The following is a 230,686-nucleotide window of genomic DNA, read 5'->3' as shown; positions in this document are numbered from 1 at the left end:
GAGCAATATCGTCTACGCAATGCTTCATTTACGACGTGCGACCCAGGTGCCAATAGCTGGCAACTCGTTAGTAGCGATATAAAGCTGAATCAAGCAGAAGGGTTTGGTACCGCACGGCACGCACGTTTAGAAGTAAAAGACGTGCCGATTTTTTACTGGCCTTGGCTACGTTTCCCCATTGATGACCGCCGTCATACAGGATTGCTGTCACCTTCTATTAGCTTTTCCAATGAGGGGTTTGACTATGCGCAGCCCTTTTACTGGAACATAGCGCCAAATCATGATGCCACCATTACACCGCGCTGGATGTCTGACCGTGGGCTGCTGCTCAATGGTGAGTACCGCTATCTGCTTGAAGAGAGTAGAGGGACGATAGAAGGCGGATATATCAATAGTGATGACGGCAGTGAAAATGGTGATAACCGCTTTGAAGGTAATGATCGCTGGTATATTGATGCACAGCATGCAGGAACGCTGACGCCACGTAGTGATTACCAATTGCGCTATGGTGCCGCCAGTGATGGTCGCTATTTCGATGATTTTGGTGGTGAGTTTGGCAATAGTGAACGCGTTAGTATGGAGCGGCTGGCTCAGGTAGATTACCGCGGTGAGCGTTGGCAGTTAGATGCCCGTGCCCAGGGTTTTCAGCGGTTGGAAGACCCGCTGAGTGATTCCGATAAGCCATTTTATCGCCTACCAAGTTTGACAGCGAACTCTGACTGGCAATTAGGCGGCGGTCTCTATACGCAATGGCGCTCTAACGCGACCTATTTCTGGCGTGATGTAGACGAGCGACAGGTGCCTGAGCGCGAGGCCGCCATCGGCACGCGCCTGCATCTCACGCCGGCTATCGGTTGGCGTTTTGAGCAACCTTGGGGCTATATCGAGCCGCGTACCGAATTATGGCATACCGCTTATGAGTTGGATTATGGCGATCGCGTCACTGATCGTGGCACGTCTCCCAGCCGCAGTGCGGCGGTCACATCGATAGATAGTGGCCTGGTGTTTGAGCGTGAATTAGAGCTGCGCGGACGAGACTATCGCCAAACCCTTGAGCCACGTTTGAACTACGCATACGTCCCACGTACTAACCAAACACAACTGCCTGATTTTGACAGCCGCGAGCGAGCGTTCTCGTGGGATCAGCTATGGTCTCCTTATCGTTTCTCAGGCGCAGATCGTTTAGGTGATCTCAATCGCGTGTCGCTTGGCGTACAATCTCGCTTTATTGAAGACGCCACTGGGCAGGATCGGTTAACGCTTGGGGTTGGGCAAAGTGTTTATTTATCTGAGCGCCGCATCGATAGTGAAGGCGACCCAGACACATTGCCTGCTCGTCCAGAGGATGATCCAAGTGTGAATCCGCTTAGCCGCTATCAAGCCACTCGCGATCGCTCTCCGTTGGTGACGCGGCTTGATTGGCAGATAAATGATCGGTGGAGTGCGGGTTATGAATGGTTATACGACGACCAGCGTGAACAGACCGAACGCTCTAGCGTTGATGCGCGTTATCGCCATCCCGCTGGCCACGTAGTGAACCTTGGTTACCGTTGGGAGATCGAAGGTTTCGATCCAGGCGTCGTACCCGGCGATGACGGCTTTAGAGATTACAGCCGAGAAGAGTGGGATCTGTCACTTGCTTGGAAAGCCAGCCCGAGGATTGATTTGATTGGTCGCTATCTGCACGATCAAACTAATGACCGCGCGCTTGAACGGCTGGCAGGCGTTCAATGGAACGACTGCTGCTACGGCTTACAGCTAGTATGGCGTGAGTGGGTAGACGATAACGACACCGCCCGCGTGGGTGATGACTTTAATGATCGCGGGCTATTTTTACGCTTTGTATTCCGTGGTCTTGGTGGCGTTGGTCAAGAGGCTGACGGCTACTTTGAACAGGCCATTCCTGGCTACCGTCCAACGCCGCTGTAACGATTTTGTTAAATGGCGACTGACTGAAAGAGATTCTTTATGACTACCAGAATGACCCTGCTGACCGATGGCTTGAAAAATCGGGCAAAACTGCTTTCTGCGGGCGGTATGATGGCGCTCTGTCTTGGAACGAGTGCTGCGCTTGTGCCGCTATCGGTTTACGCACAAAATTTCGAATCAACCCAGCGGCAAATGTTGGATAGTGTTGTGGCTGTCGTTAATGACGGCGTCATCATGCGCAGTGAGCTTGATGACCGCATTGCCCAGGTAGAGCAGCAGGCGCAAACCCAGGACGGTAACTTACCGCCTCGTAGCCAACTGGCTCAGCAGGTACTAGAGCGCATGGTGATGGATGAAATCCAACTACAAATGGCTCGCCAAGCCAACCTTAGCGTGGACGACACGGAGCTAAATCGCCAGTTGCGCTCCATTGCTGAGTCTAACGGCATGACGCTAGAACAGTTTGCCGATGCCGTAGAGGCGGATGGCATGACCTTGGGTGACGTACGTGAAGAAATACGCCGCGAAATGTTGATGCGCCAAGTACAGCAGCGCCAAATTAGTCAACGTGTCACCGTGACTGATCGTGACGTTGAACGCTTCTTGAGCCAGCAACCATCTCAGCAGGGGCAAGCGTTCATTGAAGAAGTACGTGCCCGCCACGTGTTGGTAGAGTTAACGCCAACGCGCAATGAAGATCAGGCTCGTGCCCGCGCTGAGCAGGCTCGCCAGCGTTTACAGCAGGGGGCAGACTTTGCGTCCGTCGCTCGTGAGTTTAGCGACGACCGTGGCAGTGCCATGAATGGCGGCGAGCTTGGTTGGGTGCGTCCAGGACAAACGGTGCCAGCCTTCGAAGAAGCGATGGGGTCGTTGAGTACTAACCAGCTATCTGAGCCAGTGCGCTCCCAGTTTGGCTACCACGTCATTGAAGTGCTAGAGCGTCGCCGTCAGGATGTTACGGATGAAAGTCGCCGTGAGCAGGTTCGTCAGGCCATTTTCCAGCGTCGTGCTAACGAAGAGCTACAGACGTGGCAGCGTGAAATGCGTGAACAGGCTTTTGTCGATATTCGCCTTTAATGAGCCAATCTAATGAGCAATAGTGCGCCACTGCTGATAACTACCGGAGAGCCAGCGGGCATCGGGCCAGAAATCACGCTGATGCTGGCCGCCAATGGCCAATTGAATAATACGGTGGCTATTGGCGATACGCAGTTGCTAAAACAGCGTGCATCGCTGCTGGGGCTTCATCTTGATGTGATAGAAGCAGCCCCTGGAAGCGGGGTTACTTCCTCGCCAGGGCATTTGGTTGTGTGGCCCGCGGCACTTCGCGAACCAGCACTCCCAGGCGTGCTCAATCCTGCTAATGCAGGCTATGTGCTAGAGACGTTGCAAATCGCTGTAGACGCCTGTCAGCAGGGGCATGCAGCGGCCATGGTCACTGCACCGCTGCATAAAGGGGTGATTATCGAAGGCGGCTTTGCTGGCTTCACTGGCCACACCGAATGGCTGCGCGATGCCTGTGGGGTTGATGAGGTCGTGATGTTGTTGGCTACCGACCAGGCGCTGCATGCCCAGTCGAGCCGTTGGCAGGGTAACAGTGACCTACGCGTCGCACTTGTTACCACACACCTACCGCTGCGTGACGTGGCGGATGCGGTTACCTACGACAAAATTACCCGTATTAGCCGTTTGCTTGCGACTGATCTGAAAAACCAGTTTGGGATTGCCGCTCCGCGCATTGCAGTGTGTGGGCTAAACCCTCATGCAGGAGAAGATGGCCATTTAGGGCGCGAAGAACTCGATGTTATTATCCCCGCGCTGAAAGCGCTGCGCGCTGAAGGCCTTGATGTTCAAGGCCCGTTGCCAGCGGATACGCTTTTCACCCCACGCCATTTAGCGGGCGTTGATGCGGTGCTGGCGATGTATCATGACCAGGGGCTGGCAGTGTTAAAATACGCAGGCTTCGGTCAGGCGGCGAATATTACACTTGGCTTGCCGCTGGTGCGTACTTCGGTAGATCACGGTACCGCGCTCAGTTTAGCCGGTCGCGGCACTGCCGACCCCAATAGCTTAGGCGTTGCCCTAGCGCTAGCAAAGCGACTTTCCGCGCAGCGCGCCAATGGCTTAAATGCTTTATGAATCAACCCTCCAAGGAACACTGTTAGATGTCTCAAGTGCCTCAGCAGCACCGCGCTCGTAAACGCTTTGGTCAAAACTTTCTGCGTGACCTCGGCATCATTTCGCGTATTGTCCGTGCCATTGGGCCTCGCGAAAGCGACCGACTCGTCGAAATTGGCCCTGGGCAAGGCGCGCTCACTGCTCCGTTGCTAGAGGCGGCAGGAAAGCTTGAAGTCATTGAATTAGACCGTGACCTTATTCCGGGCTTAAGGGTGCAGTTTTTTAACTACCCTGACTTTGTTATACATGAGGGTGACGCGCTAAAGTTTGATTTCGCCGCGCTAAAAGGGGATGGCCCTGCGCTGCGAGTCGTCGGTAACCTGCCTTACAACATCTCGACGCCGTTGATAGTGCACCTGTTAACCATGGGCAATGCGATTGCCGATATGCACTTTATGCTGCAAAAAGAGGTTGTTGAGCGTTTGGCCGCTGAGCCAGGTAGCACTGATTGGGGGCGCCTGTCGGTGATGGCGCAATATTACTGCCACGTGGATCAGCTGTTTGTCGTACCGCCGGAAGCCTTTGTTCCCAGGCCGAAAGTTGACTCCGCCATTGTTAGGCTAACGCCTCACGAAAGCTTGCCCCAAACAGCAGATGACCCAGCGCTGCTGTTTGAATTGGTCAAGCTGGCGTTTGGTCAGAGACGCAAAACACTGCGCAATAACCTGAAAGGCAGGGTAAGCGCAGAAACATTAGAAGCACTAGGCATTGACCCTGCACGGCGCCCTCAAACCTTGACGGTTGCAGAGTACGTCACTATCGCCAACCAAGTGGCTACTGACGAAGCGCTTGGTGGTAATGGGAGTTCTGACGCGTGAGTGCCCTAGCCATTGAGGTTAGCGTCGCGCCTGAGTACCGTGCAGCCGAGTCAGATGACCGTGAGTCGCGCTTCGTGTTTAGTTACACCGTGACGGTACATAACCAAAGCCCTCATAGCGTGCAGCTTATGGCGCGCTACTGGAAAATTACCCAAGGTAACGGTGATAGCCAAGAGGTGCGTGGCAAAGGGGTGGTGGGCCAGCAGCCGTTAATTGGCCCGGGGCAGCGTTTTCGCTACACCAGTCGAGCCATTCTGCAGACGCCGGTAGGCGTTATGGAAGGCGCTTACACGCTGCTTAACACCTACACCCAACGAGCTTTTGAAGTGCCCATTGCGCCTTTCAGGCTAGCGGTGCCGCGTCAGCTTCACTGACCATTCTCTAAAAGGGGGAGCGATGAGCACCTATGCCATTGGTGATCTGCACGGCTGTCATGCCGAGTTTGTCAGTTTGCTAGAAAAGCTAAGCTTCAATGCAGCAAACGATACACTCTGGCTGGTTGGTGATTTGGTCAATCGTGGCCCTGGCTCGCTGGCTTGCTTGCAGGAAGTGCAGGCGTTAGGCAGCGCCGCTCGATGCGTGCTGGGTAATCACGATTTTCATTTGTTGGTGGTGGCTCGTGGCGGCGGCAAACTGAAAAAAAACGACACTCTAAGCGATATTCTTGCAGCACCACAGCGCGAACAGGTGCTGGATTGGCTGCAAAGCCAGCCATTGGCAGTTTATGAAAACAATGCGCTGATGACCCATGCCGGTGTGTTACCAACGTGGTGCGCCGAGCAAGCGGTATCGTTTAGCCAAGAAGTGCAGACGGCCTTGCTTAGTGAGCGTTCGGGTGATTTTTTAACGCAGCTATTTGGTAATCAACCTGACAAGTTCCATGATGATCTAGAAGGGATTGATCGTTTGCGCTGTTTCGTCAATATATTTACCCGCATGCGCTTTATCGACGCTAACGGTCGGCTAGATTTTGCTGCTAAAGAAGGCTTGGAAAGTGCGCCTGACGGGTTCACCCCTTGGTTTCAATACCCAAGAGCCGATGCGCTTCAACTGTTATTCGGGCACTGGGCTGCATTAGAGGGCCAAACCCCGAACGCCAAGATAAAGGTTGAAGCGCTGGATACTGGTTGCGTGTGGGGTGGGTCGTTAACCGCTCTCAATATGGAATCGGGTGAGCGCATCAGCGTACCTAGCCGTCAGCCTAGACATTAAAATACGAGACATTAAAACACGAGACATTGAAAAAAGGGCGGTAGCCGTGTTTCAGGTGGATGCGAAAACCAAAGGACTCGATGTTTATCGTGTTGGCGGGGCAGTGCGCGATGCGCTGTTAGGCTGGCCGGTAGTGGATAATGATTGGGTCGTCGTCGGTGCCACGCCAGAAGTCATGCAACAGCGGGGCTTTAAACCAGTGGGGCGCGATTTTCCAGTATTCCTGCATCCTGATACCGCCGAAGAGTATGCGCTAGCGCGCACTGAGAGAAAATCTGGCCACGGTTATGGTGGCTTTGAAGTACACGCAAGTCCTGATGTGACCTTAGAAGAAGACCTTTCAAGACGTGATTTAACCATCAATGCGATTGCGCAGCGCTTTGATGGTGCGTTGACCGATCCCTTTAACGGACAGCGAGATATTGAGCAGCGGCTATTACGCCATGTGTCCCCGGCATTTAGTGAAGATCCCCTACGGGTGCTTCGCACTGCACGCTTTCTTGCCCGTTATGCGCACTTAGGGTTTGCCATTGCGCCTGAAACCCTCGAACTAATGCGAGATGTAAGCCGCAGTGGTGAGCTTAGCCACCTTGCTGCGGAGCGAGTGTGGGTCGAAACCGAAAAAGCGTTGGGTGAACCAAATCCTGACCGTTACTTCACCGCCTTAAAAGATTGCGAGGCGCTGGCTGCTTGGTGGCCTGAGCTAACCGATGACGTTGTGCTGGCAAACGCACTTGAGGTGATGGCGCTTGAGACGGTTGCACAGGTAGCTATCGACAGCTCACTTCCTCTGGCTCACTGGCGCTACGCGTTGTTGGTGTCGGTATTGAATGATGCTCAGCGTGATGCGCTGGCAATTAGATTGCGATTGCCTAATGCGGTGACGCAGCTGGCGCGCCATGTGGCGTTGAGTAGGGATATATTGGCCGAGCCATTAAGTGACGAACGCGTTCTGCACTGGCTGGAGCGTTTGGACGGTTGGCGTAAGCCCGCGCAGGTTAATGCACAGTTACAACTCATTAAGCGTTTAGCAGAGAATACGCTCGAACCGCTGAATCGGGCGTGGCAGGCTGCACAAAGCGTTGACCCTCAAGTGCTATTGCAAGCGGGTTATCGCGGTGCAGCTTTAGGTAAGGCGCTACGTGAGCACCGCCAACAGGCAGTAGCAAGTGCGCTGATGGATACGCACTAAGGGCTGGTTATAGGCTTTGTTCAGCGAGCGGACACCGCCTTTGGCACAGAGTCTGCCTGGGAAATCCAGCGCCCACGCCAATGAAAGTCGATGGCCCATAAGCGTTGACTACCCAATTCAAAGCGCTGCCATAGCGCAGCGTAAGACAAGCCATAGATAGGGTGATACTGATCGGGTAGCAGTTCGGCCAGCGGTTGTAGAACGAAGGCATTGTGCGTGATTTCCCCTCGGGGCAGGGCAACACCGTCAATAGTGCCGCAAATACCGCCCACTGTGAGCAGGTCAATATCCAGTGCTCGAGGACTACACTTAAGCATATCGGGAGTGCGGCCATGGGCAATTTCGAGTTGCTTAGACCACGCCTGCAGCTCACCCACCGACCAATCGCTATCAAAGGCAACCACAAGGTTGTAAAAGTTGCGATTATCGCTAAACCCTACCGGCTCGCTTTCAAATATGCGCGATATTTGAAGGGGGCCAAACGTGTCTTCAAGCGCATCTAGGCACAGGCGGATATGAGTGTCCGGATCGATATTGCTGCCTAAGCTGAGAGTAACCAAGCTCATGGAAGCGTGCCGCGGATGATTTCAAGACCGACGCTAGCGGCTTGTGGAACGGCACCCGGTTTGCGTACGGTAAGGCGCAGCCAGATAATGGAAAACTCCTGCTGTAAGCACTCAGCCAGGCGCTCGGCAAATGTCTCGACGAGGGCAAATTGGTGCTCGTCGGCAAAGCGCTGAATTCGCTGGCAAATGGCTGCATAATCAAGCGTCAGGCTCAAATCATCTGCAGCGGCGGCGGGACGAATATCCGTTGCGAGCGATAAGTCCAAGCTCAAAGACTGAACAATAGTGCGCTCCCAGTCGTACACACCGATGACGGTATCTACTGCCAGCGCTTCGATCAAAATGCGATCCACAGCTATTCCTCTAGCGTCAACAAGCGGGGGATTGTACTTGAGGATAGCGCGAAACGACAGCTAGGTACGATCTAACGCTGGGAAGGAGCCAAGATGGTGGGCGGAGTGATATGGATGGTGGTGGGCTACTTAAGCGGAAGCTGGTTAGCGGCGCTTAGCGTATGCCGGCTAGCAGGTGTTCCTGATCCGCGATATTGCGGTTCGTGTAACCCTGGGTTTTCGAATGTGCTACGTCTTTACGGGCCGCGCTTAGCTGTCGCCACGCTTTTACTAGATGCCTTAAAAGGGGCACCTGCAGTGCTGGCAGCCAAATTGTTAGGGCTGCCTGTTTGGTTGCAAGGGGCGGTTGGATTTGCTGTTCTGCTAGGTCACAGCTATCCACTATGGCATAGGTTTCGCGGTGGTAAATCGGTTGCCAGTGCGTTTGGCGTGCTGTTGATATTGGTACCCAGCGTGGCACTGCTTAGTGCGGTGTGCTGGATGCTGCTGGCTTGGCGGCTACGCATGGCAGCGGCAGCGTCGCTTGTTAGTGCATTCGTCGCACCGCTGGCTTGTGCGTGGCTAGCACCTGACTATGTTGTGGTCGTGAGTGGGTTCAGCCTACTGGTGCTTGCTCGCCATGGGTTAAATATTCGCCGCCTGCGCCGCGGAGAAGAGCCTCATCTACGCGGCTAGGCAGGGGCTAGAGGTGTAGGAGCTAGCGGTGTTAAGTAGGCGTTAAGGTGTCCAACGGCCAGCGCGGCGTAGCCTTCATAATGCCGTTGTCATCATGCTCACCCGCTGCCAGTCGTTGGGCGCCCACATAAGCGATCATCGCGCCATTGTCGGTGCAAAAGCGCCCGCGAGGGTAATAAGATCGCGCGTTGCGCTTCTCTGTTTCAACCGCGAGGCGTTCGCGCAGGCGTTGATTAGCGCTAACGCCACCTGCCACCACTAAGCGCTTCAATCCGGTTTGATCCAGTGCGCGGCGACATTTGATAACCAGGGTGTCCACTACGGCTTCTTCAAATGCCCTCGCCACATCAGCCTTGGCCTGGGTGTCTAGCTCGCCAGCAGCTTCTAATTGGCGAATAGCGGTCAGCGTGTGGGTTTTCAAGCCGGAGAAACTGAAGTCCAGGCCAGGGCGGTCGGTCATTGGCCGTGGAAAGCGGAAGCGTTTTGGATTGCCCTGTTCAGCAAGCTTAGCAACGTGAGGGCCACCGGGGTAGGGGAGCCCGAGCATTTTGGCCGCTTTGTCAAAGGCCTCACCCGCTGCATCATCAACGGATTCCCCGAGTAACTGGTAGTGTCCTAGGGCCTGTACTTCGACAAGTTGAGTGTGTCCGCCAGAGACCAATAAGGCGACGAAAGGGAAGTCAGGGGCGTCATCTTCCAGCATAGGGGCTAACAGGTGGCCTTCCATGTGGTGTACGCCAAGCACGGGGATGTTCAACGCACGTGCCATACCATGCGCTGTGCTGGCACCCACCATGAGTGCGCCGACTAACCCTGGGCCAGCAGTGTAGGCAATGCCGTCTAGGTCGCTACGCGTCAGCTTGGCGTCGTGCAATACTTGCTCGATCAGTGGCAATAGTTTGCGCGTATGGTCGCGAGAAGCGAGTTCAGGCACCACGCCGCCATACTCGGCATGCATGGCAATTTGACTATACAGCGCGTCGGCGAGCAGGCCGCGGCCTCCAGTGTGCGAAGTATCATAAATCGCGACGCCCGTTTCATCGCAAGACGTTTCAATGCCTAGTACGCGCATGGCTGAAGAACTCGTTGTAAGTTAAAAAGTTGCAGGTTAGAAACCAGTGCTGCTAATCAGTCGCCTAGTTTAGCATTCTCATGCTTAAGGCGCGTAAGCATTTGCAAAGATCGCCAACCACGACTAGACTACTGTGCGCTGTAAAACTGGGTCGTACACTGTATTCTAAGAGTGTACGTACTATCCGAACTCAAGACTCCTTAAGGTAGGTGAGTGCTTAATGCCTTCTGTAAAAGTACGTGATAACGAGCCGTTTGACGTCGCCCTGCGTCGCTTCAAGCGTTCTTGCGAAAAAGCCGGTGTTCTTTCTGAAGTACGCCGCCGCGAGCACTATGAGAAGCCGACTGCTGAGCGTAAACGCAAAGCGGCAGCAGCCGTAAAACGCCACGCCAAGAAAATTCAGCGTGAGCAAAAGCGTTTCGAACGGCTCTATTGATCCGTACCCGAGGGGGCCGGAGCAGTTAGCTGGCCATCTCAAGAGGGATGTCAAGCGGCCGCCACTAGGTGGCCGTTTGTTTTTGTTTTGATTTATCGCTGTCTATGGTGATTTGGTAATAAGCCCGATGACCCTAGGCAAGTGAGTTAGCGCTTTGCGCGAGGATGCCCGCAGTTCATGGCAGGCCAAATTCCACAACGTTTTATCGATGACCTGTTAGGCCGCGTTGATGTGGTCGAGGTGGTTGGTGAGCGTGTGCAGCTTAAAAAGGCCGGGCGTAACTATTCTGGGCTATGTCCTTTCCATCAAGAGAAAACCCCATCGTTTACGGTCAGCGCTGATAAACAGTTTTATCACTGCTTTGGGTGTGGTGCCCACGGTAATGCGCTACGCTTTCTAATGGAATACGACAAACTACCCTTTCCCGATGCGGTTGAGCAGTTGGCTAGTCGTTTAGGGCTGGATGTTCCTCGTGAGGGTGCCGATGATCCGCGCGCCCAGCAGCGCGAAAAAAAGCGCAAAGAGGGCGTTAATCTTCTTGAACTTGCTGCCAGTTTTTATCGAGAACGGCTAAAAATGCAGGAAGGGCAGGGAGCGCAGCGTTATCTGCAAGGGCGCGGATTATCTCCAGATGTTGTCAGTACTTATGGTATTGGCTATGCGCCTGGTGGGTGGGAAGCCCTAAAGCAGCACTTGAGTGCGCGGGGTATTGGTGAGCCTGTACAAGTAGAGTATGGCTTGCTTATTCACCGTGAAGACACCGGGCGAACGTATGACCGCTTTCGTGATCGAGTGATGTTTCCCATTCGGGATTTAAGGGGGCGTACCATCGCGTTTGGCGGTCGGGTAATGGGCGATGAGCAGCCTAAGTATCTGAACTCGCCTGAAACGCCTGTCTTTCACAAGGGACGTGAGCTGTATGGGTTGTATGAGGCTCGCCAAGCGTCAAGCAAGCTTGAGCAGCTCGTCATCGTTGAAGGTTACATGGATGTCGTGGCGCTGGCGCAGTACGGTATCAACAACGCTGTCGCAACCTTAGGGACGGCTACAACAGAAGACCATCTAAGCCGACTATTTCGTTTAGTTAGCCGTGTGGTGTTTTGCTTTGACGGTGACCGTGCAGGACGTCAAGCGGCCAGCCGTGCGTTGGAAACCGCCTTGCCGCAGATGATTGACGGTCGTGAAGCGCGCTTCCTGTTTCTGCCGGAAGGTGACGACCCGGATACGCTAGTACGCCGTGAAGGTAGCGACGCATTTCAAGATCGCGTTACCTGTGCGATGCCGCTATCTGAGTTTCTTTTTGAGCAGGCAGCGCAGGGGCGAGACTTGAATACCGTGGAAGGGCGAGAGCGGTTTGCAAGTCAGGTGCTTGAGGCATTGAACAAAGTGCCTGAAGGCATGCTCAAATCGTTACTGTTGGAGGCGTTAGCTAAGCGCAGTGGGTTGGCACAATCGCAACTGAAAACGCTACTTGAGAAACGCGCGGCCGCCAGTGCGCAAAAAGAGGCACAGAAAGCGCCTTCGCAGGAAGCCGTGCACTGGGAGCCGCTTGAGTCGCCCGACATGATGCCGTTTGAGCATCATGAGGAGCAGCTGGTCGGCGCAAAGCCTGCTGGTAAAAAGGCACAAAAGGGGCGCGCTCAGTCGCCTCGCCCGCAAGTGCTCTCAACCGTTGCGCGTATTGTGCAGCTACTGTTGCATGAGCCTGGTTTAGTGACGTCGCTGCCGGATTCCCTGGATTGGTTGCCGGAGAGTGAAGAAGCACCGTTATGCCGTGACTTGATTGAGTTACTACGTGCCGGGCGTTATCGCAGCCCGCAAGTGGTGTTGGCGCACTTTCAGGGGAGCCATGAAGGTCAGGTCTTGGCTGAGTTGGCGTCACGGGAGTTGCTGATTCCCAAGGGAACCCGAGAGACTGAGCTGACAGGGTTGGTTGAACATCTAATAGAGGTTCAGCGCAAGCGATCGCCTCAGGAAGAGTACCAGGCGTTGCTGGATTTAGAGCGTTCTGGGCAAAAGCTGGATAAAGCGCAGCGGCAGCGTTTGGCAAGCTTAATGATGGAGCTTGTTCAACGACATTAAGCCGGCTTTACGGCGTTTGTCTTTGAATGAGTAGAGTTTGGAATGAGTAGAGTTTGAGGCGCTAGGGTTGAATTTCCCTAACGTTGGCACCAAATAAAGGGTCAGTCGCCAGGCGCTGGCCTAACCGAACAACCTAACACACCTGAATGACCGCGCAAATACGTTTCGCTGGAAAAATTCCTGCTATTTACGCTATACTGTTCGGCTTGTTGAGTTTAATCGATTCAGCGCCCCAGGTGTTTCATTCTTCTTCGTCGAGATAGGGTTTCTATGGCTGGAAATGCGCAGCAGCAGTCACGTCTGAAGGAGTTGATCGCGCGCGGCAAGGAACAGGGCTACCTGACCTATGCCGAGGTCAACGACCATCTACCCGAGGATATCGCCGACCCGGATCAAGTGGAAGACATCATTGGCATGATCAACGACATGGGTATCAGTGTCGTTGAAGAAGCGCCAGATGAAGACACTTTGATGATGTCGGATCACTCCACGGACGAGTCCGCTGCGGAAGAGGCCGTCGCGGCACTCGCCGCCGTGGAAAGCGACGTCGGTCGCACTACCGACCCTGTGCGCATGTACATGCGCGAAATGGGTACGGTTGAACTTCTAACCCGCGAAGGTGAGATCGAAATCGCCAAGCGGATAGAAGAGGGCACGCGGGAAGTGATGTCAGCGCTGGCGTATTTGCCTGGCGCTGTTGCTTCTATCCTGGATGCCTACGATGCCACGCAGGATGAAGAAGCGCCTGGTCGCTTGTCTGATCTGTTCTCTGGCTTTATCGACCCCGACGAGGGGATTCCAGGCGTTGCAGAAGCCGAAGTGCCCGAGCCTGAGCCGGAAGCCGAGTTGAGCGATGATGATGATCTCGACAGCGACGGTGACGACGAAGATGACGACAGCACGGCCAGCGAAGGCGGCCCTGATCCGGAAGAAGCGAAAGCTCGTTTCGAACAAATCCGTGAGCAGAATGCCGCTGTTGAAGCTGCGTTGGCGAAATATGGTCGTGGTAGCGCGGAGCTTAAAAGTGAGCAGTCGCGTTTAGCCGAGCTGTTTTCGCCTATTAAGCTGGTGCCGAAGCATTTTGAGCGTCTGGTCGGCCAAGTACGTATTAGTGTTGAGCAGGTGCGTGCCCAAGAAAAAGCGGTTATGCAGCTGTGCGTGAAGAAAGCTAAAGTACCGCGCAAAACCTTCATTAAGTCGTTCCCTGGGTACGAGTCTAATCCAAAATGGTTAGACACCTTCCAGGAGGCGCAGCCCAAGTATGCTGACCGTCTTGAGCCACTGCGCGCCGATATTGCTCGTTCGCAGCGCAAAATTGCCTTTGAGGAAGACATGGTGCAGCTCACCGTGGCCGACCTCAAGGAAGTTAACCGCAAGCTCTCTATTGGCGAGGCGAAAGCACGTCGTGCTAAGAAAGAGATGGTTGAGGCTAACCTGCGTTTGGTAATTTCGATTGCGAAGAAATACACCAACCGTGGCCTGCAGTTCCTGGATCTAATCCAAGAAGGCAACATTGGCTTGATGAAAGCGGTTGATAAGTTCGAATATCGCCGTGGTTACAAGTTCTCGACCTATGCCACATGGTGGATTCGTCAGGCGATTACGCGTTCTATCGCTGACCAGGCACGCACCATCCGTATTCCGGTGCACATGATTGAGACGATCAATAAGCTCAATCGTGTTTCTCGTCAGATGTTGCAGGAAATGGGCCGCGAGCCAACGCCGGAAGAGCTGGGCGAACGCCTGGAAATGCCGGAAGACAAAGTACGCAAAGTGCTAAAAATTGCCAAAGAGCCGATCTCTATGGAGACGCCGATTGGTGATGACGACGATTCGCACTTAGGTGACTTTATCGAAGACGGCACTATGCTGTTGCCGATTGATATGGCCACCGGCGAAGGCTTGATCGAAGCAACGCGTAACGTCCTTGGCGGCTTAACCGCACGTGAAGCGAAAGTGCTGCGCATGCGTTTCGGTATCGATATGAATACCGACCACACGCTAGAAGAAGTGGGTAAGCAGTTTGACGTTACTCGCGAGCGGATTCGTCAGATCGAAGCTAAGGCGCTGCGCAAGCTACGCCATCCGAGTCGCTCTGAGCCGCTGCGCTCATTCCTCGACGAGTGATCAGTTAGTTCTCGTACTTGGTAAGTAGTGGCTAGTGAGTAGTAAATAGAAAGTGGTGAACTGATAGTCGTCACCATGAACAAAAAGCCCGCCATTCTATGAACGGCGGGCTTTTTGCGTTATGCCATAAGCGTTATATGATGATATGGCTTAAAGCGTGTAATGCGTGGCTGATCCTGGGCCGACAGGAAAGCCAAAAACAAATACCCAAATAAAGAACAGCAGGCTCCAGCCAATCAGCATAAATAGCGTGTAGGGCAGCATAATCGCTACCAACGTACCAATGCCCATATCTTTACGATAGCGAGTTGCTACGGCAAGAATTAAACCAAAGTAGCTCATCATGGGGGTAATTAAGTTAGTAACCGAATCGCCGATTCGATACGCCGCCTGAATTACTTCAGGGGCATAGCCCATTAGCATCAGCATCGGTACAAAGATGGGAGCTGTTACTGCCCACTGTGCAGAGGCGCTGCCTAGTGATAGGTTGACGAACGCACACATAATAATAAACAGCGCGAACAGACCAGGGCCGCGTAGCCCCAAAGACTGCAGCAGATCGGCACCGGCAACGGCTGTGACAGTGCCAAAGTTACTCCAGTTAAACAGCGCTACAAACTGTGCCGCAAAAAAGACCAGAACGATATAAAGGCCGAGGCTACTCATACTTTTCGCCATAGCATCGACAATATCGCGATCGTTTTGCATGGTGCCTGCCAGGCGGCCATAGACAAACCCCAATACGGTGAAGGACACCGCGACAATTACCACAATGCCACGCAAAAAGGGCGAGCCGCTAATTAGCCCTGTTTCGGGGTTACGCAATATGCCGCTTTCGGGCACAACCATGACCGCGACCAGAGCGGCTAATGCTAATGTCGCAAGTCCAGTCCCTTTTAAGGCGCGCTTCTCTGAGTCGGATAGCCCTTCCATGCGCTGGTTTTCAATGCCGCTATCAGCATAGGCAGAATCGAATTTACCTAGCTTGGGTTCTACGATTCGCTCAGTAACAAAGCCACCAATAAGCGTGACAAAAAACGTACTGGCGAACATAAAGAACCAGTTAGCTTCTGCGCCCACAATGTAAGCGGGGTCAAGAAGACGCGCTGCTTCCTGGGTGATGCCCGATAGTAGCGGGTCAACAGTACCAATCAGTAAGTTAGCGCTGTAGCCTCCAGAAACACCGCAGAACGCAGCCGCTAGGCCCGCCAATGGATGACGCCCTAATGAGTGGAAAATCATGGCCGCTAAAGGAATTAATACGACATAGCCAAGCTCGGCTGCCATGTTCGACATGATGCCGGCAAACACCACTGCATAGGTGACAATGCGCGGCGAGCGATTGAGAACCAGCGCGCGCATGCTGGCTGAGAGCAGTCCTGAGTGTTCAGCAACGCCGACACCTAACATGGCCACCAGTACCGTCCCCAGTGGTGCAAAGCTAGTGAAGTTGGTCACCATTTCAGTGACTAAACGGCGCAGACCTTCGGCATTGAGCAGTGAATTAACCGCTATCCATTCACCTTCGTTAGCAGGGCGAGGGTCAGCAACAGATACCCCTAATGCACCGGCGATGCCGCTGGCGACTACTACCAGAACACATAAAATAGCGAAGAGAGTAACAGGATGTGGGAGTAGATTACCCAGCCACTCAACGCTATCAAGAAAACGAGTAAATGCACCTCGCTTTAGGGTTTCTTGGCGATTTTGTGAGTTTGTCATAAGGTTTTTGTCGTCAGTAGGTTGTTTTTCAGCAAAAAATGCCCATGAGTCTGGGGGACGACACTACGTTGAAGCCATCGGGGTCGCAAATGGCTTTATGTATAGCGAGATGTAAAAAATGAATGCCGCCTGCGCAAGGTGTAAGGCGGCGATAAAAAAGGGCTGCTAACGGGAGATGAGAGGACTAGCGTGCGACTTGTCGCGCTTTGTAAATACGCCGAGCAATCAGCAGAAGCTCAATCATGGCAAATAGAATCAGGCTGTAGCCTAAAAGCTCGATGGCTTCCTCAGCGACATCTTTAAATTCGCGAATATAGTTATCCTGCATGACGGCTCGCCAGAAGTCTTGGCGACCATAAAGGCGGGAGAAAATATAGGTAACGAGCACACCGCCAGTGAAAAGTCCAAACGCGAACGTATTGCTATAATGTGAAAATTCTTCAATAAATCGACGACGCTGGACGACTACCCAGGCAAGGCTAGGGATGACAATTAACGATACCAGCACTTTCCAAGAGTTGTCTGCGACGTAGTAATCTAAAAAGTAATCCTGTTCGCGTACCAGCGACGCAGCCACAAACGCCAGCAATAGAAGCGTAACAGTAGGCCATACCTTGAGTACTTGGCGCACGTAGATGAGTAAGCCACAACAGCTAGCCAGTACCAGGGTTTGAGTGAACTCTGTAAAGCCTAATTCGGTATAGCGCACATCGGGTAGGTAGAGAGCTTCAAAATATCCGCCTTGGGCGATACCAGCGACAAAAAACATATAAAGTGTTGCGCGCAGAAGCGTATATCCAAAACTGAGTGGCCACTGCGGTGGGGAAGATGGCATACCAACATCCTTATCAGAGAGATGACGTTGTAAGAGAGGGGCTTAAAAACATGCATAGAAGAATGTTCATTATATCGACACACTTCTATGCTCGCACGTCGAACTTAATGTGAGCTGCTCGACTAATGGTGGATTAAGGCTGCAAAGTAACTAGTTATTAGGTAATCAACAATTACCGCTGAAGGGCAGACAACACAATGGCAATAAGCGTTTTTGATCTCTTTAGAATTGGGATTGGCCCATCAAGCTCTCATACGGTTGGGCCGATGCGTGCGGCGCGCGATTTTAGTCAAGCGGTTATCTCACCCTCGCTGACGCGCATTGTGGCTAGGCTCCACGGTTCGTTAGCTTCTACTGGCATCGGGCATGGTACTGATAGTGCGGTCATCATGGGCTTGATGGGCGAAACGCCAGAGTCAATCGATCCTGACACCATTAATGAGCGGCTACATGCGCTGGATGAAGGCGCTTTAATAACGCTGCCCAATGGGCAAGCGCTATCGTTTGATCGCAGTCAGGATATTGAATGGGACGACCATTGTCTGCCATTTCACCCCAACGCTATGGTGTTGACGGCTTATCAGTACGATACGGTTATTGCGACAAATACTTACTATTCCCTTGGTGGTGGCTTTTATGTCGATCAAGCCTGCGCCGATCAGGGTGGGTTAGACGAAGACAAAACCGCGCTACCTTACCCATTTGAAACGGCTAATGAGTTGTTAGCGCTTTGCCAAACAAATGGTTTGCGTATCAGTGAGCTCATGTTTGAAAACGAAAAAGCATGGCGCAGTGAAGAGGTGATTCGCACAGAGCTGCTGACGATTTGGCAAGCCATGCGCAGCAGCATTGAAAATGGCTTAAAAGCGACGGGACACTTACCCGGTGGATTAAATGTTCGGCGACGCGCCCATGGCTTGCACCAACAGCTGCTTTCACCACCGCAGAATCAACGCTTAATTGTATCGAGCTTTACTGTGATGGATTGGGTCAATTTGTTTGCACTGGCAGTGAATGAAGAGAACGCCGCCGGTAAACGGATGGTCACTGCACCGACGAACGGTGCTGCCGGTATTGTGCCTGCTGTGCTGGCGTACTATTTGAAATTTGAGCCAGATGCCTGTGACGACGATATAGTGGCTTTTTTGTTGGCAGCGGGCGCGATGGGCATATTGTGTAAAAAGAACGCGTCCATTTCCGGCGCGGAAGTCGGCTGCCAGGGAGAAGTCGGCTCTGCTTGTGCGATGGCCGCAGCGGGGCTTGCAGAAGTGCTGGGTGGCTCGCCAAAACAGGTAGAGAACGCTGCTGAGATTGGTCTAGAGCATAATCTTGGCCTTACTTGCGACCCTGTGGCGGGGTTGGTTCAAGTGCCGTGTATTGAGCGAAATGCCATTGCCTCGGTGAAGGCGATCAATGCTGCGCGTATGGCGATGCATGGTGATGGTGAGCATTTTGTATCGTTGGATAAAGTGATTCGCACCATGCGTGACACTGGTCGAGATATGCAAGATAAATACAAAGAGACGTCAAAAGGTGGTTTGGCTGTTAACGCCATCGAGTGTTAGTGAGTAGGGCCGGGTGGCAGCGCTGCATCAATATTGGCCACCAAGTAATCGACGAGCTGACGGATTTTAGGTGATAGGTGGCGGTGACGAGGGTATACCGCCCATACCGCCGTATCGTTGTGTTGGAAAGGTTCCAGAACGGATACCAGTTCGCCACTGGCAAGATAGGGGGCTACGTAGTAATCCGGTAGTTGAGCAAGCCCCAGCCCTTTAAGCGCGGCATCAAGCAGCGCGGGGCCGGAATTGCCGCTCCAGCAGCCTTCCACTTTAACTTCGCGGCGCTGCCCGTTGACTTCAAACAACCAGTTTGAACGTGAACCCATCAGACAACGGTGTTGGCTAAGTTCCGACAGCGTATGTGGCCTGGGAGCTTGACGGAAGTAAGACCGGGAGCCCACGACATACTCCTGCCGTTCGCATAGCCGCCGAGCAATCAAGCTAGAGTCTTTGAGTACCCCCATACGAATGGCAATATCGTAGCCTTCTTCAATAATTTCTACGGGGCGATTAGTGAAGTGCATATGTACTTCAAGCTGCGGGTGCAGACACTGAAAGTCATTCACCAGTGGCGCGACATAGCGCTCGCCGAACGTCGTCGCTGAGGTCAGCTTCAGCAGCCCACGTGGATTTGCCTGAAGCTCGCTGATCGCTTGCTCTGCATCGCGCAGGCCATCAAAAAGATGGCGGCAGTGCTCAACGTAGATTGCCCCAGCATCGGTTAAACGAATTTGCCGTGTTGTGCGGTACAAAAGCTGAACACCCAACTGATTTTCCAGCTGGCTCACCAAGCGGCTAATATGCGATGTCGATACCTTTAAATGGCGTGCGGCCGCTGAGAATGTTCCCAGTCTTACCACCTCGACGAATGCCTCAATACGGTCCCAGCGTTGCACGAACTATCCTTAATTAATTTTTGATTGTTGCTCAGTGGCAATAATCTTGTGAGTGTATCCCGCTTTATCCCACTCGCCTAGCTGGCCTACACTGCAGTCATTAAATCTGATTCGATTAAAACGAGTCCGATAAAACAGTCTTCAGTCTTATGTGACCGTTAAGGAGATGCATAGATGAAATCACGTGCCGCCGTAGCACTCGAAGCGGGTAAGCCGCTTGAATTAGTTGAGATCGATGTGGAAGGTCCAAAAGAGGGCGAGGTGCTGGTGAAGATGGCAGCGACTAGCGTATGCCATACCGATGCTTATACCCTTTCTGGCGCTGACCCAGAAGGTAATTTCCCAGCGGTATTGGGCCACGAAGGTGCTGGTGTGGTGCAAGAAGTTGGCGAGGGTGTGACCAGTGTTAAGCCGGGTGACCATGTTATTCCGCTGTACACCGCCGAGTGCGGCAAATGTAAATTCTGCCTATCTGGTAAAACAAACCTGTGTGGCAGCGTGCGCGCTACTCAAGGTAAAGGTGTGATGCCTGATGGCACCTCGCGCTTTTCACTAGATGGCAAAATGCTGCATCACTACATGGGCACTTCGACTTTCAGCGAGTACACCGTGCTGCCGGAGGTATCGCTTGCGGTGGTCTCCAAAGAAGCGCCGATGGATAAAATTTGCCTGTTGGGCTGTGGCGTTACTACCGGTATCGGTGCGGTACTGAATACGGCAAAAGTAGAGCCAGGCTCCACCATCGCCGTTTTTGGTTTGGGCGCGATTGGTTTGGCGGTCATCCAAGGGGCGGTAATGGCAAAAGCCTCGAAGATTATTGCTATCGATGTGAACCCCGATAAATTTGCATTGGCCAAGCAGTTTGGCGCGACTGACTTCGTTAATCCGAAAGACTACAGCGACCCGATTCAGCAGGTAATCGTCGATATGACCGACGGTGGTGTTGATTACTCCTTTGAGTGTATCGGCAATGTTAACGTGATGCGTTCGGCCCTTGAGTGCTGCCATAAAGGCTGGGGGGAGTCGATTGTCATCGGTGTCGCGGGTGCGGGCGAAGAGATCTCCACGCGTCCTTTCCAACTGGTCACTGGGCGGGTTTGGAAAGGCTCTGCATTTGGCGGTGTCAAAGGACGCAGTGAGTTACCGGGTTACGTCGAGCGCTATATGAATGGTGAGCTGAATATCGACGACTTTATTACCCACGACATGCCGTTTGAGCAAATTAATGAAGCCTTCGAATTGCTCCATGCAGGTAAGAGCATTCGTACCGTGCTGCATTACTGAGTATCATTGGTAATAGGGTAAATGAGCGCGGTAGGGGAAACCCTCCGCGTTTTCATCTTTTTAAGGAGCCGGCCCATGAGCATGAGTGAAACTTTAGAACTAGTGTCTGCCAATCGCAGTTTTGGTGGCTGGCACAAGCGCTACCGCCACTACTCCCGGGCGCTGGATTGCGACATGGTGTTCGCGGTTTACCTGCCTCCTCAAGCAGAGAGCGAGCGCGTGCCGCTGCTTTGGTGGTTGTCAGGTCTAACCTGTAACGATGAAAACTTTATGCAGAAAGCGGGCGCGCACCGTATTGCTGCTGAGCTAGGGGTGGCGATTGTTTGCCCCGATACCAGCCCACGCGGCACCGATCTGCCCGGTGAGCATGAAAGTTACGATCTAGGATCGGGTGCAGGTTTTTATGTGAACGCCACTCAAGCCCCCTGGAAATCGAATTACCGCATGTATGATTACGTGATTGAAGAGCTGCCTTCGGTGGTGCGTCAGCACTTCCCAGTGAACGGGCGTGAGTCGATCAGTGGTCACTCCATGGGCGGTCACGGCGCGTTAATCCTGGCATTGCGTCACCCCGGCCGATTCCGTTCGGTTTCCGCTTTTGCGCCTATTGTTAACCCCATGAACTGTCCTTGGGGGCAAAATGCGTTTACCAGCTATTTGGGCGACGACCAGTCGCGTTGGCGCCAGTACGATGCCTGCGAGCTGGTCGCTAATGGTGCCTCTCGTCAACGACTGTTCATTGACCAGGGTGAAGCTGATCAGTTTCTGGAAGAGCAATTAATGCCCGAGCGTTTAGAGGCCGTGTGTGAAGCGCATGATCATCCGCTAACACTGCGCCGCCAGCCAGGCTACGATCATAGCTACTTCTTTATCGCCTCGTTCATCGAGGAGCATTTGCGCTATCATGCAGAACACCTCATGAAGCGCTAAGGATATCGAAATGCTTAATCGCGCGTTGCGCCGTTTTCTTGGTTTGATATGGCGTCTTATTTGGCGTGGCGCGCTGGCTTTTATTGTTCTCTCAATTGCGCTGGTTTTACTATTCCGTTTTGTGCCACCTCCTGGCTCAATGGTGATGGTAGAGCGCAAAATACAAAGCTGGGTAAACAGCGAACCTATCGATATACAACGCCAATGGAGAAGCTGGGACAATCTATCCAGCAATGCCAAGTTGGCGGTGATCGCTGCTGAAGACCAGCGCTTTCCTCAGCATCGTGGTTTTGATTTAGTTGAGTTGAAGCGTGCCCTGAAGGCCAGTCTCGATGGCGAACGATTGCGGGGTGCCAGCACGCTCAGTCAGCAAACAGCTAAGAATGTTTTTTTATGGAGCGGCCGTAGCTGGGCCCGTAAGGGGCTAGAAGTATGGTTTACGTTGCTGATCGAAATGCTGTGGAGCAAGCAACGCATACTGGAAGTGTATTTAAACGTCGCTGAGTGGGATACGGGAGTATTTGGGCTAGAAGCGGCGGCGGGGCACTATTTTGGCGCTTCTGGCAGTGCATTGACCGAACGGCAAGCAAGCCTGCTAGCGGCTATTCTTCCTAGCCCGCGTACCCGCAGCGCGTCACGGCCAGACGCTCAGGTAGAGCGCCGCAGCCAGTGGATTCTTCAGCAAATGCGTAATCTAGGCGGTGTCCGTTACTTGGAGCGCTTGTAGCGCTTTAAGCTTCTCCTTTGTTGCTAGGTTTACGTACCACCATGACCACCCCAGCAATGGCAATGACCATGCCAGCCAGTCCGAGCAGGGGCAGGCGCTCGTCGAACAGCCACCACGCTTGTAGCGCAGTGACCGGAGGCACCAGATAAAACAGACTGGCAACGCGGGAGGCTTCCCCTTTTTTAATCAACGCCATTAATAGCAAGATGGCGGCGATAGACAGAATAAGTACTAGCCAACCAAGAGTGAGCACAAACGTTAAGCTCCATTCGACCTGGCGGGTTTCAAACAGCAGTGCACCAATGCCCAATAGCATGCCAGCCGCTATGTATTGAATTACCGCCCCGGAAAGAAGTGGCATGCTGGTGCAGTAGCGTTTCTGATAAAGCGTCCCCAATGAAATTCCCACCAACGCAGCCATCACGCTAACCAAGGCGCCAAGGCCAAAGCCAGCAAAAAGTGAGGTGCCGAACTCTAGCTTGCTGCCCAATACCAGACAGATGCCCACAAGGCCAAGCAGTAGCCCTAGCCATTGGCGGGTGGTTAGGCGCTCACCCAACAACGGGCCGGCACAGGCTGCTGTTAATAGTGGTTGAAGGCCAACCAATAACGCTGCCAGCCCGGCAGGCATGCCCAAATAAATACCGTAAAAAACTCCACCTAAATAAGTGCCGTGTACCAAAAGTCCTGAAACGCCTATATGCAGCCAGAGTACTGGCGAAGAAGGCCAGGCAATGCGCATTAACCACGTCAGTGGAATAAGCAGCATCAGGGTGAGCACGAAACGAATAAACAAAAACGTGAAAGGTTCTGCGTAGGGCAGGCCAAATTTTGCGCCAATGAATCCCGTGCTCCAGAGTAAAACAAATAATCCAGGCATAGCGGCAAGGCCTAAAGAAACCGTATTTATATTTTTTAAGTAACTAATATTATTGGTCATAATTCCTCGGTGTGAGAATTCACTGCATGCTTGTCTGTTACGTTGCGTTCTTTCTGTTACTAACTTTTACATAAAAAGTTGAACCTGTTCCTGAACAACGCGTCACACGGTGCACATTCATAACGCATCAATGAGGTTTCTTTCTATGCAACGTATGACTGCTCTGTTCTCTGCTGCTCTTCTCGCTACTGGTCTTCTGGCTGGCACCGCTCACGCGCAGCAAACTCAGGACCCTGCTCAGGATCCGATGGCTACCCAGCAAGCGCCCGCTCAGGATTTTTCTGATCAGCAGTTACAACAGTTTGCCGATGCTTCTCAAGAAATCGCCGTGATCTCTCAAGAGTACACACAGCGTCTGCAGGAAGCAGAAGATGAGTCCACTCAACAGGAAGTTCGCGCTGAAGCCAACGACCGTATGATTGAAGTCGTTGAAGATAGCGGTCTAGATGTTGATACCTTTAACGCCATTGGTCAGTCAATCCAGCAAGACCCTGAAATGATGCAGCGTGTTCAGGAAATGGCTAACCAGTCGTAACTCTGTTTATGACAATTCTGGTTTAAAGTTATGGTGATAGGTTCTATGGTAGTTCTCCTTGAGCTAGACACCTATGTAGCATAACTCGTTTGATCCAATGCAAACCCAGCGTTCTACGCTGGGTTTTTTGCTTTTGTTCACTCTCATTTGTGACTGGAGGGTTTACGGTACACGCTATCCAAGACAAACTTCATCTATTGATGATGCTGCCGCGCCAAGTGCAGGAGATCGCATGGATGTTGAACTGTTAGAAATACGTCAGCATATGGGGCAGTTTCCCCCGTTTGATGGCTTATCGGATGTATTGCTAGACGCCATTGCCGAGCAGGTTCAAGTACGCTACTACAAAACTGGGAGCGATATATTAAAGTTTGACGATATACTCACGGAATTGTGCTATATCCGTAGCGGAGCCGTTGAGGTATATCGTCGTCAAGGTGAGCTTTATAACCGCTTGGGCGAAGGGGATATCTTTGGGCATTTTAGCCTGCTGAGAAACCATAAAGTTCGGTTACCCGCTAAAGCGATCGAAGATACGCTAATCTACTTTATACCCAACGTCGTCTTTCAGCGACTTTGTGAAGAAGACGATGATTTTGCTGACTTTGTTGAGCTCGAACGCCCTCGTTTAGAAACTGCAGCAGAGCAGCAGAAGAAATCTAACGATATGATGGTTACGCGGATACGCAAATTGGTAACGCGTTATCCCGTCATGGTTGAGTCCACTACTACCGTCCAGCAAGCCGCTAAGCAAGTGAACGATGCTCAAGCGTCGGCGGTGCTGGTAATTAATGAAGGCAGTGATAATCCGCGTTACAGCTTTCAGGACAGCGAAGGCAAAACGTGGCAAATGTGCGGTATTCTGACGGATAGTGACTTCCGTACCCGCATTGTAGCTGAAGGGCTGTCAGCGCAAACGGCCATTGGCGAGGTTGTTTCCGAACGGTTAATTACCATTCAGTCGGATGCGTCGGTTTACGAAGCCATGCTGACGATGCTGCGTAACAATGTTCACCACTTACCGGTGCTCTACCGACAGCGTCCGGTTGGGGTTGTTCACCTCTCCGATATTATTCGTTACGAGACGCAAAGTGGGCTGTACCTAGTAAGCAATATTTTCAACCAGTCCAGCGCCCAAGGGTTAGCAAAACTTGCTCCAGATGTGCGCGCTGCTTTTGTAAGAATGGTGCAAGAAGGTGCTAATTCGCAGATGGTGGGGAGTGCCCTGTCGACCATTGGGCGTAGTTTTACGCGGCGACTGCTAGAGCTTGCCGAAGAAGCGCTGGGGCCACCGCCGGTGCCTTACTGTTTTATGGTTAACGGCTCCATGGCGAGGAATGAGCAAAGTATCGTCACCGATCAGGATAATGCACTGATCTTGTCAGACGACTTTAACCCCGACGAACACGACGACTACTTTCACGCGTTAGCGGCCTTTGTAAGCGATGGCTTAGACGCCTGCGGTTATACCTACTGTAAAGGCGATGTGATGGCGACTAACCGCCAGTGGCGTCAGCCGTTGCATGTTTGGAAGCGTTATTTCCAAGACTGGATGGCGAACCCAACCCCTGAACGACTACTCCATAGTTCGATTTTCTTCGATTTAGACAGCATTTACGGCGAAGACCATTTTGTTGAAGCGCTTCAGGATTTGATTGCCCAAACGGCGCCCCAGTCGCCACTGTTTTTGGCGGCCATGGCCCGTAATGCGCTGAATCGAACACCGCCGCTTGGGTTCTTCCGTACGTTTGTGATGGAAAAGGATGGCAAACATAACAACTCAATCAACCTAAAACGGCGTGGTACCGCCCCGATGGTTGACCTTATTCGGGTACATGCGTTGGCCTGTGGGTCTAAAGCGCAAAACTCGTTCCAGCGCTTAAATGATATAAGCAATACCCAACTGCTGGCGACGGGTGTAAGCGATAAGCTCAGTTACGCATTTGAGTTTTTATGTATGTCGCGGATTCGCCATCAAGTGATAGATCTGCAAGAAGACCGTTTCCCCGATAATAATATCGAACCGGAGAATGTTGAGGATAGCGAGCGCCACACGCTTAAAGATGCTTTCCAAGTACTCAACAACGCGCAAAAATTCTTGAAGTTCCGCTATCCCGTTCCCGCTCAGCGGCAGGGGCGATAAGATGCATGGAATCCGGCCCCGCCAAAAAGTAGTTCAAGCTAACTGGATAGGCTATATGGCTGAGCGAGCCGAAAAGGCTCATGATAGTGCGCTTAGACAATTCTTTGCAACGCCGCTACCCAGCCCGGATACACCTATCGCGCAAGTGCCGATGGTAGCGTTAGATATGGAAACAACGGGATTGGACGAGCGGCGTCACGCGATTGTCAGCATTGGGGTAGTGCCTTTCACACTGGATCGCATTCCGCTTGCTCAGCGTCGCTACTGGGTAGTGAAGCCCTCGCGACCCTTAGATGAGGCGTCCATTGCTTACCATCACATCACGCATTCTGAAATCGCCACTGCGCCTGACTTTGATGCCGTGTTGGATGAGCTATTAGCTGTGCTGGCAGGGCGGCTTGTGGTGGTGCATTTTCGCAACATCGAACGCCCGTTTCTTGATGCTGCCGTAAAAGCACGACGGGGAGAAGGGGTGATGTTCCCGATGATCGATACGATGTCGCTTGAAGCGCGCATGCATCGACAAACGTTATGGGCACGGTTTCGCCGTTGGTTAGGGCGTCCGCCTGTTTCGATTCGTTTAAATGCCAGTCGTGAACGCTATGGCCTGCCTGTCTATCAAGGGCATCACGCGCTGGTCGATGCACTGGCGACAGCAGAACTGTTGCAAGCGCAGATCAGTCATCACTACACGCCTGAGACGCAGTTGAAAGATATTTGGGTTTGAGCAGCGCAGCGTTACTTAACGCAAACGGGCAGCCAAATGGCTGCCCGTTTGTGGTTTAGTGCAAGTGCATTTAGTTTAATGGTTAGTGATTCACATCATACCGCTTTGGGTTCGCTCATCAGACCTTTGATAATGGCATAACATGCCACTAGCAAGATGATGGTGAACGGGAAACCGGTAGAAACCGCCATAGTTTGCAGTGCGGTCAGACCACCGCCAAGCAGCAACGCAATTGCGATAGCCCCTTCGATAATTGCCCAGAACACGCGCTGAGGCTTCGGTGCATCCACCTTGCCGCCTGCAGTAATGGAGTCGATAACCAGTGAGCCAGAGTCAGAAGAGGTCACAAAGAAAATAATGACCAGTAGAATCGCAATAAACGAGGTGATTTGTGACAGTGGTAACTGCTCAAGCATGATAAACAGCTGTAAATCCACGCCTGCGTCGCGCACAGCTTCAATGCCTTGGTTAACGTACTGATCAATGGCGGTGCCGCCAAAGGTAGTCATCCAGAGTACCGATACAATAGAAGGTACCAACAATACTGAAATTAGAAATTCGCGAACAGTGCGGCCACGTGAAACCCGTGCGATAAACATACCAACGTACGGAGACCAGGAGATCCACCAAGCCCAGTAGAAGGCAGTCCAGCCTTGGCTAAAGTTCGCGTCTTCACGGCCAAACGGATTCGACAGTGCTGGCAGATGAACAACATAATTAAGAAGGTTTTCAAAGAAACCTGTCGCGATAAGCAGTGTTGGGCCAACGGCAATAACGAAGAAAAGCAGCAAAGCCGCCATGGCGATGTTGATTTTTGAAAGCAACTGAACGCCTTTATCGACACCGGCCAGAATTGAACCAATGGCGATAATAGTGATGCCTATGATGAGTAGAATCATCGTGATATCGCTTTCTGGCGCGCCAAACAAGTAGCTTAGCCCTGCGGCTGCTTGGGTTGCACCTAAGCCCAGCGAAGTTGCCAAACCAAAAAGCGTGGCAAATACCGCCAAAATGTCGATTAGATGCCCTGGCCAGCCCCAGACGCGCTCACCCAGTATGGGGTAGAACACCGAGCGCATAGACAGTGGTAGCCCTTTGTTAAACGAAAACAAGGCAAGTGACAGCGCTACTACGGCGTAAATCGCCCAGGGATGTAGGCCCCAGTGAAAGATAGTGGCTGCCATACCTAGCGCCGCTGCGCCAGCAGCATCACCCTCAGCGCCTGCTAATGGTGCCCAGCTTCCACCATCAAAGGATGTACCAAAGTGGGTCAGCGGCTCGTTAACACCAAAGAACATCAAGCCAATGCCCATGCCTGCGGCAAATAGCATTGAAAACCAACCCACATAGGTAAAGTCGGGCTTTGCATCAGCGCCGCCAATGCGGATTTTACCTAGTGGGGAGATAATTAACCCAAGACACAGAATAACGAAAATATTGGCGGCAAATATAAAGAACCACGCCAAATTACCGGTCAAGAAACTAAAAATAGCGTCATAAACCGGTGCAATAGTGTCTTGTAGGGCGAGTGTTAAAACGACAAACAGTAGAACCACAATCGACGAAATGGTGAAAACCTTGCCGTGTAGGTCGAGGTTAACGCCCATGGTGCTGGTGGTTATATTGTCTTGACCAATAACGTAATCGGTATCGATCAGGTTTGCCGGCCCCTCCGGGGCAGGAATGCCTTCCGAGACAGGCTCTTCAGGTGGTCGATTTTGCGGCTTTTTATCCACAAATTTGCTCCCATCATTATTAAAAGTGCGTGCTGTTAAGCGCGAGTTGTCAACGGATTGCTTCTACAACGCAAGAGCGCGTTTATTGGGCCACTCGAATCAGGAAAACGGAGACGTCTGTGTGGGTGGCTACTTTGCTGCCATGGGACGGCATAATAATGTCCAGGTGGCGGGGTAAATGTGTTGCCATTACCACCAAATCAGCCCCCGTTTCCTCCACTGCATCGACAAGCTGCTTATCCACATTAGCAACGGGATCCGTCGAGCTGTAAACCCTAATACTTACCGGTTGACCGTGCACTTTATGCCGCTCGTGGGCAAAAGCTTCAAGTTTTTGCTCGTACTCTTGGGGAGTGCGGGCAACGCTTGTAGGTGTATTAGCGGTAACGCCAACGTAGATGATATGAGCATCATATCGCTTAGCAAGGTCTGCCACTACGCTTAAGGCAGGCTCCAGTAGCTCTAGATGAGCAAGATCGACTGGCACCATAATGTTCTTAAACACAGTACGCTCCTCATATAGCTCCATTTAGCATGGGTTTACCGTACTAATTAAAGCTATATCGTTTTTTTGAAAACAGTGGGTTGCAACAAATGAGCTGAAGCGAAGTGCGGCTTCAGCTCATTAATCATTCTACTAATAAACTGTATTTAGCCAAGACAATATTAGTTGCTTAGCCACTGTTCGACGACATCTTGATTATCTTCAACCCATTGCTTGGCATTTTCGTAGGGGTCGCTGCCATCTTCCTGATTCATCAGCATGACCTCACCCATCTGCTCGGGCGTCCACTCAAAAGAGTCAAGGATGGCGTAGGCTTCCGGCAAGTCATCTTTTAGACCTTGGCGTACCACGGTGTGAATCTGCTCAGCACCGCCATAAACATTTTCCGGATCTTCAAGGTATTTCAGATCGAAGCGGGCAAACATCCAGTGTGGCGTCCAGCCAGTTACCACAACATCTTCTTCATTGTTAATCGCGCTTGAAAGCGCTGCGGTCATGGTGGCACCGCTACCGCTACGCAGGCGCAGCCCGAGGTCATAGGTATCCACGACCTCTTCAGTAAGAGCCATCAGGCCCGCACCGGGGTCAATACCGATGATCTCGCCGTTAAAGCTGTCGGCGTTGTCGTTTAGGTCGGCAATAGAATCAACATCTGTGTAAGCCGGTACTACCAATCCCAGCTTGGTGCCATCCAAGTTCATGCCGAGATCTTCAATATTGTCACCTACACGCTCCATGTAGTCTGCGTGAGTCGTGGGTAGCCAAGCGGCGACGATGGCATCGGCGTCGCCAGTGGAAAGCGCCTGGAACATAGCGGCGGCAGAAAGCGACGTTAGTTCAACATCGAAACCCGCTTGCTCTAATACAGCAGCGACGACGTTGGTAGATGCTACTTCAGACGACCACTCAACATAGGCAAGGTTGATAGTGCCCTGATCTTGGGCGTGGGCCAGACTTCCGGCGGTCACACCTGCACCGGTAATGAGGGCTAATGAGGCGAGGCGGATGCGGTGATTCAACGTACGACTTTTCATTCACTTGCTCCTTGGGAAAATAGTCCTGGCGTCTATCAATATAGTGGTTAAGCGCCACAACTGTAGTAAGCATGCTTTCCAACGTTGCTTAACTAAAAATTTATAGGCGCGCTATCAGCATGCACATCCAAAAAGAGTGCATCAAGAAGATCAGTCAACGCAGCACGATGGTGGCCGCGCGATCTTCCTTGATTCACTGTGAGCGGCGCGTTTTCCGTAGTGATTGAGTTAAACGGTCAAGTAACATGGCTAGAATGACCACGGCGATACCAGCTTCAAAGCCATCACCGGGGCGTAGCCGCTGAATAGCACGCCACACTTCGCTACCTAGGCCATCTGCACCAATCATGGCGGCGATAACCACCATCGAAAGTGCCAGCATAATGGTCTGGTTAATACCCGCCATCACTGTGGGTAGCGAGAGCGGAAGCTGAACCTTGAAAAGTTTTTGGCTGCGCGTTGCGCCATAGGCATCGGCGGCTTCAATAAGCTCAACCGGCACCTGGCGGATACCTAACGTTGTGAAGCGAATCGCAGGCGGCATCGAGAAAATTACCGTTGCAAAAATGGCGGATACAGAACCAATGCCGAAAAACGGAATTGCTGGTATCAGGTAAACAAAGGCGGGCATGGTCTGCATAAAGTCCAATATCGGCATGATCAATCGGTACAGTCGATTAGATAATGCTGCCGCAATGCCGACAGGCAATGCGATAATCACGGCAACCAGGGTGGCGAAGACCACCAGCGTGAGCGTCTCAATCATTGGGTTCCAGAGACCCAAGTTCCAAATTAAGGCTAGCCCGGCTACTGAACCAATCGCTAAGCGAGCACCCGCTAGCCTCCAGCAGAGTAGGGTGATTAACCCAAGTAGCGCCCATTCAGGTAGCCACATCAAGCTATCGTTCAAAACATCAATGCCGGTTTGAGTAAAACGGGAAATTGCCCGAGTGACGGCTGAATATTCGCTGGTCAACCAGGTCAGGCCACTTTCGATCCAATCGCCAAGGGGGATGCTTGGAATATCCATTACTGTTCTCCTGCTCGTGCTAATTCATCCAGTACCGCGCCCTTCACAACGACACCTAGCAACCGCTGCTGCTCGTCAATGACGGCGATGGGAAAGCTTTTATCGCTAAACATAGCGAACAGGTTTTGCAGGGGTTCTTCAGGGGGGACTTTGCGGAAGTCTTGAGTCAGGTGATCAATAATAGTATCTGACTTGGCATCAATCGCCTTGCTCGCCGACTCGGCCTCTAGCAGGCCGATTAGGCGGCGGTCACGATCAGTGACATAAATTGAATCAATACTGTGGTCACGCATACGATGTAGTGCAGTGCGTGGGCCGTCGCTTTCGCGGGCGGTAGAGCGCACGGGGCGCATGGCGCTCTCGGCGGTTAATACACGCGAACGATCGACACCTTCGATAAAGCGGCGCACATAGTCATCAGCAGGTTGGGTTAATATTTCTTCCGGTGTACCAATCTGTACGACTTCGCCATCTTTAAGCAGCACGATGCGATCACCAATATTGAGCGCTTCATCTAAATCATGGGTGATGAAGACGGTTGTTTTCTGCATTTTAGATTGCAGTTGCAACAGCTCTTGCTGCATATCCTTGCGGATTAAAGGATCCAGCGCTGAAAAGGCTTCATCCATTAATAGCACGGTGGAGTCATTCGCCAGGGCGCGGGCTAGGCCGACACGCTGTTGCATACCACCGGAAAGCTGATTCGGATAAGCCTCTTCCCAGCCATCTAGCCCCACTTGGGTTAGCGCGTTTTGGGCAATTTGCTTACGCTCAGCTTTATCGACACCGCGGATTTCAAGCCCGAACTCGGCGTTTTGGCGTACAGTGCGGTGTGGGAATAGCGCAAAATTTTGAAAAACCATAGAAAAATGGCGGCGGCGACACTCCAACAGCGCCTTTTCGCTTAACGTGGGAATATTCTCGCCATCAATGATTATTTCGCCTTCGGTGGTATCAATCAGGCGGTTCAAACACCGAATTAACGTTGACTTGCCAGAACCAGAAAGCCCCATAATGACGAGCAGTTCGCCTTCATAGACATCGAATGAGATGTTTGAAAGGCCTAACGTTTGGCCAGTTTTCTCAAGAATTTCAGGGCGTTTTAAACCCTGGTCACGAAGCTCAAGGGCTTTTTTCGGCTGCTTGCCAAATACCTTGCTTAAGCCGCGAACCTGAATTTTGACAGGGCGTGTCTCGTCCATCAGCGATGCCTTTTGCGTGAATGAGCAGCCTTGTGTCGTTGCTCAGCTAGCTTTCCGATGCCAAATGGCTTTCCCTGCAAACAGCGACACAAAACGGTTCATAATTAGAATTTAAGTTTTAGCTTGGTTATTTATTAATATTTATTATACATAAGTGGGTAGGGTGTGTCACAACGCCTCCTGCGCTAAGCGTCAAAAGGTGTCACATGTGTCAGTTTTAACCCGCAGTAACAATTTTCTGGGCATAGAATTAATCTGGTGTTTTTTTATAAATTTTTGATTTTTGTAGATAAATTTATATTTTTCGGTTTTTGGTATGAGCTATGCAGTGAATTAGGTAGTTAATCGATATTTTGGTTAGAAGGGAGGTAAGCCTAATGGATAAACCAGTTAATCAAGTTACCAAACGCCCCCGTGTGCTTACATTGTGCATGTTAGCAGCTACCGTTAGCACATTAGCTCTTGCTGGTTGTGGTAACGGTGATGAGCCAATGCCGCCTGCCGAACAGCCAGAAACGATGGAACAAGATGCGACTTCCTCTACTGGACAGGCAACTACCGCAAGCGATGCTACCGCATCGGATATTACTTCTGACCCCATGATGAACGATGAGCCTGCAGTGGCTGATGACTCTGACATGGGCGATCCCGGGCTAAGCGATGATGCCGCCGCATCACAAGAACCTATGCCAGGTGAAGAGCCTATGCCAGATGAAGAGGCTAGCAACCCAGAAGATCCTGAAGAAAACCCAGGATTTGGTGAAGGTACTGACCCGATGCCAGGTGCTGATGAGAATGATGATGCGATGAATAGCGGCCAGTAATCGTTAACGCTCCCTACGATGATAAGCCGACCCAGCTGTCTGTTCCCTGCGGCTGCTCCACACGGTTTATCATCCTTTTCCCCCCGCGCCCGCGGGGGTTTTTTATGTGATCCGTGAACCCTCTTTGATAAGAAAATTCCCCACACGTACGCCATTTTGGCAAGGTAGTGCATAGCTTGTCGTCACATAGACGAATAGTCGGTTACACCGGTGAGTGGCCGACTATTTGCGTTAATTTATTCCTCGTTATCCTCTAAACGACGATAAAGCGTTCGTCGAGCAATACCCAGCACTTCAGCCGTACGCCGTTTATTGCCGCCGGTGGCCTCTAACACTTTACGTATGTAGCGCTTTTCTACTTCTTCCAGGCTGGGCCAGCGGGTAGGTGCAGGTGCTGGAACCTGAGTGCCAGGTAACACTTCACCAGTAAGTGTCGGCGTTATTTCCGAGCCGTTATGTTGGCTAGCCTGTTCGCGTAAACGCTCTGGCAAATCTTGGTGTTGCAATATGCCTTCTTCGCTCAGTGTTACGGCTCGCATAATGGCGTTTTCCAGCTCGCGTACGTTGCCGGGGTAGGTGTAGTTCAACAGGCTATTTAGCGCTTCGGGCTCGATTTGTTCAATCTGCTTACTTTGCGCTTCGGCGTGTTTGTCGATTAATGCAAATACAAGATGCTCTATATCGGTGCCACGCTCACGCAGTGGAGGAATGCGCAGAGAGAACGTCTCAAGGCGATAGAACAAGTCACTGCGAAAGTTCTCTTGTTCGATCTCTTTTTCAAGATTGCGATGGGTCGCGGCAATGATGCGGACATCTACCGGCTCCTCACGCTCGCCGCCAACGGGTCGTACCGTCTTTTCTTGCAGCGCACGCAGCAGTTTGGCTTGGAGATTAACCGGCATTTCGCCAATCTCATCCAAAAACAGGCTACCGCCTTGAGCGCTATGAAACAGACCGCGGCGCGCTTCGTTAGCCCCGGTGAATGCCCCTTTTACATGACCAAAAAACTCACTTTCCATTAGATCGGCAGGAATGCTGGCACAGTTTACAGGCACAAAGGGTGCTTCGTGACGTTTGCTTTCTTGGTGGATAGCGCGAGCCAATAGCTCTTTACCGGTACCGCTTTCGCCCAGAATCAAAATAGGCGCATCGCTTTTAGCCAGCCGAGATGCATCATGAAACAGAGACTGCATTCCTGAGCTTTTTCCGACAATACCGTGAAACTGGCTCAACTCAGTATCGTGGGAGAGAGACAAACGCTGGCGCTCTAAGACGCGAAAGACTGCCTCGCGAATGGCATCTAAATCCAATGGTTTAGTTAAAAAGTCATCGGCTCCCAGCTTTAGCGCCTCGACGGCTTGGTCAATGGTGCCAAAGGCAGTGATGACAATAATGCCCAGCTCGCTGCCGCTTTGACGCAGTTGCTGAAGTAACTGAATGCCGGTCATTCCAGGAAGACGTACATCCGTAATCATCATTGCCACAGCTGTATGGCTTAGTAGCGCCAAGGCGTCTTCGGCACTGGGAACGCCTAGCGTGTCATAGCCCGCGTCGTTGAGCTCTTCTTCTAATAACTCACGTATAGCGGCGTCATCTTCCACTACCAATAAAGGTAAAAGGTGTTCCTGATGGGTCACAAACGTTTTCCTCAAGCGGATGCGGTTTCACTAAGGGGGAGCGTAATCTCGAATCCAGCGCCGCCAAGGCCGCTATCAAATACGCCAATCGTCCCGCCGTGGTCGTTAATAATGCGATGCACCATGGAGAGCCCTAAGCCACTGCCTTGGCCCACCGGTTTGGTCGTAAAGAAAGGATCAAATACTTGCTGATGATGCGACGCTGGAATGCCAGGCCCGTCATCTTCCACCCAGAGTGTTAGCTCTTCACTATATTGCTTGGCACTAAGGCGTATACAGCTAACATCTGGTGCTTGCGCTGCGTTGCGTAATAGATTGGTGAGTACCTGCACAATTTGCTGCCCATTGACCAATAAATGGGGGGTAGGGGAGGGAAGATCAATATCCAAGTGAATATTTCGTGGCTCCAGCTCCTCTTCCACTAACTCACTGGCACTCAGAATAAGCTGATCCAACGCTTGTGTGTCTTTCTCTACGTTATGTTGTCTGCCTAGTTCCATTAATTGGCGGACAATTTGAACAATTCTTTCGACTTCGCCTCGGATACGGCCTAATCGTGCACGTTCGTCATCGCCAATGGTGTCCCTGCGGGCTAAGCGCTGGGCTTGGCCATTGATGACGGTTAATGGCGCGCCAATTTCATGGGCGACACCGGCCGCCAAAACGCCTAACTCGGCCAGCTTTTTAGATTTGCGCAGGCGCTTTTCTAGTTCGATTTCGCGCTGCCGACGAGCATCAATATCGCGATCTTTTTCTGCCATGGCATCTAGCATGCCGTTCAAGCCTGATGCTAAGCGACGATATTCCGTCGGGCCATCGACCGTAGCCCGTTGGCTGCGGTCGCCATCTTCCACAAGTAACATCACGTGCAAAAGACGATTGAGCGGTCGTTCTATATAGTGCCTAAAGCCCCACCAGATGCTAAAAACAATACCGGCCGCTCCGATTACAAACACTAAAACCGCCACAATGCTGATAAAGCCCGTATAGTTTTCGATGCCGGTATTAAGTCGATTTACCTGCAGAACACCTCGTACCGTACCATCTTGCGCCCGCAGCGGAATCAATGCTGAGTAGTACGTCCAGCCTTCCTGTTGGCGGTAATTGCTATACAGGTCATCTTGTTCGATAACCTGCTGAATTTCATCCGGCGTAAACAGGTCTTTGCCCAACCCCAGCCCATAAACTTCCCGGCCTTGGGTGTCGAACACATAAGCACCATAGATACGATGGAATGAAAAAGCGGATTGCAGTGCTTCTTCTAGCGGGGTGTCGCTATCGCGAGTGACGGCGTAACTCAGTGATGTGCCCAGTGCACGGGTGATAATCTCAACTTCGGTTTGCAGCTTGGAACGCACGTTATCTTCTAGCGACTTGATAGCCACTAGGCTAAAAACCACTAGAATGACAAACAGTGGCACGATGACCGTCAAAATAATTAAATTACGTAGTCGCATCAGGCATCCGTGATGAATACTGGCTGTTCAGCAGTGGACAGCATTGGCAGCGTACATAGATAGTGTAAATAAATAGACAGTATCAATAGGCAGTATAAAGAGTAGCGGTTCAGATAACGTTAGTGTGGGTTAATTAACCACCTGCAAACGGTAAAGGCTGCCCTGATCGCCATCGGTTAGCAAATAAATGGCGTCGTTAGGGCCTTGGCGCACATCGCGAATGCGGCCAATGTGGCCGTCAAGAATAACCTCTTCATCCACCACGTTGCCGTTTTCCAATTGCAGACGCAGCAATGTTTCGCTGGCTAAACCACCGGCTAATAGCTGCCCCTGCCAGTTTCCAAACGCGCTGCTGGTGACTTCGGTAAGGCCCGAAGGCGCAAATCGACCTTCAAAGCGGTAAACCGAGTCGACCATGCCGGGCTTCGATTCGACTCCAATCGGCTCATTAGTCCGATAATCATTTCCCAGGCTAACCTCTGGCCAGCCATAATTACTGCCTGCTTTGATGTGATTAAGCTCATCGCCTGTGCGCGGGCCATGTTCGGTCGCCCAGGGTTCACCATTGCTAAGTACCGTCAACCCTTGAATGTTGCGATTGCCCGTGGAGTAAATTTCATCCAAGGTGCTATCAGCGCCCACGAAAGGGTTATCGTCAGGAACACCGCCCGTATCCGTTAGGTGCAGCGTTGACCCCGCGTGGTCGTCGCTTGCCTGGGCACGGGATGGGTTAACGCCGCGGTCACCAATACTCATTAATAGTGTGCCGTCTGCTAGCCACGCCAAACGCGAGCCGTAATGACGGCCGGGTGAAGAAGCGCGGTCCTGTTCAAAAAGGTGCTCGACCTCACCGAGTGAATCCCCTTGCCACTTAACCCGTGACAGTGCTGAGCGACTGTTATTGCCGTCTGGTTTGCTCCAGGTGAAATAAATCCAGTCATGTTCACCGTCACCAAAGGAAGGGTGCAAGGTGATATCGAGAAGCCCACCTTGCCCCTGGTGGCTGACCGTGGGCATTCCTTCGAGCGTTTGCTGGTTACCTTCTTGATCTACCAGGGTGAGTTGACCACGGCGTTCGCTGACTAAAAAACGCCCGTCAGGCAAAAAAGCCACTGCCCAGGGGCTGTTCAACCCACTCGCCACACGTTCAAGTGACAAGGTCATTTGATCGGTTTCGATCGCGTCGTAAACCATTTCTGCTTGGGCATTGCTAACAGTGCCCGCCAACATTAACCCGCCAATAGCTGTTAGAAACCAACGATGAGAAGGCGTCGTTAACACTGCTTGGCGTGCTTGTGACTGAGGTTGGCGCATCATGGTCACTCCTGTCGTCGGGGCCTTCGATGATCATGTTCCATGCCTAGCAGTGACTGCTTAAAGCGAGCGGGGTTCCCTGTGCTGCTATATATCCGGCGGGCTAAATCAGACGGGCTATAGCAAAAACGCTACATCAGAAATGCCAGCAGTATCGGTAAATACACCAGGGCAAGCAGCGTAGAGCAAAAAACGAGGCTGGCAACATACGCCGGTTCGCGCTGGGCACGCTGGGCGAACAAGTAGTTAAACACTGCCACAGGCATGCACATTTGTAGCACCAGAATGCTTTGCGCCAGTGGGGGAAGGCCAACCCAACCCGCAATTAGCCACGCTGCCCCAGCGGCAAGGGGAATACGTACTAGGCTAAAACCGATGCCGGAACGCAGGCTTTTTACCTGGATGCTGGCTAGGGAAACACCGAGCGTGATCAACATAAGCGGTACGGTGAAACCAGACATTAAGTCGACCGTATTGGCTAGCCAAGGGGGCAGTGATGTGTCGGTTAACAGCAGCGCCATTGAGATTAAAATGGCATAGACGGTGGGCGTTTTCAGCAGCGTTTTAGTCGGGCTTCCGTTGCTATTGAGAACGGCCCCTAAGGTGAACTGAAAGAGCGAGACCGTCACCATCACCGTAATACCGTAGGCAAACCCTGCGCTGCCAAAGGCATACAGAACGACGGGTAGTCCCATATTGCCGGTGTTGGGATACATCATCGGGGCAAGTAATACGCGCCAACTGCGGCGCAACAGTTTGGCGACCACAAAGCTAGCCGCGCCCATGGTGAGTATCACGATGGCCGTGGCAAACATCATCTGCCCGAAGCTATTGGCATCAATATTAGCCCCAGATAGTGAGGCAAGCACCAGTGCGGGGGTACCGATGTTAAACACCAAACGAGTAATGAAATCGACGGGGTAGGGATGCCCTAAGCGTACCCATAAATATCCTAGCCCAGCACCGGCGAGTACCGGAGCCATCACGGCAAAAAGTTCGGCGAGCATTACCATTCCTTGACGATGATTAGCGACTCATTGTCGTTAATTAGGCCGCTAACTGGCAAGGTGAATTGGTTATTCAGCGTTAGTGGTGGAGTGATTGGATTGCCAAGCAGCCGGAACTTGCTCGCGTAAAAACTCGAGCAGTGCGTTAACCCGACGCGAATGGTGGCCGTAAGCGTACAACATGGTGATGGGCAGTGGGGCAGGTTCCCAGTCGGGCAAGCAACTGACTAAATCACCAGGATGATGCTGCTCGCGTTTTTCAACCACCCAGTGGGGCAGCAGCCCGATGCCTTGGCCATAAGCAATGGCATCAATTTGAAGCACCGTTAGATCGACGCGCAGCCGCGAGCGGGGCGCATTAAACAGAAAGTCGTCGTGATGAGCATGGTGGAACAGCAGGCCGCTAGAAGCGCTATCGAGTAAATCAATCCACGCGTGTGATTCTAGCTCGCTTGGGTGCTGAGGGTAGCCAGCGTTGGCAAGATAGCTGGGGTTGGCATAAAGGCCGCGAGTCAAGTGCCCTAAGCGCTCCTGGTTGAGACCGCATTCGTGCGTTGCCCCTAGCCAGATGTGCACACTGTTACTGTGCATTTTAGTGGGCGGAGATTCTCGAGTGTGGAGGGTTAATTCCACCTTGGGATAGCGGGTTAAAAACGCATCAACGACGCCTGCCATCCAACCTCGTGCTAATGCCCCGTGAACTTCCAGTGTTACTTTTCCGCTGATTTCCTCACGCAGTTCTGCCAGCGCTTCTTGGCTATGTGCCGCCATCGCTAGCAGTTCTGTGCAGTAGTTATGAAACAGCAGACCCGCTTCCGTAGGAATCAGCCGATTGGCTTGCCGCCTGAGCAGCGGCTGACCCAATCTTGCTTCTAACTGGCTAATACGGCGGCTCAGTGTCGATTTAGCAAGTCCTAGCTTTTGTGCGCTGCGCGTTAGGCTACCGGTAGTCATCACATCGGCAAAGGCGGCGAGTTCATCAAAATCGTACATGGTCGGGCCATTAGGCAACAGTTGAAGCGCTATTGTGCCATTTAATGATGTTAATGAAAATAATTGGCATTTGTGTTCCGGATGACTGAACGTACTGTGCGACCTCTTTGTGTAAGAATTATGCAAAAATACGAATGTTAATGATTCGTATTTGATTGCAAGTGCTCTTTCACATTAAAGGAACCCTGCTATGTCTTCTCGTTTGCGTCGCACGCTATTGGCCGGTGCCATCTCTTCATTGGCCAGTAGTGCCGTGTTGGCACAAGAAACACCTCGGCTAGATGATGTTGTGGTTACCGCATCGGGGTTTGAACAGCAAATTTCCAGTGCGCCTGCTTCTATTAGTGTTATTTCTCGGGAAGAGCTTGAGCGTGGACACTATCAAAATGTCACCGATGCGCTGCGCGACGTGCCGGGTGTGATTGTTACCGGTGGCGGCGCAGGTGACCGTGGCAATGATATTTCAATTCGTGGCATGCCCTCCCAGTACACCTTGATTTTGGTGGATGGACGTCCGCAAAATTCTCGGGAATCACGCCCGAATGGTAGCGCTGGGTTCGAACAGGACTGGCTACCGCCACTCCAAGCGATTGAGCGCATTGAGGTGGTGCGTGGGCCAATGTCGACACTTTACGGTTCAGACGCTATCGGTGGGGTGATCAACGTAATTACCCGCAAGGTGGCTGATGAGTGGCACGGCAATGTACAGCTCGACACGGTGCTACAAGAGAACAGCAATTCTGGAGACAGCCGCCAAGCGAATTTCTACCTAAGCGGGCCGTTAGTGGGTGACCGATTAGGTCTGCAACTTTATGGGCGTGCCTCAGAACGGGATGAAGATGATATTTTGAACGGCTACGAAGAGAAAAGCCTGCAAAGCCTAACCGCACGGCTGAACTTCGCGGCCAACGATAATCATGACTTCACCGCCGAAGCCGGCGTTACCGAACAGGATCGCCACTCGCGGATGGGGCGTTCTGGCGCTGCTGAGGGTTGCAAAGGTGGTTGCACCGACAGTATCGGCGAATACACCAACACCCACGTTGCCGTTACCCATAGTGGCCGCTTTGACTGGGGTACCAGCGAGACCTTTGTACAGCGTGAGCGTAGCGACAACAAATCCCGCGATATCGAAATTACCAATACTACCGCTAAAACCAGCGCGGTGATCCCGCTAGGCATGCACATAGTGACTGTTGGCGCGAGCTACGAAGAGGAGTCGCTGAGCGATACTACCACCAACCGAATATCTGACCGGACCGAAATCGAAAATAGCCAGCGGGCGCTGTTTGTAGAAGATGAGTGGATGCTGACCGACACCTGGGCGTTGACCGGTGGCTTACGCGTCGATGACGACGATAACTTCGGCAGCCACGTCAGTCCGCGCCTTTACAGCGTTTGGAATGTGACACCTGACTGGACCCTTAAAGGGGGCGTTTCAACCGGTTATCGCTCGCCAAGCCTGCGTGAAATCACTCCCGATTGGGGGCAGGTCAGTCGCGGTGGCAATATTTACGGTAACCCGGACCTTAAACCTGAAACGTCGCTTAACAAAGAGATTGCACTGCTCTACGCCAATGATGCAGGCCTGAGCGGCAGTTTGACGCTGTTCCACAATGACTTTGACGATAAAATTACGCGTATTGCTTGCCCTGTTGATATCTGTACCGATGGCCGTAACGACTATGGCAGCGACCCTACTTATCGCGTCAACGTGGATGAGGCGATTACGCAAGGGGTAGAAGCCAGCCTAGCAGCGCCGTTGACAGATGCAGTGTCGTTAACGGCTAGCTATACCTTCACTGACTCCGAACAGAAAAGTGGTCAATATGCTGGCGAGCCTTTGACGCAGCTACCGCGCCATCAGGTCTCAGCTACGCTTGACTGGCAGGTCAACTCGCGACTCAGCCAGTGGACAAAAGTGAGCTACCGTGGCGAGGAGAGCCAGCCCACTACCGGCCCCTCCAGCCGCTCGGTGGTGGCACCTTCCTACACCTTTGTTGATGCAGGAATGGGTTACAAGCTCAACGATAGCACCACGGTGAACGCAGGTATCTACAACCTATTTGATGAGCGCATTACTTACGAAGAGTACGGCTACGTGGACGATGGTCGCCGTGTTTGGTTGGGACTGAATGTCGCGTTCTAGTGCCTGTTAGTACCTGTTTGCTATTAAACGTTGCGGCCACCTGATTAGGTGGCCGCGCTTTTAAGTGAACCACGTATTTATTTACGGATATTTATTTACGAATGTTGGGCTTGGGTAGGCTGCGTATTGCGTTTGCTAAGCTGCAGCACGCTTATCATCAAGGCTGGCAGGAAGGTCACCGTGACGATGGAAGCTCCCAGCAAGCCAAATAAGACGATCGCTCCCACGCCACGATAGAGCTCGGTGCCTTCACCGGGCAAAAATACCAATGGCGAAAGCCCGCATAGGGTTGTCAGCGTGGTAATCGCAATTGGACGCAGGCGGGTTTGTACCGCTTGAGACACTGCTTCCTGAACGGATAGCTGCTTATCGTGTAATCGCCGCCGAGCCTGGTCGACCACCAGGATGGGGTTATTAACCACGGTTCCCATTAAGATCAAAAAGCCCAGCATCGTAATCATATCGAAGGGCTGACTTAGTGGAGCGATGCCAATAAGTGGCAGTAGGCTGCCCACTGCATTCATGGCTGCCAGACCCATAATGCCACCCACCACGCCCAAAGGAATGGAGGTAAGGATCAGCAGCGGGTAGCCCCAGTGAGAGAAAATTGCTACCAGTAGCAAATAGACAATCACAATGGCAATCAAGAAGTTGCCCATTAGCGCGTCTCGCGTGGCATTTAACTGATCACTAGCCCCAGAAATCGAAATATCCACCGCCGATGGTAGTCCCCCTTCACGGCGTAGACGCTCCAACATTCTCTCGGCCTGCTCAACCCCTGCTTCCAGGGCAATGCTGGGTGGTGGGATGACATTGAGGGTCACCGTGCGGCTACTATCGACCCGGCGAATAACGCTGGTGTCCATAGTTTCATCAATGCTGGCGACGGCAGAGAGCGGCAGTGTCGCGCCGCTGGGGGTATGCAGCAGAAGGTTGGGTAGCTGGTCCAGAGGTAGCGACAGCTGGGGGCCATAAAGATAAATATCGATCTTCTCGTCATCGAGAAAGAAGTCATCCACATAGGCACCTTCGGTGAGTGCGGCGACTGAAAAGCCGACATCTTCTGCCGCTAAGCCAAGTGCTGACGCCTGCGCCCAATCTGGGCGAATTTGAATCAGCGGCTGATCCAACGACAGCGAAGAGGGTTGGCTCTGAATGCGCGGATTGCCAAACTCATTGCGGGCTTCTCGGTAGAGGTTATTGGCGGCTTCATAAACGGTCGCCAAATCCGGGCCGGCGATATCCAGGTTGATACTCCGCGTGCCGCCATCGTTACTGGAAATGATCGAGCCTTTCGAGGCAAATGCGCGCATTCCTGGAAAGCGCTCGTAGTAGCTGGTAAGTGCGTCCATTAACGCTTCGATATCACCAGGGTCAGCTGCTTCCGCGACGATAAACAGCCGCGTAGGGGCAACCCGCATGTTCATATAAGCCAGCGGCGGCACCTCGGTGTCGCCCGCTAAAAAAGCCGCTGGGTCAGCGTCTACATGGGGTAAAAAGTAATCCTCTACTTGCGCGGCGATTCCCGCCATCTCCTGCAGGCTATAGCCAGGCGGTGGGCTCATCACTGCAAAGGTTTTAGGTTCCTCGCCTTCGGGCAAGTACTCGGCAGGCGGAGTGAGTACAACGATAGTCCAGCCGCTGATCACTACTGTAGTGACTAGAATCACTCCGCGCCGAAAAGGAGTGGCGATCAATCGATCAAGCCGCTCCCCAGCCCACGAAGGGCGTGAGGCCGCGGGGCTATCCTCATGCTCGTTGCGCATCGAAAAATTAAAGCGCGAACAGAGTGACGGCACTAGGGTAACTGCCACCAGCATTGAGGCAAAAATAGCGGCGGAAACGGCAATGGCCACGTCAGAGTACAGTTGCCCAGCTTCCTCTTCTATAAACAGAATAGGCAGGAAAACCAAGATGGTGGTGGTCGTCGATGCCAGCGTCGCGGGCCATACTTCCTGCACGCCGCGTAGCGCCGATTCAATGCGGTCGAGTCCTAAACGACGGTATCGCTCAATATTTTCCAACACCACAATGCTGTTATCGACGCTCATGCCAATGGCAAAGGCAATGCCTGCCATGGAAATTACGTTAATCGTGCGTCCCGTGAGCATCAGCCCTAAAAAAGCCGCAATGGTGCAGAAGGGGATGCCAATAACGCCAATAAAGGTGGCGCGAGCGGAGCGCAAAAACAGGTACATCACCAACGTTGCAAAGGCCGCCCCAAGTAGCAGATTACTCCATACATTACTGACCGAGGCCTCCACGTAGCGCACATCATCGGCAGTCAGCACCATTTCCATACCCGCCGGGCGCAGAATGCTGTCGTTAATGGCCGCTATTTCTTCTTCAATGGCGTATTTGATATCGATGACGTTGGCACCGCTTTCCCGCCGAAGGTCCATACCAATGCCCGGCTGGCCGTTATAAAACGAGAGCTGGCTTAAGCGCGACTGCCCCTGGCGGACCTCGGCAACGTCGGTAAGCCGCACGATGCTATCGCCCTGGCGAGCGACAACCAACTCCGCCAAGGCTTCAGCATCATCAAAGCGGCCCAGCGTGCGTATCAAATAGCGGCGTTTACCGGCTTCTAATTCGCCACCGGAGATATCCCGGTTACGCTGGGTGATGGCGTCGCGTAACTCGGTAAGTGAAACCCCGCGCTGGGCTAGCGCGCCAGGGTCGACCAAAATTTGTAGCTGCCGCTGAGCGCCGCCATTGACGCCGACTTCCGACACGCCTTTAACGCTTTCCATGCGAGGCCGCACACGGTCGTCGATAAAGTCGCTCATCAGTTGGATATCTAACGCCTTAGGGTTGCCGGGTAGCGTACCCACGTGAAAGCGCAAAAACGCGTCTGTCGAAAAGGCGGCAGAAACAATCCGTGGCTGGTCCACATTGGTGGGATATGACGATACTTGGCTGAGCGCGTTATTGACTTGAATTAGCGCTGCGGTCATATCCACGCTAAACGGGAATTCAAGTTCAATTTCAGCGCTGCCACTTTCGGCGATGGCCGTCATGCGGGTAAGGTTCGGCACATTGCGCAAGTACTGCTCTTGCTCAATGAGGATCTCTTTTTCGATATCCTGAGGCGTTGCTCCCGCCCAGCGCGTCTCGACCGTAATTGTGCGGGCTTCAATGTCGGGAATCATCTGAACGGGGATGCGTAGCGTGGCGGCAATGCCCAGCAGCAGGAAGATTAGCGCGATAACAGTGACCAGCGTTTGTTGGCGCAGTAGGGCTGCAAACATTACTCGCTCCCCGCCGCGACAGCCTCAACGCTGACACCTTCGACCAGCGATTCATTACCCCGAATGACCACCAGCTCATCACCAGAGAGGCCCTCGATAATTTCCACACGGTCGGCAAAGTTAATACCCAACTGCACGCGTTGCTCAGTAACCTGATACGTGTTGTTTTCGTTAGGTGTGGCGACCCACACGGTGACTCGCCCGTCTGGGTAGCGGCTTAACGCATCGCGGGGAACCGTCAGCCCATCGCTGCCGGTCGACGCCCGCAGCACGGCATCCACTGCATTACCTGGGTATAGTGAAGCTGCATCGGGAACATGGGCGCGTAATAGAAATGTGCGAGCACTGGGGTCACTGATCGGCACCATGGTGGCGATAGTGGTCTCGTAGGTTTGTTGGCCCACGCGCAGGCTGATCAACGCTTCGTCTTGAACGGCGGCATAAAAGGCTTCGGGCACCTGAAAATCAGCGCGCAGCTCATCAAGGTTAACGAGGCGCGCAACGCTATCTCCTGGCGTGACCCACTCACCGAGATTGACGCTGCGAGCGCTGACGACACCATCAAAAGGGGCGTTAATTGCATGGCGAGCCAGTAGGGCGTTTAAACGTGCTTGCTCCGCCGTTAAACGCGAGCGTGCGGCGCGGGCCACGTTAACGGCACTACGACGAGCGCTCGCTTCAGTCGCTGCGATGTTACGCCCCACGCCCACCGATTCCGCTTCTCGCAGTAGTCGTTCTGCTTCCGCTAGTGCGGCCTGGGCCTCCTGTTCTGCAGCAACCGCCGCTGCTACGTCAAAACGAGCCAGATCGTCATCCAGCGCGATTAGCGTGTCTCCCTTGGCGACGTGGTCGCCAGGATTAACCGCTACCTGAGTAATAAGCCCTGCTACTGATGCTGAGAGGAGGGCATCTTCCAGGGAGTTTACGGTGCCGACCAGGTTTGTTTCGGTATAAATTGGCTCGCGGTTTACGGGCGCCAGCTCAACCCTGGGGGCTGATTGCGCGAAGGAAGCGCTAGAGAGCATTAGGCCGCAGAGCAACAGTAGAACCAAGGCAAGATAGCGGACGAGCGGGTGCGCGGTCATGACAGACAGTTCCCTAATAAACATCGAATTCGCTGTTAAGCGGGCGTAAAAAAGCCCTGGCGCATGGCCAGGGCAGTAAGTCAGCATTGAAACAGTAAATAGAACCTTTTAGCTAGTAGCGTTTAGAACTCGTAGCGTGCAGAGAGCCACAGTCGACGTCCCTCTTCGCTATTGGCATACACATTGCCAAAGCTAGTGCCGTCACCATAAGCGCGGTAATCGACGAAGTCTTTATCGAACAAGTTGTAGATGGTGGCACTCACGTTAAATTGCTCGGTAAATGCGTAGCTGCCGCCTAAGTGGAACAGTGAATAGGCTTTGAAGTCACCTAGGTCATCGAAAGAGGGCGCGCCCCTAACGCTTTCACGGTTACGGTAACGTTCGCTGCGGTACTCGGCGGAAAGCCACGTGTCCAACTGAGGCGTGGCTTGCCAGCGCAGCGTGGCATTGAATGCATGCTCCGGGGTATCGGTCAGCGGTTCGCCACGGTTGTTACCGCTCTTCTGTTCGCTATCGGTGTAAGTGTAGTTGGCCGATAAGCGCCAATCTGGCGTGAACTGATAGCTGGTAGAAAGCTCGACACCCTGGGTAACGGCTTCATCGATATTGACGTCTTGGCTATAGACACCGTCGGGTACGAGCGGGTTGTTCTCAACAACAATGTCGTTGCCGCTGGCTATTTTGTCGTCAAACTCGTTATAGAACAGCGTGGCGCTAGCGGTGAAACCTGCCAGGCTATCGTAATGTGCACTAATTTCACTGCTGGTGCTGGTTTCCGGCTCAAGGTTCGGGTTGCCGATAGTGAGTATGGTGCCCTGGCCCGTAACGCCATTGATACCCGCATGCAGGTCATTCAGCGAGGGCGTTTTGTAGCCTCGGCTGACGCCGCCTTTCAGTGTCCAGTTTGGCGTCGTGTTCCACACCAAATAGCTACGTGGGCTGAACTGGCTGCCAAAGGCATCATGATGATCGTAGCGGCCGCCAAGCGTTAGCGCCAAATCGTCACGTAGCATCCACTCATCTTCTGCAAAGAGTGACCACGTAGTTTGCTCAAAAGTCTCATTTGCTAACCCATCATCGAGCTTAGCATCCCACCACTGCAAGCCCACTGTGGTCATGTGGTCGCCTAGCGGCATGACATATTTGCTGTCTAATACTGTATTAGTGGTTTCTAGCTCGCGAGGGGCTCCGCCCACGATGCCAGGGAAGCCGTCATAGGCAACGCCATTTTCACCAGGAATCGTACGGCCTTTAGTTTCTGTGGTGTTGCGCATCAAACTGGATTCGAGCGTGCCTGATGCAAAGCGCCCAGTGTGACCAATAGCAACCTGCTGACGCTCAAAACGCAACTCGTCGGCGTAGCCATTGGCGGCGCCAGGATCTGGCGCGCAGCTACGGGTGCGGCCATCTAAAGTACCAAGCTGGCATTCGTCATTGTTATAACGCTGTCGATTAACTTCACCATCCACCCAAAGGTCGTGATCGGCATTGGGTGTCCAGGTTAACTTGCCGCCCAGGTTATAGGTATCGCCTTCAACGGGGCTGGGGCCGCGCTGGCTAACGTCAATGGGGTTGCCGTTGCCGTCAGTGTAAGTAAGCTCTGATGCGTCCCGCTCGTATAAGCGACCACGCACCTGAATGCCTAGCGTGTCTTGAATAAGCGGGCCACTGGTGTACAGGTTGATTTCGCGGCGATCACCGAAATCACGATCTTCATTAAATGTGTTTTCAACGCCTACGGAACCAACCCACTCGCGGTCTACTCGGCGAGTGATGATGTTGATTACCCCGCCCATGGCGTCAGAGCCATATAGCGTCGACATTGGGCCACGAATGACTTCGATACGTTCAATACTGGAGACAGGCGGGAAGAAGCTAGTAGACGTTTCGCCAAACCCGTTAGGCGTGACGCTGCCAGCCGCGTTCTGCCGACGGCCGTCAATAAGAATCAATGTATAGTCGCTAGGCATCCCACGAATGCTGATATTGCGGCCACCGGTTTTACCGACAGCCCCACCAACATCAACACCTTCTACATCACGTAACGCATCAGCCACGCTGGTAATGCGCTTGCGCTCCAGTTCCTCACGAGAAACAACGGAAATACTGGCAGGGGCATCCACCAGTGCCTGCTCAAAACCACTTGCAGATACAACGATATTGTCTAGTTGTTCTGATTCTTGAGCTAAGGCCGCAGTGGCGGTGACGCTAAGAGCGACGGCGCTGGCTAACGCGGTGCGAGTGAAGCGTGGCATGGTGATCCCCTGAGATGAAACTTATTTGCTAATGAAAACTGTTATCAATCGAGGTGGTGATTCTAAGAAGAAAAGTTCCCATATGCGAGTTTGTTTCATCGAACATTGTGTTGCTTAATATCGAACAATGCTATGAACAAAATACACCTCTATTAAGGTTGTTAGGCGGCTAATTAAGCGGGTGTTGCAGTAACTGGAACGTTCGATTCGTTGGAATAATGATGCAAGTGCTTTTGAGAATCGTTATTATCATTGCCACAGACACTCAGGAGCGTTACTTATGGGTTACTCATCGCTGCGCAACGGACTTGTAGGTATTGTGGTAGGCGGGTTATTGGTAGGTGGATCGTTGGCAAGCGTTGCTCAGGCGCGCACGCTGGATACCGCTTACGGAGACGTTGAAGTTAGCGATGCGCCAGAGCGTATTGTCACCCTGTATGAAGGTGCTTTAGATGCCGCCTTAGCTGCCGGCGTGACCCCCGTTGGCGCGGTCACTACCCGCGGTGGTGATAACGTTGCTGAGTACGTGGAAGCCCACCTAAATGGCGAGCGTCCTGAGATTGTCGGCGTTGCACGTGAAATCAATATTGAAGCGGTTCTGGCCCAACAGCCCGATTTAATTCTGGCCGCTGCTCAGCTATCGGAAGAGCAGTACCAGTTGCTATCGCGCATCGCGCCTACTGTGGTGCCACATGCTCAACCATTAGCGTTTGATAATTGGAAAGCGGAAGCTCGGCTTTATGGACAGGCGCTTAACCGTGAAGCGGAAATTGACGATGCGATTGCGACCGTCGATCAGCGTATTAGCGAATTGGCCGCTGCGATTGATGATGCGAACGCAGGTGGCACTGCTGTGCTGGCTCGCTGGATGCCTAATGGCCCAATGGTGATGTCCAAAGAGCTGATCGCCACTGGCCTATTGGCGGAAGTGGGGGTAGAGGTTCAGGATGCGGGTCTGGTTGCTGAAGGTCACCCCCATAGCGATATACTCAGTCTTGAAAATCTTTCCCAAGTGGACGGCGATTGGCTGTTCCTGGCTACGCTTAACGCCGATGGCCAAGCGGCGTTAGATGCCGCCAAGCAAAGCTCCGCCTTCACACGTTTGGACGTAGTTAAACAAGATCAGGTCGTGCCGGTGAATGGCCAACTGTGGAGCAGTGCCAACGGCCCGCTGGCCGCCCAAGCCATTCTGGACGATATTGAGAACGCATTGTTGCCGTGAAAGATGCCGTGACATCACTATCTAGCGCAATGGGCAGCGCCAGTCGGCGCTATGCCCCCCGTACATGGATGCTTATTCTGCTCACCGCCCTTGTGGCGGTGAGCGTCGTTAGTTTACTGATTGGGGCAGGTGAGGTTGGGCCACGCCGAGTGCTGGGATTGCTGCAGGGCGCCAGCGACAGCGAAGCGCAGTTTATCGTCTGGGAGCTCCGCGCTCCGCGTACCTTAATTGGCATTGTGGTGGGAATTGCATTGGGCGTTGCCGGGGCGCTGCTACAAGCCATTTCCCGCAACCCGCTCGCCGAGCCGGGGCTGCTGGGGGTAAGCGCAGGAGCGGCCTTTGCGGTAGCACTGGCACTGGTGCTAGGAGCTAGCGCTGCCACGCTACGCATTTCGGTTGCCCAGTTAGGAGCACTGATCGGCTGTGTGTGTGTCCTCAGCGTGGCGCGTTTTCGCGGAGTGGGAAATGACCCCGTGCGTTTAGTGTTGGCGGGGGCGGCATTTTCTGGACTGTTAGGCTCGCTCACCTCATTAATGCTGCTGTACGACCAGCGCGCTGCTGATGAGATTCGTTTTTGGGTGGTAGGCAGCCTTGCAGGAAGACGGCTGGATGATCTTGTGGCGGTGCTGCCGAGTTTACTAGTTGCTGCCATCGCGGTGGTTATCATGGCGCGGCCACTGGCAGCGCTGGCGCTAGGCGAGCGAGCGGCGAGTGGCTTGGGGCATCATCCCACGCTGATCCGCTGGGTAGCCGTAGGTTGCGTGGCACTGCTGGTTGGCGCGGCAACTGCGATTGCCGGGCCGATCGCCTTTGTAGGGCTGGTGGTGCCATTTGTAGCGCGTGCGTTTGCAGGGCCCGATATTCGCCGCACGCTGTGGTTTTGCCTGCCGATAGGCCCATTGATTGTGCTTATGGCGGATATTATCTCGCGTGTTGCCGTGGCACCTTCCGAGCTGCCCTTGGGTGTACTCACCGCGCTATGTGGCGCGCCGGTATTGATTGCAGTGGTGCGTGCTAAACGGTTACCCATGCTGTAACGCTTTTTTTTAACACCCTGCCGCCCGGGCGTCTTGGTGTCATCTTGGTGATGTGTTGATATGAAAGTAATGGCGAATCATCCGCCTTTAACGGATGTTGTCACTCCCAGCCATGTTTTAAACAATGTTCCAATCCATGCCGCAGAGCATGCCGATAGCGTGCCAGCGCCGGAAGGCTACTGGCATATCGCGCTACCCCGTTGGGGCTATAGTTTCCTGCTCGAAAAGCGCGCGCTAGCCGTCAATATTGGTTTGTTGATTGCGTTGCTGGCATCTTGCCTGCTCTATCTAAGCTTAGGTAGCGTTCCGCTGGCGCCCAGTGCGGTTATTCCTGCCGTATTAGGTAAGGGCGACATGATGACGGCCTTTATGGTTCAGGAGCTGCGTTTGCCTCGTTTGGCCGCTGCTTGTTTTACCGGAGCGGCGTTCGCACTTTCAGGTATTTTGATGCAAACCCTGGCACGCAATCGCTTAGCCACGCCCGGCATTATCGGTATTGATAATGGCGCAACGGCGTTTGCGGTGGCCTCTATTGTAGGCATGAGCGTGTCTATTGCGCCGCCCGCGATGGCTCTGGCTGGGGCAACGACCGCCGCCGTGCTGACCTTTGGCCTCGCGGCAGGCAGTGGCACTCAGGGTTATCGGTTTATTGTCGCGGGTATTGGCGTGGGAGCGGTGTTTGGTGCTGTCACTCAATTAATGCTGGCGCGGGTAGCGATTGACACCGCCAATGCCGCCTACCCATGGACAGTAGGATCACTCAATGCCCGCCCCGGCGGCGCAGTACAACTGTTGGGAATTGGCTTGGCATTGGGGATTATTGCCGCCTTGGCGTTGGCGCGCTCACTGACACTACTGCGCTTTAAAGATGCCACCGCCAGCGGCCTAGGACTCCGTGTAAAAGCCCGCAGGCTACAGATCCTGATGCTTTCCGTTGTGCTTACCGCCTTTGCGGTTGCTGTGGCGGGGCCTGTGGGCATGGTCGCTCTGATTGGCCCAGAGATTGCCCGCTCACTCTCCAGCGCTCGACATGTGCCGATTCTGGCCGCCACCTTAGCCGGTGCTTTAGTGATGCTGTTGGCCGACCTTGCCGGGCGCACCCTCTTGGCGCCGATTGAAATTCCCGTTGGCATTGTCACCGCGGTGGTTGGCGGGCCCTGGCTGCTATGGATATTAATGCGCCCACAACGGAGCCGCCCATGAACAACTCATCTCTTTCACCAGAACTTGTTTCACCAGAGCAAGTTTCACCAGGACAAGTATCAGCAACGCCTGTTTCACCAACGCTGGCCACCGATGCGTTGTGCATGAGCTATGGCCAACGCCGAGTGATTGAAAACCTGGGCATTAGCCTGCCAAGCGGGCAGGTCACCGCCATTGTTGGCCCTAACGGCTGTGGTAAATCAACGCTACTTTCCGGCCTTGCTCGTTTGCACAAACCAGATAGCGGTGCGGTACTGCTGGATAGCCAGGATATTCAACGCCTGCCCGCGCGTCAGTTAGCTACTCAGCTAGCGTTGCTGCCCCAAGAGGCGGTGGCTCCAGAAGGCTTAACCGTCACTGAATTGATTCGCTTTGGCCGCCAGCCCCACCAAGGCTGGTTACGTCAATGGTCGGCGGAAGACCAGCGCGTGGTGCAGTACGCGCTCGACGCTGCTGGTTTGGAAGACCTCGCCGACCGGCCGTTAGAAGCGCTTTCCGGCGGCCAACGCCAGCGTGCCTGGATCGCTATGACCATTGCTCAGCAAACGCCGCTTCTGCTTTTAGATGAACCCACCTCTGCGCTAGACTTAGGCCATCAGATTGAAGTGTTTGAGTTAGTGCGCCACTTGGCTTGCCATGGCCGCACGGTGGTGATGGTATTGCATGACCTCGCCAGTGCTTGTCGTTATTCAGACAACCTGATTGCGATGCGCGATGGCCAGATTATTGCTCAGGGAGCGCCCGTTGAGGTGGTGACGCCCGAGCTAGTGCGCGAGCTTTACCAGGTAGACTGTACGCTGCTGCTTGATCCGGATACCGGCAGCCCCTTGCTGGCTAACGTGCGTCGCGTGGCTCAGCCAGCATAAGTGCCACTCAGTAACTTCAGCCCATAGTTCTCGTTCTCTACATTCTCTCTATAACTTCCAAAAGGAACCGATGTGGCTTCTTCACCACCTCGCGCTCAAGCGACGTCTTCAAACCAAAGCTTTCAAGCGCTCGTGCGACTGCTGCGCTATGCCAAAGGTTATCGGCGGCGGATTGCCGCGGCCACCGCCTGTTCCATTATTAATAAACTATTTGATATCGCTCCGGAAATTCTGATCGGTGTGGCGATTGATGTGGTGGTGAATCAGGAAAACAGCTTTGTCGCGCGGCTGGGGTTTGAAACGCCTCATCAACAAATCACCATTTTGGCGGTGCTGACGTTCTTTATCTGGGCAGGGGAGTCGCTGTTCGAGTACCTGTTCCAAATTCTCTGGCGCAACCTTGCCCAGCGGCTACAGGCGGATATGCGCCAGGACACCTACGAGCACGCCCAGCGCTTGGATATGGCGTTTTTCGAATCTAAAAGCTCCGGCCAGCTCGTCGCCACCATGAATGACGACGTGAACCAGCTGGAGCGCTTCCTGGACGGCGGAGCCAACGCGCTGATTCAAGTTGGTGTGACGGTAATAGCGGTAGGCGCCGTGTTCTTTGTACTGTCACCGTTGATTGCGCTACTGGCGTTCACGCCGATTCCGCTGATTATCTGGGGCGCCTTCTTCTTCCAACGCAAAGCCGGGCCGCTGTATAGCGATGTGCGTGAAAAGGTGGGTGATCTTGCCAGCCGCCTTTCCAACAACCTAAGTGGCATTGCCACCATCAAAAGCTTTACCAGTGAAGCACGGGAAGCCGAGCGCCTCCGTGATGCCAGCGAAGCCTATTTGGAAGCCAACCGCCGGGCGATAAAGGTCAGCTCCGCGTTTATACCCGTCATCCGTATGGCAATTCTGGCGGGCTTTCTCGCCACCTTTACCGTCGGCGGCATGATGGCGCTGAACGGCAGTCTGAATGTAGGTGCTTATGGCGTCCTGGTTTTCCTTACCCAGCGCTTGCTGTGGCCGCTCACTGGCCTTGCCCAAGTGATCGACCTGTTCGAGCGCGCGATGGCCAGCACCAAGCGGATTCTCGACCTGCTGGAAGTGCCGATTACGGTTAAAGATGAAAGTGTGACGCCTCTCGCTGCGCCTGTGAAAGGCGAGGTGCGGTTCGAAGCAGTGAGCTTCCACTACGCCTCTAGCCAAGTAGGGGTGAGTGGCGTTGATCTCCACGTGCCTGCAGGCAATACCTTAGCGCTGGTAGGCGCTACCGGTTCCGGTAAATCGACTCTGATCAAATTGCTGCTGCGCTTTTACGACCCAGTCAGCGGCCGCGTACTGGTCGACGGTCAGCCGATCACAGAGGTCAGCATGCACTCGCTGCGCCAAGCGATAGGCTTGGTGAGTCAGGATGTGTACCTGTTTGAAGGCAGCATTCGCGACAATATTGCTTACGGCAAACCCGATGCCTCGGAGGCCGCGATTATTGACGCCGCGAAAACCGCCGAAGCCTGGAGTTTTATTGAAACGCTGCCCCAAGGGTTGGAAACCCCGGTTGGTGAGCGAGGAGTATTACTCTCTGGCGGCCAACGTCAGCGGCTTTCGCTGGCCAGGGCGCTGCTTAAAGATCCGCCAATTCTGGTGCTGGATGAAGCCACTAGCGCGGTGGATAACGAAACTGAAGCTGCCATTCAACGTTCACTAAAGCGCATCGCCCATGGCCGCACGGTGATTATGATTGCCCACCGGCTTTCGACCATTGTGCATGCCGATGAAATCGTGGTGATTGAAAAAGGACGCGTTGCTGAACGCGGTAACCACTCAAGCTTGTTGGTGGCTGATGGCCACTATGCTGCCCAGTGGCGAGTACAAACCGGCGCCGCCCAGGCAGGAGATGTGGAAACACTCAGCCACTGAACGCGCCTTACGGCGCGTTAGCGGTTCACCAGCAGGGCATTCAAGGTGACCGGTACATGCTCGTCAATCTCCTGATAGCCCAGCAACGACAGCACGGTTCGCACCGTGCTGTTGGCCATCAGCGCGCGGCCATCCATCGCCATCGGTTCAGCATGGGTAACGCGCACCTCGTTCAGTCCTTCGCGGGTAAAGCGCAGCGGCACCGACTCTTCCTGATTAATCAGGTCGGTTTGTACCCGAAAGGTAAGCGTTTCTACCATGGATTCACCAATATCCAAGCCATCTAACCGCTCTGGCGGCATTTGCGCGACCAGTGTGACTAGCGTGGTATTGGCCAGCAAGCCCACCCAAGGCGGCAAATCACCAAAGCGAGTCAGCAAATCCGTTTGGCTCAAACGCAACGGCAGGCGCAGGGTGCCATCGGCAGAGATATCACCCTGCAAATTATTCACCTGATGGTGATGGGTTTGCGGGGCATTGCCATCTAATTGAGTAATAGACGCCTGCACCTGCGACTGACCAGGATCTAGCTGCCAATCCGCATGAACCGGCACCGCCAACAATAGCGGGATAAGAGCAATCAAAGCTTTCACAGCACGTCTCCGCATTAGGAACTCACTACCAGACCCCACGCTTTTCAATAAGTGCCCCTAAAAAATTGCTGCTATCACCACAAGATAGCACCGTAAGGGGTAGCCTCGCCCGAACACATTCGCTATTATATGCACGCTTTACGGGCCTATAGCTCAGTTGGTTAGAGCAGGGGACTCATAATCCCTTGGTCGTAGGTTCAAGTCCTACTGGGCCCACCATTTCTATCTTGTTCCCTTTATAGCTTTTTCTCAAACATCGCAGGCCTTGCCGTCTAGCGATTTCTTTGCCGTGCCTATTTTTTACTACCTCCAAATCTCTTCTCTTCAGCAAGCCTTCACTTTCAATCTTCCATTCTCAGGCTTGCGTCGTTGCCGTTATTGTTCATGCGAATAAAAATCCGTATCATTCGCTTTATTATAACGATACTTCTCCTCATGCCTGTGAGACCTTCCTATGCTCCCTACGTCCATGTCGTTTTCTGTTGCGCCGCTGACTGCGGCGGTTCGCCGCTCGTTGGTGGTGTCGCTGGGTGGAATGCTTAGCGTTGCGCCTTTGGCGGCGCTTGCTCAAGAGGAGAGAGTTGCTAACGATCCTGTCGTGGTAACCGCAACTGCCTTGAAAGTGGATACGCCGCTGGTGGAAACGCCGCGCCCTGTATCCAGCGTTGATCGTGAGGAGTTGGAAGCCCGCAATGTCCAGCAATTAGATGAAACTTTCCGTTATCGTGCAGGCGTGCTTTCGGGGCATTTCGGCAGTGATAACAACACTGATTGGTTCAAGGTGCGTGGGTTTGATCAGTCCACTTACCAAGATGGCCTGCGGATCTATCGCGAGGGGTTTTACCAGTGGCTGCCGGAGCCATTTGGCTTGGAGCGGGTGGATGTCTTCAAAGGTCCATCCTCTATTCTTTACGGCGAAGCGCCTCCTGGGGGCTTGATTAATGCGGTCAGCAAGCGCCCAACAGAAACGCCTCAGGGTGAGGTGAATGTACAGTTTGGCAATCGCGATCACCGCCAAGTAGGCATTGATACCAGTGGCCCGGTAGGCGAGAGTGACAATGTTCGTTACCGTTTGGTCGGCCTTTATAAAGAGCGTGATGGTGATTTGAACGCGACTAATAACGAGCGTTACTACTTTGCGCCGAGTTTGGCGGTGGATGTTAGCGACGATACAACGGTTACTTTTTTGGCCAGTGTGCAGAAAGATGACGGTGTTCCGGTCAACTCCTTCAAGCTGCCCTATGGTACGGTGCAAGACACCCCCTTTGGCCGTGTCGACCCCCAAACTAACCTGAGTGAGCCGGGTTACGATAAGGATAACCGTACCCAGTGGGCGTTAGGCTATGAACTACGCCACCACCTTAATGATACGTGGCGCTTCGAGCAGGATTTACGCTACAGCGAGCTGGATTTAGAGCTGCGCAGTACGTACGCCTTCTTCATGGCTGATGAACGTCAAGCGGCACGCGGGCATGTATATCGCGATGGCACCATTGATAGTTTGACGGTTGATAACCGTATGGTGGGCACTTGGTACACCGATCGTACAGAAAATACTCTGCTGCTGGGGGCGGATTATCAGAACCTTGGGGTGAGTGGCCAAGAAGCTGATCCGTTTCCCTTCGGCGATCCTATCGATATCTTCAACCCCACCTACGGCAACTTTACGCCCGTAGGGGCGGATGATTTGTTAACCCGAGAAATTGATAAAGAGCAAACCGGCTTGTACGCCCAAAACCAGCTGCGTATTGATGACCGTTGGGTGCTTTTGGGTGGGGTTCGCTATGACCAGGCGGATACCGAAAACAGGAATGTTACCGCGGGAACAACGCAACGCTCAGACGATGACCAAGTATCCTGGTCCGGTGGTGCGATGTATTTGGGGGAAAACGGTGTTAACCCCTATATCAGTTATACCGAATCTTTTGACCCGTTAGGTCGAGTGGACAGCGAGGGTGATCTTTACGAGCCCCGCGAAGGTCGCCAGTGGGAAGCTGGGGTAAAAGTCGCGCCCTTTGGCTGGGACGGCTATGTCACGGCCGCAGTATTTGACCTGCAAGAGAGCAATACGCTGATCAACTCGCCGAGCGGCTTCCAGGTGCAAGAAGGTGAGCGGACCTCTCAGGGCTTTGAGTTGGAAGGGGTTGGTTACCTAACGGATGACTTAAAAGTGACGGCGGCTTATACCTATACCGATTCACGCCTTGAAGATGATCAGCGGGCGCCCTTGATCCCACGCCACCAGGCGTCAACGTGGTTGGACTATGCATTTACCGGCGGTGCATTGAATGGCGTTACCTTAGGTGGAGGTGTGCGTTATGTGGGGAGCACGATAGACACCAGTGTGGCAGATAATACTGCCGTGGGTAGCTACACGCTGGTCGATGCGATGGTGAGCTATGAGTTTGCTGATGGTTGGCAGGCTCAATTAAACGTCAATAACCTCACCGATAAAGAGTACGTGGCGAGCTGTGAATATTGGTGCTATTACGGTGAGTCTCGCAGTGTCATTGGCAGCTTGAGATACCGCTGGTAACGCGTGGTTTTCCACCACTGCTCCGTTAGCTGTGTGGTGTCAGTACTCGGGCATACAGCGCACAATCTTCGCTATAGCAAGTGCAAGACGCTTCGATCAGGCCGGGGCGGTCTATGATGATGATTTCACCACGGTGGTAACGAATTAGGCCGCGTGTTTGCAGGGCAATTGCCGCCAACGTAATCCCTGCTCGTCGAACGCCTAGCATCATGGCCAAGAACTCGTGGGTTAGCTGCAATCTATCTGATTTGGCGCGGTCTTGGGTCATTAGCAGCCAGCGGGCAAGGCGTTCCTCAATCCGGTGAAAATGGATGCAGGCCGCTGAGTTTGCTAGCTGATTAATGACGACGTAAAGGTAGCGTTTTAGCCGCAGATGCAGTACCGGGCACTCTAGCAAGAGCCGTTGAAAGCTAGCAGTGTTGATACGCAGCGCTACCCCGGCTCCCTGAACAACTGCGAGCAGTGGCGCTTCTTCGATACCGAGCATCAGTGAGAGGCCAAGCATGCCTTCACGTCCTGCCATCGCCACTTCGAGGCGGCTATCCCCATGGAGAATGACGATCTGTGAAATGAAACTGTTGATGGGGAAGTAGGCGTGGGTGACTGTATCGGTGGGATGGTAAAGTTCTTCGCCAAACGTAAGCGACACAGTCTCGCTACTGGCCATCAAAGCGTCTTGCTCAGCAGTAGGCAGATCAGCAAGAAGGTGATTGGCATCGGCAGCGTGAAAAATAGACGTCATGTGCCTCTCCGGTTGAAAGAACCTGGCAAACGGCACAATGAAGGTCGCGATCATTTTGATGTCGGCTGCAGACGCACCATCTTTTTTTAATGGTACCTCCACACATTAACATTGGGTGAATCAAGCGTCGGCACGCTAGCGTACATAGCGCGTTAGTACTTTTGGCATTATGTTAGTGGTTTCGCTTATGTTGCTCACATAACGTTATGGTGGTTGAGCAGTCGATCATACTCGCGTTTGACCACTGAGTAGCACTCGCAGACCCGTGCTTCCAGCCCAGGGCGGTCGATTACTTTAATGCGCCCTCGGTTGTAAGAAATCAATCCAGCCTTTTGAAGTTTACCCGCTGACTCGGTGACCCCCTCGCGACGCACGCCTAACATATTGGCAATTAATTCCTGGGTCATCACCAGTTCATTTCCCGGCAGCCGATCAAGGCTGAGCAGTAGCCAGCGGCATAGCTGTTGGTCGACGCTGTGGTGACGGTTGCATACCGCTGTCTGCGCCATCTGGGTCAGTAAGGCTTGGGTATAGCGAAGCAGCAGTCTCTGCATGGCACCGGCGCGGTAGAATTCGTTTTTGAGCAGCTGTCCCTTAAGGCGGTAAGCATGTCCTGCGCTCTGTACGATCGCTCGGCTGGGGGTGGTTTCACCTCCCATAAAGAGCGAGACGCCTACAATTCCCTCGTAGCCGACTATAGCGATCTCCGTCGAGGCGCCGTTCTCCATCACGCATAGCAGCGAGACGATGGAATCCAGCGGGAAGTAGACATGGCTCATTTGCCGACCGGATTCACTAAGTGATTGACCCAATGTCAATGTCACTTTTTCAAGGTGAGGCAACAGATGCGCGAGATCATCTCTGGGAAGTAGGTTTAGCAACGCATTTTGTTTAAAATCATGCGGTTCAAGCATTTAATATCCTCATTATCCCTGACTTATAAGCAGCTTTTTTAGCCGCCGCTATTACAAGGGAGCCATTGTGGATCTATGTCTCCTGCTGATAGATATGCTTCTTTCAAGTATAGAGTGCCTTGAGGCCGTCTCTGTACGCTATCGCACATAGGACTGATTTGTGGGCTTGTGTGTCGCGAATTCTAATTAAAATAACTTGCTGCTTGTGTTCGCCAGCGCACAGTGAGTCATTAAGCGACCGTCTAATGTCACTATCAGTGAGGCAAGGGATATGCCTGAACAGGATGTTGCACTGTGCGCTGCAAGGAATGCAGCGCCGACCTTACCCTTGGGCAAGGCTACACATGGATAAAAACGTCATGCTGTACGGTGGTCATCAAAACAATAACGCCCAGACGGCAGAAAATGATGCCGAGCAAGGTGCCGACGAGCGATTGCGGAGTGTCGAGAATGCCCTGCAAGTAGAAAGGGGGTGGGCTAAAGCAACACTAAATTCAATCGGTGATGCCGTTTTGACGACCGATTTGAGCGCCAGGGTTACCTATCTGAACCGCGTTGCTGAAGCATTGACCGGTTGGACGAGTGCAGAGGCGCTTGGTAAACCAATTGATCAGGTCTTGAAGCTCGTGCATATCCAAACTTTCGAGCCCGCGCCTAACCCAGCGCTAAGAGCAATAGACGAAAATCGCACGGTAGGGTTGGCACTGGACTGCGTGCTGATTCGCCAGAATGGTAGTCAACTAGAGATAGAAGATTCGGCGGCTCCTATTCATGATAGCCATGGTGTTACGGTAGGGGCGGTGATTGTATTTCATGATGCCAAGCACTCTTTAACGCGCGCTGAGCAACTAGCCTATCAGGCCCACTATGATGCGCTAACCAAGCTGCCTAATCGTTTTCTATTTGCAGAACAATTTGCTCGCGCTATCCGTCTTGCAAAACGGCACGACCATTATGTCGCACTGTTATATTTAGATATCGATAACTTTAAGTTCATCAATGATTCACTTGGCCATACTGTTGGCGACAGTTTATTGCAGTTCGTCGCTAACTGTCTCAGTGAATGTGTACGCGCTACAGACTCCGTGTCCCGACAGGGTGGAGATGAGTTTATAGTACTGCTTAGTGAAATTGAAAAACTGAGTGATGCTGCCAGAGTGGCAGAAAAAATCCTTCGGGCATTAGCGACGCCATGCTGTATTGGTCACTATAAACTAAGCATTAGTGTCAGTATCGGGATCAGCCTCTATCCCGATCATGGGGCAAATGAACATAGTTTGCTCGAGAATGCCGACACCGCGATGTACCGTGCAAAGAAAAGCGGTCGAAATCAATACCAAGTATTTAGTCACGATATGAGAAACAACAGTGGACAGTACAATTATAAAGAACGTTGAACTCGTTTAGCTATCCATTCTATTAGAATTCACTAGACTCAAGCGTTACGCTCACGCTTATGTGACGTTGTGTGCCTGGGAGCTGGTTATGACACGATTTTATCGCCGTTTTAGTTTGATGTTGCCGCTTGCGTTTCCCGCTTTGCTGATTAGCTCAATGGTTTATGCGGATACTCCGCAAGCGAGTGCCTCGGTATTAAGTGCTGAAGCTTCTGACCCGAACCGCTTAGGCTGGATGCAGGGCTTCCCACCTGCGCCGGAGCAGTTGATTGGCCAGCCAGACTCCAACTACTTTAGTTTCCCCAAAATGCGCTGGACGGTGTGCCACTTTCGCGAGCTGTTGCCTACTAAGCAGGTCAGCCGTGGGTTAGGCGCACCTGCTCCTTTGCCCTATGCATTAGATGATGCGATAAACGATGTCACCTTCACTCCGATTGACGCTAGTGAGCCTATGTCGTGGCAGGCGTCACTAAATGAAAACTACACCGATGGTCTGCTGATTCTTCACCAAGGCCAGGTGGTGTATAAGACTTACTCAGGCTGTTTGGATGAAACGGGCCAGCACGGCGCGATGTCGGTGACTAAATCAATGACCGGCTTGCTAGGTGAAATTCTGGTGGCTGAAGGCGTGCTGGATGAGCAAGCGCTGGTGGGTGATATTTTACCGGAACTTGCCGACAGTGCTTTTGGTAATGCCACGGTTAAACAGCTGCTTGAAATGACCACAGGCCTTGCTTTCAGCGAAGATTACAGTGACCCCAACGCTGAGATCTGGGCCTACAATGCAGCGGCAAGCCCGCTTCCCAAACCAGACGATTACACTGGGCCGCGTACCTATTATGAGTATCTCGCAACGGTACAACCGGAAGGGGAGCATGGGCAGGTCTTTGGCTATAAAACGATTAATACCGATGCACTTGGCTGGGTGATCGCGCGCACGACGGGTGAATCGGTGGCATCACTGTTGTCATCGCGTCTTTGGCAGCGGTTAGGCATGGAGCAGGATGCTTACTTTACCGTGGACTCCATTGGTACGCCGTTCGCAGGGGGCGGTTTGAGCGCTGGCCTTCGGGATATGGCCAGGGTCGGCCAGTTGGTGCTCAATGAAGGCGTAATGAATGGTGAGCGGCTATTTCCCGCAGCAGCCGTTGAGCGCATACGACAAGGCGGCGACAGGCAAGCGTTTGCCGCCGCGGGATACCGTTATTTACCGGGCGGCAGTTACCGTGGCATGTGGTGGTCTCTGCATAACGAGCATGGTGCCTTTGCTGCAAGAGGCGTGCATGGACAAACCATTTATATTGACCCCACCGCTGAAATGGTCATTGTGCGCTTTGCATCGCACCCGGTGGCAGGAAATGCGGCTAATGACCCGACTTCACTTCCCGCCTATCAGGCGGTTGCAGAGTATTTGATGGAAAAAGCGGCTATGACACCTGAGTAATATGCCAAACAGTACTTTCCATGGGTCCTTTCTCAAGGTCGGCGCAGGTGTCAATTCGCATGATGGTGGTGGCTTGGCAGCGCACGCTGAGTTGGCCTTGAGTGTTGCCCCGTTGCCACTGCCAGCGTATCAGGCGTTCTTGCTCACTGCCGCTATCGTCCAGCAGCGCTAGCTGGGGTTGGTGTTGATCCGTGCTTAGTTGTGTACTTAGGTGAGTCAGGGCGGCTAATTCTGCATACTGTTGGGCGGGGGTGAGTTGTGAGCTGCACTGGCGGCCACCCAGATGGCTGCTTTCCCAGACCTCAAACGGTAGCTGGTGGTCAGCAACCGTTTGAGCCAGCGCCTTATAGGTTTGGTAGCCGTACTTGGCGCAGCATTTGTCTTTTGTGCCGTGGGTGCAGCAGAGCAGTAGGTCTTTTTCTAGCGGGGCTGTTCCCACTCTGCCAAGCTGTTGCCTGTTTGCAGAGCGCTTAAAAAGTCTTCTAAGTGATGGCGGGCGATTAGAAAGCGCCGCCGCTCTGGCATCAGAAATACTTGGTGCTGATGTTTATCCATTCCCAGTTACCGAATCAGGTTAATACGTAGGCCGCTATCGGCAATGTCATCTAGTGTCTGTTTCAGCGTGTCGTTCATGTCGCTGGCATGGCGCAATTTGCGCAGCCACTTTGCGCGCGGCCAACTGATTAATAGATTGAGTTCGGCATGGGCAGCGCTCCCAGCTAATGGGTCATTCTGTTCACGGCTGAGGTCGGCGCAGAAAGTGTGCTTCATAGGGCGATATGTTTAAGAGTGCGTGTTCAAGGGCGTATATATTCATGATCGATCAAAGAGTTTTAATCAATTGTGTGCTTTTAATGCCATGCTTTTAACCCCATGTTTTTAACACTATAGTGGTTTCGATTTTAATCTTTTATGTATTGTTCTTTGTGGTGCAGCATATTTTTTTGCACTATTTTGGGATGTCCTTTTAGCCGGAGTAGATGTTTAGTTGAAATCAACAGAGTTGGAGGTGAAAAATTATTTCCCTTGACCGTATCGAGCAAAGGCTATAAAGAATAAAATTCCTTTTAATCGTATAGAGGGGAAATAAATTGCTTATTGATCGGTTTGATTTAAAAATTCTTGAACAGCTTCAGCGCGATGATAGTCTTTCTATTGCACAGCTTGCAGAAGGGGTTGGTCTCTCTGTTACGCCGTGTTGGCGGCGAATACAAAAGCTGGAAAAAGACGGAATTATAGAAAAAAGAATTGCCGTACTGAACCCTGAGAAATTGGATCTTAGTCTTACTGTGTTTGTGATGGTTAAAACAGATAAACACAACCAAGCTTGGCTTGATACATTTCAGGAAACGGTTAAAAACTTTCCTGAGATCGTAGAAGTTAATCGCCTTGCAGGTGAATACGACTACTTACTCAAGGTCATTACGCGTAATAACCAATCTTATGATGCCTTTTATAAAAGGCTGATTGCGAAAATAGAGCTCAGTAATGTCACATCGTGCTTCTCAATGGAACAAGTCAAGAAAACCACCGAGCTCCCCCTCGGCGATCTCTCGTGAGTGGATGGAGCGCCTACAGAGAGGGGTCATTGGAGAAGGGCGCTTGATCCCCGGCCCATTTGGAGACTGCCCCTTGCTCTATGCCGATTACACGGCATCGGGAAGGGCGTTGGATATCGTCGAGCGGGCAATGCAGGAGGAGGTGTTGCCTCTGTATGCCAATACGCATACAGAAACCTCTTACACCGGTAAAATGACCACGCGGCTACGGGAAGCTGCTCGCCAAGCAGTGGCGGAGTCTGTAGGTGCTGATGACGAATATGCGGTCATTTTTGCTGGTGCTGGTGCAACCGCGGCGATAGATCGTTGCTGTCGCATTCTTGAGTTGACCCATGGGCAAGTGGCTGCGAAGGCCGCTAAGCCGGTTGTTTTCGTTGGCCCCTATGAGCATCACTCCAATGATCTGGTATGGCGCGAGTGCGATGTTGATCTGGTACGTACTCCTCTGGATAGCGATGGTCTTGTTGATCTGGAGGTGCTTGAGCAGCAATTGCGGGCACATGCCGATCGCGACTTTAAAGTCGTGGCGTTTTCGGCAGCTTCCAATGTCACGGGTATTCTGTCGCCCGTGACCCAGATAGCCAAATTAGCGCACCAATATGGTGGCTTGGCTGTGTTCGACTATGCGGCAAGTGGGCCCTATGTCGCGATCAATATGGCAGGCAGCGGCCAAGGCGATCATCTGGATGCCGTCTTCCTTTCTCCTCATAAATTTGTCGGTGGGCCTGGGAGTTCCGGCGTGCTGGTGATTCGCAAAGCGGTGTGCCGCAATGCGAAGCCATCCATTGCCGGTGGCGGCACGGTATCCTATGTAACTGCCTCCCATCATCGCTATGTTCAGAGTGTCGAGCGTCGGGAGGAAGCGGGTACGCCTAATATTTTGGGCGATATTCGCGCAGGGTTAGCGTTTCGGATCAAAGCAAAAGTTGGCACTGAGGCCATTGAGTTGCGCGAGAAAGAGTTGGTGGCCATGGCGGTGGCACGCTGGCAAAAAATAGCCAACCTAAACCTGCTTGGCTCACTTAATGCGCCCAGGCTGGCCATCTTCTCGTTCAATGTCACTGCTGGAGAAAGGGCGATACACCATAACCTCGTGGTTGCCATGTTGAATGACCTATTCGGTATTCAGGCTAGAGGTGGCTGTTCCTGCGCGGGCCCCTATGGTCATGAACTGCTTTCCATTGATAGTGATACGGCTGCAGCGCATGAAGCGTTAGTCCAAAAAGGTAGAAGCATATATCGCCCAGGTTGGGTAAGGCTCGGATTTAACTTCTTTTTTAGCAATGAGTCGGCTAACTATGTAATATCAGCGGTCGAGTTTATTGCGCGTTATGCCCCAGTATTAATGAAACTTTACTCTGTGGATGAACATAGTGGTGTTTGGGTTGCCCAGCGCCCTGATGCGTCAGCTCAATCCGAAGAGTCAGTAACGCCATGCCTATTGGATACGCTTTTCACTAAGGATGCATCTGTTGGAACAGCTGACGAGGCCACAGTACTTGATTGCTTTGCCAGAGCGCTTGAATTGGTTGAACTGGCGAAAGCCTTGCCTTTACCCGCTAATCGCCATGCTGAAGATGTACCCGTTCGTTGGTTCTGGTGGCCCCATGAAGCCGAACAGGCCATGCAGACACAAGCCGAGATGATGCCATGACCCTCACTCCCTCTTTGGCCGGTGCCGGCCTTGAAGCCTTGAATGTACGCGTGAAGCACGACCTCGCCTGTCTGAACCTGCCACCTGCTAATTGGGTTCCCCCATTAGAGAGAGAGGATGGGCGGCACGTTTACGATGTCGTAATTGTGGGCGGTGGGCAGTGCGGTTTGGTGGCGGCTTTCGCGCTATTGTCGGGAGGTATCGCCAATATCCGCATTTTTGATCGCAACCCGGCGGGTAAAGAAGGGCCCTGGATGAACTATGCCCGCATGGAGACACTGCGTTCGCCGAAAACATTACCAGGACCCAGCTATGGGTTTGCCTCACTGACCTTCCGGGCTTGGTATGAGGCGCAGTTTGGCACCGAGGCCTGGGAAATTCTTGACAAGATTCCACGGCCTACCTGGATGGAATACCTTTGCTGGTACCGTGAGGTTCTCAACCTGCCGGTCGAAAATAGTGTCAAGGTTGAGCATGTGAAGCCCGAGGGAGAGCTACTCAGTCTTGAGCTTTCTGGCCCAGGCGCGACGGCTGAACGTGTTCTAACACGTAAACTGATTATGGCGACTGGCCGTGAAGGTACCGGTGCCCCCAAGATTCCCGATTTCGTTGCTGGTTTGCCGGCGTCTAGCTGGGCGCACACGGCGGACGATATCGATTTTACTGCCCTTAAAGGGAAGCGTGTGGTCGTGGTGGGGGTAGGCGCCTCGGCGATTGATAATGCTGCTGAGGCGCTGGAGCATGGCGCCAGCGAGGTTCGCTTCCTGATTCGCCGTCAGCAGATGCCGACAATCAACAAAATGATGGGTATTGGCTCCTATGGCTTTACTCATGGCTACGCAACACTGCCGGATGAGTGGCGCTGGCGCATTATGCACTACTCTTTTATCACCCAGACGCCGCCTCCTCGTGGCTCGACGTTGCGCGTCAGCCGCCATGAGAATGCTTATTTTCACTTTGGTTGTGGCATTGAAAATATTCGAGTTGAAGGGTCGGAAGTGGTGATCACGACCCAGCAGGGCAAACAGGTTCGCTGCGACTTTCTGATTCTGGGAACTGGGTTTGAAGTTGACCCACTGGCTCGTACCGAGCTGGCAGGGTATGCCGATCGTATTCTGCTGTGGCGTGATCGATATCAGCCACCCACCGAGCTTCAGCACGAAGAGCTGGGCAATTTTCCTTACGTAGATCGCGACTTTGCCTTCCAGGAGCGAGAGCCAGGAGCGGCCCCCTGGCTGCGTAATATCCACTGCTTCAACTATGGTGCCTCTATTAGTTTAGGCAAAGTCAGCGGTGACATTCCTGGGATCAGCGAAGGAGCTAGCTGGCTGGCAGGCGCAATTGCAGCAGGCTTTTATCGAGAAGACATTGAGCGCCACTGGCAGCTACTCGAACACTACGACTCTCCGGAACTACTGGGGGATGAGTGGGAGCCTTCCCCATTGCCTTGAATGCGTAGCGCTAACGTCGTCTTTGTATTGCAATGTTAAGGAACCGAAATGTCACATGTACTTGAAACAGCCGCTGGCGTGCCCAGCAGCGGCCCGCTGGCCGAAGCCCTGACCATGCGCGGCAAATTGATGGAGCTGACACAAGCATCCTATGAAGCAGCGCTGCTACCCAATGATGCCGGGAACCTGCCTGCCAGCTTAAGAGCGGCGTTGGCATGTCGTATGGCGAGAATTTGCCAGCAAGCAGGGCTGACACAGCACTATGCTGATTTGCTTGCCGGGTATGGCGATGATGCGGATCCTTACCAACTAGCCCTTCCGGGACAAATGCCGCCAGCAGATGAGCAGCGTTTGGTTGCGATGGTGGATTACGTTGACTTAGTCACCGAACGGCCGCGAGATGCCAGCGAAGCAACAATCGGTTCGCTACGTGCCGCAGGCATTGATGAAGCAGATATTGTCCGCTTAGCCGGGCTGGTTGCTTTCGTTAACTACCAGCTACGCGTTGCTGCTGTGCTGAGTGTGATGGGGAAAAGCCAATGAGTCGTGTCATTCACAAGTTCACCACCCGGGTACCCACGTGGCGTCCCCATATCACCCCGATTGATTTTGATCAGGCGACGCCTGATCAACGGGAAGCGCTGAAAGAAACGCCTTCCAACACCAAAATTTCCGACTATGTATTGGTGTTGGCGCATGATCCTGAGCCGCTGCGTATTCGCACGTCTCTATTTAACGGCATCATGTATGACAAGGGTGGTTTATCCCGTGAAGAGCGGGAACTGGGAGCGGTGGCAGCATCGGTCGTCAACCGCTGTATCTACTGCGCGGCTGTGCATGCTCAGCGTTATAACAACCTGACGCGTGATGAGCGGGTGATGCAGGAGATCTTCTTCAATGGCGAAAAGGCGGATATCGATGCACGTCAACGTGCCATCCTTAAGTTCGGCATGCGGCTCTCTGAGTGTCCTCCCCAAGTAACCGAAGATGATATTGCCAGCCTACGTGAAGCGGGGCTGGATGATCAGGAAATTTTGGATCTTACCCTCTCAACCACTCTATTTGGCTGGGCAAACCGGCTTATGCATACCCTTGGTGAACCTGTATCGGGAGCATAGCTTAAACAAGCCCCCGCTTTTTAAAACGTTGGCACATCCCTGGCGAGTATCTATCGGCAGCTAGCACCCATAGACAGCTAGTAAACATATAAGAGGAACGTCCCCATGACAAAACGTACGTTTTCGCGCTTGGCTCTGGCAGCCGCAACTTCCATGCTTTTTATTTCCCCTGCTATGGCAGAAACCTTGCGCTTGGGCACGGTAGTAAGTGCTCCTCACCCATGGATTGATGCTGCTGAAGCGTTTAAAGCCGAAGTAGCAGAAGCGACCGATGGGCGTATCGATGTACAGATTTTCCCAGGTGGCCAATTAGGTAATGACCAGACAATGGTCGATGAGATTCGTATCGGTACTACCGATATGATCATTGGCGGTGTGATGAATATTTCGCCGTATACCCCTGAGTTTGAAATTTTCAGTCTTAATTATCTGTTTGAAGATATGGATAAATTCCGGGCTGCCACCTCTCCAGACTCGCCCGTGTTTGACTACTTCGCCAACGCTATGCAGGAGTCAGGCGTAGGCTTGAAGTTGTTGAGTCTGACAGGAGGGGGAACGCGCAATTTAAGTACCAATACCGGACCTGTCACCCAGCCCTCTGATCTGCAAGGTATCAAGATGCGTGTGACTGGTTCCCGCCTGGATGCTGATATGTGGCAATCAGTCGGTGCGTTGACGACATCGCTACCATGGACAGAAATCTACACTGGCCTGCAAACCGGCGTAGTGGGGGCCTTCGAGAGCACCATCAGTGGTTATTACTCAAGCCGCCTTTATGAAGTAGCTCCTTATCATGCCAAAACCGAACACCAGGTGATGATGAGTCATATTTCCATCAGTGAGAACCGCTTTAACCGCTTCTCGGAAGAGGATCAGGCCATCATTCTCAATGCGGCCCAGAATGCGGGTGAGTTCGGCACTGAAAAAGGAGTGGAGTACGATGCGGAGTTTATTCAGGAATTCGAGGAGCTAGGTGTAACGGTGACTGAAGTCGACAAGCAGGCCTTCATTGATGCGGTCGTTCCTCTGCATGACGAGTTTGCTGAGGAACGTGGTTTGACTGAGCTGCTTGACACGATTCGCAACCTGTAAACCGCGATCCATCAGCGCTTTGGCGTGCTGCTGTGCGTCTCATCTGCAAGCAGTGCGCCAATGTAAGGGTAGAAAAATGCGGAAAATAAACGATCTGTTGGAGAAACTCCTGACATTTATCGCAGGCTCGCTGTTTGCAGCCTTTATCCTAACGGTGCTCTATCAGGTGGTGGCACGTAACTACCTGAAAATATCAGTATCGTGGACCGATGAAGTCGCTATGGCTTGTTTCATTTGGGCGGTCTTTATTGGCGCGGCCATTGCACTGCGTAAGCGTAGGCACTATGTGGTGGACGTGTTCCCTCCAAGCTTTGTTATTACTCAGCGCGTATTACGCTTATTCGGTAGCCTCGCCTGTCTGCCCGTGATCTATGTACTGATTGTGCACGGTAATGTACTGGTGGATATGGGCTGGAACCGACGTTCGGTAGCTTTAGGTACGCCCATGGCCTATGTGTTCGCCGCGATCCCCGTAGCAGGTATCTCCATGTTGCTATTTTCTATTGAGACTATTCGCGATGATATCGCTAAGCTGCGTGCTGGTAGAGATGCGGCCAGTGGTGGAGAGGCCCCCGAATCATGAGTCCATTGATTACCTTGATTGGCAGTTTTCTGATTCTTATCGGCCTAAGTGTCCCTATCGCTTTTGCTATTGGTTTGGCTTCCATATTGACGATCATGCAATTGGGGCTGCCTTTAACCTCGGTCGTTAATCAGATGTTTGCCAGCATTAACTCATTCCCGTTACTGGCCGTGCCTTTCTTCCTATTGTTAGGGCGCCTGATGAACGACGGGGGCATCACCGACCGCCTGCTGCGCTTTGCGGATAGCACCGTTGGGCATGTTCGCGGCGGTCTGGGCCACATCAATGTCATGGTATCCATGATGTTCGCCAGCCTTTCGGGGTCTGCAGCTGCAGATACTGCCAGCGTGGGGGCGGTGCTCATTCCTGCGATGAAGAAGTCGGGCTATCCCGCGCCGTTTGCTGTGGCATTGACGGCAGCATCGTCTGTGCTGGGAGGGATCATTCCGCCCTCGATTCTCATGGTAATTTACGGTGCCTTTGGCAATGTATCAGTGGGTGCTCTGTTTATGGGGGGCATTCTGCCAGGGATACTCGTCGGTTTGATGCAGATGGGATATGTGTATTACATCGCGAGAAAGCACGATATTAAAGCAACGGGTAAGTTCTCTTTCCGCCAAATGGGGCGTACAGCGATCACCGCTGCTCCACCTATGGTGCTGCCGCTAGTGGTGCTAGGTGGCATAACCCTAGGCGTATTCACTGCTACGGAAGCGGCTTCGGTAGCGGTCCTGGTGGGGGTGTTGTTAGCCTTTGTTTTTTATCGAGCGATACGTTTTAGGCAGCTTCCCGGCATTTTGTCAGACTCGGTTGTGGCCTTTTCGTTACCGATGTTTGCTGTCGCTTCCGCAGGCATTATGGGGTGGCTGATTTCGTACTTGGGGATCGCTCAGGAGGTCGCTAACTTTATCCTCACCGTAACGCAATCGCGGGTGGGCATCATGCTGTTGGTGATGCTGTTCATGTTAGTGATTGGAACCGTTCTCAGCCCGGTGACGGCAGTTATTATCTTCCTCCCCATTATTCAGGGGCTGTGTATCGCGGCTGATATCAACCAGGTCCACATGGCGCTGGTAGTGGTTTTATCGCTCACCTTAGGGTTGATTACGCCTCCCTATGGTATTTGTCTGCTTATCGCAACACAGATTGGCGAAGTTTCCATGCCGCGTGCTTTTATGGCAGTAATACCGCTAATAGTGCTCATTATGTCGATCATTATCGCCATGATACTACTGCCAAGCGTCTTTCTGTATTTACCGCAATTAGTGTTTCCAAAAGCGTTTTAGCAAGGTGGGGTAGCGTTATATTAGCGCTACCCCCACCTCTACGATGCCAAATACTGCCACCCCAGCAGCGACCGGCCAGCCCAAAGAGCGGAGCCGCGACCATACCCACAATGTGACGGCAAGACCGATAGCAGTGGCAATCCATGAAACGGCACTCGGGCTCACTGGCACGATAGAAACACCGAGCACAGCGGCGATCATCAGCGGGCCGAGAATACTTAGCCACTGGGGCATATTGTTAATGCCTGTCTCACTGTTTATACGGCGCTGCATCCATAGAAAGGGCACCACACGCATCAGCAGAGTACCTATCGCGGATATCATCACCGCTAACCACAACGCGCTACTCATTACTTCCTCTCCTTTTTTCAAACTTCACCAGATAGAAGCACAGCGCGCCACAGGCAGCCGCCAATGGGATGGCCACATTGCCCCATCCAGTCAGCGTTAAACACAGTGCGGCAATGATGGTGAGTCCCATTGCTACTGCCCAGCGTTTATCGGTAAAACGCGGAGCCACCATGGTGAGAAATAGTGCAGGCAGCGCGAAGGGCATAATTTCACCCAACAACGGCCAGCGGGCGGTAAATGTTTCGCCAGCGGTAGCCCCCACGGCAGTGCCCACTGCCCATGCTCCCCACGCCAGTAACGATGCACCTACAAACCAGCTAAAGCGCTTCGCGTCAGGCAACTGAGGAAGCCTGGTTAATGCCAGAGCAAATACCTGGTCGGTTAGGCCGTGCATTAGCCATGGCCAGTGGCGGCTGCGCGGCAGCAGCTCGGCTAGGTTAGGGCCGTACACTACATGGCGCACATTAATCAGTAATGTCATTGCTACCACCAACCACAGCGGAGCGCCGGTGGCGATCATGCCCACAAACAAAAACTGCGAAGCACCCGCGTAAATCAGCGCTGATATAGCTGTGGCTTCCCATGTGCTAAAGCCTGCTTGGCTAGCCACTAAACCAAATGATAGCGCCACCGGTATGTAACCACCCAATAGCGGAATCGCTTCCCGCACGCCTTGCAGCGCGCTACGCCACGGCGAGTGGCTGACAACTTGGTTCATGTTGCATCCCCCTGTTCGCCGTAAGTAATAGTGAGTAGCATGGTGGCCTCTTGGTCTTGGGTGCGGTAAAAGTGAGGCTTATCAGCGCTAAAGGTGATGCTTTCGCCAGGGGTTAGCGCAGTAACCGTCCCTTCAGGGCCGGCTTCGAGCCAGCCGCTGATCAGGGTCAGCGTTTCTTGAGTGCCCAGGGTGTGAGCTTCGGCGTGGCGCAGGGTATGGGGAGCGCAGCGCATCCAATAGGCATCTACCTGAGGCAAGCCTTTTCCCTGGTCAATTAACTGAACTTGCACGCCATCTTCACCTAAAGGTACAGAGATAGGCGCGACCAGGGTGCCGAAGGGGACATTAAGCTGCACTGCTAACCGCCAGATGGTATCCAAGGTGGGGTTGCCATTACCTTGTTCCAGACGGCACAGATTAGATTTGGCAATGCCAGCGGCATTGGCTAGATAGGAGAGTGACCAGCCCCGCGCTTGGCGAAGGGATTGCAAATGCTGGCCTAGGGTACTTAGTGAGTGCTTATCCATTCTATTATCTCGCTGTTCCTTTTATAGAATGTTCTATATAAGGAACAGCGAGAAGTCAAACAAATTGCGTTATATCGTGTGGTCAGAGCCGGACGGTTGACGGGCTCGGCAGGCGGCAGCAGTGAACAGCACATCCGTTGAGGAATTCAGCGCGGTTTCGGTCGCGTCTTGTACCACGCTGATGACAAAGCCAATCGCTACTGCCTGCATGGCAACTTCTGTTGGAATGCCAAACAGGTTGGCAGCCATCGGAATGAGCATCAGCGAACCACCGGCTACGCCTGAAACACCGCAGGCAGCCAGTGCAGATACCACGCACAGTAGTAGGGCAGTGGGGAAGTCGACGGTAATGCCTAGCGTATGGGTGGTCGCCAAGGTAATCACCGTTATGGTGATAGCTGCACCACACATGTTGATCGTCGCGCCGAGCGGAATAGAAATAGCGTAGGTGTCGGCATCCAGCTTTAAACGGCGGCACAGCTCTAAATTTACGGGGATATTCGCCGCTGAGCTGCGGGTAAAGAAGGCGGTGATGGCACTGCCGCGCAGGCAGGTGAACACCAGTGGGTAAGGGTTCTTACGGGTAGTGAGATAAACGAGCAGCGGATTGCTAACCAGAGCAACAAACAGCATACAGCCAACGATGACACCTAGCAGTTGAGCGTAGTTGAGCAATGCTTCTACCCCTGACTCTGCCAAGGTTCCCGCGACTAAGCCAAAGATGCCAATCGGCGCTAAGCGAATTACCAGCGTGACAATGCGGGTGACAGCAGTGGATAAATCGCTTAACGCTTGGCGGGTGGTGTCGCTGGCTTGGCGTAGCATTAAACCAAGGCCAATGGCCCATGCCAGAATAGCGATAAAGTTCGCTTCCATTAGCGCACTTACCGGGTTAGCCACCGCATTTAATAACAGGTCCCTTAGAACGCTAAAAATATCCCCAGGAGGATTGCCGTCAATTTGCCCCGCATTCAATGAAAGTTCGGTAGGGAACAGAAAGCTTGCCGCCACTGCAATTAGCGCAGCGATTAATGTGCCTACCACATACAGTATGAGCACGGGGCGAATGTGAGTTGGTTGACCTTTCTTGTGTGCAGCGATGGCCGCGGTAACCAGCACAAAGACTAAAATAGGGGCCACTGCTTGCAGAGCGGCAATAAATAGCTGGCCAAGCAGTGCCACATTGCCTGCAATGTCTGGTGTGAAAAGGGCGATGAATATCCCGGCAACAATGCCTATTAAAATCTGCGGGATAAGGCCCAGCCGGAAAAGTGGCTGAAACACGGTGTAGACGGTGGCGATCATTGCGCGACTCTCAGGTAGTAGAAGGGGAAACGTTGTGGCGATAGGCCGTGGACGTGCCTGAAAGGGGCAGCATTCTACCAGCTGTGAGTATCTCGCGGGCAGTTGTATGAAAAACTTGGGGAGGGCGCCCAATTAGATAAGTAACTGACGATATAATGTGCTGATCGCTATGTTTTGATCTTGGCGATACCTACGTTGCAACCTATCGCTCCTCTTAAAAGAGAAAAGAACAGGAAACTTATCAATGCGCATTAAAGTGTTATTCGCTGCACTGCTGATACTGTGTAGCTCTTCGCTTGCAATGGCTGCCGACTACTACATCGATATCACTAATCGTACGGGCTATATCTTGTATTACATGTATATAAGCCCAACAGATTCGAAAAGCTGGGAAGAGGATGTGCTCGGCAATGATGTTCTGATGGATGGTGATACTCAGCGGGTGGCGATTACGGGGTATGACAGTCCTATCTTCGATATTCGTTTGGTCGATGAAGACGACGACAGCTACACCTTCTGGAAGGTAGATGTATCTACCCGGGATCTTGTGGTTACGCTAGATGATTTAGACTGATAAAAAACTCCCAACGGTTTGCCTCCCCTAACAGCGCCCTTGCTGATGATTCTTCGGGATAGAGGCAAGCCGTTTTGTTGAGCACTCCGTGTTATCAGCGTTTAACGCCACATAACATTGTCATGATGCAGGGGCACATCGCCGGATAACTATCTCTAGTTGATGATGCTGACTATCTAGGGGCACTCGAATGGGCATGCCAACCTCCGTTTCTGCTAAGCAAACGTCATCCAGTGTTGCAGTGAGGGCTTGGCTTAGGAGGGGTTGGCTTAAGAGATTCTGACTTAACGTCGCTGGAGAAGCTTGCGCGTTGATCACCTTGATATGATAGTGCGATTGGGCAAGGGTAATGTCAGCAGTAAAATGCGGCCAGCTCGCTGGCAGGCAGGGATAAATGACCAGCCAGCTAGCTTCCCGGCGAATGCCTAAAATACCCTCCATGCCGGCTTGATACATCCAACCGGCGGCGCCGGTATACCATGTCCAACCTCCTCGTCCCACATGGGGCGCCACAGAATACACATCAGCAGCGACCACATAAGGCTCAACGCGATATCGGATAGCCGCTTCCGTGGTGGTGGCATGGTTGATGGGGTTAAGCAGTGTAAACAGCTGATATGCCTTGTCACCTTCACCCAGTTGGGTAAAGGCCAAAATTGCCCACATTGAAGCATGACTATACTGCCCGCCATTTTCGCGCATTCCAGGTGGATAGCCGCTTATATAGCCGGGATCCTGCTTCGGGTGATTAAAGGGAGGCCAAAAGAGCAGCGCTAACTGCGGGTCATGCAGAATAAGTTCGCGCTCCAGCGAGTGCATTGCGAGCGTCGACCGCTGAGGGTCGCTGGCGCCGGAAAGCACCGCCCATGATTGGGCGATGGAATCAATCTGGCATGCATCGCTTTGTTTGCTGCCTAGCCAGCTGCCGTTGTCGTAGGTCGCCCGGCGATACCACTGGCCATCCCAAGCGCTGTTTTCAATTGCTATGCGTAGCGCCTGAGCATGTTCATACCAACGAGCGGCGCGTTGAGGATCATCTGAGTGGCAGGCTTGGGCCTCGCGCTGCTCGGCAATTGGCGCAAAGTGATGAAGTGTTTTAAGCAGCAACCAGCCTAGCCATACACTTTCTCCCTTGCCCCCAGCACCCACGCGGTTCATACCGTCATTCCAATCCCCGCCGCCTATCAGCGGCAAACCATGTTCACCCAGTTGCGAAAGGGTAATATCCAGTCCGCGTGCGCAGTGTTCAAACAGTGGGGCGGTTTCCAGCGAGGTGGTTGGCTGGAAAAAGTGTTCGTGCTCATGCGATGACAACTGCGCGCCGTCTAAAAAGCTCACCGGCTCATCAAGCACTGCTATGTCCTGGGTTGTTGCGAGATAACGCGCGCAGGCGTAAGCCAACCAAACCCGGTCGTCAGAGATGCGCGTGCGCACGCCTTGTCCGGAATGTGGCAACCACCAGTGCTGTACATCGCCTTCAGGGAATTGACGTGAAGCTGCTCGCAGTAAATGTTGGCGCGTTGTAGCGGCGTTGCTAAACGTCAATGCCATGCAATCTTGCAACTGATCGCGGAAGCCATAGGCGCCGCTGGCTTGGTAAAACGCTGAGCGAGCCGTTAAACGACAGGCGATGGTCTGATACAGCAACCAGCCGTTTAGCATGATGTCCATCGCCCGATCAGGTGTTTTGACCTGGATGGCATTGAGCTGCGTGTTCCAATGGTCATGAATGTTGGCAAGCTCTGCATCAATGTCAGCATCACGAAAACGGGTAATCAGCCTCGTAACGTCGTCATTGGAGCCACCCTGACCAAGCAATACGATAATGTCGGCTGTTTCTCCTGGGGCTAGCGTCACGGGACGCTGAAGAGCGGCGCAGGGGTCTAGTCCCGCGCCTAACGTACCGGAAAGTGGCGTTTTACAGCGTAACCCAGCCGGTTCGGCCAGGTTTTTGCCATAACCGATAAACTCGCTGCGATTGCCAGTCCATTGCGTAGGTGGCTCGCCAATATCGAGAAAAGCCACTTGGCCTGGGAAGTCGGCATTCCATGGATTGGTAACTAACAACGCACCGCTTTCTGGTGCTTGCGACGTAATCAGGAAGGGAGCTGATGCGCTGCGCGACGTGCCCAAAACCCACTCTGCATAAGCGGTCACAGAGAGCTTGCGTGTCCGGTTTGAATGATTAGTCAGTCTCAGCCGTGAGATGCGCAACGGGGCATCCAGGGGCACAAAGTGCAACAGTTCTAAGCTGAGCTCGTCATTCTGATGTTCAAATTGGCTATAGCCAAAGCCATGACGCGCAACGTAGCGGCCTGAGTCACGTATCGGGCTTGCCGTTGCGGTATAAAGCTCGAACGTCTCTTCATCTCGGACGTAAACAGCATCTCCGCTTGGGTCAATGACGGGGTCATTACTCCAGGGTGTCAGCTGGTTTTCTCGGCTGCTGTCTGCCCATAGATAGCCAGCGCCCTCTGCCGATACTTGAAAGCCGAACTGTTGATTGGCAATGACATTAATCCATGGCGCAGGCGTTGAGCTGCCCGCTTCTAGGATGGTGACATACTCTCGCCCTTGCTTTGCAAATCCGCCCCAACCATTAAAAAGCTCGAGTGTAGGCCGCTTAAGCTGGTGAGGAGTATGAGCCTTATCTATCAACGGTTTGGGGAGGGCGCGTTTAGTAGTGGCAAGCGGAGGTTTGGCGGTGCTCTGACCAGACAACATAACCGACAGCTGATCGGCAATTGATCCTCGGTGCGCTATCAGCACCACGCGAGCAATTGATAGCAGCTGAGAGCGTGACTGGGCGCTTGCTAAGTCGGCGCGTAAGGCATAAACCGTTCCCTGGGCATAGCCATTGTGAAGCCGGGGTCTTGCTTGGCTGCTGAGAATCGTGGCTTCAATGGCTTGCTGTAGATCTTGAATATAAGAGGAGGCACGCTCATTGATGATGACGATATCGACTTCGAGACGTTTCATGCGCCAATACTCATGGGCGCGAAGTAATTGATGCAATTGTGGCAAATCGTCAGTGGATTCAATCCGCAGCAATACGATGGGTAAATCACCGGAGATCCCGTGTTGCCATAGCAGTGACTGTTGAGCTGCGCCGCTTTGAATCGTTTTCTGGGGTGCCCTAAAGCGTGCGTCGGGATAGAGCAGTGGGGCAGCTAAGCGCTGAAAGTCGGCGGCCTCCTCTGGCTGAGTACCCAAATGGCGTAGCTGCACTTGCGCTTGAGTCCAGGCGAGCATTTTTGCTCGCTCAAAGGCGCTAACATCATGATGCTTATCAATGAGATCCATCAGCGCCTCGCGTGAGCCGGCAACAACCGTCCAGTAAGCGATGCGGGCGGCTTTTCCTGGCATGATCCGCAGGCAGTAGCGCGATGCAAAAATAGGGTCAATGACACTGCCTACCGTGCCTGATAAATGCTGGCCTTCAGCAAGTGCCCTCGCTGTGGAAATACGGTTACCCCGGCCGATAAATTGCTCGCGGTCGGTCTCATATTGGAAGTCTCCCACAGTATCGCCTTCCACTACGGCGAAGTGAGCTGCCCACACTTGCGCTTCGCTGGGGTCCCGCCGCCGACGGGTGGCGATTAGCGCATTGAATGCTGGAAGGTATTCAGTAACCACGAACATTTTGGCAAAGCTAGGATGGGCGTTGTCGGTACTCGGCGTGGTGAGTACTAATTCTGCATAAGCCGTAACATCAATGTCGCAGGTTTGGCGTCCATTGTTGGTCAGTGTTAGCAAACGTACTTCGCTGTCATCTTCCCCAGACACCAGGATGTCTAAGTGACTGGCAATAGATTCGTGCCGATGGTCATAGCGAGCATAATCTTCAGCAAATAACACGTGATTGTCGTCGTTATTCGTGCCGGTATGTGATTCCAGTGATTGTCCTGTTGCACTCCAAACGCTTGGACGTCGCGTATCGCGGAGAAAAATAACGCTTCCCCAGTGATCGCGTGTGGTATCTGGTTGCCAGCGAGTGATGGCAAGGTTGTGCCATCGGCTGTAGCCGCCACCTGTTGCGGTCAACATGACAGAGTAGTTGCCGTTTGAGAGCAGGTGAGTCACCGGAGGTCCGTTGACGCCGGTTGATAGCCGGCGCACGGTTTGTGCTTCGTTGATGGTTTGGCTAGCGGTTGATTTCACCTCTTCGGCACGGGGGTAAGCAATAGCCACATCCCGTGGAATCCGCTCTTGAAGCAATAGCTCGCTCGCCTGAATCATCGGTTCGCGGTGGAAGCGTTGTCGCATCTGCCCACGATGGAGCGTATTAGCGATGGCGACGATGGTCATGCCCTGGTGGTGCGCCATATAGCTACGCACAATCACCAGCTTGGCGCCTTTGGGGAGCCGTGAGCGGGTCAGATCTAGCGCTTCGTAGTAGCCATAGCGTCCTAGCGCGCCCATTTCTGCAAGGCGGCGATAATTTTTGAAGGCCCCCTCCGGGTCGATCATTGCCGCCAACCCCGTTGCGTACGGCGCGACCACTAAATCGGCCGATAGACCACGCTTCAGCCCTAATCCAGGCACCCCAAAATTGGAATATTGATAAGTATGCTCTATGTCCCGTGCGTTATACCCCGACTCAGAAATACCCCAAGGAGCTGAAAACTGGGCGGCGTATGTTTCCTGGCGCTTAACTATCAGACGGTTAGTTTGCTCCAAGAGACTGCCAGCGGGAGCGCGCATTATCAGCGACGGCATCAGGTATTCAAACATGGAGCCTGACCAGGAGATCATTGCCGCACCCTCTTTTAAAGGGGTGGCAGCGCGCCCAAGTCGGAACCAGTGACGAGTGGCTACATCGCCTTTGGCAATGGCAAACAGGCTGGCCAGCCGTGCCTCTGAAGCCAGCAGATCATAACAACTGATGTCCAGGCTGGCGTCGTCTAGCGAGAAGCCAATCGACAGTAACTGCCGTTCTGGGTTGAGAAGAAACGCAAAATCCATGCTGAGGGCAAGCCGTCGCGCTTTACTGGCCAGTTGCTGGAGCCGCTTTACATGTGTGCCGTTGGCGATTGTGTTGTTTGTGTGGTCACCGCTATGCTGTGTAGCCGTTTTGTGCAGTGCTGCCACCCAAAAAAGCACATCTTTATCATCGTCACTAGCGAGATGCTCATTGAAAAGGTCGCCAGCGATACTAAGTGCTTTTTTGGTTTGCTTGGTCAGGGCTTCCAAGTCTAATGGCGATGTTTTATTTGCGCTTACGAGAGTGGCGACTTTCTCAAGCTGATCAGTGAGCGGTTTGGTGGGCGAAGGTGTTTCTGCTGCTTGGGAGGAGCGCTTAAGCTCTTCACATTTAAGTGCTTCGAACGCCAATGCCAATGTATCAGCTATTGCTTGGCGAGGGTCAGGTGAAAACGTTGTGTCCTGCCAGGTTTCCAAGGCGTTAGCGAGAGTAATGAGGTGACCAGCAAGGTTGCCGCTATCGACAGTAGACACATACCTGGGGTTTAGCGGGCGGAGATCATCGATTGCATACCAGTTAAAGAAGTGACCACGATAGCGGGGCAGGGTATGCATGACAGCAAGCGTTGTTTCTATACGGCTTAGCGCGTTGGGGTTACCGATCCAACCAAAATCACGCGCCGCCAGTATCGACAGCAGGTATAGACCCATATTGGTTGGTGACGTTCGCTGGGCGATAACCGGCCGAGGCTCTTCCTGAAAATTGTCCGGCGGCAGTAAATTGGTCGATGTAGTTACAAAGGTTTCAAAGTAGCGCCAGGTTCTACGCGCAATAAGCCGAAGCTCAAGGGCGGTTTCTTCTGCTATGAGAGGTTGGGTCGTAATACTAGCCGTACTGCTTAGCCAAGTTGCCAGCGCAGGTGCTGCTATCCATAGTAGTGCGATCGGCAAGACCACTAGCCAAACACTACTGTTAAACCATAACGCACTGAAGGCAATGGCTACGCCAAGTAACGTGCCGGGTGCCATATGCCGATAAAATCCCCAAACGGTCAGGTGCGGGCATTTCATCGTCTGGGCCGACGATGTCCACTCTAGTAAATGGCGGCGAGTTATAAAAATGCGTATCAGAGTGCTAACAATGGCATCTAGCATCCGCCACGCTTGGTCGGGGAGAAACATCAGTTGCAGCAAAATTTGTTTCGATCCCAGCGTCAGTTCATCCCACCATTGTTGGAAGTGGTAGCGAAGGTTGACGCCTGCGCGCAGCGGAGCGAACGACGTTATTAACGACAGTAAGACCGGTATGCTAAAGATCATAATGACCATTAAGCTGCTGACAACGGCCATCATGACAGGCAGTTGCCAGCTCACTGCAAGGCAGGCTAATAGTAGCGGGGGGAGCAGCGACCGGCGTAGATTGCCGAGTATTTTCAAGCGCCCTGAAGGCGGTAATGAAGCTGTTAATAGCCAAGGGAGTAACTGCCAATCGCCTCGCACCCAGCGATGTTGGCGTTTGGCCACCACATCATAACGGTCTGGAAAGTCTTCTATGACTTCAATATCTGATGCCAGTCCTGCACGGGCAAAAATGCCCTCAAACATATCGTGGCTTAGCAGGCTGTTTTCAGCGATACGGCCCTCTAGTGATGCTTCAAAGGCATCAATATTATAAATACCTTTCCCTGCAAACGAGCCATCACCCACTAGGTCTTGATAAAGATCTGAAATGGCGGCGGCATAAGGGTCAATTCCGCCTGGAGAAGAGCACAGCTGTTGATAAATAGAGCCTCTTTCGCCTGTAGGCATCGATTGAGTGACGCGCGGTTGCAAAATTGCATAGCCTTCGACTACCCGCCGTTGCTGCGGATCAAATCTAGGGTGGTTTAACGGGTGAGCTATTTTGCCAACCAGTTTGCTGGCGGCTCCTCTTGGCAGGCGTGTATCGGCGTCCAGCGTGAGAATATAGTGCACATTTCTTGGTAGGGAAGGTGGGTCCCTGAAGGTCGTATCGGTTGCGCCACGTAACAGTTTATTGAGCTCATGAAGCTTGCCCCGTTTGCGCTCCCATCCCATCCAGCATTGTTCACCTGCGTTGTAGACGCGGTTGCGGTGCAGTAAAAAGAAGCGCTTTTCATGGCTAGCAGGACAGTAGCGTTTGTTTAATTCCTCAATGCGTTTTTCACAAATGCTTAACAGTGCCTCATCGGTGGCTAGTTCTGCCTGCTGGGCATCAACACCATCCGTTAACAGTGCATAGCTAATAGCACCGCCATCACTACCCAGATGGTGCACCTCAAGCCGATCAAGCTGTTCTTTTAAGTCGGCTTCATTGGTCAATAGCGTTGGCATTGCCATCAGCGTACGAAGAGAGGGGGGAACGCCTTTGGAGAGGTCTAGGCTAGGCAGTGGCTGAGCGCCGATATTATAAATAACGAAACGATTGACGATAGACGTAGCGATCTCAATCGTGGGTAGTACGCCCAGGGCTGCCAATAACCATAACCAAAGCGACGACACCTCGCCTGAATGCATTGATAGCAGCAACCACCCGGCCAATATCACCAAAGCGACTGACGTCGCTGTCAGCATTATGACGTAGCCATTGATGCCATTTTTCAACAGCAGCTGGCGAAATCGCCGCTTCAATGGCGGGCGATAGTTAAGGCGTTCTTCTAACGTATGCCTACCCGCTGCTACTAAAAAATAACCGGGGTCTTCGACTCGTGCTGCCTCATGGACATCATCGGTAAGTGGCAGCGCTTCTCTTGATAGCGTTAACGTATGATCAACGACTTCCAACTCGCTATAGGCTGAGCCACGGGCGAGCTCTTCCACTGCAATGCGATACTGATTACGTGTTGAAAAATCGTACTGCGCAAAGCGGCTATGTTCGCGTAATTTTACGTCTACCAAGCTGACACTTTCGAAAAGCTCAGCCCAATCGGTGCTGGAGATAAAACGCATACTGGTAATGATATTTCGCACAGTAACGTTCGCTGCACCTTGGCGCTGTTGGGTACTTTGCACCACATCATCAATAGATTCGCCCTGGCGATTAAGCTGCTCGAAAAGCCAGCAGGCAAGTGCATTGGTATGGGGGTTAACGCCGCGTAAACGTTTGGCTAATTGAGCTATAAAGGGCGCCGACAGTGGTGTTTTCTGAGACGTAAAAGAAGGGAATTGATGATCAACTGAACCCTCATCCATTGAACAGTTATCTGTCGAGACGCTATTAGCCGATTCGTTGTTTATCGAGTCGTTGTAAGTTGAATAATGGTTGGAGGAGTCGTTTCTCTTTGGCGAGCCATTTTCAGTAGCAATCCATTTAGCCGCAAGTGTATCCGCGGCATCGCGTGCCGTTTGTTCAGTAATGATTTGATCGGCAAGTCGACGTAAATTTTCAACTAATACAATGCGAAGCGTTATCGCGACCGCCCATAACTCTCCAATTGTTAGTGGCTGTATGCGTTGATAAGCTTTAATAAATGTACGTAAGTTAGCGAGTTCTATATTGCTATCGGTATGTGCAATAAAAGCCCATGTAATACCAAATACGCGTGGATAGCCCGCAAAAGGTCCTTCTGCAAGCTTTGGTAACTGTCGGTAATAACCCGGCGGAAGGTCGCCGCGTATTTCACGAATTTGTGCTTCGATAAGATGATAATTATCAAGTAACCAAGCGGCAGCGGGAACGACATCTCGACCTTCTGCCAGCGTGACAGCGCAAGCGCGGTAAGCGGCAAGTAATACGCGTGCATTATCGTTTAGGCGGTGCGTTAACGACGCCACTTTAGGTGGGCTTGCTGTCACAACCTGCGCCAGCGCTAAACTACCTGCGTGCTGTTCAAGCCGTTCTGCACTAAACAACTCTTCACGTACTGGCGCAGAGGAGCTCCACAATGCCATAGAAGCTTTGTGTTGGCGCACACGACGAAATAAAGGCGTCTGAAAAAAAAGAGTCACGGGTTACATCCTGATGAATGTGTACAGCACAGCTCTTAAAACAATGCTTTTCTATCAGGACGATGTGCTTAACGTTCGCTGCTGTCGGTTCGATAACGCACATTGCGTGCATAACCGTTATAGGGCGATCTTAAATGCTAGCGTAGGGTCCAATAGCCTCCCCATAGCCGCGTGGCAGTCGTGATTAGGCAAGCGACTGCGAATAGCCCCGCTAAGCATGGAAAATAGTGAGGAAATAAGCAAAAGAGCACTAACGCGATAACGGTTTCTGTGCCTTCGGTTAATCCCTCTAAATAGTAAAATGCCTTTTGTGGAAAGTTTGGTCGTTCAACATTGCGTGCTTTCGCCGCAATAGCAAAGGCTAAAAACGATGTTCCTGTGCCGATAAATGCGAATAGCAGTACCGCGGCTGCCAGCGCATTTTGCCCAGGGTTAGCCAGCGCGAACCCCAGTACGACCGCGGCATAAAAGACAAAATCCAACCCGATATCAATAAACCCACCCGCATCGCTTTGCTGGCTGCTTAGCCGGGCAAGTGCGCCATCCAGCCCATCACCAAGGCGGTTCAATAAAATCGCCATTAGTGCCAAAACATAATATTCAAAGGCTAATAGCGGTAGCGCGCTCATACCCACTAAAAAAGCCACTAAGGTAACTTGGTCAGGGGTAACCTGCCGATTGCTGAGATACCGAGCCATACTGGCAAGTGGCCGATGGGTCAACGGCATAGTAAAACGGTCGAGCACGTGAGTACCTCCTTAGAAAAAGACTCAAACCTACCGTGATAAAAGTGCAGTGTCACATCAGGGTAAGGAGCGCTAAAAGCTACAACTAAAGTTGTTAGACTTTGGTTGTAGTTTTCGTCAATTCGCTGGACTAATACCTGGCTGCAGTGAATAAAGGGCACCAAAAAACCAGCTAGGCTGGTTTAAATACGCCATAGGGGGTTGCTGAGAGAAGCTCCCTTTCGATCACCTGACTGCGAACGGTACTTTGATAATGCGCAGAACTGCCACCATGACACTCTGGGAGTCGCTTTGGCACTCCCATGACCAAGTCAAAAACCTACTTATGTGTGCGTTGCCAACCTCCGGCGCTGGACGCTCATCCTCTACTACGTCAGGTGAGCAACAACACTCGGGTAGCAGACCGCCAAAGCCACCTGCCTATACGACAGCTCAAAAGGTTGGGCTAGTGCTAGGGCCGATGCTGTTTGCCTTCGTGCTGCTGTTTTTCCACCCGGCGGAGCTTAGCTTAGAAGGCCGCATGGTACTTGCCACCACGCTTTGGGTAGCCGTGTGGTGGATTACCGAAGCCATACCTATTCCTGTTACGTCACTTTTGCCCATTGTATTGCTGCCGATCACTGGGGCGCTTGAGAGCAGTGCGGTTACGGCAGCATACGGCAATCCTATTATCTTCCTTTTCCTCGGCGGTTTTATGATTGCCCTGGCGATGGAGAAGTGGGATCTGCATAAGCGTATTGCCCTCACCATTATTTCGGTATTGGGCACCAGCATTAACAGTATTGTGTTCGGCTTTATGGCGGCCACTGGCTTTTTGTCGATGTGGGTATCCAACACGGCATCGGTCATGATGATGCTGCCTATTGGCACCGCGATTGTGTATCAGGTAACCCAGGAGCTTAATAAGAGCGAGGGTGATCATAGCGAAGACATCGATAAATTCAGTAAAGCGCTAATTTTTGGCGTTGGTTACGGCGGCACTATCGGCGGTTTGGGTACCCTGATTGGTACACCTCCCAATATCATTCTGGCAGCGATTGTGAATGAGCTGTTTGGTGTTGAGATTACCTTTGCCAGTTGGATGATGTTTGCTTTCCCAGTCGTTGTGGTGCTGCTGTTTATTGGTTGGCTAATGCTGACACGCTTTATTTACCCGATTAAATTCAGCAACCTTCCGGGTGGCAAAGCGCTCATTGCTAAGGAAAAGGCCGCGCTGGGTAAGATCACCTTCGAAGAGAAAGCCGTGCTGGTTGTTTTCCTGTTAGCGGCATTTTTCTGGATTACCCGTTCTTTCCTGTGGCAGGGTCAAATACTCACCATTCCAGGTATTAACGACACGATGATTGCCATTGTGGCGGCGATTGCGCTGTTCTTAATTCCTTCGCCAAACAAAGGCGGTTGCCTGCTGGGGTGGGATATTGCCAAAGACGTACCCTGGGGCATTCTGCTGCTATTTGGCGGTGGCTTGGCAATTGCTGCTGGCTTTGGCTCCTCTGGATTAGCCGCCTGGATTGGTGGCCAGATGAGCGTGCTGGAAGGCGTTAACTTCTTGCTGGTGATCTTGTTAGCCGCTGGCATGGTGTTGTTCTTGACTGAAATCACTTCCAATACAGCAACGGCCACGATGATTCTTCCGGTGCTTGCCTCGCTGGCGCTGGCGTTGGATATCCATCCGTTCGTGCTAATGGTACCTGCGGCCATGGCAGCTAACTGCGCTTTTATGCTGCCGGTGGGTACACCTCCCAACGCGATTATTTTTGCGACCGGAAAAATCAAAATTATCGAAATGGTACGCAATGGGTTCTGGCTGAATATTTTCGCGCTACTGCTGATCGTCGCGGCGGTTTATTTCTTATTGCCTCTTATGTGGGGGATTGACTTAACCACCTATCCGGATGCGTTCCGCGACTAACAGCCAGTCACTACTGTTGCTTCAGCCCCGCCATGTGCGGGGCTTTTTGTAGAGAGCTTTGGTAAAAAGCTTTTTGTGCTGCGTGACGGACAGTTTGGAATGCAGATTGCTATGATGGGGCATATTTTTTGCGTTGAGCCTGCCATGCGACTACTTCATACCGCCGATTGGCACTTAGGGCGGCTGTTTCACAACCTCTCCCTGCTGGAAGACCAGCGCCATGTATTGAACCAGCTACTGGATATTATCGACCGCGATGCGGTGGATGCTGTGCTGGTTGCAGGCGATATCTACGACCGTTCGGTGCCGCCATCCGCCGCCGTCACGCTGTTAGATGAGGTGCTTGGTGAGCTGTGTGAAAAGCGTGGCCTACCGGTGATTATGATTTCCGGCAACCACGACGGCGCTGAACGACTCGGCTTCGGGGCGCGCCACCTGCGCCAAGCAGGGCTGCATATTCTGTCTGATCTATCTGCCTGCGATCACCCGGTGACCCTGTCGATTAATGGGGAAGAACTGGATGTGTTCGGTATTCCCTACGCTGACCCAGAGTATGTACGCAGCCAGTTTTCGGTGGATGTCCGCGATTTCGACAGCGCCCACCGTTTCTTAATCGACCGTATCAACACCCAGCGCCGAGCGGGTCGACCTACTGTGCTTATGAGCCACTGCTTTGTGGATGGCGGCAGTGCCAGCGATTCAGAGCGACCGTTAACCTTGGGAGGCGCGGAAAGCGTTGCTTGGGAGCCGATGCAGTCGTTTGACTATGTCGCCTTAGGCCATCTTCATGGGCCGCAGTATCGCGGCGGTGAACATATTCGCTATAGTGGCTCGCTGCTTAAATACAGCTTCTCAGAGGCTAACCAGCGCAAAGGCGTCACGCTGGTGGATATTGGCCCCGAGGGCGTGAGCCAGATTGAGCACCGCCCGCTGACGCCGCGCCGAGAGGTACGTGTGCTGGAGGGCGAGCTGGCCGAGCTGCTAGCACAAGGCAGAACCGATACCCAAGCCGATGACTATTTGTTAGTGCGTATGACCGACCGCCACGCGATTCTTGACCCCATGGGCAAGCTACGCGAGGTCTACCCCAACGTGCTGCATTTAGAAAAGCCCGGCATGCTGGAAGCCCAAGGGCGGCAGCAGTTAGATCGCGAGCGGCTGCAGTTTAGCGCGTTGGATATGTTTAGTGATTTCTTTACCCAAACCAGCGGGGACACCATGAGTGATGAGCAGGCCAGCGCCATGCGCGAGCTCATCACCGCCCTAAGCCGTGAGCAGGAGAGCCAGTCATGACGCCGTTAACGCTCACTATGCAGGCGTTTGGCCCCTTTGCAGGCAGCGAAACGATCGACTTTACTGCGCTGGGCAATAGCCCATTGTTTCTGATTAACGGCCCCACGGGCGCAGGGAAAAGCTCGATATTAGATGCCATCTGTTTTGCGCTTTACGGCCAGACCACCGGTAATGACCGCGATGCCGGCCAAATGCGCTGCGACCAAGCTGCTGCTACCTTGTTGACCGAGGTGAGCTTGGATTTTCGCCTGCGCGATAGTGCTTACCGAGTGCGCCGAGTGCCCCAGCAAGAGCGCCCTAAGGCCACTGGTGAAGGCACAACCACACAAAGCGCTGAAGCCCAGCTGTGGCGGCTTACCCCGGAAGGTGATGAGGATGAATGTTTGGTGGCGCGTAAGGTCACCGATGCCAACAGCCAGCTGCACGCGTTAATAGGTCTGGATGCTAATCAATTTCGCCAAGTAATGGTGCTCCCCCAGGGGAAGTTTCGTGAACTGTTGTTAGCGGAATCGAAAGACCGCGAGAAGATTTTTTCCCAGCTATTTCAAACCCAGATTTTTCAGCGCATTGAAGAGCGCCTGCGTACCCAGGCGAATCAAATAGAACGAGCGGTGAATGATCACCGCCAGCATATCAGCGGCATTTTGGCCGGGGGCGAGCTGGAAAGCGAAGCGGCATTGGCGCAAGAAGTAGAGGCGCTAACCCCGCAAGTAGGGCAAGCGCGTCAGCGTTTTGAAACCGCTCAGCAGCAGCGCCGTAGTGCTGAACAGCGACGAGATGAAGCCCAAGCGTTACAGCGCCAATTTGAAGCGCGGGACAGCCTCGCTGCAGAGAAAGCACGCCACCTTGAGCAGCAGGCGCAAATAATGGCCTTTCAGAGCCGCTTGACCCAAAGCGACCACGCTCAAGCGCTACGACCTTACAGTGCTGCGTTAGTCCAAGCCCAGCAGGCACTCACTACCGCCCAAGCAGAGCAGCGACAGGCTGATGCCGCGCTGACTACCCAGCGAACGAATACTGAACAAGCCAAGCGTACCTTTGAAGCGGCACGCCAGCGCCAGACCGAACTACCTGCACTGCGCGAGCGCCATCGTCAGTTGGGCGAGTTTATCCACAAAAGTCAGCAGTTAAGTGAGCTTGAAGCGCGCTGGCAAGCGGCACAAACCGCTTGGCAGCAAGCCGATGGCATACTTAAGCGTGATGAAGCTCAATTAGACGGTATTCGTCAGCAAGGTGAAGCGCTAAGCGTTACTCTTGAGCAGCTGCAAACGGAAAGTCAGCAGTTGGCCAGCGCCCCTGCAGAGCTGAGCCGCCATGAGAGCCTGCTAGCTCAGCGGCAGGAGTTGGAGGCGCTGATGCGGCAGGGGCGTGAACTTGTCGTTCAACAACAGCAGGCAACGGCGGCACTTCAAGGTCGGCGCAGCGAAGCAGAACAGGCGAAGCGCCACGCAACTGAGCAAGAGATGCGCTGGCACCAAGGGCAGGCCGCACTGTTAGCGCTCACTCTGCAAGAAGACGCGCCTTGCCCGGTGTGTGGCAGCCTTGAACACCCATCCCCAGCGGTTCAGCATGCTGATCTAGTTACCCAAGCGCAGGTAGAAGAAGCCCGCTCGACTGAGGAACAGGCTCGCCACGCCTTACAAACCGCCGAGCATCAGGAGCAACAGTTAGCGCAGCAGTTTAGCTATAACACTGAGCAGGCGCAGCGCCTTCGTCACCTGCTTGGTGAGTGGGCCAGCCAACCGCCGTTTGAGCTGCAACAGGCCTGCGAACAATTGCGCCGCCAAGTCGCGCGTCGGCAACATGTTGAGGGTGAGATTAATCGGCAAAACGCTGCCCGTGACGAGCGTCGCCGTGACTGGGGCACGCTGGACAAACAGCTCAAAGCCCAACGGCCTGCGGTTGAAAAGGCCAAAGAGGAGGCGTTACGGCTAGAGAGCCAGCGCGATCAATTAAGCCAATCACTGCCAGAAGATGCCCGTAACCCGTTGGCCATGCGCCAAACGCTCACTGAACTTGATAACCAAATTGCTGAGCTTGAACAGGCCTGGGAGCGTGCACAGCAGGTGCTTTCGACGAGCGAAACTCAGCAGGCGCGGGCAGAGGAGCAACTGCGCGGTGCAAACCAGCAGCTGGCGCGTAGCCAGCAAGCGCTTGAACAGGCTCAGGCTGAGTGGCAAACGGCGCTACAAGCCAGTTCATTTGAAAGTGAAGCTGCTTATCAGGCGGCTCAGCTAGAGGATAACCAACGGCAAGACCTGGCTCGCCAAGTAGAGGCCTATCAACGCCGGTTGGCTGAGCTTGACGGCGCGCTACACAATTACCACGCTCAACTGGCCGAAAAAACACCGCCAGATCTCGCCGCACTCACCAAATTCACTGAAGCTGCCCAAGCGGAGGAGCATACCCAACTCGAAGCGTGGCGAACACTAGATGGGCGGTTAAATACGTTGCAGGGTATTCGCCAGAAACTTGCCGCCGCCCGTGCGGCCCAGGCCGAGCTTGAAGCCCAGTATCGGGTGTGGGGGACATTAAGCGAAGTGGCTAACGGGCGCACCGGTAATCGCATTAGCTTGCAGCGGTTTGTGCTAGGAGTGCTGTTGGACGACGTACTGATCCAAGCATCTGAACGGCTGGTGCGTATGAGCCGCGGGCGCTACCAGTTGGTGCGACGCGAAGACCCATCCAAGGGCAACAAAGCCTCGGGATTGGAATTGGACGTGGCCGATACCTACACCGGCAAAAGTCGCTCGGTAGCGACGCTTTCCGGCGGCGAGTCGTTTATGGCGGCGTTGGCGTTGGCACTAGGGCTTTCTGACGTGGTGCAGGCCTACGCAGGCGGGATTCAGTTGGATACGCTATTTATTGATGAGGGCTTTGGTAGCCTTGATCAGGATGCATTAGACCAAGCGATTGCTATGCTCAGTGAGTTACAAATGGGCGGGCGAATGATCGGGATTATCTCTCATGTCAGCGAACTCAAAGAGCAAATGCCTGTCCGTGTTGAAGTGCGTGCCAGCCGACTTGGTAGCTCGGTGGAAGTGAAGGGCGCGCTTCTTTAATGCCTGGGGTGGCGTTAATTCATGCTGCGTTCATACAGCATGTTTTATAACGGAAGTGAATCGTCTAGCGAGCCCTAGAGATACTATCCACTTAGATACTATCCACGTAGGAGTGCAAGGATGAACGCAAGCAAGATTTTACAACAGTTGATGAAGCAGGCCGGCGGTAGCAGAAGTAGTGGAAACAGTAGTGGAAACAGCGGTGGAAACAGCGGTGGAAACAGCGGAAGCGGTATCGATGTTAAAGGCGTTATTAATGGGCTATCGCGCCAGCTAGGCGGTGGCAGCAGTAGCGCAGGCCAGGGATCGCGGCAAGGGGGCGGCTCTAGCGGTTTTGATATTAAGAGCCTGTTAGGTGGTGGCGCAATGGGCATGCTTATTGGCTCTAAGCGTGGTCGTAGCATGGGCGGTAAAGCGCTCAAGTACGGCGCAATTGCTGGTGTGGGCATGCTGGCCTGGAAAGCATGGCAAAGCTCTCAGGAAGGGAAAAATGCGGCTAACTCGTCTAATGCTGCTCAAAATGCATCCGAGGGCGAACGGGTAGAAGTGCTTAGCGGTGAGTATCAAGAGCGGCGCAGCCTTGAGCTGTTGCAAGCAATGATTATGGCCGCCAGAGCTGATGGCCACATTGATGAGCAAGAGCAGGCACTCATCACAGAGCAGATTGATGCGCTAGGTGCCGATCAGGAGATGCATCGCTGGGTCGAGCAGCAGCTCAATGCCCCGCTGGATGCTCAGACACTAGCCCGTGAAGCTGACTCTCCCCAGGCTGCCCGCGAGATGTATCTGATCAGCGTCGCTGTCACTGATGATCAAAATCCCATGGAGCGCGCCTGGTTGGATCAATTGGCAAGTGCGCTGAATCTCTCGCCCGACATGGCTGCCGAGCTTGAACGCCAGGCGCAGCAGGCAGGTTAATGCTGGATACACTTAATTTTTGGCTAGCCACCGGCTTTGGGCTGGGGCTAGCGCCAGTCGCGCCGGGTACGGTTGGTTCGCTGCTGGGCATTCCCTTAGCGTGGTGGTTGTTGAGCCGACCACTGGTGCAGCAGGGCGTTATCATCGCTGTTCTGCTGGCACTTGCAGTGCCGATTTGTCACGTCGCGGCGTGGCACTACGCAGGATTAGATCATGGCAGCATTGTTGCTGATGAGTACTTGGCGTTCCCGCTAGCGGTTATTGGGCTGCAAGCAGCTCGCCATCCACTGGTGATGGCGCTGGCATTCGTTATTTATCGCTTCTTTGATTCGCTGAAGCCGCCGCCAATTCATTTGGCAGAGTATGTGCAGGGTGGCTTTGGAATTGTGTTAGACGATGTTATTGCGGCGTTAGTGACGTGGGTAGTGATGGCCCTAATAGTGAAGTTTTGGCAGCGCCGAACCGCTGAGCAACGTTTAAACCCATAACAATATCAGCAACAAAAAAAGCGCCGCTAGCCTGTTGAAAGCTAGCGGCGTGCTCTTTTTATGACCTATGACTCTGAGCGTTTACCACCTCACTCTTTAACAACAATTACCGACTTTACGTTAACGAACTCAAGCATGCCAAAACCGCCATGCTCACGCCCATAACCAGAGTCTTTAACGCCGCCAAACGGCATTTCCGGGGTAGCGACGCCAAAGCCATTGATAAACACCATGCCAGTGTCGAAGTACTTGCTGGCAAGCTCAGTAGCACGCTTCACATCTTTAGAGATGATGCCACCGCCGAGGCCATAACGGCTGTCATTAGCAATGCGCATGGCGTCTTCGTCGTCTTTAGCGCGAATCAGCGCCGCGACGGGTCCGAATAGCTCGTCATCGTAGGCGGGCTGGCCGGGTGTCACGTTATCCAGCACGGTCACTGGGTAAAACGCGCCTTTACCAGATGGCTTTTCTCCGCCGCAGAGGATTTTTGCGCCTTTACGCACACTCTGTTCCACCTGCTCGTGGAGAGCATCGCGTAGGTCAACCCGCGCCATAGGGCCTAAGTCGGTATCATCTGACCTGGGGTCGCCTACTTTCAGCGCCTTCATCTTTTCCACAAAACGCTCTTTGAACGCTTCATAGTTGGCATCGGTCACCACGAAGCGTTTTGCAGCCACGCAGGTCTGTCCGGTATTAAACACTCGGCCAGTGACGCAGGTTTTGACGGCAACGTCGAGGTCCGCATCATCCAGCACCAAATAGGCATCGTTTGAGCCCAATTCCAATACGGTTTTTTTCAGGTGTTCGGCTGCTTTTGCCGCCACTTTACGACCTGCACCATCGCTACCCGTAAGGGTGACGCCACGAACCGCCTGGTGTGCAATCACCTCATCAGATACATCGTGAGAGATAATGATCGTGCGGAAAACGTTTTCCGGTAGGCCTGCCTCGCGGTAAATCTTTTCGAGCAGTAGGCCGCTGCCAGTGACATTTTCAGCGTGCTTCAGGAGTACGCTATTACCCGCCATAATGTTGGCGATGGAGTAACGTACTACTTGATAAGCGGGGAAGTTCCACGGTTGTATGCCGTAGATAACACCCATGGGAGAGTAAGTGACAATGCCACGCTCGCCATTGCTGGGGTTGCGCTCTTCGTCAGCTAATGTAGTGGGGCCATGCTTAGCGGTGTAATCGCAGATGCCTGCGCAAAGCTCGACTTCCTGGCGGGCTTGGCTGGGTAGCTTACCCATTTCCTCTACCATCAGTTCGGCAAGCTCATCTTTATTGGCGTTAAGCGCCTCGCCAATGGCTTTTACCACCTTAGCACGCTGTTCAAGAGGTTTAAGCCGCCAGTCTAGAAACGCTTCATGACTGGCCTCGACAATCTGCTTGGCTTGGCTGGCATCCATCAGCACATAAGTCTCAAGCGTTTCGCCGGTGGTTGGGTTAACGGTTGTGATGCTGTTGCTCATAAGATCTCCTATCTTTTGATCAACGGGGCGTTAAAGAATAGACCAGCTATTAGCCGACTGGTCTATTAATACTGATTCTCCACTCTAGTAGAAAAACGCTGCTTTGCCCAAATTGATTGTTAGCGTCTTAACTAAAGCGCTATCCCTAGGGCAGTCACCGGTAAAAAACGTTCCGTTAAGCCCGCATGTTTATGGTGGGCTACTGAAATGTTGGGCCGCCAGCTTCCTCGCCCCATATCTCTTCCAGTCGATCATCACGACCACAGCTCAAGCGATAAAATCGGTAGCGCAGTGGATTTTTTTCATAGTAATCCTGGTGATACTCTTCAGCTTCCCAGAACTCGCTGGCAGGGGCTATCTCAGTCGCTATAGCCTGGTCAAAGCGTGCTTCCATTTCAGCTTTCGACGCTTCTGCTAGTTCTCGTTGTTCATCATTATGGTAAAAAATGGCTGAGCGGTACTGGTCACCGCTGTCGCAAAACTGGCGGTCTACGGCGAAGGGGTCAATATTGCGCCAGAAAATCTCTAGCAGCTGTTCGTAGCTGATTTGGCTGTCATCGTAGGTAATTTGCACCACTTCGACATGGCCAGTTCCACCGCGAGAAATCTGCTCGTAGGTAGGGTTTTCAAGCTCGCCGCCCATATAACCAGAGATGGTGGCGCTGACGCCGGGCTGCTTATCGTAGGGCGGTTCCATGCACCAAAAACAGCCGCCAGCAAACGTAGCTTCCGTATTGGATTGGGCATGGAGTGGCGTGCTGGCGAGACCTGCGGCCGCTATGACAAACAGCGTTAAGGGCTGAGATAAGAGGCGAAAACGGTGGTATCGAATCATTGTAAGCACTCCAGTAGACGTGGTGAGTTATCGCTCGATGTCGAGTCGCTTAGTGGCAACGTTGGCTAATACCTTACATAACCTATTCGCTACCCCAGCCGGTAAGGCCATACTGTGTCTAACGTATCCAATGCCGCTCTGATAGTCGGCTCCGCGGCACGTTCTTTGCGCCATATCATGCTAAGTGCGCAGGGCAGACGAACATTTTCGGCTACAGCCAAACCGCTTTCCTGGCGTTCGGCCATTGCCAGCGCGTCCCTAGCTAAGCTTAGACCCACTCCCGCACGTACTAAATCCAGCATACAAGCTTCTTGGTCTACTTGGGCAACCCTATTAGGTGTGGCGCCACTTGGGGTTAGGACGCGCTCTAGCAGCCGGTGGTGTGCCGAGACCGAGGGCGTGACTATCCAGGGAAGTCTGGCTAGAGCTTCCCAGCGAGTATCTAACAGTTTGGTTTCCCAGCCTGCTGGGGCAATTACGTGATAGTGGAAGTGGGTCAGCTCACGCCAAGCAAGGATTTCGCTTCCTGATCCTTCGCCGGGAGGGGCGAGAAAAAAGCCCACATCCAGTTCGCCTTGCTCTACTTTCGTTAATACGTTGCCACTCATCCCGTGGTGCAACTCGGTTTCCAATTGAGGGGCGCGAGCCATCAATCGGCTGAGAAATTTGCCCAGCCGAATAAATTCCGGGTCAACAATCGTGCCGATTTTTAGTTTTCCTCGCAGGGTGCTGTGCAAAGCGCTAGCGCGTTGCTCAAAGGCCAGGGCGCTAGCCAGGGCATTTTCTGCGGCGGGCAATAATGCATAGCCATCGGCGGTTAGCGTTAACCCCTGAGGGCGACGGGTGAATAGGGTTAACCCTAAGTGCTGCTGAAGTTGCTTCAACTTTAGACTGACGGCGGGTTGAGTCAGGTATAGCTGGTCAGCTGCCCGTGAAACGCTTCCGGTACGTGCGACGGCTACAAATGCCCGTAGCGCTGAGTTTTCTTGCATAAGCGAGCACCTGTTGTCGTTATGTTATTTGAAAAGCTTATATCTGGGTTAAGAATTACTCAATTGATTGCCTCGCAGAGCTGGTTAATCTGTCGATACTTAATTCGTTATTTTAATCTGCTTATAAAGGTAGCCAAATGACAACAACCACTATTCATCATTTCATTAACGGGCAGATCAGCCAGGGAAGCTCGTGTCGCTCTCAAAATGTGTTTAATCCTGCGACGGGTAACGTTACCGGAAACGTGGTTCTTGCCTCTGCATATGATGTAGATAGTGCTGTGCAAGCCGCTAAAGCGGCATTTCCTACTTGGGCCGATACCCCGCCCATTCGCCGGGCACGGGTAATGTTCAAGTTTTTGGAGCTGCTCAACGCCCATAAAGATGCATTGGCGGAAGCAATTACTAAAGAGCATGGCAAAGTGTTTACTGATGCCCAGGGCGAAGTTGCCCGAGGGATTGATGTCGTTGAATTCGCTTGCGGTATCCCTCAGTTGTTAAAGGGCGACTATACCGAGCAGGTAAGCACCGGTATTGATAACTGGACCATGCGTCAGCCATTGGGCGTGGTGGCTGGCATTACGCCGTTCAACTTCCCTGTCATGGTACCGATGTGGATGTTCCCCGTGGCGATTGCTGCAGGTAACACCTTTGTTCTTAAGCCTAGTCCGCTTGACCCCAGCGCCTCGCTGATGATTGCCGATCTGCTCAAGCAGGCTGGCCTGCCGGATGGTGTATTCAACGTGGTTCAGGGCGATAAAGACAGCGTTGAAGCGTTGATCGACCATCCGGATGTTAAGGCGTTGTCGTTTGTTGGCTCTACGCCGATTGCTAACCTGATTTACGAGCGCGGCGCTAAGCACGGTAAGCGGGTGCAAGCACTGGGTGGCGCTAAAAACCATATGGTAGTGATGCCGGATGCCAACTTGGATAAAGCCGTGGATGCCTTAATCGGCGCTGCTTATGGCTCGGCAGGCGAGCGTTGTATGGCAATCAGCGTGGCGGTGCTGGTGGGCGATGTGGCGGATGGCGTGGTGGCTCAACTGGCGGAACGTGCCAAGGCGCTGAAGGTTAAAGACGGCATGCAGCTGGATGCGGAAATGGGCCCGATTGTCACCCGTCAGGCTCACGAGCGGATTAGCGGTTACATTAATAAAGGTGTAGAAGAAGGCGCACACTTGGTGGTGGATGGCCGAGAATTTGATGCCGCGCAAACCGGTGACGGCTGTGCCGAAGGCTTCTGGATGGGCGGTACTCTGTTTGATCATGTCACCCCCGAGATGACCATTTACAAAGAAGAGATATTCGGCCCAGTGCTGGCCTGTATTCGGGTGCCGGATATTGCCACTGCCATTCAACTGATCAATGACCATGAATTTGGTAACGGAGTGAGCTGCTTCACTGAGAGCGGTAGCGTTGCGCGGGAATTTGGTCGCCGTATTCAGGTGGGCATGGTCGGCATCAATGTGCCCATTCCGGTACCCATGGCGTGGCATGGTTTCGGCGGTTGGAAGCGTTCGCTGTTTGGCGATACGCATGCTTATGGTGAAGAGGGCGTACGCTTCTATACCAAACAGAAATCCATTATGCAGCGCTGGTCAGACTCTATTGATTCAGGCGCCGAGTTTGTGATGCCTACGGCGAAGTAACGCCATTACGTTACGGGAGCCCGTTCATGTCACATGTTACTAATAATAACTTCGATTATATTGTGATCGGCGCAGGCACCGCAGGGTGCCTGATGGCTAACAGACTCAGTGCTAACCCAAGTAATAAGGTGTTGCTAATTGAAGCAGGCGGGCCGGATAACTACCACTGGATTCATATTCCGGTGGGCTATCTTTACTGCATCAACAACCCGCGCACTGACTGGCTGTTTCGTACCGAACCAGACAAAGGGCTCAATGGCCGCTCACTGATTTATCCCCGGGGTAAAACGCTAGGTGGCTGTTCCAGCATTAATGGCATGCTTTATCTGCGTGGTCAGGCACGGGATTACGATCACTGGGCCGAGTTGACCGGCGATGACGCCTGGCGGTGGGAGAACTGCTTGCCAGATTTTATGAAACACGAAGACCATCACCGTTTGGATGAAGGCGGTGATGGCGATGCCGATCATCGCCGTTACCATGGCCATGGTGGCGAATGGCGGATCGAAAAACAGCGCTTAAGCTGGCAAGTATTAGATGATTTCGCCGAGGCGGCGGTGCAAGCGGGTATTCCGCGCACTGACGATTTCAATCGTGGTGATAACGAAGGCGTTAACTATTTTGAAGTCAACCAGCGCAATGGCTGGCGCTGGAATACTTCTAAAGCGTTTTTGCGGCCGATCAAGCAACGCACCAACCTAACGATATGGCACTCTACCCACGTCAATCGTCTGTTATTTGAACCGCAAGATGGCCAACCGCGCTGCGTAGGCGCAGAGCTTCTACGCGAGGGCAAAACGCTTAGTGTGGCGGCTAATAAAGAAGTTGTACTGAGTGCCGGCGCTATCGGTTCGCCACAGATTCTACAGCTTTCCGGTATTGGCGCGCCCGAGCTATTGCAACAACACGGTATTGATGTGGTGGCAGCGCTACCTGGCGTAGGCGAAAACTTGCAGGACCACTTGCAGATTCGCTCCGTCTATAAAGTGAAAGGGGCAAAAACGCTTAATACCATGGCCAGTACTCTACTGGGTAAAGCCAAGATTGGTTTGGAGTACGTGCTGAAACGTAGGGGGCCGATGAGTATGGCGCCTTCTCAGTTATGTATCTTTACGCGCAGTTCTGACGAGTATCCGCACGCCAACATCGAGTACCACGTACAGCCATTAAGCCTTGACGCGTTTGGCCAGCCACTGCATGGGTTTCCTGCGATTACCGCCAGTGTCTGCAATCTTAACCCCACAAGCCGTGGCTCGGTAAGGATCAAAAACCGTGATCCACAAACGGCGCCCGCCATTGAGCCTAACTACCTGAGCACGGAAGAAGACCGCAATGTGGCGGCAGACTCATTACGGGTTACGCGGCGGATTGCCGAGCAGCAGGCATTCGCTAAGTATCAGCCAGAAGAGTTTAAACCTGGGTTGCAGTATCAAAGCGACGAAGAACTAGCCAAATTGGCGGGCGATATCGGTACCACGATCTTTCACCCAGTCGGGACGGCGAAAATGGGCCGCGATGACGACCCGGGGACCGTGGTGGATTCCAAGCTGCGTGTTAAGGGAGTGAGCGGTCTGCGAGTAGTGGACGCCAGTATTATGCCGACTATTACCAGTGGCAATACCAACTCACCTACCTTAATGATTGCTGAGAAAGCAGCAGGGTGGATGGTGGCAGCGGACTAGTCATCACCCTGACATTTTTTTTAACTATAGTATTGACGTGCGGCTAAGTTAAGCGCATGCTGAATGCAGTTGGTTAGCAAGTCGAACGTTGTCAGCAGTATCGAAACGCCCAAGCGTTTAGTCTGGTGAAAGTTTCTTGTTCTACCCACTGCAACTCGGGTATTACCCGGCTCTACATCAAGCTACATCGAGGATTTCGATCATGGCAACTGGTACCGTTAAGTGGTTTAACGACACTAAAGGCTTCGGCTTCATTTCTCCGGACGACAATGGCGACGACCTGTTCGCACATTTCTCTGAAATTCAAGCTGACGGCTTTAAAACTCTGCAAGACGGTCAGAAGGTTTCCTTCGACGTTACTCAGGGTAAAAAAGGCCTTCAGGCTTCTAACATCAAAGTTCTTTAATTAGAAACGATGATGTTCGCTGTTAGCGCGTAACGCTAATATGCTAAAAAACCCCGCGAAAGCGGGGTTTTTTCGTTTTTATCTAATCGGTATCCTGTTCACGCCTCACGCCTCACGCCTCACGCCTCACGCCTCACGCCTCACGCCTCACGCCTCACGCCTCACGCCTCACGCCTCACGCCTCACGCCTCACGCCTATATTCTTTTTTGATCTTACTGTGTTTCTAAAAATAACTTTTTAGAATATTGAGAAGGCGGCACAATGATCCCAAGATTTTTTTGTTAGGGATGTAGGATATGTCGCTGGATGCTTGGATAGCCGTGGGGGTAGTGCTGACTATCTTCCCGTTAATGACACTGTCTCGACTGGGGCCAGACATTATTCTGCTTGGTGCCGTCGTGGTGTTAATGACCTTGGGGGTCATTGACCCGCAGCAGGCGCTGGGCGGTTTTTCTAACAGTGGCTTGTTTACCGTGGCCTTCATGTATGTGTTGGTTGCCAGTATTCGTGAAACTGGTGGTATTGACCTGATTATTCGCTATGTACTGGGTCGTCCTAACAGTGAACGGGGTGCGCTTGTTCGGCTGCTGTTACCCGTGGCATCGCTGAGCGGTTTTCTCAATAACACGCCCGTAGTGGCTACCTACATCCCTGCTGTCATGAGTTGGAGTCGACGGTTGAGGCTTTCTCCCCAACGGCTTTTAATGCCGCTCAGCTTTGCTTCCATTCTAGGCGGTACCATTACACTGTTTGGTACCAGTACTAACTTAGTTGTGCATGGTTTGTTAGTAGAGCGCTATCCCGCGCTTGAGATGGGGCTATTTGATTTAGCGTGGGTAGGTGTTCCTGTTGCGCTGGTGGGCCTTGCTTATCTTATCTTCTTAGGCCCGCGCTTATTGCCCTCACGAGAGGGGATGTCAAAAGCGTTTGCTAACCCTCGCGAGTTTACTATCGAAATGGAAGTTGATCCTGCGGGGATACTGGTTGACCGTACGGTGGAAGAAGCTGGGTTACGCCACCTTCAAGAACTTTTTCTAGTCGAAATTGAGCGTGCAGGTAATGTGGTGAGTGTAGTGGGGCCAGGCGAGCAGCTAAAGGCAGGTGACCGACTCGTTTTTGTGGGCACCTCGGACGCCGCTGTAGAGCTACAGCAGATTCGTGGACTCATTCCTTCTCGTGATGCGGCGTCGAGTTTGGAAAAAGAGTTTAAAGAGCGGCGCTTGGTTGAAGCGGTGGTATCGAACCAGTGTCAGTTTATTGGACAGCGGATTCGTGACGGCCGTTTTAGAACGCTGTATGGCGCTGCTGTATTAGCAATCTGTCGTGGTGGTGAGCGGGTAACCGGCAACTTAGGCCAAGTCCGTTTGCAACCTGCTGATGTGCTGCTGTTAGAAGCACGCCCTCCGTTCATTGAGCGCCACCGCCAATCGAAAGACTTTCTTTTAATTAGTGAGTTGAACGGTTCAGCGCGGCCTGTTCATGAAAAAGCCCCGCTGGCATGGGCGATTTTGTTGGGGGCGGTGCTGTTGGCGGCATTAGGTGTCTTAAGTATGCTCAATGCTGCCATGTTGGGCGCGGCGCTAGCGTTATTAACCGGTTGTTGTTCCGTGGGGGCTGCTAAGCGTGGCCTGGATACGCAAGTGTTGCTGACCATTGCAGCATCTTTCGGGGTAGGGGCTGCGCTGCAAACATCCGGCGCGGCGGATTTCCTGGCGGGCAGTGTTCTATCGTTGGTGGCGGGTAACCCGCTGTTGCTATTAATTGCCACTTATTGCGTCGTGGCAATGTTAACCGAGTTGGTGACCAATAATGCTGCTGCGGTGATCATTTTTCCGGTGGTCATGGCAGCAGCAGAAAGCCTGGGGGTTAACCCGATGCCCTATGTGGTGGCGGTAATGTTTGCTGCCTCGGCGAGTTTTTTGACACCGATTGGTTATCAAACGAACCTTATGGTGCATGGCCCTGGCGGCTATCGGGTCAGTGATTTCTTGCGTGTTGGTGGTGGCTTAAACCTATTGACGGGGGCCATTGCCTTAACCCTTATTCCAATGGTTTGGCCGCTTTAAGCAGGCAAATGACTCGCCCAACGCGTCACTTTACGCTAGGGTGGCGCTTTTAACGTCAGCAAGGAAAGAGCCCATGACAGCCCCAGGCGAACTGATTATTGAACCGCAAAATGGTCAACCCGCCGATGCGTGCGTGTTTATTATTCACGGGTTGGGTGCCGATGGGCACGATTTCGAGCCGCTAGTGCCAGCCCTTACGCTACCGGACTCAGCGCATGTGCGTTTTATTATGCCTCACGCGCCGCGCTTGCCGGTCACTATTAATGGCGGCATGGTGATGCCCGCGTGGTACGACATCCTCGCAATGGATTTGGGGCGTCGGGTGGATGAAGCGCAACTAAAAACGTCTGCTGAACGCATTCAGGCACTGATTGAAGAGCAGATTGATCAAGGAATCGACAGCCGCCGCATTATCGTAGCGGGGTTTTCTCAGGGAGGCGCAGTCGCTTATCAGGCGGCGCTTTCATTCCCTCAGCCTCTTGGCGGACTGTTGGCCATGTCGACCTATTTTGCGACGGCCGATAGCATCAATTTAGCTGAATCCAATCGTGATATTCCCATCGAAGTACATCATGGGAATTTCGACCCCATCGTTCCTGAAACTCTGGGCCGCAGTGGTGTCGAACGCCTAAAAGAAATGGGCTACACGGTTAATTATCGCCAGTATCCGATGGCGCATGCGCTATGCCCGCAGCAGGTAAATGATATTGGTAAGTGGCTGAGCGAGCGGTTGGGCTAAGTGGGTAAGCAGTACCGAGGTCGTGGAGCTGGCGTACCTGGTGATATCCCTCGTGAGGGGTGGCTCGATATTATTTGGCGTGTAGTGCGTGCTGCACGTCGGGACCGGATTACTATCTTTGCAGCGGGCATCGCTTTTTATGCCCTGCTGGCGCTATTTCCGACCATTGCCGCCGTTATTTCTCTTTGGGGTTTGCTGTTTGATCCTGTTGAGGCAGGCCGTCAGCTTTACGAAATTAGCCGCTTTATGCCACCGGATGCGGCAAATTTGATTGACCAGCAGGCTCAAGAGGTGGTCGAGACGACGGAGTCTGGCAATGTGACGACAGCACTTGTGGGGCTGTTAGTGGCCATGTACATCGCATCGAAAAGTGTTTCCATATTAGTGGTTGGCTTAAACGTAGTGTATGGCGAACACGAAAAGCGGCCGTTATTACTGCGTGGTGTCGTGCTGGTATCGTTGACCTCTGGTTTGATCATAATGACGCTAGTGTCACTGGGGTTTATCGCCATTGTGCCGATAGTGGTTGATGCGCTGACGATTGAGCCACCGGTGGATAGTGTTTTGAAATGGCTGCGTTGGCCCGCGCTGTTGTTACTGATGAGCGTGCTTATTGCTTTGCTGTATCGTTACGCGCCTTATCGACGTTCTGCCCAGTGGCGCTGGTTAAGCTATGGCACGCTGTTTGCCACCACTATGTGGTTACTAGGCTCAGGTGGCTTGTCGCTTTACGTACGTTACTTTTCTACCTTTAGTGAGCTGTATGGCTCTCTTGGTGCTGTTGTGGCGCTAATGCTGTGGTTTTGGCTGTCAGCGTTTGTGGTGCTGTTTGGTGCTGAACTCAACTGCGAAATGGAGCGCCAGACCTGCAACGACACAACGGTGGGGGCTGCTCGCTCACTTGGCGAACGTCAGGCATTTGCTGCCGACACGGTAGGTGTTGAAAACCCCTGGAATAGCGAAAATGTTGATACGCGACACCAGTTGCAGGATAAATGACCCCGACAGCGATATGCACCAATCAACATCGCCCAGAAAAGCTGGGCGGTGTTGTTTAGTGGAAGTGTGAATCGGTAGGGTTTTTGCGGAAAACGTTACAAAAGCTCTTCGGCAGCCAGTGCCAAGCGTGAACGTTCAACGCTTTTCAGGGTGATATGCCCAGCATGGGGCCAATCCCTAAATCGTTCTACAACAGCAGCCATGCCACAGGTGTTGGCGGTGAGGTAGGGCGTGTCGATCTGGCCAACGTTGCCTAAACAGACAATTTTGGTATTTCGGCCCGCTCGGGTTACCAATGATTTAAGCTGTTTGGGGGTAAAATTTTGCGCCTCGTCAATAATCAAGAACGTATCGTTTAAGGTGCGCCCACGCATGAAGCTCGGTGCGCGAATCTGAACCCTGGAGCCAATTAACTGCCGAGTAGCACCATTATCCCAGCTAGATTCCCCTTCTTCGTTACGCAACAGGTTGTCCATATTGTCGTGGAAGGCACCCATCCACGGCGACATTTTCTCCTCTTCGGTGCCCGGTAAGAAACCGATATCTTCGCCCATGGGAATCGGCGCACGGGTAAACACAATGCGCTCAAATAGTTTGGCATCCAGTGTTTGCTGGAACGCTGCGGCGAGTGTCATAAAGGTTTTGCCGGTGCCTGCATTACCAGCAATGGTGACCAGATCAATGTCCGGGTCCATTAGTAGGTTGAGGGTGAAGTTTTGGCGACTGTCGTGGGCATGAACGCCCCATACGCCCGCATGGTGACGGTAGTTGGTAAGTAGCTGTAGTCGGGCAGTTGACGGTGAAAGTTCACGGACAATAGCTTCAAACTCGGCGCCATTTTCGCTATCGGATACCAGCATGCCGACATGCCAATGGCGAGGCATGTTGCCACTTAGCTGATAAAAGGTGTGGTGGTCGATACGCTCAACGGTGACGTCGACATTGAGCGCTTCCCACAGCGAAGCACCATCCTGTCCCGCGGTGGCGTAAACCTGCGCACCTTCAATCATCGCATCGCTGTCAGAGAAAGCGCGGTCATTCAGGTAATCTTCCACCGGTACTTTTAGCGCGGCGGCTTTTACCCGTAGGTTGATATCTTTGGTGATCAGGATAACGGAAGCATCCGGACGCTCATCGCGTAGCCGGCAGGTCTCCGCCAAAATTCGGTTATCGGGGCTGTCATCAAGGGAGTCGAAGGGTTTAAGGTCGTTGTAGCACAAAAAATGTAGGCGGCCCGATTCACCACTGATGCGGGGAATGGGAATGCCTTTCTGGATTTCGTCGAAGGTGACTTGGCTGGTTAAGTCGGAAAGCGTGCGGCTAATTTGCCGCGCCGTACGGGCGATCTCTCTGATGCCGTTTTTATGCTTATCTAGCTCCTCGAGTACAGTCATGGGGATAACGACGTCGTGCTCATCAAAGTGGTAGAGCGCGGCGGGGTCGTGGATAAGGACATTCGTGTCTAGGACATACAGCCTAGTCGCTTTCTTATCGAGTCGTACCATCGTGGAAACTACTCCTTAGTTGACGGCAACATCGACACTGGCAGATGCACTTTACGCTTAGATGACACTCACCTGTGCCGGTTCTCTAGCGTGTCCTTTTGATCTCCTTATGTAGCACTTTTTTACAAGTTCCTTAACAGAGTGGAAGGCATAAGCAATTTTTTCCAATGCTCTATTTCAACGTTATTACAAAGCATCAACGGGTAGTGCCTAAAAAGCGTGACACTTTCGTTAGCAGTGCGGTGGCGACCACTCCCAGGCTTTCTCCTTCTACGTAGCGATAATAGTGGCTGTCCAGGGCGAGATCATGATTTAGCGCGCAAAGCTGATGGCTTTCTATGGCTTCTTTCACCAATGGGTAGGGTAGCAGTGCCCAGCCAGTGCCATTGATGGCGGCATCGCGAATGACCTCAAACATGGTTAGCCCTAGATAATTTGTCGAAAAAAGTGCCTCACTGACTAGTTTATCGCCCTGCTCATAGGTTAAGCACACCTGAGTATATTGGGCGAGATCGTCGCGGGTAACACTGGGTAAGCGGCTTAGCGGGTGCGACGTTGCCGCTACTAGGCACATGCTCACCGGTGCAAGGTTACTGGCATTTACGTCGGCACCCTCAGCGGTATACAACCCAAAGGCGATATCAACGGTTTGGCGAAGGACGAACTGTGGGTGCTCTTGGGGAGGTAATAAATATACCGAGATGGCCGTAAGCGGATAGCGCTGCTTTAAATCGTGCATGACTTGTCGCCAAAATGCTTCGGGCAACGCATCATCCCTGGCAATGCACAGCTGGCTTTCTACGCCTTGCAGGTGCTGTTGGCAGTGTTTTTTGATTCGGCTGGCACTTGTCAGCAGTCGGTAGCAGTCCGGCAGCACGCTTTCACCTACCGCAGTGAGCTGTAGGCTATTTCCTGAACGCTCGAACAGCACGACCCCAAGACTATCTTCTAAGGCATTCACTGTGGCACTTAGCGTGCTGCGTTTTATCCCTGTGTGTCGCGCGGCCGCCGCAAAGGAGCCATGTTCAGTAACGTCAATAAACGCCTGCACTTGTTCTGCGCGCATAGGTTACTCCGTGGAGAGCCAAAAAAGTTGGCGCTGAGCGATTGGTGAAACGTTAGTGTACTCACTATTATGCGTTGGGTTTAACACACTTTACTGGAGTATTTCGCGTGACCCCCTTTGTCGCCGAGCGCCGTGCGCTCAGATTTTCTGCTGTCTCTGCCAGCCTGTTCGCCTTTACCGGCCTTGCACTCGGGCTTGCCAGTGGATCAATTACTATTTTATTCGATAGTGGCTATTCGCTATTAAGTTTAGTGCTGGCGTCGCTGTCGTTGTTTGCGTTAAAGCAGGCGCGCAAACCGGCAGATAATCATTACCCCTTTGGGCGGCTGACCGTAGAGCCGTTGGCTGTGCTGCTTAAAGGCGTAGTGATCGCGTTAGTGTGCCTGTTCTCAATGGTGTCTGCTGTGTGGAGTCTTGCGCAAGGCGGGCGGCTGGTAACGTTAGATCTTGCGTTGATGTTTGGCGTGGTGAATGTGGCAGGCTGTTTACTGACCTGGTGGTGGTTGAGCCGTTATGCCCGAATTGCGCGCTCTTCACTGCTAGCTGCCGAGCTGCGTCAGTGGCAAATGGACACATGGCTTAGTGCCGCCGTGATGCTGGGCTTTGCGCTCACGTGGGGATTAACGCTGACCCCTTGGGCTCATCTGGCGCGTTTTGCCGATCCTGTGATGGTGCTGATTATCGCCGGCTACTTCTTGCCGATGCCTATTCGCATGATGCGTGGTGCACTGCGCGAATTGATGTTTGGCGAGCCGTTGGGTAGCGTTCGCCAGGACGTAGTGCAAGAGGTGGCAGACTTCGATATTGCTAATGACGACGTACGTTTAGCTCAGGTTGGTAGCTTCTTAATGGTTGATATTCAACTGGATATGCAACAAATCAATGATGCGGAGGAGATTGTTGAAAGTGTAGAACAGCATTGCAAACAGCGTAATCTGCGTGCTGTGACCAGCATTACATTGGTAACTTAATTTATTAGCAGCAGAATAGGCAGCAGTGACAGCGCTGCCGCAACCTGAGACGTTGCCGATAGGCGTTTAGTCGTTTGCTCTCTTTTGAGGCTTACCTTTGCGCTGGGTGCTTGCCATCTCTTCAAGTTCCTCTTCGCTCATTGAGTCATACATGTCTTTAGAGGAATCATAAAGTTCACTAGGCTTTGTTTCACCACGCTTGGCAGAAAGCGCCGCCCCCGCAGCTTTCTGCTGTGCTTTGGAAGTTGCTTTCATAGGTCGACTCCTGTCAGTTGACTTCCTTAAACCAATCACGATATTAAGCTTAGCAGAGAGAAGTGTCCTTTCCAGACGAGCTGGCGATGTTAACTTAAGAGAATTCCATGACACCGGCGATTAATAGCGCGAAACACGCGGGAATTGCGTTTCAGATCCATGAGTATCAACACGATGCTGCTGCGCAATCTTACGGGCTGGAGGCAGCTGAAAAACTGGGTGTTGCCGCTCAGCAAGTGTTTAAAACCTTGGTAGTTACCCTGGATGGTAAGCAGTTGGCAGTTGGTATTGTACCGGTCACCAGCCAGCTGGGGTTAAAGCAAATTGCTAAAGCGGCAGGGGCGAAAAAAGCGTCAATGGCGGCGCCAGGTGACGTGGAACGGACCACGGGGTATGTGCTTGGTGGTGTTAGCCCGCTGGGCCAGAAAAAGCGTCTGCCTACGTTTATCGACGACTCGGCGCAGACATTTTCGACACTGTATGTAAGCGCGGGGCGACGTGGGCTGGAGATTGAGCTTGCTCCGAACGACTTAGCAGCGTTATGCCAGGGGCGTTTTGCGGCGCTAGCAACGACGCTTTCCTAATATCTGATTTACTATCTATGGGGCTAGCAATCACTCATCTATGAGCCTAGCAACCACCCATGTTGTAGCATTCGCCTATCCTTGCCAAGGCATAGGTTGGCGCTTTCTGGTATGGTGCTTCACATTATAGGTTTGCTGGGCAATATAGCCCCTTCAGGATAATTTTGTGTCTGACACTTCTTTTGCATCGCTTGCGCTCTCTCCTGCGCTTTTAAGCAACTTAGATTCCCTTGGCTATCACGCAATGACGCCTGTGCAGGCGCAAAGCCTGCCACCGATGTTAGCGGGTCGTGATGTGTTGGCTCAGGCCAAAACGGGGTCGGGAAAAACCGCTGCCTTTGGCTTGGCACTGCTGGCTGAGTTGCGCGTAGAAGCATTTGCTGTACAGGGCCTTGTGCTGTGCCCCACCCGAGAGCTCGCCGACCAGGTGGCCGAAGAGCTACGTCGTTTGGCGCGTGGGTTGCCCAACGTTAAAGTGCTTACCCTATGCGGCGGAGCGCCGTTTGGGCCGCAGCTAGGCTCCTTGGAACATGGTGCGCATATTGTCGTGGGTACGCCGGGACGTATCGACGAGCATTTGCGCAAAGGCTCGTTGACACTGGGGTCGCTTACCACCTTGGTACTTGATGAAGCCGATCGTATGCTCGATATGGGTTTTCAAGACACCATTGATGCGATCATTGATGAGACCCCAGCTGATCGCCAAACGCTGCTGTTTAGTGCGACATTCCCAGACGATCAGGCTTCAGGTGGCCTGACTGCTATGACTCGCGGCATTATGCGTGAGCCAGTGATGGTCAAAGTGGCCGAGGTTCACGATGCCACTACTATTGATCAACACTTCTATGACGTTGCTAATGAAGAGGCGCGTTTCGCGGCCCTTCAACAGCTGCTACTGGTTTATCGGCCAGCGACCAGCGTGGTGTTCTGCAACACTAAACGCGAAACTCAGGCGGTGGCTGAGCAACTGGTGGATGCTGGTTTTAGTGCCGTGGCGCTCAACGGCGACTTAGAGCAGAAAGATCGTGATCGTCGCCTAATTCTGTTTGCTAACCAAAGTGCGTCTATTCTAGTAGCAACGGATGTTGCTGCGCGCGGTTTAGATATTGCTCAATTAGATGCGGTGTTTAATTATCAGATTGCCCGTGAGCTTGATGTTCACGTGCATCGAGTAGGGCGAACCGGGCGCGCAGGGGCTAGCGGCATTGCCTGTACGCTGGTAACACCTAAAGAGCACTATCGGCTGGAGCGGTTGGAAGGTTTGCTAGAACAACCGATTACCACTGAACCCTTGCCCAAACCCAAGCATTCAGTGCCATTTGAACCGCCTATGGCAACACTACAGTTAGCGGGTGGTAAGAAAGACAAGCTGCGCCCGGGGGATATCCTGGGGGCCCTAACCAGCGAAGGTGGCCTGCGTGGTGATCAGGTAGGCAAAATTAAAGTGCTGGCCCGCAGTGCCTATGTGGCAGTGGAGCATGGGGCTGTTCAAAAAGCCCAGGCCAAACTTGAACGTGACAAACTTAAAGGGCGCGCTTTCCGCGTTCGCCGTATTCGCTATTGATCGATTAATGATTGTGCACAGATAGTAAAGAGGAGCCGACGCAGCTAACCATGAAAATCCCTAAGCGATTACAGCCTCTGGTCGATGATGGAATGATCGACGAGGTGCTGGTGCAGTTAATGAGTGGTAAAGAGGCGCAGGTGTATGTCGTGCGCTGCGGTGAAGAAGTACGTTGCGCCAAGGTCTTTAAAGAAGCTAAACAGCGCAGCTTTAAACAGGCCGTGCAATACCAGGAAGGGCGCAAAGAGCGCAATAGTCGTCGTTCGCGCGCCATGGCCAAAAAGACTCGCTACGGTCAAAAAGAGCAGGAGCAGGCGTGGCTGAATGCGGAAGTCGATGCGCTATATCGTCTTGCTGCCGCTGATGTACGTGTGCCTGAGCCACATGGTTTTGTTGATGGCGTACTGCTCATGGAAATGATCAGCGATGCCGAGGGAAACGTAGCGCCACGTTTGGACGAAGTGACCCTAACCGAGGAGCAAGCGCTGCGCTATCACGCCAAAGTGATTCAAGACGTAGTGCGAATGCTTTGCGCAGGTTTGATCCATGGCGACTTATCTGAATTCAACGTGCTGGTTGACGCCGAAGGGCCGGTGATTATCGATTTGCCCCAGGCGGTGGATGCGGCGGGCAACAATAGTGCGGCAGCAATGCTAGAGCGCGATGTTGATAATATGCGCGCCTACTTCGGTCGTTTCGCCCCCGAGCTACTGACTACCCACTACGGTAAAGAAATGTGGGCTTTATATGAAGCAGGCAAGCTACATCCTGATAGCAAGCTGACTGGCCATTTTGAGCTTGATAGCCACATAGCCAATGTCGATGAGCTATTGGAAGTGATTGATGATGCCATTGAGGAAGAGGCTGATCGTCAGGCGCGCATGCGCGGTGATGATGACGAAGATTAAAAATAGAGGTACTTAGCGCCTAACATCAGGTACCTAAAGCCTAGCGCTTAACAATCGGTACTTAATAATCGGTACTTAACAAAAGGCACTTTACACCTAGCTCTTAACACCCTAAAGCCCTTAGCAGTGGTAAGCTAACGTTTACGCTTAGCAGGTTAACAATTGCGTTTTAACGTTAAAGGTTAGGGTGGAGAAGAGCGTGAAAGGCATCCGTGTCAGCGCAGAAAGTGCAAAGAGACTTGTAACATCGCTTGCCGTAGGCGCCGTGGGCGGTGTCATTTTTCACCTCGCTGGTTTGCCGCTTGCCTGGATGCTAGGCCCGCTGATCGCCAACCTGCTGGTATCGGCAAAAGGAATTAACGTTGGCGTACCGGAGCCGCTGCGCAACGTGTTTTTAGCGGTTATGGGATTGGTGCTGGGCAGCCAAGTAACCCCTCAACTTGCTCATCGTGTACTGGACTGGCCAATCTCGGCAGCACTCTTGCTGGCAGGTGTTGCGGCATCCACCGCTGTTGCTGCGGCGTGGTATCGTCGCTGTGGCTTCGACCCGGTCAGTGCTTGGTTTGGTGCATCGCCAGGGGCAATGACGGCAATGATCATGCTCGGCGATCAATGTGGCGGTGACCCGCAACGCATCGCCATTGCCCAGTCGCTACGAATTATTCTCGTCATCCTATTTCTTCCTCCCCTGTTTTGGGCATTTGAAGGCGGTGCTGGTGACATTGGGCCAGCCCAGGCTATCCTTGAGCACGGCTGGATGCTGCTAACTATTCCTTTCTTATTACCCGTGGGCCGGTGGCTGCGCATTCCAAGTTCGGCGTTACTTGCGCCGCTTATTATGGCGGCCTTGCTATCTGGGTTTGGGCTGGCAAGCCTTACGTTGCCTAGTTGGGGAATGAACCTCATGTTATGGGTGCTAGGCAGCGCGATTGGCTCGCGTTTTCAAGGCATGACACGACGCCTGCTCGGGCGTTATTTATGGCAGTCGGGGGTGGCGACGCTGCTTGCACTGGTGGTGTTAGCACTGTTTGCTGAACTTATCCATCAGCTGTTGGGCGTGCGCCGTGACGTAGCCCTATTAGCGCTGGCTCCCGGTGGCATCGGTGAAATGGCTATTCTTGCTGTCGCGCTTAATATCGATCCTGTGTTTGTAGCATTTCACCACTTACTGCGTATGGTCACACTGATGATCTTGGCCCCTTTTTGGGCTCGTTGGCTATTGCGTCACCAATCTTCTTAACTACATCTGTCTATTAAGGTAACGAAAGGACTTTCTATGTTGTCACGTACGCTAGCGCCGCTGTTCCGTTACTTTGAAAGGCGGGTGAACCCCTATCCCGAAGGTGAGGTTGCCACGCCACCGAAAGGACTGCTGCCGTTTATTTGGCATTTTTCGCGCCCTGTATGGCCGTGGCTATTGCTGATGTCGGTCGCGACTGCCTTGGTTTCCGCGGCGGAGGTGGTGTTTTTTAGTTATATGGGCGACTTGGTCGATTGGCTGAGTAACGTAGAACGCGCGAATTTCTGGTCGGATCACGGGCTTTGGCTGGCAGGCGTGGGCTTGTTAGTGATTATCGGCCTGCCGCTACTGGTACTGGCGCAGTCTCTGGTGACCCACCAAAGCATCTTCGGTAACTACCCGATGATCGGCCGCTGGCTTTCTCACCGCCATATGCTTAGCCAAAGCTTGGCCTTTTATCAGGATGAGTTTGCAGGGCGAGTGTCGCAAAAAGTCATGCAAACAGCGTTGGCTATCCGTGAGACTGTCACCAAAGTGATGGATCTAATGGTTTACGCCATTGTGTACTTCACTGGGGCGGCAATTTTATTAGGCCGTGCAGACCCGTGGCTGTTGCTGCCGCTGGGGCTTTGGTTGATCGGTTATTTAGGCATTATGCGCTTTTTTGTCCCGCGCCTGCGCGACGTTTCGATGGCTCAGGCCGATGCTCGTGCCCAGATGACGGGGCGCGTGGTTGATAGTTACAGCAATATCCAAACGATTAAGCTGTTTGCTGATACCGAACGTGAACAGGGCTACGCCAAGGATGCGATGCAAGGTTTTATGGACACGGTGCATCGTCAAATGCGGCTAGTCACCATCATGAGTGTTTGCCTGACGCTGCTCAATACGCTGCTACTGGTGGGAACGGCGGGTATGGCGATTAGCGCTTGGTATTTTGACGCTATTTCTCTGGGCGTGTTAGCGATTGCGATAGCCCTGGTCATGCGTATCCGCTTTATGTCGGATTGGATTTTATGGGAAGTGGCCGGCCTGTTTGAAAATATTGGTACGGTGCAGGATGGTATGAATACCATCGCCCAGGAGCCCACGATCAAAGATGCGTCGAATGCCAAAGCGCTTGCGGTGCCCTATGGCGAAATTGTGTTTGATGCGCTGCGTTTTCAGTACGCCCAGGCTAAAGGTGAAAGTAAAAACGTCTTTGACGGGCTGAGCCTGACGATTAAACCTGGCGAAAAAATTGGCTTGATTGGCCGATCCGGAGCGGGTAAATCCACCCTGGCCAATCTGTTGCTGCGCTTTTATGACTTACAGGGCGGGCGTATCCTGATTGATGGACAGAATATTGCTGACGTCACCCAGACTTCATTGCGTCATCAGATTGGCATGGTGACTCAGGATACCTCGCTGCTGCACCGTTCGCTGCGAGATAATATTCGCTACGGTAGCCCTCATGCCAACGATGATGATGTGTGGCAAGCGGTGTGTCGCGCCCATGCAGATACGTTTATTAACGAGTTGGTTGACCCTAAAGGGCGGCGCGGTTTAGACGCCCATGTCGGCGAGCGCGGCGTTAAACTCTCCGGTGGACAGCGCCAGCGTATTGCCATTGCTCGCGTGTTGCTTAAAAACGCCCCGATTCTGGTGTTGGACGAGGCCACCTCAGCGTTGGATTCCGAAGTGGAAGCCGCGATTCAAGAGCAGCTCGATTCGCTGATGGAAGGCAAAACGGTGATCGCCATTGCGCACCGACTCTCTACCATTGCGATGCTTGATCGGTTAATTGTGGTCGATGAAGGTCGTATAGTGGAAAGCGGCACACACCAGGAGTTGCTGGCACAGAACGGCATTTACGCCAGCCTGTGGCAGCGCCAGTCCGGGGGCTTTTTAGGGCACGATCTTGACCTTGGCCTTGATACTGACCCCAGTGCCCTCATTTCATATTAGACCAGTCGTTTACTAGGCTTTTTAGTACTCTTTTAAGTACTAGGCGTTTTAAACGACATGTGTTCAATAGGAGGTAGTGATGCAAGCCATTCAGCTTCGAGAGCCCGGCGGTTTAGCTAAACTGGACGTGGTTGAACTAACGGCGCCAGGTGAGCCTGGTCCCGGTGAAATTAAAGTACGGCTGCGCGCCAGCTCACTTAACTTTCATGACTATGCCGTGGTGGTGGGGATGATTCCCACCGCAGATGGCCGTATTCCCATGTCGGATGGTGCCGGTGTGGTCGAAGCGGTTGGGGAAGGCGTTAGCGAGTTCGCAGTCGGTGATGCAGTTGTGTCGACGTTTTTCCCTGATTGGCTGGAAGGGACCGCGCGAGTAGGCGACTTCACCACCACGCCAGGGGATGGCATTGATGGCTATGCTCGCGAGCAAGTAGTGGCCGCCGCTACCTCGTTCACCCATCAGCCGCAAGGTTATAGTCATGCGGAGTCTGCGACGCTAACGACCGCAGGCTTGACCGCTTGGCGGGCATTAGTCGTTGATGGTGGGTTAAAAGCAGGAGACACCGTGCTGGTGTTGGGCACTGGGGGTGTTTCCATTTTTGCGCTACAGTTTGCCAAGATGATGGGCGCGCGGGTAATTGCTACATCGTCTTCTAATGAAAAACTGACCCGCCTGCGCGAACTGGGCGCTGAACACACCATTAACTATAAAGAAACGCCTGACTGGGGCAAGGCCGTTAAGGCGTTAACGAATGGTGAAGGCGTCGATCATGTTGTTGAAGTAGGTGGCCCTGGCACACTGCCGCAATCGATTGATGCGGTGAAAGTTGGTGGGCATATCGCGCTGATTGGTGTGCTAACCGGTCGGGAAGGTGAAATACCAACCGCCAAGCTGATGGCTAAGCAAGCTAAGCTGCAAGGTCTTATTGTGGGTAGTCGTCGTCATCAAATCGAGATGATTCGTGCTATCGAAGCGGCTAATTTGAAGCCGATTATTGACCGTGAGTTTGCACTGAGCGACATTGCCGATGCCTTCCGGCACCAGGAGTCCGGGAAACACTTCGGCAAGATTTGTCTGACTTTCTAGCTAGGCGGCGCTTATCACTTGATTTAGTTAACTTTTTTAGTTTTGGAATGTTACCATTGCACGCCCACTGAGTAGTGGGTGTGCAAAAAAGGTCACGTTTCTAAGCGGCTATACACGACGCCTTTGACTTCAAGTTCCCAAATATCATCATAAGGAACGGTTACTCCGTTGATATCGCCTGGGTCACCCGTGCTGTTTTTGATCTGCGTTTCAGGAATGACCTTTAACCCCGTGAAGCCTACGTGTTGAATACGTGCGCTAAATCGATTTCCCTCGTGGTCGATCAGCACCCGCTCGCCTGCAATGCACTTTGAAAGCTTCTCATGCAGTTCTGCCATAGTGACGTTCACTACGCTCATTGTCGCCTCCTGCGCTTTGCTCTCATATTAGTTAGCTACTGTATAACGACTTTATTCTAGTCGATAAGTTCGGCTAACCCCTCAATGACAATATGAGGCATGCTAACCTTAATCCACTTATTTATGTTCGAGGCGGCATATGACGCAGCGCTCAACGAAGACTGCTTTTTCGCCATGGGAAATGGTGGCACTTGAGTCGTTTCAAACACCAGAGCAGACCCAAGCCAGCCAGTGGCGGCGTAGTTGGCGAGCAGCAACTACATGGATAGTAGGTAGAGAAGCCTCGGAACGCCAAGCAAAAGAAGAGAGTGAGCTGCGTAAGTTATCTGAAGTCGCACTTTCGCACTGGGTGCCCGCTATTGATTGGACGTCGGCGGCTCGTGCTCTCAGCCAAGTAACGGAAGGGTATGTTGATGCGCCAGTCGTGCTGTTTATTTCACCACCTCATGGTGGTCACGAAGCTGTCGTTAGCCATTGGGCGCAGCAGCAGGGCGTTAATTGCATATCTGCACCCACCCTCAACGAGCTCACAGAGGGTTGCCTAGAGTGGGTCGAGCGCTGTGGCTCCCAACATAAGTGGGTAATCCCCGCCTTAGAGCGGCATTTTTTACGCCATACCCAAGGACTGCAAGGCGTCCGTGAATTGTTAGAGCGGGCGTTAAGCGGTCGTTTGGGGCAGGGCGTGATTGGTTGTGATAGCTGGACGTATGCCTATCTGCAGCATGCGGTGGGTTTGGAAGGCGTACCTGTGGTTACCCTGCAAGCGCTAGAAGGCGAGCAACTGGCACACTATTTTGCTCAGTTGGCGGATGATGGTGGCGTCCGCCCGACGGTGTATAGCTCCCGTACGGGACAGCCGATTCTTGCTGGCGTTAGTAAAGATAGCGCTGGCGGTGAGCGCTCCTATAAAGAGTTGCAACGCCTAGCAGCCCATTGTCGAGGGCATTTAGGTATTGCTTGGCACTACTGGCGAGAGCGACTGCGCGAACCGGCGGGAAATGACGAAAGTGGCCGTTCACAAGAGCAGTCTGAAGGGCAGCCAAAAGAGCCGTCAAAAGAGTCTTCAAAAGAGCTATGGCTATTGGATGCGTTGGCGGAAGCGGAATTAGCGTCGGATACGGGGGATGTGGCAACACTGTTGCTGCATACACTGCTCATTCATGGGGGACTAGAGGATCAAGCGTTAGGGTATGTGCTGCCATTCTCAAGTCATGAAGCGCTAAACGCACGGTTAGCACTTGCTCGCCAGGGAATTCTCCGTTGCCATCAAGGGCGTTGGCAAGTCGCCCCATTAAGCTACGCAAGCGTGCGGCAACTGCTGGAATCGCGAAACTATCTAGTTGACCCGCTTTAGGAGCTTATATGGACGATCAAGAGCAGTACGCCAAGCTGTTTAATGATATTGATAGTCAAGCGCTGATTACCTTAGGAGTCATTCTAGCGAGTACGGTGCTATTGATTATTGTCAGCCAGAGAGGATTGAACTGGTTAGCCAATCGCTTGCATGGCCAAGTACGTTTTAGAGTATTTGCGCTGGTGCCACTCACCCGGTTATTGATTTTAATTACCGCACTGGCTGTGGCTGTACCTATCGTTATTGAGCCTTCATTGCGCAATATGGTAACGCTGCTGGGGGCCATTGGCCTAGCGATTGGCTTTGCCCTAAAAGATTACGTAAGTAGCTTGATTGCCGGAGTAGTATCTGCCGTTGAATTGCCCTATCGGCCAGGGGATTGGGTCAACATTGAAGGGACTTACGGCGAAGTAAAGCACGTTGGTATGCGCACAGTAGAAATAGTAACGCCCGACGATGATTTGGTGGCGGTGCCTCATCTTAAACTTTGGGATTCCGCTATTTATAACGCTAACAATGGCGACGTTAGTCTTCAGTGCGTGGCAAGTTTTTATCTTCACCCGGAGCACGAAGCTGGCTGGGTGCGTAAAGCATTACGAGACGTCGCGTTAACCAGTGCTTACCTTAAGTTTGATAAGCCGATTATTGTCGTAGCGGAGGAGAAACCTTGGGGCACGCATTACCGTATTCGCGCTTATCCGGTGGATCCTCGGCAGCAGTTTTTATTTATCACCGATTTGACCGTGCGCGGTAAACAAGTGCTAAGCGCAGCGGGCGTTACTCCGGCGTTGTTACCGCCTGATGCAGCCTTGGACTCACAGGGCGCCGCTAGTTAATGACAGGCGACCTGTGGTCGCCGACGATATAGGTGCCGACGACCACAAGGGGGCTAACCGAATGACGGTTTAAGCAGTTGCTTCCGGTAGTTCGGCACTGTGGAAGACATTCTGAACATCGTCCAGCTCTTCGAGCATGCCCAGCAGTTTCTCAAACATCACCACGTCATCGCCGTCGATGGGCGTGGGGGTTTGTGGTAAGAATTGGATTTCGTCTACTTCGAAATCAATTTCACCGAAAGCATCCAACAGCGCTTGTTTGGCTTTAGCGTAATCGGTATGCGGCGCAAACACCGTGATACGTTCCTCTTCCTGCTCAATGTCGGTAACGTCGACATCGGCTTCCATGAGTGCTTCAAGCACAGCTTCTTCATCACTGCCCGAAAACGAAAAAATCGCGCAGTGATCAAACATGTGACTAACGCTACCGGGAGTGCCAATTTTGCTTTTCGTTTTGGTAAAGCAGCCGCGCACATCACCAAAGGTGCGGTTGGGGTTGTCGGTCAAACAGTCGACGATCACCATCACGTTACCGGGACCAAAGCCTTCATAGCGCGCTGGTGAAAAGTCTTCGCCGCCTGCGCCGCTCGCTTTATCCAAAGCTTTATCGATAACGTGAGACGGCACCTGATCTTTCTTAGCACGCTCCATTAAACCGCGTAGCGCAAGGTTACCGTTTGGATCTGTGCCGCCTGCTTTAGCGCAGACGTAAATTTCACGTCCATACTTGCTGTAAACCTTGGTTTTCGCAGCGGCCGTTTTGGCCATGGATTCCTTACGGTTTTGAAACGCCCTACCCATATTGAAGTCCTTTATTAGCCATGAACCGCCTGCATAGCAGGCGTCATCGTTTTCAAAAAGGGGAAAATTTTACCCAACAGCGTACCATGCTAACAGCGTTATTTAAGGGGATGGATTTATTCGCTAAACGCTTGTGCGACTGTCGTATACTCAGCCAACCTACATTGTTGTCTTTCAAGGAGAGAAAAATGCCGTTGTCACTCTGGCTATCGCTGGCCGCTATCTGTGCCATGGGGGCGATGTCACCAGGACCTAGCCTGGCACTGGTACTGCGCCATACGTTAGGAGGTGGTCGCTTACCCGGCATGACGGCTGCGATCTTTCATGCGCTGGGCGTTGGGTTCTATGCGTTGCTCACCGTATGGGGCTTAGGTGCGCTTATTGTGCGCCATCCAGATTTATTTCAACTAGTGACATGGTGTGGGGCGGCCTATTTAGCCTGGCTTGGAATAAAAGCACTACGGGCGGGCAGAGGTGGAGCGCTATCCCCCGATGCCGCAGTGACGACGCCGCGACAAGCTGCCAAGGAAGGGGTGCTGGTGGCGCTGGGTAATCCCAAGTTGATCATTTTTTTTGTGGCGCTATTAAGTCAGTTCGTGACGCCTGAAATGAGTGTCCTTGCCAAGGCAATTATCGTCGCAACTGCGATTATTATTGATGGGGGCTGGTATGTTTTAGTAGCAGTAGGGCTTTCACACTCTCGTGTATTGCCTTGGCTCCAGCGCCATGCCCACTGGATCAATCGAATCACTGGGGTGCTGCTTATTGCACTGGCGCTGCGCGTTGTCGCAGGGCCGGTTAGTTGATAAGCCGCACTGGTGTAACGGCCAATGCCGTGGCATGGTAAAGCCTATGCTGGTGGAGTCATTTAGGGGGCCTTGCGATGATGATTTATGAGCAGGATTGTTATACCCATCAAGGCAAGCCATTTAACTTGCGGGCGCTGCGCGGGCAAGTGTTGTTGGTCGTTAATGTGGCCAGTAAGTGTGGCTTTACCCCGCAGTTAAAAGAGCTGGAAAGTTTGTACCAGCGCTACCGAGACCGTGGCTTTACGGTGCTTGGCTTCCCCTGTAACCAGTTTGGTAAGCAGTCGCCGGAGAGTGCAGAGGCTTTCTGTATCTTCGGCGAACAGCAGTTTGGCGTCAGCTTTCCACTCATGGAAAAAGTGTCAGTGAATGGTCCAAACGCCCATCCGCTGTTTGTGGTGCTTAAACAACAAGCACCGGGCGTGTTAGGCACCAAAGCGATCAAGTGGAATTTTACCAAGTTCTTGGTGGGACGCGATGGCAGGGTGATCGCGCGGTTTGCTCCCAACGATCATGGTCTGTCACTGCGGCTTGCGCTGGAAGCCGCCCTTGATAAAGAGTAAGGAGCAAGCTAAACGGTTAGAGCTCGCCACGGGTAACCATTAGTCGCTGCATTAACTCTACCCAGCGATGACGAACCATCATCGTGGTTAATCCAGAAAACAGCGCCCAACTTTTGCGCCGCCAGCCTTTCAGGCGCAAGTTGTGGCTTACCAACTGCTTCATCAGCGCATAGTCATCGAATTTTCGCCATTCACTGGCAATAGACAGCTGGTGCCTCGCCATCACTGGAGCAAGCTCCAAGCGGAACATCCACTCTAGCTCTTTCAGCGACATATCATGCTGTTCGATCATCTCAATCATATGGGCGTAGTCACGCTCGCTCGGCTCACGGTCCAGCCATAGCGGCGCAAGAGCAAGCCATAGGTCGCCGCGTTCATCGACTAGCTGCTGTGCGTTCATCAGGGTCTCGTCGGCAAGGAGTTGTCTGGTCGCTATCCTGCCGTGAATGGCGAAGAAGCTCAAGAGCGGACAGGGCGCGTCTAGACCGCTAGAATACCCCCACACGGTAATGGCACTGCCATGCTGATAGCGACATCAATCTGATAAAGGGGTCCAATGTGATCATTAAACCAAAAGTGCGTGGCTTTATCTGCACCACCACTCATCCTAAAGGCTGCGAGCAAAACGTTCTGGAACAGATCGAAGCGACCCGTGCGCGTGGTTTAGATAGAAGCCAAGGCCCAAAAAAGGTATTGGTGATTGGTGCTTCTAGCGGCTACGGCTTGGCAGCGCGTATAACGGCTGCCTTTGGTTATGGCGCTGATACCCTAGGCGTCTTCTTTGAAAAGCCTAGTAGTGAGAAAAAAACCGGCACTGCTGGTTGGTACAACAGTGCCGCATTTGACAAGTTTGCCAAGCAAGAAGGCCTGTACAGTAAATCAATCAATGGTGATGCGTTCTCTAACGAAGCGCGTGAAAAAGCCATCGAGTTGATCAAACAGGACATGGGTGAAGTTGACCTGGTGGTGTACTCCCTAGCTTCACCAGTGCGCAAGTTGCCAGATACTGGGGAAGTAAAGCGCTCGAGCCTGAAGCCGATTGGTGAAACGTATCGCGCTACCGCGATTGATACGAATAAAGACGCCATCATCGAGGCAGAAGTCGAGCCTGCCACTCAGCAAGAGATCGACGATACCATCACAGTAATGGGCGGTGAGGACTGGGAGCTATGGATGAGCGCCCTGGACGACGCGGGTGTGCTGGCGAAAGGCGCGCGTAGCGTAGCGTTTAGCTATATCGGTACTGAAATTACCTGGCCGATTTACTGGCACGGTGCGTTGGGTAAAGCGAAAGAAGATCTTGATCGCGCCGCGGCTGCGATTGATGCCAAGCTGAAAGAGACAGGCGGTGGTGCCAATGTTGCCGTACTTAAGTCGGTCGTTACCCAGGCGAGTGCCGCGATTCCAGTCATGCCGCTGTATATCGCCATGGTCTACCGCATCATGAAAGAGCAGGGCCTGCATGAAGGTACGATTGACCAATTAAACCGTTTGTTTGGTGAGCGTCTCTATTCTGGTCAGCATGACGATATGGCTACTGACGACCAAGGCCGCCTACGTCTTGATGACTGGGAGCTGCGTGACGACGTACAAAAAGCCTGCCAGGACCTATGGCCAGCCGTCACGACAGAGAACCTATTCGAAATTACCGACTATGCTGGATATAAGCACGAATTTTTGAAGCTGTTTGGCTTCGAGCGTGATGACGTAGATTACGACGCAGATGTGAACCCTGATGTTCACTTTGATGTCGTTACACTATAGCGCTAAGCGTGACGAGGAGAGTTAATCGCCGCGCTGTTGATCATCTAACCGGAAAGCGAGAGGTGTTGTATGGATACCAAGGAAAGCAAAACCCGGGAAGAAGAGATAGAGCACGTAATGAATGAACGTCTGCCTGAGGACTATGAAACATCTCAGCCGCAACGGCAGCCAGAAGCGAAAAAGTCCCCTAACGGGCTACATAAGGTGCTTCCTTTAGTCATTATCGTGATGGGCATTATCGTTGCGGGAATTGTCATCCTGGGGCTTGGCAATAGCGGCGGTTAACCAAGACACATACTCCTTCTGTTGCCGGGCCTAGTGCCCGGCAATTTTGTATTTATGCCTCCTATTTTAGTTTTAAGAGCCATAGCGCTGCCTTCACTTGCGCAATTGGGTAAGATGGCTTTTTCTCTAGCAATTTATCTAAGTTGGCGGCGATTTCTATGCAGCAAAGCAACTTGTTATGTCCTCAAGTACGTTGATGTCATCCGCCAGTGAACGTCGGCGGGTGGCCTTTGTGTTGCTGCCTGGTTTTTCGCTGTTGGCCCATGCGAGCGCTATCGAGCCGCTGCAGATGGCCAATCAGCTAAGCGGGCAGATGCTTTACCACACCGTTACGTTAAGCTTAACCGATGAGCCTGTGCGCAGTGGCGCACAACTTTCCTTACTCGCTCAACATGTCTTAGGCGCGCCGCTTGGTCCGCTTGATATGCTGTTGGTATGTGCCCCTACACCACTACCCTATGCACTGCCCGCCAAGCTAAATGAGTGGCTGCGCAGTCATCAGGGCAGAGGTGTGGCTATTGGTGGCCTTGCGGGAGGCACGGAAGTGCTTGCCCGTTGCGGGCTATTAGAAGGCTACCGCGCCACATTGCCCTGGCAGCGCTTCGATGCGTTTGCACAGGCTTATCCTCAGGTCACGCTTTCTCAGCAACTGTTTGAAATTGACCGCGATCGGATAACCTGTGCCGGTGGCACTGCGGCAATGGATATGATGCTAACGCTGATTGGCAAGCATCACGGCCAGCGCCTTGCCGAGCAGGTTTCAGAGCAGTTCGTTTGTGATCGCATTCGCTTAGCCGATGAACGCCAGCATGTACCACTGCGTAATCGCCTTGGCCATGCGCCACAAAGCCTGGTAGATGCCGTCACGTTGATGGAAGCTAATATTGAAGAGCCGCTTTCTACGCTAGAGCTGGCCGAGCATTTGGGTATTTCTCGACGCCAGCTAGAGCGACTGTTCAAAAAGTATCTGCAGGCAGTACCTAGCCGCTATTACCTGGATTTGCGCCTACAAGATGCGCGTAAACAATTAAGAGAGAGTGATCGGCCGGTAGGTGATATCGCGCTGATGACCGGATTCTCTTCTGGTGCGCACTTTTCTACTGCCTATCGTAATCACTTTGGCATTACACCGCGGGAAGAACGGCTTGGATAAGCGCGGCTTTTCATAATTTACCGTCCCAATACTGAAAGCACGGCGTCTATTGCCCCCCGTATACTGAATCAATCCTTTACTCCACCGGAGGTATCGTCCCATGAGCTACACCCCAAGCCGTCAGGATTTCGATAACTACATGGCGCCAAACTACTCGCCACAACAGATTATTCCAGTGCGTGGCAAAGGCAGCCGCTTGTGGGATCAGCAGGGGCGTGAATATATCGACTTTGCTGGTGGTATTGCAGTGAACTCGCTTGGCCACTGTCACCCGGTGCTAGTGAATGCGCTTAAAGAGCAGGGCGAAAAGCTTTGGCACCTGTCTAACGTATTTACCAACGAGCCAGCACTGGCGCTTGCCAAAACACTCACTGAGCGTACTTTTGCCGATAAAGTGTTCTTGTGCTCATCCGGTGGCGAAGCTAACGAAGCGGCGCTGAAGCTAGCTCGCCGTTGGGCGGTAGACCACCATGGCGAGCAGAAAGATAAAATTATCTCGTTTTATCAGTCTTTCCATGGCCGCACTTTCTTCACCGTGAGTGTGGGTGGTCAACCCAAGTATTCTCAAGGCTTTGGCCCAGTGCCAGGCGGCATTCTGCATGCCAACTTCAATGACCTGGAAAGCGTACGCAAGCTAGTGGGCGACGATACCTGTGCCATTATGGTTGAGCCGATGCAGGGCGAAGGCGGCATTGTTCCCGCTACCCAAGAGTTCCTTCAGGGCCTGCGTGATCTGTGTGACGAACACAACGCGCTACTGATTTTTGACGAAGTACAAACGGGCGTTGGCCGCAGCGGTGAACTTTACGCCTACAAAAATTTCGGTATCACTCCGGATATTCTCACCAGTGCCAAGTCATTGGGCGGCGGCTTCCCGATTGGTGCCACCTTAACCACGGATGCGATTGCGAAATCTCTGGCAATTGGCACTCATGGCTCTACCTATGGTGGCAATGCGTTGGCATCTGCGGTTGCTCTGGCGGCTGTGGAATTCATTGATACTCCTGAAGTACTTAACGGCGTTAAGCATCGTCACGACCTGTTTCGCGAGCATTTAGAAACCATCAACCGCAAATATGGCGTATTTAAAGAAATTCGCGGTATGGGAATGCTGATGGGCGCACAAATGTCGGATGCCTTCGAAGGCCGCGCTAAAGACATTCTGCCGCTGGCTATTGAAGAGGGCGTGATGGCCCTGATTGCAGGTCCCAACGTACTGCGTATGGCGCCATCTTTAGTCATTCCGGAAGAAGATATTGCTGAGGGTATGGCGCGTTTAGAGCGTGCTATTGAGCGGCTAGTTGCCAGCGCATGAGTAGGCAAGAAGCCACACAAGAGGGGGCGTTAAGGATGCTGGTAATTCGACCGGTAACAATGGCTGATCTTCCAGCCCTGGAGCAGTTGGCTGAGCACGCGGTGCCGCGGCTCACCAACCTGCCCGCCAACCGTGATCGGCTTGAGGAGCGCATCGTGCGCTCCCAGGAAGCCTTTAATAGTGAAATAGAGTTCCCTGGTAACGAGCACTACATGTTCGTACTGGCGGATGATGACCGCGAGGAAGTGCTAGGCACAGCAACTATCCGTGCCCAAGCCGGTGCAGCAGAAGCCTATTACACTTACCGGCAGGAAACGCTGATTCATGCTTCTCAACAGCTGAATGTGCGCCGGGAAGTGCAAACTTTGGCGCTTTCTCATGAAGCCTCTGATGCCACACTGCTCTGCGCGCTATCGCTTAATCCGCGCTACAAAGGCACCAGTGCAGAAAGTCTGTTACGCCGTGCGCGACTAATGTTCATTGCTCAATACCCCGAGCGTTTTTCACGCATTCTGGCGGTCGCCTTTCCGGGCTATCTGGATGGCAAAAACGAATCGCCTTTTTGGGAAAGCGTTGGTCGCCACTTTTTTGCGCGCAGCTTCCAAGAAATGAATCACATTGCAGGCGTTCGCTCGAAAAGCTTTATTGCTGAAGTGATGCCGCAATTTCCGCTTTATCTACCGCTGCTAACGCCTCAGGCACGCGCTGCCATTGGCCGAGAGCATCCCGCCCATGAAGATGCACTAGCAGAAATGCTGGCAGAAGGCTTTGTGCGCTCTCGCCATGTCGATATTTTCGACGCAGGGCCGATTGTAAAAGCCGAGCGTGAGCGATTGGAAACCTTCCGTCGTGCTGCCTGGCATCCTGTCAGGGTACGCCCTGAACACGCACTGCCCGATGCAGAGCCAGCGATGATTGCCAACCAAACCTTAGGTGATTTCCGCTGTATTGTGGCGCGTTATGCGCTTTCGCCTACTGGGCAATTAATGCTTTCACCACAGCACGCTAAACGGTTGGCTGTTGAAGAGGGGCGCGCGGTGCTGGTAGCGCCGTTAAGCCTGCCAGGCGCGGTAGATGCGCTTGATGAAGGAGAAATGTAATGCGCATTCGACCCATTGCCCGAGACGATTTGGATGGGCTCCAGGCGCTTGCGCAACAGGCAGGCGTTGGCTTTACCTCACTGCCGGATAACCGTGAGTTTTTGGCTGGAAAAATTGAAGCCGCTGCCCGTGCCTTTGAAGAGCGCACGCCAGCCGATGATCGACTCTATTTCTTTGTACTGGAAGATGAGCAGAGCGGAGAATTAGCGGGCTGCTGTGCTATTGAAGGCCAGGTAGGTCGTGAAGTGCCGTTTTATAATTACCGGTTAGGTACATTGGCGCACTCTTCGGTGCAGTTAGACTTGCACCGTACAATCGACACGCTATTTTTAAGCTCTGATCACACCGGCGATGCGGAAGTATGCTCGCTGTTCTTGCGCCCCGAATATCGCGGCGAAGCAAATAAACACCTACGTAATGGCGCGTTGCTTTCCAAAGCTCGCTGGCTGTTTATTGCTCAGTTTCGTGACCGTTTTCCGCAGAAAGTGCTGGCGGAAATGCGCGGTGTGTTTGATGAGAATAACACCAGCCCCTTTTGGGAAAGCCTGGGTAAACACTTTTTTCCCATGGACTTTAGTGAGGCTGATCGGTTAACCGGGCTAGGCCAGAAAAGCTTTATCGGTGAGCTGATGCCTAAGTTCCCGATCTACACCACCTTTATGTCGGAAGAGGCACGTGCCTGTATTGGCCAAGTGCACCGCCATACTCGACCAGCCCTTGAAATGCTTAAGAAAGAGGGACTGCGCTGGGAAGGCTATATCGATATTTTCGATGGTGGCCCCACGGTGGAAGCCTATATTGACGACGTGCGAGCGATTCGCAATTCGCAGCTCTGCCAAGTGGAAGTTTCTCAAAACGCTCCCGACGAAAGCGTCAGCCGCTGGCTGGCAGCCTCTACTGAGATGCTTAACTTCACCGCCAGTTGGATAGGCCGAGGACCCAGCGAGGAAAACACCATCGTGCTTAACCCGCAAGAAGCGGACCGCCTGGGTGTGACGACGGGTGACCACGTACGCTTATTGGAAACCTAGTTTTTCAAGAACCGTTTTTCAAGAACCGTTTTTCAAAAATAGCCTTTCAAGAACAGCTTTTCGAGAACAGCTTTTCAAGAACGGTTTTAAACAGTCTTTCAGAATAAATATACATAACAAGCTCGCACAACAAGCACGCATACGGGAAGGAGATAAACATGCACGCCCAACAGCAGCAACTGATTAACGGCGCCTGGGTAACGGGCGATGCCGATACCTTCACAAAGCACGATCCGGTTTCAGGAACACTGCTGTGGCAAGGTGCTTCGGCTTCAAGCGCACAGGTTGGCGCCGCTATTGATGCCGCGCGTGTAGCTTTTCCTGAATGGGCGCGCACTACGTTTGCTGAGCGCCAAGCACTTGTTGAGCGTTTTGTTGAGGTACTTACCGCCCGTCGTGAAGAGTTAGCGGTAGCGATTGCCTCTGAGACCGGCAAGCCGCTTTGGGAAGCACGCACTGAAGCTGGCGCGATGGTCGGAAAGGTGGCGTTGTCTATCAAGGCTTATCATGAGCGCACTGGTGAGCGGGAAAAAGAAGTGGGGAGTGCAAAAGCCGTACTGCGCCATCGCCCCCACGGTGTCATGGTGGTCTTTGGCCCCTACAACTTCCCCGGCCACCTGCCCAATGGCCATATGGTACCCGCGTTGCTTGCCGGTAATACCGTGGTATTTAAGCCTAGCGACCAAACCCCGTTGACCGCCGATTTAACCCTGCAGTGCTGGGTGGAAGCGGGGCTGCCTGCAGGGGTGATTAACTTAGTGCAGGGTGGTGTCGCTGTAGGCCAAGCCTTGGCAGCGCACCCCGGCATTGACGGCCTGCTGTTTACGGGTAGCGCTAAAGTGGGTGGCATGTTGCAGCAGCAGTTCGCTGGGCAGTTGGATAAAATTCTGGCGCTGGAATTGGGCGGCAACAACCCGCTGGTGGTGAAGGATGTCGATGACGAGCGTGCTGCTGTACTGACTATTCTGCAGTCGGCGTTTTTATCCGGTGGCCAGCGCTGCACCTGCGCCCGCCGTTTGATGGTGCCGCAAGGGGAGGTTGGCGATCGCCTGATCGACGCGCTTTCCGACGCTATCGCCAAGCTACACGTGGCAGGGCAATTTGAAGAAGCACCGGCGGCGCCGTTCTATGGCGGCTTGGTCAGCGTGGCGGCTGCCGATGGCTTGCTTAAGGCGCAAGACGAGTTGGAAGCCCTGGGCGGTACGGTGATTAACCGGATGCAGCGCCTTAAAGAGAACACCAGTCTATTAAGCCCGGCGCTGATTGATGTCACAGGGTTGGACGTGCCCGATGAAGAGCATTTCGGCCCACTGCTAAAAATCCATCGTTACAGCGATTGGGATGAAGCGTTAGCCCTTGCCAACGATACACGCTACGGCTTGTCTGCAGGACTCATCGGTGGTGATAAAGCTGACTGGGACGACTTCCTGCTGCGCATTCGTGCGGGCATCGTGAACTGGAACCGCCAAACCACTGGGGCTTCTGGCGACGCTCCCTTTGGTGGCGTAGGTGACAGCGGTAACCACCGCCCCAGCGCTTACTATGCGGCGGACTACTGCGCTTACCCAGTGGCGTCAATGGAGGCCGATAGCTTGGAAATGCCGGAAACGCTGCCGCCAGGAGTCAACCTATGAGCGACGTGGTTAATAACAATGTGGTTAATAACAGTGTCAGAGAAGTCAATTTTGACGGCTTGGTCGGGCCCACCCACAACTACTCAGGGCTGGCTCATGGCAACGTGGCGTCGATGAGTCATGGTGGCCTGGTGTCCAACCCTAAAGAGGGCGCACTGCAAGGGCTTCTGAAAATGAAGTCACTGATGGATGCTGGCTACGCTCAGGGCGTATTACCCCCTCAACAGCGCCCTGATGTGGGCGCATTACGGGATTTAGGCTTCAGCGGTAGCAATAGCGACGTGCTGAACCGTGCCGCCAAAGAGGCACCCCAACTGCTGAGGGCGGTCTGCTCAGCTTCCAGTATGTGGACGGCCAACGCAGGCACCGTTACCCCGAGTGTTGATGCGCCTGACCGCCGAGTGCATTTTACGCCGGCTAACCTGCAGTCCAGTTTTCATCGCTACCTCGAGCCGCAAACCACCGGCCGTGTGCTGCAGGCTATTTTCCATGATGAGCAGCACTTTGCTCATCACCCGGTACTGCCAGCAACGCCTGCTTTTTCTGATGAAGGCGCGGCCAATCACACCCGGCTATGTGGGGAACATGGCGAACCAGGCGTTCACCTTTTTGTGTATGGTCGTCAAGCATTTGGTGACGTGCGTAGCGGCGAACGTGAGCCAAAACGCTTCCCTGCTCGGCAAACCCTGGAAGCCAGTCAAGCAGTGGCCCGCCAGCACGGGCTAACGAATGCACAAACGGTGTTTGCTCAGCAGCATCCGGATGCTATCGATGCGGGTGTCTTCCACAACGATGTCATTGCCGTGGGTAATGGCCCCGTATTGCTCTATCACGAAATGGCCTTTTTGGATGAAGCGCGCACCTTAGATGAGCTGCGTAGCAAAATGTCCACACCACTGATTCCTGTGCGGGTGTCGCTAGATGCGGTGAGTATGGAAGATGCGGTAGCGTCGTACCTGTTTAACTCCCAGCTCCTTTCCAATCCGGATGGCACCATGACGCTGGTCGTGCCCAGCGAATGCCAAGAGCGTGACGCGGTTTGGCGCACGATCCAGGACTTTATTCTGGCGGGCAATAATCCGATTAGTGATGTGGTCGTTAAAGATGTTAAACAGAGCATGCGCAACGGCGGTGGCCCCGCTTGCTTGCGCCTGCGGGTTGCCCTATCCGAAGCCGAACGGGCAGCGTTGACCGGCCGCGTATTAATGAATGATGCGCTGTACGGTGATCTGACTGCTTGGGTCAACCGTCACTACCGTGATCGCCTTGCGGCAGATGATCTAGCCGACCCTAAGCTCGCTACAGAAGTGCTCACGGCGTTAGATGAGCTGACGCAATTGCTAAAAGTGGGATCAGTTTACCCGTTTCAGTTGGGGTAAGAAGTACACCCAGCAAAAACGCCAAGGCACAGCCTTGGCGTTAATCGTATATTACTACAACTTATTGGTCTTGCAGGTTTTTTATTGCGTGGTAAGCCTATGGCGCACCTGCAATGTTCTCGGCTCAGGGAGAGTGGTTAGGAGGGGAGTGGTAGTATTCGCTAAGTGCTCTAACGACTAACCACCAAAACTAGAGATCGATATTTTGAAAAAAGTATTAATGAGTGCCTGCCTCTTAGGGAAAAAGGTTCGCTATGATGGTGGAGCTCTTCCCGTGGCTGACCAGATTATTGAGCAGTGGCATTCTGAAAGGCGAATCGTTTCTGTCTGCCCTGAGGTTGAGGCGGGGATGAGTATTCCCAGACAGCCTGCAGAGATTTTTGAAGGCAGTGGTCAAAGCGTAATAAATGGCGAAGCCGATGTGATTGAAAAAGAGGGAGCCAATGTCACTGCCGAGTTTTTGGCGGGGGCTTCCGTTGCTCTAGATTTATGCCTTAAATTTAATATAAACGTCGCGGTACTCGCTGAATCTAGCCCATCATGCGGAAGTTCCGCTATCTATGATGGCAGTTTTTCCGGTAAAAAAGTGCCAGGCATGGGAGTAACCGCCGCACTGCTCCGCCAGCATGGTATACGGGTGTTTAATCAGTATGAAATAGCGGAAGCCAATCAAGCGCTTCTCGCTAAACATGATGATTAAAGCGTCGAGAGCTAACCAGAGGCTCCCTAGCACTCGGTGTACCGCGTCTTATCGGCTTAATATCCTACGGTAAATGCCTGTTGAATATGTGTTGGCGTTTCTGCTTCATCAAGCATCGCCACTGCAAAATCCTCCATTGAAATACGCGATTCCCCGTTCTTATCCATGACAAGAGTGTCCGAGCCAAGACGAAAGGTGCCTGTCCGTTTTCCAGGGACGAGCATGGCGGCAGGAGAGAAGTAGGTCCATGCTGTGCGAGTTTCGGCAAGGCACCGTTGATACTGTGCTTGGCAAGCCTTGGCAATTTCTAGTGCCGTTGCCGGTAAAAAGTCGGGGGCGGTTAACACCGTTTCTCCGTTGCGTCCGGGAATTAGCAATCGAGCGGCTCCGCCCACTAATAGCACACGTTGTTCGGCGAGGGCGCTGTTGAGAACCACATCCGTGAGTGTCACCAGCAGCGCTTCCTGCCCCTCTGGTGGGCGAACAGCGCTGATCAATAAATCCTGGCCTTCGACCACCTGCGCTAGCTGGCGCGGGTCTGATATATCGGCAACACAGCAGTTTGCCTCAGCAGGCAGCTTATGACGCTGACTTTCAGCTCTTACTACGCCTGTGACGTGATGTCCCCGCGCTAACGCCTCACTCATCATGCGTGTTCCGACGTCGCCTGCGGCACCGAGTATAGCGATTTTCATGATAGTTATTCCTTGGTTTAGTGGGTCTTGATTGAGTAGATATTCAGTTAGTACGAGAAAGCTGTTTGGCTTTGCCAATATTGAGCAGGAAAATACCTGTGCCAATTAAGACAATGCCTAGGAGTAAGCCCTCCGGGGCGGCTTCTCCCTGCAGGAAGATAGCAACAGGCACCCCCACGACAGCGCCGACGGAACCCAATAAGCTCAGGAATACGGGGCCACCGCTTTTCTGTAGCAGGAACAGTAGAAAGAACTGGCCAGCGAATACTAGCGCTTGGAGTGCAATCAGCATGATGGGCAAGTGGTGTTGAGTTGGAACACGCAACGAAAAGCCTGGTAAGAAGCCTATTCCTAGCAGGATTACAACGGCGGCAATCAGCATGCCGGGGGCCAGAGCACCGCTCGACACACCTGCAGGCCAGCGCAGAGTCCGGTAGATGTTGCCGGTGGCTAAGAGTACTGGGCCAGCCAGGGCAATCAGAATCCAGAGGTGATTGGCATCAGGTGACGATAGCTTATTGGCTGCTAAGGTGATGGCACCCAACAGCGCAGACATAACACCAGCCGCTCGAATAAATTGAAATTTTTCTATTTTCAATAACAGCGCACCAATGTAGGTGAGCAGCGGCGGTAGCGTAATGATCAAGGCAACGAACCCAGCACCCACATGTGGGATAGCGGAGAAAAAGATCAAGTTAGAGCCAGCCACGCCAAGCAGTGCAGATACGGAGTAGTACTCAACCGAACGCAAGCTAATAGGCGGTAAATGACCACGCAGTGCTGAGACGGCCAACAGAATTAACGCCGCCCCAGTGATTGACCAAAACAGAAATGCGAGTGCAGATAGCTGCATTTCACCAGCAAATTTAGCCAAGTTTGTTGATAGGCCTAGTAGTGCGCCGCCTGACAGTAGGTAAATCAGTGGTGCAAGCCAGACCCTTTTTGGTGAGTGTGTAGCAATTGTGTTTGATAATGCCATTAGATATGCTCTCAATTAATGTCTTGATATCAAGATATATGCAGATTATCTTGACGTCAAGATAAATGAGCTAAGTAATAATCAGGAGCGCGGTACTTCTATGGATAATGTGGATATAGATCATGTAGATAGGGATCATGTGGATAGAATTCTTAATCAGTGGCGACAGGAAAGGCCTGACCTTAATGTTGCACCGATGGCCACCCTTGGACGGATTAAGCGACTGAGCTACTGCTTAACCCGTGAACTGGAAAAGACCTGGACAAAGTACGGGCTGAACGGTGCAAGTTTTGACGTTTTGGCGACCCTGCGTCGAGAAGGCCCCCCTTTTGCGTTATCGCCAGGGGGGTTAATGGCTTCCACGATGGTGACCTCTGGCACCATGACTCACCGTATCAACCTGTTGGAAAAGGCTGGTTTGATTGAGCGGGTCAAAAACCCAGAGGATGGGCGCGGTTTTTTGATCTCTCTTTCACAGCGTGGATTTGAATTGATTGATGAGGCGGTTACCGCTCATGTGGAAGCGCAGGCGCAACTGGTGAGTGGCCTGAGTGAAGAACAACTGGCGCAATTAGATGCTCTGCTGAAGCAGTTCCTAGCGGGATTGGAGCAGTAGTGATGTGTGCCATAACCGCTTACACATCGATATATGCTGCGCCCATTTGTTAAAGCGTTGAGGTGTTGGAATGAGCGAGCAGATATATCTCGAAAAGTCACTCAGCGTTGCGGTTTATCCGCCATTAAAGCGGGCGCTTGGTGTTGTGGACACTACCTTGCCTATGGTCGCCGTTGATGCAGGCTGCGGAGCAGGGCGCGATGCACTATTCATGGTAGAACACGGCTATACAGTGCATGCCTATGATAAAAGCGATGCAGCGATAGCGCGTCTGGAGGAGGTTGGAGGGCGTTATATTCATCAAACTCTATTTCCTAACGTGTCCTGCTTTGAACAGTTTGTATATCCCAGAACTGCGCTCATTAATGCATGCTCAAGCCTGTTTTTTTGTGACCCTGGGCTATTTGCCAGCGCTTGGCAAAACCTTACGCGTTCACTACTGAAGGGCGGTGTATTTTGTGGCCATTTCATGGGGCCTGATGACAGCTGGGCAAAAATGGGGCGAGGATATTTATCGATACACACCTATTCTGACATCCAAGCACTTTTTAAGGATGCGTTTAGAGTCATCGATATTATCGAGCATAATACGCAGGGTAAGACACTGCTTGGTAAGCTCAAGCAGTGGCATATTTACGCCGTTGTTGCTCAGAAAGTCATTTGACTACTCCTTACAGGGCTAGTGGTTATATCTCTCTAGGTTGACACGAATCCCCTCCGCCATTGCTTCCATAAACGTGCGTACTCTGGCTACACGGCGTAAGTCTAGGTGGGTGAGCAGCCATAGTGGAGTGGTCAGCGTTTCTATGGGGGCGCTTAGCCTTAGGAGTGCTTCATCGGCATCACCGAGATAGCATGGGAGTACTGCAATCCCTGCCCCGTGGCGGACTGCTGATTGCATACCGAGCATGCTGTCTAGCTTGTAGGCGGCGCTTTTATCCATCATCCACTTTTCAAGTGCCGTGTCGCCTAGATGAACATCCGGGCCTATCCAGGCTTCTTTTTGTAGTGACAGTGGGTCTAGCGGCAGAGGGGTGTTTAGAAGGAGAGGGGCGTTTTGCCAAAGCGCCTTTTGTCCATAAATCGCCAGGTTGATATCGCTTACCCTGCGGCCTACGAGGGTTTCAGGTGGCTTACGGGTAGGGCGAATAGCGATATCGGCCTCACGCCGCGATAAACTTTGAAGCTGGTTGGAGATGACCACTTCCAGCGTGATATCCGGGTAGCGCTGGCGAAAATTTGCCAGTAACGGTGAGAGTAATCCTGCGAAAAGTGTGTCAGTGGTGGTGATTCGCAAGCTGCCGGTGAGGGTCAAATTCTGCCCAATAATACGGCGCTCGGCGCCGTTGACTTCGCTCTGCACGCGTTTGGCTGAAGCGGTCAAATCATCCCCTGCCAAGGTCGGTGTATACCCTGTGCGACTGCGCTCGAAAAGGGTCACCCCCAGCCGCCGTTCCATATCGCTTAAACGCCTAAAGACGGTGGCGTGACTGATACGCAGCGCTCGGCTGGCGCCGGATAGCGATCCTGTTTCGGCAATCGCTAGCACAATTTGTAGGTCGTCCCATCTTATCTGCTGTTCATTCATGCAAGCCTATTTCTCATTTTTAGCCAATGTTTGATCGTATGTGAACAGGTTAGTCTGTCATCGAACCAATCAACAGGGGAGATGCAGTATGAATGTATTGGTTGTCTTGGCTCATCCTGAACGCCAGTCGTTTAATGGCGGCTTAGTGGATATCGCGGTAAAACAGCTAGTAGATGCTGGGCACTCCGTTGAAGTGGACGACCTCTATGCCGAGCAGTTTGATCCGGTGGAGCGCTCTGAGCTCTATCCGTATAAAACCGCAGATGCAGATTATTTCTATCCTCTCAACGAGCAGCGGGCTCACTACGAACAAAACGCCTTAGCGCAGGATGTACAGCGTGAATTGGCGCGGCTGGAGTGGGCAGATTTGGTGATCTTCCAATTTCCTTTATGGTGGCACGCCCAGCCCGCCATTCTGAAAGGTTGGTTTGATCGTGTGCTGGTATATGGCGGACGCTATACAAGCCGCATGCGTTACGATCACGGCTACTATCGTGGCAAGCGAGCAATGCTATCGGTAACCACTGGTTCACCAGAAAAGGCGTTTCAGCCCTTTGGCCGCGCTGGCAATATGGTTCATTGGCTATGGCCAATTCATTCATCGCTGTACTACGTTGGCTTTGAGGTGTTGGCTCCCCAGGTTAGCTATGGCATCCAGGGAGGCGGCATTCGCTATCAAGAGGAGGCTGAAATCATTGGCCACTTGGAGGCATGTAAAGGAGCTTGGGCTTCCCGGGTTGTAAGTTTGGATGCCGAGTCACCCATTCCCTTTACGGGCTGGAATGATTGGGACGCTGATGGTGTTTTAGGCCAAACAGCGCCGCTGCGCTGGCGACTAAGTTGATCTCGCTATTAACTAGCGTCGCTAACGGAGTGTCGACAACTTGCCAGTAAATCATTGGCTCGTTCACGCAAGGCATCCTTCAACGCCGTTGGCTTCAGTATGGTGAACCGAAACGGGAGCTGTGCCAGCCAACTGGCAAGCCATTCGAAGCTGTCGGTTTGAGTATTGATTAGCAGACCGCCTTCCACCTGTTCGAGGGGGCTTGCGCACAGAGCCTGGAAACCGAATACCGCATTAGCTGTGGGGAGATCGGTGTGGAGTATTAGTGATACCTCATAGGGTTGGCTCCAGGATGACAAACTGTCACTTAAAAAATCGGCTGCATCGAAATTGGCTGGGCGGGTAAAGGTATCGCACTGAAGCTGAACATTGCTGATACGATCCAGACGAAAGGAGCGCATAGCCCCCCGCAGATGGCATAAACCAGCGACATACCATCGTCCCCGCTGAAAAACCAAGCCGTAGGGGTCAATCCTTCGTGCTATTGGTCCCTGCTGTGGAGAGTGGTAGATAAGCCCCACGGTTCGCATGCTTTCTGTGGCTTTGGTCAGTGTTTCAAGGGCTCGGTTGTCAAGGCTGGGCGCACCCCGAGGTAGGATTACCCGAGTGGTATCACTGACACCCCGCATGCGACTCTTAAGGTTGGCGGGCATCACGCGCTCAAGCTTCGCCTGAGCACTGGCAATGGCGGGTGCTGCCTCCGTAAGGCCAAGTTGGTGGGCGGCTAGCAACCCCAGGGATATAGCGAGGGTCTCTTCGTCGGTAAACATCATGGGCGGTAGTTTAAACCCAGCCACTAATCGGTAGCCGCCATAACGTCCCTGCTCGGTCATAATCGGCACGCCCATGTCTTCCAGCAGCGTAATGTAACGGCGGATGGTGCGCCGGTCGACGCCGAGGCGTTCCGCTAGTTCGGCACCACCCAGCTGTCTATGAGCCTGCAATAATTCAAGCACAGCAAGCACGCGTGTTGTGGGGTTCGCCATGCGGCCTTCCTCCTGGAACGAGTTTTGAAGCCTGAACTCAAGCATTGCAAACAAATTAAATTATTGCGTTTATATAGGACAAGTTATCACCTATTTACAAATTAACCTGATCTCGCAGTAGCTCACGTCATCTGAAGCATTGACGGAAGAAACATTGACTGAAGAAGTGACTGAAAAAGGAGATCAGCATGTCAGAACTAATTTTTTACACTCACCCTATGTCCCGTGGCCGCGTAGTGCGCTGGATGCTAGAAGAACTGGGTATTTCCTACGTCACAAAGACCATGGAATACGGCACTGAGATGAAGAGCCAGGAATACCTAGCCATTAACCCCATGGGTAAAATACCGGCGATTAGGCATGGCAACATCGTCGTCACCGAGGTGGCGGCCATCGTTGCCTATCTTGCAGATCAGTTTCCAAGTAAAAAACTAGCGCCGCCGCTGGAATCACCTGAGCGCGGTGCTTACTATCGCTGGCTGTTTTTCATAGCCGGTCCCTTTGAAATGGCCACCAGTGCAGTCGCCTATGGGTGGAACATTGATGACAGTAACGCCCAGGCCGTTGGTTGTGGCCATATAGACGACAGTATTAATACCCTGGAAAGGGCGCTGGAAACGTCGCCGTATATCTGTGGCGATCAATTCACTGCAGCGGATATCGTGCTCAGCAGCTACCTATGGTGGGGAATAATGCAGAAAAATATTCCGCCAAAAGAGGTATTCAAAGAATACATAGAACGCACGGAAAGCAGGCCTGCCGCTAAACGCGCGAATGCAATAGATGACGAGCTGGCTACGAAAATGAAGCCTGTTTCATTCTAACGATCTGTGTTATTGCCCTGGCCGGTGATGTTGGCGGGCTGGGGCGTTAGCAGGTATATGGCAGTTGATAGAGCGTGTATTCCAGATCATACGACTCACCGCTGCTTGGAATCTAACTCTGTATTGCTCTATTCATGAACGCAGCGAAGTTCTGGGGTAGGCTGCACCTATATTTGTATTATCAAAGGCCTTACACCCAATGAGTACCCCGAGTCACCACTTTTCAGATGCTGAGAAGCGCGGGCTATACCGCGCCATTTATGAACGGCGCGATGTGCGTTCACAGTTCTTGCCCGACCCGATTGCCCCGGAAATTCTGGCCAAGCTTTTAAAGGCAGCCCACCATGCTCCCTCGGTAGGCTTTATGCAGCCCTGGGATTTCATTGTGATCGAAAGCCGCGAGGTTAGAGCGGCGATAGTGGCGATGTTCGAGCGAGAAAACCAAAAAGCCGCTGAGCGGTTTGAGGGAGAGCGCAAGGAGCGCTACAAAGGATTGAAGCTCCAAGGCATATTAGAAAGTCCGATTAACCTCTGCATTACTTGTGACCGCAGCCGGGGAGGCCCCCATGTGCTAGGGCGCAATAGCATTGTGGATACCGACCTATTTAGTACGTGTTTAGCCGTGCAAAACCTCTGGCTGGCAGCGCGGGCAGAGGGCATTGGTGTTGGCTGGGTAAGTATTCTTGACCAAGATCAGCTAGGCACGGCGTTGAAGTTGCCTGAACATGTTTATCCGTTGGCTTATCTTTGCCTTGGCTACGTCAGCACGTTTTTAGATCAGCCCGAGCTGGAGGCAAAAGGGTGGCGCTCCCGGCTTTCATTAAATGAGTTGGTGCACAGCGATGGCTGGGGCGGTTCGTTGGCAGAAAGCCCGCTTTTAGCTGCTTTGCAAGAACACGAATAGCCGAGCTTTTGAGCGGTGGGGCGTTCGTGAGTGTCTGCGTTGATTTGCTGTCGTTGTGATGGGGGCTCATCAACAGAATAATCGAGGCTCAAGGAAAGGAGCAAAACACTCATGTTGAATAGAAAGGCTAGCGCACCTCGGCACGTGAAAGGCACTGTGGGGCGGTCACTGGTCATAACGCTGACATTTTTTGCGCTACTGGCCGCCGCGGTCGTCATCGAAAAGCTACCTATGTGGTTGCTGTTCATCTACCTAGCGGTCAGCGTGGTGACATGTCTTACTTATGTGGTAGATAAATCCGCCGCACAAAAAAACGCGCAGCGGATTTCCGAAAATACCTTGCATGTGTTGTCACTATTGGGCGGCTGGCCTGGGGCAATGGTTGCACAGCAATGGCTTCGCCACAAAACACAAAAGCGCGCCTTCAGGCGTATATTCTGGATGACTGTTTTGGTCAATCTGGCGGTGCTAGTTAGCTGGACATGGGCATAATCTGCTAATGACTTATTCTGTTAACGTTTATCGCCTACGCTAATAGCAGACTGCTTTTTACGCACCGATAAAGGCACCGCGATGAGCCATGCATTAACCGGGCATAACCGCCCACAACAAGTGATTGAGGCAATTCAGCAGGTGAATGCGCCGCTCAATGCAGCGCACCGCCAAGCAAAGTACGCCAAAATGGCCGTGTCTCCCTACCGATTCTTTCGTGGAACTAATCACTTGTATTGGCAAGACGTTTGGCACGACTGGCGCTTTGCGCTATTCGGTGGATGGCCTAATACCCAAACGTGGCTTCAGGGCGATGCGCACGTTTATAACTTCGGCGCTTATGGTCATCACGATGACCAAGTGCGCTACGGTATGGATGACTTCGATGACGCGTTGATAGGTGACTATCAATACGATGTATGGCGGTTGGCGATCAGCGTGGTACTGGACAGCCGTGAAAACGCCGCGTTAAGTGCTAAAGCGACGGCTAAAGCGCTGAAAAAGTTGTTAGAGGGGTATATCCATACGCTAGCTGTTTATAGCCAAGAAGCTTATGAAAAAGATAAGCTGACTAACGAGCAACCTATTGAAGCGGTGACTCTGGATAGCGCCAAGGGACCATTGAAGGCCTTCATGGGCAACGTCGCTGATAAGCAGAGTCGGGCGCGTATGCTGGAAAAATGGACAACCCTCGATAGTCAGAAAGGGCGCATGTTCGCTGAGCGCTCTGGGAAGCTTGCGAACTTACCAGCAGATGTCGCCAGCCAGCTGCGTCGTTTGATTGAGCAAGAATATCAACAGACGTTACAGCACCCGATCAAAGAGAGTGACCCAAAACATTTTCGTGTCAAAGACACCGTTCGCCGCCTTGGTGCGGGAACGGGGTCGTTAGGCGTAGAGCGTTATTATGTTTTGATTGAGGGTGGCGCGGATCATGAACACGACGACGTTATATTAGATGTTAAAGAACAAGTAGCACCGGAAGCTTATGGCTTAATGAATAAAGCCCAGCAACAGGCGTGGCGAAAGTTATTTCCTAATGAAGGCATTCGCCATGCAGCGGCATTTCATGCCATTGCCGAACACCCCGATGCCTACTTGGGTTGGCTGACCATGAATGGCAAAGTTTTTTCGGTGCGGGAGCGCTCTCCGTTTAAAAAAGATGTGCCTACTCATAAGCTTTCAGGGGGAAAGTCTTACCGTAAATTAGCGCGCCAATGGGGTGAAATTCTCGCACGTGAACATGTGCGCGGTGCTCAGGCGCTTCACCGTGGTCAGTCAGCACCATTTGCTAACGCGGTATGCCAACGTTTAGAAGGTCGCGAAGCGCAGTTTATTGAGGTAGTGACGACCCTGGCAATTGCCTATGCCGACTGTGTATCTCAAGACTATAAGGTGTTTGTGGAGCACTTTTTGAAGACAGATTCTGCTTAACAATCCACGCCATTAACGTTCATAGTGTTTGTTGTTTACCGAATAAAAAGCCTTTATCTTCAAGAGAGTCTTCCCAGACAACACAGCGGTTTCGCCCGCTGTGTTTTGCTTGATAAAGTGCCTCGTCGGCAAGTCGTAGCAATGTCTTGGGGTCTTGGGTGTGATCAGGGTAAGTGGCGATACCGCAGGAAAGCGTGATCTGCCGAAGCGGTATACCCTGATGAGCAAATGCCGTTTGCGAGATGGATATTAGCAGTGCTTTTGCTCTGGATTCGGCAACAGTTCGCGATGTGGCAGGCAGCAAGGCAACAAATTCCTCCCCACCAAAACGACAGATGACGTCGAGATCACGTAGATGTTGTCGCAGCAACTGTGCAATATCCACCAGAACGGCGTCTCCTGCATCATGACCAAAATCGTCGTTGATCTGTTTGAAATAGTCCACATCCAGCATCAGTACAGAGAGTTGGCTGGTAGGCTGTCGTACTCGCTGGCACTGGTGCTCAAATGCTGAGTCGAAGTGGCGACGATTATGCAGACCCGTCAATGGATCTTTGCGGGATAGGCTATCTAACTCCTGAACGAGTCGGTCAAGATCAGCGGTACGGGACGCTACTTGTTGCTCAAGAGTTTCATTTGCAAGGGCAAGTTGTTGTTGAGTATGGCGATAGTGCCACAGAAAAATAGCAGCGTTGGCGACAGTGAAAGCTAATGTTCCATAGCTTAAAGGAACGCTGCGCCAGGCTACAAAACCATGGGCGACGGCCATGTCGGCTAACAGCAGTGGGGCGAAGAAAGTAAAACTCACTACTAGTAGTCGCTGCTCCACATTCAGCCATTGAAAGCGCATGAGTGCTAGCACCAACATGACAGGGAGCGAGATGGCTAGCATGACGTCAAAGATGGGAAAAGTAAGCGAAAGACTGATCACGCCCAACAAAACTAAACCCATAGCGAAAACGAGGTATAGCAGATGGGTAACCCATAGCCGTGTGATCCAGTGTTTGGCCGTGCCTTCCAGCCAGTTGCTGAGTAATAAGCCCAATGCCACTGGCAGTGTATAGTAGCTGCCCGCTCGCAACATGTCCCAACCCAGAGCGCCATCTGAAATTAGCTGGCGAGCAGGAGTTTCAGCAAGCAACATCAACCCTGAAGCATAGGCAAACAGCGCAATGGCACCAAAGCCTTGGCGTTGTGGCCCTATCAACGCGAAAATAGTTGCCAGAATTGCCAGCACCAACACCAGCGCACTCACGCCAAGATCCTGAGCGGAGTCGTGAATAACCTGATTTAGTACATCACTACGTTCCATCACTTGTACTTGGCCCCATAGACCGATGCTGGTGTAGTAAGAGTAGAAGCGAAAAGTGAGCAATTGCCCGGCAGCATCGTCGGGTAAGTCGATCATATGCCAGGGCCAACCTGCAAAGCTCCCCTTACCCTGAGCGTCAAACTCGCCGTATTGGTAAATAAGTTTGTCACCTAGATAAACCTGTCCGATAAGATTCATGCTAGTGATAAAGAGAACTGGATCGTTCCAGTCTCCGGAGGGTAGCGTCGTGCGTAACCAGAGATGTTCGTGCCCCTCGCGGCCAGGCGGGTTAAGTGGAGAGTCAATCGCCTGCCACTCGCTTGCGTTGCTGTGCAGCCATAGAAGGCGATTATTTGAATCCTGAGGAGAATCGCCCCAGCGATATTCCCAACTTTGCAGTGGTTGTGGCGGGGAAGCAGCGAAAAGCCCGCTTGGAAGCATCACAAGCGTGGTCAGTATTAGGAGCAGCTGAGTGTAATGACGTATGGCAAGCCAACGAGGCAGCATGATGAACGTCTAATCCTCTGATTATGATCCTTCTTCTTGTAAGTACTTCAATCAAAGCCTACGAGTTGATTGAGGCGCACATGAGGCAAACAGCAAAGATTCTTCCCAGTTTAACTAAAAATATGCCCAAGGCGATGGTTGTTTCGTCAACGTTAATAAATGTTTCTAGGAAGTGGCGAAATGAGCTGGGCCTCTGTTGGCCCAGCCTTGGCAGGTTTTGCGTCGCTGATAGAAATAGCTGATAGAAGTAGTTGATAGAAATAGTAACTAGCGCAGTATTATTAAAAGCATACTTTTTAAGTGGATGCGGCGCCGCCTACGATGCCGCTGCGGAAGCCGCTCTCGCTGCTGTTGCGATTTTTGAGATGGTTGGCGACAGTATCTTCAGGTGATCCTGCCATTTCGCGGAACATACCCATTGAGCCCAGTAGAGCAGAGGACTCGTAAGGCACGAATACCCGCTCACCATCTTTCGCCATGTTGGGCAGCCCTTTGATATAGCTTTGGCCAAGTAGATAGCCAACTACGGTGCGCTTGTTCTCTTCGCTATCGCCGATGGCACTAAGCACGAGTTTGATGGATTCCTGCTCACCTTGAGCGCGTAAAATCGCCGACTCTTTATCCCCCTGGGCGTTAAGAATGGCCGACTCACGCTGTCCTTGAGCCATTGCAATGGCTGCAGACTTTTCACCTTCTGCTTCTGTCACTGTGGCGCGGCGTTTACGTTCAGCAGCCATCTGCAGGCGCATCGCCGACTCTACCTCTTCTGGCATGGCGATATCCTGCACCTCTACCCGAGAGATTTTGACACCCCATTTGGAAGCGGGCTCTTCCATCGCTGCCTGGATTTCATTGTTAACTTCGGCACGAGACTCAAACAGTTTATCTAGCTCCATCTTACCGACCACTGAGCGAAGCGTGGTTTTAGCCAAAACCTCGACTGCTTGGCTCATATTCTCTACTTCATAGACAGCTCGTTTAGGGTCGATAATTTGATAGTAAAGCGCGCCGTTGATCCTCACGGTGACGTTATCCGTGGTGACGACTGGCTGGCCCGGGAAGTCCATGACCGTTTCACGGCGGTCAATGCGGATTTCATCGCTGGTAATGGCTGTGTAGTCTTCGCCCATTTTGCGATAGCGCAGCATTGTGATCGCGCGTGGCTGCTCAATAAACGGAATAATGATGTTGATGCCGCTTTCAAGTACGCGATGAAACGAACCTAATCGCTCAATCACCATCACTTCTGACTGGCGAACAATGACCAATCCTTTCGAGATGATGAGCACGCCAATAACGACAATAATCAGGCTGATAAGCAGGCCTGGGCTAATTGATAAATCCATGAGGTTATTCATGCTTATGGCTCCTTGCGTGGGGAAATTGCATCCTGGGGGCTAGCGTTATCTGGAGGTGTCAGCGTCACTAAGGCCGTCGTACCTTCAAAGCGCTTAAAGATGACTCGGGTTCCTGGCGGCAAGTTGGTATCACCGCTCTCAATGACACGCAAACGGTAGAAATCACCGTTCACTTTAATGCCAGTGGCGTTGTCAAAGTCGCGAACCAGTGTTTTGTAATGATTACCTTTTTCAACGCCCGTGCCGGTCGTGCCGTAGGCCACACCTTTTGGCGAAAAGCGCGGACGAATAACCATAACGCCTAAAGGCACTAAGACACCTGCGAAAATCCCCATACTAAGTAACTGCCACGGCAGCGATAACCCTAGTGCAGTTACCGCAGCGGTCAGCGCCGCAGCAATTCCCAGCGCAAGCAGTAACATTGCGCCAGACGTTAATTCTGCGAGACTTAGCAGCAGAGCAATCACCAGCCAAGTATAAGCAGGGTTCCAGTCCATGTGTGCTCCTTGCTGTTTATGGATGAAGCTGTCCACTAGCCTAACCTACTCAGCGTATATTGGCCTGCGTACTGCATGACAGCCACTGATTAGTGATCTCATCTTCTTCGCTATGACCCGAGTACTCATAGGAGTGCTATCCTGCTCGCCTTATTAGCATGTCTCCAAGGAGAGTCGCGTGTCGGGTGTGATTTATTGGTTGGATATGGCGGGTGTCATCGTATTCGCCTTGTCAGGTGTGATTTTAGCCTGTCGTTCGCGAATGGACCCCTTCGGCATGCTGGTGCTGGCGGCGGTGACCGGCATTGGCGGCGGCACACTCAGAGATTTGGTGCTGGGCGTCCGTCCGGTCTTCTGGGTGACTGATCCGACCTATTTGTGGGTGATATTAGCCACAGTGGGTGTGTCTTTGGTGGGGTTTCACTATATTCATCGCCTCTCTCGGGGCTTTTTGCCCGTTGCGGATGCGTTTGGGCTGGCGCTATTTACTGTCATAGGCACCCATAAAGCACTGCTACTGGGCACATCAGGCGTTGTGGCGGTGTTAATGGGCATGATGACAGGGGTAGCGGGTGGTATGATTCGTGATGTGCTAGCCCAGCGGGTGCCCATGGTGCTCCGTGAAGAGATCTACGCAACGGCAGCCTTGGCGGGTGGCATGGTGTATGTGGTGTTCGATGCGTTAGAGGCGCCGCTAACCTTTGCGATTGCAGCTGCATTAACGGTGACACTTGGGTTGCGCCTAGCGGCGATTCACTGGCATCTGGCGCTACCGGTATTTGCCTGGGTTACGCTACCACCGAAAACGCAAGATGAGGCTTCGGCACCGCTATCAACCCCTCAGAAAGCTAAAGAGCGAGTACGGATGATCCGGCGAGAGCGTAAAAAACGTTAGCCGGGTGGCCTTCCTTTGGTGATGCCGTGAAAGGAAGGCGTGTTTGCCTCTGCTTCCTTCTTTTTCTTTGTCTTTCAAAACGCATTTGCTTCTCGCCAGCGATCAAACCAGCGTCTTGGTTGCAGTACCTTTAACGTGGGTTCGCTGTCGATCAGCTCTACACCTATCCCTAGAGCGCCAAGGTGTGCATAGAGCGCACCATTGGCGCTTTTTTCAGCTAAGGTGACATCGGAAAGCAGCAAAAGTGGTCCGCCGCTAAGCGTGAGATCATGTAGGCGTATGCGTTCGCCGTTGATCTGAAGCTGCGCGCTACCGTTAATGTCATGCACGTTTAATAACCGCCCCAGCCAATCACTTTGTCTGGCGCGGGCGAGAAAGAGCCGGGCCAGTAGCCCGGTGTCGCGCATGCCAAGACGCAGTTGGCTGGTTAGACGAATTGGGTCGTCCCACTCAAGCTGCGCTTCTTCCATAGTGAGTTGTACCCACCAGCCAGCATCTTGTGTGCCTTCCGAGCTTTGCCGAAAGACGTTTTCAAGACGCAGAAACGAGTCATTGGCGTTGAAACGCCGTGTCTCTAAATCACCTTCGGTGAGTTGCAGATGCAGTTCAACATCGCCTTTTAGCTGCTGATCAAGTAGCGCTAGTTCGGCACCAAACGCATGCAGTGTCATGTCGCCCTGTGCGGTAAGCCCATCCAGCAGCCATTCGCTGGTTAGGCTAGCTTGGCCGCCCAATAAGGTAACCCCGGCATTTTCAGGTAGGTAACGGTTATAGCGGGTGAAGTCGGGCACCTCCGTAATAGGCAGTGCGATGCGAGTAGTGAAGAAATCGGGCTCTGGCGAGTCCAGCACGTCACTGAAACGTTCAGTTTCGGTTGTGAGGGCAAAGTGGCGGCCTTCCAAATGGGGGCGGTCATCGTCCTGGCGCATAAGCGCAAAGTGTGGAATGCCTAGTGAAAGCTGGGCCTGCTCAGACGTGTCGAGCTGGGCAGTCAATTCGCCACGCCCAGTGGCGACGTAATCTAAAAATGCCACCTCAAGCTGATTGGCATTCACTCGTAGGCGGGTGGGGGCAAGTAAATGGTCATTACGAAAAGCCCCTTGAGCGAACAGTTGGCCGTTACCCGCAATTGCCAAGCCATGGGCGTCGGGTAAAAAGGTATTTAAGAATCCCAGCTGCTGAATGCTACCTTCGAGTGAAAACTCACCACTGAGCGGTTTATCTTCATCACCGTTACTGTCGCTGCGCTGAAAACGGCCGTCATTGAGCACTAAAATACTCTCTAAACGCTCATTGGTAGACTGCGTATCCGCCACTTGCCAGCGCAGACGTGATCCGCTGATATCAAGCCTTGTGCCATCAAGAGCAGCTTGGCGAATGGCTAACCTAAGCTGTGCGTCGCTTTCCAGTACGCCGTTCTGTTCAGTGTGTTGCCAGCGGGTGGCTAGTTGCTCTCCTGTTAAAAAGATCTCACCGCGCATTTGATCGGCGGTGAAGTCGAGCTGTCCACGGCTAGTCGCTTGGCCGCTAAGCAATTGTAATGGAGCCGGGTCGGGCAGGGCGGCTTTAAGATAAGTTTGTAACACGCTGATGTCAGGTAAGCGCGCGGACTGCCAGGTTAGGCGGGCAGTGGCGTTTTCTCGCGCTAGCGCGGGGTTCAGTGGGCTAAGCGCATTCAACGTAATGGCCGCGTCCGCCATCAACGTTCGCTGATGGTGGCTAAGGGTGGCGTCAGTGAAGGTGAGTGTCGCGTCTATCGTCTCTTCGCTGGACAGTTGTGCGGCCAACGAGCCACTTCCTTGAGCCGTGAAATCAAGTAAATTAGCCGCGAGTGTTGGTGCTTGAATCGCTAAGAAGGCGTCATGAGGCTTGGCGTCACGTAGCGTCACGCTGGCTTCAATTTGGCCGTTACCTTCAAGCCGAACCCCTTGGCCATCAAAAGTGTGTGCCAGATAGCGATCAAGCATGTCCAGGCGAGTGACGTCGCCTTGTAGTTCCAACAAGGCGCCAGTGGGCAGATCTAACTGGTCTAAGCGTTGATTGGGCATACTGGTCGCTAGGCGAAGTTGCGTATTAGTGGCATAAGGGTGGGTATCCGCCAAGACGACATTGATGAGTTGCGTTGAAAAGTTGAGCATGTTGTCTTCTACCGCCAAGCGCACGGCGCCTTCACCAACGGCGGTGTGGAGCGGAAGCGGTGTTTCTGCAACCAACCAACGCAGGTCGTCTGTTTCGCGGGGTTGCAGGCGCTGTTCGTTCACCGCTAAGCGTAATTCGGGGGCATTTAAGGTTAGCTCGCTGCCATGCTGTAGCTTGCCATCGCTTAGGTTAAGTTCTCCCGCTAAGTTGCCGTGACCATCAAGTGTCAGCCAGGGCAGCGCTTCTAAATAGGGCATAAATACATCCCAAGCATCTGCCTGCGCTGCGAGGGTCAGTTGTGCGGAGAGGGCGCTGAGCAGTTCAGCGGTGAGCTCTGCGCGGGGAATTTGCGCGGTAGTAACACTGTCCAGAGAGGCATCTGCGCGCAACTGGATATTTTGTACTAACGAGGCTTGGTCGCTAAGGCGTATTAGGTGACCTTGGCTGATATCCAACGACACACTTGGAACGGCTAACGCAGCGCGACTTAGCTGGGTATCCGCCACCTGCAGCTGGCCTTGTGCCTCGAGAGCAATATCGCCTACTGTCAAGCGGCGAAGCCCGTTGGCATCGAGTGTCTGTATGTGTAGTTCGCCGCGCAGAAGTGCTAGTAACGACAGCGAAAGCGTTGCACGTTGGGCTTCAACGGATATCGGCAAGCTGTCGTCTTCCCGTGCTAAGTAGAGGTTCTCTACTTCCCAGCGCCCTGGGTGAAGGCTGTTTGCATTCGTCCAGCGTACTTCGACCCCCTCAATTTGAGACAGCCGTTTGGGTAGCCATTGGCTATTCAGCAGCCAAGAGCTGCCAAATACCCATACCAATGCCGCTATCAAAGCGCTTAATAGCGTGAGTAGTAGGATGCGGGGTAGACGTTTTGACCTAAGGTACTTGTTCGGCATACGGGCTTCCTTGCAGATGACTCCTGTCGGCGCGTGTTTTATGGCATTATGCGCGTCGTGGGGCCGTAATGGGTTTTCGATTTCAACGCTAGGCAGGCAGCAAAGCCATGTTCAAGGATTTTTACGCGCAACGCGGAGAGTATGTTGTGATCTCTGCTGAGCAGGCCAGCCGTTTCGCTAAGGGCGTGGCCGGCGATTACAACCCGATTCACAATCCAGATGCGCGCCGTTTTTGCGTACCTGGAGACCTGCTATTTACGCTGGTGCTGGTGAAGTTTGGGTTGTCGCGACAAATGGAATTTCGCTTCACCAATATGGTGGGAGCTGATACACCACTCAAGTTTAGTGAAGAAGCGAATGGTGATCTACTTGTCTGCGATGAAGGAGGCAAATGCTACCTGCAGGTGACTCGTGGGGGGGAGATTACTCACGATGAAGCGGCTATTGAGGCGTTTGCCCGCTGCTATGTGGCGTTCTCAGGGAAGAACTTTCCTCACTATTTAAAGCCTTTGATGGAGCAGCACGGGGTAATGTTTAACCCCAAGCGCCCCTTGGTTATTTACGACAGCATGGGGTTTTCCTTAGAGCGCTTAGACGGTTTCTCGCCAAACTTAGCCCTAACGAGTTCATCGTTAGAGGTTCAGGGCAAGCGTGCTGATGCTTTACTTGAGTTCTCGATTGAGTCTGCAGGAGAAGCGGTTGGAGTAGGCTCGAAGAAATTAGTGGTCAGCGGCTTATGTGAGTATGACGCGACTGAAATGGCAGCGATTGTTGATGAGTTCTACCGCTTAAAAGCGGCTTACGAAGCGGCGTAAGTAGCTCCGTTGCGTTAGCGTAATGGCGGGTGCCATTAACGCTAACGCTAAGGTATTCTCAAAGCCTATCAATTAAAAAAACACGCGAAGCGTTCTAGGCGCTTCCGCTGGATACAAGAGGCTTTGCATGAATCGCATCAAAACGCTTACGCTTGCCTGCGCAACAGCCACGCTCGCCGTTTCAGCCATGAGTGCTCAAGCGCGGGATTTTCGTCTCGGCCTTATCACGCCTGCACAGCATCTATGGTCTACCGAGGCGGAAGCCTTTGCCCAAACACTTAACGAGCGCTCTGATGGCGAGCATAGCGTTAGTGTTTTTCCAGCTCAGCAGCTTGGCAATGAAGCGCAAATGGTTCAGCAGCTGCAAACCGGCGCGTTAGATATGGCTTTCTTGACGATTGCCGAAATTTCCAACCGTATTCCCGATTTTGGCGCACTATACGCACCTTACTTGGTTGATGACGTTAATCACGCGGCACGGCTGTTGCGTTCTGACGCGGCTGGGGAACTACTCGAATTAATGCCACAAGAAGTCGGCTTAATTGGCGTTGGCTACGGCATGGTAGGCATGCGCCAAGTGCTCAGTCGTGACCCTATTGAAAGCGCCGACGATCTGCAGGGGCAGCGTTTACGTATTACCCCTTTCGAGCCGATTCGTGATTTCTATACGGCTACTGGTGCTGCCCCTGCACCCATGCCGCTATTAGAAGTATATGACGCGCTGGCTAACGGTCAGGTCGATTCCATTGATATGGATTTCGACTCTATTTTGATTTTGAAATTCTACGAGCAGGCAGAAAACCTGCTGATTTCTAACCATATGATGTTCCCTATGGTGGGCGTCGTGTCTGGGAGAGTATGGCGCGATCTTTCTGAAGAAGATCGTGAGCTGATTGATACTGCGATGGCTGAGCATCTAGAGAACGTGCTGGTGGGTTTTGAAGAGAAGGATGCCGCTCAGGAAGAGGAAATTCGCGCCTTGGATATCAACATCGTTGAAGCGGATGCTGAGTTTTTCTCTGACGCCATTGCACAGTGGGAAAACATCTGGGCGCCTAAGGCACCTATGTTAGAAACGTTACGCGCCGAAGCTGACCGGTTACGTGACGAGTAATATGCTGCAACGTTTTTCATCAGGGCTTGCACGCTGTGAAGAGATTGCCGCCGCTGCTTTAGCAGCGGCGGTTACCTGTCTGATTCTCACCAATATTGCGTTTCGCGCGCTAGGTAGTCCGCTTTACTGGATTAGCGAGCTGGCAATTTATGCCATGATCTGGATGACCTTTTTGATAGCCGCCACGGTGTTTAAACGCCGCCAGGGGATAGCGGTCACGTTGCTGAGTGATCTGCTACCGCAAACCGGCCGGAAACTGATAGGTATCTGGGTAGATGCCATGGTGCTGTTATTTGCTCTGCTGTTAGCGTGGCTCTGTTGGCGTTGGTATCAGCCACTTGCACTGGTGCAAGCGGGGTTTGATACCCGTGCTTTTCAAGGGCAAACATTCAATTTTATTTACGCTGAAAACACCTCCACTCTTGGCGTTAAAAAATTCTGGGCGTGGTTAATTGTGCCGTGGTTTGCATTTTCCCTTAGCCTGCATGGCTGGACAAATCTTATCCAGTCACTCAAACAATGGCGAACCCCGACCCAAGCACCCACTGCCAAAACGCTACGCTAATCCTGCTTACCCTATTGACGGTCCGTTTATGACGATTGCTGTTTTTTTGCTGCTGTTGCTCGGCGCTGTGCCCATTGCGCTAGTACTGGCATTGACTGCCATGTGGTATATCCAGATGTCAGGCAATACGGTGTTGTTTGATTCGTATCCACAGCAGCTGTTTAGCGCCATTGAAAGCTATGGATTGCTGGCGATTCCGTTATTTATGTTGGCGGGCGAATTAATGAATGAAGGCGGTTTAACTCGCCGTTTAATTGCTCTAGCGCGCATTTTAGTAGGAGGGTTTCGCGGTGGTCTCGCCTATATCAATTTAGTCGCCAATATGATGATGGCGGCGATTATTGGTTCGGCAGCCTCGCAAATTGCCATTATGTCCCGTGCGATGGTGCCAGCAATGGAGCAGGAAGGTTACGACAAATCCTACAGTGCGGCGATTACCGCCGCGGGTGGGCTACTGTCGCCGATTATTCCACCTTCCATGCTGTTTGTGTTGTTTGGCGTCATGGCCCAAGTGCCTATTGCAGAAATGTTTATTGCGGGGTTGCTGCCGGGGCTGCTCTTGGGAACAGGCTTTTTTATAGTGATTGCCTTGGTAGGCTTGGTTCAGCAATACCCTAAAGGCCAGTGGCCGACTCGCTCTCAGGCACTTCATGACCTGCTTTGGGGGCTACCAGCACTGCTCATTCCAGTGATCATTATTGGTGGCATCCTATGGGGAGTTGCCACGCCAACCGAGTCGGCTGCGCTGGCCTCTCTAGCGGCTTTAATCATGGGCCGCTTTGTATACGGTGACCTGCGTTTAAGCCAGCTACCCCAGGTGCTAACTCGCACGGCGATTAATGCTGGGTTGGTCATCATGCTGATTGCCGCCGCTGGCGTGTTTGGCTGGGTGGTGATTTATGAGCAGCTTCCGCAGATGGCCGCCGCATGGATTGCCGCGTTGACCAGCGACCCCTTCGTGTTCTTGCTACTGGTGATTGGCGCACTGCTGTTAGTGGGAATGGTGATTGATGGCATTGCGGCGCTAATCTTAGTGGTGCCGATTTTAATGCCCATTGCTCAAAGCCAGTTCGCTATTAGCCCCTATCAGTTTGGTGTGGTGGTGTGTTTAACCCTGGTGATGGGGTTGTTAACGCCTCCCGTAGGGGCAGGGCTGTTTATCGCTTCCTCAATGACGGGTGCGCCGCCGCTTAAAATATTTCGCTCGCTGCTGCCGTTTTTGCTAGCAACGTTAGTGACTCTTGTCCTTCTCGCCTGGTTGCCGTGGTTAACCAACGGGCTTATCCAGCGTTAATCGGCATCACATCCATTCCAATCTCTAAACTGATGTTCTCCACGGCGTTTATGATGCCTTTTAATGGCGGAACATCAGTCCTAGGCTGCTTACTCAGCGCTGAGTTGGCTAACTCTTTATCAAGTGGCTAATTGACGTTTACGTCAACTTACTGATATACCCTAGAGTTCATCTTTGCGTCTCATAACAAACACAACGTTGAGGAAGGAAGTCATGTCCGTTCGTGAAATCCCTATGTATATCGATGGCCAGCCAGTCATGTCACAAAGCCAGGATTGGCGTGATGTGGTCAACCCTGCGACTCAGGAAGTGGTTGCCCGCGTACCATTCTGTACCGCCGAAGAGGTGGAACGTGCGATTGCCAGCGCTAAAACAGCTTTTAAAGGGTGGCGTAAAGTGCCGCTTGGCAAGCGCATGCGCATCATGCTGAAACTTCAGGCACTGATACGCGAAAATACTGCTGAATTAGCCGCGCTAATTACCGAAGAGCACGGTAAAACCCTGCCTGACGCTGAAGGTGAAGTAGGGCGCGGTTTAGAAGTCGTTGAGCACGCTTGTTCAATTACGTCGCTGCAGTTGGGTGAACTGGCGGAAAACGCCGCGAATGAAGTCGATGTTTACACTATGCACCAGCCGTTGGGCGTTGGCGCAGGTATTACCGCCTTCAACTTCCCGATTATGCTGCCCTGTTTTATGTTTCCGCTTGCCATCGCAACGGGAAATACCTTTGTCCTGAAGCCGTCTGAGCAAGACCCCAGTTCCACCATGCGACTGGTTGAACTTGCCCATGAGGCGGGCGTCCCGGCAGGCGTTTTAAACGTAGTCCATGGCGGCCCAGATGTTGCCAACCAGATCGCCGATCATCAGGATATTAAAGCACTTTCGTTTATTGGCTCGACCCATGTGGGCTCCTTGCTTTACAACCGTGCAGCCGCCGCAGGTAAGCGTATGCAGTCGATGATGGGAGCTAAAAACCACTGCGTTGTTATGCCGGATGCCAACCGCAGTCAGGCGATTGATAGCCTACTCGGCTCGGCGTTTGGTGCTGCTGGTCAGCGCTGCATGGCTAACTCGGTTGTCGTGCTAGTAGGCGAGGCTCGTGAGTGGCTAAAAGATATTGAGGAAGGCGCGCGTAGCATGAAAGTCGGTCCTGGCACTCAGCGCGATGCAGACCTAGGGCCGCTTGTCTCACCTCAAGCGAAAGAGCGCGTTGAACGCCTGATTACAGCAGGTGAAAAAGAGGGCGCTAAACTACTGGTAGACGGCCGTGGCTGCACGGTAGATGGCTATCCAAACGGCAACTTTGTTGGCCCAACTCTGTTTGCCGATGTGACCGCTGATATGACGGTGTACCGGGAAGAAATTTTTGGCCCAGTGCTATGCGTGGTCAGTGTGGAGACGCTGGATGACGCGATTGCGTTTATCAACGCTAACCCTAACGGTAACGGTACGTCGATCTTTACTAACTCAGGCTGGGTAGCACGGCGCTTTGAAACCGATATCGACGTAGGCCAGATTGGTATCAACGTGCCGATCCCTGTACCCGTCGCGTACTTCAGTTTTACGGGTTCGCGAGCTTCCAAGCTTGGCGACTTGGGGCCGAATGGCAAGCAGGCAATTACCTTCTGGACGCAGACCAAAACGGTCACTGCCCGCTGGTTTGAGCCAGAAAATGTATCTAGCGGTATTAATAGCACTATTTCGTTGAGTTAATTGCACCATGAAAAAGCCCCGCGATAAGCGGGGCTTTTACAGTGTCGACTCAAGTATCCTGAAATAACGGCAGACTTCTTTTTAGGAGCTGGCCGATAGGGCCAAGCTGACTGGCGTGCATAACGAGAATGGTGGGAGCGGCAGTTGGCGTTTTTGAGTTGTGAGGAACTATGTGAGGAACTAGCAGCGCAAATTCACCTTCTTCGAGATGAAATTCATGCAGCTCACGCAAGCCATCGGGTGTTTCGCACTGAGAGCAGCGGTAGTTATCATCTTCGCCATAAACTAAGCGATGATACATTTTGAAGAGCGTATAAATGGCTAAACCGCCTTTCAAAGCAGGCCAGCGGGCAGGTGTGCTGCGCAGCTTGTCAGAAACGATGATGCCATCGGCTTCTGCGCTGGCGAATACGCTAGCTAGTGGTGCTGAGAGGAGCGACGTGCTAGCGCTTAACGACGTCTCGTGTTCTTGAGGGTTCGAGGAGACCTCGTTAACCACTCGGTGGAAATCATCTAATGAGGCAAGCGGGAAGTCCTTGTGCTTTAGATCACTTGGCTCGAAGCCGCCGTTTTCCCAGCCATGGATAACTCGGAGGGTGGCACGCGCGTGATGCATAGGCAGGGCAAGAAGGGTGTGCAGCATTACCCGGATATGAAGCTGACGCTCATCGGTGTCGTTTTTAAATGCGCAATAAGGGTCGGCAAAAAGAGTATGCAAGCGCCCAGGCGTATGCTCTTTGGCTTCGGAATAATGCATTTTGGTGTCCCTGTTAATTGCCGTTTGATGTATTTACTGCACGGCTTATAGGTCATTGAATAGTTGAGAGTATGGACAGCGTTAGCCGCGATTGAAAGTCACTTTGTTTAGTGTTTTGTTACCGAATCGCGTTATCCAACAACATAATTGTTTAATCAAAACAAAAATTTAAAGCTCAATTAGGAAGTGAGGTGTAACGATGACTAATCGACTTAGCCGTTTCCGTGTACCAGAAACGCTGGATGAACTGCCTGACGATATTCGTGATGCAATATTAAAAGTGCAAAGCAAGGCGGGATTTGTGCCCAATGTATTCTTAATGCTGGCGCATCGCCCTGAGGAGTTCCGCGCTTTTTTTGCTTATCACGATGCTTTGATGGAGCGTGAATCCGACACGCTGACTAAAGCTGAGAAAGAGATGATTGTTGTGGCTACCAGTGCTCGCAATCGTTGCCTCTATTGTGTTGTTGCCCATGGCGCGCTATTGAGAATTTATAGTAAAGACCCTTTAGTCGCTGACAATGTCGCTATCAATCATCTGGCGGCAGGGCTAAGCGAACGCCATCGAGTAATGCTGGACTTTGCATTGCACTGCGGGATTGAGGTTGGGGAGTTCTCTGCCGCGTGGCAAACAACATTAGAGAAAGTAGGTTTTACGCTAGAGGACTGTTGGGATATTGGCGCCATTGCTGCTTTTTTCGGCATGTCGAATCGGTTAGTGACCATGACGGGTACGCCCCCCAATGAGGAGTTTTATTTGATGGGACGCCTACCGCGTTAGTAGGATAAAGACGCACATCTAGGCGTGACTCGCGAATAAATTTTACTAACGCCCAGCCTTTACTAACGAGCCGCTTTCGCCGAGGATAGCGTCTCCATTCACTGTCGCCAGGGGAGCCCGCAGCTGTTGGGCTGAGAATGCGCACTGCGCAGACCCTGGAACCTGATCCGGTTCATACCGGCGGAGGAAGTGCGACATGCCTTACCTAACGTCAGCCGTACTTGGTGCGGCGCTATTCTGTTTTGCTTTTCTGGGCCTGCGTGCACGTCATGTGCAGGGGTCGCTTGATGACTATGTCACAGCACGAAACTCGCAAACCGCTTCCACACTTGGATTCTCCTTTTTAGCCTCGGGAATGGGCGCCTGGATTCTGTTTGCGCCGCCTGAAATTGGTGCCTTTGTTGGTCCTTTAGCGTTGGCAGGCTATGCCATTGGCTCTGCGCTGCCGTTTATCGTGTTGGGGTTGTACGGACCAAAAATTCGTCGTGCATTGCCAGAAGGCAGAACCATCGCCGAATTCGCCCACGCTTGTTACGGCAAGGGGGTGCGTCATTGGGTGCTACTGGTATCCGTAGCCTACATGGGCTGTTTTTTAGCAGCGGAACTGACGGCGATAGGTGCCATTACCGCGCTGCTTTCCGATGTACCACCTGCACTAGTGATTATTGGCGTTGCGCTCACTACCTTGGTGTATACGGTGATTGGTGGGTTGCGCGCAAGTCTCGCAACGGATCGCTGGCAGGCATGGCTTTTACTAGCCCTGTTATTAGCCGTAGGTAGCGTTGCGATTTGGCGGCTACCAACCATGCCGAATGACGCAGTCATGCCCTCTATTCCTATTGCAAGTGCGCTCAGTGTTGCCCTGACGCTCGTGATTGCGGTGACCGCCGCCAATCTTTTTCACCAGGGCTATTGGCAGCGTGTATGGGCTGCCCAGGATGACCAGAGCTTAGGTCGTGGCGCTTGGCTAGGCGGCGGTCTGACCGTACTGGTTGTGATGGTGATCGGCGGTGTCGGCATCATGGCCGCCATGAGCGGTGTTGCTTTGGGAGAACCACCTATTCCTTTCTTTGCGCTGTTAACAGATGCGCCTGCCTGGGTGGCATTACCTGCATTGGTGTTGGCAGTCACGCTAGTGACCTCAAGTGTAGATACGCTGCAAAACGGTATAGCGTCTCTGATAGTTGGGCGTGGCGGTGAACAACATGCAGCATCTTTAACGACCGCACGTTGGATAACGGTCACAATGATGGTGCCGGTGGTATTTATTGCCCTGCAAGGACTGTCAGTGCTGCGACTCTTTTTGATAGCAGACCTACTTTGCGCTGCCATCGTGGTGCCTGTGCTGCTCGGCCTATGGCAACGTATGACGCCAATGGCGGCGATTGGTGGCGGCATGGCTGGGTTAGTAGGGGCAATACTACCGGGATGGCTAAGCCAGGGAAGCATCGCAGCTGGCATCATGGCGGCTACCTTTCCAGGCAGTATCCCAACGTTGGGGCCTTTTCTAGGGGCGTTGCTGGCGTCTATTGTCGTCAGCGTTACAATGGCATATCTGCCTAATCGACGAAGCGTTAGGCCGTAACGTTAAGCCGTGAGCCAACTTAACAGGGACGATCATGATTCGCAGCCTACTAACGACGTCAGAAGGCGATGTGCGCGAAGGCGATGAACGCCTAATCGATGACTGGCAAGCAATGCCCGGCAGCCACCTATGGATAGACATGAAAGGTGAGCCTGAGGAGCGCGAACGCCAGCTATTGGAGCGTTTTGATTGTCATCCAATGGCAATTCAAGATGCCCACAAAGAGCGCCATCCGCCGAAAATTGAAGAGTTTGAGCACCATACCCTGATTATTTACCGAGGTATTTCGTCGTTTGATGCTCAGCTAAACTTTGTGCCTCAGCAGGTGTGCCTCTTTATTGGAGAGCGTTTTCTAATCACGCTGCACGCCGGTGAGGCGCTTAGTATTGAACGACTCTTTAATGAGCACGGGAAAACGCTGCTGGCGCTATCTCCCGAGCGTGTCGCACTGAAAATTATGTACACTTCGGCAGGCTTCTATATCGATAGCTTACTGGAGTTTGAGAGCGAGCTAAGCGATATAGAAGATGAGCTTTTGGAAGATGGTAACGATGTGCTGATGCGGAAAATCACCGCCTATCGTTCACGATTAGTAAAGATGCGCCGTGTTTTTAGCTACCACAAAGGCATTACCCAAGAGCTTACAGCCTATGACTATGCCCATCTGCCTCGCGGAGAAAGTGAAACGCTGCATGCCATCACGGATGTAGAGGAGCGCTTTGAGCGCCTATATACACTGACACAAATGTATTACGACATTTGCGGTGATCTCATTGATGGTTACATCTCGATTTCCTCTCACCAGCTAAATATCACCATGCGGGTATTAACGGTGATTACTGCCATATTTGTGCCGCTGACGTTTATTGCCGGTATTTACGGCATGAACTTTGAGTATATGCCAGAGCTGCGCTATCAGTATGGATACTTTTTTGTTTGGGGAGCCATGCTGGGTATCGGTGGTAGTTTAATCTGGCTATTTAAACGCAAAAACTGGTTTTAAACCGAGCTGGTTTTAAACTGAGCCAGATGGTCGCCATCGGCGAAAAGTTGATAGTTCGCCATGTGATTTGAGCGCTAGTGTGGCATCCTCGCAGTCGACCAATGACCTGCAAATAACCTGAGAGCCACTTTTATGACGATCATGATTATTGGCCTGCTGATTTTTCTTGGCAGCCATTCTGTGCGTATCTTTGCTGAAGACTGGCGTCAGCGACAGATTGTTAAACACGGCGAAAACACCTGGAAGATAGCGTACTCCGTAGTGTCAGTGATTGGACTGGCAATTGCTATTTACGGTTTTGGCCAAATGCGCCTAGACCCTATCTACGTTTGGTTTCCCCCCATGGGCTTACGCCATGCGGTAGCACTACTGATGGTGCCTGCCTTTATTATGCTGGTGGCAGCCTATGTGCCGCGTAATGCTATCAAAGCGAAGCTTGGTCATCCGATTATGTTGGCCGTAAAAATTTGGGCATTTTCACACTTATTGGCTAATGGACGACTTGGCGATATCATCTTTTTCGCAGCATTTTTGGTGTGGGCTATTCTGGCCTTTAAGGCAGCCAAAAAGCGTGATCGCCTGCAGCCCGTTAACCCAGTGCCAACCTCGGCTCCCGCAACAATAGCCACCGTCGTTATTGGCTTGATAGCGTATGTTTTATTCGCACTTTATCTGCATACATTAGTTATTGGTGTGCCTGTTTTTAGCTAGTAACTATTAATAAACATTAACGGCGTCAATGGTTTATATCCGTTGACGCCGTTTTTTTTTTAACTCTTTAGTAATAGCAAAAGTTTGTTATTGTCAGCTAGGTTCATCCAACGTTTCACAGGGGAGAAATTTATGGCCGAAGCTGTACCTCAAGTACCGAAAACGATGTCTGCCATGTTGTTAACAGGCCATGGTGATGTAGATAAATTGCAGTATCGGCAGGATGTTATTACCCCTAAACCAGGGGCGGGGCAAGTGCTGGTTCAGGTAACGGCAACGGCCAAAAATAATACTGACCGAAAAGCGCGTGAAGGACTTTACCCTACGAAAGGGAAAGAGGAGGTCACATCGTTTGCGATGGGAGGCTCGCCCACACTGACGTTTCCTCGTATTCAAGGGGCTGATATTGCTGGACGCGTGGTGGCAGTAGGCGAGGGCGTGGATGCTGCTCGTGTTGGAGAACGAGGCCTGCTCGATTTTAATATTTATGCTGATGAGCGTCGCGATATCAATCTGACGCCAGATTATTATGGCCACGGGGCTGATGGTGGCTATGCTGACTTTGTCGTAGTACCAGCCGATCAGTTTCATCATGTTCCCAACCCTGAACTGCACGATGCAGAGCTTGCTGCGATGGGGATGTGCTCGTATCAGACGGCTTATCACATGATGACGTCTGCCAACATTAGCGCGGGTGAACGTGTGCTAGTGACAGGCGCCAGTGGCGGTGTTGGAACGGCGTTAATTCAGCTTTGTCGGATCGTGGGCGCTATTCCTTACGCTGTCAGCCAGCCGGATAAAGCCGATGCGCTTCTGGCGTTGGGTGCAGAAGTAGTCATCGATCGGGGTGATTTATCGACATTTGTTGAGCGTGTATTGGCGACCACCGATGGTAAGCCGATTGATGCAGTGATGGACTTGGTCGGTGGCCAGATGACCGATCTGTTTATCGATACCATGATTGTTGATATGCAAGGCCGTAGCAGTTATCCGCGGCTTTCCATTGCAGGTGCAAGTGGTGGCAATATCAGCGAGATTATGTGGACTCGCGTCTACTTGTACCAAGTGCAGATTTTTGGTGTTTCCCATGGCACTCGCGAAGAGGCTGAACAACTGATCGAGTGGATTCGTAGTGGGGCGCTAAAACCAGTACTGCACGCGGCCTTTAAACTATCAGATCTACATAACGCTGAGCGTTACTTTGTAAACCGTGGCAGTAACTACCTGGGAAAAATAGTTATTGTTCCTGATGCGCAGTGGGAAACCCATGGTGCACCGTTTGCCCTCACCACCGCCTAGGAGCAATGTTAATGAAGAATCTGCATACGATTCAACTGATGGATACTCATGCCGGTGGTGATGTTAGCCGAATTGTGACGGGGGGTATCGACGTACTTCCTGGTGCCACGGTACGCCAACAAATGGAATTTCTGCGTGATGATGCCGATGGTTTGCGGCGGCTGCTGCTAGAAGAGCCGTATGGTATTCCGGAGATGTCGGTAGATCTGTTGGTGCCTTCCTCGCATCCAGACGCCGTCGCGGGCTATATCATTATGGAAGTCATGGGCTACCCGATTTATTCGGGTTCTAACACGCTGTGTACAGCCACTGCTGTGTTGGAAAGCGGTCTTGTCCCCAAGAAAGAGGGGATTCAACGCTTTAAACTGGAGGCACCCGCAGGCTTGGTGCAAATTGAAGCAAAGGTGAGCAATGGGGTAGTAGAGTATGTTACCTGTGAAGGCCTGCCAAGCTATATCGACACCTATCGCGACACGATTCAGGTTCCGGAACTTGGAGCAATTACCTACTCAGTCGCTTACAGCGGTGGCTTTTATGCCTTGGTAGATGCTGAAGAGTTAGGCTTCAAGCTAGTACGCAGTGAGGAGCAGGCGCTTGCCGCTTGTGCTTATAAAATTGTTGAGGCGATCCAAGCGCAGCGCGGCTTTTCCCATTACACCCTGGGAGATGTAGGGCCATTGCCGTTTTTACATTTTATGGGGCCGGAAGAGAAAGTAGCTGAGGGCTATATTCGCTCGCGTTCAACAACGTATGTACATCCTGGTGTTATTTGTCGTAGCACCACTGGCACGGGCACCTCAGCGCGGTTGGCGCTGATGAATTATGAAGGTCGGCTGACAATCGGTGATAAGTTAGAAACCGTATCACTACGTGAAACGGGGTTTATTGGCACCTTCACCGGCACGCATCAAGAAGGCGCTTATCAAGTGGTGGAGAACACCACGACTGGCCGTAGCTATGTATTGGCAGAATCAAAAATCGTGATTAACTGCGATGATCCAATGGTGGCGTGTGGCGAACTTCATCACATTCTGAGTGACCGGCATACAGCAGAGGGCTAGCGCTCTTCTCTGCGTAATGTGTCGACATAGCCTGTTTGCTCAAGTCGCTCCCATACCGGGGTCTTCTCGGCCTCGGTCATACTTCCCCAGCAGGCAATTTCATCTAGCGTTCGGCCGCAGCCTCGGCACAATGAAGAGGCTGGATCAATGTTGCATACCTGAATGCAGGGCGACAGCGGACGAGCAGCGCAGAGTGTAGTGGATGAGTCGCTGGACATGATGGCTAAGCTCAATGCAGTGGTGAGAAAACGGCGCTAGGCGAGAATTACTTACTCTGTTCACTTCTTATGGACAGTGCATAGCATAAATTCAGTTCACGTCTTATGAGAGTGGCACTTTACCACGCAGTGACTTCGTTTTGCCTTTACGAGTTTTGTGGTCCACACGGCGTCGCTGTGAGCCTTTGGTGGGCTTAGTTGGCCGCCGCGTTTTCTGCTGTTTGCCAGCACTTTGAATCAGTGCTTTTAAGCGTGCAAGAGCGTCCTCTTTGTTCAATTCCAGGGTGCGATAGCTTTGCGCTTTGATAATCACCACGCCCTCTTTACTAATACGCTGATCAGACAGCGCCATTAAACGCTCTTTATAAATCGGCGGTAGTGTAGAGCTTTGAATATCGAAACGTAAATGCACCGCAGAGGCGACTTTATTGACGTTTTGGCCACCCGAGCCTTGCGCTCTGATCTGACTAATATCGATTTCCCAGTCCGCTATCGTCACGTTATTTGAGATAGTGAGCATTTAGTTCCTTTATGTCGCGTGTGGCTCGTAAGGCTAGCATACTTCCCCCAAAAGAGCCGATTAGAGGCGGGCGACCTATTATCTTTCGTCGTCGCCGAATTTACATGTAGTAGCGGCTTACTACCCGCTGCGTAGCCGCGCTTGCTACTCTCACCTAACACACCATTCGTGTGCTCTGTGCCTCGACCAATAACGACAAGGAGAAGTGAGATGAGCAACAAACGAATTCTAATGATTACCGGTGATTTCACTGAAGATTACGAAACGATGGTGCCTTTCCAGTCGCTAATGGCGGTTGGCCATCAAGTCGACGCGGTGTGTCCCGATAAAGTAGCCGGTGATACCGTGGCAACGGCAATTCATGATTTTGAAGGTGACCAAACGTACACTGAAAAGCCCGGCCATCGTTTCGCTCTGAACGCTGATTTTGCCAAAGTTAATCCCGCTGACTACGACGCCTTGGTGGTTCCTGGTGGCCGTGCACCGGAATACCTGCGCTTAAACCAGGACGTACTGGCGATGGTGAAGCACTTTTTTGAAACCCAGAAGCCGGTCGCTGCTATCTGTCATGGCGCCCAGCTACTGGCTGCCGCTAAGGTGCTTGAAGGCAAGCAGTGTTCCGCTTATCCGGCTTGCCAGCCAGAAGTGGAACTTGCCGGTGGCCACTTCGCAAACCTGGAGGTCACGGAAGCAGTAACGGATGGCAACTTGGTCACTGCACCTGCATGGCCCGCTCATCCTGCTTGGCTTGCCCAGTTTATGGCGCTATTGGATAAGTAGCACTGATAGGCTACCCCTTCGCGCCCAGCTATATTGAGTTCAACGCGGTTGGGCGCGTTTTCTGTTAGCCGCTATGCTGAAGAGCAGGCAATTTACTCTATAGCAGAGCTTGTAGCAGAGAGCTTGATAGCAGAGAGAGCATAACGATGTGCAAGCTGTTTATTGATGCCGACCCCGAGCTATGGCGCAGCGCCACACACTCGCTGCGCATTGATGGCATGGTGACTAGTGTTCGTATGGAAAACTACTTCTGGCACCTTCTGGAAGAGATGGCTCAACGGGATGGGATGAACACGGCTCAACTGATTACGCGGCTTTATCATGAGTCGATTGATGCTGGCCACGATCTTGGCAATTTCACCTCATTTTTGCGTGTCTGCGCGCTGCGCTACCAGGCGCTTCAGCTTAGCGGTGATATTCCGAAAAATGTAGAGGTGGCGATTGGCTCGCTAGATGCGCAGCAAATTCTGAGCAGAGAAGCTGCCGCGCGTACTAACCAAATGCACTGAAAGAAATGTGTTGAAAGAAGTGCACTGAAACTGGCTCTCTATCGTTAAAGCGGTCAATAGCTGAAAGCCGCATCAGATAAGACCGTTATTCTAGTCGCTTACCTAGATTATCCAGGAAGGTTTCGATACGCAGTGCGTTGGTGCCGACATCGCTGGTTCCCAGCCGGGAGGCTGAGCGCATGTCCACCTGCACGTCGTTTTGTTGCTCAGTAAGACGAATGATGACGTCATCTTCAAAGCCAAACCAGCGGGTTGTGGCGGTCGCTTCGATAGTACTCTCTGTTATCGCGGCGATCTGCCAGCCGGACGCTTCTACTTCTGCCTGAGCTGCTGCTAGAACGGTCGCTTTAGGCGCAGTTACTTGTAAAGGCTGCACATTAGGATAAGCCATTTGTTGCTGACGCGCGGTGGCTTCTCCAGGGTAATCAACTGCATTAGGCGCCGCCTCTCGGGCGTCTCTTAACGCGACAAAGTCCGGTGGGTTTTGGGTGTCGGTGGTTATGTCATGAATGGCCGGTGCCTGCTGTGCACGCTGCCATTGTTGCCAAGGCAAATATAATAAGGCAGCGGTTGCAACAATGACGAAGATAGCCGCTACGCCAGCGCCCATGCGGCGGGTAAAGGCGCTGATGAGCAGTAGCAAGATGCTGATTGCCACGGCTGCGGTTGCTGCATAGACACCATTGCGCATCAGGCTGAAGGCGTCGCCCAGGCTAATCAACTCCCAGCGATAGGCTGGCCCTGCTCCAGCCATTAGCAGGGCTGATGCTATCAGTGCAATGACACTGAGCCAGGCCAGCAGCGTTGGCCAAACTCCTCCTCTACGCGAACGTGCTGAGCGCTCCTTTGCCATAGATCTTCCCTCATTTTGAATACGATGTTGACTTACTTAGCATAGGTTGCGCTAGACCATCTGTCTTCGTTAGACGAGTTGTCTAAGACACCCTACTATGCTGCTGTTAGCAGTAACGCAAGTATTCGCTGTAACGCAAATGGACGTCAGTTTTTACGACATGAGTTTTTACAACTTGAGCCTTTTACAATTTGAGAGATTAGAGCAAGCATGACATTAGCGACTGCATTAGCACCACCCTTGCGAGAGTTACTGGCGACGACCCCGAGCAGTGCTTTACCGATAACCTATCAGCAAGCGGCGAATGCGCTAGGCCTTTCGCCACCTAAGACTATTCAACGTATCGCACAGGCACTTGAACAGCTAATGAAAGAAGACGCCGCCGCAGGAAAGCCTTTTATTGCAACGCTTGTGATTAGCCGGAGTGGCAAAGGGCTTCCAGCGGCAGGCTTTTTTGAGCTTGCCGTGGAATTAGGACGTTTTCCTGCAGCGCCATCCCAGCAAGAAGCGTTTTACTATGCCGAACGTGAGCAAGCCATTAACGAATGGTGTCGTTCTTAGTTTTGAAAAGAAATCAGTTTTGAAAAGAAATCAGTTTTGAGAAAATTCAGTTTTTGCGCAGCGGGTTGAGCAAGTCGCTCAAACCATTGTGGTCAATTTCATGCATTAAATGCAGGAGTTGACCAATTTCTCCTTTTGGAAACCCTTCCCGAGCAAACCAGTTCAAATAGGGACCAGGCAAATCGGCAATAAGCCAGCCTTCGTATTTGCCAAAGGGCATGGTACGCGTTACCAGCTTCTCAAGGTCTTCGGGGTTCATGGGCTATATCTCCTTATCAATGGCAGCTGCACGTTGGCAGTTTAGAGTTGCTGTGATGATTCAGCTAGAAGCTGGGCAAACGCACGGGCAGGTTCGCTTAGATGGCCAACAGCGCGATGCACTAACCCAATATCTCGATGAAACGTATGCTCTTCTAACGAGATGGCTCGAACTGTTTGGGGCCAGCGTTTTAGCGCTATTGGCTGCGGTACTAAAGCAACGCCCACGGCGTTACCCACCAGCTTCACAATGGCTTCAAGCTCGTCCAGCTCACACAGGTCGCGAACTTGGCAGTGGTTGTCCCTTAAAAAGCGGTCTACTTGGCGTCCACCGAAAGAAGCGCGGTCGTAGCGAACAAAAGGGGAGTGGGTTAGCAGTTCCCGCCAGCAATCACCAGGTAACTCCTGCGGGACAAGCAAGCGAAACGGCTCGTGGGCAATGGGCGTCCAGCGTAGATCGCTATGCAGTGAAAAAGGCGGCCGAATAATAACAGCCATATCCAGCTCGCCCGCATCTACCTGGTTCATTAAGTCCATGGAAAGACCTGGCACGATACGGGTGCGACACCCAGAAAATTGCTGATGAAAGCGCGCTACAATGTCTGGCAATACAGTACGCTGAATAGAGGCAATAGCACCAATAATGACACGGCTGCCAAGCCCTTGGCCTGACGGTGAAGCGCCTAGCGTGGCATATAACCCTAGTAGTGTTTGGGCCTGAAGTAACGTCTCTTCGCCCCGCTGGGTAAGCACCGCAGTTCGACCGCTGCGTTCAAATAGCGCAATGCCCAGGGCCTCTTCCAGACGCTTCATTTGAGCACTTACCGCGGCTTGGGTGAGGCCAACCTGGAGGCCTGCCGCCGCAAAAGTACCGTGCTGTGCCACGGCTACTAGCGTTTTAAGTTCTCGTATCATTCGTTGTTTCTGTCATAAGAACTGTCATAAGAACTGTCATAAGAAAACTCATAAAAAATATTTGTGAATGGGTCAAAAAACAATTGATTTTATTTTTGCATAGCGCGATCTAGGATGGCTACACAGTGGCCGTGTAATGCGGCTGGCCATTGCAAATAACGCAACGAACAAAAGCGCTGCAACAGGAGATAACCATGAGTCTTTCCCCTTTTCATCTCGCCATCCCTGTTTACGATGTCGCCCTAGCCAGAGCATTCTATAACGACGTTTTTGGCCTGGAAGAAGGGCGCTCTAGCGATCACTGGGTCGACTTTAACTTTTTCGGTCATCAGTTGGTGATTCACGAACATCCGAAAACACCCGGCCAGCAGAGTGCGCACACTAACCCGGTCGATGGCCATAATGTACCGGTGCCGCACTTTGGCGTGATTTTAGAATGGGATGAGTGGGAAGCCTTAGCCGAGCGCTTAAAAGCGCGGAATACCGATTTCGTGATTGAGCCATACGTTCGCTTTAAAGGCGAAGTAGGGGAGCAAGCCACTATGTTCTTACTCGACCCCTGTGGTAATGCCTTGGAATTTAAAGCGTTTAAAGATCAGGGCCAAATTTTTGCCAAGTAAACCTGTCCTGAAAAATATCCAAGCGAGGTGGAGGAGGTAGTGGGTATGGTTAAGCACGTAGGGCCTGTTCCTGGCGCCTATGCTGCAGCGGTGATGCGCCAAAGTAGCGCTTATAGTCTCTGCTAAATTGAGGCACGCTGCGATAACCGACCGCTTGTGCCGCTTGGTTCACATTGTGGCTATCTTGCAACAACAGTTGCTGCGCCTTAAGTAGGCGCAGTCTTTTTAAATACTGTGCGGGTGACGAACGTGTAATCTGCTTAAAGTGCTGGTGAAACGTCGATATGCTCATATTGGCCTGCTGGGCTAACTGGTCGACAGTAAAGTCCTCAGCAAAATGGGCATGCAACTGCGATAGTACCTGCACAATACGTGAATAGTGACCGTGGCCTTTAACCAGTGCGCGTAAGGCGCGGCCTTGCTCGCCTTTTAACGCTTCAAACACCACCTCTCGTATCCTAGCTTCGCCCATGGCAATGCACTCGACTTCGTCGTGTAATGCATTTGCCAAGCGCAACACCGCGGCTTGCATGCCGTCATTCATCGCCACTGACGCCATCGGCTTAGGAGCCAGGTGTGAATGGCTCATATCGCCCATAGCGGTGACCATCTCACTCAGTAACGCTGGGTCTAGCTTCACCGATATACCTAGCAAAGGTGCCTCCGGCGAGCCGTGAGTTTCACACTCAAAGGGTAGCGGCAGGGTTTGTACGAGATAGTGGCCAGGATTGTAATGAATCTCACGATCGCCTAAATAGCCTATTTTGCGGCCTTGGGCGATGATGATCAGACTAGGTTCGTACATCAACGGGGTTCGTTCTTGACGTCGCCCAAGGCAAAGTAGCCCCACTCTGGGCAACCGGGACACGCTTAGCCCATCCCCCGTTACTAGCGGTGAGATCAAATCAGCGAGTGCGTTGCCGACGAGTTCGGTGTTGGCCACCATAGAAACTCCGAATCTGAGTGTATATTAGAGCTAAACGACAATTATGATGTTTTTTTGAGGTTTTTTGTTATTTTGTTGCGTACTGGCGGAGGAATGAGCAAAAAATACGTAGCTTCGTTCATCGCTATCTAGTGCTTAGCAGCGAATAATGGGAACACTTTCTCGTTTTGCAGAATACTTGTTAAGGAGTTTCCATGAGCCAAGCAAAATCTTATGCTGCCTTTTCTGCTGATAAACCACTCGCGCCATTCACCTTTGATCGACGTGAGCCCCGTCCAGATGATGTTGCTATTGAAATCCTTTACTGTGGTGTTTGTCACAGTGACCTACACTTTGCCCGAGATGACTGGGGCATGAGTCAATACCCTGTGGTACCTGGCCATGAGATTGTCGGCCGTGTAACCGCTGTTGGTGATGAGGTGACACGTTTTAAGGCGGGTGATTTAGTCGGCGTAGGTTGCATGGTCGACTCTTGCCGCACATGTTCTGCTTGTAAAGATGGCGTGGAACAATACTGCCTGGAAGGGTTTACGATGACCTACGGCAGCCCTGACCGCCAAGACGGCACGCTAACCCAAGGCGGCTATTCAGATGCCATCGTGGTGAGTGAGCATTTTGTGCTGCAAATGCCAGAGGGCATTGATTTAGTCTCCGCGGCACCTATTCTCTGTGCGGGAATTACGACGTATTCACCGCTCAAACATCATGGCGTTGGTAAAGGTCACAAAGTAGGCGTGATAGGCATGGGCGGCCTCGGTCATATGGGCGTGAAATTGGCCAAAGCACTGGGTGCGGAAGTCACCGTCTTTACTCGCTCGGATGCCAAGGTAGCAGAAGCAAAGCGCAATGGTGCGGATCACGTAGTGGTATCCAGTGACCAGGCGCAAATGGAGGCTGTTGCAGAAACGTTCGATTTCATGCTGGATACCATTCCTGTTCAGCACGACCTAAACCCCTACCTTACTTCTCTGAAATATGACGGTACGCATATTATTGTTGGCCTGTTAGAACCGATTGAGCCTGCTATTGAAGCATTCAATTTGGTGTTTAAGCGTCGCGTGGTAGCTGGTTCGCTGATTGGTGGTATCGCTGAAACGGAAGAGCTGCTCAAGCTTTGTGCAGAGCAGAACATCACTTGCGATATTGAGATGCTGGATATTAACAACATCAATGAGGGCTTTGAGCGTATGGAGAAAGGTGACGTGCGCTATCGCTTTGTGATTGATATGGCAACTCTGAAAGATACTGCTGCGTAGCGAGTTGTTATCAATAACCCCACCGTTGACTAACGGTGGGGTTTTCGCGTGAGAACCACTGGGCGTCGAGGCTATCACACGTGGGCAGAGACCCGCAGTCTGACGTAGTCGGCGGTCCAGTTGCCTTGCCCATCACTTAGACTGTGAGAGAGCAGGTTAATCGTATTATCAATAATGGCTACTTGCAGGTCTTCATCTAATCCGTGCAAAAACGGGCTTGCAAAGGTTTCGAGCCAGCCAGCAATACCCGTGGGTAGTGGTGTGGGGCGAGGGATTAGCTCAATTGAATCGACATGAAAGCCCGCCGTTTGAAGTAGGTTTGTGTACTCTTCCGGGGTGGGAAAGTACCAAGGATGACGGCCACGTGAGCTAATACCGCGAAACTGCAGCGAGGCAATAAGCGCAGTACAAATAGCGGCCACGTTGCCATGCCCCCCAAACTCTGTAACAAAACGCCCGCCGGGTTTTAGTGCGCGTTTCACGCCGGCCAATACCGTTTGCGGGTCCAGCATCCAGTGCAACGCCGCGTTGCTGAAGACCGCATCAAATTCTTGGTCAAAGGGCAACTGGTGCCCATCGACAACCCTAGCGGTGACTCCGCGCTGTTGGGCGGCGGCAACCATCTCTGCGGAGGCATCGACACCCAGCACATCGGCACCTAATTGCATAATACGCTCGGTGAGCGCGCCATCACCACAGCCAAGGTCCAGGATGCGCTGTCCGGGCTGTGGCGCTAAAAGCTTCATTACATCGTTTCCCAACGTGGGAACAAAATTGGCGTGTTCCGCGTAGTGGCTGGCGTTCCATTCCTGCCCTTGCGGTGTCAGAGGGGTGTTAGACATTATCGGCTTCCTAGCGGCGTTATTTATCTTAGGGGGGACCCAATGGCTTCATTTAGTATAGCTTGCGATCAATAGCATGCGTTAAGTCTGAATTCAGGAGTAAACGCATGGAACCAGGGCACTTTAGTTGTCATATCCGTTATATCAAGTATTAAGAGGCGAGACGAAATGAATGATGTTATCAAACTGCTTCAATCCCACCGCTCCATCCGCAAATTTACCGATCAGAAGATTTCGCGTGGGCTGCTGTTAGAGCTCATCAAAGCGGGCCAGGCCGCTGCAACATCAAGCCATGTGCAGGCCTACACCATTATTAATGTCACTGACTCAGCGAATCGCGAAAAAATCGCTGAATACGCCGGTGGTCAAGGCTATGTCGCAAGTAGCGCGGTTTTTTTAGTGTTTTGTGCGGATATGAAGCGCCCGACAGAGGCGTCTGAACGGACAGGTGCCAACGTTGAACGAGGTATGACAGAACAGCTATTGGTCGCCACTGTTGATACTGCTCTAGTGGCACAAAACGTTGCAGTGGCCGCCGAGTCTGAAGGGCTTGGCATTTGTTATATCGGTGGTATTCGCAATAATCCTCAGGCGATCAGCGAACTATTGCATTTGCCTGACCATGTTTATCCGGTGTTTGGTATGTGCCTTGGCTATCCGGCCCATGACCCTGAGGTTAAGCCGCGTCTACCGGTAGAGGCTATTCTCAAGGAAGATACTTACCGTGAAGATACTGAGCAAGTCGAGGCGTTTGACAGCACTATGCAGGCTTACTACCAAACACGCAGCACGGGTAACAAAACGACTGACTGGTCGCATAATCTAACGCCGCTCTTCGATTCAAAACTGCGTCCCCACATGCGTGACTTTTTAGTTAAGCGTGGTTTTGAAATGAAGTAACGAACGAGCTGAGCGTGAAGCAGCTCATCACCATGTGGTAAGGCGTTTAAAAGAGCAGGTTTCTTGCGCTGCACGATAATTGCGTTCATCTATACTGGTTGCATGCCAAAAGTAGTGCCGATAACAATAAAAGGAGCTATTGATGAATCTTCAGCGCGCTTATTACCTGCTAGCAGCTTTTTACAGCCTGTTTCCACTTATCGGGCTAATGGCCATTTTCTCAGGAGGGGGAACTCCGTTTGCTGTGGCTCACCTCGCGTTGGGAGTACTCGCCGTGATAGGGCTGTGGGGCTACGTACTCAAACGTGGGTTTATGAACCCCCGTATGTGGCAGCCCTTAGCCATGGTGCTGGCAGTCATGGCAGTAGGTCAGATGCTGGTGATCTTCATCCTCCCCGTTTCCAGCATTGCACTTACGTGGATGCTAACAAGCAGTATCTTCTCCGTAATGCTGGTCATAGTGCTGTTTCACTATGGAAAACGTGATCAGCCACTATGGGCAACGCCTGTAGAGGCAGATGCTGCAAAGCAACTTGCAAAAATGCTTGATAGCGCTTCGCCTTTATCTGCTGTTCATTACGAAGGTGAACAAGAAAATAGCGTTAACGTTACTAAGGTAGGCAGTCAATATCATGCCAAAGTGACGCGGCGTGGTAAAAACGGGCAAGAGACATTTGAACGCTACTTTCAGTATCCTGAAACACTGGTGTTTTTTCTAGAAAAATTCGCCAGCATTTCAGTTCATGATTTTCGGCAAACGGCGCTTTCTTAAATCGTTGAACAAGCCGGATTTTAAAAATGCGTTAAGAGATAAATGTGTGAGCGATCTGAGGCTTTAATGTTTTTACGATATATTCGTATAACGGGATCAGACGCTCACTCATCTCTTGTTTCGCCACATGATAGTCGATGTAGTAAGCATGGCGAGTACCGTGATACACAATCGGCTCACTCACTTTGGTAAACTGAAAACCTGATATCGCCAATAAACGGGGAAGACGAGGTTCCATCATTGCAAAAACATGTCGTCGATTAGTTAAACCAACGATAGAGTAGGTGCATAAAAAAAGACCCAGGGCGACGAGTGAAAATGTCTTTGCCTCATCTTGTGAAAATAAAACGACTTCTTTACCTGCTATTTCTTCTGGGGTGCTGGATTTTCGCGTTCTGAAATTTTTAGAAATGGCTAACCGTGATACTTCACACGTTTCAAGGGTCGGTAGCTTAAATGGCGTTAATGTAGGATGGTTTAGTAGCTGCTTCCCTTGGTTTTGAACAGGCAAATGATCAGGAGGGTTAGTGTTACTGGAAAAGGGCATGACTAATCGTACGCACCCTGCAAGAATGCCACTACGTTTGTGTTCTATAAGGCAATGAATCGAGTAATTATCGTACTCATCGGACTCGTACAAACGTGCCTCATCTTCATGCATCTCATAGTTGAACTCTTTTAAGAAAACATCATGCCGTAGTCGAAAGGCGCGCCGCTTTTGGTCGTCGGTGTTAGCAATAAAAAAATGATACTCGTCGATAAATTTGTCAATCATTCCCTTATGGTTGCTTTTATCGTCAAACTCACTCTCTTGGGTGGATTTCCCTGCTAGCATCTGTTGCTTCCTTCTGAGTGCGGCACTTACCAAAGTCGAATTTTTTCAGGTTTCCCTAGATGATAGCCCTGTCCATACTGAATGCCATATGAAAGAAGAACAGGTATCAGTGCTTCTTGATCTACAAATTCAGCAATAGTCTGCTTACCGAAGCCTCTTGCTATATCGGCAATCGCTTTGACAAGCGTGTGGCTATCCGTATCGATAAGTAAGCTGCGAATAAAAGAGCCATCGATTTTAATATAGTCCACAGGGAGCTGACTAAGATAGTGAAAGCTGCTAAAACCAATCCCAAAGTCATCGAGTGCTGTTCGGCAACCTAAATCCCTCACGGTTTGCAGCACGTTGCGCGCTGTTGAGAAATCTGTGATAGCAGCGGTCTCTGTTACCTCTAAAATGAGATGATGGGGATCAGCACCACTGGTTTTTAATTGATCTGCCAGAAACTGTTTTAAACCTAAATCATGTAAAGACTGGCCTGATAAATTTACAGCTAACGACAAGCCCTCTTTTTGTAGCGTTGCCAGTGCTGCTAAGCTATGGCGCAGCACCCAGCGGTCAACTTGAACAATTAAACCGCTTTGTTCTGCAATAGGTATAAACTGTGCCGGAGAGACTAAGCTTCCATCGTCATTGCGCATACGTAGCAGTACTTCGTAATGCTTAATATCGCGATCCTTCAGCCGCACAATGGGCTGCGCCCACAGTTCAAATTCGTCGTTTTCTAGTGCTTTGTGTAGCCGTTCTACCCAATAGACGCGTTCTTGAAGCTCATCTTTAGCATTTTCCGCCTGATTGAGAAGGTACCAATGCTGATTACCACTCTCTTTTGCTTTATACATGGCCATATCGGCGCTAGCTAACAGGTCAGCCGGTGTCTGCCCATTAACAGGGAACAGCGCAATACCAATGCTGGCGGAAACATGGTGCTTCCGTCCAGCAGCTGTAAAGCCAAGACCGTCAAGCAGCTGAGAAATATACTCCGCCACGTTGATCGCTTGTTCGCTGCTAATATCTTCCAGTAGCAGGGCAAATTCATCACCACCGAGGCGGGCAATAATGCTTCGCTGACTGAGATTTAAAAAAAGCGTATCAGCAACTTCTCGTAATAGACGGTCGCCTACATGGTGGCCACTGAGTTCATTGATCTCTTTAAACTGGTCTAGATCTAGTAGTAAAACAGCGCCTTTGGCTTGATTAGCGATAGTGCGCTTCAAAGCATCTTGGAAATAGCGACGATTATAGAGTTCCGTTAATGGATCATGTTCCGCAAGCCACGTTAAACGTGCCTCAGCAGCTTTACGTTCGGTGATGTCTAGCCCAACGGATATCTTCGAGGCATCGTGGTTGTTACTGTTCGCCAAAAAAGCGTGGTACCAAACGACGGTAAAAGAGCGTCTATCCAGAGTTTGAAATGTCTTTTCTTCCTGGTTGGAAGCACTGGGATGAGTCACGGTGCTGCCATTAGCATTACTTTCGCTGTTGGCTTCATCCGCATTGTTACTAGGCAATGCCAAGTGAGCATTTTGATCAAAGATGTCAGAGAAATGGCGCCCAATGACATCTGCGTCTTTTAGCCCTAACCTTTCTAGCGTGTAGCCATTAATCAGTTGGATACGCCCTGTACTATTTTGAACAACAATAAAGACCTGTGCAGCGTCGAGTAGGCTATTAACAAAATCACGCTCTTTGGCTAGCTCATCAACGCGTTCGGCTAGCTGTCCGCTATGTTCTTGGACACTCTGTTCCAGTGCTTCTAGCTGGTGGGAAAGCTCACGGGTTGAATCTTCCAGCCTATCAATTTCGTTAGAAAAATGCCGCCGAGGCAATGGTAGTTTATCTCTTACACGACGAAACTCACCACTCGCCAGCGCAGGCAATAGGCCGGCGACTCGCCGTAGTCGAGCCATTGGGCCCAATAGGATAATCAACAGTAATAGCTCGGCAGCTAACCAGCCAACTAAGCCCACTACAAGTAGTGTCTTCGTTGCTGTACGAATAGCGGTGATCTGAGGAGTGATATCGGAAATAAGCAGGAAATACCCAGTGCTGCGCCAGTCGGCGTCTTCCTCCATATACACGGCACTTAATTCAAAATACCGGTTCATGTACTCAAGGCTAAAAGGCATGTGAACCAATTGATTCAGAACGACGTCTTGAGATGCTCGTTGAAGTAAAGAGAGTGTCTGGTCACGGTTTGTAAGCGCTAGAATATGGCTGTTCCAGTCTTCCAGTAGAAGCGCCTCGGGGGGAGGAGAGCCAGTAATACGCCCTGTCACCATCAGCGCTATTTCGCTATTGGAGACTTCTTTAGCTTGTCGCGTAACATCCGCAAGCGAGCGCGATAACACCACCATTCCAATGCTAGCGCCTTCCATAAGAACGGGAACCGCAGCAAACTGCTGGCACGTCCTAGTGCAACGTAATGTGGTAATGGGGGACTCTGTGGTCAGTACACTACCTATCCAGCCTTGAATGGGCAGATCAATGAGCGGGTCGTTGGTACCTGAGTAACCCACTCTTGTTCCTTGAGTATTAAAAACAAAGATTTCATCAATCCCCGCTTCTAATTGCAGAGAAGGCCACTGTGCTCTGAGCACCTCAGCTAGCTCATCCTGGTTATTCTCTTGTAGCGCGCTTCCAAGCTCCGGCGCCGCAGCGGTTAAGCCCGCCAACTGACGTAAGTTATCCGATGAGCGTTGCATCGCCAAGCTTATCTCACGCTGCTGCCGCTCATGGCTTTCCATCCGACTACTTTCTAACTGTTGCGTGAGATGGTATTGGCCTAACCAGATAAAGAGTGCCACAAGCGCTAGCAGTAATAGACTGCTCAGCGCGATAACACGCCAAGTCAAGCTAAGCCGGTAGCGCGCTTTAGAGGACGAACGTGTGGTCATCTGCGTATCCCGTTCAGGTAATGCTAAAAGCGCAGTGAAAGCTGGAAGAGCAGCATATTCCAATGTCGGCTTGTTTCAGACGCATCCGCATCTTTATGTAAGGGTAGCCAACCAGTACCATCCACATGATGATATTCACCTGCCAACATTAGGTTGGGTCTGGGGGTCCACTGAACGCCAAAGGTAATGTCATCAGCAAATTGGGAATGGGCAGGGCCCAAGCCACTTTGTTCGTAGCGAGTACCTGAACGGTCATTTCTGTCGTTTACCAAACGATCAAAGCGAATTAACCACTGCCAATCATTGTCCATACGACGCGTATATTGCACATACCAGCTTTCACCGGTTTTCTTTTGGTCGATGGCGGGATTAAAGCCATCCAGTTCAATTGTTCTCAGCGCATACTCAGAGGTTAAGCTCCACAGTTCGTCATTGTATTGCAATGAAAATACCCAAGGCTGAAACTGGAAGCTGCCATTATTTAGTGGCGGTTGAGCGTCTTCATAGTTGGCGTTAGCACTCGCGGTGCTGAGTGCCATTAGGAAGTGTCCACCGTTGTCTTCATAGCGAATTTGGCCAATCGCAGAAGAGCCCGCTTGTAACGATCCTGGAAAACGCTTCAGCCCAAGCGCTTGATCGACATCGTCTTCTATACGAGTTTTACCGACGCCTGCTTGAAAGCGAAAAACGCCTGACTGGGTTCGCTCTTCATGATAAATACTGGCGCCATCGCCAGCCATTCCCAACGATCGAGTTCGATCAAAATAGATTGATTGCGGCAACAAGATGCTGGGGCGCGTGAAAGCGACGTCACGCGTTTGGTTATAAATACCGAAGGGATTTTTAAATCTACCTACCTGAAGACCAAGCGTACGTTGCTGGTTGGAAACCATCTGATAATCCACCACGCCATAATCTAGCGTTGGGATGGCATCACTAGTTTCACCACCGGCGCGACGGCTAAGCACCTGAGCGGCCACCAGCACATTGCGGTGAGGGCGAATAGAAGCGTTAACACCTATTTCGGTATACTCCAAACTTCCTGCATTCTCACTGCTGCGACCGAAGAAATCGTTATCGTCGGTAATGATAAGTGCCTGACTCAGGAAACCATGTACTTGCAGAGTGTCGAGCACGCTTTCGTTTGCCCAGGCAGACGAGCAAACAGGTAGTGCGAGCAAACTTGTGAGTATGGCTATAGTGGGTCTGCGGATAACGGAAAAATGTTCATTCCATTGAAATAACTTGGACATTTTCATCCAGATACTCCCTTTCAAGATATCCCAGCGCGCCAGGAGTATTCGCAATCTTCTCGCGCATTTCGAGCTGATCAGCAACGCGATTAGGCGCTTGCCCCATGCCAGAAAACACCATGCGATCCCATGCCAGTTGTAGCTGATGTGGATAAACGGCGAGCTGCTCTTTGGTGAAACGCGCATGTACAGGATCTCGGTTTGGCAGCACAAACACCTGTACGGCTTCGCCGGCAGGCCATGTACGTTGCCGCATGGCAAATATCGCCCGCGTTGTGTCACGGTTTAGCCATTGCGTGGCTACCGCTGGGTGCGCCACTAGAAGTATGGTTGCGTCTTGATCAACGGATTGTGCATGGGTTTGTTCGGCAAGAAGAAAAGCCAGCACTAACCCAATAAGGCCCCGTGTGATTTGTTGGCAAGCGATACGTATCAAGTAAAGAGACGGCATAGCGCGAGTCTTGTCCATCGCCAGCTGAACGCCAAGCCCATGCAGCATACCATTCGTGCTAGCACGCTATATGTGTGTGAAATGATGACGCTTACTCCTCTTCAGCCTCTAGAGGCAAACTGTTTTTGTATAAATATTTTGTGTGATGGAAGATAAATTTTTGAACCTCGGCTCGGCAGCGGTAAGTCGAAACTGCACAATTTTTAAACCCTACATCAATTTTGTTGATCTTACCTACATCACAATCAACGAAACGACCTGCGACGAAAGTATGTATCGTCTGGAAATACCGCTCGCAAGGTTGATTGACGATGACACACGAGGGCAGTGCTTGAAGCGCTAAATACACGCGTTCAATAGATCTACTTCTTGATAGTTAAGCTGATGCTAATTGCTATCAAGGCTGAGAAGGGGTGCTCGGATTCACCCCGATCAACTAAAACGCCCGGCCAAAGCCGAGCGTACAGTGACGAGCCAACGATGGGTTAGTCCGCGAGTTCAAGAAGCCGATCAGCGTAATCGGTAAACAAACCGTTGACGCCCCAGTCCTGTAAACGCTTCATCTCATCAACTTCATTGATGGTGTAAACATGAACTGGAAGGCCATTCTCTTGAGCTTGGCGAATAAAATCAGCATCAATAACGTCTTCGCCGTTATACGTCACATTCGTGCCGATACCCACCGCGTACTCTTTGATAGCCTGAAAGTCTTCGTCAGTGATGTCTGCTGGCGCTGGAGTAACACCTGTCCACTCCACTAAACGATCATTATCTTCCTCGCTGGGCGAGTACCATACCAACTGGATGAGGGGGATATGCTGATTAAGCTCACGTAGTTTGAGGAGGCTACCCTGCTCAAACGATTGCACCAGCACCCGACCATTTTCAATCATGTCATGCTCTTCAAGCGCCTCAACCAAGGCTTCTTCTAAACCAGGGTTTAAGAGAGGGGATTTGGTTTCAATGTAGTAACGAGCATCGTGACCAAAGCGCTCAAATAGCTCTTCCAGTGTGAGTATTTGCGCTCCTGCAAAGGCCGGGTCTGCCTTATCGACATTGGCGTCGTTAAACCAGGTGCCGGTATCAAGCGCCTTTAGCTCTTCTAGCGTGTAATCATGAATATTGCCTTCGCCGTCACTGGTGCGATCGATGGCATCATCATGGAATACCACTAACTCACCATCGGAGGTGATCTGAACGTCCAGTTCCAGGTAATCAGCTCCCCACTCATGGGCCAGTTCATAGGCTGCCATGGTGCTTTCCGGCGCATGTCCGCTGGCACCGCGATGAGCGATTACCTGAAACGACTCCAGACCCTTTAGCTGCTGCTCTAGTGGCGTTGCCTCTGCGAGTGCAGTGGACGTAGCAGCACCAGCAAAAAGACCCAGTGACACGGCAGTAATCAGCGGATGACGTTGCATAGAAATTCCTTAGTTGAACAGTTGTTCAATTATCCTACAGGTCTCCTTGTAAAAATACCAAATAGGTAACTTGTTTGTGTTTGTTAAAGAAAAGCCTGCTTTGGTAGATGCTCTTGCCATTAAACGCTTGGTCTAACACAGCATCAGCTATTCTTAAGTGGATGCTACTCATTGCTTACTTAGCAATTGCCCTTTATCTAGGCGAGCTAAAAGAGTGGCTTTCTGGTGCCAGAGCAGGGGTGGGAGTGGCTGTTAATCTTCCCACTGATTGCCTTGCGATCGGAGTTTTTCTGGCAGAAGTAGATGAAATAAGTAGATGAAATAAGCAGATAAACAGGGAGATAGGCGATAAGAGGTAGCCACAATGATTGCTTATACAATGGTAGGAACGCATAACCTGGAACGTGCACTTCGCTTTTATGCGCCGTTGTTTAACAGTATGGGGCTGGATGTGTGCTGGCAAGACGATGCCTGCGTTTCTTTCGGCGACCCAGATGATGTCAATGTGCCAAGGTTCTTTGTTGGTTTTCCCTTTAATGGTCATCCCGCTAGCGCTGGCAACGGCACCATGACAGCGTTTCAATTTGCTGATCCTAAAGAAGTCGATACGCTCTATCAATTAGCGATGCAGAATGGGGGCAGCGATGAAGGTCCGCCAGGTTACCGCCCCCAGTATGGTGAAGGCTTTTTCGCTGCCTACGTACGAGATCCAGACGGCAACAAGCTGGCGTTCGTCGTCTATCCTCATCGGTAAATGCTAAGCCAACACAGCGTCAACAAATAGCTCCTCTGTAAAGGTTGAATTACACAAAAACGCCTGCAGCTAAAGGTTAGCAGCCATTCAAAAGGAGCAATGATGACGGCGCTAGTAATTGGTGCAAACTTCCATTACTAACCAGGAGTATCTGCTGTTGGATGGAAAGCGCTCGATTGATGAGATTATTCAGTAGTAGCGCCAGCACTCAAGGCGTAACAGGTTAAGCATTAACCCCTTTCATGCCTTCCGGCGTGTAGCGCTCACCGATCACCGGAACGCGTGCGGTAGCCGCTTCCAACTGACGTTGCTCATCAGCGGTAAGAGTGATCGACGTTGCTGCTGCATTCTCTTCAAGGTAGCGCAGCCGCTTAGTACCTGGGATCGGCACGATGTTGGGTCCTTTAGACAGTAGCCACGCGAGCGATAGCTGTGCAGGTGTGCAACCTTTGTTGGCGGCCACTTCTCCAATCACGTCGGCGATTCGGCGGTTGGTGCTCATGGCCTGATCTGAAAAGCGCGGCAAGTTAGGACGGAAATCACCTTCTTCGAAATCCGTAGTGTCCTGAAATCTTCCCGTTAAGAACCCCCGGCCTAATGGCGAGTAGGGCACAAAGCCGATGCCTAGCTCGTTACAGGTGGGGAGCACCGTTTGTTCTACGTCGCGTGTCCAGAGCGAATACTCGGTTTGGACGGCGGTAATCGGATGCACTGCATGGGCGCGGCGCAAGGTATCAGCGCTGACCTCGCACAGGCCGATATGGGCAATTTTTCCCTCTTTGACTAGCTGGGTGAGGCCTTCCATGGTCTCTTCAATAGGCGTATCCGGGGTAACGCGATGGACGTAGTAGAGGTCGATTTGCTCGACCCCTAATCGCCGCAGCGATGCCTCGCAGGCCTTGCGCGCATACTCGGCGCTGTTGTCCAGGCGTCGTTGATACTCACCGGGGTTGCGCACAATGCCAAACTTGGTTGCGATACGCACTTGCGGATTATGCTTAGCGAGAAAGCGGCCAATCAGCTCTTCGTTATGGTGCGGTCCGTACATATCTGCCGTATCAAAAAAGTCGATGCCCAGTTCCACTGCTTGCGCCAATACGCGTAGCGATTCACTGTCATCCCGAGGGCCGTAGAATTCGCTCATTCCCATGCAGCCCAGGCCAATAGCGGAAATAGAAAGGTCGGTGCCAAGTGTACGTTGTTGCATGCTGTCTCTCCGTAAACCGTTCTTGAGTAGCGGAGTGACAGCGTGGCACTATCCCATAATGAAAAAAATGAACGAGTTCGATAAGCCATTTTCCGGTTTTGAAAAACAGATGCCCCGTGGGTGGGTGTGGGATGACACTCGCGCCTTTTTGGCTGTGGCTCGTCACGGTACGCTGAGTGGTGCCGCAGCGGAACTCCATTTGGGCATTGCGACGCTCTCTCGGCGTATTGAACGGCTGGAAAAAGCGCTTAAGCTACCGCTATTTGTGCGCCAACAGTCGGGCTACCAACTGACCGAGGAGGGAGCAGGGCTGGTCGAGAAAGCTGAAGCGCTGGAAGCGGCTGCAGTGGCGTTTACCACCGATGTGTCCCGCCACTCACAACTGAGTGGTAGAGTGCGTTTGGCGACCGCAGAGAATTTGGCAACGGCATTGATTCTACCTGCGCTTGCGCAATTTCGTCGTCAGTATCCTGGCATTACGCTTGAGCTGGTGACGGATATCTCTACTGTCAATCTACACCGTCGTGATGCCGATCTAGCCCTCAGAATGGTCAAACCCGAACGCGGTAATGTCACCCTGCGCCGCTTGGGTTCCTTAGGCTATGGGCTTTATGCTAGCTCAGCCTATGCGGCGCAGCGTAAGACGACTCTTGATGCTGGCGGCTACGACATGGATGCCTTTATCACCTGGGGGGAGACGCAAGCACCTGCCTGCAGCACAGTGGGTCGAGCGCGTTCTACAAGGGCGAGAACCAGCGTTAACCACTACCTCTGTGGCGACCCAAATCGCGGCAGCTAAAGCTGGGCTAGGGATAGCAGTATTACCGCATTTTCTGGCTCAGGAGGCCGGATTGGTCTGCATTGCTGCTGATCTTGGCGTGGACCAGCCTATTTACCTCGTCATCCAAACAGATCTTACACAGTCACGCCGAACCCGTGCCGTGGCGGACTTTCTTGTTGATCTGGTCGCCAGTAACCACGCTCGCTTGAGCATGGGCTGAGAAGCGGGGGGATATGACTCTAATTGATGCCATTAACGCCCTCTCCGTAGCCAGGAGAGGGCGTTAAAGCCAACGGTCAGCCTTTGGAACTGAGAGCCTGGGCCGGTGAGTACGATGATGAACTGTGTGTCACGAGACTCACACTGATGAATACGACGGTATTGACGACTAGGCCACAGAAGCCAGCATGCCAGCCGAATGGAGTACTGACCCCAAACTGGAACAATAGCGTTAGGGCAGCGCCTATTGCTAGACCTGCAAAGGCGCCAGTGCGTGATGCTCGCCGCCAAAATAGTGCACCAAGCAGCATCGGTAGCAACTGCACCACGATGCCATAGGCGCCGAGTAACAGGCCAACCAATGAACCAGGATTGGCTAGGGCTAGCAGATAGGCCGCTAAGGAGATCACTACCACACCGTAGCGAGTCAGTTTGAGTGCCTTGTCATCAGATATACCACGCAGCACGGGCAGGTGCTGACCCACGTCTCTTACCAGGATAGTGGCGGAGGTATGGGCCAAGTTGGCAGCCGTAGACATTGCCGCGGCTAGCGCGCCGGAGAGTGCTATACCGATTAGCCACGCTGGGAAGTCAGCTAGCTCGACCACTAACGTCAACAGCACGCGATCAGCGGAGTCGAGAGGGCTATCTTCCAGTAGTAACACTCCAGCGAAGCCGATAATTAGCAATGGCACCAGCAGATAACTATAGAGTGGGTAGAGTACGAACACCTGTTTGAGGGTTCGCTCACTGCGAGCACTATAAAACTTCATGAAAATGTGCGGCCACATTACGCAACCTAGGGCACTAACCAGGATTGCTGTGGAGAAGGCACCCCAGCCCATGCCGCCAGCACCGGGCATGGTTAGGTATTCCGGCGCTTCGCGCTGCAGCTCGCGGAACATCTCGCCAACTCCGCCGAAGAACTGGTCAGCCGTTGCTAAGCCTAGGAACCACGCGACGCCCACCATCATCACGCCCTGAAGCAGGTTGGTCCAGCCGATGCCTTGTAAGCCGCTCGCGTAGACATAGGCTGCCACCACGCCACAGGCTAGTAAGCTGCCGAGCCAGAACGGAATGGTGCCTGAGGTTGCCGCCTCGAAGAGAAGCCCCGCACCAGCAATCTGAATAGTTAGGTAGGGGATCATCGCCAGTACGCTGACCACGCCGATGAATAACCCCAGTAGATTGCCCCGAGTTGGGTAACAGGCGGAGAGGAACTCCGCCTGGGTTAGGAAGCCATGGCGGCGGCCAAGTCGCGAAATATACGGAGCGATTAACCACCATACAATCACAGCGAGCGCCAGGTAGGCGATGATATAGAGTGCCGGCGCCCCCTTGCTGTAGGCCCAGCCAGGGGCTCCAAGAAAGGCGAAAGCAGAGAATATCTCCGCTCCAAGAATGAAAAACAGCACCAGTAGCCCCATGTGGCGCCCACCAGCGACGTAGCCTTCCAGAGAAGAGCTCTGGTTATGCCTTGCGCGCAGGCCCACCGCCAGAACGATCAGTAGATAGGCTAGGGTGATGGTAGTGATCAGCAGTGAATCACTCATCGTTCACCTCCTGCGCGGCATCGTGACGATAGGCAATCACTAGCCCCACAAATAGGGCAAAGACCCAAGCGACGTACCAGAACATGAAGAAGGGCAAGCCAATCACCATTGGTTCGATGCGGTTGGCCACTAATGCGCCAGGCCAGATCATTGCCAGCGCACAGATAGTGAAGTAAATCAGCAATCCCCTAGGGGGAAGCGAGGGCCGGGATTTCATATGCATACCTCATTATTGTGGTGTTATCGGTAGTAGAGCAGGCCTCGTTCAGGCGGCGGCTAGTGCGCCGAGGCCGATTGCCACCAGCAGTTGGCAACCAGTGGGAATAATGTCGTCGTTAAAGTCGTAACGAGCGTTGTGTAGTGGTGCGGTGGCCTCATCCTTGGCTGTACCGAGGAAGAAGTAGGCTCCTGGGCAACGCTGCAGCATGAAGGAGAAATCTTCGCCGCCAAGGCTAGGGGCGACGTCACGCACTAGGGCTGCTTCGCCGAGTGTTTGCACAACACAGGATTCCACGTGGCGGGTTTCCGCCTCGCTATTGACCGTCGCTGGGAATATGCGCTGATAGTCGACCTCAATTTCGCCGCCATGGGCAATGGCCACCCCTTCACAAACACGGCGAACAGCATGCTCAATACGATCCTGAGTGTCGGCATCAAGGCTTCGTGCTGTACCGCTGATGTGTACTTCATCGGGGATAATAGCGAAGCCGTCAATGTCGCCCCCCTGCAATCCACATAGGCTGAGAGCCGCGGGGGAGAGAGGGTTAATATCACGGGCGACCACGGAGTGTAGATTTTGAATCAGGGCGCCCGCCATACGCACAGGATCTGTCGATAGATGAGGGTTGACGCCTCCATGGCCACCTTTTCCGCGTACACGGATATCGAGCCGATCGGTGGCTGCCATGATTGCACCTGAGCGGACGGCCACTTGGCCAGCAGGCAGAGAAGGCCAGTTGTGCAGGGCGTAGATGGCCTGCATAGGAAAGCGCTCGAATAAACCCTCCTCGACCATTGCTCGGCCACCACCTAAGCCTTCTTCTGCGGGCTGAAAGATCAGGTGAATAGTGCCAGCGAAGTCGCGGTGTTCAGCCAGGTAGCGGGCGACGCCAAGCAGTAGGGTCGTGTGACCATCATGGCCGCAGGCATGCATTCGACCGGGCACTTCGGATGTGTGGTTGTGCTCGCTAAGCTCCTGGATCGGCAGGGCGTCCATATCGGCGCGCAGACCAATCTGGCGTCCATTGTCGGGCTGATCACCGGTGACAGTCGCAACGATACCGGTTTTGCCGATGCCAGTTTCAAAGGTCAAACCGAGACGTTCTAGTTCTTCAGCGATGCGCTTAGCCGTGGCATGTTCTTGAAACCCTAGCTCTGGGTGACGATGTAGCTCGTGCCGTATTTGGGTCAGTTCGGCGTGGTGGCGCTCGAAGAAGTTTGCGTTGATGAGTTCTGTCATAGTCGATCCGCATAGTTGTTGGATGGGCTAATTCATCTTGGTTGTTTCGGTGACATAGAGAAAATAGTTTTTTTATTAGCTTTCCATGCTTATATTGGATGGAAAGAGCCACGGCGTGTCATTCAATGGGAATGAGATGGACTTCAAACGCTTAAAATATTTTCAGACCGTCGTAGAGGAGGGGGCCATCTCCTCCGCAGCACGGCGGGTACCGCTTGCTCAGCCAGCCCTGTCGCGTCAATTGCTGCTGCTTGAAGATGAGGTCGGTACCACGTTGCTAACTCGTTCACGGCATGGCGTTCGCCTGACCGCCGCAGGCGAATCGTTCTACCGTGATACCCGGCGTTTGCTTGGCGAATTCGAACAGGCCAAGCGCAATGCACGGCGCATCGCCGATGGCCAATTCGGTGAGTTGCGACTAGGGGTGACGGTGATGCATTTATGGGTACCGCAGATAATCGGTTTGCTCAACCGTTTCCGCGAGCAATATCCCGAGGTCACGCTGAAAGTAGAGTCAGTGCTTTCGGGGCCTCAGGTCGATGCAATCCGCTGTGGGAGGCTGGATGCTGGCATGTTGTTTTTCCCTCCAGAAGATGATGACAGCCTCTGTAGCCATTGCTTGTATGAGGATCACCTCGTATTGGTTACCAGTGCCACCTCACGCCTAGCGCGACAACCGCCGCGATACCTAGCCGAACTCAATGACGAAAATTTTATCTGGTTTGATCGTAGTGCCACCCCGGTCTATCACGACAAGCTGATCCACGCTTTTCAGCGAGAGGGTTTCACGCCCCATGTGGTTCAGGAGGGAACTGACAACGCTACAATGTTGTGTTTGGTAGCTGCTGGCATGGGCTGCAGTATTTTGCCGGCCATGACCATGGCAGGGGCACCAGAAGGCGTAGTAAGTCATCGCCTGGAGGATCTCAAGCTGGCTTTGCCTTTGATGCTGGTATGGCGCAGGGATTCAGGGCTGTCGGCGGTACGCCGGCTGATCGAAATTGCTGAAACAGAATCTTTGGCGACTGATGATGACGCTGACGCGTAACGTTCATCTTGATGGAAATTAATAATATGGAAGCACCTATGTCCCCCACCGATATTGGCCGTGCATACAACCAGATCACTCATCTCTGGCAGAGCGAAAAATTTAATCTTGCGAACGGCATAGATGCGCACAAAAGAGCGCTAGCGTTTGTGAAGAATCGAGGCAGGGCGCTAGATATTGGCTGTGGTTGCACGGGACGTTTTATTGACCTGCTACAGCAGGAAGGCTTTACACCAGAGGGGGTGGATATTTCTGCTGAAATGGTGCGGCTGGCTAAACAGAAACATCCAGACGTGACCTTTCACCACCAGGATATTTGTCAGTGGCAACCGTCGGGCAAATACGATGTCATTACTGCGTGGGATAGCATCTGGCATATTCCACTGGCTCAGCAGGAAGCTGTGATAACCAGGATTATTAATAGCCTGAGCGAAGGTGGCGTATTTATCTTCTCCTTCGGAGGCACCGATGAACCCGGTGATCACACCGACAGCTTCATGGGGCCACAGGTTTACTACTCATCGCTCGGTACTAACGGCTTTTTATCCCTGCTGATAAAGCTTGGCGCAGTATGCAAGCACCTAGAGTATGACCAACATCCTGAACTGCACGCGTACTTGATTGCTCAGAAGGGATGAAGAGTCTATAGCCTGGCTTGCTGGTGTAACGTATCGACAAAACGGGCTAATGCGGGCGACCAGGTAGTGGGTTCTGAAGTGACAAAATAGGTGTCGATATTGGCAATCTCGGAGGGCAGTTCCATCGCGTGAATGCCGAAGCGGTGCTGGTGCGCTTCAATGATAATACGTGGCAGCACGGTGTATCCCATCCCGGCTGCTACGCAACCAAGCATGGCGTCTAGCGTGCCAAACTCAAAAACACGCACGGCATTAATTCCTTGAGATGCCAGCAGCAGTTCGATACGTTGCCGGTAACTACATCCCTGACGAAATGCGAGAAACGTTGCGGTTAGTAGTTCTTCCGAGCTGGGTGCGCTCGTCATGGGAGTTGAGCTTACCAGCACAAGCTGTTCGCTGAAGACTTTGAGCGAATGATAGCGATGATGATCGATAGCGCCGGCCACAAACACACCATCCGCCTGACCGTCCATTAGCTTCTCGATCAAACTGGCGGTGGGGCCAGTCGCCAGCGTCATATCAACCTCTGGGAAGTTAGCATGGTAGGCCGCCAGTATTGGGGGGAGGCGCAGCGCCATGGTAGTTTCCATCGATCCTAAGCGTAGTTGGCCAGCTGCGTTCTCGGCGCTTTGAAATAGTGCTAACGCTTCGTCATGTACCGCCAGCAACCGTTCCGCATAATCCAATAACGCTAGCCCCGCAGAGGTAAGACGCACGCCACCAGCACGATGAACCAGCTGCACGCCTAATTCCTCCTCAAGTTTTTTGATATGAGTGGTCACGTTAGATTGCACCGTGTGCAGCTGCTTTGCGGCAGCCATAAAGCTGCCGGTTTCTGCCACCGCCATAAACAGCCGCAATGATTTAAACTGCATTCACATCTCCCTTAAGCGACCACCGTCTCAAATCCATCTCAAAAACTATCTTAAGAGCTATCTCAAAAAAAGATAGAGGCTATCACTATAAATCGTTTCTAAAGAATTATTGGTGTGGGTAAGCTACTGGTAAAAACGCCTGTTGCCAATCTTGCCGCACAGCGATTTAGTAAGGATACGACATGATCAATAGCAAAGACTTGCCTGCTCTGATGACCGGCGTGATGGCCACCTTGGCAGGAATAGGCATTGCCCGTTTTGCCTACACACCCCTATTACCGGCACTGATTCAAGAGGGGTGGTTCAGTGCCAGCCAAGGAGCTTATCTAGGGGCTGCTAATCTTCTCGGTTACTTTATTGGTGCGTTGTCTGCTCACGCTCTGAGTGAGCGTTTTTCTGTCCGCGCGGTGATGGGGGCAAGTTTCGTAGCGATCGCACTGAGCTTCTTCCTCTGTGCGGGGGCAGGCAGTTTTAGCTGGTTTTTCTTTTGGCGATTAGTCTCAGGTATTGCTGGCGCCATTCTCATGGTGGTTGGCCCATCGTTGGCTCTGTCGACCACGTCTCCGGAAAGGCGGACTAGTGTCGGTGCCCTGGTATTCACTGGCATTGGCTTTGGTGCACTGCTTTCAGCATCGGTGGTGCCAGTGCTTCTGGAGTTAAGCCTAACGGTTACCTGGGGAACGCTGGGTCTGCTCTGTATTGCTGCGGCTCTTGTATGTGACTGGGGCGTTACTCGGCTGTCCTCACCGCCGGTGGTTAGTCAGGAAAGGCGAACAAGTGAGACAGGGTATGCAGGAATAAATGCCGCTGTGCTACTGGTGATAGGTGCGTATGCCCTGGACGCCGTCGGGTTTGTTCCGCATACCGTATTTTGGGTGGATTATCTCGCCAGAGAAAATGCCTTAGGGCATCAAGCGGCTTCTCTACAGTGGGGCATTTTCGGCTTGGGCGCCGTGTGCGGGCCACTGATAGTAGGAACGTTGGCGCGAAAAGTGGGCTGGCACCATGGCTTAACCCTCGCTTTTTTAGCCAAGGCTGCCGCTGTGTCCCTGCCAGTATTTTCACTAGCATTGCTTAGTCAGTCAGTTTCCTCGTTTGTGGTGGGCGCGATGATCCCAGGTATTGTTGCGCTGACGTCTGGGCGACTGGCTGAATTAGTCGGCCCCACCGCCCACAAAAAGCTCTGGGGGCAAGCGACTGCCGCTTTCGCTGCAGCTCAAGCGTTTTCTGGCTACGCGATGTCAGCGCTCTATGTAGCCTGGGGCACTTATTCACCGCTATTTGCGATTAGCAGCCTGGTGTTGGTAGGCGGCTTTGTACTGGTGCTGCTGAGCCGAGGCCAGCAGCAGCGTCATGCCCCTCTCTCTACTGTTCCTCTTTCTACTGTTCCTCACTCCAATAAGAAACGGAGGCCATAATGCAGCTTTTTCTTAACGCAACGTCACCCTATGCGCGCCTAGCGCGGATCATCTTACTTGAGAAGGATCTGGTGGATGACGTTACATTGCGCTGGTGCGACCCTTGGGCAGATGACAAAGCGCTGCTAGAGGTTAATCCCGCTGGGCGAATTCCAGCGCTAGTGACTGACGAAGGCACGACACTTAGCGAGTCAATGTTGATTGCTGTTTATCTTGATAGCGTCAGTGCTAGTTCGCCTATGATTCCCCAAGCCCGATTAGCGAATGTACTGCATCTGGCCGGGCTTGGTCAGAATCTTATGGATGTTGCGTTTACGACCGTTATTGCCAGAAAGCACTATGGCGCTGAGATTGATCACAGTGAGCTTGGGCGAAGGCGCCAGCGAGCCATGCAACGAATAGTGGAACAACTGGATAGTGAACTCTACGAAAGTCAGCTGGCGTCGTCGATTACTCTTGGTGAAATCGCTTGCGCTGTTGCGCTAGATTACTTGGCCTTCAGGTTGCCAGAAGTGCGCTGGAAGGAAGCGTACCCACAGCTCAAAGCGTGGCATGCCGCAGTAATTGCCAGGGATAGTTTTCAGCAGACTGCATTTGTGTAGCCTCCTGCGGGTGCGCTGACGCTTACACCGCGCTACAAAATACGAAAATTCAATCGTTTAGGTTATGTAGCGCGGTGTAACGAATCTTGCGAGGGACGAGCAAATGAGGCACCCGCGAACGGAGGCGGAGCCTCCCGGTAAGGTTGGGGATCACTCGTTGAGTGCCTGCTTAAGCCACTCTGCCAGTGGCTCGCTGCGGCGGTTGTTGGTTTGTTTCGGCAGCCATAGGCAGAGGCGGGCGGGCGTTTCGATACTTCCCCAAGGGGCCACAAGCCGCCCGCTGCGTAAATCGTCTTCCACCAGTAGCTTGGGTGCTATTGCTATGCCTAAGCCCGCCACCGCTGCTTCAATCAGATAATAAAGATGGGCAAACCCTTGGCCCTGTTGAAGGGCGTCCTCCAATGCACGTTGCGCCAGCCCTTTGGCGCTCGCCCACTGTGGCCACGCCTGGGGACGTGAAGCGGTCACTAACAGCTTGTTGGCAAATAACGATTCTGGCTTGGCTGGGTCGATGTGTGCTGCTAGGAGTGGGCTTGCTACTGGGCAAATCTGCTCGGGAAGTAGCTCGATAACCTCCACATCCGCGGGCCAGGGCGGTTCAATAAACGCCAGGGTGGCGCTGGTATCTACCTGTTGACCGGGCAGTTCGCTGTCACTTACCACGACTTTTAGCTTCAGTTGCGGCAGCTCTTGGTTCAGGCGATCCAGGCGGGGAATTAGCCAGCGCGCTAGCAGGCTGCCAGGGCAGGCCAGGGTAAAGGGCGCTTCTTCCACATCACGCTTGAGTGCTGCGCAACTATTGCGCAGTTTGCTAAATGCCTCGCCTACGCCGCTTTGCAGTTGCTCACCATGGTGAGTCAGCACCAGCCCACGCCCTGCTTTTGCAAATAGCGCTACACCAAAATGCTCATCCAGGCTTTTAAGTTGGCGGCTAACCGCGCCATGGGTAACGCTTAGCTCATCGGCGGCAGCGGTCACGCTACCCAATCGGGCAGTGGCTTCAAAGGCGCGCAGGGCGCTAAGTGGCGGCATGCTGTTCTGCATTGCTTATCCCATAATGATAGTTCTGATTTAATAGTTGATTAAAACTCACCTATTAGTGACATCTTATCGATTTTTATCCCCGTCTGCCTGCGCTACCTTCAGTCTATTCCCAATTTCCACGTTGTACTCAGAGGTCGTGATGAACCAATTCGTGAACCTGCCCGATACCAACGGACTGTTTGGCAGCTTCGGCGGCCGCTTTGTCGCTGAAACACTCATGCCGCTCATTTTAGAGCTGCAAGATGAGTACGCTGCTGCTAAAAATGACCCCGAATTCCAGCGCCAGTTAGCCTACTTTCAAGGGGATTACGTCGGGCGGCCAAGCCCGCTTTATTTCGCTGAAAGACTGACCGAACACTTCGGTGGGGCGAGTATTTACCTCAAGCGCGAAGAGCTAAACCACACCGGCGCGCACAAGATTAACAACTGCATTGGCCAGGTACTGCTAGCCAAGCAGATGGGCAAAAAGCGCATTATTGCTGAAACTGGCGCCGGTATGCATGGAGTGGCCACCGCCACGGTAGCAGCGCGTTTTGGCCTGCCTTGTGTCATCTATATGGGCGCAACCGACATCGAACGCCAGCAGCCTAACGTGTTCCGCATGAAACTACTGGGGGCTGAGGTGATTCCCGTCACCTCCGGCACCGGCACACTCAAAGATGCCATGAACGAAGCGCTGCGCGACTGGGTGACCAATGTCGACGACACCTTCTACATTATTGGAACCGTGGCTGGGCCGCACCCGTACCCTGCGATGGTGCGCGACTTCCAAGCGGTGATTGGCCATGAAACCCGCAGCCAAATGCTCGAAAAGCAGGGGCGTTTGCCGGATTCGCTGGTGGCCTGTATTGGTGGCGGATCAAACGCTATGGGGCTGTTCCATCCGTTCTTAAACGACCCAGATGTGCAGATGATTGGCGTAGAAGCGGGCGGCAAAGGCGTTAAAAGCGGCCTGCATGCCGCCAGCTTGAACGGCGGAGCGCCTGGCGTACTGCATGGTAACCGCACCTATCTGCTGCAAAACGAAGATGGCCAGATTATCGACGCCCACTCAATATCAGCGGGGCTGGATTATCCCGGTATCGGCCCAGAGCACGCATGGCTCCACGAGCAGGGGCGGGTTGAGTATGTTTCCGCCACTGACGATGAAGCGCTGGAAGCCTTCCAGATCTGCTGCCGTCAGGAAGGCATCATTCCTGCCCTGGAAACTGCCCACGCCTTGGCGGAAGTGGCTAAGCGTGCGCCCCGGCTTCCCCGTGAGCACTTAATGGTGGTCAACCTTAGCGGTCGTGGCGACAAAGACATGATGAGCGTCGCCCATCATCTAGGTGAGAAATTCCAATGAGTGCGAACCAGGAGACTGTTATGAATACCCCCACTCGTCTTAAAGACTGCTTTGCCGCGCTCAAGCAGCAGAACCGCCCTGCGCTGGTTAGCTACCTCACCGCAGGTGATCCAGACGCGGAGACTTCGCGCCGCCTGCTACATGGGTTACCTGAAGCAGGGGTGGATATCATTGAACTCGGCATGCCGTTCAGTGACCCCATGGCTGATGGTCCCGCGATTCAAAAAGCCGCGCTGCGTGCACTTGAAGGCGGCCAAACCCAAGTTAAAACGTTGGAAATGGTGCGCCGTTTCCGCGAGCAGAATAGCACCACGCCTATCGTACTGATGGGCTACTACAACCCGATTTACTGCTATGGCGTTGAGCGCTTTCTTTCTGATGCTGCCAGCGCTGGGGTTGATGGCCTGATTGTGGTGGACTTACCCCCTGAACATGATGAAGAGCTCTGCCAGCCAGCAGCCCAGCACGGCATTGATTTTATCCGCTTAGCCACCCCGACCACCGATGCTAAACGGTTGCCCAAAGTACTCAGCAACACCTCTGGGTTTATCTACTACGTATCGGTGGCGGGGGTTACTGGCGGTAGTGCGCCAACACCAGAACGGTTAGAGGCGTCGGTCGCTCAGCTCCGCGAATACACCGAGCTACCCATTGCCGTTGGCTTTGGAATACGCACCGCTGAGCAAGCCGCTACTATTGGACTCTTTAGCGATGCGGTGGTGGTTGGCTCCGCGCTTGTTGACTGCATCGAACATGCCAGCACGCCTGATGAAGCAGTGGAGCGAGTGCACGGCTTAGTCAGTGAGTTGGCAGAAAGCGTCAGGGCATGTCGTACAGCAAGCGAGCCACAAGTCTGTTGATACCAGCAGATTGATACAAGAAGAGTAAAAAAACGATATGTTAAGAGAGCAGGCCAGCAGCGCCTGCTCTTTTTAACGTTGAGCAAAATCCTAATTAAAGGTTAATCTAGCTGGATCGATGGTGAAATAATGAGTGGAAGCTCACGCGAGCTAATAGGAACGGGCTTTTATGAACCTTACAACACTGCTGTTTTTTATCCCTGCCTGCTTCGCCCTTAATATGGCGCCTGGCCCTAATAACCTGCTTTCATTAACCAATGCTAAACGCTATGGCGTTCGGACAGCTTGTTTAGCGGGTATTGGGCGGCTAATAGCATTCGTCGGCATGATTACGCTGGCAGCGACTGGCTTGGCGACACTGCTTTACACTTCTGAAAAAATCTTCCTCGTTATTAAGGTGGTTGGTGGGCTCTACTTATTATGGCTGGCATATCAGCTATGGGGCGCCGACACTACCGCAAGTGATAGTGCTGAAACTCAACACATGAGCTTATTTGAGCTGGCGCGACAAGAGTTCTTGCTTGCTGCTGGTAACCCCAAAGCCATTCTGATTTTTACCGCTTTCCTACCGCAGTTCGTGGAACCTAGCGGCAATGTCGGTCTGCAGTTTTTGGTGCTAGGTGTGCTGTTTTTACTATTGGAATGGGTAGCGATTGCTGGTTACGCCTATGCAGGTAGTTTTTTGAGCCAGTGGTTTTCACGCCCCACTATGCGGCGCTTATTTAACCGCAGTTGCGCAACTCTATTAGCCAGCGCAGGGGTAGGACTGTTGCTGGCTAAAAAAGAGTAAGCGTTAAGACTCGCTGTTTAAATACGCTAGACCACCGACCACAGCCGTTCTACGAGTGGTGCGCGTGACGCGAATCCTCAGGAGCCTCGCGCCGGTCATTCATTCCGTAGTCTCGGATGACGGAAGCGACACGCAGACGGTAGTCGGCAAAGATATCCTGTCGACCAGCTTTCTGAGCTGCTCGGTGAGATTCAAGCGAACGCCACTGCTTCACGGCATCTTCATCTCGCCAATAAGACAGCGAAAGAACTTTGCCGGGCTGCGCCAGGCTCTCGAAGCGCTCAATCGATAGAAAACCGTCGATAGCTTCCAAATCTTGGCGTAATGCGCTGGCAGTATCCAAATAGTCTTGATAACGGTCAGTATGTGGAAGCACTTCGAATATCACAGCGATCATGGCAGATTCCTTATATTCATAAGCTCTTTATATTCTCAGACTCTTTTATAGTCACAGCGTCGTTACGTCGATACGTTCATTACATCGACAGCTTCAATGCCCAAGGTGCCGTCTACCACCTCGACAAAACTGCGCTCCTCTTTGAGGATGAATCGTTGCTCTTGGGCCATTGTGAAGTTCGCGTGCCCTCCTTCATCAGATCTCAGCCGAGCGCGATAGGCTTCATAGGAAGCTAGGCTATCGAAGGCAATTAGGCCCCAGGCGATATTGTTGGTGCCCTCTAAAGGCAGGAAGTAGCCAATAAGATGGCCGCCACACCAGGGGATGATTTTTCCCCAGTTTTCCGCGTATTGCTTGAAAGCGTCGCGTTGGAAAGGGTCGATCTCGTAGCGAATGATGCAGGTAATGCTCATCTGATTATCTCCATTGAAAGGCAACGGAGACGATACCTAATTGCCGCACCCAAATGGTTCGACTAAGATCGAACCATGAATGAAGCCCCTAACATTGTGCGCGTTGCCGCACTGATCGGAGATAACGCTCGGGCGGAGGCGCTCTGTGCCTTAATGTCTGATCGCGCGCTAACGGCGACTGAACTGGCAAATATGGCCGATGTGACTAAGCAAACCATGAGCTTCCACCTCGGAAAGCTGCGAGAGGAAGGATTACTCGCGGTCGAAAAGCAGGGGCGCCACCGCTATTTTAGGCTGGCGGGGCCACATGTTGCTGAACTTTTGGAGTCGCTGATGGGCCTCGCTTTCCGAGGCGACGATAAGCATCTGTCTATCGGCCCGCGCGACCCCGCGCTGCGTAAGGCGCGAGTTTGTTACGACCACCTTGCAGGGGGGCTAGGGGTTTTTGTGTACGAGCAGATGCTCGAGACAGATATCCTTCAGCAGCTTCCAGGCGGACTACAGCTGACTAAACAGGGACGGCTGTGGTTCCTGAAACATGGCATCGATGCAGACGCGCTGGCTTCTTCGAAGCGATCATTTTGTCGGGCGTGTCTGGATTGGAGCGAACGTAGAAATCACCTTGCCGGCGCGCTCGGGGCGGCGCTGCTTGCGCGAATTCAGGCGCTTGGCTGGGCGAAACGGGAGGAAGACTCCCGCGTTATCGTTTTCAGTGCTAAAGGGGAAGCGTCGCTGCGGGCAATGTTCGCAGTGAACAACATGCCACCCACTCCTGACACCTCACCATTAGAATCCCTCTCGCTTGTTTGTAAATAATGTTCATTTTTCAGCGCTTGTAGCTACTTACTACCGCAGGCATTATCAGCGCTCGTGATTGCTGGCCGAAGGCGGCAACCATAAGGATTTCGTCGCACTGAGGGGAAATAATGAGGAAGCTCTTTTCACTGATCGTACTACTGGCAATTGGCTACGTGGGCATCTATATCTATTACGGTGTCGCCGTAAAACAAGAAGTGCAGCAGCAATTGGATGATCGCGGTCTGTCTTCGGTGAGTGTTGATAACGTTGAGTATGGCCTGTTTGCACCGGTTAACACCTCTGCAGAACTGACAGTAACCGTTACTTATCGCGGTTCTCAGGCAGCAGTGAACATGGTGGTGCAAGGGCACCCGGTGTTTTCAGACGACGTTAGTGTTGAGTTCGATGGTCTTCAAGCACTGAGCTTGGGGATAGGCTTCGGGCAGTAGGTTTTACAACGTTCGCTTGCACTTTTTTACACCGCGTGGCAAACGCGTTTGCCGCTCAACTAAAGACACGTGGCGTGGCTAATTTATGCTTTCCAAAATTATAAGTGGCGGCCAAACCGGCGCTGACCGAGCGGCACTAGATGCCGCATTAGCACTGGATTTCCCCATAGGTGGATGTTGTCCCGTCGGCAGAATGGCTGAAGACGGGCCGATTAGCAGCGTCTACAACCTTGATGAAATTGGCGGAGGGTATCGTCAACGTACCAAGAAAAATGTACAAGATGCAGATGGCACCGCTATCTTCTATGCGTCTTATCTTCAAGGGGGAACAGAAGCCACAGTTCTGTTCTGTATTCAGCAATCAAAGCCCTACAAGCTGATTGATATTGAGCTGATAGATCCGTTGCACGCGGCGATGTTGCTGGCCGACTTTGTGCACGACCGCCACATTACTGCACTTAATGTTGCAGGCCCTCGTGCCAGCACTTGCCCGGTAATGTACGCGTACGTTAAGCAAACGATGGAATTGGTTATCAAGCAATCACGCTAGATTAAGCTTAAAGGAACAAGCCAATGCACACGCATGAAAAACTTAATTACGTCGAGTTTGCAGCGAAAGATTTAGCGGCGACAAAAACGTTTTTCACGGCGGTGTTCGGCTGGGAATTCGTCGATTATGGCCCTGAATACAGTGCGTTTTCCAACCAGGGGCTAGATGGCGGTTTTTATCATTCAGATGCCTGTAGTCGAACCGCTAACGGTGGCGCACTGCTGGTTTTCTATAGCGCGGATATTAACGCAACGCTCGATAAGGTAGAGCAAAGCGGCGGTGACGTCATTCAGCCTATTTTCGAATTCCCAGGCGGCTTTCGCTTTCACTTCCTAGAACCCAGTGGCAATGAGTTTGCGGTTTGGTCAGAGGCGCGCACTTAAAACGCTAACGCCCCAGAGCTCTTTTAACCCCAGAGGTCTTTTAACCTCATAGATCTTTTAAAGAGGAGTACATGAGTGGCCTTTTCTGATGTAGAAAGAGATGCGCTTTTGAGTGTCAAAGGCGTTGGCCCTACCGTCCTCAAGCGTTTTGAAGAAATTGGTATCGACTCATTTACTGAGCTGGCCGCCCGCCAAGCGGATGAGATAGCAGAAACGGTGGCCGCCATGCTGCACACAACCTGCTGGAAAAACAGCCCGCAGGCAAAATCAGCTATTTCTGCCGCTATTGCCAGAGCGCAAGAGGGTGTGTGACACACCGCAAATGTAGCGAGCAATCAATGGTTAGAATGCTCGCTACCTGTGTCATCAGGCTAGCTAGCATTAAGCGGCAGCCAAACATGCTCATAGCCAATCGATAACGCCACGGCGACCAGCAGCCCCGCCATTACCCAGTTGAAGCCCTTAATGATCCCTGCGCTTTGAATACGCTGGCCAACCAAGCTGCCCATCAAGACATAACTGCCGGGTGCGCCAGCGGCTAATATTGCCAGCCCGAATGCCCAAACCACCAAGCTAAGCCCTTCAATACCCGCCGCAGGAAATTGCAGTGTAGCAAGGGGTAGGGTGGCAATAATGGCTTTTGGGTTAAGCAGTTGCATCACCAGCCCATCGCGAAAACGCAGCAGATGCGGGGTGTGGGCATGGTTGTTTAAATGGTTGTCTAAATCGCTACTTAAATCAGCGCTTGAACGGGCAATTTTTATTGCGAGATAAACAATATAGCTACAGCCCAACGCACTCACGACGATCAGTGCCTCATCGTCGATCCAAGCGGCGCCTGCCCAGCCCAATAGTAATAAGTAAGTAAACATCGCGGTGCCTACTAGGGCATCAGCGAACAGCGGCTTGACCTAGTCCGGGTGAGCATAAACCATCAGGTAGTCCAGTGCGTGCTTACCGCCCGGTTGGCCATCGTGAACCTCCTCAGGATTGAACAGAATCACATTGCCCGGCGGGCTTTTGTGGAACTGCCCGCCGCTAAAAAAATCCTGACGCCCAGACAGCGTTACGCCGAAAGCAAATTCCTCATGGGCGTGACGGTCATAGCTGAAGTTTTCAATCGCTGCCTGAAGCACCGTTAGTGTTGGCACATGCTGACTTTTGATGAATTGAAACCGGCTTGCATTCGCCATGCCAAACCCTCCTGATGAGTCACACCACCTAGCTTATGTGCTCCTGGATATCAAATGCTTGTACATAATTGCTAACTAACCTTGAGAGACTCTCTAGCCTCATCATGCAGCATCACGTATGTTAATAGCTTCTTATCTACCATCGTAAAAGGATCATTCACCATGTTCACCGGCCTGAGTGCATTTCCGCTAACCCCCATGAACGAGCAGGGCATACATGAGCATGAGTTTGCTCGTTTAGTGGAACGCTTGGTGGAGGCGCGGGTGGATTCTATCGGCGTGCTGGGGTCGACGGGCAGCTACGCTTATTTAAGTGGTGAAGAACGCGCCCGCGTAGCCAAACTGTGCGTTGAGCATGCCGCCAGCGTGCCAGTGGTGGTAGGCATAGGTTCGCTCCGTACCCGTGATGTACTGGCCAATGCTGAAAGCGCCCAGCAAGCAGGCGCTAGTGGCGTGCTGTTAGCGCCAGTGTCTTATCAAAAGCTGACCGAGGATGAGGTATTTGGCCTTTTTGAGACGGTTTGTCGTTCGCTGAGTGTGCCGCTATGTGTCTATGACAATCCAGGCACTACGCACTTTGAATTCAGTGATGAACTGCATGGTCGCATCGCCCAACTATCCCAAGTTCGCTCGATTAAAATTCCTCCAGTGCAGAATGATATAGCCGCCGCACAGGAGCGCGTGGCACGGCTGCGTGGGTTAATTCCCAGCGATGTAACCATCGGCATTAGCGGCGACCCAGCGGCCGCCACTGGCATGCTTGCTGGCTGCGATGCTTGGTACTCGGTGATTGGTGGGCTATACCCTGAAACTGCGCTGGCGCTAACCCGTGCCGCCCAAGCAGGAGACGCAAAAGACGCCAACGCGCTTTCCGCTGCGCTTGAACCGTTATGGGCGCTCTACCGTGACTTCGGCGGCAGCCTGAGGGTAGTCGCTACCATTGCAGAACTTACCGGAACAGTCAGCCAACCCTGTTTGCCCCAGCCGCTACAAACGCTGCAAGGCGATGCGCGGAAAAGGGTGGCGGCGGCGATTGACGCTTTGCAACTAAGCTAACGCGTTTATCGATGGCAGGCCCTGGCTAAAGCGCTGACTTTCCCAGGGCCTGTTGCAGATGCGGATTAAAGCCCTTGGGCACCGCGCCGTAGCCAATTATGCACGAAGGCTAGCTTGCGCATCGCCGGATCTGAAAGCACAAACGGATAAAGATCCGAAAGCCCCATCGAGCGGTTTACATGATTAACCCCAGCGACTAATGATGCCGCGATGTGAATCAAGCGCTCAGCATCCGGTTCGGCGTAAGCATCCCAACCATAGGTGTTGGGCAAGGCCGGAGAGGTCATGCCCGCCGACACAAAGCTATCGGTGATATCGGTCAGGTGCAGCAGGTGCGAGGTGGTTTCCGCCCAATCCTCATGAGGGTGTGAGGACGCATAGGTAGACAGAAACCGCTGCCGCCAATCCGCAGGCGGGCCATTGTGATAATAGTGCTGCAACGCTGCTGGATAATCTTCGCGCTCATCGCCAAACATCTCACGAAACGCATCAAGAAAGTCATCCCGTAAGCTCAGCCGCCACCACAGCATATGGGCGATTTCATGGCGCATATGGCCAATCATCGTGCGATAAGGCTCTGCCAGTGCTTCTTTGCGAGTTGTGCGTAACACCGCATCAGCCTCTGCGACACTGATGGTAACCACACCGCCCACATGCCCCATGGGCACCGGCGTTCCCCCTTCGGCAAGCATATGAAACACCGGTGGCGCGCCAGGGTCTTCCGGGCGAAACCAGTTCCAACGGCCAAGGTTGTCGATTACCCAGCGTTTAGCTGCCTCCGTTTGCGCCCAGTTGGGCATGGCATCTGAGATGGAAGGGTCGGGTGCTAGGGCCGTCATCGCGCAGGCACGGCAGAATTCACCTTGCTTAGGCGCAATCCAGTTGCAACCAATGACTTCGCGGTTGGCGCAGAAGGGCGGCATCGGCAGAAAGGCACGTGCTTGCGGGTCGTAAGCCACAGGCACACCGTCTGCGGTCACCAAATTATCAAACCAAAGTGAACCGGCACCGACCGGATTAGAAAACACACGCATAGGTCGGGTATCTCAAAAGAAACGAGACTTCAGTCTAGGAGCCAATGCGGCGATAAGCCAAACACATCTACCTTAATTTCTGTCTGGTTGGGCAAAAACAGCGTAAGTGTTGGGGATTGCTATCACGCCATTCTCCAAGCTTATGAGAGATGCGCTTCAACGAGATCCCTAAGCTGCTCACTCAGAGAGTTACCTTGCTTGCAGGCTAACAGTAACGGTGGGGAAGAGTCCCCGTCAGCAAGCGGTATGGCCATCAGGCCGTGAGCCATCGACGCGGCGCTGGCGGGCAGGATGGTAATGCCAATACCGGCGCCAACGAAGCACAGCATACTGCCGATATCGGGCACTTCCACAACATGGCTGAGAGAAACCCCTGCTTTATCGGCCAATGTCTCCAGTTGGCGCCTCAGAAATGTTCTTTGCGTGGCGGGCTGTAGTAAAAGCCGCTCGTTGGCTATTTCGCCAAAACTGATGGAAGGCTTTGCCTGCAGCCGATGGCCTGGGGGGAGTAAAACGAGCAGAGGTTCATCTCCCAGCCTGGAAACTGATAAACCCGCTAGAGAGTTCTCGTCCAGGTCGGCTCGTAGTACCGCAGCGTCAAGCTTACCCGCTTTCAGCGATGCGATATGTAAGAGGGCATTCCCTTCGCACAGCTGCAGTTCGATCAGCGGGCGCTCGGTGAGCAGTTTAGCCAGGGCAGAGGTGAGGGGTTTAGAGAAAATCGCGCTGGCCGAATAACCAAGGCGCAGCGTACCGACTTCACCCTGGGCTGCCTGCCTGGCAACGCTGATGCTTCGTTGTGCAGCACTGAGTATCTCCAAGCTCTCACCAAGAAAGGCCTCGCCTGCTTTGGTGAGATGGACACCTCGGGTATTGCGCTCAAACAGCTTCACACCCACGGTTTCTTCTAATGACTTAATGCTCTGGCTCAGCGGCGGCTGGGTAATATGCAATCGCTCGGCAGCGCGCCTGAAGTTAAGCTCCTCAGCAACGGCAACAAAGTGCTTAATCTGTTTCAGTTCGACCATCTCGTCGCTCCTCCGGTGACCACAACATACGCTGATTTCTGATGCTGCACTCTGTCGAAACAGCTATCACTGAGATAGCGATTCCGACCTTCATTCGAGCCTTGAGCGTACGTATGGTAATGCCTGTCTAAACAGGAATAAGCCATGCGTACGGCCTTAATAATTGGATCGCTCGGCGCTTTTTTTAATTTGTACCAGCTTCAGGCGCTGTTTCCAGCGTTAGTAGAGCGGTTCGGAACAACAGCCACTGGCGCTGGCTGGTTAACGATGGCCTCGTTGCTAGGAATGATGGTTACCGCGCCACTAACCGGCGCTGTAACAAAACATGCCAACCCTTCGCACTTATTAGTCGTTGGCTTTTTCGCATTGGCCGCGATTAACGCTTCAATGGCATTGACGACTAGCCAAGACGTGCTTTTTGTACTGCGGCTAGGCCAAGGCATTGTCATTCCCTTCCTATTAACCGCGACGATGAATTTGGTCTCTCAGCGACCAAGCAGTTTTGTGCCGCTGTACGTGACCGGTACCATAGTTGGCAGCACACTCAGCCGGTTTTATCCTGCTTGGTCAGTTGATGCCATGGGGTGGGAACTGGGGTTCTTAAGCTCCGCATGCTTGATGGTGCTATCGGCGGTGGCGATTTGTCTTCTTTCGAAAGCGACTGGCGCTGAACTAATGCAGCGTACGGAACGGCATCAAACGTTGGTGGCATATACAAGGCGCGCGCTGACTGACAATACGCTGCTCATTACCTATCTCGCGGGTTTTGCACTGCTCTTCACGCAAAGCGCGGTGTTTACGGCACTGGGTCTATGGCTTGCCCAAGAACCTTATTATTGGGATTCACAGCAGATCGGCACGATCTATCTGGCGTGTCTGCCCGCACTTTTCTGCGTGCTAACTGCCAGCGTATTGCGGCGCTACCTAAGCGAAGTAGCGATTGCCATATCACTCATAGCGTTGATTTGGGCAGCGCTGTGGCTGATTAGCACAACACGCATGTCTATCATGCTGAGCGTGGCGCTGTTTGCCATAGGAACCTATCTGTTCCAAACAGTGACGACCCAGTTATTAAGCAGCACGCGCCGCGTACCCGCCGGTGTTGCCGCTGGCATCTACCTCTCTTGCTACTATTTAGGTGGCGCAATGGGCGCAAGCCTTGCGGCGTATGCCTTTTCGATATGGGCCTGGAAAGGGGTAATTGCCTGTATAGCGATAGCCCAGACAATTATCTTTTGCCTAGTGATGGGTGCCCGGCATTGCGCCAAGGAGCGGTGAGCGAAAACCTTCTTAATCTTGATGGGCGCCATGCTCTCTGGGGCGGATTGCCTGATTCTTGATGAGCCAAACAACCATCTCGATCGACTAAATCGGCAGGCACTCATCGAACAGCTGCAGCGCTGGCCGCGTGGGCTAATAGTGGCCAGCCATGACCGGCAACTGCTGGAGGCCATGGAACGTATCGTGGAACTATCCCCCTTAGGGCTGCACAGCTACGGCGGCAACTACACGTTTTATGCTCAAGCGAAGGCGCACGAGCAGCAGGCTGCCCTTGATCAGCTCAGCCAACGAAAACTCGAACGCCAACGCGAAGAGCGCGCGATGCGCAAGCAGCGTGAACGTCAGGAGAAACGATAGGCTCGCGGCAATCGGCTGGGCAAGGAAGCCAACCAGGCTAAGATTCTGTTAGAGCGCCTGAAAGGAGCGCTGGCCTGCATTCTCTTCGCCGATTCCCCACCGCAACTATTGCTCCTGGACGAGCCAAATAACCACCTTGATTTGCCTTCAGCACAAGCACTGGAAACCATGCTGCGCAGTTACCAAGGCGCGTTAGTGGTGGTATCCCACGACGATACCTTTCTGGAAAACCTAGCCCTGACAGACCGCCTGCTAGCAACCGAACAAGGCTGGCATCTGGAGCCGATTTGATCTAAGTATTCGAGGTGTGATGCATTACTAAAAAACGGCGTAAGTCTAAACAGCTTGTTGGGGACAGCTATACAGGGAAGCCATGATGACTTCCATCGGGAAGTTCTATATCGACACGGACTCGGCCGCCTAGCGCTTCGACGTAGCGTTTGAGTGAACTAAGGCGCATATCCTGGCCAACTTTCTCAAGTCCTGCGACGGTGGGTTGTTTTACTCCCATCGCAATAGCTATGTCTGCTTGGGTTTTCTCCGCTAGCTGACGAATTTCGGCAAGCCTGATCTCGAATAACATATCGTTGGCTTTCGCCTCGGCTGCCGCAACGATCTCTGGCTTTTCTCTTGCTAACAAGTCTTCCAGTTTGCGTGCCATGGTTACCACCTCACTTTAGTGTTTCCAGGTGAGCCGTATATTCTTTATCGGCGACTGGAATCATCTCATTATAGAAGCGCTTGTCATTTCCACCTTTATCGCCTGCGCATAGCAAGATGCCTGTGCGACGTGGGTCAAACGCAAAAAATACTCTAATAGGACGTCCCTGGCACTGAACACGCAATTCCTTCATGTTGGAATGCTGCGAGCCATTTACAGTGTCAGCGTGCGGCCTTGAAAGCATCGGGCCTCGTTCACGTAGAAGAAGTACAGAAGCCAGAACGTTCTCACGTTCAATTTCTTCCAATGAGAAGAACCACGCTTCAAATGTGTCTGTTTGAATCGCCCCAGGTTTCATAGACACCTCCAGGCCCTATACTAAAGGTATCTAGGAGGAACCATGAGCCATCCCCGCTACACTGAAGAATTCAAAATCGAAGCCGTCAAACAAGTGGTAGAGCGCGGCCATCGCGTGGCCGAGGTCGCTGAGCGGCTAGGCGTGTCAGGTCACAGCCTGTACAACTGGATTAAGCGATACGATAAGCCGGTAGAACAACGGCAAGAGGATGATGATCTCCAAGCTGAAAACCGTCGTTTGAAGGCCGAACTCAAACGCGTATTAGAAGAGCGAGACATATTAAAAAAGGCCACCGCGTACTTCGCCAGGGAGTCCGACTGAGGTACGCGTTTATTCAAAATTATTCGAGCCAATATTCGGTACGTCGCTTGTGTCAGATGATGGCAGTGCACCCCAGCGGTTACTACGCATGGTGTAAAAAAGCGCTCTCTAATCGAGCGCGGGAAGATGAGCGCTTGCTGGGATTGATCAAGCACTCCTGGCTTGAAAGCGGCGGTGTATATGGCTATCGCAAGGTCTACCAGGACTTGCGTGAAGCTGGCGAAGCTTGTGGGAAGCACCGTGTGGCGCGTCTTATGAATAGGGAAGGTTTACGCTCTCAGACGGGCTATCGACGACGCCCTGGCGGCTATGGCGATGGGAAACCGGCTGCCGTATCCCCTAACCATTTAGACCGTCAGTTTGAAGTAACAGCGCCAAATATTGCTTGGGTGACGGACATCACGTACATCCGCACTTACGAAGGCTGGCTTTACCTATCGGTAGTTATCGACCTGTTTTCCCGTCAAGTGATTGGCTGGTCGATGAAGTCTCGCATGACTACGGAGTTGGCACTGGATGCTTTGTTATCAGCAGTCTGGCGACGCAAGCCACAAGGAACGGTGATGGTGCATTCGGATCAAGGGAGCCAGTTTAGCAGTGGAGACTGGCAAAGCTTTCTGAAAGCGAATTGCTTGGTAGGCAGTATGAGCCGACGTGGTAACTGTCATGACAACGCCGTTGCTGAAAGCTTCTTTCAACTTCTCAAGCGGGAGCGAATCAAGCGACAGATTTATTCAACACGCGAAGCGGCTAGACGTGACGTGTTCAATTACATTGAAATGTTTTACAACCCAAAGCGCCGACACGGCACAAGTGATAACTTGTCACCGGTTGATTATGAAAGGCGTTACTTTAAGAGCCTAACGGGTGTCTAAAATATCCGGGGCGATTCAGTTTGCTCGATAGACCACATGGAGACCTCTTTTTTTATAGGTTTTATCCTATATAGGCTATGCCCTATTATCAAGAGATTTTCTCAAACTAGGAAGAGGGCAAAACAGCTAATCAAATTATGCCTATCTTCAGGTAGCCAACCCATCATCCCCAACTATAAAAACGCCCTGTGGGAGGTGGCTTTAGCCCGCGACGATTCAAACACTGAGCCATCAACAGGCACCGCTTACCCTGAACCTGCCTGGATGCATTGGCCAAGGCTCAGTATCATAAGCAGTCAACCCAACCACAGAAGTCTCCCCCCATGTCATGCCCACCTTGCCCCAATTGCCAATCTGAATTCGTTTACCAGGATCAAAGCCTGTTTATTTGCCCAGAATGTGCCCACGAATGGAACCCTTCCGAGGTTGAAGCGGAAGACACCGTCACGGTGAAAGATGCCAATGGCACCCTGCTTGCTGAAGGCGATAAGGTAACGCTTATCAAAGACCTCAAAGTCAAAGGCAGTTCAATCGTGCTTAAGATTGGCACCAAGGCCGTGATCAAGCGGCTTAAGGAAGGCAAAGACCACCAGCTCGACTGCAAGGTCGATGGCGCTGGCGACATGATGGTCACCGCCCAGTTTGTGAAAAAAGCCTGAATATATGGCAGTTTGTGTTAGCACAAAGCGTTCATAATAATTGTTTTTATTGGAAATTAAGATATTGGAGAGGGCATTAACTAGGCTGCATGTGGTTGATCCATATGCTGGCGTACTCACTCCACCATAGAACGTACCACCCAATATCTGTTAGGAGATTTATAGTGATCTCATATCAACCAACTACTGATTTTGCGAAGTCAGCAGAGATGACATACAACAATATGCGTTCGTACTATGAGCATTACTCTGTTGATTGGGATCAAGCCAGAATATTGGAACAGATTCTCAAGCTGAAAAACTGGGACATTTTGCTGAATGGTGAAATGGTTGGTGTAATTCGCCTAGAATTCGACCATGAGAGCTGTTATTTACGAGATCTTCAAGTTCGTGACAAATTTCAAAATAAAGGCATTGGTGCATCTGCCCTGGGCGAGTCTTTAAGGCTGGCGAGAGAGTCCGAGGCAATACAGCTCCGGCTAAGGGCGTTTAAAATTAGTCCAGCGCATCATCTTTATAAGCGGCTTGGTTTCAGAGTGGTTGCAGAAGACGATAGGTTTTTCTGCATGGCTAAAGAGCTCTCCTAACACCCTGTTTAAGAAGAATTTCAAACATTTGGTATTTTTAGTTAAAGCTGGCATTAGTGGTTGTGTGTTTTCAGCCTCACAGCAGTGTGCTAAGTAGGTAATAGCATGGTCTTAGCATAAGCGGAACTAGGATAGACCTTAGAAGTCAATTTCAGAAGCTATGAGCTACTGGGTTGAAGTCGAAACGGCGCTCGGAGCCGCTTTGAACAGCTCTGGAGACGTTATACTAGTGTCACCTTTTGGTTTCGACTCTCTGTTTAATTATACTGTAACTATGAATTCCAAAAGGCCAAAGCCACAGGGTTTCAATGAGCGATTGACGACCAAGCGGTGGCTGGAAATCTGGCCAAGGTTAGTAGTAAATGCCTAGCCAGGAAGTTAAATTTGCTCCCTACGGTCGCCGGACGCTCGTTTCTCGCGCTATTTATAGCGCGCATCATGGATATTACGTATGAAGCTTATATTGTTAGCTTTCTTGCTGGTTTTCTCCAACAGTGTCCAAGCGTCATGCGTGATTCTCCTTCACGGCTTAGCACGAACACATAGCGCAATGGAGCCACTAGAGAGTGCGCTGAAAGAAGAAGGCTTCTTACCTATTAATGAAGGGTATCCATCAAGGGAATACCCAATTGAGCAGCTTGCAGAAATCGCGATAAGACCTGCCCTTGAAAAGTGCCCAAAGGGCGAAAAAGTCAATTTTGTGACTCATTCCCTTGGCGGAATTTTGGTAAGGCAGTATCTGAGCAGGCATGATGTAGCCAACTTAAACCGTGTAGTGATGCTTGGCCCTCCAAACCAAGGCAGCGAAGTCGTCGATGAACTCCGAGATGTCCCTGGCTTCCACTTCATCAACGGTGATGCAGGTATGCAGCTTGGAACAGATGAGTTAAGCATTCCCAGTACCCTAGGCAAGGCTAACTTCGACGTGGGTATTATTGCCGGGACAAGCAGCATCAATTGGATACTGTCCTCGCTGATACCGGGCACAGATGATGGAAAGGTCTCGATAGAAAGCACGAAACTAGACGGCATGAATGACCATATCGAAATGCCTGTTACGCATCCTTTTATGATGAAGAACGATAGAGTCATCGCTCAAGTTATTAACTACCTAAAAAATGGGAGTTTTGAGCATGATGACAATCCATAACAAGCACAGCAAGTAGAACATCGATGGACACTCTTTCGTGGGTTAGCCATTGACTGGCAAGACGCATCCGCAGCTCCGTGGCATAGCGCAGGGGCGGCATCGAATGTGTCGATGCTCTGAAATGACGTCTCCGCATCCGATAGAAGCTGATGCTTTCCTCCTTGAGGTATAAACACAGCGCTCCCCGTTCCACGCCCAACCAGCTGTGCCTTTGATGCTACAGACCAACACCTCTTCGTTACCTCGGCACGGCTTGGTTTATCCAAAAGCGAGATAGAAGCAGCGCCCGCATCGGGGGCGCTGCTTAGAGTTGGCTATCAACAGGTGACGGGATGAATTGTCGACTAACCTTCATTAAATAATGTGGAGGTCGCAGGTACGCGTTGGCCAAGAGCGCATCGTCTGCCTCTCATTTAGTGATCATGAGCACTGTTCAAAGGCGTGCATCATCATGGGGGGCACCATGGCAAAACAAAAATTGATTCTGCTATTCGATGGCACCTGGAACGACCCTGAAGATCAAACCAATGTTTATCGTATTACCCGGCTGCTCCATGATGACGATGACGGTATCAGGCAGCGGTTCTATTACGACCCTGGCGTAGGGACATCCAAATTTCAGCGCTTTTTCGGCGGCGCCTTTGGTTATGGGCTGAGCAAAAACCTACGGGAAGGCTATGACTGGCTGGCAAGGCATTACAGTGAAGGCGATGAAATCTGGATATTTGGATTCAGCCGCGGTGCCTACACCGCCAGAAGCCTGGTGGGGATGATTCGTAAATGCGGGCTAGTGCATGTCGTCACGCCAGGGCTGCTCGATAAGGCCGAACGTATTTATCGAAACCGTGATTGGCACCCCGATTCTGAGGTGTGCAAAGAATTCAAGGAGCACTTCAGCCGCCAGCCCAGGGTTCATTTCATTGGTGTGTGGGATACCGTTGGCGCACTGGGCGTGCCAGGAACCAACCTGTTCAAAAGCAAATACGATTGGCACGATACCGAGCTTTCCAGCATTGTCGATCATGCCTATCAAGCGGTCGCGCTGGACGAACACAGGTCGACCTACAACGTATCGCTTTGGACGAGCAAGGATGGCAAGCAGAAAACAGGTAATCGCAACGTAGAGCAGCGCTGGTTTATCGGCGCCCACGCCAATGTAGGCGGCGGCTATGGCGCTGGCGACACGCTGGCCGACATACCGCTGAGCTGGATGTTAACCAAAGCGCAGCAGGCAGGCCTAAAAGTGGCTCTCTTCAATGCTGCAGAGGATGCTTGGAAAATGGCACCGAAAGATTCGTTTGCTGATTTTCTAAAAGGGCTCTACGCCAAGTATGCACGTCTTAGGTACAAGGGCGACGGTCGGTTTTACCGACAATATTCGCAGGGCATGCAGGGGCTGCCTGCGGTGAATATTTCAGTCGATAAGAGTGTCTGGAAGCGCTGGGCCGATACCACGTGCGAGTACCGGCCACGTACCTTGACCGATGCCCACCTTTCCCCACTGGAGGAGTAGGCCGGGCGGCGGCGTGGAAGTGATGAGTGACCTAGGTCATGAAGTGACCACTATCGACTAAAAACTAAGTCTGCAAAGTAGGCTAAATATAATTTAACTGCTAAGCTAATTTTACTAGAGTGAAAAAAAGCGCCGCAGGGAACAACCTAATGCAAAATGCCCCACGCATTGAGCTTCACCCTATTAGCCAACGCGTGCAGGCGCATGTTGATGGCACGTTAATCGCCGACTCCATTAACACCATCGAACTCCATGAACGAGGCTACCCGGCACGTCACTACTTTCCACGTGAAGACGTGCGGATGGACTTACTCAGCGTTTCAGAAACCACCACCTATTGTCCGTTTAAAGGGCACACAGTGTATTTCTCGCTGGGTGAAAGTCAGGATATCGCTTGGAGCTACGAGCAGCCGATTGAAGGCATGGAAGCTATTGCGGGAAGTGTGGCTTTTTATAAGGAAGTGAGTGAATGACGCCTTTCGGCCCATAGCGGGCATTGGAGTCTTAACTCAGAAGTTGTCAGCATTAAAGGCCATTATAAATGGCTTGGAGAATTCTAATTCAACATAACAAGGGAGCCTTCTAAAGGCTTTGATAAATGAAAATCACCTCCTTCGTCTTAAAAAACTATCGTCGACTAGCCGAAGTTAACTTGGTACTTGATGATAAAAAAACTGTCCTTGTCGGCGCTAACAATAGTGGAAAAACGTCCTGTATTGGAGCGCTACACACATTCTTAAAAAGTCCAGATAACCTAAAATTTAGAGATATATCGAAACGGAATTGGAAGGAAATCCAAAAGCTTGGCGAACAGGTCGAAGGAAAATTTCCTGGGAGCGAAGAAATAGAGAGTCTATCGAGCACCCTAACTAGTTTATTACCTAGTTTAGACATCGAGATTACAGCGGAAGCAAGTGAGGCATACAAGGTTCGTGACATTCTGCCAGATTTGGAATGGTGCGGCGGCGCACTGTTGGTTCGTATAACTTACGAAGCGGTCGATATTATCAAATTATGTCGTGAGTTTGCTGATATGAGAGGTGTAGTGTCAAAACACGGAGGCACAGTAAGCTTGTGGCCTAAAGACCTATGTGATTTCTTGGAAAAAGGTCGAAATTTCAGTAAATACATTAAACAAAAGCACCACATCTTAAGCAAAGAGGCAGAATCAGTTACGGAAACAGGGTCTGCTACAAAGGAAATTCTGCAACCCCTCACATCTGAAACTTTAAAAAAGTTAATCCGAGTAGACGTGATATCCGAGCAACGAGGATTAGGGGCTGAAGATAACACAGATCAAAAAGGGCCATATTCAGAAAAGCAACGGCTCAACAAGTTACTTCGTGAATATTATGAACGTATTTTAAACCCAGAAGATTTCCCTGAGGCCGACGACCTCCATGTATTGGGACAACAACAATCGTTAGAAAATGACTTCACCAAAAGATTGAATGATCAGTTTGAGGCACCTTTCGAAGAACTAAAAAGCATGGGTTATCCTGGTATAGGTGGTAACCCAGCTGTTGAAATTTCTGCAAAAATTAGCGGTACGGATGCGTTACAAAAATCCTCCTCGGTTCGATACCGTTTTGACAAGACGGAGGAAGAGTTTCTTCCTGAAAGTTATTTAGGGCTTGGGTACCAAAATCTCATATATCTAACATTCAGGCTTTTAGAGTTTCGTGACAAATGGATGCGTGTTGGAAAATCGGCTTCTTCAGAAAGCGATCCTGAAGAAAGAATCGAGCCAATTCACTTAGTTTTACTCGAAGAGCCGGAAGTAAATCTCCACGCACAAGTTCAGCGAGTATTTGTATCAAAAGCTTATGATACTTTGCGAAATCATCTTGATTTGCGTGACAAGGAAACTCGAGTTGATAAGCCTGAATACCAAACACAACTCGTAATCAGTACGCACTCTAGCCATGTTATCGATAATATGGATTTTAAAGATTTGCGATATTTCAAACGAAACAATGCGAGTACATCCGTTGCAATGGATCACACATCAATTGCAAACATGTCAGAGTTATTCGCGAAACCGAAAGATGAGCTTCTGTTTGTCAGAAAACACTTAAAGCTCACTCATTGTGACATTTTCTTTGCAGACGGTGTTATATTTGTTGAAGGGCAAGCAGAGCGTCTTCTCGTTCCTGAGTTTATTTCCAATCGTTTCCCAGGTTTAACGAACCGCTATATCTCTATGCTCGAAGTGAACGGAGCGCACACACACAAGTATAGAGAATTAGTTGAGAAGCTTGGGGTGGCAACTCTAGTGCTGACAGATCTCGACTCAGTTGATAAAGAAGGAAAGTCTTGTATCCCGCAAAAAAAATCAGATCAAAAAACCAATAATGATACCTTGAAAAAATGGCATCCTAAGGAAGAATGCTTGGATGACTTGGTGGATTTGCCCAAAGAAAAACATGCAACAATCAGCCAAGGTGCGCCGTTATACATTGCTTACCAAAAGCCAACAGAGATTTCTGGAAAGGAGACTCTATCTCGAACTTTTGAAGATGCATTGATTTTAGCAAATTTTGAGGGTGAATACTTCCAGAATATAACAAAACTGAAAGATGCAAAAACTGCCCATGAAGATGGTAGCAAATTATTGTCAGATTCACTTTATAACTACGTGAAAGGTTTGAAAAAAGGTGACTTTGCTTTCGACTGCCTCTTCCACCTCGCGGACAATGATGCGAACAGCTTCAATCCCCCCGAATATATTCGCGATGGCCTCACGTGGCTGGAAAAGCAACTTTCACCAAAAGCATAGGGGGAATTTATGTCTGAAGAATATTACTTTGCAGAAACCAAGCCTATAGATCATGACAATAGCGTTGATGCCGGTATCCAAGAGTGTCTTCACATAGGTTCGGGGAAAAGCTTTATCACCTTTGCAGGGGCGGGATCAGGAAAAACATATTCTCTAAAAGAAGCCCTCGATTTTCTAAAAGATCATTACTGTGCGGACTTTTCTCGGCAAGGAAAGAAAATCGCGGTTGTTACCTTTACAAACAACGCAGCAGATGAAATCAAGGATCGGGTAGAGCAAAATACAATTTTCGCTGTATCAACGATACATAGCTTTTGCTGGGCGGCTATTGCTGGCTTTAATGAAGATATTCGTAAGTGGTACTTGGAAACGATTCCCTCCGACCTTGAAAGGGTTCAAGACGAAGAAAGACGTGGGCGTGTTGGCAAGGCTTCTGAAGCTCGAAAAAGGACTATCATCCGTCTGACAGAAAAAATGGAATGGCTAGCGGAACCACGTTCATTCATTTATGATCCTAACGGTGTAAATTCTTCTAAAAATTCGCTATCACATGCGGATGTTTTGAAAATTTTTTCACACTTTTTAACGACCAAACCAATGATGAAAGAAGTCATTGTAAATAAGTTCCCTTTTATATTTATCGACGAAAGTCAGGATACCAACGTAGATGTGGTCAACGCATTCTTTGATCTGAAAGATACGAAATCTGATAAAGTTGTTATAGGGCTTTTTGGGGATACAATGCAGCGTATTTTTGGCGGAGGCGAAGTTGAGCTAGGTAAGGCTAAACCAAGCAGTTGGAGAACTTTTAACAAGGAAATGAATCATCGCTCAGCGAGGCGTATCGTTGGTTTAGGCAATCAAATTCGAAGTGAAGATGATGGGCGTAATCAGTATGCGAAAGATGGGTCTGAAGAAGGTTTTGTAAGATACTTCTTACTTCCACATGATGATTTAGTTAAACAAGACGTTGAAGAAAAAATTCGTAAAACCATGGCGGAAGTTACGGGGGATGTGGGTTGGACAGATACTGAATCTGAAGAAACAGCTATCTTATTATTGGAACATAAAATGGCTAGTCGTCGGCTTGGGTTTGATGAGCTTTGGGAAAAGCTGTCAGAATCACCGAAAATTAAAGACCGAATTTCTGAAGGCGACAATGCTGAGCTGAACTTTTTCTCTGGCATTGTCTCTCCTTTGGCTGACGCGAGCCGGGAGGAGAGGCGTGCCGACCTTATGTCCATCTTAAGGGAAAATAAGTCGCCGCTTTTGGAGGCAAGCCTACTTAACGATAACAAGGACGATCCGCTTTCTCCTGCTAGAGCTGCGGAACACGCATTTAGAGGTGTGGTTTCAAGTAATGAGGTCAGTTTTCGTGAGGTTCTAGAAGTGCTTGCTGAGCACAATCTGCTTAGGATTCCAGAGAAATTACAATCGTTTGTATCGAGTTCCGGAGAGAATGACGTTGAAGAAGAACCTGAAGAAGAATCTGATGAGAAAGATGACAGCGAAATTTCCGCTTGGGCTGAGGCATTAGAGACTGACTTTCTTCAAATCCGAAACTACAAGGACTATGCCGATGGGAACTCAATTTTTCGAACCCATCAAGGCGTAAAGGGTAACGAATTTGAGCGTGTTATGGTTGTTATGGATGATAATGAGGCGGGGGGATTTTTATTTTCTTATGAGCAGTATTTCGGTGCGAAGGAAATTTCTAAAGCAAGCCAGAGAAAGCTGGATGCTGGAGAAGAGATTGGTTTAGATCGTACTCGACGATTGTTCTATGTTACATCTACACGAGCGAAGAGTAGTCTTGCCCATGTGATTTATACATCTGATGTATCCAAGGTAAAAGAATGTCTTGTAACAAAGAAATTTGCGCGAGAAGACGAGATTATTGAGTTTGAAAATTTACGTTGAATGTCCGCTAATGGCCTAGGATCGACATTACCAGCACTAATGTCGGTTTTGATTACAGACTTCTACATCCCACTCATTCTCATCACTTCCCTCACCACCCCCCCTCATTCAACACCCCGCGTTTGGCTTCCACCACCGTGAGCCAGTCGCGGGCGCGGGGGGATGTCGGTGTAAACCAGTTCGCGGGTGAGGATAATTGATAGTGTATAAGAGCTTATATTTTTTGAATTACTTACTGCCATTGAAAAACTATTTGAAATAAAAATTATGGCTGGCATGAATCTAGTCAAACTAAAAAGCTCTGTGATTAAAGAGCTTTTTATAAAAATTATTTTTTATGGTGATGAGTGTCTAAATCTTTATGTTTATGCTTGTTCTCAGGGGTGACATGGCGACGTTGATCAGTTTTTTGGGTCGATTTTGCCTTGGGTTTTGGGCCTGGTTTTATTGTCATGTTGATTAATCCCTTTTTTTGAAATGGCTTGCTTAAATTAAGGATGAATATTTAATTAGCCTTATATTTGTAGCCTACATTTGTTTTTTTGCCAATTTTAACTTCTCCTCATCCCATCCCACTTACTCTCATAACCTCCCTAGTCACCGCCTCATTCAGCACCCCGCGTTTGGCTTCCACTAGCGTGAGCCAGTCGCGGGCGCGGGTGATGCCGGTGTAGACCAGCTCGCGGGTGAGAATCGGGTTGATGGTGGGCGGTAGCAGTAGGGCGGTGTGTAGGAACTCCGAGCCTTGTGACTTGTGTACCGTCATCGCGAATACGGTCTCTACCGCATGCAGGCGGGAGGGCAGCACCCAGCGGATGGGGTTATCAGCATCGCTAGTAGGGAACGCGACTCTTAACAGCTTTTGTTGTGGATTGCGGGGATCTGGCACCGCCAGGGTGATGCCGATATCGCCGTTCATTAGTTTTAGACCGTAGTCGTTTTGGGTCACCAGTACCGGGCGGCCTTCATACCAACCTTTCTCTAGCGTGTAATCACTGCCGAACAGCAGCTTTTCGCTGCGTAGGGTTTTGGCGATATGCAGGTTTAAGCCTTCTACCCCCCAGGGGCCTTTGCGCAGCGCGCATAGCAGTTGAAAGTGGCTGTAGGCACTTAGTACCTCGCTGGCCCAGGCGTTATAGGCCGATGGGTTATCCTCAAACGATTCCCCACGCGGGCGTTGCGCGTTTAGCACCTTTAGATAATGGCGATAGCCGGTGGGCGGGGCGATGGGCTCATGTTTGTGGTTGGTGCGGCCTTCACCGCCATTGAGAAACTTATCCGCGCTGCCGTGAATGACCAACTTATCCAGCGCGGTGTCCTCTGCAAGCGTTAGGTGGTGTAAGTCTGGGTAGCCGTGGCGCAGCACGGCGTTAACGGCCTGCTGTTTTTCTCGATCAGTTTGGGCGTGGCTTGGCTGGTTAATCGCCTGGGCTAACTGGCCGATGCCGCTGTGTTCGTTAAAGCGGTGGCTTACCCGCAGCATGGTAATGGCTTGGTCGAGCGGCTGGCCGTCAGTATCCAGGTACTCGGGTGGTAGCGGCTGGCCGGTGGCGCTTTCCAGCCATTGGGCGGTTTCTGGGGTGTAGTGGGCGGCTTCGGCGCGGCGGCATAAATCGCCGAGTACCGAGCCAGCTTCTACCGAGGCTAGCTGGTCTTTGTCCCCCAGCAGCACGCACTGGGCATTGGCGGGCAGGGCGCTCAGCACGGCGGCCATCATTTCGATATCCACCATGGAGGCTTCGTCGATTACCAGTACGTCCAGCGCCAGCGGGTTGGCGGCGCTATGGCGGAAGTGGCGGGTGTCGGGGCGGGCACCCAGAAGGCGGTGCAGTGTTGTCACTTCAGTGGGAATTGCTATTGCGCTTGATGATACTGTGTTGAAGCGCTCCTCAAACTGCTCATTTACAGGATGTAAACTCCGCGTTTTCGTCGCGCTTCGCCTTGTCTCATCTTCGCTCATAACGCAATTCGTTAAGAGTTTTTCTAGCTGAGCAATCGGCAAACTGCTGACTTGCCCAGCGATGGATTCATTCAGGCGGGCGGCGGCTTTACCGGTGGGGGCGGCTAGGCGAATGCGCAGCGGTTGGCTGGGTGAGTGAGCCAGTTGCAGGGTTTGCAGCAGGGCGAGCAGGCGCACCACAGTGGTGGTTTTACCGGTGCCGGGGCCGCCGGTAATAATGCCGAAGCGGCTGCGGGCGGCCAGGGCGCAGGCGGTTTTTTGCCAGTCGAGGCCGTCGCTTGGCTTGAACAGAATATGCAGGGCCTGGGGGAGAAGGCCGGGGTGACTATCGTCACCCATCGCCCAATAAATTGGCCTCCTACAACGGTTATCAGTTGCCGTCGTGGCGTTATCATTCACCGCCTGTGTGTGTGTGGTGTTTTCATCTTCTAAGCGGCTGGCGATTTGCTGGTGTAGGGTTTGCTCATACTGCCAGTAGCGGCGTAGGTAGAGCCGCGTGTGGCTCTTATCACCGGCGCCTGAGTGAGTCGTTACTACCACCAGCGGTGTATTGCCAGGGCCTTCGCTGGTGAGCAGTGGGTGATGCAGCGCGGCTTGCCATTCGCTTAGCGTGAGCGTTGCTAGCACATCGCTGGGCAGCGGTGGCGGGTCGGTTAAGTCATCCCCTTCGGGCGGTAGCGAGAGGGCGAAATCCGGTGCGTTAAGCGTGGCGTTTAAATCCAGGCACACATGGCCTCGGCCTAGCTGATGGCTGGCCAGGGCGGCGGCTAACAGTAGCAGTGCGGGGGCATCCGCTGCTTCTGCTGCTAGAAAGCGCACCAGGGCGCGGTCTAAATCGCGCAGCCAGCCCCTGGCTACCCAGCGCTCGCATAGGGTTAGCAATTCCGTGGTATCGCTTAACGCAGGGTGAGCGCTCGCTGGCGCGGGGGCCATTGAAGGCTGGGCATCCTGTGACTCGACGGCATCGCCAAACAGGTCGAAGGTGTGGGTGTCTTTGGGCTTACTCATACCGTCGCTTCCTGTGCGGGGCTTGAAAACGATGCGCCTGCAAACAGGCTATCCAGTGCTTCGATCAGTTCAACCGGGGCGGGCTCGGAAAATACCCCGCGCCCTGGGCTGCGGCTGCCGCGCAGAAATACGGTCATCGAACCGCCTAGATGCTGGTGCGGGTCGTAGTCGGGCAGGCGCGCTTTTAGCAGCCGATGCATAGCCAGCAGGTAAAGCGCGGCCTGGAGATCGTAGCGCTTGGCTAGCAGCGCATGGCGCAAGGCTTCCGGTTCGTAATCGCTGTCATTCGGCCCTAAATAGTTTGATTTCCAGTCCAACACGTAAAAGCGCCCTTGGTGCTCGAAGGCTAAATCGATAAAGCCTTTGAGCATGCCGTTTAGGGTGTCGGTGTCCAGGGCTGGGCGCTCAACCCCTGGCAGTAAGTGCTTGCTTACCAGGGCATCAATCGCTTGGGTGTTGACCCGTTGGGCGGCTAGCCAGAACTCTAGCTCCACTTGGTAGCTGGTGAGTTCGGTGGGCACGACGCTTTGCTGGTTTGGCGCGGCCAGCGGTAATGGTGTGGTGAGCAGCGCTGAAAGCCAGCCAGCCAGCGGTTCCTGCCATGCTTGCCAGCCGCGTAGCTGTACGCGCCGCCATAGCATATCGTTGAGTAAATCGTGGTCGTTGGCAGCGGCTGCAAACCCTTGCCTGCCTGCCCATTCCAATAGCCCGTGCAGGAAAGTGCCCGGCCCAGGGCCCCTGGGAAACTTGTGCAGGTGGAAAGTATCTGGCTGAGACAGCTCTTGAGACAGCTCTTGTGGTTCATCCAGTACTTCAAATGTTGTGGCTTCCTGGGCGGTGGTGGGTTCCAGGGGCGTTGCCGTGGGGGCGGTGAGCGTGCCGGAAAGGCGCAGCGCCGAGTAGCTGGCAATCCACCAGTGTTCCTTGGCTGGGCGCGTGGGCGTGCGGGCGTGGCCAAGCGTGGCACTTTGTTCAGAGAGAGCAAGGCGCTGGGCAGTGGGCGCCGGTGGCTCGCTGACAACAATCTCGCTGCCTTGTGCCAGCGCTTCAAGCGCGCTGGTTAGCTCTGCCGGTGCAATGGTTTTTCCGCCGCTAATCAGGTAGCCGAGAGCGCTATTTTCCAACCCTTGCAGCGGGGCTAGCCCCAGCCAAGTCGCGTGGCGGGCGCGAGTCAGCGCCACATAAAGCTTGCGCAGGTCTTCTCCCAGGCGTTCGCGGTCGGCGGTGGCCAGCGTTTCTTCATCGGCGCTTAGGCTGAGCTGAAGGTTGCCTTGGGCGTCGTGCCAGCGCAGCGGTATGTCTTTATCGCTTACCGGGCGGTGGTTGGCGATAAACGGCAGGAATACCAACGGGTACTCAAGCCCTTTGGATTTGTGGATAGTGACCACTTTGACCAAATCCGCGTCGCTTTCCAGGCGCAGTTTGTGGCTGTCGCCGTGGCTTTCCGGGTCGGCAATGGCTTCATACAGAAAGCGAATCAGCGCGTGTTCGCCGTCCAGTTCAGCGCTTGCCTGCTGCAGCAGTTCGCCTAAGTGCAGCAGGTCGGTGAGCAAGCGCTCACCCTCTTCGAACTCCCCCAGCAGGCGGGCGGGAATGTCGAAATCCACCATCATACGGCGTACCAGCGGCAGCACACCTTGGCGCTGCCATAGGCGATGATAGTGGCTGAATTGCTCCACCCGCGCTTCCCAGGCCAGCTCGTTTTGTTGCAGGTGATCAAGGTCGGCTAGGCTCAACCCCAGCACTGGCGTCGCCAAAGCGGCGCGCAGGTGGGCTTCGGCTTGGCGGGAACTGGCCAGTGGCTCGGCGCAGGCGCGCAGCCAGCGTTCTACCTGCTTGGCCATGGGCGAGCTAAATACCTTATCGTGGTCGGAAAGGTAAACACTCTTCACCCCTCTGCTGGCCAGCGCTAAGCGAATGGCACGGGCTTCCTGCAGGCCGTTGACCAGCACTGCCATATCGGAAGGTTTTAGCGGGCTTAGGTCGTCGCCTTGCTGAAAGCCGCTTTGGCCTTGTTTATTGCCACTTTGAGCTTCCGCGAGCAGTTCCACCATATAAGAGGCGCAGCGTTCGGCCATTTCGGTTTGGTAGGCGGTTTTGGAAAGTGGCTCTTCGCTTGTTAACGGCCACAGCGTCATGGCGGGCAGCGGCTGGCCTTGGTGGACCAGCTGTTCGTCGCGGCCTTTGGCGTCCACCGATAAGAACGGCAGCGGGTTCTCACCGCCTTCTTCGCGAAACAGAAACGCCCCAGCTGGGTGCTGGTCGGCGTAGTGGAAGCAGTGATTGACGGCTTCTACCATGGCGCGGCTGGAACGGAAGTTGGTGCCCAGGGTGACGTGGCGGCCTGCGGTGTCTTGGCGGGCCTGCAGGTAGGTGAAGATATCCGCGCCGCGAAAGGCGTAAATGGCCTGCTTGGGGTCGCCGATCAGTAGCATAGCGGCGTCGCGGCGGGGGGTGGCGACGTCATAGACCGCGTTAAAGATGCGGTACTGAATCGGGTCGGTGTCCTGGAACTCGTCAATCAGCGCCACGGGGAACTGGCGCAGAATCTGCGCGGCCAGGGCGTCTTTGTTAGGGCCTTGCAGGGCGCGGTCTAAATGGGTGAGCAGATCGTTGGGGCCCATTTCAGCGCGGCGTTCCTGCTCGCGCTCCATACGCACTTTGCACCACTGCACGGCGTGAATCAGCAGGTCGTTGCGCGGTTCAGGTAAGGCGTTGAGGGCGGCGGGCATATCCGCCAACGCTTCCCAGGCGGCTGGGCAGGGGGGCGTGCCGTCTTTCCATATCTCAGCCATGCCGTCTGGGGTTAGGCGTTTCCAGGCGGCGGGTGTTAACGCGGGGCGCTCAAGGTCGCTTTCGCACCATTCGCGCAGTGCGCCAAGCCAACTGGCGCGGCTTTTGGCGTTGAAGCTTTGGCCTTTGAAGGCTTTACGTTTGGCGGCGTCTTCCAGTGCGGGTACCAGTTCATCTAGCCAAGCGGGCCAGGGGGCTTTTAACGTGCCAAGCGTGGCGCTGCGTTCGGCTTCGGCAGCGTTTAGTGTGTCGGCTGGCGCGGGGCGTTGGCTGCCCAAGGCTTCGCTTTCGTGGAGCAGCTTGCGTACATCTTCGTGGAGTTTATCCGGCGATTTCCAGTAGCGGGTAATGCTGCCCAGGGCGTCGGCATCCAGTGGGTAATAGAAGGTGCGCCAGTAGTCGCGCACCACTTCTTGTTCCAGTTCGCGCTGGTCGTTTTCTAGGTTGAGCGAGAACAGGCTGCCGCTATCGAAGGCGTGTTCGCGCAGCATGCGATAGCACCAGCTGTGGATGGTGGAAACGGCGGCTTCGTCCATCCATTCGGCGGCCAGTTCCAGGCGGCGGGCGCAGGCGGGCCAAGTGGCCTCGGGGTATTGGCTGCGCAGTTGGACGAGCAGGGAATCCGAACCAGCATCATCAGTGGCCCTAAACACCGCTGCAGCTTCCACCAGCCGGTGGCGGATACGTTCACGCAGTTCCTGGGTGGCGGCATTGGTGAAGGTGACTACCAGAATTTCCGGTGGGGTGAGCGGGCGCACAAAGGCGCTGTCGTCTTCGCTGTGCTGCCCGCCCAGTACCAAGCGTACGTAGAGCAGCGCGATGGTGAAGGTTTTGCCCGTGCCCGCGCTGGCTTCAATCAGGCGGCTGCCGTGAAGCGGTAGCGTAAGTGGGTTAAGCGGGGCGGGCTGACTCATCACGGGTCTCCGAAAGTAAAGCGCCCCAGCGCGGGGCCTAGACTGTATGAGTGCCCCGCCACCTGATAATCTTGTCGCCAAGCCACTCTTAGGACGCTCAGTTTACGCTACCAGCGGCTTCGGTTCACTCACACGAAGGGATCTCATGCTGACCTCGCTTCTGGACAATGACTTCTACAAGATCACGATGCAGAACGCCGTGATCAAACGCTTTCCCTATGCACATGCACGCTACGCATTTATCAATCGTGGCCAGCACGCGTTTCCTGAAGACTTTGGTGCTGCGCTTCGCCATGAGGTCGATAAAATGGCGAAGCTTCGCCTGACCGACCAGGAAAAGCGCTACCTGGAAGTTACCTGCCCTTATCTTGACCCGACCTATCTCGATTTTCTGGCCGGCTTCCGTTACGAACCCTCCGAGGTAATCATCGAGCAGCAGGGCAGTGAGCTTTCGGTGGTCATCGAGGGGCCTTGGTACCGCACTATTTTATGGGAAGTGCCGCTGATGGCGTTGATCAGCGAACTTTGGTATCGGCTACGTGGCGTCTCGGTGACCCATGATGACGATGCACTGATCGAGCAACGCACCCAGGAGAAGATCGAGCTTTATCGCCGCTTAGGGCTGAAAATTGCCGAGTTCGGCACGCGTCGCCGTTTCTCATTTGAGGTTCATGATCGAGTGGTGGAAGCGCTGCGTCACTACGGCGGTGAAGCCTTTAGCGGCACTAGCAATGTACTGCTGGCCATGCGCCACGACGTGAAGCCGATAGGCACCCACGCTCACGAGTGGTTTATGTTCCATGGTGCCCGCTTTGGCTTCAAAATGGCCAACAGTCTTGCCCTAGAGCATTGGGTGGATGTGTATCGTGGCGATTTGGGGATTGCCCTAACGGACACCTTCACATCGTCCGCTTTCTTCGACAGCTTCGATAAAAAGTTTGCCAAGCTATTCGATGGCGTACGCCACGATAGCGGCGACCCGATTGAATTTGCCTCCCAAACCATCGCTCACTATGAACGCCTGGGTATTAACCCGCTGAGCAAAACCATTATTTTTTCGGATGCCTTAACGCCGGAAAAAGTCGAGCGCATTCAAGCGTTTTGTCAGGAACGGATTGGGATGGCGTTTGGCATCGGCACCAACTTCACTAACGATGTCGGCGTTGAGCCGATGAATATGGTGATCAAAATGGTCGAGGCGCGCCCTGAAGGGCAGGGCTGGCTACCGGTGATCAAACTCTCCGACGTGCCGGATAAGCATACCGGCGACCCGGAGATGATTTCGTTAGCAAAACGGATACTCTCGTTAAGCGAGACGAGTATTTAAGTCGGTTTTATGCTGGCCTACAGAACCCGCATCACTATGACGCCTGTCAGCCATAGGCCAGCGCCAAAACTGGCGTGCGCAAAAATGCTACGCAGCCTGGCGGTGGTTGGCTGCGGCGTCTTGCGGGCGGCAACCCCTGCGCCCATACCCGGCTGCAGAAATAGAAACGGCGCAATTACCGTTATCACACCGAAGCCTAACGCAGCTATGAGTGTGGGGCGTGCCAGCCAGTTTGGCCCAACCAGCACTAAGAATATGATCGCGAAAGCGATGCCAATCAGGTAGTGCGCCAGCCATCCTAGCGCCATTTCTGCCTGAATCGGGGCGCTTTCACCAATCGGCCGGTGGATGAATCTGCCCTTCGGCAAATGCCCTAGCCAACGCCCGACCATGGCGTAATTCAGCGAGGGAATACCCAGCAGCCGCTTCTGCAGCAGCGCGACCATATCCATAAAAGCGGTTGCTCCCAGGCCGAGCAGTAGCGCATTGGTCAGCAGCCCATTCATTGCTGCACTCCTGGCATTTTTGCCTCGCTCATCTTTGTGCTTGTTATCTTTGCGCTTGTTAACGGTTTAGCAACGGCGTATGGGCGGCTGTGCGTATTGAAAACAGGCATGTTTGTTAGACTCCTGACAGTGTGGATAGACGTGTGGCTAGAAGCGTGGATGGATACGTAGGGGAGAAGCGTTGTAGCCTATTACTTCAAGTCAACTTTAAGTCAAGTGCCATGCTCGATATTTCCGAACTGTCTCGAAAAAGTGGTGTTCCTGCCTCGAAATTGCGCTATTACGAGGAAGTTGGCCTGATTAGGTCGGTGGGACGTAATGGTCTGCGGCGGGTTTTTGAGACCAGCGTTTTAACACGCTTGTCGCTGATTGCGTTGGGGCAGGTCGCGGGTTTTTCACTGGCCGAGATGCGCGACATGCTCGGCACGCAACGGCAGCCGGAAATCGACCGTGAAGCGGTGAGTGCTAAGGCAGATCTTCTCGACCGCCACATTAACGAACTGACAGCCCTCCGCGACGGTTTGCGTCATGTGGCGACCTGCACCGCGCCGAGTCATCTGGAGTGCCCGACGTTTCAGCGTCTAATGCGCATCGCATTGGCTCGCCAGACTGGGCGAAAGCCTGAGCAGCAAAAGCGCCTTACGCAGAAAAACAGCCGTGCCAAGCAGAAAGGGAGCAAACCCTGATCACCACATGGACACGGTTGAGCTTGAACAGGGGCTAGAAGAGGCGCTTAACGCATTACGATGCCGCTTTCTTCGCGTTATCTTTCTTCGCATTACCTTTCACGGCCTTGAAAAGCGGAGCGTACAGCGCTTCCGTGAGTTCGGCAAAGGTGTGCTTTTCGTTGGCGGTGCGGTCAAAAAACAGCCGCTCGAAGCGGGGCCATTGATGGCCGAGATAAGGGCTCTGGTCGGCTTCGCCGGTGGTTTTAAATCCGCTCTCATAGACTTTTTCGGCTGCGGCGTAGGCGTCGCTTTCCCTGCCTTTCTCAATCGCAATGTCAGGTGTGCCCAGTTTTGTCAGCCAAGCAAAGGCGGCCTGGGGAGCTAGCGGAAGCGGCTCTTCCAGGCCGTGTAGCCAGGCGCTTAGCTGGGTTTCCAGGTGGGCGCGGGCGATGTCGGCAGCGATAGGTTCCAGGGTGATGTTGCCGGCCTTGGAAAGCAGCTGGGTGGTCATCGGACCGCTGAGATTGCCCGCGAGGTGGGCAACCCAGTGGCGTAGCAGCAGATGCCACTGGTACTTGCTGTTTTTAACCAGGCTGCTGCTAAGCAATAACAGGCGGCAGCGGTGGCCCGCGTCATCCTGGCGTAGCTCGCCTAGCCAATCTTCCAACGTAATACCGTTACTGCCTGCCAGGTGAATAGCTGCTGGGTCACCTAGCGCAATCGGCCAAGCGTCCAAAGCATCTTCGTAGTCGCTGAACAGGGCTTCCATGGGTTCTGCTAAGGCATCGCGCATGCGCTCGCCAAAGGCACCCATGGCCAATACGCCTTGGCCCTGAAAACGCTCAAGGGCTGTGTGCAGTGCTTCAATGCGTGGCTCGCCGCGATCAATGGCGTGGCGCTGAGCGGCGATCAGTTGGTCTTGTAGCTGCCAGTTTTGCAGGCCATCCAGGGCGAACGGTTCTTCGTCCAGCTCGGCAATTGCTTCCTGCTCGAAATACACCCCCAACCGGGTATTGAAGAAGGCGCGTACTGGCTCGCGTAGGAATTGGCCTAACTGGCCAAGCGTCAGGCTGGTTGGGATGTTTTCCGGTGGGGGAAGTGTGGATTGGGCAGCTTGAGGCGTGCGTGGTGCGTGTACCTCGCGCCATTCATGTGCATAGGTAAACAGTCGAGTGACTTGCGTGTTGGCATCAAAATAAGCGCGGCTAAACGGCTGCAGCGGATGCTCGGTGGTTAGCGCTTCCAGCAGCGGCGTGCCGTTCTCGATCTGCCAGCCTGTTTCCAGATGGTCACGCAGTTGGCCGACCAGTACCGAAGGCGGTAGCGGGGTGTTGTCGATTTGGCTTCTGCCTACCCAGCTTATGTAGAGCTGGTCGCGGGCAGAGAGCAGCGCTTCCAAAAACAGGTAGCGGTCGTCTTCCCGGCGGGAACGGTCACCGGGGCGGTAGTCACTGCCCATTAAATCAAAATCTAGCGGTGGCTGAGAGCGGGGGTACTCACCGTCGTTCATGCCCAGCAGGCACACGCGCTTAAACGGAATGGCGCGCATGGGCATTAGCGTAGCGAAGTTAACGGCACCTGCTAGAAAACGCTGGGAAAGGCTGTGTTCATCAATCTGTGCCAGCCAGTGTTCGCGCACCATGGAGAGCGGCAGCGGTTCGTTTAATTGGGCTTCCTCGCTGCTTTCCAGCATTTGCTGCAGGCCGTTTTCCAGCTTGGTGAGCATCACGCTTTCTTGGGCGTCGTCGGTAAGAAAGAAGGTTTCCAGCAGCGTGCGTAGCCGCGCTACCCAGTTAGCGGCATCGGTGGGCTGGCAGAAGGTTTCCCAGGTCTCTTCGAGCTTTTCCAGCAAGGTGGCTAACGGCCCGGCAAGGCCGGCTTCCAGCCCGCCGATGTCGTCAAACGGCTCGATACCTTGCCATGCGTGGCCTTCGCCCACGGTGTAGCCCAGCAGCAAGCGGCGCAGACCAAACGCCCAGGTATTTTGGCTTAGCCCGCCGGGAAGTTCGAGAGTCTGGCGCTGCTTGGCATTTAGCCCCCAGCGGATACCTGCGCCTTCCATCCAGCGCTCTAGTACCGGCAGGTTGCGCTCTTCCAGCCCAAAGCGCTGGCGCAGAGCGGGCACATCGAGCAGATCCAGTAAGTCGCTGACCGAAAGACGCAGCTCTGGCAGGCGCAGCAGCTTTTCCAGGGCAATCATTAGTGGCAGGCGGTGGCGGCTGGCTTGGTCGGAAAGCGTATAGGGTATATGCCGCGGGTCGTCATTTTGTAGCTGGCCAAACACCGCGGCGATATGCGGCGCGTAGCGGTCGATATCTGGCACCATGACGATGATATCCCGCGGGCGCAGGTCAGGGTCGGCACTGAAGGCGGCCAGCAACTGGTCGTGGAGAATCTCAACTTCCCGCTGGGGGCCGTGGGCAATATGAAACACCATGGAGTCATCTGCCGCGTTTAGCGCTGGCCAGTGAGTTTGGGTTTCCGCTACGGGGCGCAGCTCGCGAATATCATCTTGCAGTTGGCTGAGCAGACAGTCGCGATCAACACCGTTAAATGGCTCGAACATATCAATGCGCAGCGCCTGCTGCTCAAACAAGGTTTGATAATTGCCCGAATCGTCGTGTTCATCCAGCAGGCGCAGGTAGTCGCGGCCCTGCTTGCCCCAGGCGGCGAGTAGCGGTTGAGCGTGCAGATGCAGGGCATCGTCGGCGTCGCCAGTGCCCAATACATCTAGCGCTTCGGGCATGCCGGTTTTGCGCCGCTGGCGGTAGCGGTTGGCGCGCAGTAAATCTTTGTGCTCGATGATATCTGCCCAGTAGAACTGGCAGGGGTTGTGCACACACAGTACGATTTGGCAGCAGCGAGAGAGTGCTGCCAGGGCTTCCAGAGTTTGTTGGGGCAGCGATGAAATACCAAAAATAATCAGCCGCCGAGGCAAACCGCGCGGGCAGGGCTGGCCTTCCAGCTGTTCTGTCGCTTTCAAAAAGCGCCGATGCACCTGGGCACGGCTACTGTTAAGGCCTGCATCGCCTTGGGTGGCGGCGACATCCTCGCGCAGAATGCGCCATAGCGTAGGCTGCCAGCGCTGGTGCTCTTCCAGCGGGCGGGGTTCGCCCCGAGCGGTAATCAGTACGTCGTCACCGTTGGCCCAGGCATCCAGCCAGTCGGCGCGGTAGACCTGGTATTGGTCGAACAAATCCGCCAGCCGCTCGGCCAGTTGATAGTGCTTGCGCTGGTCGCGGTCGACTTCTAAAAACTGGGCCAGCGGCGCGAACACTTCTTGCCCCGCTAGCGTGGGCAGCAGGCGTAGCAGCCGCCATACCAAGCGCGATTTATCAAACGGCGAGGTTTCAGGCACCGCGTCGCCATCTTGATCTACGTGGGTGAGCACCGTGCGGTAGGCCTGCCATAGAAACCGCGCAGGCAGCATGACATCCAGCGCGGCGGCGATGCCCGCACCGCCGTTTTCCGGGTCTTCCGCCAGCGCTAGCTTTAACCACTGCCCAATGCCGTTGCTCTGCACCAGAATGGTCTCGTTTTCCAACGGCCCCAATGGGTGCAAGCGCATCCACTGCACCGCCAGCCCGCGCAAGTCTTCCAGGCGGTTAGCGTGCACCACCATAAAGCCAGGGGTAAGCGACGTTGGCGAGAACGGTGTTGGTGAGCAGTGTGAATTGGCAGACATGCGGTGATGTTCCTTCGCGGCATTAGGCATTGGGAATAGCGCGTAACGCTATGGTGCCATAAGTTAAAGGAACCCGCGTGCATCAGAACTAGGAACTTTTACAGAAATTTGGTTATCATAAAAGATAACTTGACCGGAGCTTGGCTATGGAATGGCAGGTTAGTTTTTACCCCGGCGTGGAGAAAGAGATTCTCGGCATGCCGCCAAAAATACAAGCTAGAATGCTCCGGTTGCTGGAAATGGTAGAGGAGCATGGCGCGAACTTGGGGCCACCGCATACAGAGTCGATGGGCGATGGTCTTTTCGAAATTAGAGCAAAGGCGAAAGAGGGCATCGGGCGTTCTTTGTTTTGCTATGTGCATGGACGACAGGTCGTGATTCTTTATGCATTTGTCAAAAAGAGCCAAAAAACGCCTCGTCAGGCGCTGATGCTGGCTCGATCAAGACAGCGCGAGGTGCAGTCGTGATTAACTTAAAAGCATTGAAAGAGCAGGCGCTTCAAAACCCTGAGGTGAAAGCAGAGTATGAACGTTTGGCGCCAGAGTTTGAGCTGGCAACAACGCTTATTTCTATGCGCCAGCATGCTGGCTTAACTCAGGAAGAGTTAGCCAAGCGCTTGCATACCCAGAAAAGTAACATCAGTAGGCTAGAGCGTGGAGATAGCAATCCCGGTTGGAAAACGCTGCAACGCTATGCGGATGCCTGCGGGTTTGAGCTGTCTGTTCAGGCTCAGCGGCATAAAACCGCTATTTAACGTAAATAGTACGCCATAAGTGAGTCACTTGGGTTTTTCATCTTTGCTTGCGTGAACGCCATGGCATCGCCAAGCTATGTGGATACCGTGCGTAACGCGATGTGAGTCAAGCAAAGAGGAATTCCCCATGACCGAGCCTACTACGAATACCCGCCGCCATTCAGCCCAGGTGGTGGATGGCCCTGGCAAGGCAGCCAGCCGCGCGATGTTGCGGGCGGTGGGGTTTAACGATGATGACTTTACCAAGCCTCAGGTGGGCGTTGCCTCTACCTGGAGCATGGTGACACCGTGCAATAGCCATATTGGTGAATTGGCAGAGTCCGCCCGTGACGGTGCCGATGCGGCGGGTGGTAAAGGGGTAATCTTTAATACCATCACTATTTCTGATGGCATTGCTAATGGCACCGAAGGCATGAAGTACTCGCTGGTTTCCCGCGAGGTGATTGCCGATTCCATTGAAACCGTAGCGGGCTGTGAAGGCTTTGATGGGCTGGTGGCCATTGGCGGCTGTGACAAAAATATGCCGGGTTGCGTGATGGGCTTGGCACGGCTGAATCGTCCCAGCGTGTTTGTGTATGGCGGCACCATTATGCCCGGTAAAGGCCATACCGATATCGTGTCGGTATTTGAGGCGATGGGCGCGCACTCCCGTGGTGATATTGACCTGATCGAACTGAAAAACATCGAAGAAACCGCGATTCCTGGCCCGGGATCCTGTGGCGGTATGTACACGGCCAATACGATGGCATCTGCCATTGAAGCATTGGGTATGAGCCTGCCGGGTAGCTCGGCGCAGAACGCCATTTCCCAAGATAAGCGCGATGACTGTAAGGCGGCAGGTGAGGCCGTGCTGGCACTGCTGGCCAGTGACATCAAGCCTTCTGACATCATGACCCGTGAAGCGTTTGAGAATGCGATTACCGTGGTGATTGCGCTGGGCGGTTCTACCAATGCGGTGCTGCATTTGATTGGCATGGCGCGCACCATTGGCGTGGAACTAACGCTTGCCGACTTCACCGAGATCGGCAAGCGCGTGCCGGTAGTCGCTGACCTGCGTCCCAGTGGCCACTATATGATGAGCGAGCTGGTGGCGATTGGCGGCATTCAGCCGCTGATGAAAATTCTGCTGGATGCTGGGTTGCTGCACGGCGACTGCTTAACAGTGACGGGGAAAACGCTGGCCGAAAACCTGGAAGAGGTTGAGCCTTATCCTATGGATCAACAGATCATTGCGCCGCTGGGTAACCCGCTTAAAGCCGAAAGCCATCTGCGTATTCTGTTTGGTAACCTGGCGCCGGAAGGTGCAGTGGCCAAAATTACTGGTAAGGAAGGCACGCGCTTTAGCGGTTCGGCGCGGGTGTTTGGCTCTGAAGAAGAGGCCCAGGCGCGCATTAACGACGGCACCGTGGTGGCGGGCGATGTCGTGGTGATTCGTTATGAAGGGCCAAAAGGTGGCCCTGGCATGCGCGAAATGCTTACGCCAACGTCTGCGATTATGGGGCGTGGCCTGGGTAATGATGTGGCGTTGATTACCGATGGGCGCTTCTCCGGTGGCAGCCATGGCTTTGTTGTCGGGCACGTATCACCGGAAGCCTTCGATGGCGGCCCGTTGGCGCTGGTACAGGATGGTGATGCCATCACTATTGATGCCGAAGCCGACACCATTGAAGTGGACATCAGCGATGAAGAAATGATGCGCCGCCGCGCCGCCTGGCAGCAGCCAGAACCGCGTTATCGCAAAGGTGTGCTGGCGAAGTATGCCAAGTTGGTCAGTTCTGCCAGTACCGGTGCTGTTACCGATTAACCTGCATATCAATACGTGAAGGTGCCTGTATCAGCCCGCGGGTGCCTCATTCGCTCGTGCCTCGCGAGATTCGTTACCACGCGCTACTTAAATCATTGAATAGGAAGATTTTGTAGCGCGGTGTAAGCGTCAGCGCACCCGCGTTGATGAAGCCCCAGCGGATGATCGTGCACACTGTCATCACTGTGTCAGCTTTAATCAGTAGATTAGGTCTTTTGTCCACATGGGGAAGCTTACACCATGGCTGAAAAGCACCATCTGAACGGGCGGGTAAGCGAGGTGTTTTGGGCGTTTTTGGCCTTGGGCTTGACCTCATTTGGTGGGCCGGTGGCGCACCTGGGCTATTTTCGTACGGCCTTCGTGGAGCGCCGACAGTGGTTAAGCGAAAGCGCCTACGCGGATCTTGTAGCGCTGTGCCAATTTTTGCCGGGGCCAGCCAGTAGCCAAGTGGGCTTTGCCTTGGGGTTAATGCGCGCCGGGCCTTGGGGTGCGGCCGTGGCGTGGCTGGCATTCACGCTGCCTTCCGCCATAGTACTGGTGCTGTTTGCGTTTGGCGCGGCGGTACTGGATGGTCCGATTGCCAGCGGCATTATTCATGGCTTAAAAGTTGTCGCGGTAGCCATTGTGGCCCACGCGGTGTGGGGCATGGCGCGTAACCTTTGCCCTGATAAAACCCGAGTGGGGATTGCGCTGGCGGCAGTATTTATTGTGGTGATGGTCAGCGGGCCGCTGGGGCAGGTCGCTGCTATTGTGCTAGGCGGTATCGCCGGGTTGGCACTGTGCCGCATGGTTGCCGCGGCTACGCCCAGCGAGCCACTGCAGTTTCCAGTATCTCGCCGTGCAGGCACTGTGGCGTTGGGGCTGTTCGCTGCGCTGCTGATATTACTGCCGTTGTTGGCAGGCAGCGCTGCGTGGCTAGCGGTGGCCGATGCGTTTTATCGTTCTGGCGCGCTGGTATTTGGCGGTGGGCATGTGGTGCTGCCGCTGCTGGAAGCGGAAGTGGTGCAATCCGGCTGGATTACCGCAGATGAGTTTTTGGCAGGCTATGGGGCTGCCCAGGCGGTGCCAGGGCCGCTATTCACCTTTGCAGCGTATTTAGGCGCGCTACTGCCCGGTATGAATGGCGTGGTTGGCGCGCTGCTGGCATTGTTGGCGATCTTTATTCCTGGCTTTTTGCTGTTGGTGGGGGTGTTGCCCTTTTGGAATCATTTTCGCCGTTGGCAGAGCGCTCAGGCGCTGATGCGCGGGGCTAACGCGGCAGTGGTGGGTATTTTAGGCGCGGCGCTGTATCAGCCGGTATGGACCAGCGCGATTATTGGGCCTTATGAATTTGTTCTGGCGCTGACGGGTTTTTTACTGCTGACCGTCTGGAAACTACCGGCGTGGATTGTGGTGATCGTAATCGCCTTGGGTGGGGTAGTGATCACGCTGTAGTGTCACTACCCCAACCGGTTTAAACGCGGCTTACTCTCACCGGTAGGCCTTGGCGCACGCTGGCGCCGCTAATCGGTTCAAGCCACGTGCCGCCTACCTCCCGTGTAGGGTCTTGAAAGCCCAGGTCGTTGATGTTGATACCTGCGCGCATCCAGGGCATATCTGGCTGGTATTGACCGTCAATGATGTGTGGCGTGGCACCTAAATCTTTGTGCCCGTAGCCGTGTTCAATACCCAATGCACCGGGCACAACGCTTTCGCTCACCAGCGCAAGCCCCACCACGCTTCCGCCTGGGCTTTCAATGCGGATGGTGTCGCCATGCTGGATGCCGAAGCGCTCGGCATCTTGGCGGTGCATTTGCACCGGGTTATACGGCTTGATCATTCTTAGCCGCTCGCTACCAATGGCGTAAGAGTTCATCAGGTTAGATTTGAATGAAAACGCTAGCAGCGGCCACTCCTGCTCGGAAAAAACCTCACGCATGGGTTGCTTGTTGGCGAGCTGTGGCAACTTGTGACAGGGCACGCCGCTATTGGGTAACCCGTTAGTGGTATCAATGCTGGTGCCCACCGCTTCGTTGTAAATACACAGCGTTTTTTTCCACTGATGTTTCAGGTGTTCGCCGACAAAGTGTTCGCTTGCCTCTTCGAAACGCCCACCCCGGGCGTAAAGGTAGGCAACGCGGCCGCGCTCGTCGGCTTTAAGTGTACGTTCGAGTTTGGGCAGCAGTGGGGTAATTCCGCCATGGGCAATGTCCTCGGCATTCGCTTCTGGCAGTGGTTCATCTTGAAAGGCAATATTGGCGGCCGCCCGTAGGTAATAATCTTCAGCGCGGTTGAGCGGGTGAAGATTGCCTTCGGCATCGGGAATAGCGTTGTCGCCGAAGCCTGGCAGCCCTAGCCGTTTAGCAACGGCGATAAAGAAGCTGTCCATAGATACCGGCTCACCTTCAGCGGTTTTTTGCTGGCGGGGTTCTACCACTGGCCAGCAAGCGGTGGAGAGTTTACCCAGCGTGCCTTTCCAGGAGCCTGCAAAGCCCCATACTTCGTACATCACCGAATCAGGCACAATGTAGTCGGCATAGCGGTTGGTTTCGTTGATAAACCCATCGATTGCAACAAAGAGCCCTAACCGTTTGGGGTCTTTCAGCTTATCGACAATTACCCCTTTCAGGCCCGCTTGACCATAAATTGGGTTAGCCATACAGCCAATCACCGCTTTGATCGGATAGGGGTAGCCATCCAATGCGGAAGGCAAGTGCTCGGTGAGCGTTGGCGGTGCCAATGAACGCCAGGGCGCTTTCGCGGGATAGGGGTTTTCGTCTGCCGCGACCTTGCGCTGGTACTCCGATGATTTCTCATAGGGAAAGCGTGAACGGGAGAGAAATACGCCTTTGGGCCCACGTTTGCCAGGGAAGTTGGCGAGGTCGTAGCGGGGGCCTTCGCCGGTGCCGCTGTAGGTGCCGCCGCCCACGGCGCTGCCACCTTTCATATTGTAGTTGCCAGCCAGCAAGTTAAGCATTTGCACGCTAAACGCGGCGTAAAAGCCATTGCCTGACATCATGCCGCCGTGGCAGTTAACGGCAGCTTTTCTGCCATGGCTAGCATAACGTTGAGCCAGCTCGATAATCGTTGCCTTGGGAATGCCACAATGTTCAGCGTAGGTGTCCAGGTCGTACTCATTGGCGGATTCACGCAGCAGCGCTAGGCTGGTTTTGACGGTGACGGTGCTGCCGTCGGCAAGCTCCACTGGGCGTTCGGCAAACAGGTCCGCGGTCATTACCTCTTCGCATAGTGCAAGGTCGCCCCCTGACACCACGACGGGTAGGTCGGCATCGCTACCTGGCTCGGCAAAACCAAGGTCGCTGGCGCGCAAAAAGTAGCCTCGGCGCGGGTGCTCGAAGGTATCAATCACTAAATGGGTGGCATTGGAGTGAGTGGTTTCCCCTGCTGCACCGGCGGCGGCTTGACCAGGTAATTCCAGAAATTCCTTTGCATAGCCGTGGTTATGCAATAGCCACTGAATAAGCGCCATGGCAAAGGCGCTGTCGGTGCCAGGGCGGATCGGCACCCAGCGGTTGTTGTCCGCGGCATGGGAAGTTGCAGCATTAAGCGCAGGATCCACCACCACATATTCCAGCGTGCCGGCGGCGCGTGCCTGTGCAAGCAAGCGGCCCTGGCGTTTAAACGGGTTGCCTGCCTGGCTGGGTGCGCAGCCGATATACATGATAAAGCGTGCGTTCTGTATATCTGGCTTTACGTGAGCATTAGTGACGATGTTGTTCATCACTGCCCCAGAGCCCATGCGGAACGCTAGGCCACAGTAAGCGCCATGATGACCATAGTTGCGGGTCGCAAAGGCGTTTAAGGTGAAGCGTTTAAGTAAATCCGAGCGCCCGTAGTCGGTGGCTTCCATGACCATCAGTTGATTAGCCTTGGGGCCGTACTCAGGGTTGTCGGGGTCAATCAGCGTGTCGTGGTCGCGAATGTCACGTAGGCCGTCTACCTGACCTTCACCGAACAGATCGCCTCCTTCGCAAATTTCCTCGATAAGTTGCTCAAACGATATTTTTTGCCACTCGCGACTGCCTCGTTCACCGACCCGTTTAAGGCAGTGATCAATACGGAACGGGTTGGTGATCTGGCTCATCATTGCGTTGCCACGGGCACACGCGGTAGAGCGGTTAACTTGCCCTTGTTCTTGGTAAGCACTCACGCTGCGTAATGCATCTGCCACCGGTGTGCGCATTGGCAAATGGTCATCGGCAGAAAGTGGATGGTAGGGGTTGCCAGCTACTCGCAGCACTTCGCCACGCGTGTCATCGACCCGCACGCGCACACCGCACTGGGTGGTGCAGCCGTAGCAAATAGTAAAAGCGACCCGTTGATCGGGGGTGAGCGTTAGTTCGCCGGTCGCTAAATCGACACGATATTCAGGCGTTAGCGAATTGCCATGAATATTATGCTGCGGTTTTTCACCTGCGCTGCCGGTAATGCCTTTGGCCATTTTAGCCAACGGGTCGGCGTAGCCCACGGCAAAGGTAGCAGCACCACCAGCGGCAGCTGCACCTTTTAGAAAGCGACGGCGTGAGGGATCTTGAGCAGACTTAGCCATGACTAGGCGCTCCTTTGTTAGCAGTGAGTGGGGCGCGAGATGCAGCTTGGTCGTTGCCTGGTAGCTGACTGCCTTGTTGGGCCTGTCGCCATGGAATAAATAGCTCGATCAGTAAAATGGCCGCCAGCCACAGCCCGAAAGTGCCGACAATGCCTAAGATGCCGGAAGAGCCAGCAGGGATACCGTAGTGATGGAAACCTGCGCTGTTACGGGCTACATGTTGAACATCCATCAGCACTACCCAACGGAACATCCAGCCCATGTGGATTGCCACCAGGCCTAGCAACCATGCCCAGGCAAACAGTGCTGGCTGGCGCTGAGCCGAACGCGTTAACAGAAATACCACGCTGGCAAATAGCGCAACGCCGGTAAGGCCACCCCAAAGTGCGGTGCTGCGCCAAGAGGGGCTGAAACGGACAGATTCCAATGCCGCCGCCACTGAGCCAACGTGGGCATTCAAGCCATCTAACAACCAACTGAGCGCGATAAGCCCCGCTAGCGCACAGAAGGCTAGCAGGACATAGAGCATCTGCCGGGTGGCGTCGGGCGCGCAGATTCTACTCACGCGGTTGAGGACCAGTATTAACCCAGCGGCGGCAATAAATCCGCTCGCTACCAGCATGGGCGGTAGCCAAATTGTGTTCCATAAGGGGCGAGCTTTGACGATAGCTAACTCCGCTCCGGTGTAGAGCATAATGCCGCTTGAGAGCATCAGCGCGGCCAACCCCACCAGGGCCACCAGTGCTTTGGGTGTTGCACCACTGCCCATGCTCAGCCACTTGGCAATCAACCCGTTCAGCCCCGCTGCCTGTTGCCGAGCTTGCAGTGCGGGACGCCAAGCCAGCCAGGCGAAGCCTAAAACGCTGATCAGATACAGCGGCAGTACCACACTGCCAATCGACATCCACGAATGCGTATTGGCGTAGGCGTAGAAATGCCAAAAGCGCAGTGGCTGGTGTAGATCTGCCAATAAGGCCACCGGTGCGACTAACGTTGTGCTGACGCAGGCGATGAGCGCTAGACGTGCTGTAGG

Annotated in this window: 207 protein-coding genes, 1 tRNA gene, 2 pseudogenes and 1 riboswitch (2 of these 211 cut by a window edge); of the genes and pseudogenes, 128 read left to right on the top strand and 82 right to left on the bottom strand. The window is 52.7% G+C overall.

Going from position 1 to position 230,686, the window contains the following annotated elements; genetic code table 11:
* The 7 genes in view from ACN06F_RS13780 to ACN06F_RS13750 are tightly spaced (at most 46 nt apart) and all read left to right on the top strand, a layout consistent with a single transcriptional unit that may run on beyond the window.
* On the top strand, positions 1–1,929 hold the 3' portion of the coding sequence (locus tag ACN06F_RS13780; RefSeq protein ID WP_198348953.1) for an LPS-assembly protein LptD. It extends 519 nt beyond the left edge of the window; only the last 1,929 of its 2,448 coding nucleotides appear in the window; its start codon lies off the left edge, out of view; it ends in the stop codon at positions 1,927–1,929.
* Between the two features lie 39 nt (positions 1,930–1,968).
* A complete protein-coding gene (locus tag ACN06F_RS13775; RefSeq protein ID WP_038477622.1) occupies positions 1,969–3,006 on the top strand; it encodes a peptidylprolyl isomerase in 1,038 nt (345 codons plus the stop codon).
* A gap of 12 nt (positions 3,007–3,018) precedes the next feature.
* Entirely contained in the window at positions 3,019–4,068 is a 1,050-nt protein-coding gene (pdxA, locus tag ACN06F_RS13770; RefSeq protein ID WP_095603991.1) for a 4-hydroxythreonine-4-phosphate dehydrogenase PdxA, read from the top strand.
* 26 nt (positions 4,069–4,094) lie between these two features.
* Positions 4,095–4,925: a 16S rRNA (adenine(1518)-N(6)/adenine(1519)-N(6))-dimethyltransferase RsmA gene (gene rsmA / locus ACN06F_RS13765; RefSeq protein ID WP_120386447.1), complete on the top strand. Its 831-nt coding sequence runs from the start codon at positions 4,095–4,097 to the stop codon at positions 4,923–4,925.
* Entirely contained in the window at positions 4,922–5,299 is a 378-nt protein-coding gene (gene apaG, locus ACN06F_RS13760) for a Co2+/Mg2+ efflux protein ApaG (protein ID WP_089039622.1), read from the top strand. The genes rsmA and apaG overlap by 4 nt, the downstream gene beginning before the upstream one ends.
* 22 nt (positions 5,300–5,321) lie before the next feature.
* Positions 5,322–6,137 (top strand): symmetrical bis(5'-nucleosyl)-tetraphosphatase, encoded by an 816-nt coding sequence (locus ACN06F_RS13755; RefSeq protein WP_433924108.1) that lies wholly within the window; start codon positions 5,322–5,324, stop codon positions 6,135–6,137.
* Positions 6,138–6,183: 46 nt separating this feature from the next.
* Complete coding sequence (locus tag ACN06F_RS13750; protein WP_433924107.1) at positions 6,184–7,329, top strand: polynucleotide adenylyltransferase; 1,146 nt, start codon at positions 6,184–6,186, stop codon at positions 7,327–7,329.
* Between the two features lie 20 nt (positions 7,330–7,349).
* Here the strand turns inward: ACN06F_RS13750 and folK are convergent, their stop codons facing one another.
* Together folK and folB are read right to left on the bottom strand one after the other, a co-directional pair.
* On the bottom strand, positions 7,350–7,895 hold the full coding sequence (folK, locus tag ACN06F_RS13745; RefSeq protein WP_433924106.1) for a 2-amino-4-hydroxy-6-hydroxymethyldihydropteridine diphosphokinase: 546 nt from the start codon (positions 7,893–7,895) through the stop codon (positions 7,350–7,352).
* The gene (gene folB / locus ACN06F_RS13740) at positions 7,892–8,248 is read right to left on the bottom strand and encodes a dihydroneopterin aldolase (protein ID WP_038477601.1); all 357 of its coding nucleotides are present in this window, start codon (positions 8,246–8,248) and stop codon (positions 7,892–7,894) included. The genes folK and folB overlap by 4 nt, the downstream gene beginning before the upstream one ends.
* A gap of 105 nt (positions 8,249–8,353) precedes the next feature.
* Between folB and plsY the strand changes: the two genes are divergently transcribed.
* Positions 8,354–8,923 (top strand): glycerol-3-phosphate 1-O-acyltransferase PlsY, encoded by a 570-nt coding sequence (gene plsY, locus ACN06F_RS13735; RefSeq protein WP_231657687.1) that lies wholly within the window; start codon positions 8,354–8,356, stop codon positions 8,921–8,923.
* A 31-nt stretch (positions 8,924–8,954) separates the two neighbouring features.
* Here the strand turns inward: plsY and tsaD are convergent, their stop codons facing one another.
* Positions 8,955–9,995 carry a tRNA (adenosine(37)-N6)-threonylcarbamoyltransferase complex transferase subunit TsaD gene (gene tsaD, locus ACN06F_RS13730; protein ID WP_433924105.1) on the bottom strand — a complete coding sequence of 347 codons (1,041 nt, stop codon included), beginning with the start codon at positions 9,993–9,995 and terminating at the stop codon, positions 8,955–8,957.
* Positions 9,996–10,215: 220 nt separating this feature from the next.
* Here tsaD and rpsU point away from each other — a divergent pair, with 220 nt between their 5' ends.
* From rpsU to rpoD, 3 genes are all read left to right on the top strand, one after another.
* The gene (rpsU, locus tag ACN06F_RS13725; RefSeq protein WP_007113641.1) at positions 10,216–10,431 is read left to right on the top strand and encodes a 30S ribosomal protein S21; all 216 of its coding nucleotides are present in this window, start codon (positions 10,216–10,218) and stop codon (positions 10,429–10,431) included.
* Between the two features lie 177 nt (positions 10,432–10,608).
* Positions 10,609–12,513 (top strand): DNA primase, encoded by a 1,905-nt coding sequence (gene dnaG, locus ACN06F_RS13720; protein WP_433924104.1) that lies wholly within the window; start codon positions 10,609–10,611, stop codon positions 12,511–12,513.
* A 270-nt stretch (positions 12,514–12,783) separates the two neighbouring features.
* Positions 12,784–14,640: an RNA polymerase sigma factor RpoD gene (gene rpoD, locus ACN06F_RS13715; RefSeq protein WP_038477590.1), complete on the top strand. Its 1,857-nt coding sequence runs from the start codon at positions 12,784–12,786 to the stop codon at positions 14,638–14,640.
* A 150-nt stretch (positions 14,641–14,790) separates the two neighbouring features.
* Here the strand turns inward: rpoD and ACN06F_RS13710 are convergent, their stop codons facing one another.
* Positions 14,791–16,362: an AbgT family transporter gene (locus ACN06F_RS13710; protein WP_433924103.1), complete on the bottom strand. Its 1,572-nt coding sequence runs from the start codon at positions 16,360–16,362 to the stop codon at positions 14,791–14,793.
* 184 nt (positions 16,363–16,546) lie between these two features.
* On the bottom strand, positions 16,547–17,197 hold the full coding sequence (locus ACN06F_RS13705; RefSeq protein WP_038477584.1) for a hypothetical protein: 651 nt from the start codon (positions 17,195–17,197) through the stop codon (positions 16,547–16,549).
* A gap of 197 nt (positions 17,198–17,394) precedes the next feature.
* Here ACN06F_RS13705 and ACN06F_RS13700 point away from each other — a divergent pair, with 197 nt between their 5' ends.
* On the top strand, positions 17,395–18,762 hold the full coding sequence (locus ACN06F_RS13700) for an L-serine ammonia-lyase (protein ID WP_433924102.1): 1,368 nt from the start codon (positions 17,395–17,397) through the stop codon (positions 18,760–18,762).
* Here ACN06F_RS13700 and ACN06F_RS13695 read toward each other — a convergent pair.
* Positions 18,759–19,655 carry a LysR family transcriptional regulator gene (locus ACN06F_RS13695; protein WP_433924101.1) on the bottom strand — a complete coding sequence of 299 codons (897 nt, stop codon included), beginning with the start codon at positions 19,653–19,655 and terminating at the stop codon, positions 18,759–18,761. The two genes, ACN06F_RS13700 and ACN06F_RS13695, sit on opposite strands and share 4 nt — an antisense overlap.
* 174 nt (positions 19,656–19,829) lie before the next feature.
* Here ACN06F_RS13695 and ACN06F_RS13690 point away from each other — a divergent pair, with 174 nt between their 5' ends.
* From ACN06F_RS13690 to mtgA, 3 genes are all read left to right on the top strand, one after another.
* Positions 19,830–20,939: an S-(hydroxymethyl)glutathione dehydrogenase/class III alcohol dehydrogenase gene (locus ACN06F_RS13690; RefSeq protein ID WP_038477575.1), complete on the top strand. Its 1,110-nt coding sequence runs from the start codon at positions 19,830–19,832 to the stop codon at positions 20,937–20,939.
* A 75-nt stretch (positions 20,940–21,014) separates the two neighbouring features.
* The gene (gene fghA, locus ACN06F_RS13685) at positions 21,015–21,869 is read left to right on the top strand and encodes an S-formylglutathione hydrolase (RefSeq protein WP_095603979.1); all 855 of its coding nucleotides are present in this window, start codon (positions 21,015–21,017) and stop codon (positions 21,867–21,869) included.
* 10 nt (positions 21,870–21,879) lie between these two features.
* On the top strand, positions 21,880–22,596 hold the full coding sequence (mtgA, locus tag ACN06F_RS13680) for a monofunctional biosynthetic peptidoglycan transglycosylase (protein ID WP_253485992.1): 717 nt from the start codon (positions 21,880–21,882) through the stop codon (positions 22,594–22,596).
* Positions 22,597–22,600: 4 nt separating this feature from the next.
* On the opposite strand, the gene ACN06F_RS13675 is transcribed toward mtgA, so the two are convergent.
* Complete coding sequence (locus tag ACN06F_RS13675; protein ID WP_038477567.1) at positions 22,601–23,536, bottom strand: DMT family transporter; 936 nt, start codon at positions 23,534–23,536, stop codon at positions 22,601–22,603.
* Between the two features lie 145 nt (positions 23,537–23,681).
* On the opposite strand from ACN06F_RS13675, the gene ACN06F_RS13670 reads away from it, so the two are divergent.
* The 3 genes from ACN06F_RS13670 (at position 23,682) to ACN06F_RS13660 (ending at position 26,941) form a co-directional block, all read left to right on the top strand.
* Positions 23,682–24,071, top strand: coding sequence for a DUF4168 domain-containing protein (locus tag ACN06F_RS13670; RefSeq protein WP_038477564.1), 390 nt, complete (start codon positions 23,682–23,684; stop codon positions 24,069–24,071).
* 232 nt (positions 24,072–24,303) lie between these two features.
* On the top strand, positions 24,304–26,214 hold the full coding sequence (locus tag ACN06F_RS13665) for a DUF294 nucleotidyltransferase-like domain-containing protein (protein ID WP_038477561.1): 1,911 nt from the start codon (positions 24,304–24,306) through the stop codon (positions 26,212–26,214).
* Between the two features lies 1 nt (position 26,215).
* Positions 26,216–26,941 (top strand): 3'-5' exonuclease, encoded by a 726-nt coding sequence (locus ACN06F_RS13660; RefSeq protein ID WP_038477558.1) that lies wholly within the window; start codon positions 26,216–26,218, stop codon positions 26,939–26,941.
* 95 nt (positions 26,942–27,036) lie between these two features.
* Here ACN06F_RS13660 and ACN06F_RS13655 read toward each other — a convergent pair whose 3' ends face one another.
* From ACN06F_RS13655 to ACN06F_RS13635, 5 genes are all read right to left on the bottom strand, one after another.
* Positions 27,037–28,677 (bottom strand): BCCT family transporter, encoded by a 1,641-nt coding sequence (locus ACN06F_RS13655; RefSeq protein WP_038477555.1) that lies wholly within the window; start codon positions 28,675–28,677, stop codon positions 27,037–27,039.
* An 82-nt stretch (positions 28,678–28,759) separates the two neighbouring features.
* Positions 28,760–29,182 (bottom strand): universal stress protein, encoded by a 423-nt coding sequence (locus tag ACN06F_RS13650; RefSeq protein WP_038477552.1) that lies wholly within the window; start codon positions 29,180–29,182, stop codon positions 28,760–28,762.
* A gap of 161 nt (positions 29,183–29,343) precedes the next feature.
* Positions 29,344–30,216 (bottom strand): glycine betaine ABC transporter substrate-binding protein, encoded by an 873-nt coding sequence (locus ACN06F_RS13645; protein WP_038477549.1) that lies wholly within the window; start codon positions 30,214–30,216, stop codon positions 29,344–29,346.
* Positions 30,217–30,409: 193 nt separating this feature from the next.
* A complete protein-coding gene (locus ACN06F_RS13640) occupies positions 30,410–31,246 on the bottom strand; it encodes an ABC transporter permease (RefSeq protein WP_038477546.1) in 837 nt (278 codons plus the stop codon).
* A complete protein-coding gene (locus tag ACN06F_RS13635; RefSeq protein WP_038477543.1) occupies positions 31,246–32,448 on the bottom strand; it encodes a quaternary amine ABC transporter ATP-binding protein in 1,203 nt (400 codons plus the stop codon). Before ACN06F_RS13635 ends, ACN06F_RS13640 begins: the two co-directional genes overlap by 1 nt.
* 377 nt (positions 32,449–32,825) lie before the next feature.
* On the opposite strand from ACN06F_RS13635, the gene ACN06F_RS13630 reads away from it, so the two are divergent.
* Complete coding sequence (locus tag ACN06F_RS13630; protein WP_433924100.1) at positions 32,826–33,272, top strand: LptM family lipoprotein; 447 nt, start codon at positions 32,826–32,828, stop codon at positions 33,270–33,272.
* Between the two features lie 236 nt (positions 33,273–33,508).
* Here the strand turns inward: ACN06F_RS13630 and ACN06F_RS13625 are convergent, their stop codons facing one another.
* The 5 genes from ACN06F_RS13625 to ACN06F_RS13605 all read right to left on the bottom strand — a co-directional run bounded on the left by ACN06F_RS13625 (position 33,509) and on the right by ACN06F_RS13605 (position 39,680).
* Complete coding sequence (locus ACN06F_RS13625; RefSeq protein ID WP_038477537.1) at positions 33,509–34,909, bottom strand: sigma-54-dependent transcriptional regulator; 1,401 nt, start codon at positions 34,907–34,909, stop codon at positions 33,509–33,511.
* An 11-nt stretch (positions 34,910–34,920) separates the two neighbouring features.
* A complete protein-coding gene (locus tag ACN06F_RS13620) occupies positions 34,921–36,366 on the bottom strand; it encodes a sensor histidine kinase (protein WP_038477535.1) in 1,446 nt (481 codons plus the stop codon).
* 129 nt (positions 36,367–36,495) lie between these two features.
* Positions 36,496–37,683, bottom strand: a complete 1,188-nt coding sequence (locus tag ACN06F_RS13615; protein WP_433924099.1) for a PQQ-dependent sugar dehydrogenase — start codon at positions 37,681–37,683, stop codon at positions 36,496–36,498.
* Positions 37,684–37,811: 128 nt separating this feature from the next.
* Positions 37,812–38,687, bottom strand: a complete 876-nt coding sequence (locus ACN06F_RS13610) for an AEC family transporter (RefSeq protein ID WP_038477532.1) — start codon at positions 38,685–38,687, stop codon at positions 37,812–37,814.
* A 69-nt stretch (positions 38,688–38,756) separates the two neighbouring features.
* Positions 38,757–39,680, bottom strand: a complete 924-nt coding sequence (locus ACN06F_RS13605; RefSeq protein WP_433924098.1) for a LysR family transcriptional regulator — start codon at positions 39,678–39,680, stop codon at positions 38,757–38,759.
* A gap of 190 nt (positions 39,681–39,870) precedes the next feature.
* Between ACN06F_RS13605 and ACN06F_RS13600 the strand changes: the two genes are divergently transcribed.
* Complete coding sequence (locus tag ACN06F_RS13600; RefSeq protein ID WP_433924097.1) at positions 39,871–41,829, top strand: ligand-gated channel protein; 1,959 nt, start codon at positions 39,871–39,873, stop codon at positions 41,827–41,829.
* Between the two features lie 95 nt (positions 41,830–41,924).
* Here ACN06F_RS13600 and ACN06F_RS13595 read toward each other — a convergent pair whose 3' ends face one another.
* The 3 genes from ACN06F_RS13595 to ACN06F_RS13585 all read right to left on the bottom strand — a co-directional run bounded on the left by ACN06F_RS13595 (position 41,925) and on the right by ACN06F_RS13585 (position 48,420).
* On the bottom strand, positions 41,925–45,080 hold the full coding sequence (locus ACN06F_RS13595) for an efflux RND transporter permease subunit (RefSeq protein WP_433924096.1): 3,156 nt from the start codon (positions 45,078–45,080) through the stop codon (positions 41,925–41,927).
* Positions 45,080–46,165 (bottom strand): efflux RND transporter periplasmic adaptor subunit, encoded by a 1,086-nt coding sequence (locus ACN06F_RS13590; RefSeq protein ID WP_433924095.1) that lies wholly within the window; start codon positions 46,163–46,165, stop codon positions 45,080–45,082. The genes ACN06F_RS13595 and ACN06F_RS13590 overlap by 1 nt, the downstream gene beginning before the upstream one ends.
* 122 nt (positions 46,166–46,287) lie before the next feature.
* On the bottom strand, positions 46,288–48,420 hold the full coding sequence (locus ACN06F_RS13585; RefSeq protein ID WP_038477516.1) for a TonB-dependent receptor domain-containing protein: 2,133 nt from the start codon (positions 48,418–48,420) through the stop codon (positions 46,288–46,290).
* A 280-nt stretch (positions 48,421–48,700) separates the two neighbouring features.
* Here ACN06F_RS13585 and ACN06F_RS13580 point away from each other — a divergent pair, with 280 nt between their 5' ends.
* From ACN06F_RS13580 to ACN06F_RS13560, 5 genes are all read left to right on the top strand, one after another.
* Positions 48,701–49,642 carry an ABC transporter substrate-binding protein gene (locus ACN06F_RS13580; protein WP_253485986.1) on the top strand — a complete coding sequence of 314 codons (942 nt, stop codon included), beginning with the start codon at positions 48,701–48,703 and terminating at the stop codon, positions 49,640–49,642.
* A gap of 68 nt (positions 49,643–49,710) precedes the next feature.
* Complete coding sequence (locus ACN06F_RS13575; RefSeq protein ID WP_198349077.1) at positions 49,711–50,679, top strand: FecCD family ABC transporter permease; 969 nt, start codon at positions 49,711–49,713, stop codon at positions 50,677–50,679.
* A 60-nt stretch (positions 50,680–50,739) separates the two neighbouring features.
* On the top strand, positions 50,740–51,882 hold the full coding sequence (locus tag ACN06F_RS13570) for a FecCD family ABC transporter permease (protein WP_253485985.1): 1,143 nt from the start codon (positions 50,740–50,742) through the stop codon (positions 51,880–51,882).
* Positions 51,883–51,986: 104 nt separating this feature from the next.
* Positions 51,987–52,748, top strand: coding sequence for an ABC transporter ATP-binding protein (locus ACN06F_RS13565; RefSeq protein ID WP_433925122.1), 762 nt, complete (start codon positions 51,987–51,989; stop codon positions 52,746–52,748).
* A gap of 72 nt (positions 52,749–52,820) precedes the next feature.
* Positions 52,821–54,656 (top strand): ABC transporter ATP-binding protein, encoded by a 1,836-nt coding sequence (locus ACN06F_RS13560; RefSeq protein ID WP_433924094.1) that lies wholly within the window; start codon positions 52,821–52,823, stop codon positions 54,654–54,656.
* Between the two features lie 17 nt (positions 54,657–54,673).
* Here ACN06F_RS13560 and ACN06F_RS13555 read toward each other — a convergent pair whose 3' ends face one another.
* Positions 54,674–55,249, bottom strand: coding sequence for a hypothetical protein (locus ACN06F_RS13555; RefSeq protein ID WP_232471388.1), 576 nt, complete (start codon positions 55,247–55,249; stop codon positions 54,674–54,676).
* 142 nt (positions 55,250–55,391) lie between these two features.
* On the opposite strand from ACN06F_RS13555, the gene ACN06F_RS13550 reads away from it, so the two are divergent.
* Together ACN06F_RS13550 and ACN06F_RS13545 are read left to right on the top strand one after the other, a co-directional pair.
* Positions 55,392–55,468: transfer RNA gene (locus ACN06F_RS13550), tRNA-Ile, on the top strand.
* A 316-nt stretch (positions 55,469–55,784) separates the two neighbouring features.
* On the top strand, positions 55,785–57,785 hold the full coding sequence (locus tag ACN06F_RS13545) for a TonB-dependent siderophore receptor (protein ID WP_433925121.1): 2,001 nt from the start codon (positions 55,785–55,787) through the stop codon (positions 57,783–57,785).
* Positions 57,786–57,810: 25 nt separating this feature from the next.
* Here the strand turns inward: ACN06F_RS13545 and ACN06F_RS13540 are convergent, their stop codons facing one another.
* The gene (locus ACN06F_RS13540) at positions 57,811–58,527 is read right to left on the bottom strand and encodes a Crp/Fnr family transcriptional regulator (protein WP_198348977.1); all 717 of its coding nucleotides are present in this window, start codon (positions 58,525–58,527) and stop codon (positions 57,811–57,813) included.
* Between the two features lie 194 nt (positions 58,528–58,721).
* Positions 58,722–59,441 (bottom strand): Crp/Fnr family transcriptional regulator, encoded by a 720-nt coding sequence (locus tag ACN06F_RS13535; RefSeq protein ID WP_038477464.1) that lies wholly within the window; start codon positions 59,439–59,441, stop codon positions 58,722–58,724.
* 344 nt (positions 59,442–59,785) lie between these two features.
* Here ACN06F_RS13535 and ACN06F_RS13530 point away from each other — a divergent pair, with 344 nt between their 5' ends.
* Both ACN06F_RS13530 and ACN06F_RS13525 read left to right on the top strand, forming a co-directional pair.
* The gene (locus ACN06F_RS13530) at positions 59,786–60,838 is read left to right on the top strand and encodes a diguanylate cyclase domain-containing protein (RefSeq protein WP_051626350.1); all 1,053 of its coding nucleotides are present in this window, start codon (positions 59,786–59,788) and stop codon (positions 60,836–60,838) included.
* 88 nt (positions 60,839–60,926) lie between these two features.
* Positions 60,927–62,282, top strand: coding sequence for a serine hydrolase domain-containing protein (locus ACN06F_RS13525; RefSeq protein WP_433924093.1), 1,356 nt, complete (start codon positions 60,927–60,929; stop codon positions 62,280–62,282).
* On the opposite strand, the gene ACN06F_RS13520 is transcribed toward ACN06F_RS13525, so the two are convergent.
* From ACN06F_RS13520 to ACN06F_RS13510, 3 genes are read right to left on the bottom strand one after another with little or no spacing between them, the layout of a single operon-like run.
* Complete coding sequence (locus ACN06F_RS13520) at positions 62,266–62,721, bottom strand: sucrase ferredoxin (protein WP_271910812.1); 456 nt, start codon at positions 62,719–62,721, stop codon at positions 62,266–62,268. The genes ACN06F_RS13525 and ACN06F_RS13520 overlap by 17 nt on opposite strands.
* On the bottom strand, positions 62,703–62,837 hold the full coding sequence (locus ACN06F_RS13515) for a hypothetical protein (protein WP_267900562.1): 135 nt from the start codon (positions 62,835–62,837) through the stop codon (positions 62,703–62,705). Before ACN06F_RS13515 ends, ACN06F_RS13520 begins: the two co-directional genes overlap by 19 nt.
* Before the next feature lie 6 nt (positions 62,838–62,843).
* Positions 62,844–63,053 carry a hypothetical protein gene (locus ACN06F_RS13510; protein WP_433924092.1) on the bottom strand — a complete coding sequence of 70 codons (210 nt, stop codon included), beginning with the start codon at positions 63,051–63,053 and terminating at the stop codon, positions 62,844–62,846.
* Between the two features lie 320 nt (positions 63,054–63,373).
* Between ACN06F_RS13510 and ACN06F_RS13505 the strand changes: the two genes are divergently transcribed.
* From ACN06F_RS13505 to ACN06F_RS13470, 8 genes are all read left to right on the top strand, one after another.
* The gene (locus ACN06F_RS13505) at positions 63,374–63,841 is read left to right on the top strand and encodes an Lrp/AsnC family transcriptional regulator (RefSeq protein ID WP_198348988.1); all 468 of its coding nucleotides are present in this window, start codon (positions 63,374–63,376) and stop codon (positions 63,839–63,841) included.
* 4 nt (positions 63,842–63,845) lie between these two features.
* Positions 63,846–65,495, top strand: coding sequence for an aminotransferase class V-fold PLP-dependent enzyme (locus ACN06F_RS13500; RefSeq protein WP_433924091.1), 1,650 nt, complete (start codon positions 63,846–63,848; stop codon positions 65,493–65,495).
* A complete protein-coding gene (locus tag ACN06F_RS13495) occupies positions 65,492–66,946 on the top strand; it encodes an NAD(P)-binding domain-containing protein (RefSeq protein WP_433924090.1) in 1,455 nt (484 codons plus the stop codon). Before ACN06F_RS13500 ends, ACN06F_RS13495 begins: the two co-directional genes overlap by 4 nt.
* A 48-nt stretch (positions 66,947–66,994) precedes the next feature.
* A complete protein-coding gene (locus ACN06F_RS13490) occupies positions 66,995–67,489 on the top strand; it encodes a CMD domain-containing protein (RefSeq protein ID WP_120386496.1) in 495 nt (164 codons plus the stop codon).
* Complete coding sequence (locus ACN06F_RS13485; protein ID WP_095603948.1) at positions 67,486–68,064, top strand: peroxidase-related enzyme; 579 nt, start codon at positions 67,486–67,488, stop codon at positions 68,062–68,064. The genes ACN06F_RS13490 and ACN06F_RS13485 overlap by 4 nt, the downstream gene beginning before the upstream one ends.
* Before the next feature lie 105 nt (positions 68,065–68,169).
* Positions 68,170–69,156: a TRAP transporter substrate-binding protein gene (locus tag ACN06F_RS13480; protein ID WP_051626349.1), complete on the top strand. Its 987-nt coding sequence runs from the start codon at positions 68,170–68,172 to the stop codon at positions 69,154–69,156.
* A gap of 76 nt (positions 69,157–69,232) precedes the next feature.
* On the top strand, positions 69,233–69,739 hold the full coding sequence (locus ACN06F_RS13475; RefSeq protein WP_038477446.1) for a TRAP transporter small permease: 507 nt from the start codon (positions 69,233–69,235) through the stop codon (positions 69,737–69,739).
* Positions 69,736–71,025, top strand: a complete 1,290-nt coding sequence (locus tag ACN06F_RS13470) for a TRAP transporter large permease (RefSeq protein WP_120386497.1) — start codon at positions 69,736–69,738, stop codon at positions 71,023–71,025. The genes ACN06F_RS13475 and ACN06F_RS13470 overlap by 4 nt, the downstream gene beginning before the upstream one ends.
* Positions 71,026–71,040: 15 nt before the next feature.
* Here the strand turns inward: ACN06F_RS13470 and ACN06F_RS13465 are convergent, their stop codons facing one another.
* From ACN06F_RS13465 to sstT, 4 genes are all read right to left on the bottom strand, one after another.
* Positions 71,041–71,376: an AzlD domain-containing protein gene (locus ACN06F_RS13465; RefSeq protein ID WP_038477440.1), complete on the bottom strand. Its 336-nt coding sequence runs from the start codon at positions 71,374–71,376 to the stop codon at positions 71,041–71,043.
* Positions 71,369–72,094, bottom strand: coding sequence for an AzlC family ABC transporter permease (locus tag ACN06F_RS13460; protein ID WP_038477437.1), 726 nt, complete (start codon positions 72,092–72,094; stop codon positions 71,369–71,371). Before ACN06F_RS13460 ends, ACN06F_RS13465 begins: the two co-directional genes overlap by 8 nt.
* Positions 72,091–72,621: a helix-turn-helix domain-containing protein gene (locus ACN06F_RS13455; RefSeq protein ID WP_433924089.1), complete on the bottom strand. Its 531-nt coding sequence runs from the start codon at positions 72,619–72,621 to the stop codon at positions 72,091–72,093. Before ACN06F_RS13455 ends, ACN06F_RS13460 begins: the two co-directional genes overlap by 4 nt.
* Before the next feature lie 69 nt (positions 72,622–72,690).
* Positions 72,691–73,926, bottom strand: coding sequence for a serine/threonine transporter SstT (gene sstT / locus ACN06F_RS13450; protein WP_231657578.1), 1,236 nt, complete (start codon positions 73,924–73,926; stop codon positions 72,691–72,693).
* Positions 73,927–74,170: 244 nt separating this feature from the next.
* On the opposite strand from sstT, the gene ACN06F_RS13445 reads away from it, so the two are divergent.
* Entirely contained in the window at positions 74,171–74,500 is a 330-nt protein-coding gene (locus ACN06F_RS13445; RefSeq protein ID WP_095603943.1) for a hypothetical protein, read from the top strand.
* A gap of 120 nt (positions 74,501–74,620) precedes the next feature.
* On the opposite strand, the gene ACN06F_RS13440 is transcribed toward ACN06F_RS13445, so the two are convergent.
* Together ACN06F_RS13440 and ACN06F_RS13435 are read right to left on the bottom strand one after the other, a co-directional pair.
* Positions 74,621–83,389 carry a GH36-type glycosyl hydrolase domain-containing protein gene (locus ACN06F_RS13440; RefSeq protein WP_433924088.1) on the bottom strand — a complete coding sequence of 2,923 codons (8,769 nt, stop codon included), beginning with the start codon at positions 83,387–83,389 and terminating at the stop codon, positions 74,621–74,623.
* A 137-nt stretch (positions 83,390–83,526) separates the two neighbouring features.
* Positions 83,527–84,135, bottom strand: coding sequence for a CDP-alcohol phosphatidyltransferase family protein (locus ACN06F_RS13435; protein WP_433924087.1), 609 nt, complete (start codon positions 84,133–84,135; stop codon positions 83,527–83,529).
* Between the two features lie 271 nt (positions 84,136–84,406).
* On the opposite strand from ACN06F_RS13435, the gene ACN06F_RS13430 reads away from it, so the two are divergent.
* The 5 genes from ACN06F_RS13430 to ACN06F_RS13410 all read left to right on the top strand — a co-directional run bounded on the left by ACN06F_RS13430 (position 84,407) and on the right by ACN06F_RS13410 (position 91,808).
* On the top strand, positions 84,407–86,047 hold the full coding sequence (locus ACN06F_RS13430; protein ID WP_095604088.1) for an SLC13 family permease: 1,641 nt from the start codon (positions 84,407–84,409) through the stop codon (positions 86,045–86,047).
* A gap of 144 nt (positions 86,048–86,191) precedes the next feature.
* The gene (locus ACN06F_RS13425) at positions 86,192–87,340 is read left to right on the top strand and encodes an exonuclease SbcCD subunit D (protein WP_433925120.1); all 1,149 of its coding nucleotides are present in this window, start codon (positions 86,192–86,194) and stop codon (positions 87,338–87,340) included.
* Positions 87,337–90,402, top strand: coding sequence for an AAA family ATPase (locus ACN06F_RS13420; protein WP_433924086.1), 3,066 nt, complete (start codon positions 87,337–87,339; stop codon positions 90,400–90,402). Before ACN06F_RS13425 ends, ACN06F_RS13420 begins: the two co-directional genes overlap by 4 nt.
* A 120-nt stretch (positions 90,403–90,522) precedes the next feature.
* A complete protein-coding gene (locus tag ACN06F_RS13415; RefSeq protein ID WP_433924085.1) occupies positions 90,523–91,320 on the top strand; it encodes a tellurite resistance TerB family protein in 798 nt (265 codons plus the stop codon).
* Positions 91,320–91,808: a phosphatidylglycerophosphatase A family protein gene (locus tag ACN06F_RS13410; RefSeq protein WP_038477413.1), complete on the top strand. Its 489-nt coding sequence runs from the start codon at positions 91,320–91,322 to the stop codon at positions 91,806–91,808. The genes ACN06F_RS13415 and ACN06F_RS13410 overlap by 1 nt, the downstream gene beginning before the upstream one ends.
* Positions 91,809–91,897: 89 nt before the next feature.
* Here the strand turns inward: ACN06F_RS13410 and ACN06F_RS13405 are convergent, their stop codons facing one another.
* The 3 genes from ACN06F_RS13405 to ACN06F_RS13395 form a co-directional block, all read right to left on the bottom strand.
* Positions 91,898–93,280, bottom strand: a complete 1,383-nt coding sequence (locus ACN06F_RS13405) for an NAD-dependent succinate-semialdehyde dehydrogenase (protein ID WP_433924084.1) — start codon at positions 93,278–93,280, stop codon at positions 91,898–91,900.
* Positions 93,281–93,479: 199 nt separating this feature from the next.
* Entirely contained in the window at positions 93,480–94,115 is a 636-nt protein-coding gene (gene msrA, locus ACN06F_RS13400) for a peptide-methionine (S)-S-oxide reductase MsrA (RefSeq protein ID WP_038477408.1), read from the bottom strand.
* A gap of 89 nt (positions 94,116–94,204) precedes the next feature.
* The gene (locus ACN06F_RS13395; RefSeq protein WP_038477405.1) at positions 94,205–95,107 is read right to left on the bottom strand and encodes a LysR family transcriptional regulator; all 903 of its coding nucleotides are present in this window, start codon (positions 95,105–95,107) and stop codon (positions 94,205–94,207) included.
* Between the two features lie 137 nt (positions 95,108–95,244).
* Between ACN06F_RS13395 and ACN06F_RS13390 the strand changes: the two genes are divergently transcribed.
* From ACN06F_RS13390 to ACN06F_RS13365, 6 genes are all read left to right on the top strand, one after another.
* Entirely contained in the window at positions 95,245–96,756 is a 1,512-nt protein-coding gene (locus ACN06F_RS13390; RefSeq protein ID WP_433924083.1) for a CoA-acylating methylmalonate-semialdehyde dehydrogenase, read from the top strand.
* A 26-nt stretch (positions 96,757–96,782) separates the two neighbouring features.
* Positions 96,783–98,438 (top strand): GMC family oxidoreductase, encoded by a 1,656-nt coding sequence (locus tag ACN06F_RS13385; RefSeq protein ID WP_433924082.1) that lies wholly within the window; start codon positions 96,783–96,785, stop codon positions 98,436–98,438.
* Between the two features lie 202 nt (positions 98,439–98,640).
* Positions 98,641–98,844 carry a cold-shock protein gene (locus ACN06F_RS13380; protein ID WP_009101184.1) on the top strand — a complete coding sequence of 68 codons (204 nt, stop codon included), beginning with the start codon at positions 98,641–98,643 and terminating at the stop codon, positions 98,842–98,844.
* A 297-nt stretch (positions 98,845–99,141) separates the two neighbouring features.
* Positions 99,142–100,911 carry an SLC13 family permease gene (locus ACN06F_RS13375; protein ID WP_433924081.1) on the top strand — a complete coding sequence of 590 codons (1,770 nt, stop codon included), beginning with the start codon at positions 99,142–99,144 and terminating at the stop codon, positions 100,909–100,911.
* Between the two features lie 73 nt (positions 100,912–100,984).
* The gene (locus tag ACN06F_RS13370; RefSeq protein WP_038477392.1) at positions 100,985–101,650 is read left to right on the top strand and encodes an alpha/beta hydrolase; all 666 of its coding nucleotides are present in this window, start codon (positions 100,985–100,987) and stop codon (positions 101,648–101,650) included.
* Positions 101,651–102,649 (top strand): YihY/virulence factor BrkB family protein, encoded by a 999-nt coding sequence (locus ACN06F_RS13365; RefSeq protein WP_038477389.1) that lies wholly within the window; start codon positions 101,651–101,653, stop codon positions 102,647–102,649.
* 95 nt (positions 102,650–102,744) lie between these two features.
* On the opposite strand, the gene ACN06F_RS13360 is transcribed toward ACN06F_RS13365, so the two are convergent.
* Together ACN06F_RS13360 and ACN06F_RS13355 are read right to left on the bottom strand one after the other, a co-directional pair.
* On the bottom strand, positions 102,745–104,154 hold the full coding sequence (locus tag ACN06F_RS13360) for a PhoH family protein (RefSeq protein ID WP_433924080.1): 1,410 nt from the start codon (positions 104,152–104,154) through the stop codon (positions 102,745–102,747).
* 196 nt (positions 104,155–104,350) lie between these two features.
* On the bottom strand, positions 104,351–105,220 hold the full coding sequence (locus tag ACN06F_RS13355; protein WP_038477383.1) for a LysR family transcriptional regulator: 870 nt from the start codon (positions 105,218–105,220) through the stop codon (positions 104,351–104,353).
* Positions 105,221–105,327: 107 nt separating this feature from the next.
* Here ACN06F_RS13355 and ACN06F_RS13350 point away from each other — a divergent pair, with 107 nt between their 5' ends.
* A complete protein-coding gene (locus ACN06F_RS13350; RefSeq protein WP_038477380.1) occupies positions 105,328–106,191 on the top strand; it encodes a cation diffusion facilitator family transporter in 864 nt (287 codons plus the stop codon).
* Between the two features lie 66 nt (positions 106,192–106,257).
* On the opposite strand, the gene ACN06F_RS13345 is transcribed toward ACN06F_RS13350, so the two are convergent.
* Complete coding sequence (locus ACN06F_RS13345) at positions 106,258–106,446, bottom strand: DUF3008 family protein (RefSeq protein WP_038477378.1); 189 nt, start codon at positions 106,444–106,446, stop codon at positions 106,258–106,260.
* Between the two features lie 107 nt (positions 106,447–106,553).
* Here ACN06F_RS13345 and ybaK point away from each other — a divergent pair, with 107 nt between their 5' ends.
* The 6 genes from ybaK to ACN06F_RS13315 all read left to right on the top strand — a co-directional run bounded on the left by ybaK (position 106,554) and on the right by ACN06F_RS13315 (position 113,776).
* A complete protein-coding gene (ybaK, locus tag ACN06F_RS13340) occupies positions 106,554–107,030 on the top strand; it encodes a Cys-tRNA(Pro) deacylase (protein ID WP_038477375.1) in 477 nt (158 codons plus the stop codon).
* Between the two features lie 166 nt (positions 107,031–107,196).
* Positions 107,197–108,594, top strand: coding sequence for an ATP-dependent RNA helicase DbpA (gene dbpA / locus ACN06F_RS13335; RefSeq protein ID WP_038477372.1), 1,398 nt, complete (start codon positions 107,197–107,199; stop codon positions 108,592–108,594).
* A gap of 50 nt (positions 108,595–108,644) precedes the next feature.
* The gene (locus ACN06F_RS13330; RefSeq protein WP_095603924.1) at positions 108,645–109,502 is read left to right on the top strand and encodes a PA4780 family RIO1-like protein kinase; all 858 of its coding nucleotides are present in this window, start codon (positions 108,645–108,647) and stop codon (positions 109,500–109,502) included.
* A gap of 199 nt (positions 109,503–109,701) precedes the next feature.
* Entirely contained in the window at positions 109,702–110,742 is a 1,041-nt protein-coding gene (locus ACN06F_RS13325) for an AbrB family transcriptional regulator (protein WP_433924079.1), read from the top strand.
* A gap of 36 nt (positions 110,743–110,778) precedes the next feature.
* Positions 110,779–112,689 (top strand): ABC transporter ATP-binding protein, encoded by a 1,911-nt coding sequence (locus ACN06F_RS13320; RefSeq protein WP_433924078.1) that lies wholly within the window; start codon positions 110,779–110,781, stop codon positions 112,687–112,689.
* A gap of 79 nt (positions 112,690–112,768) precedes the next feature.
* Positions 112,769–113,776 carry a zinc-dependent alcohol dehydrogenase family protein gene (locus ACN06F_RS13315; protein WP_198349004.1) on the top strand — a complete coding sequence of 336 codons (1,008 nt, stop codon included), beginning with the start codon at positions 112,769–112,771 and terminating at the stop codon, positions 113,774–113,776.
* 92 nt (positions 113,777–113,868) lie between these two features.
* On the opposite strand, the gene ACN06F_RS13310 is transcribed toward ACN06F_RS13315, so the two are convergent.
* Positions 113,869–114,135, bottom strand: a complete 267-nt coding sequence (locus ACN06F_RS13310; RefSeq protein ID WP_433924077.1) for a hypothetical protein — start codon at positions 114,133–114,135, stop codon at positions 113,869–113,871.
* 139 nt (positions 114,136–114,274) lie between these two features.
* Between ACN06F_RS13310 and ACN06F_RS13305 the strand changes: the two genes are divergently transcribed.
* Entirely contained in the window at positions 114,275–115,489 is a 1,215-nt protein-coding gene (locus tag ACN06F_RS13305; protein ID WP_433924076.1) for a hypothetical protein, read from the top strand.
* An 8-nt stretch (positions 115,490–115,497) separates the two neighbouring features.
* A complete protein-coding gene (locus tag ACN06F_RS13300; protein WP_038477351.1) occupies positions 115,498–116,325 on the top strand; it encodes a mechanosensitive ion channel family protein in 828 nt (275 codons plus the stop codon).
* A 69-nt stretch (positions 116,326–116,394) separates the two neighbouring features.
* Here the strand turns inward: ACN06F_RS13300 and ACN06F_RS13295 are convergent, their stop codons facing one another.
* Positions 116,395–117,126: a YebC/PmpR family DNA-binding transcriptional regulator gene (locus ACN06F_RS13295; RefSeq protein ID WP_433924075.1), complete on the bottom strand. Its 732-nt coding sequence runs from the start codon at positions 117,124–117,126 to the stop codon at positions 116,395–116,397.
* Between the two features lie 188 nt (positions 117,127–117,314).
* Between ACN06F_RS13295 and ACN06F_RS13290 the strand changes: the two genes are divergently transcribed.
* Both ACN06F_RS13290 and ACN06F_RS13285 read left to right on the top strand, forming a co-directional pair.
* Positions 117,315–117,932 (top strand): LysE family translocator, encoded by a 618-nt coding sequence (locus tag ACN06F_RS13290; RefSeq protein WP_095603920.1) that lies wholly within the window; start codon positions 117,315–117,317, stop codon positions 117,930–117,932.
* A 77-nt stretch (positions 117,933–118,009) separates the two neighbouring features.
* A complete protein-coding gene (locus ACN06F_RS13285) occupies positions 118,010–118,495 on the top strand; it encodes a glutathione peroxidase (RefSeq protein ID WP_038477345.1) in 486 nt (161 codons plus the stop codon).
* Positions 118,496–118,511: 16 nt separating this feature from the next.
* Here the strand turns inward: ACN06F_RS13285 and ACN06F_RS13280 are convergent, their stop codons facing one another.
* On the bottom strand, positions 118,512–118,895 hold the full coding sequence (locus tag ACN06F_RS13280; protein WP_038477342.1) for a DUF7079 family protein: 384 nt from the start codon (positions 118,893–118,895) through the stop codon (positions 118,512–118,514).
* Between the two features lie 158 nt (positions 118,896–119,053).
* On the opposite strand from ACN06F_RS13280, the gene fabV reads away from it, so the two are divergent.
* From fabV to ACN06F_RS13235, 9 genes are all read left to right on the top strand, one after another.
* Positions 119,054–120,259 carry an enoyl-ACP reductase FabV gene (fabV, locus tag ACN06F_RS13275; RefSeq protein ID WP_038477340.1) on the top strand — a complete coding sequence of 402 codons (1,206 nt, stop codon included), beginning with the start codon at positions 119,054–119,056 and terminating at the stop codon, positions 120,257–120,259.
* 69 nt (positions 120,260–120,328) lie between these two features.
* The gene (locus ACN06F_RS13270) at positions 120,329–120,544 is read left to right on the top strand and encodes a hypothetical protein (RefSeq protein WP_038477338.1); all 216 of its coding nucleotides are present in this window, start codon (positions 120,329–120,331) and stop codon (positions 120,542–120,544) included.
* Positions 120,545–120,722: 178 nt separating this feature from the next.
* On the top strand, positions 120,723–121,697 hold the full coding sequence (locus tag ACN06F_RS13265) for a GlxA family transcriptional regulator (RefSeq protein ID WP_174412707.1): 975 nt from the start codon (positions 120,723–120,725) through the stop codon (positions 121,695–121,697).
* A gap of 100 nt (positions 121,698–121,797) precedes the next feature.
* Positions 121,798–123,012 (top strand): aspartate aminotransferase family protein, encoded by a 1,215-nt coding sequence (locus ACN06F_RS13260; RefSeq protein WP_095603918.1) that lies wholly within the window; start codon positions 121,798–121,800, stop codon positions 123,010–123,012.
* A 35-nt stretch (positions 123,013–123,047) separates the two neighbouring features.
* Complete coding sequence (locus ACN06F_RS13255) at positions 123,048–124,112, top strand: arginine N-succinyltransferase (RefSeq protein ID WP_038477333.1); 1,065 nt, start codon at positions 123,048–123,050, stop codon at positions 124,110–124,112.
* Entirely contained in the window at positions 124,112–125,143 is a 1,032-nt protein-coding gene (gene astA, locus ACN06F_RS13250) for an arginine N-succinyltransferase (protein ID WP_038477330.1), read from the top strand. Before ACN06F_RS13255 ends, astA begins: the two co-directional genes overlap by 1 nt.
* 158 nt (positions 125,144–125,301) lie before the next feature.
* A complete protein-coding gene (astD, locus tag ACN06F_RS13245; protein ID WP_038477327.1) occupies positions 125,302–126,777 on the top strand; it encodes a succinylglutamate-semialdehyde dehydrogenase in 1,476 nt (491 codons plus the stop codon).
* Positions 126,774–128,156: an N-succinylarginine dihydrolase gene (gene astB / locus ACN06F_RS13240; protein ID WP_038477324.1), complete on the top strand. Its 1,383-nt coding sequence runs from the start codon at positions 126,774–126,776 to the stop codon at positions 128,154–128,156. Before astD ends, astB begins: the two co-directional genes overlap by 4 nt.
* A 205-nt stretch (positions 128,157–128,361) precedes the next feature.
* Positions 128,362–128,856, top strand: coding sequence for a DUF523 domain-containing protein (locus tag ACN06F_RS13235; protein WP_231657554.1), 495 nt, complete (start codon positions 128,362–128,364; stop codon positions 128,854–128,856).
* A 56-nt stretch (positions 128,857–128,912) separates the two neighbouring features.
* On the opposite strand, the gene ACN06F_RS13230 is transcribed toward ACN06F_RS13235, so the two are convergent.
* On the bottom strand, positions 128,913–129,551 hold the full coding sequence (locus ACN06F_RS13230; RefSeq protein ID WP_038477319.1) for an NAD(P)-dependent oxidoreductase: 639 nt from the start codon (positions 129,549–129,551) through the stop codon (positions 128,913–128,915).
* Between the two features lie 43 nt (positions 129,552–129,594).
* Positions 129,595–130,530 carry a DMT family transporter gene (locus tag ACN06F_RS13225; RefSeq protein WP_038477316.1) on the bottom strand — a complete coding sequence of 312 codons (936 nt, stop codon included), beginning with the start codon at positions 130,528–130,530 and terminating at the stop codon, positions 129,595–129,597.
* Between the two features lie 100 nt (positions 130,531–130,630).
* Here ACN06F_RS13225 and ACN06F_RS13220 point away from each other — a divergent pair, with 100 nt between their 5' ends.
* Both ACN06F_RS13220 and ACN06F_RS13215 read left to right on the top strand, forming a co-directional pair.
* Complete coding sequence (locus ACN06F_RS13220; protein WP_433924074.1) at positions 130,631–131,146, top strand: MarR family winged helix-turn-helix transcriptional regulator; 516 nt, start codon at positions 130,631–130,633, stop codon at positions 131,144–131,146.
* A gap of 70 nt (positions 131,147–131,216) precedes the next feature.
* On the top strand, positions 131,217–131,810 hold the full coding sequence (locus ACN06F_RS13215; protein WP_433924073.1) for a class I SAM-dependent methyltransferase: 594 nt from the start codon (positions 131,217–131,219) through the stop codon (positions 131,808–131,810).
* A gap of 15 nt (positions 131,811–131,825) precedes the next feature.
* Here ACN06F_RS13215 and ACN06F_RS13210 read toward each other — a convergent pair whose 3' ends face one another.
* Positions 131,826–132,734: a LysR family transcriptional regulator gene (locus ACN06F_RS13210; protein ID WP_433924072.1), complete on the bottom strand. Its 909-nt coding sequence runs from the start codon at positions 132,732–132,734 to the stop codon at positions 131,826–131,828.
* A gap of 88 nt (positions 132,735–132,822) precedes the next feature.
* Here ACN06F_RS13210 and ACN06F_RS13205 point away from each other — a divergent pair, with 88 nt between their 5' ends.
* A complete protein-coding gene (locus tag ACN06F_RS13205; protein WP_038477307.1) occupies positions 132,823–133,578 on the top strand; it encodes an NAD(P)H-dependent oxidoreductase in 756 nt (251 codons plus the stop codon).
* Between the two features lie 8 nt (positions 133,579–133,586).
* Here the strand turns inward: ACN06F_RS13205 and ACN06F_RS13200 are convergent, their stop codons facing one another.
* Positions 133,587–134,564 (bottom strand): helix-turn-helix transcriptional regulator, encoded by a 978-nt coding sequence (locus ACN06F_RS13200; protein WP_038477304.1) that lies wholly within the window; start codon positions 134,562–134,564, stop codon positions 133,587–133,589.
* 188 nt (positions 134,565–134,752) lie between these two features.
* Here ACN06F_RS13200 and ACN06F_RS13195 point away from each other — a divergent pair, with 188 nt between their 5' ends.
* The 4 genes from ACN06F_RS13195 (at position 134,753) to ACN06F_RS13180 (ending at position 138,218) form a co-directional block, all read left to right on the top strand.
* Positions 134,753–135,388, top strand: coding sequence for a glutathione S-transferase family protein (locus tag ACN06F_RS13195; protein WP_038477301.1), 636 nt, complete (start codon positions 134,753–134,755; stop codon positions 135,386–135,388).
* 199 nt (positions 135,389–135,587) lie between these two features.
* Positions 135,588–136,292, top strand: coding sequence for a 5,6-dimethylbenzimidazole synthase (bluB, locus tag ACN06F_RS13190; RefSeq protein ID WP_038477298.1), 705 nt, complete (start codon positions 135,588–135,590; stop codon positions 136,290–136,292).
* Between the two features lie 111 nt (positions 136,293–136,403).
* Positions 136,404–136,784 (top strand): DUF1294 domain-containing protein, encoded by a 381-nt coding sequence (locus ACN06F_RS13185; RefSeq protein WP_038477295.1) that lies wholly within the window; start codon positions 136,404–136,406, stop codon positions 136,782–136,784.
* A gap of 81 nt (positions 136,785–136,865) precedes the next feature.
* A complete protein-coding gene (locus ACN06F_RS13180) occupies positions 136,866–138,218 on the top strand; it encodes a DUF2252 domain-containing protein (protein ID WP_038477292.1) in 1,353 nt (450 codons plus the stop codon).
* Between the two features lie 19 nt (positions 138,219–138,237).
* Here the strand turns inward: ACN06F_RS13180 and ACN06F_RS13175 are convergent, their stop codons facing one another.
* The 3 genes from ACN06F_RS13175 to ACN06F_RS13165 form a co-directional block, all read right to left on the bottom strand.
* Entirely contained in the window at positions 138,238–140,037 is a 1,800-nt protein-coding gene (locus ACN06F_RS13175; RefSeq protein WP_271911037.1) for a GGDEF domain-containing protein, read from the bottom strand.
* Positions 140,038–140,333: 296 nt separating this feature from the next.
* Positions 140,334–141,383: an SPFH domain-containing protein gene (locus ACN06F_RS13170; RefSeq protein ID WP_038486155.1), complete on the bottom strand. Its 1,050-nt coding sequence runs from the start codon at positions 141,381–141,383 to the stop codon at positions 140,334–140,336.
* Positions 141,384–141,397: 14 nt separating this feature from the next.
* The gene (locus ACN06F_RS13165) at positions 141,398–141,892 is read right to left on the bottom strand and encodes an NfeD family protein (RefSeq protein ID WP_193060215.1); all 495 of its coding nucleotides are present in this window, start codon (positions 141,890–141,892) and stop codon (positions 141,398–141,400) included.
* A gap of 178 nt (positions 141,893–142,070) precedes the next feature.
* On the opposite strand from ACN06F_RS13165, the gene ACN06F_RS13160 reads away from it, so the two are divergent.
* Positions 142,071–142,787, top strand: a complete 717-nt coding sequence (locus tag ACN06F_RS13160) for a trimeric intracellular cation channel family protein (RefSeq protein ID WP_084183582.1) — start codon at positions 142,071–142,073, stop codon at positions 142,785–142,787.
* A 74-nt stretch (positions 142,788–142,861) separates the two neighbouring features.
* Here ACN06F_RS13160 and ACN06F_RS13155 read toward each other — a convergent pair whose 3' ends face one another.
* The gene (locus ACN06F_RS13155) at positions 142,862–145,825 is read right to left on the bottom strand and encodes a hypothetical protein (protein ID WP_433924071.1); all 2,964 of its coding nucleotides are present in this window, start codon (positions 145,823–145,825) and stop codon (positions 142,862–142,864) included.
* A 107-nt stretch (positions 145,826–145,932) separates the two neighbouring features.
* On the opposite strand from ACN06F_RS13155, the gene ACN06F_RS13150 reads away from it, so the two are divergent.
* The 5 genes from ACN06F_RS13150 (at position 145,933) to ACN06F_RS13130 (ending at position 151,326) form a co-directional block, all read left to right on the top strand.
* Complete coding sequence (locus ACN06F_RS13150) at positions 145,933–146,640, top strand: DUF3581 family protein (RefSeq protein WP_038477280.1); 708 nt, start codon at positions 145,933–145,935, stop codon at positions 146,638–146,640.
* Positions 146,641–146,767: 127 nt separating this feature from the next.
* A complete protein-coding gene (locus ACN06F_RS13145; protein WP_433924070.1) occupies positions 146,768–147,754 on the top strand; it encodes a TRAP transporter substrate-binding protein in 987 nt (328 codons plus the stop codon).
* Position 147,755: 1 nt separating this feature from the next.
* Positions 147,756–148,319 carry a TRAP transporter small permease gene (locus ACN06F_RS13140; RefSeq protein WP_038477273.1) on the top strand — a complete coding sequence of 188 codons (564 nt, stop codon included), beginning with the start codon at positions 147,756–147,758 and terminating at the stop codon, positions 148,317–148,319.
* A 28-nt stretch (positions 148,320–148,347) separates the two neighbouring features.
* On the top strand, positions 148,348–149,613 hold the full coding sequence (locus ACN06F_RS13135; RefSeq protein WP_433924069.1) for a TRAP transporter large permease: 1,266 nt from the start codon (positions 148,348–148,350) through the stop codon (positions 149,611–149,613).
* A gap of 213 nt (positions 149,614–149,826) precedes the next feature.
* Positions 149,827–151,326 carry a CoA-acylating methylmalonate-semialdehyde dehydrogenase gene (locus tag ACN06F_RS13130; protein WP_120386539.1) on the top strand — a complete coding sequence of 500 codons (1,500 nt, stop codon included), beginning with the start codon at positions 149,827–149,829 and terminating at the stop codon, positions 151,324–151,326.
* 49 nt (positions 151,327–151,375) lie between these two features.
* On the opposite strand, the gene ACN06F_RS13125 is transcribed toward ACN06F_RS13130, so the two are convergent.
* The gene (locus ACN06F_RS13125) at positions 151,376–152,083 is read right to left on the bottom strand and encodes a hypothetical protein (protein WP_433924068.1); all 708 of its coding nucleotides are present in this window, start codon (positions 152,081–152,083) and stop codon (positions 151,376–151,378) included.
* Positions 152,084–152,282: 199 nt separating this feature from the next.
* Between ACN06F_RS13125 and ACN06F_RS13120 the strand changes: the two genes are divergently transcribed.
* The 6 genes from ACN06F_RS13120 to ACN06F_RS13095 all read left to right on the top strand — a co-directional run bounded on the left by ACN06F_RS13120 (position 152,283) and on the right by ACN06F_RS13095 (position 158,523).
* The gene (locus tag ACN06F_RS13120; RefSeq protein WP_095603902.1) at positions 152,283–152,864 is read left to right on the top strand and encodes a peroxidase-related enzyme; all 582 of its coding nucleotides are present in this window, start codon (positions 152,283–152,285) and stop codon (positions 152,862–152,864) included.
* A gap of 99 nt (positions 152,865–152,963) precedes the next feature.
* Positions 152,964–153,071: riboswitch (TPP riboswitch) on the top strand.
* Positions 153,061–154,449 carry a sodium:solute symporter gene (locus tag ACN06F_RS13115; RefSeq protein ID WP_433924067.1) on the top strand — a complete coding sequence of 463 codons (1,389 nt, stop codon included), beginning with the start codon at positions 153,061–153,063 and terminating at the stop codon, positions 154,447–154,449. It overlaps the preceding riboswitch by 11 nt.
* Before the next feature lie 34 nt (positions 154,450–154,483).
* Complete coding sequence (gene corA, locus ACN06F_RS13110) at positions 154,484–155,452, top strand: magnesium/cobalt transporter CorA (RefSeq protein ID WP_038477255.1); 969 nt, start codon at positions 154,484–154,486, stop codon at positions 155,450–155,452.
* Positions 155,453–155,584: 132 nt separating this feature from the next.
* Entirely contained in the window at positions 155,585–156,163 is a 579-nt protein-coding gene (locus ACN06F_RS13105; protein WP_433924066.1) for an NnrU family protein, read from the top strand.
* A 132-nt stretch (positions 156,164–156,295) separates the two neighbouring features.
* Positions 156,296–157,462 carry an alcohol dehydrogenase catalytic domain-containing protein gene (locus tag ACN06F_RS13100; RefSeq protein ID WP_038477250.1) on the top strand — a complete coding sequence of 389 codons (1,167 nt, stop codon included), beginning with the start codon at positions 156,296–156,298 and terminating at the stop codon, positions 157,460–157,462.
* A gap of 11 nt (positions 157,463–157,473) precedes the next feature.
* Positions 157,474–158,523 (top strand): proline racemase family protein, encoded by a 1,050-nt coding sequence (locus ACN06F_RS13095; protein ID WP_120386542.1) that lies wholly within the window; start codon positions 157,474–157,476, stop codon positions 158,521–158,523.
* On the opposite strand, the gene ACN06F_RS13090 is transcribed toward ACN06F_RS13095, so the two are convergent.
* Both ACN06F_RS13090 and arfB read right to left on the bottom strand, forming a co-directional pair.
* On the bottom strand, positions 158,520–158,741 hold the full coding sequence (locus tag ACN06F_RS13090; RefSeq protein WP_120386543.1) for a DUF1289 domain-containing protein: 222 nt from the start codon (positions 158,739–158,741) through the stop codon (positions 158,520–158,522). The genes ACN06F_RS13095 and ACN06F_RS13090 overlap by 4 nt on opposite strands.
* Positions 158,742–158,844: 103 nt before the next feature.
* Positions 158,845–159,261, bottom strand: coding sequence for an alternative ribosome rescue aminoacyl-tRNA hydrolase ArfB (gene arfB / locus ACN06F_RS13085; RefSeq protein WP_038477244.1), 417 nt, complete (start codon positions 159,259–159,261; stop codon positions 158,845–158,847).
* A gap of 210 nt (positions 159,262–159,471) precedes the next feature.
* Here arfB and ACN06F_RS13080 point away from each other — a divergent pair, with 210 nt between their 5' ends.
* Together ACN06F_RS13080 and ACN06F_RS13075 are read left to right on the top strand one after the other, a co-directional pair.
* Complete coding sequence (locus ACN06F_RS13080) at positions 159,472–160,041, top strand: DJ-1/PfpI family protein (RefSeq protein WP_038477241.1); 570 nt, start codon at positions 159,472–159,474, stop codon at positions 160,039–160,041.
* Between the two features lie 146 nt (positions 160,042–160,187).
* Positions 160,188–160,550, top strand: a complete 363-nt coding sequence (locus tag ACN06F_RS13075) for a ribbon-helix-helix domain-containing protein (protein WP_038477238.1) — start codon at positions 160,188–160,190, stop codon at positions 160,548–160,550.
* Between the two features lie 85 nt (positions 160,551–160,635).
* On the opposite strand, the gene ACN06F_RS13070 is transcribed toward ACN06F_RS13075, so the two are convergent.
* Positions 160,636–161,403 carry a DUF1499 domain-containing protein gene (locus tag ACN06F_RS13070; protein WP_120386545.1) on the bottom strand — a complete coding sequence of 256 codons (768 nt, stop codon included), beginning with the start codon at positions 161,401–161,403 and terminating at the stop codon, positions 160,636–160,638.
* A 210-nt stretch (positions 161,404–161,613) separates the two neighbouring features.
* Between ACN06F_RS13070 and ACN06F_RS13065 the strand changes: the two genes are divergently transcribed.
* The gene (locus ACN06F_RS13065; RefSeq protein ID WP_120386546.1) at positions 161,614–161,964 is read left to right on the top strand and encodes a hypothetical protein; all 351 of its coding nucleotides are present in this window, start codon (positions 161,614–161,616) and stop codon (positions 161,962–161,964) included.
* 46 nt (positions 161,965–162,010) lie between these two features.
* Here the strand turns inward: ACN06F_RS13065 and ACN06F_RS13060 are convergent, their stop codons facing one another.
* Positions 162,011–162,223, bottom strand: a complete 213-nt coding sequence (locus ACN06F_RS13060; RefSeq protein ID WP_038477229.1) for a DUF3820 family protein — start codon at positions 162,221–162,223, stop codon at positions 162,011–162,013.
* 41 nt (positions 162,224–162,264) lie between these two features.
* A complete protein-coding gene (locus ACN06F_RS13055; protein WP_120386547.1) occupies positions 162,265–163,137 on the bottom strand; it encodes a LysR substrate-binding domain-containing protein in 873 nt (290 codons plus the stop codon).
* 194 nt (positions 163,138–163,331) lie between these two features.
* On the opposite strand from ACN06F_RS13055, the gene ACN06F_RS13050 reads away from it, so the two are divergent.
* A complete protein-coding gene (locus tag ACN06F_RS13050; RefSeq protein ID WP_095603891.1) occupies positions 163,332–163,757 on the top strand; it encodes a VOC family protein in 426 nt (141 codons plus the stop codon).
* Between the two features lie 49 nt (positions 163,758–163,806).
* On the opposite strand, the gene ACN06F_RS13045 is transcribed toward ACN06F_RS13050, so the two are convergent.
* Positions 163,807–164,703, bottom strand: a complete 897-nt coding sequence (locus tag ACN06F_RS13045; protein ID WP_038477221.1) for an AraC family transcriptional regulator — start codon at positions 164,701–164,703, stop codon at positions 163,807–163,809.
* 194 nt (positions 164,704–164,897) lie between these two features.
* On the opposite strand from ACN06F_RS13045, the gene ACN06F_RS13040 reads away from it, so the two are divergent.
* A complete protein-coding gene (locus ACN06F_RS13040) occupies positions 164,898–165,959 on the top strand; it encodes an NAD(P)-dependent alcohol dehydrogenase (protein ID WP_433924065.1) in 1,062 nt (353 codons plus the stop codon).
* Between the two features lie 74 nt (positions 165,960–166,033).
* On the opposite strand, the gene ACN06F_RS13035 is transcribed toward ACN06F_RS13040, so the two are convergent.
* Positions 166,034–166,801, bottom strand: coding sequence for a class I SAM-dependent methyltransferase (locus ACN06F_RS13035; protein ID WP_433924064.1), 768 nt, complete (start codon positions 166,799–166,801; stop codon positions 166,034–166,036).
* 168 nt (positions 166,802–166,969) lie between these two features.
* Here ACN06F_RS13035 and nfsA point away from each other — a divergent pair, with 168 nt between their 5' ends.
* Together nfsA and ACN06F_RS13025 are read left to right on the top strand one after the other, a co-directional pair.
* Positions 166,970–167,701 (top strand): oxygen-insensitive NADPH nitroreductase, encoded by a 732-nt coding sequence (gene nfsA / locus ACN06F_RS13030; RefSeq protein WP_038477210.1) that lies wholly within the window; start codon positions 166,970–166,972, stop codon positions 167,699–167,701.
* A 142-nt stretch (positions 167,702–167,843) separates the two neighbouring features.
* Complete coding sequence (locus tag ACN06F_RS13025) at positions 167,844–168,473, top strand: hypothetical protein (RefSeq protein ID WP_198349028.1); 630 nt, start codon at positions 167,844–167,846, stop codon at positions 168,471–168,473.
* Positions 168,474–168,504: 31 nt separating this feature from the next.
* Here ACN06F_RS13025 and ACN06F_RS13020 read toward each other — a convergent pair whose 3' ends face one another.
* The 5 genes from ACN06F_RS13020 to ACN06F_RS13000 form a co-directional block, all read right to left on the bottom strand.
* Positions 168,505–169,308, bottom strand: a complete 804-nt coding sequence (locus tag ACN06F_RS13020) for a PEP-CTERM/exosortase system-associated acyltransferase (protein ID WP_120386551.1) — start codon at positions 169,306–169,308, stop codon at positions 168,505–168,507.
* A 26-nt stretch (positions 169,309–169,334) separates the two neighbouring features.
* The gene (locus ACN06F_RS13015) at positions 169,335–172,205 is read right to left on the bottom strand and encodes an EAL domain-containing protein (RefSeq protein ID WP_433924063.1); all 2,871 of its coding nucleotides are present in this window, start codon (positions 172,203–172,205) and stop codon (positions 169,335–169,337) included.
* A 23-nt stretch (positions 172,206–172,228) separates the two neighbouring features.
* Positions 172,229–173,464 (bottom strand): hypothetical protein, encoded by a 1,236-nt coding sequence (locus ACN06F_RS13010; protein ID WP_198349029.1) that lies wholly within the window; start codon positions 173,462–173,464, stop codon positions 172,229–172,231.
* On the bottom strand, positions 173,433–173,957 hold the full coding sequence (locus ACN06F_RS13005; protein WP_433924062.1) for a hypothetical protein: 525 nt from the start codon (positions 173,955–173,957) through the stop codon (positions 173,433–173,435). The genes ACN06F_RS13010 and ACN06F_RS13005 overlap by 32 nt, the downstream gene beginning before the upstream one ends.
* Before the next feature lie 437 nt (positions 173,958–174,394).
* A complete protein-coding gene (locus tag ACN06F_RS13000; RefSeq protein WP_433924061.1) occupies positions 174,395–175,330 on the bottom strand; it encodes a glycerophosphodiester phosphodiesterase family protein in 936 nt (311 codons plus the stop codon).
* 364 nt (positions 175,331–175,694) lie between these two features.
* Here ACN06F_RS13000 and ACN06F_RS12995 point away from each other — a divergent pair, with 364 nt between their 5' ends.
* Positions 175,695–176,084: a VOC family protein gene (locus tag ACN06F_RS12995; RefSeq protein ID WP_231657533.1), complete on the top strand. Its 390-nt coding sequence runs from the start codon at positions 175,695–175,697 to the stop codon at positions 176,082–176,084.
* Positions 176,085–176,307: 223 nt separating this feature from the next.
* Here ACN06F_RS12995 and ACN06F_RS12990 read toward each other — a convergent pair whose 3' ends face one another.
* Complete coding sequence (locus ACN06F_RS12990) at positions 176,308–177,291, bottom strand: aldo/keto reductase (RefSeq protein WP_433924060.1); 984 nt, start codon at positions 177,289–177,291, stop codon at positions 176,308–176,310.
* Here ACN06F_RS12990 and ACN06F_RS12985 point away from each other — a divergent pair.
* Positions 177,233–178,292, top strand: a pseudogene (locus ACN06F_RS12985) (LysR family transcriptional regulator). The gene ACN06F_RS12990 and the pseudogene ACN06F_RS12985 overlap by 59 nt on opposite strands.
* Before the next feature lie 76 nt (positions 178,293–178,368).
* On the opposite strand, the gene ACN06F_RS12980 reads toward ACN06F_RS12985, so the two are convergent.
* Genes ACN06F_RS12980 through ACN06F_RS12970 form a run of 3 tightly spaced genes read right to left on the bottom strand, consistent with a single transcriptional unit; the run spans position 178,369 to position 181,303 of the window.
* Positions 178,369–179,844: a sodium:solute symporter family protein gene (locus tag ACN06F_RS12980; protein WP_120386556.1), complete on the bottom strand. Its 1,476-nt coding sequence runs from the start codon at positions 179,842–179,844 to the stop codon at positions 178,369–178,371.
* Complete coding sequence (locus ACN06F_RS12975; protein WP_120386557.1) at positions 179,837–180,061, bottom strand: DUF3311 domain-containing protein; 225 nt, start codon at positions 180,059–180,061, stop codon at positions 179,837–179,839. Before ACN06F_RS12975 ends, ACN06F_RS12980 begins: the two co-directional genes overlap by 8 nt.
* A 48-nt stretch (positions 180,062–180,109) precedes the next feature.
* Positions 180,110–181,303: a M20 aminoacylase family protein gene (locus tag ACN06F_RS12970; RefSeq protein WP_433924059.1), complete on the bottom strand. Its 1,194-nt coding sequence runs from the start codon at positions 181,301–181,303 to the stop codon at positions 180,110–180,112.
* Positions 181,304–181,418: 115 nt separating this feature from the next.
* On the opposite strand from ACN06F_RS12970, the gene ACN06F_RS12965 reads away from it, so the two are divergent.
* The gene (locus ACN06F_RS12965) at positions 181,419–182,351 is read left to right on the top strand and encodes a LysR family transcriptional regulator (RefSeq protein ID WP_433924058.1); all 933 of its coding nucleotides are present in this window, start codon (positions 181,419–181,421) and stop codon (positions 182,349–182,351) included.
* Positions 182,352–182,389: 38 nt separating this feature from the next.
* Positions 182,390–182,989: a class I SAM-dependent methyltransferase gene (locus tag ACN06F_RS12960; RefSeq protein WP_433924057.1), complete on the top strand. Its 600-nt coding sequence runs from the start codon at positions 182,390–182,392 to the stop codon at positions 182,987–182,989.
* A gap of 5 nt (positions 182,990–182,994) precedes the next feature.
* Here ACN06F_RS12960 and ACN06F_RS12955 read toward each other — a convergent pair whose 3' ends face one another.
* Positions 182,995–183,864 carry a LysR family transcriptional regulator gene (locus ACN06F_RS12955; RefSeq protein ID WP_433924056.1) on the bottom strand — a complete coding sequence of 290 codons (870 nt, stop codon included), beginning with the start codon at positions 183,862–183,864 and terminating at the stop codon, positions 182,995–182,997.
* Positions 183,865–184,046: 182 nt separating this feature from the next.
* Here ACN06F_RS12955 and ACN06F_RS12950 point away from each other — a divergent pair, with 182 nt between their 5' ends.
* Both ACN06F_RS12950 and ACN06F_RS12945 read left to right on the top strand, forming a co-directional pair.
* Positions 184,047–185,282, top strand: coding sequence for a YbfB/YjiJ family MFS transporter (locus ACN06F_RS12950; protein ID WP_198349036.1), 1,236 nt, complete (start codon positions 184,047–184,049; stop codon positions 185,280–185,282).
* Positions 185,282–185,884: a glutathione S-transferase N-terminal domain-containing protein gene (locus ACN06F_RS12945; RefSeq protein WP_038477176.1), complete on the top strand. Its 603-nt coding sequence runs from the start codon at positions 185,282–185,284 to the stop codon at positions 185,882–185,884. The genes ACN06F_RS12950 and ACN06F_RS12945 overlap by 1 nt, the downstream gene beginning before the upstream one ends.
* A 150-nt stretch (positions 185,885–186,034) precedes the next feature.
* Here ACN06F_RS12945 and ACN06F_RS12940 read toward each other — a convergent pair whose 3' ends face one another.
* The gene (locus ACN06F_RS12940; RefSeq protein WP_433924055.1) at positions 186,035–186,928 is read right to left on the bottom strand and encodes a LysR family transcriptional regulator; all 894 of its coding nucleotides are present in this window, start codon (positions 186,926–186,928) and stop codon (positions 186,035–186,037) included.
* A gap of 139 nt (positions 186,929–187,067) precedes the next feature.
* Here ACN06F_RS12940 and trpB point away from each other — a divergent pair, with 139 nt between their 5' ends.
* The 3 genes from trpB to ACN06F_RS12925 all read left to right on the top strand — a co-directional run bounded on the left by trpB (position 187,068) and on the right by ACN06F_RS12925 (position 189,923).
* Positions 187,068–188,273 carry a tryptophan synthase subunit beta gene (gene trpB, locus ACN06F_RS12935; protein ID WP_433924054.1) on the top strand — a complete coding sequence of 402 codons (1,206 nt, stop codon included), beginning with the start codon at positions 187,068–187,070 and terminating at the stop codon, positions 188,271–188,273.
* A 20-nt stretch (positions 188,274–188,293) separates the two neighbouring features.
* Positions 188,294–189,133 (top strand): tryptophan synthase subunit alpha, encoded by an 840-nt coding sequence (gene trpA, locus ACN06F_RS12930; RefSeq protein ID WP_433924053.1) that lies wholly within the window; start codon positions 188,294–188,296, stop codon positions 189,131–189,133.
* 169 nt (positions 189,134–189,302) lie between these two features.
* Positions 189,303–189,923: a LysE family translocator gene (locus tag ACN06F_RS12925; protein WP_253485823.1), complete on the top strand. Its 621-nt coding sequence runs from the start codon at positions 189,303–189,305 to the stop codon at positions 189,921–189,923.
* A gap of 49 nt (positions 189,924–189,972) precedes the next feature.
* On the opposite strand, the gene ACN06F_RS12920 is transcribed toward ACN06F_RS12925, so the two are convergent.
* Positions 189,973–190,320 (bottom strand): antibiotic biosynthesis monooxygenase family protein, encoded by a 348-nt coding sequence (locus ACN06F_RS12920; RefSeq protein WP_095603878.1) that lies wholly within the window; start codon positions 190,318–190,320, stop codon positions 189,973–189,975.
* Between the two features lie 62 nt (positions 190,321–190,382).
* Complete coding sequence (locus tag ACN06F_RS12915; protein ID WP_089039456.1) at positions 190,383–190,733, bottom strand: NIPSNAP family protein; 351 nt, start codon at positions 190,731–190,733, stop codon at positions 190,383–190,385.
* Positions 190,734–190,808: 75 nt separating this feature from the next.
* Here ACN06F_RS12915 and ACN06F_RS12910 point away from each other — a divergent pair, with 75 nt between their 5' ends.
* From ACN06F_RS12910 to ACN06F_RS12890, 5 genes are all read left to right on the top strand, one after another.
* Entirely contained in the window at positions 190,809–191,549 is a 741-nt protein-coding gene (locus ACN06F_RS12910; protein ID WP_433924052.1) for an ArsR/SmtB family transcription factor, read from the top strand.
* 110 nt (positions 191,550–191,659) lie between these two features.
* Positions 191,660–191,980, top strand: a complete 321-nt coding sequence (locus ACN06F_RS12905; protein ID WP_038477155.1) for a hypothetical protein — start codon at positions 191,660–191,662, stop codon at positions 191,978–191,980.
* An 85-nt stretch (positions 191,981–192,065) separates the two neighbouring features.
* On the top strand, positions 192,066–192,530 hold the full coding sequence (locus ACN06F_RS12900) for a YpsA SLOG family protein (RefSeq protein ID WP_433924051.1): 465 nt from the start codon (positions 192,066–192,068) through the stop codon (positions 192,528–192,530).
* Positions 192,531–192,553: 23 nt separating this feature from the next.
* On the top strand, positions 192,554–192,913 hold the full coding sequence (locus ACN06F_RS12895; RefSeq protein ID WP_095603874.1) for a VOC family protein: 360 nt from the start codon (positions 192,554–192,556) through the stop codon (positions 192,911–192,913).
* A gap of 75 nt (positions 192,914–192,988) precedes the next feature.
* Positions 192,989–193,225: a helix-hairpin-helix domain-containing protein gene (locus ACN06F_RS12890; RefSeq protein WP_433924050.1), complete on the top strand. Its 237-nt coding sequence runs from the start codon at positions 192,989–192,991 to the stop codon at positions 193,223–193,225.
* A 59-nt stretch (positions 193,226–193,284) separates the two neighbouring features.
* On the opposite strand, the gene ACN06F_RS12885 is transcribed toward ACN06F_RS12890, so the two are convergent.
* Positions 193,285–193,815 carry a LysE family translocator gene (locus ACN06F_RS12885; RefSeq protein ID WP_433925119.1) on the bottom strand — a complete coding sequence of 177 codons (531 nt, stop codon included), beginning with the start codon at positions 193,813–193,815 and terminating at the stop codon, positions 193,285–193,287.
* A gap of 12 nt (positions 193,816–193,827) precedes the next feature.
* Positions 193,828–194,106 (bottom strand): annotated as a pseudogene (locus tag ACN06F_RS12880) (AraC family ligand binding domain-containing protein); the annotation flags it as partial.
* Between the two features lie 162 nt (positions 194,107–194,268).
* Between ACN06F_RS12880 and ACN06F_RS12875 the strand changes: the two are divergent.
* Positions 194,269–195,162, top strand: coding sequence for a dihydrodipicolinate synthase family protein (locus ACN06F_RS12875; protein ID WP_433924049.1), 894 nt, complete (start codon positions 194,269–194,271; stop codon positions 195,160–195,162).
* A gap of 65 nt (positions 195,163–195,227) precedes the next feature.
* On the opposite strand, the gene ACN06F_RS12870 is transcribed toward ACN06F_RS12875, so the two are convergent.
* Both ACN06F_RS12870 and ACN06F_RS12865 read right to left on the bottom strand, forming a co-directional pair.
* Positions 195,228–196,196 (bottom strand): zinc-binding metallopeptidase family protein, encoded by a 969-nt coding sequence (locus tag ACN06F_RS12870; protein WP_038477135.1) that lies wholly within the window; start codon positions 196,194–196,196, stop codon positions 195,228–195,230.
* Positions 196,197–196,336: 140 nt separating this feature from the next.
* Positions 196,337–197,224, bottom strand: coding sequence for a LysR family transcriptional regulator (locus ACN06F_RS12865; RefSeq protein ID WP_433924048.1), 888 nt, complete (start codon positions 197,222–197,224; stop codon positions 196,337–196,339).
* 144 nt (positions 197,225–197,368) lie between these two features.
* Here ACN06F_RS12865 and ACN06F_RS12860 point away from each other — a divergent pair, with 144 nt between their 5' ends.
* The 3 genes from ACN06F_RS12860 (at position 197,369) to ACN06F_RS12850 (ending at position 199,153) form a co-directional block, all read left to right on the top strand.
* Positions 197,369–198,502 carry an MFS transporter gene (locus tag ACN06F_RS12860; RefSeq protein WP_433924047.1) on the top strand — a complete coding sequence of 378 codons (1,134 nt, stop codon included), beginning with the start codon at positions 197,369–197,371 and terminating at the stop codon, positions 198,500–198,502.
* Positions 198,503–198,532: 30 nt separating this feature from the next.
* Complete coding sequence (locus ACN06F_RS12855; RefSeq protein WP_433924046.1) at positions 198,533–198,862, top strand: hypothetical protein; 330 nt, start codon at positions 198,533–198,535, stop codon at positions 198,860–198,862.
* Between the two features lie 141 nt (positions 198,863–199,003).
* Positions 199,004–199,153, top strand: coding sequence for a hypothetical protein (locus ACN06F_RS12850; protein ID WP_433924045.1), 150 nt, complete (start codon positions 199,004–199,006; stop codon positions 199,151–199,153).
* Between the two features lie 67 nt (positions 199,154–199,220).
* Here the strand turns inward: ACN06F_RS12850 and ACN06F_RS12845 are convergent, their stop codons facing one another.
* Both ACN06F_RS12845 and ACN06F_RS12840 read right to left on the bottom strand, forming a co-directional pair.
* Complete coding sequence (locus ACN06F_RS12845) at positions 199,221–199,523, bottom strand: XRE family transcriptional regulator (RefSeq protein ID WP_095603867.1); 303 nt, start codon at positions 199,521–199,523, stop codon at positions 199,221–199,223.
* A gap of 10 nt (positions 199,524–199,533) precedes the next feature.
* Complete coding sequence (locus tag ACN06F_RS12840; RefSeq protein ID WP_433924044.1) at positions 199,534–199,881, bottom strand: type II toxin-antitoxin system RelE/ParE family toxin; 348 nt, start codon at positions 199,879–199,881, stop codon at positions 199,534–199,536.
* Positions 199,882–199,923: 42 nt separating this feature from the next.
* Here ACN06F_RS12840 and ACN06F_RS12835 point away from each other — a divergent pair.
* The 9 genes from ACN06F_RS12835 to ACN06F_RS12795 all read left to right on the top strand — a co-directional run bounded on the left by ACN06F_RS12835 (position 199,924) and on the right by ACN06F_RS12795 (position 209,685).
* Positions 199,924–201,077, top strand: a protein-coding gene (locus ACN06F_RS12835; protein WP_319618591.1) for an IS3 family transposase whose coding sequence is annotated in 2 segments (ribosomal slippage) — positions 199,924–200,167 and positions 200,167–201,077 — 1,155 coding nt in all. Because the reading frame shifts where the segments join, the coding sequence is not laid out codon by codon here.
* Positions 201,078–201,400: 323 nt separating this feature from the next.
* Positions 201,401–201,736, top strand: coding sequence for a zinc ribbon domain-containing protein YjdM (locus ACN06F_RS12830; protein ID WP_038477126.1), 336 nt, complete (start codon positions 201,401–201,403; stop codon positions 201,734–201,736).
* Positions 201,737–201,900: 164 nt separating this feature from the next.
* Positions 201,901–202,323 carry a GNAT family N-acetyltransferase gene (locus tag ACN06F_RS12825; RefSeq protein ID WP_205739002.1) on the top strand — a complete coding sequence of 141 codons (423 nt, stop codon included), beginning with the start codon at positions 201,901–201,903 and terminating at the stop codon, positions 202,321–202,323.
* Positions 202,324–202,471: 148 nt separating this feature from the next.
* Complete coding sequence (locus ACN06F_RS12820; protein WP_433925118.1) at positions 202,472–202,693, top strand: nucleotidyltransferase family protein; 222 nt, start codon at positions 202,472–202,474, stop codon at positions 202,691–202,693.
* Positions 202,694–202,774: 81 nt separating this feature from the next.
* Complete coding sequence (locus ACN06F_RS12815) at positions 202,775–203,473, top strand: esterase/lipase family protein (protein WP_433924043.1); 699 nt, start codon at positions 202,775–202,777, stop codon at positions 203,471–203,473.
* A 463-nt stretch (positions 203,474–203,936) separates the two neighbouring features.
* A complete protein-coding gene (locus ACN06F_RS12810) occupies positions 203,937–204,986 on the top strand; it encodes a DUF2235 domain-containing protein (protein WP_433924042.1) in 1,050 nt (349 codons plus the stop codon).
* Between the two features lie 149 nt (positions 204,987–205,135).
* Complete coding sequence (locus ACN06F_RS12805; protein WP_433924041.1) at positions 205,136–205,459, top strand: DUF427 domain-containing protein; 324 nt, start codon at positions 205,136–205,138, stop codon at positions 205,457–205,459.
* A 125-nt stretch (positions 205,460–205,584) separates the two neighbouring features.
* Positions 205,585–207,765, top strand: a complete 2,181-nt coding sequence (locus tag ACN06F_RS12800; protein ID WP_433924040.1) for an AAA family ATPase — start codon at positions 205,585–205,587, stop codon at positions 207,763–207,765.
* 9 nt (positions 207,766–207,774) lie between these two features.
* Positions 207,775–209,685 (top strand): UvrD-helicase domain-containing protein, encoded by a 1,911-nt coding sequence (locus ACN06F_RS12795; RefSeq protein WP_433924039.1) that lies wholly within the window; start codon positions 207,775–207,777, stop codon positions 209,683–209,685.
* 562 nt (positions 209,686–210,247) lie between these two features.
* Here ACN06F_RS12795 and recD read toward each other — a convergent pair.
* Both recD and recB read right to left on the bottom strand, forming a co-directional pair.
* Entirely contained in the window at positions 210,248–212,653 is a 2,406-nt protein-coding gene (gene recD, locus ACN06F_RS12790) for an exodeoxyribonuclease V subunit alpha (RefSeq protein WP_433924038.1), read from the bottom strand.
* Positions 212,650–216,360: an exodeoxyribonuclease V subunit beta gene (gene recB, locus ACN06F_RS12785; RefSeq protein ID WP_433924037.1), complete on the bottom strand. Its 3,711-nt coding sequence runs from the start codon at positions 216,358–216,360 to the stop codon at positions 212,650–212,652. Before recB ends, recD begins: the two co-directional genes overlap by 4 nt.
* 145 nt (positions 216,361–216,505) lie before the next feature.
* Between recB and pncB the strand changes: the two genes are divergently transcribed.
* A complete protein-coding gene (pncB, locus tag ACN06F_RS12780; RefSeq protein ID WP_415965280.1) occupies positions 216,506–217,687 on the top strand; it encodes a nicotinate phosphoribosyltransferase in 1,182 nt (393 codons plus the stop codon).
* Positions 217,688–217,704: 17 nt separating this feature from the next.
* On the opposite strand, the gene ACN06F_RS12775 is transcribed toward pncB, so the two are convergent.
* Positions 217,705–218,193, bottom strand: coding sequence for a DUF2938 domain-containing protein (locus ACN06F_RS12775; protein WP_433924036.1), 489 nt, complete (start codon positions 218,191–218,193; stop codon positions 217,705–217,707).
* A gap of 221 nt (positions 218,194–218,414) precedes the next feature.
* Here ACN06F_RS12775 and ACN06F_RS12770 point away from each other — a divergent pair, with 221 nt between their 5' ends.
* Entirely contained in the window at positions 218,415–218,879 is a 465-nt protein-coding gene (locus ACN06F_RS12770; protein WP_433924035.1) for a helix-turn-helix domain-containing protein, read from the top strand.
* Positions 218,880–218,934: 55 nt separating this feature from the next.
* Here the strand turns inward: ACN06F_RS12770 and recC are convergent, their stop codons facing one another.
* Positions 218,935–222,546 (bottom strand): exodeoxyribonuclease V subunit gamma, encoded by a 3,612-nt coding sequence (gene recC, locus ACN06F_RS12765; protein WP_433924034.1) that lies wholly within the window; start codon positions 222,544–222,546, stop codon positions 218,935–218,937.
* Positions 222,547–222,692: 146 nt separating this feature from the next.
* Between recC and ACN06F_RS12760 the strand changes: the two genes are divergently transcribed.
* The 4 genes from ACN06F_RS12760 (at position 222,693) to chrA (ending at position 226,538) form a co-directional block, all read left to right on the top strand.
* Positions 222,693–223,013, top strand: coding sequence for a type II toxin-antitoxin system RelE/ParE family toxin (locus ACN06F_RS12760; RefSeq protein ID WP_038477087.1), 321 nt, complete (start codon positions 222,693–222,695; stop codon positions 223,011–223,013).
* Positions 223,010–223,300: a helix-turn-helix domain-containing protein gene (locus tag ACN06F_RS12755; RefSeq protein ID WP_233437200.1), complete on the top strand. Its 291-nt coding sequence runs from the start codon at positions 223,010–223,012 to the stop codon at positions 223,298–223,300. The genes ACN06F_RS12760 and ACN06F_RS12755 overlap by 4 nt, the downstream gene beginning before the upstream one ends.
* Before the next feature lie 127 nt (positions 223,301–223,427).
* The gene (ilvD, locus tag ACN06F_RS12750) at positions 223,428–225,104 is read left to right on the top strand and encodes a dihydroxy-acid dehydratase (RefSeq protein WP_433924033.1); all 1,677 of its coding nucleotides are present in this window, start codon (positions 223,428–223,430) and stop codon (positions 225,102–225,104) included.
* Between the two features lie 240 nt (positions 225,105–225,344).
* A complete protein-coding gene (gene chrA / locus ACN06F_RS12745; protein WP_433924032.1) occupies positions 225,345–226,538 on the top strand; it encodes a chromate efflux transporter in 1,194 nt (397 codons plus the stop codon).
* 19 nt (positions 226,539–226,557) lie between these two features.
* On the opposite strand, the gene ACN06F_RS12740 is transcribed toward chrA, so the two are convergent.
* Both ACN06F_RS12740 and nrfD read right to left on the bottom strand, forming a co-directional pair.
* Positions 226,558–229,653, bottom strand: a complete 3,096-nt coding sequence (locus tag ACN06F_RS12740; protein WP_433924031.1) for a molybdopterin dinucleotide binding domain-containing protein — start codon at positions 229,651–229,653, stop codon at positions 226,558–226,560.
* On the bottom strand, positions 229,646–230,686 hold the 3' portion of the coding sequence (nrfD, locus tag ACN06F_RS12735; RefSeq protein WP_095603845.1) for an NrfD/PsrC family molybdoenzyme membrane anchor subunit. Its footprint extends 147 nt past the window's final position; the window shows 1,041 of its 1,188 coding nt (coding positions 148–1,188); the start codon falls outside the window, past its right edge; the stop codon is at positions 229,646–229,648. Before nrfD ends, ACN06F_RS12740 begins: the two co-directional genes overlap by 8 nt.

The sequence above is a fragment of the Vreelandella sp. 21 genome (assembly GCF_050995515.1).
GTDB lineage: Bacteria > Pseudomonadota > Gammaproteobacteria > Pseudomonadales > Halomonadaceae > Vreelandella > Vreelandella alkaliphila.
The sequence above is the reverse complement of the archived record's forward strand: the minus strand, read 5'-3'. Positions and strand labels throughout refer to the sequence as shown.

Excerpts from the sequence above, each read along its gene's own strand:
- ACN06F_RS13775 (WP_038477622.1), top strand. The coding sequence starts at position 1,969 with ATGACTACCAGAATGACCCTGCTGACCGATGGCTTGAAAAATCGGGCA.
- pdxA (WP_095603991.1), top strand. The coding sequence starts at position 3,019 with ATGAGCAATAGTGCGCCACTGCTGATAACTACCGGAGAGCCAGCGGGC.
- rsmA (WP_120386447.1), top strand. The coding sequence starts at position 4,095 with ATGTCTCAAGTGCCTCAGCAGCACCGCGCTCGTAAACGCTTTGGTCAA.
- ACN06F_RS13755 (WP_433924108.1), top strand. The coding sequence starts at position 5,322 with ATGAGCACCTATGCCATTGGTGATCTGCACGGCTGTCATGCCGAGTTT.
- folK (WP_433924106.1), bottom strand. The coding sequence starts at position 7,895 with ATGAGCTTGGTTACTCTCAGCTTAGGCAGCAATATCGATCCGGACACT.
- tsaD (WP_433924105.1), bottom strand. The coding sequence starts at position 9,995 with ATGCGCGTACTAGGCATTGAAACGTCTTGCGATGAAACGGGCGTCGCG.
- rpsU (WP_007113641.1), top strand. The coding sequence starts at position 10,216 with ATGCCTTCTGTAAAAGTACGTGATAACGAGCCGTTTGACGTCGCCCTG.
- dnaG (WP_433924104.1), top strand. The coding sequence starts at position 10,609 with ATGGCAGGCCAAATTCCACAACGTTTTATCGATGACCTGTTAGGCCGC.
- rpoD (WP_038477590.1), top strand. The coding sequence starts at position 12,784 with ATGGCTGGAAATGCGCAGCAGCAGTCACGTCTGAAGGAGTTGATCGCG.
- ACN06F_RS13710 (WP_433924103.1), bottom strand. The coding sequence starts at position 16,362 with ATGACAAACTCACAAAATCGCCAAGAAACCCTAAAGCGAGGTGCATTT.
- ACN06F_RS13705 (WP_038477584.1), bottom strand. The coding sequence starts at position 17,197 with ATGCCATCTTCCCCACCGCAGTGGCCACTCAGTTTTGGATATACGCTT.
- ACN06F_RS13700 (WP_433924102.1), top strand. The coding sequence starts at position 17,395 with ATGGCAATAAGCGTTTTTGATCTCTTTAGAATTGGGATTGGCCCATCA.
- ACN06F_RS13690 (WP_038477575.1), top strand. The coding sequence starts at position 19,830 with ATGAAATCACGTGCCGCCGTAGCACTCGAAGCGGGTAAGCCGCTTGAA.
- fghA (WP_095603979.1), top strand. The coding sequence starts at position 21,015 with ATGAGCATGAGTGAAACTTTAGAACTAGTGTCTGCCAATCGCAGTTTT.
- mtgA (WP_253485992.1), top strand. The coding sequence starts at position 21,880 with ATGCTTAATCGCGCGTTGCGCCGTTTTCTTGGTTTGATATGGCGTCTT.
- ACN06F_RS13675 (WP_038477567.1), bottom strand. The coding sequence starts at position 23,536 with ATGACCAATAATATTAGTTACTTAAAAAATATAAATACGGTTTCTTTA.
- ACN06F_RS13670 (WP_038477564.1), top strand. The coding sequence starts at position 23,682 with ATGCAACGTATGACTGCTCTGTTCTCTGCTGCTCTTCTCGCTACTGGT.
- ACN06F_RS13665 (WP_038477561.1), top strand. The coding sequence starts at position 24,304 with ATGGATGTTGAACTGTTAGAAATACGTCAGCATATGGGGCAGTTTCCC.
- ACN06F_RS13660 (WP_038477558.1), top strand. The coding sequence starts at position 26,216 with ATGCATGGAATCCGGCCCCGCCAAAAAGTAGTTCAAGCTAACTGGATA.
- ACN06F_RS13645 (WP_038477549.1), bottom strand. The coding sequence starts at position 30,216 with ATGAAAAGTCGTACGTTGAATCACCGCATCCGCCTCGCCTCATTAGCC.
- ACN06F_RS13640 (WP_038477546.1), bottom strand. The coding sequence starts at position 31,246 with ATGGATATTCCAAGCATCCCCCTTGGCGATTGGATCGAAAGTGGCCTG.
- ACN06F_RS13635 (WP_038477543.1), bottom strand. The coding sequence starts at position 32,448 with ATGGACGAGACACGCCCTGTCAAAATTCAGGTTCGCGGCTTAAGCAAG.
- ACN06F_RS13630 (WP_433924100.1), top strand. The coding sequence starts at position 32,826 with ATGGATAAACCAGTTAATCAAGTTACCAAACGCCCCCGTGTGCTTACA.
- ACN06F_RS13620 (WP_038477535.1), bottom strand. The coding sequence starts at position 36,366 with ATGCGACTACGTAATTTAATTATTTTGACGGTCATCGTGCCACTGTTT.
- ACN06F_RS13615 (WP_433924099.1), bottom strand. The coding sequence starts at position 37,683 with ATGATGCGCCAACCTCAGTCACAAGCACGCCAAGCAGTGTTAACGACG.
- ACN06F_RS13610 (WP_038477532.1), bottom strand. The coding sequence starts at position 38,687 with ATGCTCGCCGAACTTTTTGCCGTGATGGCTCCGGTACTCGCCGGTGCT.
- ACN06F_RS13605 (WP_433924098.1), bottom strand. The coding sequence starts at position 39,680 with ATGTACGATTTTGATGAACTCGCCGCCTTTGCCGATGTGATGACTACC.
- ACN06F_RS13600 (WP_433924097.1), top strand. The coding sequence starts at position 39,871 with ATGTCTTCTCGTTTGCGTCGCACGCTATTGGCCGGTGCCATCTCTTCA.
- ACN06F_RS13595 (WP_433924096.1), bottom strand. The coding sequence starts at position 45,080 with ATGTTTGCAGCCCTACTGCGCCAACAAACGCTGGTCACTGTTATCGCG.
- ACN06F_RS13590 (WP_433924095.1), bottom strand. The coding sequence starts at position 46,165 with ATGACCGCGCACCCGCTCGTCCGCTATCTTGCCTTGGTTCTACTGTTG.
- ACN06F_RS13585 (WP_038477516.1), bottom strand. The coding sequence starts at position 48,420 with ATGCCACGCTTCACTCGCACCGCGTTAGCCAGCGCCGTCGCTCTTAGC.
- ACN06F_RS13580 (WP_253485986.1), top strand. The coding sequence starts at position 48,701 with ATGGGTTACTCATCGCTGCGCAACGGACTTGTAGGTATTGTGGTAGGC.
- ACN06F_RS13575 (WP_198349077.1), top strand. The coding sequence starts at position 49,711 with ATGCTTATTCTGCTCACCGCCCTTGTGGCGGTGAGCGTCGTTAGTTTA.
- ACN06F_RS13570 (WP_253485985.1), top strand. The coding sequence starts at position 50,740 with ATGAAAGTAATGGCGAATCATCCGCCTTTAACGGATGTTGTCACTCCC.
- ACN06F_RS13565 (WP_433925122.1), top strand. The coding sequence starts at position 51,987 with ATGAGCTATGGCCAACGCCGAGTGATTGAAAACCTGGGCATTAGCCTG.
- ACN06F_RS13545 (WP_433925121.1), top strand. The coding sequence starts at position 55,785 with ATGCTTAGCGTTGCGCCTTTGGCGGCGCTTGCTCAAGAGGAGAGAGTT.
- ACN06F_RS13540 (WP_198348977.1), bottom strand. The coding sequence starts at position 58,527 with ATGACGTCTATTTTTCACGCTGCCGATGCCAATCACCTTCTTGCTGAT.
- ACN06F_RS13535 (WP_038477464.1), bottom strand. The coding sequence starts at position 59,441 with ATGCTTGAACCGCATGATTTTAAACAAAATGCGTTGCTAAACCTACTT.
- ACN06F_RS13530 (WP_051626350.1), top strand. The coding sequence starts at position 59,786 with ATGGATAAAAACGTCATGCTGTACGGTGGTCATCAAAACAATAACGCC.
- ACN06F_RS13525 (WP_433924093.1), top strand. The coding sequence starts at position 60,927 with ATGACACGATTTTATCGCCGTTTTAGTTTGATGTTGCCGCTTGCGTTT.
- ACN06F_RS13515 (WP_267900562.1), bottom strand. The coding sequence starts at position 62,837 with ATGGATAAACATCAGCACCAAGTATTTCTGATGCCAGAGCGGCGGCGC.
- ACN06F_RS13510 (WP_433924092.1), bottom strand. The coding sequence starts at position 63,053 with ATGAAGCACACTTTCTGCGCCGACCTCAGCCGTGAACAGAATGACCCA.
- ACN06F_RS13500 (WP_433924091.1), top strand. The coding sequence starts at position 63,846 with ATGGAGCGCCTACAGAGAGGGGTCATTGGAGAAGGGCGCTTGATCCCC.
- ACN06F_RS13495 (WP_433924090.1), top strand. The coding sequence starts at position 65,492 with ATGACCCTCACTCCCTCTTTGGCCGGTGCCGGCCTTGAAGCCTTGAAT.
- ACN06F_RS13490 (WP_120386496.1), top strand. The coding sequence starts at position 66,995 with ATGTCACATGTACTTGAAACAGCCGCTGGCGTGCCCAGCAGCGGCCCG.
- ACN06F_RS13485 (WP_095603948.1), top strand. The coding sequence starts at position 67,486 with ATGAGTCGTGTCATTCACAAGTTCACCACCCGGGTACCCACGTGGCGT.
- ACN06F_RS13480 (WP_051626349.1), top strand. The coding sequence starts at position 68,170 with ATGACAAAACGTACGTTTTCGCGCTTGGCTCTGGCAGCCGCAACTTCC.
- ACN06F_RS13475 (WP_038477446.1), top strand. The coding sequence starts at position 69,233 with ATGCGGAAAATAAACGATCTGTTGGAGAAACTCCTGACATTTATCGCA.
- ACN06F_RS13470 (WP_120386497.1), top strand. The coding sequence starts at position 69,736 with ATGAGTCCATTGATTACCTTGATTGGCAGTTTTCTGATTCTTATCGGC.
- ACN06F_RS13465 (WP_038477440.1), bottom strand. The coding sequence starts at position 71,376 with ATGAGTAGCGCGTTGTGGTTAGCGGTGATGATATCCGCGATAGGTACT.
- ACN06F_RS13460 (WP_038477437.1), bottom strand. The coding sequence starts at position 72,094 with ATGAACCAAGTTGTCAGCCACTCGCCGTGGCGTAGCGCGCTGCAAGGC.
- ACN06F_RS13455 (WP_433924089.1), bottom strand. The coding sequence starts at position 72,621 with ATGGATAAGCACTCACTAAGTACCCTAGGCCAGCATTTGCAATCCCTT.
- sstT (WP_231657578.1), bottom strand. The coding sequence starts at position 73,926 with ATGATCGCCACCGTCTACACCGTGTTTCAGCCACTTTTCCGGCTGGGC.
- ACN06F_RS13445 (WP_095603943.1), top strand. The coding sequence starts at position 74,171 with ATGCGCATTAAAGTGTTATTCGCTGCACTGCTGATACTGTGTAGCTCT.
- ACN06F_RS13430 (WP_095604088.1), top strand. The coding sequence starts at position 84,407 with ATGACACTCTGGGAGTCGCTTTGGCACTCCCATGACCAAGTCAAAAAC.
- ACN06F_RS13425 (WP_433925120.1), top strand. The coding sequence starts at position 86,192 with ATGCGACTACTTCATACCGCCGATTGGCACTTAGGGCGGCTGTTTCAC.
- ACN06F_RS13420 (WP_433924086.1), top strand. The coding sequence starts at position 87,337 with ATGACGCCGTTAACGCTCACTATGCAGGCGTTTGGCCCCTTTGCAGGC.
- ACN06F_RS13415 (WP_433924085.1), top strand. The coding sequence starts at position 90,523 with ATGAACGCAAGCAAGATTTTACAACAGTTGATGAAGCAGGCCGGCGGT.
- ACN06F_RS13410 (WP_038477413.1), top strand. The coding sequence starts at position 91,320 with ATGCTGGATACACTTAATTTTTGGCTAGCCACCGGCTTTGGGCTGGGG.
- ACN06F_RS13405 (WP_433924084.1), bottom strand. The coding sequence starts at position 93,280 with ATGAGCAACAGCATCACAACCGTTAACCCAACCACCGGCGAAACGCTT.
- msrA (WP_038477408.1), bottom strand. The coding sequence starts at position 94,115 with ATGATTCGATACCACCGTTTTCGCCTCTTATCTCAGCCCTTAACGCTG.
- ACN06F_RS13395 (WP_038477405.1), bottom strand. The coding sequence starts at position 95,107 with ATGCAAGAAAACTCAGCGCTACGGGCATTTGTAGCCGTCGCACGTACC.
- ACN06F_RS13390 (WP_433924083.1), top strand. The coding sequence starts at position 95,245 with ATGACAACAACCACTATTCATCATTTCATTAACGGGCAGATCAGCCAG.
- ACN06F_RS13385 (WP_433924082.1), top strand. The coding sequence starts at position 96,783 with ATGTCACATGTTACTAATAATAACTTCGATTATATTGTGATCGGCGCA.
- ACN06F_RS13380 (WP_009101184.1), top strand. The coding sequence starts at position 98,641 with ATGGCAACTGGTACCGTTAAGTGGTTTAACGACACTAAAGGCTTCGGC.
- ACN06F_RS13375 (WP_433924081.1), top strand. The coding sequence starts at position 99,142 with ATGTCGCTGGATGCTTGGATAGCCGTGGGGGTAGTGCTGACTATCTTC.
- ACN06F_RS13370 (WP_038477392.1), top strand. The coding sequence starts at position 100,985 with ATGACAGCCCCAGGCGAACTGATTATTGAACCGCAAAATGGTCAACCC.
- ACN06F_RS13360 (WP_433924080.1), bottom strand. The coding sequence starts at position 104,154 with ATGGTACGACTCGATAAGAAAGCGACTAGGCTGTATGTCCTAGACACG.
- ACN06F_RS13355 (WP_038477383.1), bottom strand. The coding sequence starts at position 105,220 with ATGCGCGCAGAACAAGTGCAGGCGTTTATTGACGTTACTGAACATGGC.
- ACN06F_RS13345 (WP_038477378.1), bottom strand. The coding sequence starts at position 106,446 with ATGAAAGCAACTTCCAAAGCACAGCAGAAAGCTGCGGGGGCGGCGCTT.
- ybaK (WP_038477375.1), top strand. The coding sequence starts at position 106,554 with ATGACACCGGCGATTAATAGCGCGAAACACGCGGGAATTGCGTTTCAG.
- ACN06F_RS13330 (WP_095603924.1), top strand. The coding sequence starts at position 108,645 with ATGAAAATCCCTAAGCGATTACAGCCTCTGGTCGATGATGGAATGATC.
- ACN06F_RS13320 (WP_433924078.1), top strand. The coding sequence starts at position 110,779 with ATGTTGTCACGTACGCTAGCGCCGCTGTTCCGTTACTTTGAAAGGCGG.
- ACN06F_RS13315 (WP_198349004.1), top strand. The coding sequence starts at position 112,769 with ATGCAAGCCATTCAGCTTCGAGAGCCCGGCGGTTTAGCTAAACTGGAC.
- ACN06F_RS13310 (WP_433924077.1), bottom strand. The coding sequence starts at position 114,135 with ATGAGCGTAGTGAACGTCACTATGGCAGAACTGCATGAGAAGCTTTCA.
- ACN06F_RS13305 (WP_433924076.1), top strand. The coding sequence starts at position 114,275 with ATGACGCAGCGCTCAACGAAGACTGCTTTTTCGCCATGGGAAATGGTG.
- ACN06F_RS13300 (WP_038477351.1), top strand. The coding sequence starts at position 115,498 with ATGGACGATCAAGAGCAGTACGCCAAGCTGTTTAATGATATTGATAGT.
- ACN06F_RS13295 (WP_433924075.1), bottom strand. The coding sequence starts at position 117,126 with ATGGGTAGGGCGTTTCAAAACCGTAAGGAATCCATGGCCAAAACGGCC.
- ACN06F_RS13290 (WP_095603920.1), top strand. The coding sequence starts at position 117,315 with ATGCCGTTGTCACTCTGGCTATCGCTGGCCGCTATCTGTGCCATGGGG.
- ACN06F_RS13285 (WP_038477345.1), top strand. The coding sequence starts at position 118,010 with ATGATGATTTATGAGCAGGATTGTTATACCCATCAAGGCAAGCCATTT.
- ACN06F_RS13280 (WP_038477342.1), bottom strand. The coding sequence starts at position 118,895 with ATGAACGCACAGCAGCTAGTCGATGAACGCGGCGACCTATGGCTTGCT.
- ACN06F_RS13270 (WP_038477338.1), top strand. The coding sequence starts at position 120,329 with ATGGATACCAAGGAAAGCAAAACCCGGGAAGAAGAGATAGAGCACGTA.
- ACN06F_RS13265 (WP_174412707.1), top strand. The coding sequence starts at position 120,723 with ATGTCCTCAAGTACGTTGATGTCATCCGCCAGTGAACGTCGGCGGGTG.
- ACN06F_RS13260 (WP_095603918.1), top strand. The coding sequence starts at position 121,798 with ATGAGCTACACCCCAAGCCGTCAGGATTTCGATAACTACATGGCGCCA.
- ACN06F_RS13255 (WP_038477333.1), top strand. The coding sequence starts at position 123,048 with ATGCTGGTAATTCGACCGGTAACAATGGCTGATCTTCCAGCCCTGGAG.
- astA (WP_038477330.1), top strand. The coding sequence starts at position 124,112 with ATGCGCATTCGACCCATTGCCCGAGACGATTTGGATGGGCTCCAGGCG.
- astD (WP_038477327.1), top strand. The coding sequence starts at position 125,302 with ATGCACGCCCAACAGCAGCAACTGATTAACGGCGCCTGGGTAACGGGC.
- astB (WP_038477324.1), top strand. The coding sequence starts at position 126,774 with ATGAGCGACGTGGTTAATAACAATGTGGTTAATAACAGTGTCAGAGAA.
- ACN06F_RS13230 (WP_038477319.1), bottom strand. The coding sequence starts at position 129,551 with ATGAAAATCGCTATACTCGGTGCCGCAGGCGACGTCGGAACACGCATG.
- ACN06F_RS13225 (WP_038477316.1), bottom strand. The coding sequence starts at position 130,530 with ATGGCATTATCAAACACAATTGCTACACACTCACCAAAAAGGGTCTGG.
- ACN06F_RS13220 (WP_433924074.1), top strand. The coding sequence starts at position 130,631 with ATGGATAATGTGGATATAGATCATGTAGATAGGGATCATGTGGATAGA.
- ACN06F_RS13215 (WP_433924073.1), top strand. The coding sequence starts at position 131,217 with ATGAGCGAGCAGATATATCTCGAAAAGTCACTCAGCGTTGCGGTTTAT.
- ACN06F_RS13210 (WP_433924072.1), bottom strand. The coding sequence starts at position 132,734 with ATGAATGAACAGCAGATAAGATGGGACGACCTACAAATTGTGCTAGCG.
- ACN06F_RS13205 (WP_038477307.1), top strand. The coding sequence starts at position 132,823 with ATGAATGTATTGGTTGTCTTGGCTCATCCTGAACGCCAGTCGTTTAAT.
- ACN06F_RS13200 (WP_038477304.1), bottom strand. The coding sequence starts at position 134,564 with ATGGCGAACCCCACAACACGCGTGCTTGCTGTGCTTGAATTATTGCAG.
- ACN06F_RS13195 (WP_038477301.1), top strand. The coding sequence starts at position 134,753 with ATGTCAGAACTAATTTTTTACACTCACCCTATGTCCCGTGGCCGCGTA.
- bluB (WP_038477298.1), top strand. The coding sequence starts at position 135,588 with ATGAGTACCCCGAGTCACCACTTTTCAGATGCTGAGAAGCGCGGGCTA.
- ACN06F_RS13185 (WP_038477295.1), top strand. The coding sequence starts at position 136,404 with ATGTTGAATAGAAAGGCTAGCGCACCTCGGCACGTGAAAGGCACTGTG.
- ACN06F_RS13180 (WP_038477292.1), top strand. The coding sequence starts at position 136,866 with ATGAGCCATGCATTAACCGGGCATAACCGCCCACAACAAGTGATTGAG.
- ACN06F_RS13175 (WP_271911037.1), bottom strand. The coding sequence starts at position 140,037 with ATGCTGCCTCGTTGGCTTGCCATACGTCATTACACTCAGCTGCTCCTA.
- ACN06F_RS13170 (WP_038486155.1), bottom strand. The coding sequence starts at position 141,383 with ATGGATTTATCAATTAGCCCAGGCCTGCTTATCAGCCTGATTATTGTC.
- ACN06F_RS13165 (WP_193060215.1), bottom strand. The coding sequence starts at position 141,892 with ATGGACTGGAACCCTGCTTATACTTGGCTGGTGATTGCTCTGCTGCTA.
- ACN06F_RS13155 (WP_433924071.1), bottom strand. The coding sequence starts at position 145,825 with ATGCCGAACAAGTACCTTAGGTCAAAACGTCTACCCCGCATCCTACTA.
- ACN06F_RS13150 (WP_038477280.1), top strand. The coding sequence starts at position 145,933 with ATGTTCAAGGATTTTTACGCGCAACGCGGAGAGTATGTTGTGATCTCT.
- ACN06F_RS13145 (WP_433924070.1), top strand. The coding sequence starts at position 146,768 with ATGAATCGCATCAAAACGCTTACGCTTGCCTGCGCAACAGCCACGCTC.
- ACN06F_RS13140 (WP_038477273.1), top strand. The coding sequence starts at position 147,756 with ATGCTGCAACGTTTTTCATCAGGGCTTGCACGCTGTGAAGAGATTGCC.
- ACN06F_RS13135 (WP_433924069.1), top strand. The coding sequence starts at position 148,348 with ATGACGATTGCTGTTTTTTTGCTGCTGTTGCTCGGCGCTGTGCCCATT.
- ACN06F_RS13130 (WP_120386539.1), top strand. The coding sequence starts at position 149,827 with ATGTCCGTTCGTGAAATCCCTATGTATATCGATGGCCAGCCAGTCATG.
- ACN06F_RS13125 (WP_433924068.1), bottom strand. The coding sequence starts at position 152,083 with ATGCATTATTCCGAAGCCAAAGAGCATACGCCTGGGCGCTTGCATACT.
- ACN06F_RS13120 (WP_095603902.1), top strand. The coding sequence starts at position 152,283 with ATGACTAATCGACTTAGCCGTTTCCGTGTACCAGAAACGCTGGATGAA.
- ACN06F_RS13115 (WP_433924067.1), top strand. The coding sequence starts at position 153,061 with ATGCCTTACCTAACGTCAGCCGTACTTGGTGCGGCGCTATTCTGTTTT.
- corA (WP_038477255.1), top strand. The coding sequence starts at position 154,484 with ATGATTCGCAGCCTACTAACGACGTCAGAAGGCGATGTGCGCGAAGGC.
- ACN06F_RS13105 (WP_433924066.1), top strand. The coding sequence starts at position 155,585 with ATGACGATCATGATTATTGGCCTGCTGATTTTTCTTGGCAGCCATTCT.
- ACN06F_RS13100 (WP_038477250.1), top strand. The coding sequence starts at position 156,296 with ATGGCCGAAGCTGTACCTCAAGTACCGAAAACGATGTCTGCCATGTTG.
- ACN06F_RS13095 (WP_120386542.1), top strand. The coding sequence starts at position 157,474 with ATGAAGAATCTGCATACGATTCAACTGATGGATACTCATGCCGGTGGT.
- ACN06F_RS13090 (WP_120386543.1), bottom strand. The coding sequence starts at position 158,741 with ATGTCCAGCGACTCATCCACTACACTCTGCGCTGCTCGTCCGCTGTCG.
- arfB (WP_038477244.1), bottom strand. The coding sequence starts at position 159,261 with ATGCTCACTATCTCAAATAACGTGACGATAGCGGACTGGGAAATCGAT.
- ACN06F_RS13080 (WP_038477241.1), top strand. The coding sequence starts at position 159,472 with ATGAGCAACAAACGAATTCTAATGATTACCGGTGATTTCACTGAAGAT.
- ACN06F_RS13075 (WP_038477238.1), top strand. The coding sequence starts at position 160,188 with ATGTGCAAGCTGTTTATTGATGCCGACCCCGAGCTATGGCGCAGCGCC.
- ACN06F_RS13070 (WP_120386545.1), bottom strand. The coding sequence starts at position 161,403 with ATGGCAAAGGAGCGCTCAGCACGTTCGCGTAGAGGAGGAGTTTGGCCA.
- ACN06F_RS13065 (WP_120386546.1), top strand. The coding sequence starts at position 161,614 with ATGACATTAGCGACTGCATTAGCACCACCCTTGCGAGAGTTACTGGCG.
- ACN06F_RS13060 (WP_038477229.1), bottom strand. The coding sequence starts at position 162,223 with ATGAACCCCGAAGACCTTGAGAAGCTGGTAACGCGTACCATGCCCTTT.
- ACN06F_RS13055 (WP_120386547.1), bottom strand. The coding sequence starts at position 163,137 with ATGATACGAGAACTTAAAACGCTAGTAGCCGTGGCACAGCACGGTACT.
- ACN06F_RS13050 (WP_095603891.1), top strand. The coding sequence starts at position 163,332 with ATGAGTCTTTCCCCTTTTCATCTCGCCATCCCTGTTTACGATGTCGCC.
- ACN06F_RS13045 (WP_038477221.1), bottom strand. The coding sequence starts at position 164,703 with ATGGTGGCCAACACCGAACTCGTCGGCAACGCACTCGCTGATTTGATC.
- ACN06F_RS13040 (WP_433924065.1), top strand. The coding sequence starts at position 164,898 with ATGAGCCAAGCAAAATCTTATGCTGCCTTTTCTGCTGATAAACCACTC.
- ACN06F_RS13035 (WP_433924064.1), bottom strand. The coding sequence starts at position 166,801 with ATGTCTAACACCCCTCTGACACCGCAAGGGCAGGAATGGAACGCCAGC.
- nfsA (WP_038477210.1), top strand. The coding sequence starts at position 166,970 with ATGAATGATGTTATCAAACTGCTTCAATCCCACCGCTCCATCCGCAAA.
- ACN06F_RS13025 (WP_198349028.1), top strand. The coding sequence starts at position 167,844 with ATGAATCTTCAGCGCGCTTATTACCTGCTAGCAGCTTTTTACAGCCTG.
- ACN06F_RS13020 (WP_120386551.1), bottom strand. The coding sequence starts at position 169,308 with ATGCTAGCAGGGAAATCCACCCAAGAGAGTGAGTTTGACGATAAAAGC.
- ACN06F_RS13015 (WP_433924063.1), bottom strand. The coding sequence starts at position 172,205 with ATGACCACACGTTCGTCCTCTAAAGCGCGCTACCGGCTTAGCTTGACT.
- ACN06F_RS13010 (WP_198349029.1), bottom strand. The coding sequence starts at position 173,464 with ATGAAAATGTCCAAGTTATTTCAATGGAATGAACATTTTTCCGTTATC.
- ACN06F_RS13005 (WP_433924062.1), bottom strand. The coding sequence starts at position 173,957 with ATGCTGCATGGGCTTGGCGTTCAGCTGGCGATGGACAAGACTCGCGCT.
- ACN06F_RS13000 (WP_433924061.1), bottom strand. The coding sequence starts at position 175,330 with ATGCAACGTCATCCGCTGATTACTGCCGTGTCACTGGGTCTTTTTGCT.
- ACN06F_RS12995 (WP_231657533.1), top strand. The coding sequence starts at position 175,695 with ATGATTGCTTATACAATGGTAGGAACGCATAACCTGGAACGTGCACTT.
- ACN06F_RS12990 (WP_433924060.1), bottom strand. The coding sequence starts at position 177,291 with ATGCAACAACGTACACTTGGCACCGACCTTTCTATTTCCGCTATTGGC.
- ACN06F_RS12980 (WP_120386556.1), bottom strand. The coding sequence starts at position 179,844 with ATGAGTGATTCACTGCTGATCACTACCATCACCCTAGCCTATCTACTG.
- ACN06F_RS12975 (WP_120386557.1), bottom strand. The coding sequence starts at position 180,061 with ATGAAATCCCGGCCCTCGCTTCCCCCTAGGGGATTGCTGATTTACTTC.
- ACN06F_RS12970 (WP_433924059.1), bottom strand. The coding sequence starts at position 181,303 with ATGACAGAACTCATCAACGCAAACTTCTTCGAGCGCCACCACGCCGAA.
- ACN06F_RS12960 (WP_433924057.1), top strand. The coding sequence starts at position 182,390 with ATGTCCCCCACCGATATTGGCCGTGCATACAACCAGATCACTCATCTC.
- ACN06F_RS12955 (WP_433924056.1), bottom strand. The coding sequence starts at position 183,864 with ATGCAGTTTAAATCATTGCGGCTGTTTATGGCGGTGGCAGAAACCGGC.
- ACN06F_RS12950 (WP_198349036.1), top strand. The coding sequence starts at position 184,047 with ATGATCAATAGCAAAGACTTGCCTGCTCTGATGACCGGCGTGATGGCC.
- ACN06F_RS12945 (WP_038477176.1), top strand. The coding sequence starts at position 185,282 with ATGCAGCTTTTTCTTAACGCAACGTCACCCTATGCGCGCCTAGCGCGG.
- ACN06F_RS12940 (WP_433924055.1), bottom strand. The coding sequence starts at position 186,928 with ATGCAGAACAGCATGCCGCCACTTAGCGCCCTGCGCGCCTTTGAAGCC.
- trpB (WP_433924054.1), top strand. The coding sequence starts at position 187,068 with ATGAACCAATTCGTGAACCTGCCCGATACCAACGGACTGTTTGGCAGC.
- trpA (WP_433924053.1), top strand. The coding sequence starts at position 188,294 with ATGAATACCCCCACTCGTCTTAAAGACTGCTTTGCCGCGCTCAAGCAG.
- ACN06F_RS12925 (WP_253485823.1), top strand. The coding sequence starts at position 189,303 with ATGAACCTTACAACACTGCTGTTTTTTATCCCTGCCTGCTTCGCCCTT.
- ACN06F_RS12920 (WP_095603878.1), bottom strand. The coding sequence starts at position 190,320 with ATGATCGCTGTGATATTCGAAGTGCTTCCACATACTGACCGTTATCAA.
- ACN06F_RS12915 (WP_089039456.1), bottom strand. The coding sequence starts at position 190,733 with ATGAGCATTACCTGCATCATTCGCTACGAGATCGACCCTTTCCAACGC.
- ACN06F_RS12910 (WP_433924052.1), top strand. The coding sequence starts at position 190,809 with ATGAATGAAGCCCCTAACATTGTGCGCGTTGCCGCACTGATCGGAGAT.
- ACN06F_RS12905 (WP_038477155.1), top strand. The coding sequence starts at position 191,660 with ATGAGGAAGCTCTTTTCACTGATCGTACTACTGGCAATTGGCTACGTG.
- ACN06F_RS12900 (WP_433924051.1), top strand. The coding sequence starts at position 192,066 with ATGCTTTCCAAAATTATAAGTGGCGGCCAAACCGGCGCTGACCGAGCG.
- ACN06F_RS12895 (WP_095603874.1), top strand. The coding sequence starts at position 192,554 with ATGCACACGCATGAAAAACTTAATTACGTCGAGTTTGCAGCGAAAGAT.
- ACN06F_RS12875 (WP_433924049.1), top strand. The coding sequence starts at position 194,269 with ATGTTCACCGGCCTGAGTGCATTTCCGCTAACCCCCATGAACGAGCAG.
- ACN06F_RS12870 (WP_038477135.1), bottom strand. The coding sequence starts at position 196,196 with ATGCGTGTGTTTTCTAATCCGGTCGGTGCCGGTTCACTTTGGTTTGAT.
- ACN06F_RS12865 (WP_433924048.1), bottom strand. The coding sequence starts at position 197,224 with ATGGTCGAACTGAAACAGATTAAGCACTTTGTTGCCGTTGCTGAGGAG.
- ACN06F_RS12860 (WP_433924047.1), top strand. The coding sequence starts at position 197,369 with ATGCGTACGGCCTTAATAATTGGATCGCTCGGCGCTTTTTTTAATTTG.
- ACN06F_RS12855 (WP_433924046.1), top strand. The coding sequence starts at position 198,533 with ATGCTCTCTGGGGCGGATTGCCTGATTCTTGATGAGCCAAACAACCAT.
- ACN06F_RS12845 (WP_095603867.1), bottom strand. The coding sequence starts at position 199,523 with ATGGCACGCAAACTGGAAGACTTGTTAGCAAGAGAAAAGCCAGAGATC.
- ACN06F_RS12840 (WP_433924044.1), bottom strand. The coding sequence starts at position 199,881 with ATGAAACCTGGGGCGATTCAAACAGACACATTTGAAGCGTGGTTCTTC.
- ACN06F_RS12830 (WP_038477126.1), top strand. The coding sequence starts at position 201,401 with ATGTCATGCCCACCTTGCCCCAATTGCCAATCTGAATTCGTTTACCAG.
- ACN06F_RS12815 (WP_433924043.1), top strand. The coding sequence starts at position 202,775 with ATGAAGCTTATATTGTTAGCTTTCTTGCTGGTTTTCTCCAACAGTGTC.
- ACN06F_RS12810 (WP_433924042.1), top strand. The coding sequence starts at position 203,937 with ATGGCAAAACAAAAATTGATTCTGCTATTCGATGGCACCTGGAACGAC.
- ACN06F_RS12805 (WP_433924041.1), top strand. The coding sequence starts at position 205,136 with ATGCAAAATGCCCCACGCATTGAGCTTCACCCTATTAGCCAACGCGTG.
- ACN06F_RS12800 (WP_433924040.1), top strand. The coding sequence starts at position 205,585 with ATGAAAATCACCTCCTTCGTCTTAAAAAACTATCGTCGACTAGCCGAA.
- ACN06F_RS12795 (WP_433924039.1), top strand. The coding sequence starts at position 207,775 with ATGTCTGAAGAATATTACTTTGCAGAAACCAAGCCTATAGATCATGAC.
- recD (WP_433924038.1), bottom strand. The coding sequence starts at position 212,653 with ATGAGTAAGCCCAAAGACACCCACACCTTCGACCTGTTTGGCGATGCC.
- recB (WP_433924037.1), bottom strand. The coding sequence starts at position 216,360 with ATGAGTCAGCCCGCCCCGCTTAACCCACTTACGCTACCGCTTCACGGC.
- pncB (WP_415965280.1), top strand. The coding sequence starts at position 216,506 with ATGCTGACCTCGCTTCTGGACAATGACTTCTACAAGATCACGATGCAG.
- ACN06F_RS12775 (WP_433924036.1), bottom strand. The coding sequence starts at position 218,193 with ATGAATGGGCTGCTGACCAATGCGCTACTGCTCGGCCTGGGAGCAACC.
- ACN06F_RS12770 (WP_433924035.1), top strand. The coding sequence starts at position 218,415 with ATGCTCGATATTTCCGAACTGTCTCGAAAAAGTGGTGTTCCTGCCTCG.
- recC (WP_433924034.1), bottom strand. The coding sequence starts at position 222,546 with ATGTCTGCCAATTCACACTGCTCACCAACACCGTTCTCGCCAACGTCG.
- ACN06F_RS12760 (WP_038477087.1), top strand. The coding sequence starts at position 222,693 with ATGGAATGGCAGGTTAGTTTTTACCCCGGCGTGGAGAAAGAGATTCTC.
- ilvD (WP_433924033.1), top strand. The coding sequence starts at position 223,428 with ATGACCGAGCCTACTACGAATACCCGCCGCCATTCAGCCCAGGTGGTG.
- chrA (WP_433924032.1), top strand. The coding sequence starts at position 225,345 with ATGGCTGAAAAGCACCATCTGAACGGGCGGGTAAGCGAGGTGTTTTGG.
- ACN06F_RS12740 (WP_433924031.1), bottom strand. The coding sequence starts at position 229,653 with ATGGCTAAGTCTGCTCAAGATCCCTCACGCCGTCGCTTTCTAAAAGGT.